The organism is Sporomusa sphaeroides DSM 2875, assembly GCF_001941975.2.
Classification (GTDB): Bacteria; Bacillota; Negativicutes; order Sporomusales; family Sporomusaceae; genus Sporomusa; species Sporomusa sphaeroides.
This window is the reverse complement of the sequence record NZ_CP146991.1, coordinates 4,572,844-4,803,529: the sequence shown is the minus strand read 5'-3', so window position 1 is coordinate 4,803,529 and position 230,686 is coordinate 4,572,844. Positions and strand designations below refer to the sequence as shown.

General features: G+C 45.4%; 229 protein-coding genes, 5 tRNA genes, 1 other RNA gene, 5 pseudogenes, 2 riboswitches and 1 other annotated feature (2 of these 243 running past the window's edge). Of the genes and pseudogenes, 191 read left to right on the top strand and 49 right to left on the bottom strand.

Annotated features, from left to right (window positions below):
- From radC to SPSPH_RS22130, 15 genes are all read left to right on the top strand, one after another.
- Nucleotides 1-383 carry the 3' portion of a RadC family protein gene (radC, locus tag SPSPH_RS22190; protein WP_075756346.1) on the top strand. Its footprint begins 217 nt before the window's first position, so 383 of the gene's 600 nt are visible here — the last part of the coding sequence; its start codon lies off the left edge, out of view; the stop codon is at nucleotides 381-383.
- Between the two features lie 441 nt (nucleotides 384-824).
- Nucleotides 825-3,746, top strand: a complete 2,922-nt coding sequence (locus SPSPH_RS22185; protein WP_075756345.1) for a DUF927 domain-containing protein — start codon at nucleotides 825-827, stop codon at nucleotides 3,744-3,746.
- A 297-nt stretch (nucleotides 3,747-4,043) separates the two neighbouring features.
- Nucleotides 4,044-4,337, top strand: a complete 294-nt coding sequence (locus tag SPSPH_RS22180) for a hypothetical protein (protein WP_075756344.1) — start codon at nucleotides 4,044-4,046, stop codon at nucleotides 4,335-4,337.
- A gap of 14 nt (nucleotides 4,338-4,351) precedes the next feature.
- The gene (locus tag SPSPH_RS22175) at nucleotides 4,352-4,894 is read left to right on the top strand and encodes a helix-turn-helix domain-containing protein (protein WP_075756343.1); all 543 of its coding nucleotides are present in this window, start codon (nucleotides 4,352-4,354) and stop codon (nucleotides 4,892-4,894) included.
- Nucleotides 4,875-5,450, top strand: a complete 576-nt coding sequence (locus tag SPSPH_RS22170) for an ankyrin repeat domain-containing protein (RefSeq protein WP_075756342.1) — start codon at nucleotides 4,875-4,877, stop codon at nucleotides 5,448-5,450. The genes SPSPH_RS22175 and SPSPH_RS22170 overlap by 20 nt, the downstream gene beginning before the upstream one ends.
- Entirely contained in the window at nucleotides 5,443-5,754 is a 312-nt protein-coding gene (locus SPSPH_RS22165) for an ankyrin repeat domain-containing protein (protein ID WP_075756341.1), read from the top strand. Before SPSPH_RS22170 ends, SPSPH_RS22165 begins: the two co-directional genes overlap by 8 nt.
- On the top strand, nucleotides 5,732-5,935 hold the full coding sequence (locus SPSPH_RS23630) for a helix-turn-helix domain-containing protein (protein WP_083945573.1): 204 nt from the start codon (nucleotides 5,732-5,734) through the stop codon (nucleotides 5,933-5,935). Before SPSPH_RS22165 ends, SPSPH_RS23630 begins: the two co-directional genes overlap by 23 nt.
- Nucleotides 5,936-6,120: 185 nt before the next feature.
- Entirely contained in the window at nucleotides 6,121-6,651 is a 531-nt protein-coding gene (locus tag SPSPH_RS22160) for a hypothetical protein (protein WP_075756339.1), read from the top strand.
- Between the two features lie 271 nt (nucleotides 6,652-6,922).
- Nucleotides 6,923-7,120 (top strand): hypothetical protein, encoded by a 198-nt coding sequence (locus SPSPH_RS22155; protein ID WP_075756338.1) that lies wholly within the window; start codon nucleotides 6,923-6,925, stop codon nucleotides 7,118-7,120.
- A gap of 31 nt (nucleotides 7,121-7,151) precedes the next feature.
- Complete coding sequence (locus tag SPSPH_RS22150) at nucleotides 7,152-8,408, top strand: tyrosine-type recombinase/integrase (protein ID WP_075756337.1); 1,257 nt, start codon at nucleotides 7,152-7,154, stop codon at nucleotides 8,406-8,408.
- 166 nt (nucleotides 8,409-8,574) lie between these two features.
- Complete coding sequence (locus SPSPH_RS22145) at nucleotides 8,575-10,035, top strand: ATP-binding protein (protein WP_075756336.1); 1,461 nt, start codon at nucleotides 8,575-8,577, stop codon at nucleotides 10,033-10,035.
- Between the two features lie 980 nt (nucleotides 10,036-11,015).
- Nucleotides 11,016-11,354, top strand: a complete 339-nt coding sequence (locus tag SPSPH_RS23625) for a DUF5677 domain-containing protein (RefSeq protein WP_143558995.1) — start codon at nucleotides 11,016-11,018, stop codon at nucleotides 11,352-11,354.
- A 444-nt stretch (nucleotides 11,355-11,798) separates the two neighbouring features.
- Nucleotides 11,799-12,053, top strand: coding sequence for a hypothetical protein (locus tag SPSPH_RS22140; protein WP_146196573.1), 255 nt, complete (start codon nucleotides 11,799-11,801; stop codon nucleotides 12,051-12,053).
- A gap of 73 nt (nucleotides 12,054-12,126) precedes the next feature.
- Complete coding sequence (rnhA, locus tag SPSPH_RS22135; RefSeq protein ID WP_083945571.1) at nucleotides 12,127-12,567, top strand: ribonuclease HI; 441 nt, start codon at nucleotides 12,127-12,129, stop codon at nucleotides 12,565-12,567.
- Nucleotides 12,568-12,692: 125 nt separating this feature from the next.
- Nucleotides 12,693-13,541, top strand: coding sequence for a DUF2971 domain-containing protein (locus SPSPH_RS22130; RefSeq protein WP_083945570.1), 849 nt, complete (start codon nucleotides 12,693-12,695; stop codon nucleotides 13,539-13,541).
- A 135-nt stretch (nucleotides 13,542-13,676) separates the two neighbouring features.
- On the opposite strand, the gene SPSPH_RS22125 is transcribed toward SPSPH_RS22130, so the two are convergent.
- Nucleotides 13,677-15,401 (bottom strand): transporter substrate-binding domain-containing diguanylate cyclase, encoded by a 1,725-nt coding sequence (locus SPSPH_RS22125; protein ID WP_075756333.1) that lies wholly within the window; start codon nucleotides 15,399-15,401, stop codon nucleotides 13,677-13,679.
- A gap of 245 nt (nucleotides 15,402-15,646) precedes the next feature.
- On the opposite strand from SPSPH_RS22125, the gene SPSPH_RS22120 reads away from it, so the two are divergent.
- The 15 genes from SPSPH_RS22120 to SPSPH_RS22050 all read left to right on the top strand — a co-directional run bounded on the left by SPSPH_RS22120 (nucleotide 15,647) and on the right by SPSPH_RS22050 (nucleotide 28,533).
- Nucleotides 15,647-15,793, top strand: a complete 147-nt coding sequence (locus tag SPSPH_RS22120; RefSeq protein WP_158027086.1) for a hypothetical protein — start codon at nucleotides 15,647-15,649, stop codon at nucleotides 15,791-15,793.
- A 239-nt stretch (nucleotides 15,794-16,032) separates the two neighbouring features.
- On the top strand, nucleotides 16,033-16,362 hold the full coding sequence (locus SPSPH_RS22115) for a DUF3870 domain-containing protein (RefSeq protein ID WP_075756332.1): 330 nt from the start codon (nucleotides 16,033-16,035) through the stop codon (nucleotides 16,360-16,362).
- A 197-nt stretch (nucleotides 16,363-16,559) separates the two neighbouring features.
- Entirely contained in the window at nucleotides 16,560-17,834 is a 1,275-nt protein-coding gene (gene glyA / locus SPSPH_RS22110; protein WP_233139040.1) for a serine hydroxymethyltransferase, read from the top strand.
- A 287-nt stretch (nucleotides 17,835-18,121) separates the two neighbouring features.
- Complete coding sequence (locus SPSPH_RS22105) at nucleotides 18,122-19,057, top strand: hypothetical protein (RefSeq protein WP_075756331.1); 936 nt, start codon at nucleotides 18,122-18,124, stop codon at nucleotides 19,055-19,057.
- A gap of 335 nt (nucleotides 19,058-19,392) precedes the next feature.
- Nucleotides 19,393-19,830, top strand: coding sequence for a flavodoxin (locus SPSPH_RS22100; RefSeq protein ID WP_075756330.1), 438 nt, complete (start codon nucleotides 19,393-19,395; stop codon nucleotides 19,828-19,830).
- A gap of 153 nt (nucleotides 19,831-19,983) precedes the next feature.
- The gene (locus tag SPSPH_RS22095; RefSeq protein ID WP_075756329.1) at nucleotides 19,984-20,364 is read left to right on the top strand and encodes a hypothetical protein; all 381 of its coding nucleotides are present in this window, start codon (nucleotides 19,984-19,986) and stop codon (nucleotides 20,362-20,364) included.
- A 172-nt stretch (nucleotides 20,365-20,536) separates the two neighbouring features.
- Nucleotides 20,537-20,649, top strand: a riboswitch (TPP riboswitch).
- Nucleotides 20,650-20,767: 118 nt separating this feature from the next.
- Nucleotides 20,768-21,994 (top strand): putative hydroxymethylpyrimidine transporter CytX, encoded by a 1,227-nt coding sequence (cytX, locus tag SPSPH_RS22090; protein ID WP_075756328.1) that lies wholly within the window; start codon nucleotides 20,768-20,770, stop codon nucleotides 21,992-21,994.
- Nucleotides 21,958-22,770, top strand: a complete 813-nt coding sequence (gene thiM, locus SPSPH_RS22085) for a hydroxyethylthiazole kinase (RefSeq protein WP_075756327.1) — start codon at nucleotides 21,958-21,960, stop codon at nucleotides 22,768-22,770. Before cytX ends, thiM begins: the two co-directional genes overlap by 37 nt.
- Nucleotides 22,763-23,392, top strand: a complete 630-nt coding sequence (gene thiE, locus SPSPH_RS22080; protein ID WP_075756326.1) for a thiamine phosphate synthase — start codon at nucleotides 22,763-22,765, stop codon at nucleotides 23,390-23,392. Before thiM ends, thiE begins: the two co-directional genes overlap by 8 nt.
- Before the next feature lie 251 nt (nucleotides 23,393-23,643).
- Nucleotides 23,644-24,411, top strand: a complete 768-nt coding sequence (locus SPSPH_RS22075; RefSeq protein ID WP_083945569.1) for an IclR family transcriptional regulator — start codon at nucleotides 23,644-23,646, stop codon at nucleotides 24,409-24,411.
- Nucleotides 24,412-24,572: 161 nt separating this feature from the next.
- Nucleotides 24,573-25,463: an acetaldehyde dehydrogenase (acetylating) gene (locus SPSPH_RS22070; RefSeq protein ID WP_075756325.1), complete on the top strand. Its 891-nt coding sequence runs from the start codon at nucleotides 24,573-24,575 to the stop codon at nucleotides 25,461-25,463.
- A 2-nt stretch (nucleotides 25,464-25,465) separates the two neighbouring features.
- The gene (gene dmpG / locus SPSPH_RS22065; protein ID WP_075756324.1) at nucleotides 25,466-26,482 is read left to right on the top strand and encodes a 4-hydroxy-2-oxovalerate aldolase; all 1,017 of its coding nucleotides are present in this window, start codon (nucleotides 25,466-25,468) and stop codon (nucleotides 26,480-26,482) included.
- 326 nt (nucleotides 26,483-26,808) lie between these two features.
- Nucleotides 26,809-27,081, top strand: a complete 273-nt coding sequence (nrdD, locus tag SPSPH_RS22060; RefSeq protein ID WP_075756323.1) for an anaerobic ribonucleoside-triphosphate reductase — start codon at nucleotides 26,809-26,811, stop codon at nucleotides 27,079-27,081.
- A gap of 77 nt (nucleotides 27,082-27,158) precedes the next feature.
- A complete protein-coding gene (locus SPSPH_RS22055; protein WP_075756322.1) occupies nucleotides 27,159-28,418 on the top strand; it encodes an HD domain-containing phosphohydrolase in 1,260 nt (419 codons plus the stop codon).
- Nucleotides 28,419-28,457: 39 nt separating this feature from the next.
- Nucleotides 28,458-28,533 (top strand) — tRNA-Thr (locus SPSPH_RS22050).
- A gap of 211 nt (nucleotides 28,534-28,744) precedes the next feature.
- Here the strand turns inward: SPSPH_RS22050 and SPSPH_RS23620 are convergent.
- Nucleotides 28,745-28,954 (bottom strand): annotated as a pseudogene (locus SPSPH_RS23620) (tyrosine-type recombinase/integrase); the annotation flags it as partial.
- A gap of 120 nt (nucleotides 28,955-29,074) precedes the next feature.
- On the opposite strand from SPSPH_RS23620, the gene SPSPH_RS22045 reads away from it, so the two are divergent.
- The 5 genes and pseudogenes from SPSPH_RS22045 to SPSPH_RS22025 all read left to right on the top strand — a co-directional run bounded on the left by SPSPH_RS22045 (nucleotide 29,075) and on the right by SPSPH_RS22025 (nucleotide 32,754).
- The gene (locus tag SPSPH_RS22045; RefSeq protein WP_075756321.1) at nucleotides 29,075-30,010 is read left to right on the top strand and encodes a hypothetical protein; all 936 of its coding nucleotides are present in this window, start codon (nucleotides 29,075-29,077) and stop codon (nucleotides 30,008-30,010) included.
- 70 nt (nucleotides 30,011-30,080) lie between these two features.
- Nucleotides 30,081-30,410 (top strand): annotated as a pseudogene (locus SPSPH_RS22040) (DUF2829 domain-containing protein).
- Nucleotides 30,411-31,189: 779 nt separating this feature from the next.
- Nucleotides 31,190-31,639, top strand: a complete 450-nt coding sequence (locus tag SPSPH_RS22035) for a hypothetical protein (RefSeq protein WP_075756319.1) — start codon at nucleotides 31,190-31,192, stop codon at nucleotides 31,637-31,639.
- Nucleotides 31,640-31,661: 22 nt separating this feature from the next.
- Entirely contained in the window at nucleotides 31,662-31,949 is a 288-nt protein-coding gene (locus SPSPH_RS22030; RefSeq protein WP_075756318.1) for a hypothetical protein, read from the top strand.
- A gap of 433 nt (nucleotides 31,950-32,382) precedes the next feature.
- A complete protein-coding gene (locus SPSPH_RS22025; RefSeq protein WP_223226358.1) occupies nucleotides 32,383-32,754 on the top strand; it encodes a hypothetical protein in 372 nt (123 codons plus the stop codon).
- 314 nt (nucleotides 32,755-33,068) lie between these two features.
- Here the strand turns inward: SPSPH_RS22025 and SPSPH_RS22020 are convergent, their stop codons facing one another.
- Entirely contained in the window at nucleotides 33,069-34,292 is a 1,224-nt protein-coding gene (locus SPSPH_RS22020; protein ID WP_075756316.1) for an IS110 family transposase, read from the bottom strand.
- A gap of 503 nt (nucleotides 34,293-34,795) precedes the next feature.
- On the opposite strand from SPSPH_RS22020, the gene SPSPH_RS22015 reads away from it, so the two are divergent.
- Nucleotides 34,796-36,085: an IS110 family transposase gene (locus tag SPSPH_RS22015; protein ID WP_075756315.1), complete on the top strand. Its 1,290-nt coding sequence runs from the start codon at nucleotides 34,796-34,798 to the stop codon at nucleotides 36,083-36,085.
- Nucleotides 36,086-36,494: 409 nt separating this feature from the next.
- On the top strand, nucleotides 36,495-37,073 hold the full coding sequence (locus SPSPH_RS22010) for an N-acetylmuramoyl-L-alanine amidase family protein (protein WP_075756314.1): 579 nt from the start codon (nucleotides 36,495-36,497) through the stop codon (nucleotides 37,071-37,073).
- A gap of 505 nt (nucleotides 37,074-37,578) precedes the next feature.
- On the opposite strand, the gene SPSPH_RS22005 is transcribed toward SPSPH_RS22010, so the two are convergent.
- Nucleotides 37,579-38,193, bottom strand: a complete 615-nt coding sequence (locus SPSPH_RS22005; RefSeq protein WP_075756313.1) for a hypothetical protein — start codon at nucleotides 38,191-38,193, stop codon at nucleotides 37,579-37,581.
- Between the two features lie 75 nt (nucleotides 38,194-38,268).
- On the opposite strand from SPSPH_RS22005, the gene SPSPH_RS22000 reads away from it, so the two are divergent.
- From SPSPH_RS22000 to SPSPH_RS21990, 3 genes are read left to right on the top strand one after another with little or no spacing between them, the layout of a single operon-like run.
- The gene (locus tag SPSPH_RS22000; RefSeq protein WP_223226360.1) at nucleotides 38,269-38,499 is read left to right on the top strand and encodes a hypothetical protein; all 231 of its coding nucleotides are present in this window, start codon (nucleotides 38,269-38,271) and stop codon (nucleotides 38,497-38,499) included.
- A 33-nt stretch (nucleotides 38,500-38,532) separates the two neighbouring features.
- Nucleotides 38,533-38,838: a hypothetical protein gene (locus SPSPH_RS21995; RefSeq protein ID WP_223226361.1), complete on the top strand. Its 306-nt coding sequence runs from the start codon at nucleotides 38,533-38,535 to the stop codon at nucleotides 38,836-38,838.
- Nucleotides 38,839-38,855: 17 nt separating this feature from the next.
- The gene (locus SPSPH_RS21990) at nucleotides 38,856-39,098 is read left to right on the top strand and encodes a Thoeris anti-defense Tad2 family protein (protein ID WP_075756312.1); all 243 of its coding nucleotides are present in this window, start codon (nucleotides 38,856-38,858) and stop codon (nucleotides 39,096-39,098) included.
- Between the two features lie 25 nt (nucleotides 39,099-39,123).
- On the opposite strand, the gene SPSPH_RS21985 is transcribed toward SPSPH_RS21990, so the two are convergent.
- The 3 genes from SPSPH_RS21985 to SPSPH_RS21975 form a co-directional block, all read right to left on the bottom strand.
- Nucleotides 39,124-40,041: an IS3 family transposase gene (locus SPSPH_RS21985; protein WP_075756311.1), complete on the bottom strand. Its 918-nt coding sequence runs from the start codon at nucleotides 40,039-40,041 to the stop codon at nucleotides 39,124-39,126.
- Nucleotides 40,038-40,328 carry a helix-turn-helix domain-containing protein gene (locus SPSPH_RS21980; RefSeq protein WP_075756310.1) on the bottom strand — a complete coding sequence of 97 codons (291 nt, stop codon included), beginning with the start codon at nucleotides 40,326-40,328 and terminating at the stop codon, nucleotides 40,038-40,040. The genes SPSPH_RS21985 and SPSPH_RS21980 overlap by 4 nt, the downstream gene beginning before the upstream one ends.
- A gap of 121 nt (nucleotides 40,329-40,449) precedes the next feature.
- Nucleotides 40,450-41,541 carry a zinc dependent phospholipase C family protein gene (locus tag SPSPH_RS21975; RefSeq protein WP_075756309.1) on the bottom strand — a complete coding sequence of 364 codons (1,092 nt, stop codon included), beginning with the start codon at nucleotides 41,539-41,541 and terminating at the stop codon, nucleotides 40,450-40,452.
- 368 nt (nucleotides 41,542-41,909) lie between these two features.
- On the opposite strand from SPSPH_RS21975, the gene SPSPH_RS21970 reads away from it, so the two are divergent.
- From SPSPH_RS21970 to SPSPH_RS21950, 6 genes are all read left to right on the top strand, one after another.
- Nucleotides 41,910-42,056: a hypothetical protein gene (locus SPSPH_RS21970; RefSeq protein WP_158027084.1), complete on the top strand. Its 147-nt coding sequence runs from the start codon at nucleotides 41,910-41,912 to the stop codon at nucleotides 42,054-42,056.
- The gene (locus tag SPSPH_RS23615) at nucleotides 42,053-42,244 is read left to right on the top strand and encodes a sigma-70 family RNA polymerase sigma factor (protein WP_422397039.1); all 192 of its coding nucleotides are present in this window, start codon (nucleotides 42,053-42,055) and stop codon (nucleotides 42,242-42,244) included. Before SPSPH_RS21970 ends, SPSPH_RS23615 begins: the two co-directional genes overlap by 4 nt.
- Nucleotides 42,245-42,343: 99 nt before the next feature.
- Nucleotides 42,344-43,264: a hypothetical protein gene (locus SPSPH_RS21965; RefSeq protein WP_075756308.1), complete on the top strand. Its 921-nt coding sequence runs from the start codon at nucleotides 42,344-42,346 to the stop codon at nucleotides 43,262-43,264.
- 126 nt (nucleotides 43,265-43,390) lie between these two features.
- Nucleotides 43,391-43,466: transfer RNA gene (locus SPSPH_RS21960), tRNA-Met, on the top strand.
- 239 nt (nucleotides 43,467-43,705) lie between these two features.
- Complete coding sequence (locus SPSPH_RS21955; RefSeq protein ID WP_075756307.1) at nucleotides 43,706-43,900, top strand: hypothetical protein; 195 nt, start codon at nucleotides 43,706-43,708, stop codon at nucleotides 43,898-43,900.
- Between the two features lie 255 nt (nucleotides 43,901-44,155).
- A complete protein-coding gene (locus SPSPH_RS21950; RefSeq protein WP_075756306.1) occupies nucleotides 44,156-44,395 on the top strand; it encodes a hypothetical protein in 240 nt (79 codons plus the stop codon).
- A 148-nt stretch (nucleotides 44,396-44,543) separates the two neighbouring features.
- On the opposite strand, the gene SPSPH_RS21945 is transcribed toward SPSPH_RS21950, so the two are convergent.
- Nucleotides 44,544-45,071: a hypothetical protein gene (locus SPSPH_RS21945; RefSeq protein ID WP_075756305.1), complete on the bottom strand. Its 528-nt coding sequence runs from the start codon at nucleotides 45,069-45,071 to the stop codon at nucleotides 44,544-44,546.
- A gap of 492 nt (nucleotides 45,072-45,563) precedes the next feature.
- Nucleotides 45,564-46,082 carry a ClbS/DfsB family four-helix bundle protein gene (locus SPSPH_RS21940; protein ID WP_075756304.1) on the bottom strand — a complete coding sequence of 173 codons (519 nt, stop codon included), beginning with the start codon at nucleotides 46,080-46,082 and terminating at the stop codon, nucleotides 45,564-45,566.
- A 281-nt stretch (nucleotides 46,083-46,363) separates the two neighbouring features.
- Between SPSPH_RS21940 and SPSPH_RS21935 the strand changes: the two genes are divergently transcribed.
- The gene (locus SPSPH_RS21935) at nucleotides 46,364-46,579 is read left to right on the top strand and encodes a hypothetical protein (RefSeq protein ID WP_075756303.1); all 216 of its coding nucleotides are present in this window, start codon (nucleotides 46,364-46,366) and stop codon (nucleotides 46,577-46,579) included.
- 28 nt (nucleotides 46,580-46,607) lie between these two features.
- Here SPSPH_RS21935 and SPSPH_RS21930 read toward each other — a convergent pair whose 3' ends face one another.
- From SPSPH_RS21930 to SPSPH_RS21915, 4 genes are all read right to left on the bottom strand, one after another.
- The gene (locus tag SPSPH_RS21930) at nucleotides 46,608-46,844 is read right to left on the bottom strand and encodes a hypothetical protein (RefSeq protein WP_075756302.1); all 237 of its coding nucleotides are present in this window, start codon (nucleotides 46,842-46,844) and stop codon (nucleotides 46,608-46,610) included.
- Nucleotides 46,845-46,974: 130 nt separating this feature from the next.
- Nucleotides 46,975-47,115, bottom strand: coding sequence for a hypothetical protein (locus SPSPH_RS21925; protein ID WP_158027083.1), 141 nt, complete (start codon nucleotides 47,113-47,115; stop codon nucleotides 46,975-46,977).
- Between the two features lie 112 nt (nucleotides 47,116-47,227).
- Entirely contained in the window at nucleotides 47,228-47,350 is a 123-nt protein-coding gene (locus SPSPH_RS21920) for a hypothetical protein (protein WP_255430465.1), read from the bottom strand.
- A 36-nt stretch (nucleotides 47,351-47,386) separates the two neighbouring features.
- Nucleotides 47,387-47,521, bottom strand: coding sequence for a hypothetical protein (locus tag SPSPH_RS21915; protein WP_255430466.1), 135 nt, complete (start codon nucleotides 47,519-47,521; stop codon nucleotides 47,387-47,389).
- 163 nt (nucleotides 47,522-47,684) lie between these two features.
- Between SPSPH_RS21915 and SPSPH_RS21910 the strand changes: the two genes are divergently transcribed.
- Complete coding sequence (locus SPSPH_RS21910; protein WP_158027082.1) at nucleotides 47,685-47,849, top strand: hypothetical protein; 165 nt, start codon at nucleotides 47,685-47,687, stop codon at nucleotides 47,847-47,849.
- Nucleotides 47,850-47,952: 103 nt separating this feature from the next.
- Nucleotides 47,953-48,186 carry a hypothetical protein gene (locus tag SPSPH_RS21905; protein WP_075756301.1) on the top strand — a complete coding sequence of 78 codons (234 nt, stop codon included), beginning with the start codon at nucleotides 47,953-47,955 and terminating at the stop codon, nucleotides 48,184-48,186.
- Between the two features lie 59 nt (nucleotides 48,187-48,245).
- Here SPSPH_RS21905 and SPSPH_RS21900 read toward each other — a convergent pair whose 3' ends face one another.
- Together SPSPH_RS21900 and SPSPH_RS21895 are read right to left on the bottom strand one after the other, a co-directional pair.
- Complete coding sequence (locus SPSPH_RS21900) at nucleotides 48,246-48,407, bottom strand: hypothetical protein (RefSeq protein ID WP_158027081.1); 162 nt, start codon at nucleotides 48,405-48,407, stop codon at nucleotides 48,246-48,248.
- 28 nt (nucleotides 48,408-48,435) lie between these two features.
- A complete protein-coding gene (locus tag SPSPH_RS21895) occupies nucleotides 48,436-49,062 on the bottom strand; it encodes a nitrite reductase (RefSeq protein ID WP_233139035.1) in 627 nt (208 codons plus the stop codon).
- A gap of 210 nt (nucleotides 49,063-49,272) precedes the next feature.
- Between SPSPH_RS21895 and SPSPH_RS21890 the strand changes: the two genes are divergently transcribed.
- From SPSPH_RS21890 to SPSPH_RS21875, 4 genes are all read left to right on the top strand, one after another.
- Nucleotides 49,273-51,069 (top strand): heme NO-binding domain-containing protein, encoded by a 1,797-nt coding sequence (locus SPSPH_RS21890; protein ID WP_075756300.1) that lies wholly within the window; start codon nucleotides 49,273-49,275, stop codon nucleotides 51,067-51,069.
- Between the two features lie 114 nt (nucleotides 51,070-51,183).
- Nucleotides 51,184-53,097 (top strand): sigma-54-dependent Fis family transcriptional regulator, encoded by a 1,914-nt coding sequence (locus SPSPH_RS21885; protein WP_075756299.1) that lies wholly within the window; start codon nucleotides 51,184-51,186, stop codon nucleotides 53,095-53,097.
- A 100-nt stretch (nucleotides 53,098-53,197) separates the two neighbouring features.
- Nucleotides 53,198-53,848, top strand: coding sequence for a tRNA (guanosine(46)-N7)-methyltransferase TrmB (gene trmB / locus SPSPH_RS21880; protein WP_075756298.1), 651 nt, complete (start codon nucleotides 53,198-53,200; stop codon nucleotides 53,846-53,848).
- Nucleotides 53,849-53,909: 61 nt separating this feature from the next.
- Nucleotides 53,910-55,148, top strand: a complete 1,239-nt coding sequence (locus tag SPSPH_RS21875) for a DUF2935 domain-containing protein (RefSeq protein WP_075756297.1) — start codon at nucleotides 53,910-53,912, stop codon at nucleotides 55,146-55,148.
- A 57-nt stretch (nucleotides 55,149-55,205) separates the two neighbouring features.
- On the opposite strand, the gene SPSPH_RS21870 is transcribed toward SPSPH_RS21875, so the two are convergent.
- Nucleotides 55,206-55,964, bottom strand: a complete 759-nt coding sequence (locus SPSPH_RS21870) for a YncE family protein (RefSeq protein ID WP_083945564.1) — start codon at nucleotides 55,962-55,964, stop codon at nucleotides 55,206-55,208.
- 300 nt (nucleotides 55,965-56,264) lie between these two features.
- Between SPSPH_RS21870 and SPSPH_RS21865 the strand changes: the two genes are divergently transcribed.
- The 7 genes from SPSPH_RS21865 (at nucleotide 56,265) to SPSPH_RS21835 (ending at nucleotide 61,533) form a co-directional block, all read left to right on the top strand.
- Nucleotides 56,265-57,446, top strand: a complete 1,182-nt coding sequence (locus SPSPH_RS21865; RefSeq protein ID WP_075756295.1) for an FtsW/RodA/SpoVE family cell cycle protein — start codon at nucleotides 56,265-56,267, stop codon at nucleotides 57,444-57,446.
- Between the two features lie 113 nt (nucleotides 57,447-57,559).
- Entirely contained in the window at nucleotides 57,560-57,835 is a 276-nt protein-coding gene (locus tag SPSPH_RS21860; RefSeq protein ID WP_075756294.1) for a PspC domain-containing protein, read from the top strand.
- A gap of 114 nt (nucleotides 57,836-57,949) precedes the next feature.
- On the top strand, nucleotides 57,950-58,294 hold the full coding sequence (locus tag SPSPH_RS21855) for a spore coat associated protein CotJA (protein WP_223226364.1): 345 nt from the start codon (nucleotides 57,950-57,952) through the stop codon (nucleotides 58,292-58,294).
- A gap of 24 nt (nucleotides 58,295-58,318) precedes the next feature.
- On the top strand, nucleotides 58,319-58,576 hold the full coding sequence (locus SPSPH_RS21850) for a spore coat protein CotJB (RefSeq protein ID WP_075756293.1): 258 nt from the start codon (nucleotides 58,319-58,321) through the stop codon (nucleotides 58,574-58,576).
- A gap of 23 nt (nucleotides 58,577-58,599) precedes the next feature.
- On the top strand, nucleotides 58,600-59,199 hold the full coding sequence (locus SPSPH_RS21845; protein WP_075756292.1) for a manganese catalase family protein: 600 nt from the start codon (nucleotides 58,600-58,602) through the stop codon (nucleotides 59,197-59,199).
- A 185-nt stretch (nucleotides 59,200-59,384) separates the two neighbouring features.
- Nucleotides 59,385-60,848 carry an IS1182 family transposase gene (locus tag SPSPH_RS21840; protein ID WP_338736078.1) on the top strand — a complete coding sequence of 488 codons (1,464 nt, stop codon included), beginning with the start codon at nucleotides 59,385-59,387 and terminating at the stop codon, nucleotides 60,846-60,848.
- A gap of 193 nt (nucleotides 60,849-61,041) precedes the next feature.
- Complete coding sequence (locus tag SPSPH_RS21835; protein WP_075756290.1) at nucleotides 61,042-61,533, top strand: RDD family protein; 492 nt, start codon at nucleotides 61,042-61,044, stop codon at nucleotides 61,531-61,533.
- 279 nt (nucleotides 61,534-61,812) lie between these two features.
- Here SPSPH_RS21835 and SPSPH_RS21830 read toward each other — a convergent pair whose 3' ends face one another.
- Genes SPSPH_RS21830 through SPSPH_RS21820 form a run of 3 tightly spaced genes read right to left on the bottom strand, consistent with a single transcriptional unit; the run spans nucleotide 61,813 to nucleotide 67,348 of the window.
- Nucleotides 61,813-65,625, bottom strand: a complete 3,813-nt coding sequence (locus tag SPSPH_RS21830) for an AIDA repeat-containing protein (RefSeq protein ID WP_075756289.1) — start codon at nucleotides 65,623-65,625, stop codon at nucleotides 61,813-61,815.
- The gene (locus tag SPSPH_RS21825; protein WP_083945563.1) at nucleotides 65,619-66,866 is read right to left on the bottom strand and encodes an autotransporter strand-loop-strand O-heptosyltransferase; all 1,248 of its coding nucleotides are present in this window, start codon (nucleotides 66,864-66,866) and stop codon (nucleotides 65,619-65,621) included. Before SPSPH_RS21825 ends, SPSPH_RS21830 begins: the two co-directional genes overlap by 7 nt.
- A 47-nt stretch (nucleotides 66,867-66,913) precedes the next feature.
- Nucleotides 66,914-67,348, bottom strand: a complete 435-nt coding sequence (locus SPSPH_RS21820; protein WP_075756288.1) for a hypothetical protein — start codon at nucleotides 67,346-67,348, stop codon at nucleotides 66,914-66,916.
- A 307-nt stretch (nucleotides 67,349-67,655) separates the two neighbouring features.
- Between SPSPH_RS21820 and SPSPH_RS21815 the strand changes: the two genes are divergently transcribed.
- Together SPSPH_RS21815 and SPSPH_RS21810 are read left to right on the top strand one after the other, a co-directional pair.
- A complete protein-coding gene (locus tag SPSPH_RS21815; protein WP_075756287.1) occupies nucleotides 67,656-70,982 on the top strand; it encodes a tetratricopeptide repeat protein in 3,327 nt (1,108 codons plus the stop codon).
- Nucleotides 70,983-71,241: 259 nt separating this feature from the next.
- Nucleotides 71,242-72,000 (top strand): annotated as a pseudogene (locus SPSPH_RS21810) (methyl-accepting chemotaxis protein); the annotation flags it as partial.
- Nucleotides 72,001-72,062: 62 nt separating this feature from the next.
- Here SPSPH_RS21810 and SPSPH_RS21805 read toward each other — a convergent pair.
- A complete protein-coding gene (locus SPSPH_RS21805; protein WP_075756285.1) occupies nucleotides 72,063-72,770 on the bottom strand; it encodes a L,D-transpeptidase family protein in 708 nt (235 codons plus the stop codon).
- Between the two features lie 628 nt (nucleotides 72,771-73,398).
- Here SPSPH_RS21805 and SPSPH_RS21800 point away from each other — a divergent pair.
- Nucleotides 73,399-73,731, top strand: a complete 333-nt coding sequence (locus SPSPH_RS21800) for a hypothetical protein (RefSeq protein WP_143558991.1) — start codon at nucleotides 73,399-73,401, stop codon at nucleotides 73,729-73,731.
- A 149-nt stretch (nucleotides 73,732-73,880) separates the two neighbouring features.
- Here SPSPH_RS21800 and SPSPH_RS21795 read toward each other — a convergent pair whose 3' ends face one another.
- Nucleotides 73,881-74,969 carry a M48 family metallopeptidase gene (locus SPSPH_RS21795; protein WP_075756284.1) on the bottom strand — a complete coding sequence of 363 codons (1,089 nt, stop codon included), beginning with the start codon at nucleotides 74,967-74,969 and terminating at the stop codon, nucleotides 73,881-73,883.
- A gap of 181 nt (nucleotides 74,970-75,150) precedes the next feature.
- Between SPSPH_RS21795 and SPSPH_RS21790 the strand changes: the two genes are divergently transcribed.
- The 11 genes from SPSPH_RS21790 to SPSPH_RS21740 all read left to right on the top strand — a co-directional run bounded on the left by SPSPH_RS21790 (nucleotide 75,151) and on the right by SPSPH_RS21740 (nucleotide 88,677).
- Nucleotides 75,151-77,517 (top strand): hypothetical protein, encoded by a 2,367-nt coding sequence (locus SPSPH_RS21790; protein WP_075756283.1) that lies wholly within the window; start codon nucleotides 75,151-75,153, stop codon nucleotides 77,515-77,517.
- Nucleotides 77,518-77,532: 15 nt separating this feature from the next.
- Nucleotides 77,533-78,300, top strand: a complete 768-nt coding sequence (locus SPSPH_RS21785) for an amino acid ABC transporter ATP-binding protein (RefSeq protein ID WP_075756282.1) — start codon at nucleotides 77,533-77,535, stop codon at nucleotides 78,298-78,300.
- A gap of 356 nt (nucleotides 78,301-78,656) precedes the next feature.
- Entirely contained in the window at nucleotides 78,657-81,737 is a 3,081-nt protein-coding gene (locus SPSPH_RS21780) for an AAA family ATPase (RefSeq protein WP_075756281.1), read from the top strand.
- A gap of 158 nt (nucleotides 81,738-81,895) precedes the next feature.
- The gene (locus SPSPH_RS21775) at nucleotides 81,896-82,570 is read left to right on the top strand and encodes a class I SAM-dependent methyltransferase (protein ID WP_075756280.1); all 675 of its coding nucleotides are present in this window, start codon (nucleotides 81,896-81,898) and stop codon (nucleotides 82,568-82,570) included.
- 25 nt (nucleotides 82,571-82,595) lie between these two features.
- On the top strand, nucleotides 82,596-83,186 hold the full coding sequence (locus tag SPSPH_RS21770) for a cysteine hydrolase family protein (RefSeq protein ID WP_075756279.1): 591 nt from the start codon (nucleotides 82,596-82,598) through the stop codon (nucleotides 83,184-83,186).
- 91 nt (nucleotides 83,187-83,277) lie between these two features.
- Nucleotides 83,278-84,318, top strand: coding sequence for a zinc-binding dehydrogenase (locus SPSPH_RS21765; protein ID WP_075756278.1), 1,041 nt, complete (start codon nucleotides 83,278-83,280; stop codon nucleotides 84,316-84,318).
- A 48-nt stretch (nucleotides 84,319-84,366) separates the two neighbouring features.
- Complete coding sequence (locus SPSPH_RS21760; RefSeq protein WP_075756277.1) at nucleotides 84,367-85,212, top strand: class I fructose-bisphosphate aldolase; 846 nt, start codon at nucleotides 84,367-84,369, stop codon at nucleotides 85,210-85,212.
- Complete coding sequence (trpD, locus tag SPSPH_RS21755) at nucleotides 85,187-86,233, top strand: anthranilate phosphoribosyltransferase (RefSeq protein ID WP_075756276.1); 1,047 nt, start codon at nucleotides 85,187-85,189, stop codon at nucleotides 86,231-86,233. Before SPSPH_RS21760 ends, trpD begins: the two co-directional genes overlap by 26 nt.
- Nucleotides 86,230-86,859, top strand: a complete 630-nt coding sequence (locus SPSPH_RS21750; protein WP_075756275.1) for a phosphoribosylanthranilate isomerase — start codon at nucleotides 86,230-86,232, stop codon at nucleotides 86,857-86,859. The genes trpD and SPSPH_RS21750 overlap by 4 nt, the downstream gene beginning before the upstream one ends.
- Nucleotides 86,860-87,110: 251 nt before the next feature.
- The gene (locus SPSPH_RS21745) at nucleotides 87,111-87,677 is read left to right on the top strand and encodes a phosphoribosyltransferase family protein (protein WP_075756274.1); all 567 of its coding nucleotides are present in this window, start codon (nucleotides 87,111-87,113) and stop codon (nucleotides 87,675-87,677) included.
- Between the two features lie 49 nt (nucleotides 87,678-87,726).
- A complete protein-coding gene (locus SPSPH_RS21740; RefSeq protein ID WP_075756273.1) occupies nucleotides 87,727-88,677 on the top strand; it encodes a phosphoglycerate dehydrogenase in 951 nt (316 codons plus the stop codon).
- Between the two features lie 208 nt (nucleotides 88,678-88,885).
- Here the strand turns inward: SPSPH_RS21740 and ftsH are convergent, their stop codons facing one another.
- Nucleotides 88,886-90,706 (bottom strand): ATP-dependent zinc metalloprotease FtsH, encoded by a 1,821-nt coding sequence (ftsH, locus tag SPSPH_RS21735; protein WP_075756272.1) that lies wholly within the window; start codon nucleotides 90,704-90,706, stop codon nucleotides 88,886-88,888.
- 157 nt (nucleotides 90,707-90,863) lie between these two features.
- Between ftsH and SPSPH_RS21730 the strand changes: the two genes are divergently transcribed.
- Entirely contained in the window at nucleotides 90,864-91,727 is an 864-nt protein-coding gene (locus tag SPSPH_RS21730) for a methylenetetrahydrofolate reductase (protein WP_075756271.1), read from the top strand.
- A gap of 246 nt (nucleotides 91,728-91,973) precedes the next feature.
- Here the strand turns inward: SPSPH_RS21730 and SPSPH_RS23610 are convergent, their stop codons facing one another.
- The 3 genes from SPSPH_RS23610 to SPSPH_RS21720 form a co-directional block, all read right to left on the bottom strand.
- Nucleotides 91,974-92,129 (bottom strand): hypothetical protein, encoded by a 156-nt coding sequence (locus SPSPH_RS23610; RefSeq protein ID WP_422397038.1) that lies wholly within the window; start codon nucleotides 92,127-92,129, stop codon nucleotides 91,974-91,976.
- A gap of 137 nt (nucleotides 92,130-92,266) precedes the next feature.
- Nucleotides 92,267-92,413, bottom strand: a complete 147-nt coding sequence (locus SPSPH_RS21725; protein WP_158027079.1) for a hypothetical protein — start codon at nucleotides 92,411-92,413, stop codon at nucleotides 92,267-92,269.
- Nucleotides 92,414-92,484: 71 nt separating this feature from the next.
- Complete coding sequence (locus SPSPH_RS21720) at nucleotides 92,485-92,715, bottom strand: hypothetical protein (protein WP_075756270.1); 231 nt, start codon at nucleotides 92,713-92,715, stop codon at nucleotides 92,485-92,487.
- Between the two features lie 171 nt (nucleotides 92,716-92,886).
- Between SPSPH_RS21720 and SPSPH_RS21715 the strand changes: the two genes are divergently transcribed.
- The 3 genes from SPSPH_RS21715 (at nucleotide 92,887) to SPSPH_RS21705 (ending at nucleotide 95,583) form a co-directional block, all read left to right on the top strand.
- Complete coding sequence (locus SPSPH_RS21715) at nucleotides 92,887-93,561, top strand: hypothetical protein (protein WP_075756269.1); 675 nt, start codon at nucleotides 92,887-92,889, stop codon at nucleotides 93,559-93,561.
- A gap of 109 nt (nucleotides 93,562-93,670) precedes the next feature.
- A complete protein-coding gene (locus SPSPH_RS21710; RefSeq protein WP_075756268.1) occupies nucleotides 93,671-94,636 on the top strand; it encodes a 3'-5' exoribonuclease YhaM family protein in 966 nt (321 codons plus the stop codon).
- Nucleotides 94,637-94,818: 182 nt separating this feature from the next.
- Entirely contained in the window at nucleotides 94,819-95,583 is a 765-nt protein-coding gene (locus tag SPSPH_RS21705; RefSeq protein WP_143558990.1) for a hypothetical protein, read from the top strand.
- Between the two features lie 69 nt (nucleotides 95,584-95,652).
- Here the strand turns inward: SPSPH_RS21705 and SPSPH_RS21700 are convergent, their stop codons facing one another.
- Nucleotides 95,653-95,991, bottom strand: coding sequence for a hypothetical protein (locus SPSPH_RS21700; RefSeq protein WP_075756266.1), 339 nt, complete (start codon nucleotides 95,989-95,991; stop codon nucleotides 95,653-95,655).
- 107 nt (nucleotides 95,992-96,098) lie between these two features.
- Here SPSPH_RS21700 and SPSPH_RS21695 point away from each other — a divergent pair, with 107 nt between their 5' ends.
- The gene (locus tag SPSPH_RS21695) at nucleotides 96,099-97,274 is read left to right on the top strand and encodes a DNA polymerase IV (RefSeq protein ID WP_075756265.1); all 1,176 of its coding nucleotides are present in this window, start codon (nucleotides 96,099-96,101) and stop codon (nucleotides 97,272-97,274) included.
- A gap of 23 nt (nucleotides 97,275-97,297) precedes the next feature.
- Here the strand turns inward: SPSPH_RS21695 and SPSPH_RS21690 are convergent, their stop codons facing one another.
- Nucleotides 97,298-97,615, bottom strand: coding sequence for a hypothetical protein (locus SPSPH_RS21690; RefSeq protein ID WP_075756264.1), 318 nt, complete (start codon nucleotides 97,613-97,615; stop codon nucleotides 97,298-97,300).
- A 151-nt stretch (nucleotides 97,616-97,766) separates the two neighbouring features.
- On the opposite strand from SPSPH_RS21690, the gene SPSPH_RS21685 reads away from it, so the two are divergent.
- Nucleotides 97,767-98,894, top strand: a complete 1,128-nt coding sequence (locus tag SPSPH_RS21685; RefSeq protein ID WP_075756263.1) for a M20/M25/M40 family metallo-hydrolase — start codon at nucleotides 97,767-97,769, stop codon at nucleotides 98,892-98,894.
- Between the two features lie 71 nt (nucleotides 98,895-98,965).
- Here SPSPH_RS21685 and SPSPH_RS21680 read toward each other — a convergent pair whose 3' ends face one another.
- Together SPSPH_RS21680 and SPSPH_RS21675 are read right to left on the bottom strand one after the other, a co-directional pair.
- The gene (locus SPSPH_RS21680) at nucleotides 98,966-100,036 is read right to left on the bottom strand and encodes a tetraprenyl-beta-curcumene synthase family protein (RefSeq protein WP_075756262.1); all 1,071 of its coding nucleotides are present in this window, start codon (nucleotides 100,034-100,036) and stop codon (nucleotides 98,966-98,968) included.
- A 103-nt stretch (nucleotides 100,037-100,139) separates the two neighbouring features.
- Nucleotides 100,140-101,654 carry a Ppx/GppA phosphatase family protein gene (locus tag SPSPH_RS21675; RefSeq protein ID WP_083945557.1) on the bottom strand — a complete coding sequence of 505 codons (1,515 nt, stop codon included), beginning with the start codon at nucleotides 101,652-101,654 and terminating at the stop codon, nucleotides 100,140-100,142.
- 700 nt (nucleotides 101,655-102,354) lie between these two features.
- Between SPSPH_RS21675 and SPSPH_RS21670 the strand changes: the two genes are divergently transcribed.
- The 9 genes from SPSPH_RS21670 (at nucleotide 102,355) to SPSPH_RS21630 (ending at nucleotide 109,871) form a co-directional block, all read left to right on the top strand.
- On the top strand, nucleotides 102,355-102,528 hold the full coding sequence (locus SPSPH_RS21670; RefSeq protein ID WP_158027078.1) for a hypothetical protein: 174 nt from the start codon (nucleotides 102,355-102,357) through the stop codon (nucleotides 102,526-102,528).
- A gap of 82 nt (nucleotides 102,529-102,610) precedes the next feature.
- Nucleotides 102,611-102,769: a hypothetical protein gene (locus tag SPSPH_RS21665; protein WP_158027077.1), complete on the top strand. Its 159-nt coding sequence runs from the start codon at nucleotides 102,611-102,613 to the stop codon at nucleotides 102,767-102,769.
- Nucleotides 102,770-103,193: 424 nt separating this feature from the next.
- Nucleotides 103,194-103,757 (top strand): GH25 family lysozyme, encoded by a 564-nt coding sequence (locus SPSPH_RS21660; protein ID WP_075756260.1) that lies wholly within the window; start codon nucleotides 103,194-103,196, stop codon nucleotides 103,755-103,757.
- Nucleotides 103,758-104,036: 279 nt separating this feature from the next.
- Nucleotides 104,037-105,584, top strand: a complete 1,548-nt coding sequence (locus SPSPH_RS21655; RefSeq protein ID WP_075756259.1) for an HD domain-containing protein — start codon at nucleotides 104,037-104,039, stop codon at nucleotides 105,582-105,584.
- Nucleotides 105,585-105,589: 5 nt separating this feature from the next.
- Nucleotides 105,590-107,713, top strand: a complete 2,124-nt coding sequence (locus tag SPSPH_RS21650; protein WP_075756258.1) for an RNA degradosome polyphosphate kinase — start codon at nucleotides 105,590-105,592, stop codon at nucleotides 107,711-107,713.
- Nucleotides 107,714-107,834: 121 nt separating this feature from the next.
- Nucleotides 107,835-108,125, top strand: coding sequence for a hypothetical protein (locus SPSPH_RS21645; RefSeq protein WP_075756257.1), 291 nt, complete (start codon nucleotides 107,835-107,837; stop codon nucleotides 108,123-108,125).
- A 279-nt stretch (nucleotides 108,126-108,404) separates the two neighbouring features.
- Nucleotides 108,405-109,103, top strand: coding sequence for an AzlC family ABC transporter permease (locus SPSPH_RS21640; protein ID WP_075756256.1), 699 nt, complete (start codon nucleotides 108,405-108,407; stop codon nucleotides 109,101-109,103).
- On the top strand, nucleotides 109,100-109,435 hold the full coding sequence (locus tag SPSPH_RS21635) for a branched-chain amino acid transporter permease (protein WP_075756255.1): 336 nt from the start codon (nucleotides 109,100-109,102) through the stop codon (nucleotides 109,433-109,435). The genes SPSPH_RS21640 and SPSPH_RS21635 overlap by 4 nt, the downstream gene beginning before the upstream one ends.
- A gap of 109 nt (nucleotides 109,436-109,544) precedes the next feature.
- Nucleotides 109,545-109,871, top strand: a complete 327-nt coding sequence (locus SPSPH_RS21630; protein ID WP_075756254.1) for a YnfA family protein — start codon at nucleotides 109,545-109,547, stop codon at nucleotides 109,869-109,871.
- 105 nt (nucleotides 109,872-109,976) lie between these two features.
- Here the strand turns inward: SPSPH_RS21630 and SPSPH_RS21625 are convergent, their stop codons facing one another.
- Nucleotides 109,977-110,351: a hypothetical protein gene (locus SPSPH_RS21625; protein WP_075756253.1), complete on the bottom strand. Its 375-nt coding sequence runs from the start codon at nucleotides 110,349-110,351 to the stop codon at nucleotides 109,977-109,979.
- Between the two features lie 210 nt (nucleotides 110,352-110,561).
- Here SPSPH_RS21625 and SPSPH_RS21620 point away from each other — a divergent pair, with 210 nt between their 5' ends.
- On the top strand, nucleotides 110,562-110,951 hold the full coding sequence (locus tag SPSPH_RS21620; protein ID WP_075756252.1) for an ACT domain-containing protein: 390 nt from the start codon (nucleotides 110,562-110,564) through the stop codon (nucleotides 110,949-110,951).
- Between the two features lie 203 nt (nucleotides 110,952-111,154).
- Nucleotides 111,155-111,233, top strand: a tRNA-Arg gene (locus SPSPH_RS21615).
- A gap of 497 nt (nucleotides 111,234-111,730) precedes the next feature.
- Here the strand turns inward: SPSPH_RS21615 and SPSPH_RS21610 are convergent.
- Together SPSPH_RS21610 and SPSPH_RS21605 are read right to left on the bottom strand one after the other, a co-directional pair.
- Nucleotides 111,731-111,904 (bottom strand): hypothetical protein, encoded by a 174-nt coding sequence (locus SPSPH_RS21610; protein ID WP_158027076.1) that lies wholly within the window; start codon nucleotides 111,902-111,904, stop codon nucleotides 111,731-111,733.
- Between the two features lie 212 nt (nucleotides 111,905-112,116).
- Nucleotides 112,117-114,168 (bottom strand): catalase, encoded by a 2,052-nt coding sequence (locus tag SPSPH_RS21605; RefSeq protein WP_109298177.1) that lies wholly within the window; start codon nucleotides 114,166-114,168, stop codon nucleotides 112,117-112,119.
- Nucleotides 114,169-114,343: 175 nt separating this feature from the next.
- Between SPSPH_RS21605 and SPSPH_RS21600 the strand changes: the two genes are divergently transcribed.
- From SPSPH_RS21600 to SPSPH_RS21585, 4 genes are all read left to right on the top strand, one after another.
- On the top strand, nucleotides 114,344-114,979 hold the full coding sequence (locus SPSPH_RS21600) for a flavodoxin family protein (RefSeq protein ID WP_075756250.1): 636 nt from the start codon (nucleotides 114,344-114,346) through the stop codon (nucleotides 114,977-114,979).
- Nucleotides 114,980-115,222: 243 nt separating this feature from the next.
- On the top strand, nucleotides 115,223-116,320 hold the full coding sequence (locus SPSPH_RS21595) for an iron-containing alcohol dehydrogenase family protein (protein WP_083945556.1): 1,098 nt from the start codon (nucleotides 115,223-115,225) through the stop codon (nucleotides 116,318-116,320).
- Between the two features lie 225 nt (nucleotides 116,321-116,545).
- On the top strand, nucleotides 116,546-119,203 hold the full coding sequence (locus SPSPH_RS21590) for a calcium-translocating P-type ATPase, PMCA-type (RefSeq protein ID WP_075756249.1): 2,658 nt from the start codon (nucleotides 116,546-116,548) through the stop codon (nucleotides 119,201-119,203).
- Between the two features lie 265 nt (nucleotides 119,204-119,468).
- Nucleotides 119,469-120,821, top strand: coding sequence for an amino acid permease (locus tag SPSPH_RS21585; RefSeq protein ID WP_075756248.1), 1,353 nt, complete (start codon nucleotides 119,469-119,471; stop codon nucleotides 120,819-120,821).
- Nucleotides 120,822-120,858: 37 nt separating this feature from the next.
- On the opposite strand, the gene SPSPH_RS21580 is transcribed toward SPSPH_RS21585, so the two are convergent.
- On the bottom strand, nucleotides 120,859-122,265 hold the full coding sequence (locus SPSPH_RS21580) for an FMN-binding glutamate synthase family protein (protein WP_075756247.1): 1,407 nt from the start codon (nucleotides 122,263-122,265) through the stop codon (nucleotides 120,859-120,861).
- 4 nt (nucleotides 122,266-122,269) lie between these two features.
- On the bottom strand, nucleotides 122,270-123,688 hold the full coding sequence (locus tag SPSPH_RS21575) for an FMN-binding glutamate synthase family protein (protein WP_075756246.1): 1,419 nt from the start codon (nucleotides 123,686-123,688) through the stop codon (nucleotides 122,270-122,272).
- A 180-nt stretch (nucleotides 123,689-123,868) separates the two neighbouring features.
- Between SPSPH_RS21575 and SPSPH_RS21570 the strand changes: the two genes are divergently transcribed.
- The 8 genes from SPSPH_RS21570 to SPSPH_RS21535 all read left to right on the top strand — a co-directional run bounded on the left by SPSPH_RS21570 (nucleotide 123,869) and on the right by SPSPH_RS21535 (nucleotide 130,535).
- On the top strand, nucleotides 123,869-124,270 hold the full coding sequence (locus SPSPH_RS21570; RefSeq protein ID WP_223226126.1) for a c-type cytochrome: 402 nt from the start codon (nucleotides 123,869-123,871) through the stop codon (nucleotides 124,268-124,270).
- Complete coding sequence (locus SPSPH_RS21565) at nucleotides 124,270-125,754, top strand: cbb3-type cytochrome c oxidase subunit I (protein WP_075756245.1); 1,485 nt, start codon at nucleotides 124,270-124,272, stop codon at nucleotides 125,752-125,754. Before SPSPH_RS21570 ends, SPSPH_RS21565 begins: the two co-directional genes overlap by 1 nt.
- Nucleotides 125,755-125,866: 112 nt before the next feature.
- Nucleotides 125,867-127,063 (top strand): GGDEF domain-containing protein, encoded by a 1,197-nt coding sequence (locus SPSPH_RS21560; RefSeq protein ID WP_075756244.1) that lies wholly within the window; start codon nucleotides 125,867-125,869, stop codon nucleotides 127,061-127,063.
- A gap of 21 nt (nucleotides 127,064-127,084) precedes the next feature.
- On the top strand, nucleotides 127,085-128,089 hold the full coding sequence (locus SPSPH_RS21555) for a nucleoid-associated protein (RefSeq protein ID WP_083945555.1): 1,005 nt from the start codon (nucleotides 127,085-127,087) through the stop codon (nucleotides 128,087-128,089).
- A 108-nt stretch (nucleotides 128,090-128,197) separates the two neighbouring features.
- Nucleotides 128,198-128,641 carry a DUF6173 family protein gene (locus SPSPH_RS21550; RefSeq protein ID WP_075756243.1) on the top strand — a complete coding sequence of 148 codons (444 nt, stop codon included), beginning with the start codon at nucleotides 128,198-128,200 and terminating at the stop codon, nucleotides 128,639-128,641.
- 313 nt (nucleotides 128,642-128,954) lie between these two features.
- Nucleotides 128,955-129,134 carry a uracil-DNA glycosylase gene (locus SPSPH_RS21545; protein WP_075756242.1) on the top strand — a complete coding sequence of 60 codons (180 nt, stop codon included), beginning with the start codon at nucleotides 128,955-128,957 and terminating at the stop codon, nucleotides 129,132-129,134.
- Nucleotides 129,135-129,205: 71 nt separating this feature from the next.
- A complete protein-coding gene (locus SPSPH_RS21540) occupies nucleotides 129,206-130,108 on the top strand; it encodes an EamA family transporter (RefSeq protein WP_075756241.1) in 903 nt (300 codons plus the stop codon).
- The gene (locus SPSPH_RS21535) at nucleotides 130,092-130,535 is read left to right on the top strand and encodes a YaiI/YqxD family protein (RefSeq protein ID WP_075756240.1); all 444 of its coding nucleotides are present in this window, start codon (nucleotides 130,092-130,094) and stop codon (nucleotides 130,533-130,535) included. The genes SPSPH_RS21540 and SPSPH_RS21535 overlap by 17 nt, the downstream gene beginning before the upstream one ends.
- A gap of 82 nt (nucleotides 130,536-130,617) precedes the next feature.
- Here SPSPH_RS21535 and SPSPH_RS21530 read toward each other — a convergent pair whose 3' ends face one another.
- The 3 genes from SPSPH_RS21530 to SPSPH_RS21520 form a co-directional block, all read right to left on the bottom strand.
- Nucleotides 130,618-132,387: a B12-binding domain-containing radical SAM protein gene (locus SPSPH_RS21530; RefSeq protein ID WP_075756239.1), complete on the bottom strand. Its 1,770-nt coding sequence runs from the start codon at nucleotides 132,385-132,387 to the stop codon at nucleotides 130,618-130,620.
- The gene (locus SPSPH_RS21525) at nucleotides 132,380-133,552 is read right to left on the bottom strand and encodes an N-acyl amino acid synthase FeeM domain-containing protein (protein ID WP_075756238.1); all 1,173 of its coding nucleotides are present in this window, start codon (nucleotides 133,550-133,552) and stop codon (nucleotides 132,380-132,382) included. Before SPSPH_RS21525 ends, SPSPH_RS21530 begins: the two co-directional genes overlap by 8 nt.
- 170 nt (nucleotides 133,553-133,722) lie before the next feature.
- The gene (locus SPSPH_RS21520; RefSeq protein ID WP_075756237.1) at nucleotides 133,723-135,378 is read right to left on the bottom strand and encodes an ATP-binding protein; all 1,656 of its coding nucleotides are present in this window, start codon (nucleotides 135,376-135,378) and stop codon (nucleotides 133,723-133,725) included.
- Nucleotides 135,379-135,629: 251 nt separating this feature from the next.
- On the opposite strand from SPSPH_RS21520, the gene SPSPH_RS21515 reads away from it, so the two are divergent.
- From SPSPH_RS21515 to SPSPH_RS21505, 3 genes are all read left to right on the top strand, one after another.
- Complete coding sequence (locus SPSPH_RS21515) at nucleotides 135,630-136,229, top strand: nitroreductase family protein (RefSeq protein ID WP_075756236.1); 600 nt, start codon at nucleotides 135,630-135,632, stop codon at nucleotides 136,227-136,229.
- A 155-nt stretch (nucleotides 136,230-136,384) separates the two neighbouring features.
- Nucleotides 136,385-136,834 (top strand): tRNA adenosine(34) deaminase TadA, encoded by a 450-nt coding sequence (gene tadA / locus SPSPH_RS21510; protein WP_075756235.1) that lies wholly within the window; start codon nucleotides 136,385-136,387, stop codon nucleotides 136,832-136,834.
- 4 nt (nucleotides 136,835-136,838) lie between these two features.
- Nucleotides 136,839-136,928 (top strand) — tRNA-Ser (locus SPSPH_RS21505).
- Between the two features lie 104 nt (nucleotides 136,929-137,032).
- Here SPSPH_RS21505 and SPSPH_RS21500 read toward each other — a convergent pair.
- On the bottom strand, nucleotides 137,033-138,271 hold the full coding sequence (locus SPSPH_RS21500) for a tyrosine-type recombinase/integrase (RefSeq protein ID WP_075756234.1): 1,239 nt from the start codon (nucleotides 138,269-138,271) through the stop codon (nucleotides 137,033-137,035).
- Nucleotides 138,272-138,435: 164 nt separating this feature from the next.
- Nucleotides 138,436-138,966 (bottom strand): helix-turn-helix domain-containing protein, encoded by a 531-nt coding sequence (locus tag SPSPH_RS21495; RefSeq protein ID WP_075756233.1) that lies wholly within the window; start codon nucleotides 138,964-138,966, stop codon nucleotides 138,436-138,438.
- A gap of 156 nt (nucleotides 138,967-139,122) precedes the next feature.
- Here SPSPH_RS21495 and SPSPH_RS21490 point away from each other — a divergent pair, with 156 nt between their 5' ends.
- From SPSPH_RS21490 to SPSPH_RS21375, 24 genes are all read left to right on the top strand, one after another.
- Nucleotides 139,123-139,320, top strand: a complete 198-nt coding sequence (locus SPSPH_RS21490; RefSeq protein ID WP_198930932.1) for a helix-turn-helix domain-containing protein — start codon at nucleotides 139,123-139,125, stop codon at nucleotides 139,318-139,320.
- A gap of 239 nt (nucleotides 139,321-139,559) precedes the next feature.
- Nucleotides 139,560-139,748, top strand: a complete 189-nt coding sequence (locus SPSPH_RS21485; RefSeq protein WP_075756232.1) for a hypothetical protein — start codon at nucleotides 139,560-139,562, stop codon at nucleotides 139,746-139,748.
- A gap of 5 nt (nucleotides 139,749-139,753) precedes the next feature.
- Nucleotides 139,754-139,900: a hypothetical protein gene (locus SPSPH_RS21480; protein ID WP_158027075.1), complete on the top strand. Its 147-nt coding sequence runs from the start codon at nucleotides 139,754-139,756 to the stop codon at nucleotides 139,898-139,900.
- A gap of 18 nt (nucleotides 139,901-139,918) precedes the next feature.
- Nucleotides 139,919-140,143: a helix-turn-helix domain-containing protein gene (locus SPSPH_RS21475; RefSeq protein ID WP_075756231.1), complete on the top strand. Its 225-nt coding sequence runs from the start codon at nucleotides 139,919-139,921 to the stop codon at nucleotides 140,141-140,143.
- A gap of 1 nt (nucleotide 140,144) precedes the next feature.
- Complete coding sequence (locus SPSPH_RS21470) at nucleotides 140,145-142,058, top strand: phage/plasmid primase, P4 family (RefSeq protein WP_075756230.1); 1,914 nt, start codon at nucleotides 140,145-140,147, stop codon at nucleotides 142,056-142,058.
- 290 nt (nucleotides 142,059-142,348) lie between these two features.
- Nucleotides 142,349-142,726 (top strand): hypothetical protein, encoded by a 378-nt coding sequence (locus tag SPSPH_RS21465; protein ID WP_075756229.1) that lies wholly within the window; start codon nucleotides 142,349-142,351, stop codon nucleotides 142,724-142,726.
- Entirely contained in the window at nucleotides 142,716-143,099 is a 384-nt protein-coding gene (locus SPSPH_RS21460; protein WP_075756228.1) for a hypothetical protein, read from the top strand. The genes SPSPH_RS21465 and SPSPH_RS21460 overlap by 11 nt, the downstream gene beginning before the upstream one ends.
- Nucleotides 143,100-143,119: 20 nt before the next feature.
- Nucleotides 143,120-143,353, top strand: coding sequence for a hypothetical protein (locus tag SPSPH_RS21455; protein WP_075756227.1), 234 nt, complete (start codon nucleotides 143,120-143,122; stop codon nucleotides 143,351-143,353).
- A gap of 447 nt (nucleotides 143,354-143,800) precedes the next feature.
- Nucleotides 143,801-144,076, top strand: a complete 276-nt coding sequence (locus tag SPSPH_RS21450; protein WP_143558988.1) for a hypothetical protein — start codon at nucleotides 143,801-143,803, stop codon at nucleotides 144,074-144,076.
- 25 nt (nucleotides 144,077-144,101) lie between these two features.
- On the top strand, nucleotides 144,102-144,692 hold the full coding sequence (locus SPSPH_RS21445; protein WP_075756225.1) for a hypothetical protein: 591 nt from the start codon (nucleotides 144,102-144,104) through the stop codon (nucleotides 144,690-144,692).
- A complete protein-coding gene (locus tag SPSPH_RS21440; RefSeq protein WP_075756224.1) occupies nucleotides 144,689-145,180 on the top strand; it encodes a hypothetical protein in 492 nt (163 codons plus the stop codon). Before SPSPH_RS21445 ends, SPSPH_RS21440 begins: the two co-directional genes overlap by 4 nt.
- 36 nt (nucleotides 145,181-145,216) lie before the next feature.
- Nucleotides 145,217-145,603, top strand: coding sequence for a sigma-70 family RNA polymerase sigma factor (locus tag SPSPH_RS21435; protein WP_075756223.1), 387 nt, complete (start codon nucleotides 145,217-145,219; stop codon nucleotides 145,601-145,603).
- Nucleotides 145,596-146,411, top strand: coding sequence for a sigma-70 family RNA polymerase sigma factor (locus SPSPH_RS21430; RefSeq protein WP_075756222.1), 816 nt, complete (start codon nucleotides 145,596-145,598; stop codon nucleotides 146,409-146,411). Before SPSPH_RS21435 ends, SPSPH_RS21430 begins: the two co-directional genes overlap by 8 nt.
- Before the next feature lie 100 nt (nucleotides 146,412-146,511).
- Nucleotides 146,512-147,498, top strand: a complete 987-nt coding sequence (locus tag SPSPH_RS21425) for an XkdQ/YqbQ family protein (RefSeq protein ID WP_075756221.1) — start codon at nucleotides 146,512-146,514, stop codon at nucleotides 147,496-147,498.
- Between the two features lie 139 nt (nucleotides 147,499-147,637).
- A complete protein-coding gene (locus SPSPH_RS21420) occupies nucleotides 147,638-147,913 on the top strand; it encodes a hypothetical protein (RefSeq protein ID WP_075756220.1) in 276 nt (91 codons plus the stop codon).
- Entirely contained in the window at nucleotides 147,906-148,073 is a 168-nt protein-coding gene (locus tag SPSPH_RS21415) for a hypothetical protein (RefSeq protein WP_158027074.1), read from the top strand. Before SPSPH_RS21420 ends, SPSPH_RS21415 begins: the two co-directional genes overlap by 8 nt.
- 166 nt (nucleotides 148,074-148,239) lie before the next feature.
- Complete coding sequence (locus tag SPSPH_RS21410) at nucleotides 148,240-148,494, top strand: hypothetical protein (RefSeq protein WP_075756219.1); 255 nt, start codon at nucleotides 148,240-148,242, stop codon at nucleotides 148,492-148,494.
- Nucleotides 148,478-148,990 carry a DUF2335 domain-containing protein gene (locus SPSPH_RS21405; RefSeq protein WP_075756218.1) on the top strand — a complete coding sequence of 171 codons (513 nt, stop codon included), beginning with the start codon at nucleotides 148,478-148,480 and terminating at the stop codon, nucleotides 148,988-148,990. Before SPSPH_RS21410 ends, SPSPH_RS21405 begins: the two co-directional genes overlap by 17 nt.
- A gap of 413 nt (nucleotides 148,991-149,403) precedes the next feature.
- Nucleotides 149,404-149,592 carry a transcriptional regulator gene (locus SPSPH_RS21400; protein ID WP_075756217.1) on the top strand — a complete coding sequence of 63 codons (189 nt, stop codon included), beginning with the start codon at nucleotides 149,404-149,406 and terminating at the stop codon, nucleotides 149,590-149,592.
- 305 nt (nucleotides 149,593-149,897) lie between these two features.
- The gene (locus SPSPH_RS21395) at nucleotides 149,898-150,080 is read left to right on the top strand and encodes a hypothetical protein (RefSeq protein WP_075756216.1); all 183 of its coding nucleotides are present in this window, start codon (nucleotides 149,898-149,900) and stop codon (nucleotides 150,078-150,080) included.
- A gap of 423 nt (nucleotides 150,081-150,503) precedes the next feature.
- Nucleotides 150,504-150,656 carry a hypothetical protein gene (locus tag SPSPH_RS21390; protein WP_158027073.1) on the top strand — a complete coding sequence of 51 codons (153 nt, stop codon included), beginning with the start codon at nucleotides 150,504-150,506 and terminating at the stop codon, nucleotides 150,654-150,656.
- Nucleotides 150,657-151,491: 835 nt separating this feature from the next.
- Entirely contained in the window at nucleotides 151,492-154,482 is a 2,991-nt protein-coding gene (locus SPSPH_RS21385; protein WP_075756214.1) for an SIR2 family protein, read from the top strand.
- Between the two features lie 65 nt (nucleotides 154,483-154,547).
- Nucleotides 154,548-155,504: a TFIIB-type zinc ribbon-containing protein gene (locus SPSPH_RS21380; RefSeq protein ID WP_143558986.1), complete on the top strand. Its 957-nt coding sequence runs from the start codon at nucleotides 154,548-154,550 to the stop codon at nucleotides 155,502-155,504.
- Nucleotides 155,505-155,693: 189 nt separating this feature from the next.
- Nucleotides 155,694-156,242 (top strand): site-specific integrase, encoded by a 549-nt coding sequence (locus tag SPSPH_RS21375; RefSeq protein WP_075756212.1) that lies wholly within the window; start codon nucleotides 155,694-155,696, stop codon nucleotides 156,240-156,242.
- Between the two features lie 94 nt (nucleotides 156,243-156,336).
- Here the strand turns inward: SPSPH_RS21375 and SPSPH_RS21370 are convergent, their stop codons facing one another.
- Together SPSPH_RS21370 and SPSPH_RS21365 are read right to left on the bottom strand one after the other, a co-directional pair.
- A complete protein-coding gene (locus SPSPH_RS21370; protein WP_075756211.1) occupies nucleotides 156,337-157,218 on the bottom strand; it encodes a hypothetical protein in 882 nt (293 codons plus the stop codon).
- A gap of 218 nt (nucleotides 157,219-157,436) precedes the next feature.
- Nucleotides 157,437-158,126 carry a hypothetical protein gene (locus SPSPH_RS21365; protein ID WP_075756210.1) on the bottom strand — a complete coding sequence of 230 codons (690 nt, stop codon included), beginning with the start codon at nucleotides 158,124-158,126 and terminating at the stop codon, nucleotides 157,437-157,439.
- An 815-nt stretch (nucleotides 158,127-158,941) separates the two neighbouring features.
- On the opposite strand from SPSPH_RS21365, the gene SPSPH_RS21360 reads away from it, so the two are divergent.
- The 4 genes and pseudogenes from SPSPH_RS21360 to SPSPH_RS21345 all read left to right on the top strand — a co-directional run.
- Nucleotides 158,942-159,100 carry a hypothetical protein gene (locus tag SPSPH_RS21360; protein ID WP_158027072.1) on the top strand — a complete coding sequence of 53 codons (159 nt, stop codon included), beginning with the start codon at nucleotides 158,942-158,944 and terminating at the stop codon, nucleotides 159,098-159,100.
- 136 nt (nucleotides 159,101-159,236) lie between these two features.
- A complete protein-coding gene (locus SPSPH_RS21355; protein ID WP_075756209.1) occupies nucleotides 159,237-159,410 on the top strand; it encodes a DUF2281 domain-containing protein in 174 nt (57 codons plus the stop codon).
- The gene (locus SPSPH_RS21350) at nucleotides 159,410-159,784 is read left to right on the top strand and encodes a type II toxin-antitoxin system death-on-curing family toxin (protein WP_181382927.1); all 375 of its coding nucleotides are present in this window, start codon (nucleotides 159,410-159,412) and stop codon (nucleotides 159,782-159,784) included. Before SPSPH_RS21355 ends, SPSPH_RS21350 begins: the two co-directional genes overlap by 1 nt.
- A 402-nt stretch (nucleotides 159,785-160,186) precedes the next feature.
- A pseudogene (locus SPSPH_RS21345) lies at nucleotides 160,187-160,282 on the top strand (transposase); the annotation flags it as partial.
- A gap of 83 nt (nucleotides 160,283-160,365) precedes the next feature.
- Here the strand turns inward: SPSPH_RS21345 and SPSPH_RS21340 are convergent.
- Together SPSPH_RS21340 and SPSPH_RS21335 are read right to left on the bottom strand one after the other, a co-directional pair.
- Nucleotides 160,366-161,595: an ATP-binding protein gene (locus SPSPH_RS21340; RefSeq protein ID WP_075756207.1), complete on the bottom strand. Its 1,230-nt coding sequence runs from the start codon at nucleotides 161,593-161,595 to the stop codon at nucleotides 160,366-160,368.
- 152 nt (nucleotides 161,596-161,747) lie between these two features.
- Nucleotides 161,748-161,945, bottom strand: a complete 198-nt coding sequence (locus tag SPSPH_RS21335) for a hypothetical protein (protein ID WP_075756206.1) — start codon at nucleotides 161,943-161,945, stop codon at nucleotides 161,748-161,750.
- A 472-nt stretch (nucleotides 161,946-162,417) separates the two neighbouring features.
- Between SPSPH_RS21335 and SPSPH_RS21330 the strand changes: the two genes are divergently transcribed.
- From SPSPH_RS21330 to SPSPH_RS21255, 17 genes and pseudogenes are all read left to right on the top strand, one after another.
- Nucleotides 162,418-162,570: a hypothetical protein gene (locus tag SPSPH_RS21330; protein ID WP_158027071.1), complete on the top strand. Its 153-nt coding sequence runs from the start codon at nucleotides 162,418-162,420 to the stop codon at nucleotides 162,568-162,570.
- 323 nt (nucleotides 162,571-162,893) lie between these two features.
- Nucleotides 162,894-163,358, top strand: coding sequence for a helix-turn-helix domain-containing protein (locus SPSPH_RS21325; protein WP_109298178.1), 465 nt, complete (start codon nucleotides 162,894-162,896; stop codon nucleotides 163,356-163,358).
- Between the two features lie 12 nt (nucleotides 163,359-163,370).
- A pseudogene (locus SPSPH_RS23605) lies at nucleotides 163,371-163,571 on the top strand (helix-turn-helix domain-containing protein); the annotation flags it as partial.
- A complete protein-coding gene (locus SPSPH_RS21320) occupies nucleotides 163,568-164,455 on the top strand; it encodes an IS3 family transposase (protein WP_158027070.1) in 888 nt (295 codons plus the stop codon). The pseudogene SPSPH_RS23605 and the gene SPSPH_RS21320, both read left to right, overlap by 4 nt.
- Before the next feature lie 197 nt (nucleotides 164,456-164,652).
- Complete coding sequence (locus tag SPSPH_RS21315; protein ID WP_075756205.1) at nucleotides 164,653-165,567, top strand: CobW family GTP-binding protein; 915 nt, start codon at nucleotides 164,653-164,655, stop codon at nucleotides 165,565-165,567.
- A 16-nt stretch (nucleotides 165,568-165,583) separates the two neighbouring features.
- Nucleotides 165,584-166,453, top strand: coding sequence for a uroporphyrinogen decarboxylase family protein (locus tag SPSPH_RS21310; protein WP_075756204.1), 870 nt, complete (start codon nucleotides 165,584-165,586; stop codon nucleotides 166,451-166,453).
- Between the two features lie 73 nt (nucleotides 166,454-166,526).
- A complete protein-coding gene (locus SPSPH_RS21305; RefSeq protein WP_075756203.1) occupies nucleotides 166,527-167,600 on the top strand; it encodes a uroporphyrinogen decarboxylase family protein in 1,074 nt (357 codons plus the stop codon).
- A 42-nt stretch (nucleotides 167,601-167,642) separates the two neighbouring features.
- On the top strand, nucleotides 167,643-168,299 hold the full coding sequence (locus tag SPSPH_RS21300) for a corrinoid protein (RefSeq protein ID WP_075756202.1): 657 nt from the start codon (nucleotides 167,643-167,645) through the stop codon (nucleotides 168,297-168,299).
- 20 nt (nucleotides 168,300-168,319) lie between these two features.
- Nucleotides 168,320-169,357 carry an MtaA/CmuA family methyltransferase gene (locus SPSPH_RS21295; protein ID WP_075756201.1) on the top strand — a complete coding sequence of 346 codons (1,038 nt, stop codon included), beginning with the start codon at nucleotides 168,320-168,322 and terminating at the stop codon, nucleotides 169,355-169,357.
- Nucleotides 169,350-171,149 (top strand): ASKHA domain-containing protein, encoded by a 1,800-nt coding sequence (locus SPSPH_RS21290; RefSeq protein WP_075756200.1) that lies wholly within the window; start codon nucleotides 169,350-169,352, stop codon nucleotides 171,147-171,149. Before SPSPH_RS21295 ends, SPSPH_RS21290 begins: the two co-directional genes overlap by 8 nt.
- Nucleotides 171,150-171,293: 144 nt before the next feature.
- Nucleotides 171,294-171,731: a GNAT family N-acetyltransferase gene (locus SPSPH_RS21285; RefSeq protein WP_075756199.1), complete on the top strand. Its 438-nt coding sequence runs from the start codon at nucleotides 171,294-171,296 to the stop codon at nucleotides 171,729-171,731.
- A gap of 589 nt (nucleotides 171,732-172,320) precedes the next feature.
- Entirely contained in the window at nucleotides 172,321-174,849 is a 2,529-nt protein-coding gene (locus tag SPSPH_RS21280; RefSeq protein ID WP_075756198.1) for a LuxR C-terminal-related transcriptional regulator, read from the top strand.
- A 96-nt stretch (nucleotides 174,850-174,945) separates the two neighbouring features.
- Nucleotides 174,946-176,634: a methyl-accepting chemotaxis protein gene (locus SPSPH_RS21275; RefSeq protein WP_075756197.1), complete on the top strand. Its 1,689-nt coding sequence runs from the start codon at nucleotides 174,946-174,948 to the stop codon at nucleotides 176,632-176,634.
- A 106-nt stretch (nucleotides 176,635-176,740) separates the two neighbouring features.
- The gene (locus SPSPH_RS21270; protein ID WP_158027069.1) at nucleotides 176,741-179,482 is read left to right on the top strand and encodes an EAL domain-containing protein; all 2,742 of its coding nucleotides are present in this window, start codon (nucleotides 176,741-176,743) and stop codon (nucleotides 179,480-179,482) included.
- A 131-nt stretch (nucleotides 179,483-179,613) separates the two neighbouring features.
- A complete protein-coding gene (locus tag SPSPH_RS21265; RefSeq protein WP_233139014.1) occupies nucleotides 179,614-180,135 on the top strand; it encodes an HD domain-containing protein in 522 nt (173 codons plus the stop codon).
- Between the two features lie 138 nt (nucleotides 180,136-180,273).
- Nucleotides 180,274-180,714: a VOC family protein gene (locus SPSPH_RS21260; protein ID WP_075756196.1), complete on the top strand. Its 441-nt coding sequence runs from the start codon at nucleotides 180,274-180,276 to the stop codon at nucleotides 180,712-180,714.
- 68 nt (nucleotides 180,715-180,782) lie between these two features.
- A complete protein-coding gene (locus SPSPH_RS21255; protein ID WP_075756195.1) occupies nucleotides 180,783-182,120 on the top strand; it encodes an MATE family efflux transporter in 1,338 nt (445 codons plus the stop codon).
- A 478-nt stretch (nucleotides 182,121-182,598) separates the two neighbouring features.
- Here the strand turns inward: SPSPH_RS21255 and SPSPH_RS21250 are convergent, their stop codons facing one another.
- The gene (locus SPSPH_RS21250) at nucleotides 182,599-182,835 is read right to left on the bottom strand and encodes a YgjV family protein (RefSeq protein ID WP_075756194.1); all 237 of its coding nucleotides are present in this window, start codon (nucleotides 182,833-182,835) and stop codon (nucleotides 182,599-182,601) included.
- An 801-nt stretch (nucleotides 182,836-183,636) separates the two neighbouring features.
- Here SPSPH_RS21250 and SPSPH_RS21245 point away from each other — a divergent pair.
- The 15 genes from SPSPH_RS21245 (at nucleotide 183,637) to SPSPH_RS21180 (ending at nucleotide 198,340) form a co-directional block, all read left to right on the top strand.
- Nucleotides 183,637-184,974 (top strand): Na+/H+ antiporter NhaC family protein, encoded by a 1,338-nt coding sequence (locus SPSPH_RS21245; protein WP_075756193.1) that lies wholly within the window; start codon nucleotides 183,637-183,639, stop codon nucleotides 184,972-184,974.
- A gap of 482 nt (nucleotides 184,975-185,456) precedes the next feature.
- A complete protein-coding gene (locus tag SPSPH_RS21240; RefSeq protein WP_083945552.1) occupies nucleotides 185,457-186,071 on the top strand; it encodes a TetR family transcriptional regulator in 615 nt (204 codons plus the stop codon).
- 98 nt (nucleotides 186,072-186,169) lie between these two features.
- Entirely contained in the window at nucleotides 186,170-187,264 is a 1,095-nt protein-coding gene (locus tag SPSPH_RS21235) for an efflux RND transporter periplasmic adaptor subunit (protein ID WP_075756191.1), read from the top strand.
- Between the two features lie 17 nt (nucleotides 187,265-187,281).
- The gene (locus SPSPH_RS21230) at nucleotides 187,282-190,353 is read left to right on the top strand and encodes an efflux RND transporter permease subunit (protein ID WP_075756190.1); all 3,072 of its coding nucleotides are present in this window, start codon (nucleotides 187,282-187,284) and stop codon (nucleotides 190,351-190,353) included.
- 217 nt (nucleotides 190,354-190,570) lie between these two features.
- Nucleotides 190,571-190,706, top strand: a riboswitch (cyclic di-AMP (ydaO/yuaA leader).
- A gap of 60 nt (nucleotides 190,707-190,766) precedes the next feature.
- Nucleotides 190,767-192,614 carry an APC family permease gene (locus SPSPH_RS21225; protein ID WP_075756189.1) on the top strand — a complete coding sequence of 616 codons (1,848 nt, stop codon included), beginning with the start codon at nucleotides 190,767-190,769 and terminating at the stop codon, nucleotides 192,612-192,614.
- Between the two features lie 274 nt (nucleotides 192,615-192,888).
- Nucleotides 192,889-192,978: transfer RNA gene (locus SPSPH_RS21220), tRNA-Ser, on the top strand.
- 53 nt (nucleotides 192,979-193,031) lie between these two features.
- Nucleotides 193,032-193,131: signal recognition particle sRNA small type (ffs, locus tag SPSPH_RS23600), an RNA gene on the top strand.
- A gap of 260 nt (nucleotides 193,132-193,391) precedes the next feature.
- The gene (gene dnaX, locus SPSPH_RS21215; RefSeq protein WP_075756188.1) at nucleotides 193,392-195,125 is read left to right on the top strand and encodes a DNA polymerase III subunit gamma/tau; all 1,734 of its coding nucleotides are present in this window, start codon (nucleotides 193,392-193,394) and stop codon (nucleotides 195,123-195,125) included.
- Nucleotides 195,126-195,150: 25 nt separating this feature from the next.
- Nucleotides 195,151-195,477: a YbaB/EbfC family nucleoid-associated protein gene (locus SPSPH_RS21210; RefSeq protein ID WP_075756187.1), complete on the top strand. Its 327-nt coding sequence runs from the start codon at nucleotides 195,151-195,153 to the stop codon at nucleotides 195,475-195,477.
- A gap of 3 nt (nucleotides 195,478-195,480) precedes the next feature.
- A complete protein-coding gene (recR, locus tag SPSPH_RS21205) occupies nucleotides 195,481-196,074 on the top strand; it encodes a recombination mediator RecR (RefSeq protein WP_075756186.1) in 594 nt (197 codons plus the stop codon).
- Between the two features lie 65 nt (nucleotides 196,075-196,139).
- A complete protein-coding gene (locus SPSPH_RS21200; RefSeq protein WP_075756185.1) occupies nucleotides 196,140-196,394 on the top strand; it encodes a DUF2508 family protein in 255 nt (84 codons plus the stop codon).
- Between the two features lie 199 nt (nucleotides 196,395-196,593).
- Nucleotides 196,594-196,887, top strand: coding sequence for a DUF2508 family protein (locus tag SPSPH_RS21195; RefSeq protein WP_075756184.1), 294 nt, complete (start codon nucleotides 196,594-196,596; stop codon nucleotides 196,885-196,887).
- A gap of 43 nt (nucleotides 196,888-196,930) precedes the next feature.
- Nucleotides 196,931-197,215: a pro-sigmaK processing inhibitor BofA family protein gene (locus tag SPSPH_RS21190; RefSeq protein ID WP_075756183.1), complete on the top strand. Its 285-nt coding sequence runs from the start codon at nucleotides 196,931-196,933 to the stop codon at nucleotides 197,213-197,215.
- Nucleotides 197,216-197,349: 134 nt separating this feature from the next.
- A complete protein-coding gene (locus tag SPSPH_RS21185; RefSeq protein WP_075756182.1) occupies nucleotides 197,350-198,033 on the top strand; it encodes a hypothetical protein in 684 nt (227 codons plus the stop codon).
- A gap of 46 nt (nucleotides 198,034-198,079) precedes the next feature.
- Nucleotides 198,080-198,340, top strand: a complete 261-nt coding sequence (locus SPSPH_RS21180; protein WP_075756181.1) for a hypothetical protein — start codon at nucleotides 198,080-198,082, stop codon at nucleotides 198,338-198,340.
- A 134-nt stretch (nucleotides 198,341-198,474) separates the two neighbouring features.
- Here the strand turns inward: SPSPH_RS21180 and pruA are convergent, their stop codons facing one another.
- Nucleotides 198,475-200,106, bottom strand: a complete 1,632-nt coding sequence (gene pruA / locus SPSPH_RS21175) for an L-glutamate gamma-semialdehyde dehydrogenase (RefSeq protein WP_075756180.1) — start codon at nucleotides 200,104-200,106, stop codon at nucleotides 198,475-198,477.
- A 253-nt stretch (nucleotides 200,107-200,359) separates the two neighbouring features.
- Here pruA and SPSPH_RS21170 point away from each other — a divergent pair, with 253 nt between their 5' ends.
- From SPSPH_RS21170 to SPSPH_RS21145, 6 genes are all read left to right on the top strand, one after another.
- Nucleotides 200,360-201,793 (top strand): sigma-54 interaction domain-containing protein, encoded by a 1,434-nt coding sequence (locus SPSPH_RS21170; protein WP_198930930.1) that lies wholly within the window; start codon nucleotides 200,360-200,362, stop codon nucleotides 201,791-201,793.
- Nucleotides 201,794-202,141: 348 nt separating this feature from the next.
- A complete protein-coding gene (locus SPSPH_RS21165) occupies nucleotides 202,142-203,059 on the top strand; it encodes a glycyl-radical enzyme activating protein (protein ID WP_198930929.1) in 918 nt (305 codons plus the stop codon).
- Between the two features lie 6 nt (nucleotides 203,060-203,065).
- Nucleotides 203,066-205,444, top strand: coding sequence for a trans-4-hydroxy-L-proline dehydratase (hypD, locus tag SPSPH_RS21160; RefSeq protein WP_075756178.1), 2,379 nt, complete (start codon nucleotides 203,066-203,068; stop codon nucleotides 205,442-205,444).
- Nucleotides 205,445-205,720: 276 nt separating this feature from the next.
- Nucleotides 205,721-206,521 (top strand): inositol monophosphatase family protein, encoded by an 801-nt coding sequence (locus SPSPH_RS21155; RefSeq protein ID WP_075756177.1) that lies wholly within the window; start codon nucleotides 205,721-205,723, stop codon nucleotides 206,519-206,521.
- Nucleotides 206,522-206,557: 36 nt separating this feature from the next.
- A complete protein-coding gene (gene uhpC / locus SPSPH_RS21150; RefSeq protein ID WP_075756176.1) occupies nucleotides 206,558-207,868 on the top strand; it encodes an MFS transporter family glucose-6-phosphate receptor UhpC in 1,311 nt (436 codons plus the stop codon).
- Nucleotides 207,869-207,994: 126 nt separating this feature from the next.
- A complete protein-coding gene (locus SPSPH_RS21145; protein WP_075756175.1) occupies nucleotides 207,995-208,306 on the top strand; it encodes a pyrimidine/purine nucleoside phosphorylase in 312 nt (103 codons plus the stop codon).
- Nucleotides 208,307-208,465: 159 nt separating this feature from the next.
- Here SPSPH_RS21145 and SPSPH_RS21140 read toward each other — a convergent pair whose 3' ends face one another.
- The 3 genes from SPSPH_RS21140 to SPSPH_RS21130 form a co-directional block, all read right to left on the bottom strand.
- Nucleotides 208,466-209,356, bottom strand: a complete 891-nt coding sequence (locus SPSPH_RS21140) for a LysR family transcriptional regulator (protein WP_075756174.1) — start codon at nucleotides 209,354-209,356, stop codon at nucleotides 208,466-208,468.
- A gap of 98 nt (nucleotides 209,357-209,454) precedes the next feature.
- Nucleotides 209,455-210,096: a C40 family peptidase gene (locus SPSPH_RS21135; RefSeq protein WP_075756173.1), complete on the bottom strand. Its 642-nt coding sequence runs from the start codon at nucleotides 210,094-210,096 to the stop codon at nucleotides 209,455-209,457.
- A gap of 386 nt (nucleotides 210,097-210,482) precedes the next feature.
- Nucleotides 210,483-210,857: a methylglyoxal synthase gene (locus SPSPH_RS21130; RefSeq protein ID WP_075756171.1), complete on the bottom strand. Its 375-nt coding sequence runs from the start codon at nucleotides 210,855-210,857 to the stop codon at nucleotides 210,483-210,485.
- Nucleotides 210,858-211,489: 632 nt separating this feature from the next.
- Here SPSPH_RS21130 and SPSPH_RS21125 point away from each other — a divergent pair.
- The 10 genes from SPSPH_RS21125 to SPSPH_RS21080 all read left to right on the top strand — a co-directional run bounded on the left by SPSPH_RS21125 (nucleotide 211,490) and on the right by SPSPH_RS21080 (nucleotide 222,503).
- The gene (locus SPSPH_RS21125) at nucleotides 211,490-212,794 is read left to right on the top strand and encodes a phenylacetate--CoA ligase family protein (protein ID WP_075756170.1); all 1,305 of its coding nucleotides are present in this window, start codon (nucleotides 211,490-211,492) and stop codon (nucleotides 212,792-212,794) included.
- A 30-nt stretch (nucleotides 212,795-212,824) separates the two neighbouring features.
- Nucleotides 212,825-213,274, top strand: a complete 450-nt coding sequence (locus tag SPSPH_RS21120) for an ACT domain-containing protein (protein WP_075756169.1) — start codon at nucleotides 212,825-212,827, stop codon at nucleotides 213,272-213,274.
- A 350-nt stretch (nucleotides 213,275-213,624) separates the two neighbouring features.
- Nucleotides 213,625-213,856 (top strand) — a binding site (T-box leader).
- Nucleotides 213,857-213,918: 62 nt separating this feature from the next.
- Nucleotides 213,919-214,461: an acetolactate synthase small subunit gene (ilvN, locus tag SPSPH_RS21115; RefSeq protein WP_075756168.1), complete on the top strand. Its 543-nt coding sequence runs from the start codon at nucleotides 213,919-213,921 to the stop codon at nucleotides 214,459-214,461.
- Complete coding sequence (gene ilvC / locus SPSPH_RS21110) at nucleotides 214,442-215,434, top strand: ketol-acid reductoisomerase (RefSeq protein ID WP_075756167.1); 993 nt, start codon at nucleotides 214,442-214,444, stop codon at nucleotides 215,432-215,434. The genes ilvN and ilvC overlap by 20 nt, the downstream gene beginning before the upstream one ends.
- Before the next feature lie 51 nt (nucleotides 215,435-215,485).
- Nucleotides 215,486-217,030 carry a 2-isopropylmalate synthase gene (locus SPSPH_RS21105; RefSeq protein WP_075756166.1) on the top strand — a complete coding sequence of 515 codons (1,545 nt, stop codon included), beginning with the start codon at nucleotides 215,486-215,488 and terminating at the stop codon, nucleotides 217,028-217,030.
- Between the two features lie 5 nt (nucleotides 217,031-217,035).
- A complete protein-coding gene (gene leuC / locus SPSPH_RS21100; RefSeq protein WP_233139010.1) occupies nucleotides 217,036-218,301 on the top strand; it encodes a 3-isopropylmalate dehydratase large subunit in 1,266 nt (421 codons plus the stop codon).
- The gene (locus SPSPH_RS21095; RefSeq protein ID WP_075756165.1) at nucleotides 218,301-218,795 is read left to right on the top strand and encodes a 3-isopropylmalate dehydratase small subunit; all 495 of its coding nucleotides are present in this window, start codon (nucleotides 218,301-218,303) and stop codon (nucleotides 218,793-218,795) included. Before leuC ends, SPSPH_RS21095 begins: the two co-directional genes overlap by 1 nt.
- Before the next feature lie 111 nt (nucleotides 218,796-218,906).
- The gene (gene leuB / locus SPSPH_RS21090) at nucleotides 218,907-219,977 is read left to right on the top strand and encodes a 3-isopropylmalate dehydrogenase (RefSeq protein WP_075756164.1); all 1,071 of its coding nucleotides are present in this window, start codon (nucleotides 218,907-218,909) and stop codon (nucleotides 219,975-219,977) included.
- Nucleotides 219,978-219,987: 10 nt separating this feature from the next.
- The gene (gene ilvB, locus SPSPH_RS21085) at nucleotides 219,988-221,652 is read left to right on the top strand and encodes a biosynthetic-type acetolactate synthase large subunit (protein WP_075756163.1); all 1,665 of its coding nucleotides are present in this window, start codon (nucleotides 219,988-219,990) and stop codon (nucleotides 221,650-221,652) included.
- An 86-nt stretch (nucleotides 221,653-221,738) separates the two neighbouring features.
- Nucleotides 221,739-222,503, top strand: a complete 765-nt coding sequence (locus SPSPH_RS21080; RefSeq protein WP_075756162.1) for a sulfite exporter TauE/SafE family protein — start codon at nucleotides 221,739-221,741, stop codon at nucleotides 222,501-222,503.
- Between the two features lie 27 nt (nucleotides 222,504-222,530).
- Here SPSPH_RS21080 and SPSPH_RS21075 read toward each other — a convergent pair whose 3' ends face one another.
- On the bottom strand, nucleotides 222,531-223,490 hold the full coding sequence (locus SPSPH_RS21075; RefSeq protein ID WP_075756161.1) for an ABC transporter substrate-binding protein: 960 nt from the start codon (nucleotides 223,488-223,490) through the stop codon (nucleotides 222,531-222,533).
- A gap of 463 nt (nucleotides 223,491-223,953) precedes the next feature.
- On the opposite strand from SPSPH_RS21075, the gene SPSPH_RS21070 reads away from it, so the two are divergent.
- The 9 genes from SPSPH_RS21070 to hutW all read left to right on the top strand — a co-directional run.
- Nucleotides 223,954-224,142: a Com family DNA-binding transcriptional regulator gene (locus SPSPH_RS21070; RefSeq protein ID WP_075756160.1), complete on the top strand. Its 189-nt coding sequence runs from the start codon at nucleotides 223,954-223,956 to the stop codon at nucleotides 224,140-224,142.
- Between the two features lie 137 nt (nucleotides 224,143-224,279).
- Nucleotides 224,280-224,993: a TonB family protein gene (locus SPSPH_RS21065; RefSeq protein ID WP_075756159.1), complete on the top strand. Its 714-nt coding sequence runs from the start codon at nucleotides 224,280-224,282 to the stop codon at nucleotides 224,991-224,993.
- A gap of 32 nt (nucleotides 224,994-225,025) precedes the next feature.
- A complete protein-coding gene (locus SPSPH_RS21060) occupies nucleotides 225,026-226,000 on the top strand; it encodes an ABC transporter substrate-binding protein (RefSeq protein ID WP_233139007.1) in 975 nt (324 codons plus the stop codon).
- Nucleotides 226,000-227,004: a FecCD family ABC transporter permease gene (locus SPSPH_RS21055; RefSeq protein WP_083945551.1), complete on the top strand. Its 1,005-nt coding sequence runs from the start codon at nucleotides 226,000-226,002 to the stop codon at nucleotides 227,002-227,004. Before SPSPH_RS21060 ends, SPSPH_RS21055 begins: the two co-directional genes overlap by 1 nt.
- Nucleotides 227,001-227,816, top strand: coding sequence for an ABC transporter ATP-binding protein (locus SPSPH_RS21050; protein ID WP_233138997.1), 816 nt, complete (start codon nucleotides 227,001-227,003; stop codon nucleotides 227,814-227,816). The genes SPSPH_RS21055 and SPSPH_RS21050 overlap by 4 nt, the downstream gene beginning before the upstream one ends.
- Nucleotides 227,773-228,561, top strand: a complete 789-nt coding sequence (locus SPSPH_RS21045) for an ABC transporter ATP-binding protein (RefSeq protein ID WP_075756158.1) — start codon at nucleotides 227,773-227,775, stop codon at nucleotides 228,559-228,561. Before SPSPH_RS21050 ends, SPSPH_RS21045 begins: the two co-directional genes overlap by 44 nt.
- Nucleotides 228,558-229,295 carry an ABC transporter permease gene (locus SPSPH_RS21040; protein WP_075756157.1) on the top strand — a complete coding sequence of 246 codons (738 nt, stop codon included), beginning with the start codon at nucleotides 228,558-228,560 and terminating at the stop codon, nucleotides 229,293-229,295. Before SPSPH_RS21045 ends, SPSPH_RS21040 begins: the two co-directional genes overlap by 4 nt.
- Before the next feature lie 18 nt (nucleotides 229,296-229,313).
- The gene (locus SPSPH_RS21035; protein ID WP_233138992.1) at nucleotides 229,314-229,844 is read left to right on the top strand and encodes a flavodoxin family protein; all 531 of its coding nucleotides are present in this window, start codon (nucleotides 229,314-229,316) and stop codon (nucleotides 229,842-229,844) included.
- 12 nt (nucleotides 229,845-229,856) lie between these two features.
- Nucleotides 229,857-230,686: the 5' portion of a heme anaerobic degradation radical SAM methyltransferase ChuW/HutW gene (gene hutW, locus SPSPH_RS21030; RefSeq protein ID WP_075756155.1), read on the top strand. It continues 577 nt past the right edge of the window; the window shows 830 of its 1,407 coding nt (coding positions 1-830); it begins with the start codon at nucleotides 229,857-229,859; the stop codon falls past the right edge of the window.

Below are 230,686 nucleotides of genomic sequence, written 5' to 3'. Positions count from 1 at the left end.
AAAGAGTTATTATTCGTAGCCCTCAAGATGTTTGTAATCTGGTACGTTCAGATATGGAGTACCTCCAGACAGAACACTTCCGTGTTGTGGGTCTATCGACCAAGCATCATGTTCTCTTTCAGGAAACGGTATCGCAAGGCACACTGGATGCAAGCCTGGTTCATTGCCGTGAGGTATTCAAGCTGCTCATAAAACGTGCCAGTGCCAGTGCAATTTTCGTTCATAATCACCCATCAGGTGACCCAACGCCCAGTCCGGAAGATATTGAACTAACCAGGAAGCTTGTAGAGGCAGGAAAATTATTGGGAATACAAGTTTTGGACCATGTAATTATCGGAAGGAGTTCAAAGTACATTAGCTTTAAAGAGCAACAGATAATATAGCTAAAAGCGGCAGCCAGAAAGGTTTTGATATAGTTTGAAGTTTGGCCTTAGAGCCTTTTTTTTACGCTCTTTGTTCAGTATCAGACTGTCTAGGTATAATTAATAATAGGTAAGAATTTAGAAATTTTTAAAGCCAAAATGCTCTCTATTACAAATTTTGGTTAAATTTTATTTAGGTATAATAAATTATATAAGAACCCTTCGAAAAATGTATGGGCAGGTATAATAATATATAGGAACACAAATACAAATGAGAAATACAGAAAAAGGAGCAAAAGCAGTAAATTAATTGCGGCAATTTTGATATTTGAGCATTGCTCATTATCCATAGAATACAAAGGTATACATTGATGACAACGAAAAGTGAAGGATATTATTGGAATTCATGAAAAATGCAGATGCAAAACAAAATTCAATTACATTCAAGGAGTGGTTTTCATTATGATTACAGATACAAATCCTGTGGCTTTACCGGTTATTGCAGAATCAGTTAATACAACAAAGGGTACCGATATTTCCAATTGGTTTCACTTTCTTTTTGGGGAATGTCAAGACGGTTGGATGACCATTGCATATAAACAAAAATGTGAGCAGTATTTTCAAACAAAATGGTTTAAAACTACACAGCTTACGAGTGCCATTGATATGGCTAAACAACTGTCGTCACAAAAAAAAGATGTTTATTTCGGTCTTGGATTACGCAGGAAAAAGCTGGATAGCGGGCGGGGCAAAGTTGAAGATGTTCGCTGTATTACCTGTCTTTGGGCTGACATTGACGTTAAAGCGGATGCTCATAAAGAGACTAATTTGCCACAAGGTATTGAGGAAGCAGTAGATTTTGTGAATAGCTTTCCGCTATTACCCTCAGTAATTATAAATTCGGGACATGGCTTACATGCTTACTGGCTGCTGAATACTCCCTGGGATTTAGATGAAGCTGAAAACTTAAGAGCAAAACAACTCATGAGCAGGTTTCAAGGCTTGTTGAAAGATAAAGGTAAAGAAAATGGCTGGAAGCTAGATAACACGTCAGACCTTGCCCGAATATTGCGTGTTCCTGGAACTCTCAATTATAAATATCCAGAGCAGCCAATAAAAGTTGAGATATTAGAAGCTCACCCTGAACGGCGGTATACTATCGAAAAAGTTGAAGAGTTTTTACCAATAGCGGAACCTATACAACCGCAAATAGATAGGGGTCTTAATCCTGATGATAGCGTGCGAGTACTCGTGGAAAACTGTGCATTCATTCAACATTGTCGTGACAATGCAGTTAACCTTCACGAAAACGATTGGTTTGCTATGGTGAGCAACTTATGCCGATTGGAAAAGGGAAACGAAGTAATTCATCAGTTTAGTCGGTCTTACACAGGATATTCTGTTGAAGAAACTGATGAAAAAATTAGACATTGCTTGCAGGATGGTGGGCCGCACACCTGCGAGTACATACAAGATAAAGTAGGTTTTCATAATTGTCCATCGGGTGGATGTGGTGTTAAATCACCTATAGCAATGGCAACTTCAGCCGTGTTTAAAGCGAAGCTGGTATTAAGAAAGTTGTGGCAAGGAGTAGCATCACAGCCCACTGCTGCATTTAACCAGGAGTATGTTTCAGCACTGGGAGTACTGAAAAACCGTGATAAAGCGGAATATGGTAAGGCAATTGTTGAATTTAGGGAACTTGCCGGAAAGAAGTTAAACATAAAGCACCTTGAGAGCGCAGTTGACGAAGCTGTTAGGAAATGGGATAAGCAGCAATCGGCAACTAATATATTTGAAGGGTTACCTTATGAGTTTACTGTTCCGGAAAATTGGGTGGTTACCACGAAGGGCATCCAAGCTTGGACTAAAGAAGGAAAGATAACAGTTTCACCAACCCCAATAACGATTGCCAGACGCCTAAAGAATGTAGATGAAAATACAGAGAAAGTGGAACTGTTTTTTAAAAGGGACAATCGCTGGCGGACAATACGGACAGAGCGGAGTACTATATGCTCTAAGACCAAAATAGTGGACTTGGCGAACTTTGGACTTCCTGTTACAAGTGAAACAGCAAGATTATTGGTTAAGTACTTAGCGGATGTTGAGGCTGCCAATGATATCCCGGTAATTTCCACTATTAATCGACTAGGTTGGATTAATGACAGAGAGTTTGTACCTTCTCTTAGCAATATTATCCTTGATGCCGAGGGCGGAAATGCTAAACTGGCTGATGCTTTTAAGCCATCTGGTACTTTGGAGGAATGGATAGACTTGGTGAACCCTATGCGAGGTAACCCATTAAGCAGGTTCGTCTTATCCGCTGGGTTTGCAGCACCTATGATGCAGCCTTTAAAGCAACGTAACTTTGCACTCCACATCTGGGGGGATAGCCGCGCAGGAAAATCTGCAGTAGCTAAGGCCGCATTGTCTGTATGGGGTAACCCACATCAAGGAATGATGACCTTTAATACAACCGGAGTTGGTCTCGAGCAGCAGGTCGGCTTTCTATCAAACTTACCGCTTGTTATTGATGAAAAGCAGATAGTTGCAGTTGCTAATAAGCAAAGTTTTGTTGAGTCGCTTCTTTACATGCTCGGAGAAGGGAAGGGCCGGACACGCGGTAACAAAACTGGTGGCTTAGCCAACTATCAAAACTGGAGAACGTTAGCGATAACCACAGGAGAACATCCGATGTCTGATACCAGTTCCGCTACCGGTGTTAAAAGTAGGGTGCTTGAACTCCACTCGCAAAGTGTTGTTCCGGAAAGTTACGGTTCGAAGTTACACCAGAGGTTAGATAGTGTCTATGGTACGGCAGGGTCAGAGTTTATCCGGCGGCTTATTGATTACTCTGAGCTCAGCGAACTATTTCAGTCCATTTGCAAAAAGCTACAAGAGCAAACATCCGACCTAATGGGTAGTCATCAAAGCGCACTTGCACTTATCGCCACAGCAGATGTACTGGTTTCGCAATGGATATTTGCGGAAGATGAAGACACTGCTGTAAATGATTGCTGGGCAATGCTTGAAACCATTGCTAAACAGTTAGAAACCAAGTCGGAAGCAGATGAGGCAACCCGTGCCATTATGCACTTCCATTCATGGATGCAAGAAAATACCCGACGCTTTGATTGTGATGCGCGATACGAATACGGCTGGATTGAGGACGGCAACACGGTCTTTATCAACTCAGGTACTTTTACAAGGGCAATGAAAGATGGCGGGTTTAATGCTATCAGAGTCAAGGCGGATTTTCTAGCCCGACAATGGCTAATACCGCATATCAACTCAAAGGGTAAAAAAGTTGACTATAAAAGCAAACGCAACCCTGATAGAAAAAATGCTATGGTAATCGAAATCCGCTTGCCACTGCTGGCGTAATAAATGTAATAAAAGTTATTACAAATTTATTACAAAAATAGTCCGGCCAGTACCGATGACAATAGCTTGTTGTAATAATGTAATAAAGTAATAAATGATAATATACCATATATTTTTTTGATATATCTCTGCTGTGGAGGTAAGGATACGCTCTTAAAATATTTGGGTGTATGTCTGAAAAATTTATTACATTATTACATCGGCTAAATGTATCGGTACAGGCAGGTAATATGTTGTAATAACGGCTTATTACAAACTTATTATTTTATTATAAATGATACTAGTGAGGTGTTTCAAATGTCCCTTATTGACAAATTTGCAGCGTTAAAGTTCGGAAAAGAACCGGTAGTGCCAACGGTGGAGCCGGAAATATCTGAAGATTGGTCAAGGTTTCTTTGTCAATTTGAATCGGTAGCGCCTGAACTGCATCAGTTCTTGTATTCCTTAGCTAAAGAAGGAGTAGCGTTAGAGCATAATGAGAGCTCTGCAAGGGGAATAGTTTTATATGGCTCGAAGTACGAATGCTTACCTGCAATTACCATTGAGCTAAACCCTGAACGATTTCTTGAAGATGGAAGACTGTTATTGTAAGCGAGGTGAATACTATGCCCTATAGTTCCCCAATACACCCTAAATTGACTGTTCAGCAATTGAATGCTATAGACCTTCTTGCTTCCGGTGTTGGCGTGGTTAAAACTGCCGAGGTGCTCGGAGTGAATAGACATACTATAACCAGATGGAAGACTCGTAACCCCTTTTTTATGGCCCAGCTCAATTCTCGTCGCAAAGAGCTTTGGAGTGAAGCCCATGAACGGCTTAGGGGAATGGTAACTAAGTCTTTAGATGTCATGGAGGCCGCACTCGATAGTGGTGATAGCAGAATCGCAGTTGAGGTGTTAAAAGCAGTTAATATATATGGCGGCGTACCAGCGCCACAGGGTGGTACTAGTGTTGATGCTGTAATGGTGGAAAAAGCTGAACAGTATGCAAAGGAATTGCTATACGGACATCCTACTGGCGACCCGCAGAGTCAAGCTCTTTATGGGAGCAAAATGCTACCCATTATGACAGCGGAGGTTTTTCAGGACATGAGAGATAATATCGAAAAATACACAGGAGACGATGAAGATGAACCAGTCAATTCTTAATGAGAATTTCAATTTTGCAGCCAGGATGGGTGACCTAGCAGAAGTAATAAACCTGCTAGACGGGGGCGTGGATATACTTGCCCGAGATGATGTAGGTTGGTATGCTCTGTGGCACGCTGTAGAAAACGGGCATGAGCAAATGGCTGAATATTTGCTAGAGCAAGGCTTTAAGGACTTCCCTGAACTTGTTGGTTTTGCACTAATATTGGCAGCAACACCTGCTATGGTTAAGTTATTGGTAAGGTATAACCCGGATTGTTATGTGACTAATGATTTTGGTATGACCGCTAGAGATTTGATGGTTAACTGCGGTGAATACGAGTCAATAGCCATTTATGACGAAAGCGGATTACCTAAACCACCCTTAAATTTGAAATTGTTACGTGGGATTAAACGGCGCTGCTGTTTAGATAGATGGTCAGCACTAATGGGAATTGCTGTTCCGGCAGAATTGCGTCATCGGCTAGATAGGCTAATTCAAGATTACCCCTATGACCTAAAAAAACACAAGCGGGAATTTCTTAAGATTACTGACGAGGTGAGCAAGAGTGCGTAAACCACATAGACAGCTCTTTCAAATGGTTGCCACTAAAGACTTGGTCGGAGTTAAAGGTTTGCTAGGCCAAGGACTAACTCCAAACATAATAGCAGGGCAAGCGAAAATTACGCCGCTAATGGTTGCTGTGCGTAATAACGATGTTGCTATGATTAAGTTACCACTAGAAAACGGTGCAGCCGTAGAAACTGCTAATGATTATCTGGGCAGAGATGCCTATGATTACGCTGAAAAGTACAACAGTACCGCAGCTTTGATGGTATTGCTGTCTCACAAGGAGGATGTTGCTAATGCAATCCAATAGTTGGGATAATTATCCACTTGTCTTAAATACGAAGCAGGTTGCCGAGATACTCTCCATCAGCACAAATCAAGTATATGCAATGCTGAAAGAAGGCACCTTGCCGCGAGTACAAATAGGAAGGGTATATAAGGTTTACCGGGACGCCTTGCGAGACTGGCTTTCAAGAGGAGCACCTGTATAAAAAAGAAGCCGTTGGCTACTCAATTTTTGAGTGCCAGTGGCTTCTTTATATGTAGTATTACTTTTACAACTAGCTATTTAAAAAAAATCAAAAAGTACTTGACTGAACTAAAAATCCAGTGTATATTAATATTAAAAATGAAACGGAAGTTCTTATTCATTATAATAATTGATAAGAGGTGTTGTATGCACTTTAATGAGTCCACTAATGTTAAGAATCCAACTACCATTGTACAAGAGTTAGATAATAAAAAAATTAAAATAACAACGAGAACTCTCCTTAATTATGAAAATGATAAGTTAATACCTCAGCCGGAGAGACGCGGTGGAGGACGCGGGGTTGGCAAAATTACAGAATACCCAAGTGATACTGTTTATGAGTTTATTGCGAGTTACAGGTTGATTAATGGTGCTCAGCATCGACTTTCACCAGCAGTTGTTCGGGAGTACCGTAAATACGCACTTACCATTGAAAAACGAATGTGGACTTCCGAAGAACTGGTCGAAGAATATTCTAAAAACATGGTGAATTTCTTTGGTGCATTCCTGTGGCTAGCGTACCGTGACCTAGCTAAAATAGGCATATGTGGCAATGAAGAAGCAAAGGAGTCTAAAGGAGTGCAGTACTTTCTTGAAAATGACAATAGTGTTCTCGTGAAAAAATTTAATGACCCAGACGAAAATGGAAATATAAAAATGGGCGTAGTTTGGACGTGATATAGTTGGGAAGGAAATTTTTTTATATTACAAAAGAAACGTAATTTCTTAAGCAATGAAATTTCATTAAAAAAAAAGATAAGCTAAATAAATAAAAGCTTTTCGGTTATTGCTAATGAATAACAAGTGTCGAAGTTAAAGCTATATGGATTATGCAGGGCGAGAGGAGTAATTAGTGGTGTATGGTACTGTTAGTCGAAATAAATTTGTTATAAGCAATTTGAGATGACACTGCGCATCTCTTATAAGATTAATTAGGAGGAATGTACACATGTCAATCAACAAAACACTTTACGAATTACCGGAACTGTTAAGAAAAAATGGAGGACCAATTCCCATGAGCCGAGCAGGGATATATGCGGCTGTAAAAAAAGGCGTTATTCCGTCGGTGCGTGTAGGCAAAAGAGTATTTGTTCCGTCGTGGTATGTTGACAGTCTGCTTAATGAGGCATGCACACAAGGTGCTTAGTCAGACATTATTTGGGATAGGAGGGAATAACATGGCAAATAGTTCACATCGTGGTCATGGGGAAGGCACTCTGGAATGGGATAGAAAAAGAGAATGTTATTTTGTTAAAGTTACCTACAAAGACCCCATGACTGGTGAAACGAAACGCAAAAAGCTCAAAGGAACGCAGACAAAGGCTGCATCTTTAAAAATTGGTCAACAATGGCTGGAGAATTTGGAGGGTGGTTTGCTGCCGGGTACCGACAAAACTACACTTTGGGAGTGGCTAGAACGTTGGTTACAAGATTATGTTAAACAAAAAGTTCGGGTTAAATCGTATGATAAGTATGAAGGCTGTTTGCGATGTTATGTGAAGCCACAACTAGGTAATGTTCAGATTGGAAAACTGAAATCTCCGGATGTCCAACGCTTACTAAATAAGCTATTAAATGAGGGAGGAAAGAATGGAAATGGTATTTCAACAAGTACAGTTAAAGCCACTCGAAGATACTTAAGTATGGCCCTTGAACAAGCCGTTAAGGCAGGGCTGGTGATAAGAAATGTAGTAAAAGATACGATTCCGCCTAAACTAACCAAGAAAGAGATATGCCTTATGACGAAAGAGCAGGTGACGGCGTTACTTTGTGTTGCTAAGCAAAAAGGTCAAGTTCCATATATCGTAATATTATTGGCACTATCAACCGGTATGAGGCTTGGTGAAATATTTGGTCTGCAATGGGATTGTGTTGATTTGGAGCGAGGTGTAGTTTTTGTCAGGCGGTCACTAATAACCGGGCGCAAACTTGTTACCGGACAATGGCTGCAAGAACCTAAAACCCAAAAGTCTAAGCGACAGATACCCTTACCTGACAAAGTTACTGAAGAATTACGAATTTATAAAACATGGCAGGAAGAGCAAATAGCGCAACTTGGTGATAAATACGAAAATAATAATTTTGTGGTGGCGAATATGTTTGGCAGGCCGGTAGATACCAGCAACTTTACTACACGGCATTTCAAGGCAATGCTAGTAGACGCAGGTATTGACCGCAGTATCAAATTTCACGACTTACGCCATACACATGCCACGTTGCTTCTCCTGGAAGGGATAAATCCTAAAATTGTACAGGAGCGGCTTGGTCACAGTACAGTCACGATGACATTGGATACATACAGCCACTTATTACCAGATATGCAAGACACTGCAGTTAAGGCACTAGAAGGTCTTTTTCGTGAATCATCTACAGGCTATTCGGTTGGTGTGCAGACTTCTGTCTGCATACCGGAAGAACGGCGTGATGCTGCGTAATTGTACTAAATGGAGCCATTCCTTGGGGTGGTTCCTTTTTTATAGTATAATGATTTTAGATGTACCTAAAATTGTTTATACTAATTGATGGTGTATGCTGTATTATTAAACCTTTTTGGTATATAATGTAAATTAGATTATCTTTATTCAGGATGAGGTGAGATGGATGTTGTCAAAATATAATACAAACTTAACTATGGAATTTCTACTTACCCCTGGTGTCGAGAGCCAATACTTTGATAGGAAGTCCGCCTCTATATCCATAGCAAAGTTAACCGAGACTGTCATCGCGTTTGCTAATGCCGATGGTGGGACGATAGCCATAGGAATTAAAGATAGAGCTATCGAAGGAATTGATGCACAGGGTAATGTAAAAATTAATGATTTTATACAGTGTGGTTTTGAAAAATGCATTCCTTCGGTTAGGTATACTCCTGAATTTGTTGATGTAATTAAGAATAATGGAAATAGTGACCGGTTGCTCTTCCTCCATATTGAAGCCAGCTCAGATAGGGTCCATAGAAATAGCGCGGATGAAGTTTTCCTGCGGGTTGGTGATGAGAGTAAGAAGCTTTCCTTTGAACAGCGTTTAAGCTTGGAGTATGACAAAGGTGAACGTCTTTTTGAAGATAACGTGATTGAGGACTGTCGCTGGGAAGACTTGGATGAAGAATTATTGAGCGAATATAAAAAGGCAGTGAATTTTCAGGGAGACGATTTGCTACAAATCCTTTATGCCAGAGGTTTAGCAAAGCGAAGTGCAGACAGACCGTTAATTACAATTGCTGGGGTATTGCTTTTTGCTAAATATCCAAGTGCCTATCTTCCGAATGCCCGTATTCGTTTCATCCGGTATGAAGGCGGAAAAGCAGAAGTCGGTACGAGCATGAATATTATTAAACAAGAATATATTGAAGGGCCTCTGGTTAAGCAGATAGAAACCGCACGCAGTTTGGTTCAAAGCCAGTTGCGGACGTTTACAGCTCTCAATCCTCTGGATGGCAAGTTTGTTTCTATTCCGGAGTACCCTGCGTTTGCTTGGCAAGAAGGCATTGTAAATGCTGTTACACATAGAGCTTATAACATACAAGGCGATGATATAAAGATTCTATTGTTTGACGATAGAATGGAGATAGTGAGTCCTGGCAAGCTGCCTAACATTGTTACTACATCGAATATTCGGGAGGTCAGGTATTCTAGGAATCCGAGAATTGCTAGAGTTCTTACTGAGTTTGGTTGGGTTAAAGAACTTGGTGAAGGAGTTAAGCGTATTTATGAGGAGATGAAGTCATTCTTTTTAGATGAGCCTATTTATGATGAACCAAATAATCAGTCGGTACTGCTTACTCTGAAGAATAATGTATTTATGAGAAGGAATCGGCGGCAAGAACGGATTGGTACTCTGGTGAGCAGTGAGTGGAATAGTCTGCCGTCTCATCATAAACAGGCATTGGAGATTATGTATAGCCGTGGGAAAGTAACTACAAAAGAGTTGGCAAAGATAATTGAACGAAGTACTAATGTAAGTAGAAAAGTGTTAGAAGAGTTAGCAGCAAAAGGTTTTATACGGAGAGTGGCTTTGAATAGGAATGACCCTAATCAGTACTATGAATTAATAGTTGAGTAAACAGTTTTTTGGTTGAAACGTTAAGAAGGTTCTCAGTATGTTGTTGAAAGGTTAGCAGCTTAACAAGCTCAATATCAAGAGTAAGTATACAAAGTAAGGTAGAAGGTTCTCAGTATGTTGTTGAAAGGTTAGCAGCTTAACAAGCTCAATATCAAGAGTAAGTATACAAAGTAAGGTAGAAGGTTCTCAGTATGTTGCTGAAAGGTTAGCAGCTTAACGAGCTTAATATCAAGAGTAAGTACACGAAGTAAGGTAGAAGGTTCTCAGTACGTTGTTGAAAGGTTAGCAGCTTAACGAGCTTAATATCAAGAGTAAGTATACAAAGTAAGGTAGAAGGTTCTCAGTATGTTGCTGAAAGGTTAGCAGCTTAACGAGCTTAATATCAAGAGTAAGTACACGAAGTAAGATAGAAGGTTCTCAGTATGTTGTTGAAAGGTTAGCAGCTTAACGAGCTTAATATCAAGAGTAAGTATACAAAGTAAGGTAGAAGGTTCTCAGGGGCTTTTTGTTAAGGTATGACATGTATAATATAAAGTAACGTAGCTACTAATTTAGGATTATTTTGCGGGACAATCTGCGGGACAAAACGCAATAAAACGGGCTAGATTTGATAGGAAAAGATAATTCTTCTGAACCTGGAAAATCCTGATTTCATTAGAACCTTAGGGACTGGTTAGGTGGTGTAAAACTCCATTTGACCAATTCCCAAGCCGTGGGTCGCGAGTTCGAATCTCGTTGCCCGCTCCAGGAAATTCAGTAAATTCGTAGGTTTATAGCCTACGGATTTTTTCTTTTATAGGGGCAAAAAGGACTTTGGGTCGCGTGCTAACGGGGCATTTTTACACGCTACCTAAGACGGAAGCGTGGGGACGTACATTTTGCTTCTATCGTGTCAGACCCCAGTCTCCCTCCAGAAATTATAAAATCAAGTGTTGTTACGAAGCAGATTTTGCGTCCCCTTGCTTCTCCATTTCGAGCAAATGAGAGATGAGGTAAAGGCTAAAAAAGATAATGGACTGATAAGTGATATAGAACCAATCGAACAATTAACCAAAAGGGCAAATCTCGAAATAATATATCAAAGTGTATATCGGCTTTACTTTGATGATACTCATGTATCTGTCAACTCTATTGAAAAATATATTGCTCACGAAGACTCTCCCTATTTAATCAATCTTAGGGATACTTCAGATCTTACTGAGATTCAGACATGTAATATATTAATTTTGCTTACTGCACTTTCTTTATACTTGGATCTAATGGGGCAGGCAAATGATAGAAATGTATTTATGGTCGAACAGATATCAGAGTCATTCTAAAGGTTGCCGAGAGGTTCTTTTAAAAAGTAATACCTGGTCAGCGGGATGCTTCCTGCCGACTGCTCATTTTAGCAATTGTACAATTTATAGTGTGATATCTTGCAGGAATTGTGTATTGTCTATAGAAAAACTTGGTAGAGGTGGGTAGATGAAGTACATTAAGGAATATTTCTTTTGTAGTCCCAAGCTACTAAATAACATAGATGAAATAAAAGAGATAGAAGCATGCGTATCTAACATCATGTAGCAAAGCCATTTTCAAATTTCAATTGGGGAAAAAACATTAGAACATCAAACTGCTTATAACAAAGCATTTGAGATAGAATTTACAAAATACTTGTGGGAAAAGCAACCTTTATTGTATGATAATCCGAGGCTTATTGGAGACTTTCGAAAAATTATAAATTCCATTATGGATTAACACACAATTTGTTGTCCCTGGCAGTGAAAATCGCAGTTTATCGAGCTGAGTTTCTTGAGATAGCACTAGCTATACCAGCAGATAGCAATGTTAGTTTAATGGTCAGCAATGGAATTTTGTCTATTGTTATCTTTATAGCTGGAAAGTCTTTGAAAATTATTGGATACATGATTGAATCAAGGCAGGCCTACTTATCGGCTGTACAATGGCATGAGTTAGTTTATTCCGTTTATCAGTCGGAAAAATTAGTTGTTGATATTACGAAGCCGGAAAAATAAACACATTGAAAAGTTTAGCCGCAAAGTAATACTTAGGATCGTTTTTGAAGCATTAATGATTAAGGAGTTTAGCATGGATAGCGTTGAAATATATACCGATGGTGCCTGTAGTGGCAACCCTGGCCCTGGTGGTTGGGGAGCAATACTTATATATAAAAGCATAGAAAAAGAATTGTCCGGCAATGAATCGCATACTACTAATAACCGGATGGAATTGACAGGGCCAATTAAGGCATTAGAGACATTAAAGCGGCCATGTGAAGTTGTAATATATACAGACAGTGCCTATGTGTGTAAGGCATTTACTGATAATTGGGTTAACAAATGGCAAAAGAATAACTGGCAAACTAGTAAAAAGACACCTGTTGAGAATCAAGATTTGTGGATCAGGTTGATAGAATTATTAAATATCCATAGCGTTAGTTGGGTAAAGGTAAAAGGTCATAGCGATAATGAGAAGAATAATAGGTGTGATTTGTTAGCTAGGAATGCTATAAAAGTTCTAAAAGGTTAGATATAGCCACCTACCGGGTTTTCTGGTGGGTGGTTATTATTTTACAGTGCGGCAGGATTTTATCGGTTCATATGTAAATATATGTATTTATATTGTTTTGGCAATTAAAGTATTAGGAGGAGTCTATGATACTATATAAGTACCTTACCCCAGATAGAATAGACGTTCTTCAGAATTGTATGGTTAGATATACGCAACCTGGAGCATTTAATGATCCATTTGAAGTTAAGCCATACATTAGTAAGCTTTCCGAGGAGCAAGAAGTGTATAACGCTTTTGATGAGCTTATGCCTAAAGTGCTACGAGAGAAATATGACGAACTACCGAGAGAGTTTCAAGCTATGATGTCTTTTGACATGTTTTATAAAAAAGCCCAAGAAGAACTAAGGAAAAATGCCAAAGCATTATTTCACAAAATAGTAGAGTCTAACGCCCCAATGGTTCGAAAAATGTTAGATGAAGGGTTTAACGATAAGATAGGAATTTTGTCTCTTACCGAGAAACAGGATAATCTATTAATGTGGGCTCATTACGCTGCAAGTCACGAAGGATTTGTAATTGGTTTTGATGCAAATAATCTTTACTTTCATGAGGAGAAAGGACTGAAGGGTGAATTTCGTCATCTGCGTAAAATTGAATATCGTGAAAAACGCCCGGCGTTACCCATGCTAGAAATGTCAGGTACTGATATGTTTCTGGTAAAAAGTACTCAATGGAGTTATGAACAAGAATGGAGAATTATTCGCCCACTACAAGAAGCAAGTAAAATCATTCAGGCTTCCCCTTACTCAATTCACCTCTTTCAATTTCCTGCAAATGCAGTCAAAGAGGTTATTTTCGGCTCTAGAATGAGTGATGAGAAGAAGAAAGAGATTACATCAATCTTGTCAGATTCTTTTCGTCATGTACAGATTAAGCAAGCCGAGCCTGATGAAATTGAATTCAATCTGAAGATGTTGTATATAACGCGGTAGCTTATATGCGTGTCAGGGCTGTATGGCCGAACAGAAGAATCTTCTTACCAACTCGCCGATAAGGAACTTTTATTGGTCAAACAGAGGCTCTAAAGGATGAATACGCTAACCCTGGACTCGCAGCAATTTTTTATATTATTTTTCCACCCAAGCAACAATTTGGTTTCTGCCATCTCGCTTTGCTTGATACAGAACTTCGTCTGCGCTTTTGAAGATCTCTTCATATCCCATATCCTGATCCACTAATGTTATGCCAACACTAATTGTTACTGGTATATCTTCTATTGCTGTATTGATTAGTGTGCTCACTTTCTGGCATCTTGTTTTAACAAAATCGAGCGAAGGGATGTTTGGCATATATATGCAAAACTCATCACCGCCAATTCGCCCAATAATATCAGTGGTTCTGAATGATTGTTTCAAGACTTTTCCCAGCTGGAGTAATACGTTATCACCGGCTAAATGCCCGTGCGTATCATTAATATCCTTGAAATAGTCCAAATCAATCAGGATAAATGCATCAATCCGTTGTTTTTCCTGACGGCTGCATATCGCGGTTTGAATGAGTTCCTTAGTTGTTATAGCATTATATAAACCTGTTAAGCCATCTAATAACGCTTTGTTGGCTAGTTCTTCCCTTTTCGCAGCTTCATCACTAATATTAACTACTTTGCCAATAATGGAAACTAAATTTCCATTGTCGTCGTTTACACTCAGGTGTATTACCTTGAATATACCTACTTCGCCATTGGCAAGCGGAAGCTTAATCTCAAAATATTGCCTATCCGCAGCAGTATTGGCTAACATGTTTTTTAGTATCCTGTTAGCTTCATTAAGGTTTTCTTGAGTTCCTATTTGTTGAATAAAGCTTTCTGACAACTGTAAGCGATTAGTCTTTGTAAAATATTCAAACAGGTACTCGTTGGAGATTTCAGACAAGACCTCATAGCGGCGATTATTCATTCTTAGAGTCTTATTTGCTTTAACATTGGAAGTAATAGCAAATAGCAAGATACTCAAGACTCCAATAATGATAAAAGTAATTTCTTTGCCATACCTATTTATAACCATTGAAAAAGTAATTTTTCTTTCAACTTGTGCTGCAACATCTAACACCAGATTTTGCAATTGATTTTCACCAATCTCACTCAGTGCTTTATTAATAATTGAGATTAGTATCTCATCTTCATGAAAAAAGCCAATACAATATGCTCTTGCTTCTTTGCCTTTAGGAATTGTAACTAAATTTTTATAGCCATTTTGCAGTGTATAAAATGCTACTGAATATGCATTACCATAGCCATAATCAGCTCTTCCGGCTTCTACGGCATCTAAGCTTTGTTCTCTTGTCTCAAAGTAAATAGAATTTTCTTCTTTTATGCCTTTGGGAAGTGCGCTTCCTCTTACCGCAGCATATATTTTGTTATCAAGGTTATTGGGATCTTGCGCGGCATTTATATATAGTATTGTTTCGCTTCGTAAATATGGTTTAGACAATATCATGTCAGGGGGCGCATAATTATTGGGTATACCAAAAGCAATCTCTGCATTACTTTCAAACACTTCACGTAAAGACCCATATAACGTATACTCGAATGTAAGACCTGTTATTGCTGATATTTCCTGGAGCACACGTTTGGAGATGCCCTGTACTTCTTTGTTTTTATCTGAATATTGTATTGGCGCTACTCCGTCAAGCGATACCGCTTTTATTACTCCCTTTTTCGCGATATAAGCCCGTTCTTCTTCTGTTAAGAATATATTGCTTGCTGCGTGAGAAGAGTTACTTAATCCTATAATTAATAATATAAATAAAAGTATAAAACTTATATTTTTTAACGTTTGCCTGTGTTGAATCATTGGCTTTCATTCACTTTCTTTATCGTTATATTATCTAAATAAACGTCTCTATCGTGGCTTGCTTTGATAACTAAACTCAGCAAATAACTGATTTCCCAAGGTATTCTACCAATAGTTGTTTTTCCCTGCTGCATCAGTAAATCCGTAGTGCACGGCAAATGCAAGACAAAGAGGGCCTTCCCGGGGGCTTATTTTTATGCATAACTCCATAGCATATAGATTAAGCTATATGAGGGGTGATAATAATGATGATAGATGATGGATTTTTTCCGTTTGGGATGATCTTTATGGTTTTGTACGCTGGCGTGGTTATTTACACATTAATGCAACTGGGCGGCATAAATAAAGCATTACAACGGATTGCCAGTGCGTTGGAAAGGAAGCAAGAGTAGATTACAGCTGTCTGGCAGGTAACTGGTGGCAGTCTCCTTCCCGGTTTCTGCCAAGCCGTCATGAGCAGAGACTCAGCATCCCTCCCGGGACAAACCTTGCCTGATTATATTGATGATTACAGGTAAAACCCATATACTATAATCAAGCAGGTAATGCAGACCAATACTGCCGAGAAGCGAAGGCTGACGGACAAGCCTTATTTCACGGTGTTTGAGTAGTCGAAAGGGAGTGGGGCAATATGGACTATGCACCGAATACAATTTTTATCACCGGACAGGCAAAGCCAAGTAAGGAAGATGCCATTTCTACTGTCTATAATGTATTCTTTCTAAGTTTTATTGTTGATACAGAGACAGATCTTATTGTAGACGTCACCTGCAATACCGTCAGGACCATGACGCAGGATTTTATCCGGTCACTGTTGATTGGACAGAACTTAGCCACTGGGATTGACGGTATGGTGCGGGATATCCAGCAGCGGTTTTTCGGCCTGGTGCAAAAAACATTAATTGTCGCGTTAAAGGATGCGCACAACCGGTACATGATGGTTAAGAAAAATATCCTCTAAAAAAGTAATTGCAATTCTCAGACAATTGTGTTACGATACATACAAATTAAATATAGTCTTATCTATTGGTATGTGAATATTCTTCATTTACCGAGATATTTAAGACCAAGATGTGTGAGTACAGCTCACTCTTCTTGGTCTTTTTTATTTTCGGTGCCGCATTACCAAAATAACAAAAAAGAAAAGAGGGTATTTTTATGGAAAAAGAGACAACACTGCAAATGCTGGAACGGTTTGATCCAGTCATGGCTAGGCTGCTCCAACAGGAAGAAGACAGACAAAGAAACACGCTTGGCCTGATTGCATCAGAAAACTATGCGTCTCCTCTGGCGACTTTCCTGGAAGGCAGTGTTTTTACCAATAAGAATACGGAAGGTTATCCGGGCAGGCGTTTTGTCGGCGGTTGTGAATTTGCCGATGAAGTTGAAAATTTGGCGATAGAAAGACTCAAGCAGTTATTTGGTTGCGAGCATGCTAATCTGCAGGCCGCAAATGCGACTATCGGCAATATTTCTATTTTGCATGGGCTTTTGAAGCAAGGGGATACCATTTTGTCAATGAGTTTAAGTCATGGCGGGCATTTGAGCCATGGTGCGGCTTTTCATGTCAGTGGGAAGATGTTCAATGTTGTTCAATATGGAGTAAGCCAGGAAACTGAACGCATTGACCTGGAGGAAGTTAAACAATTAGCACAGCAGCACAATCCCAAAATGATCATTTGCGGTGCATCTTCTTATCCGCGCTTGATTGATTATGCGGGATTTGCTGCAATTGCCAAATCAGTGGGGGCATTTTTGTGGGTTGATTGTGCCCATGATGTCGGCTTAATTGCCGCCGGGGTTATCCCGTCACCAGTGCCGCACGCCGATGTGGTTAGTTTTTCGACGCAAAAAACACTGCGGGGACCGCGTGGTTGTGGCGTTATTCTTTGCCGCCAGGCATTGGCCGACAAAATTGACAGAGCGGTATTTCCGAACATTCAGGGTGGCCCGAAAATGGACATGATTGCCGCCAGGGCCGTGCTGTTCAAGGAGTGTATGTCTGAGGAGTTCAAGCTTTACAGCAGGCAAGTCCTTTTGAATGCACAAGCGCTGGCGCAAGGCTGCTTGTCGCAGGGGTTGCGGTTAATTACCGGCGGTACGGATACACATCTTATTGTGGCTGATGTTACCCCCCTGATTCCCTCAGGCAAAGAGGCGGAGGATATCTTGAACTCGGTTGGGATTGTCACCAATAAAAACATGATTCCGTTCGATGCTTTGCCACCCAATGTATCTAGTGGAATACGCATCGGCAGCCCGTTTTTAACCACACGTGGTGTGAAGGAAGCCGAGATGTATGAGGTCGGCGTTTTAGTAGGGAAAGTGTTGCAAAATCATAATCAGCCTGAAGTATTGGCAAAGATTCGCCGGCAAGTGGCCGGGATTGCTGAGAAATATCCGCTGTTTGCCGAGGAATGGCTGCCCTGGTAACGACAAAAAATATGTAGTAAACACTGCGAACAAATAAATAATAGTAACGAATAGGGCTGTGCTAACAAGTTTAGCGCAGCTTTTTTTGCTTTAGCAGCATTTATCAAGAGGGGAAAAACCTGGTGATAATGAGTGTGAGGAATAGGACCGTTCAGACTATTGCATAGCCTGGGTGGCAATACTATCTAATACTGATTGATAATTATTGCTTAGTTGCGTTACCTAACAATCGCTGAAACGTTAAACTAAGTATGAGAAAAAAATTTACTGCATGAAAGGAGCTTGGCATGAAAAAGTTTATACATAAAATAACAAACATCAGCCTGATTCTTATATTCGTTTTGGCGGTAGGGGGCTGTGCGAATAACGGTAGTGCACCATCACCGGAACCTGCTGGGCAACAAGCCTCTCAGGCTGCGGCAGTCAAAGAAAAAGCGGTTATCGATAACTTTAATGCACTGCGCCAAAAAACAGAGGTCACTGTTCCGGAAATAATTGAGTATATTGACGGCAATATAGTTGCCGTATCGCAAGCCGGTGCAGCAACGATGATTATTGGGCTTGAAACAGTGCAGAAAGAGAAGCTGCCAAAACTGCAAGATAAGTTTGGCGATAATGAAGCAGTCCAAAAGGTAGTGGCAAAAAGCTATAAAAATGGTTTGACAAGCCAGGCTATCAGTAGCATTGAAAATAAAGAAGCGAGAGATTTATTGCTAGAGACCCAAAGCAGCGGCTTCAAGATAGAAACAGCCGAAGGAATGTACTTTCCTGTTATTGATTATGCCTTCTACAACAAGTATCGGAACGCCGTATCCCAGGATATTGTTGCGTACATTGATATTATGGCTGTTGAATCAGATAAAACCCCGGTTAAAGATGCAGCCCTGATGATAAGCTGGAGTGAAATAATTAAGCGGGCAAAGACGCAGGAACAGTTTATTAAAGAATATGCCAATTCTGCCAAAATAGAAGATATGAGACAACTGCTAAAACGGTATTCGGTGTTTGCACTCTATGGGGCTAATAATACGCCGCTTTTTAGCTATGATACCAAGCAGATGGTGCCGGAGGCCCGGAAAACGTATTCAGAAACTGCATTTGATGCTAATAGTGGTAGTTTTTCAAAAGTTATGAACGGGTTTCTTGCTGAGTTGAAAAAGAATGAGTATAAACTAACTGCTGAAATTCAGGAATACAGGAATAAGGCAGCCGGAGAAATTTAAATTTTATATTGCTATTGACAGCAATTTCAAATAATGGTAATATACAAATGAGAATTGTTATCACTCGATGGGATGATAGTTGTCTCTGGCGATGACTACACCGTTTTAAGATTTCCGGCTGCTGCAAGTGGCTTATTAATGGAAGATAGTCTAGCCGCATCTCAATTAAGTGCATTATTAACAAAAGCCTGCGCAGGCTTATTTTTTCGACAATTTATTGAGAATTATTTTCAATAACAAAATAATTGGGAGTCTGATGAACCGCAAGTTATCAAATAGCGTGGAACAAGGCTGGGTATTTTTACCTGAGGCCCAAATATATGGAGGGATGAATTATGAAAAAAGTAGTGGTTATTTACTGGAGTGGCACAGGCAATACAGAGGAGATGGCGAAAGCAGTTGCGGCAGGGGCCGGCTTGGATGGAGTTACCGTGCAGTTAACTTCTGTTGATAAGGCTTCGATTGAGGATGTGCTTAGTGCCAATGCTGTTGCTCTTGGATGCCCTTCCATGGGGGATGAAGTTCTGGAAGAATCCGAGATGGAGCCATTCATTCAATCCCTGGAGGGGCAAAGCTTATCCGGCATACCATTAGCTTTGTTCGGATCTTACGATTGGGGCGACGGACAATGGATGAGAGATTGGATGGAGCGGATGAAGAAACTCGGTGTTGTGTTGGTGGACGACGGGTTGACAGTTCAAAGTACTCCTGATGACGCAGGTCTTGCTAAATGCAAAGAATTAGGAGCTAAACTTACTTCTGCCCTTGCTTAAGGGGTGTGACGTGTTCGTATAAAATATTAAATTTTTGGGCCGTTTGCCTTTTTAAGGTAAACGGCTTTTTTTATTTTCAGCCAGTATTTTCTAATAAAAATCAAAAAAGTGGATGCTATCATTAAAGCATAATAATAAGAGGAAGTGGTTCATATGAAGTTTGTGGCGAAAAAGGCAATCATATATTCCATGGTCGGTTTATTGCAAGTTGGCATGTTTTCGTCGGTAGCTGCTGCGGCACCTGGATCTATACATAATAATGGTTCTAACCGAATGGCGTATCATCAGCGTGATAACCGCCACGACCATGACAATGAACAAAAGCGTAAGCATGACGAGCAGAAACGCAAACATGATGAACGGAAACGCCAGGAAAACGAACGTCATGAGCGGGAAATGAAACAGCGGCCTCATGAAAGCGAGCGTGAATGGCGGGAGCGCCAAAGGCAGGAAAAAGACCGGCATGACAATGCATTGCGCGAAATTGCAGCTCTTTTGATCGGAATTGCCATTGGTGCCGGAGCGTCAGATTAATGTGCCGCAGTAGCCGCAGCCCTCGGGGTGCGGCTACTTCATTTATATGGATATGGAGACAGAGCCTTGCTTGAAAGGCAAACCGGTTTGAAGCGGCTACCACCAAGCTCCTGAACTTTTTATTGAAAATAGTACACAGATGTGTTACTATAAAATGGAAAAAGAGAATAGGCGTGTTTTATAGGGGAGCTGGAAAGGCCGGCTGAGAGATAGATCTGATCAAATCTATGACCCTTTGACCTGATCTGGGTAATGCCAGCGTAGGGATGTTACAATACTTTGCAAGCACATCCTGACGGATGTGCTTTTAATTTTTTAAAGTAACCGCATTCCTTTTCCGTGGGCGACCTGTTATTGGAATCCATTATTTCTGCAATTCTTGTAAAGGCAGGTGGGTTGGATTATGAGTGAGGATAATACATTAGGTTTTAAGCATTATTTATTTTTGTGGTTTGGGGCCGCTATATCCATTGCTGAGATACTGACAGGCGGGCTTTTGGCTCCGCTCGGTTTTCAAAGCGGGGTGGCTGCGATTGTGCTTGGGCATGTGGCAGGGACGGGGATTTTGGTGCTGGCTGGTTGGATTGGTACCCAAGAGCGAATACCGGCGCTGGTATCTACCCGGATTTCTTTTGGTACCTATGGCTCCTATTTATTTTCGGTATTAAATGTTTTGCAATTGCTGGGTTGGACGGCAGTTATGATTATTGCAGCCGCCCGTTCAGCCAATGAGATTAGTAAACTGCTGTGGGGCTTGGATCAGCTGTCTTTATGGAGTATCGGCATTGGTGGCTTAGTTTTCCTGTGGATCATACTGGGAAGGGAAGGCGGGGTCAAGAAAGCCAATATGTTAGCTGTGTTCCTCCTGCTGGGTATTACTGTGGTGCTAAGCAGTGTTGTATTTAAAGACAGTACCGCGTTATTGGCGCCGCCTGCCGGGGGCATGTCTTTCGGCCAGGCTGTAGAATTAAGTGTTATTATGCCGCTTTCCTGGCTGCCTTTGATTGCGGATTATACCCGTTTTGCCAAAAGTAAAGCCAGTGCGGCCTGGGGAAGTGGTCTGGGATATTTTGTGGGTAGTTGCTGGATGTATATCATTGGTCTGGGAGCCGCCATTATTGCCGGAAACCCGGAACCCTCGGCCATGCTGCTGGCAGCCAATCTTGGTTTATCAGCCCTGGGGATTATTATCCTGGCAACAGTAACCACTACTTTTCTGGACGCCTATTCCGCAGGGGTCAGTTTTGGCAATGTCTTTCCCAAATTTGATGAAAAACGGGTAGCCCTGGTTATGACAGTGATTGGCACCATCATAGCTCTCTGGGTTAATATTGAACAGTATGAGAATTTCCTTATTGCCATCGGCTCTGTTTTTGCTCCCCTGTTTGCCGTTTTGCTGACAGAGTATTTTATTATTAAAAATCGCAAAGTACAGGATGAGATGCTTGTTAATTGGGGCGCGCTGATAGTTTGGGCACTCGGGGTAGGAATGTATTATCAATTTATTACGCTGGACTTTGTTTTCGGAGCCACTATTCCGGTCATGGTGATTACAGCAGTATTATATAGAATTGTATGGGGGTATACGCAAACATGGAAATCCTGCAAAAAATATCCGATAGCCTCTTAACCTTGAAGGAAAAAAAGCCTTTAGTCCATCACATTACCAACTATGTGACGGTAAATGATTGTGCCAACATAACCTTGGCCATCGGCGCTTCGCCGGTTATGGCTGATGACATCGGTGAAGTGGCAGAAATGGTTTCGTTCGCGTCTGCTCTGGTATTAAATATCGGAACCTTAAACTCCCGGAACATCGAATCCATGATGGCTGTCGGTAAAAAGGCCAGGGAAAAGGGCATTGCCATTGTTTTTGATCCGGTGGGGGTGGGGGCTACAGCCCTGCGTACCGCCACGGCAAAGAAGATTATTCAGGAGGTCGGGCCTTCTGTCATTCGCGGTAATATGTCGGAAATCAAAATTATCGCCGGACTTGATGCCGGTATTAAAGGGGTTGATTCTGTTGCCGACGAGGCCGGCGGGGAAACGGTGGCCAGGCAGCTTTCGCAGAAACTTGGCTGTGTAATTGCCATCACCGGCAAGCAGGATATTATTGCCGCAGGGGAGCGGGTGTGCCGTATTGACAACGGTCATGCGATCTTGTCTCAGGTAACAGGCACCGGCTGTATGGCGACCTCTTTAATTGCCTGCTATTGCGGCGCAACCGGCGATTGCTTTACCGGAGCTGCCGCGGGAGTAATGACTATGGGAATGGCCGGGGAGATTGCGCAGCAATCCCTGCAGGCCGGCGAAGGGGTTGGAACCTTCCGGATGCGATTGTTTGACGCGGTGTGGGCGATGACACCGGAATTAATCACGAAAGGTGGCAGAATTTCAAATGCATAACAATAATGTGGATTATTCCTTATATTTAGTAACCGACAGGGATTGTCTTGGCGGCAAGGACCTTGTGGCAACCGTGGAGCAGGCACTGCAGGGGGGAGCTACGGTAGTGCAGGTGCGGGAGAAAAATCTGTCAACCCTAGAATTTTTTCAAGTGACCTCCAGGATAAAAAGTATTACCGACAAATATGGTATACCACTTATTGTCAATGACCGGGCAGATATTGCGTTAGCGGTAGACGCCGCCGGGCTGCATATTGGGCAGGAAGATTTGCCGCTAGCAGTGGCACGGCGTCTCTTGGGACCTGACAAAATTATTGGCGTATCTGCGTCAACTCTGGAAGAAGCATTACTGGCGCAGGAGCAAGGGGCTGATTATCTGGGCGTAGGAGCCGTCTTTCCCACAAATACCAAGGATGATGCCGATAGTGTGAGTTTAGCGGCATTAAAATCCATTAAGGAACAGGTACGGATTCCGGTTGTTGCTATTGGCGGAATTAATAGGAGTAATGTTCAGCCAGTTATGGAAACAGGCATAGCTGGTGTCGCAGTGGTGTCGGCAATTATTGCTGCTCAAGATCCGTATGAAGCTGCTAGTGACATACTTCAATTGATCAGAGCGTAGAGAATAACCGCATGCTATAAAAATGTTCGGAAAGGAAAATGTCAGCAAGGAATTTATAGAAGTTTAGCGAATGTATCAATTAACACCACAACGAGAACGATATTCTATAATGTAGAACGCGAGGGAGGGGAAGCCGCTACATTAAGTAAGAAAGCCGAAGCCCAAAAAGGAGGAAATATCTTAAGGGCCACGAATTCTCATCCCAAGCAAGGATTGTCAGGTAAGCAAAAAATGCTTAAGGAGAAGATGATGTGGCGCAACAAGGTGTTATGGTTCAGTCCATCGAGCGGGCCATTCAGATTTTAAATTGCTTTAACGGTAATAATTCGGAACTTACGTTACAGGCGATTGCAAACGAGCTTAATTTAAATAAAAGTACCGTGCATGGAATTTTAAATACCCTCAAGCATTATGGCTTGGTTGAGCAAGATGAGGAAAGAGGCAAATACCGGCTGGGAATGCATCTGCTGGTTCTGAGCAACCGGCTATTGGACAGGTTGGAGATCCGGGGAGTTGCCGGTTCGGTAATACAGGACCTGGCTGCCCAGGTAGGTGAAACCGTGCATCTTGTCATTCTGCGGGGCACTGACGTTGTTTATATTGATAAATGTACCTCAAACCGGTCATTTCAGGTATTTACCTCCATTGGCATGAGCTTTCCGGCTTATGTCACCGGTGTTGGCAAAGTCCTGCTGGCCAATAAGAGTGATGCTGAGCTGTGTGAGCTCATTCCACCTGTTTTGCGGCAAGTAACCGAGCATAGTATCGGCAGCAGGGAAGAGCTGCTTGCACATCTGCGGCAAGTAAGGCAGCAGGGGTATGCCTTTGACAAAGAAGAGAACGAAATCGGGCTTAGCTGTGTTGCTGCACCAGTCTTTGATCACACCGGCAACGCTGTGGCAGCCATTAGTGTGGCAGGACCTTCCGCCAGGCTGGATGAAAAGCGCATGCAAGAACTGGTCGGTATTGTACGGCAGGCAGCCGCCGAGATTTCCCGCAGGTTAGGCTACAGACCGTAAATCTAAACCAACATAGACAGCTGGTAATCGTCTGTCAAAATTTAAGAATTAAGTTTGATAATGTAGAATTCATTAAAAGTTATTTTGCCGAAACTGTCCGCAAGGGAAGCAGCAGTCTGAGGCAAGCTCTGTTTCAATCTAAATGTTTGGAGGCGACAACCTTGAAAAAAGTACGAGCAGCTATTATGGGTTCGGGGAATATCGGGACAGATCTTATGTATAAGTTAAAGCGCAGCAAAGTCCTGGAGGCAACGGTCATGATCGGCATTGACCCGCAGTCGCAAGGCTTGGAGCGGGCCGGGAAGGAAGGTCTGGCCGTCTCTCATAAAAGCATTGACGGGGTTCGCGAACATGCCGATTTATTTGATATTATTTTTGACTCCACCAGTGCGCAAGCTCATATCGAGAATGCGCCGGTTTACCGTGAGCTTGGCAAGATCGCTATTGATTTGACGCCAGCCGCAGTAGGGCCTTTTGTGATTCCCTCCGTCAATATGCAGGCAGGATTAATGGCCGACAACGTAAATATGGTTACCTGCGGTGGGCAGGCTACCATACCCATTACCTATGCCGTGAATCAAATTGTTCCTGTAAATTATGCGGAAATTGTTGCAACCATTTCCAGCCGTTCGGCCGGACCTGGTACCAGGGCAAATATCGACGAATTTACCGAAACAACCGGTTTGGCACAAGTCAAGGTTGCCGGCGCCAAACAGGGAAAAGCCATTATTATCCTTAATCCGGCTGAACCGCCGATCATGATGCGCAATACGGTGCGCTGCCTGATGGAGCAAGAGGGCCCGGCAGTCGAGCAGGCCGTTGCCCAATCCATTGAAAAGATGGTCAAAGAGGTTCAGCAGTATGTACCCGGTTACCGGCTTAAACATCCACCGCAGTTTGATGGCAAGCGAGTAACTGTTTTCATTGAAGTAGAGGGATTGGGTGATTTTCTCCCCAGCTACTCGGGTAATTTGGATATTATGAATTGCGCTGCCGTGCGTGTTGCAGAAATGCTGGCAACCGAGCGCTTTGGCGTTAAACAGGAGGGATAAGGATGAATAATCACAAGATTATCTTAACCGATGTAACCATGCGGGACGGCATGCATGCCATGGCGCATCAGTTTTCCACCGACGATATGGCCATTATTGCCCAGGCGCTTGACGAAGCAGGCATGGATATTATTGAAGTTACCCATGGTGATGGACTGGGCGGACATTCGCTGCAATATGGCCTGGCTAAACATACAGATGCTGAATATCTGGAAGCCGTATCCTCAAAAATAAAGAAGGCTAAGCTTTCGGTACTGCTCATTCCCGGTATCGGCACCATCCATGACCTGAAAGCTGCCATGAAATACGGAATCAAAACAGTACGTGTCTGCACCCATTGCACCGAAGCCGATGTTTCGGCCCAGCATATTGCTTTTGCGCGGGAAAACGGTTTGGACACTGTTGGTTTTCTGATGATGTGCCATATGATATCACCGGCAGAACTGGTGAAACAGGCTAAATTAATGGAATCCTATGGAGCTAATTGCGTTTATGCCACCGACTCCTCCGGCAATTTAACTCCCGCAGGTGTGACCGCACGCATTAGTGCCTTGCGCGAAGCCTTGTCACCGGCAGTACAGGTTGGTTTCCATGCACACGAAAATCTTTCCTTATCAGTGGCCAACAGTATTGCGGCCATCGAAGCCGGTGCCGGGCGGATTGACGTATCACTGGCAGGTCTGGGTGCCGGTGCGGGTAATACGCCGGCAGAAGCGCTGGTTGCTGTGTGCCGGAAGTTGGAGATACCTGTGGGAGCCGATTTATATAAGCTGGCAGATGCCGCAGACAAGTTAGTTCGTCCGCGGATGACTCATCCCGTACAGGTGGACGGCAAATCGCTTATGATCGGCTATGCCGGGGTATATTCCAGCTTCCTGCTGCACGCCGAGCGGGCGGCTGCCAGGTACGGTGTTGATACGCGTGATATTCTGCTAGAACTAGGACGGCGAAAAATGGTTGGCGGCCAGGAGGATATGATTATTGATGTAGCGTTGGACATTGCCAACCATGTCCGGTAAGGTGAATTAAAAAAACATGGCCGGATTTGGTGTCCGGCCAGCGGTCAATTGCTGCAAAATGTAACGGCTTCCTGGAAAAACGGTAGCCGCTAGTGTCAGCAGTCTCATTCTGTTCAAAGACTGCTGACACTAGCGGGAGATGTTGCTGTTTCCCCCAGGTGGCTTTTTGTTTTTTGTTCGGGCTTTACAGGAGTTTCCCGGCAGGTGTCGAAAGTTGTATATTGCTAGTTAATGGAAGGTATAGCGACTTGAAAATAAGTGGCTATGGATTTTTACCGGATAACTGCTATATTTAATTAAACTTATTTAACAATGGAGGGATACCTATGATTATTAATGGGGTAAATGTTGTGGCAGATTCAGAAATTACGGAAGAGGAGATCAGGGCCATTGTTGCTGAAGAACTGCAGCTGTGGAAGAAACGGAATAAAGAACTTGCCCAGGTGCAGTTAAAGATAGAAGGGGAAGAGATTATCGTTAAAGCCGTTGAGCGTTCACCGATTAAGCGGGTACGCCGGATAACCGGATACCTTAGTACCGAGGATCGCTTTAATTCTGCCAAACAGGCTGAACTGTCAGACAGACACGCGCACGTGTAGTGAGCAGGGTTATATCATCCGCGACAGGAGACGTAAAGTTAGTTGGCGCGGATAGTTTTTTATAGGGAGCGAGCCAATTGCTGTTTACTATCCACCCGAGTAATTTAGTATGTGCTTTGTCTGTAGCCTTTGAACTTTCGACAGGCGGGTTATCCCAGCACCACTGGCGTACAGCGCTCATTGCCAACAAAATTGCTAAACATATTGGGCTGGATGAAGGCCAGCGGCAAATCGTAGTATATGCTTCGTTGCTGCATGATATTGGTGCAGTATCTAGCTGGTCGGAGAAGAAAAGATTGCTTACCTTTAAAGCCGGAGAAGATATTTTTCGTCATGCCGAAACCGGTTATGAGCTGCTAAAGGATTCACAGCAGTTTAGTATGCTGGCCGAAACCATTCGCCATCATCACGATAACTGGGATGGTTCCAATCCGTCCGGCCTTGCCGGGAAAGCCATTCCTATAACCAGCAGAATTATCAATTTGGCAGATCGCCTGGAGATACTGCTCAAGGACCACATTTACATATTCGAGCAGCGTCCTGACGTTTTATCTGCTATTAGAGAACTAAGTGGCAGCTATTTCGACCCCGAGTTAGTACGGGCCCTGCACGAATTTGCCCGCCAGGAAAGCTTTTGGCTGGATTTGTCCAATCCCCATTATTATCAGAACTTTTTCCGGCAGATTGATATCTATGGGCGAATGGTCTTTAATATGGATGATGTTGTTAATATTGGTGAAATTTTTGCCACCATTATTGACCGAACCAGCTGTTTCACCGGTATGCATTCCCGCAGTGTTTCCCTGGTAGCGGCCTTTTTGGCTCAGGCCAAGGGCTACAGTCAGGAGGAAGTCAAGCTAATGAAAATTGCGGGTTTATTTCATGATTTGGGCAAACTGGCTATACCGAATGAAATCCTGGAAAAACCGGGCAAGCTAACCAGTACCGAGTTTTCTATTATCAAGCAGCATCCATACTATACGTACCGCATCTTGGAGAAAATAGACGGATTTTCAACAGTAGCCGAATGGGCGGCTTTTCATCATGAGACCTTAGACGGCTCAGGCTATCCTTTCCGGATACAAGCGCCTTCGCTGCGTCTGGGCTCCAGAATAGTGGGTGTAGCCGATGTGTTTGTCGCCCTGACTGAAAATAGACCGTATCGCCGGCCGCTGGCTTTAGCGGAAGTCGAAAAGATTATGCAGGGAATGGTAAATAACCGTAAGCTTGATGGTAATGTGGTATCCGATTTGTTCGGTAATTCTGCCAATATCCGTACCCTTGTGGATCAAATTTCCGAATGGAGCTGGTCAGCGAGCCAATCTTGCCAATATTGACTTTTCCTTTAACGGGGAGTAAAATGATATTGTCAAATTGCCGGTATAGCTCAGCTGGTAGAGCATCTCATTCGTAATGAGAGGGTCACAGGTTCGAATCCTGCTATCGGCTCCAGGAAAATTAAAGGGTTGCGGGCTATGGTGCCAAAAATGAGTGGGTTCAGATGGTGCAAAAGTGGTGCAATTCCTGTATTTGAGAGCAGTCGGATGCTATTCCGCCTGCTCTTTTTTACCTTGATTAATTTTTTAAATGTAAGCTTTGGCTTCGGATTTAAAGCAGCCTTCATGGCAGAGGTTGCTTTTTTTGTTGCATCTTTTCGAGGGTGTACATATTGCTTGTATGTAAACGCTTCGTCAGCATGCCCCAGTAACGCTGCTACGTCAGCAGCAGAAACTCCATTGTCAATTAAGACTGAAGCCACAGAATGTCGCAATCCATGGCGGTGTACATTTACTCCAGCCTTTTTGGCTATACTGGCAAACTCTTTGGCAAAACGGCGCGGCTCTAATGGTTTAGGCAGGAAGGACAGTCTCATGGCGAGGCGCTGCAATATGCTGAAAAAATCAATCAAAAGGTTAATGGAAACTATGCTATCTCCGATACGCCGCTGTTTATACGTGCAGGCGGTCCAGTAACGCAAACGGCCGCACAGTTTATGAAATATCCTATAAAGCAGCTTGAAATGATTGGCGAAATTCTATTCGGCAAAGGGAATTTACTTAACCCGATGACCTGGCGCCCGAACGCAGGACAAAACGCTCGGTTCTGGCTGCCGTATTTGGCTCTATCTGGCGGATGGGGTATTCCGGGATTTAAGGCGCTTATGCTTCCGGTTGTTGCCGGGATATTGCGAGCATTTGGGTATGATGGCGACGACGATGAATTGATTGTTAAACAAGCCACATTTAAAATGGCTGACGAATTTTTTAAGGATATTCCGGAGGTAAATGAGCTAATGAAAGGAGTGGTTAGAACTGGATGGTACGGGGCGTTAGGTGCGATTCCGAAATATGGGGTTGATGTGTCAAAGAGCACTGGTATTGGCGATTTTGGTTCTGCTGGTAATATGCCAAGAACCGCTTGGGAGAGGTTCTTTTCGGCGTTCGGCCCTGGTGGTTCGACAATATATAATTTTGGCATTAAAGCATTCGAGCTTGATGGGGTGGGTGCGCTAACCGCTATATCACCCGCTATAGGCGACGTGGCTGCGGCTATAGCAGGGGAGAAGAGAGGTAAGCGTGGCCGGCTTCAAACGACGTATGATACCATGTATGAACGAATTTTAAAGGCCGCTGGATTCCGACTGGTGGATGAAGCCGAGGAGAGTGATATAGGCAGAATTGAAAAGGACATACTAAAATCCAAACGTGACGAAGTTGCAGTCGCTATCGATAACTACCTTGAGGCCGAGGCTAACAAAGACCAAAAGGCAATAACGAAAGCTGCCGAAGAACTGCGACGACTTACGGTAACCGGTAAACAAGTTGCCGGTGAGCGTCGGCGAAAGAATCAAACTGCTCTTGAGAGAACCGAGAAAACCATACCCAAGAAGTACCGACAGGAGTTTGATGGGATTATGGGTTTTAAGTAAAGACCCGGGAGTTTCTAACTTCAAGCCATTAGAAGTTGGCAATTTTGACGAAAATTAATAAAATGGAGGAATGAAAATGAACGAGAGGGATAACGCCCAGGCAATTAATGAAACAAAGAACATTGATATGGATTTTTCAAGCGCTTTGCAAGCGTTAAAAAATAGTAAACGATTAACTCGCCGGGGATGGAAACACGAAGGTGTTTTCATAGAAATGCATAAGCGCCCATAAGTAGTGTATAATCCACATCCGATTACTAGTAGCTTGTTTTTGCATATGCAAACCGCAGAAGGATATTTTATTCCATGGGTTGCTACTCAAGCCGATTTACTAGCCGGCGACTGGAGTGTTCTTCCGTATGACTCCCCGGAAGAACTGTTGCAGAAGCGCGATAGTTAGCCTGGTTTCCCTAGTGAAACTTTTAGGTAATCTTCTTTGCATTTAACCTTTGTCCATGCGGTTTCGCCAGTAAGAGCAGCTACAAACAATTTGTCGTTACCATCGATAAATTGTCGCAAATAGTCTCGTACTTGTGCGCAAGTTAGTGATGTATTAATAACCCAACATGATTCGATTACCCTGCACCACCTGTCAAATTTCTGTATTTCCGCGATTAAAGTCTTATAGTCTTGAGATGTTTCAGGTTTGCATAAGTCGTAAGTGATTATCTTTGCCATGATTACTCCTTTCCACCTGGGCGTTAACCATACTAATTCTCCGTCGAAAATACCAAGTACCTGTCATAGTGAAAGGAAATAATTGACAAATTATTTATTAATCCGACAAACGAGGTAGTTAGAAAGGTGGGGATGTTTAAAATATTTTAAAACAATAATAAACCTTTTAAAACATGTATAAATCGGTTATAATAAGCATAGGAACTAAATGAACGCCCCTGGTGCTAACAGGGACGTTCGCGAATAGGGAGGCTACTTGAGCCAAATAGTGATTGCAACTGGTTTAAGCAAGATTACCGTTAGCGCGATAATCAACCAGACAATCACTCGTGGAGAAATCCACACAGGAACCACCTCCTTATTCAGTTTGGAGCAGGTTGCAGCCTGCTCCTTTCATATTATACCATAGCCGTCCTTCGGGGCGGTTTTTGTTTTGCCTTTTTCACAGGAAATACATTTTCTCTGCCGAAATATGTTGAAAATGGTAGGGGAGATGATGGTATGGATAATGCTGTATGGGCTGGTTTAATAGGTGCATTGGTTGGTGGCGCAATTAGCGGCATTGGTAGTTATCTGGGTGGGATTCGTGGTGCTCGACAAAGCTATGATTTGCTTATTACAAGCCAAAAAGAAAGTGCAAAACGTGCACTTATAATTGAGATAAAATATACTCTTAATAAACTTGATAGGATGGATCCGAATGGGTTTTATGGTGCAAAGAATTTAGGTTACGATGAACACTGGAAAAAACATTTATTTGGTTTGGAGAATTTATCACAAGAAGAATTTGCGGATATGATTAACTGGTTTTTAACAGTATTTCGTTGTCAGCAAAACCATCAAACTCCAGCATCAATCACAGGGTCAATAAATTCAAACAAAGTTGTTCTGGAAAACTTTGCGCAATTAAGACCAAAAATCGAAACTTTATTGCAAAAACTAGAACCTTAAATCTAAGCAAGGAGGTTTGCATATGGAAATGAAAGGATACTCTGTCTGTTGTAATCATTGCGGGAAAGAAAGTAAACCATTTTCAGCAGTTCCTAGTTACGATGCAGTGTTTTGTTCCGAGTGTTTAGGAAACAGTAAAATAAACCTTGTCGATAATGAATACAAGAAAACTGCAATTGAGGTGCTTACCGAATATTTAGAAACTCGGAAAAGAATTAATTCAGAGGTGGGATTAGAATACCATCATGGCATCAAGGTAAAAACTAACAACCCGCAGAAACCGTATTTTTACGCGGTATTATTCCAGTAATCCTAATAGAGTATTCAGTTTTGAAGCTACCCATAAATGTCAAGATTATTTTATGCGTAAAAGATGTACATATTGCGTATAAATAGGGTATAATAAGCATAGAAACTAAATGAACGCCCCTACTGCGAATAGGGACGTTCGATGAATACCGGAGGTTAACGAGATACTTCGCGGATAATCTGATAAATTATCCACAAAGCGCCGCTTGAGACCGTGAGGCTAAACCACTTAGTCTTGAAGCGCATTGAATCACCTCCTGTATTCAGTTTAGGACGGGCCGTGAACCCGTCCTTTACACATTATACCATAACCGTCCTTTGGGGCGGTTTTTGTTTTGCCTTTTTTATTTCTTACAATGAGGAGATGATTATATGCCGCGAGAACCGTGCCGCTAAAGCGGTTATTTTTATGCGATTTTATGGGGGTGGGGAATTTGAACTATAAGGACCTTATTGAAGCCATTACCAAGGCTGGCCAAGGCTTAACCGATGCATGGTTGTTTAAAACCATTCTGGCGTTTATTGTAGCTGCGGTAACTAGCGTTCATGGCAGCGCATTGCTGACATTTATCGTGCTAATTTTTGTAGATTTGGTTACCCGATGGATAGCAATTAGTTATAAGCATTTGCAAGATTGTAGTAAGGTTAGCGACTTGCTAAGTTGTTTGCTTAATATCCCGGCGGCCTTTAATGCCGGGCGGATAAACTCTGATGCCATGAAGCATAGATTTGCAGGCAAGCTAATTCTTTACATGGCCTTGACAATCATGGCCGTGAGCGCCGACAATATGTTAAAACTCGCTTGAGAACGCCGCTGCTGCTAAAAGTGGCCTGGGTATATTTGGCGGCTACGGAAGCCATAAGTGTGTTGGAAAACTTAAGAGACGCAGGAATAGAGCAGGCAGCCAGCCCGCTTGATTTTTTGCGCAGTCGCCTAGGTGTAATGTTGGAACGGTTTAAAAATAAATAATAAGTCCGGCGGTGAAATGTCAAGCCCCTAAAAGGCGAAAGATTTAAAGAAATGAGCAGATTGATCGTTAGAGTGGCCGAAAAAGGGAATAGCAAACAAACCCTGCCTGCCCCATTTTTTAACAGCAGGGAGTGAAGGGGGCGTAGAAATCTACGCCGGTTTGTAAAGCCGGTTATCTTTCAGCAGTCGAAAGACTAACCTGACCAATTTTCTGGCAGTTAAAGCGAGTGCGCGTTTATGCTGATACTTGTTGACCTCTTTGAATTTAAGGTCATAGTAGCGCTTGTACTCCGTGTCGCAACGCACGAGAGAATGGGCGGCTTCACACAAGTAGTATTTGAGGAAACGGTTGCCAGAGCGGATGAGGCGGGTATTGTGAGCTTCAAACATACCGGACTGGTGCTGAGACCAGGCAAGGCCGGCAAATTTAGCAAGAGCGGCTTGTCCATTAAAACGGTTGATATCGCCGATTTCGGCGATGATACCAGCGGAAAATACGGGGCCGATACCAGGAACCGAAGTCAATGTGTTGGGGATGTTGTCAAACTGGCGCTGAATTTCTTTATCTAGGGCTTTAATCTGAGACTGCATAGCGCGCATGGAGGAAATGGATAGGGCCAACACCTGATTTACGGAGTCAGTGACCGTCTTAGGGAGACGGTAAGAGCCTCTAGCGGCAGCTTGTAGCGCTTTAGCAATCTCCAGCGGTCGCGGAGAGCGATTTTTCCCTTTGTGCGCGATAAAAGAAGCCAGTTGGTCAATATCCATGTTGGCCATATCATCTGGGGTTTCAAACTCTTCAAAAAGCGCCAGCGCCGTCGCCCCGAAATTATCGGAGAAAATCTTCTCCTGGGTGAGACCGGAGCATTTCATGAAGAGATAGTTCATAAACCGCTGCTTTTCCCGTGTGAGATTTTGGACAGCGAAGAAGCGGGCGCGGGTTAGGTTTTGCAGAGCTTTGTAACGGTAATCGTCCATGTAGACCGGGGCAGTGATCCGGCCGAAGCGAAGATTGTCGGCGATGACGAAGGCGTCTATGAGATCGTTCTTGGGCAAATCAGAATAGGCATCCTTAAACTTTTTAACCTGCTTGGGATTGAGCACATGCAATTTGCGTTCGAACCGCCCCAGAGCGCCGTCTTCCCGCAGGAAATACAGCAGATTATTGCCGTAAACCGAAGTGGCTTCCATGCCAATCACGGCGGCGGACAGGTTCTTCTCCGTCAATGCGGCTACCACTCGCTTGGAGAGAGTCTGCGCCCCGCCGAGGTTGTTTTGGACCGAAAAGGAACTATGTTTGGAGCCGTCTGGCAACATGATGTATACTGCGTTATTACGGCTGCCTACATCAATGCCAACGAATAATGGATTCACAGTTTCACCTTCTTTCCTGGATGAATTTTGAGTCAACCGGCTTGGCAATACCCATGATACCGGAGCATCCACACCCTCGCGTATTAGAATCCAGCCGGGAACAGGCCGTTGCGAACCCGTACTGCAAAACGGGCTGCCTGTTGCCTGGCAAACAGCCGGCGGTTTGAAGCTAACTTCCGGTTCAGGGGAACAGACTTTTTTTGAAGCAGCCTTTCGGCTCAACAGGAGAATGAAGAACTTTAACCTGATTGACACAAGGTCAATTTTATCATGGGTATGGGCAGGCCGGTTGGCTTGTTACTATCTGCGGGGGCATAAAAATCCCCTCGCAAAACTTATTATACGAGCATTCCTGTAAACGGTTAAAAACGGCGATTGAACAAAAAGAAGATACTCCCTACAATTAGCTCAAAGGGGTCAAGCCCCAAGCAGGGTCAAACAGCAACAGAGTTGCCGAATGCCCTAATTAAAAAACGAGCATAGCATTGAAGGGAGTATCCAAAATGAGTGTAACACAGAACGAAAAAATTCGTCAATTGACAGAAAGCACAATGGTGGTCGGTGTGGATATCGCCAGCGAGAGCCATTGGGCACGAGCGTTCGACTGGCGCGGGATTGAACTGACCAAAGCATTCCATTTTGAAAACGATGCGGAGGGCTTTGTGCTCCTGACCTCATGGATATGGGATGTAGCGGCGAAAAACAGCAAGGATCAGGTTGTCATCGGGGCAGAGCCAACGGGCCACTACTGGTTCACGCTGGCGGAATATCTAAAAGACAGCGACATCAAGTTGGTTTTGGTAAATCCGCACCATGTAAAGAAAAGCAAGGAATTGGATGACAACCACCCGAGCAAGAGCGACCTGAAAGACCCGAAGGTCATTGCCAAATTGGTACTGGAGGGGCGCTACTGCGAGCCATATATCCCAGAGGGCGTATACGCCGACCTACGGATAGCGATGAATGTCCGTGAGCGTATTATCAGGGAGATGGTGATAGCGAAGAATCAAATCCAGCGGTGGCTGAAAATTTATTTTCCCGAATATCGAAGTGTCTTTGTAAATTTCAGCCAAACTGGTAGTATGGCGATCCTGCATGAAGCCCCCTTTCCCGCCGACCTGGCTGCTTTAGGGCCGGACGGTATCAACACCATCTGGCGACGCATGAAACTGCGGGCGGTGGGAAAGAAGCGTGCCCAGAACCTGTATGCGGCGGCTAAAAAGAGCATCGGATGCAGGGACGGCATGGGAGCAGCCCGAACAGAATTGAAGCTACTACTGGAAGATTACGACGCCAAGGCCCAGCAGCTTGCGGAAATCATGTCCATGATAGAGGCATTGTGCGAACAAATACCTGCGGTAGCCGAGTTGATGAAAATCCCCGGTATTGGCCTCGTGACCGTGGCCGGGTTCTTCGCAGAGGTCGGCGCCGTCCGACGGTTCGATTCGCCAAGGCAGATTCAAAAGCTGGCCGGTCTTGCCATCACGCAGAACAGTTCCGGCAAATTCAAGGGACAAACAGGCATCAGCAGACGGGGACGCTCCCGGTTGCGAACGGTTTTGTTCCGGGCCGCCATTATGCTGGTTGGATGGCATGGCAGCCCAGAGTTCCGGCAACTGCATCAATACTATACAACCAGGGAAAAGAACCCGTTGAAGAAAAAACAATCCATTATTGCTATGAGTTGTAAGCTCATCCGAGTGTTTTACGCGGTCTCGACAAAAGGCTGCGCTTACGACCCCGTGAGACTGCTTGCGGATATTCATAGGAACCAGCCGCAGCAAGCGGCGTAACCGTTACAGGAAGCTGCTCCCTGAAGCGTCGCGGGGATGCACCGGGCTTCCGTCCATCAGTATTTTGCAAAACAAAAACAGAGCCGGTAGTTGGTCATCAAAATTCTCCATCAGAGCAACGACTCGGCATACGAGCACGACTGACACCACCTTGCAGGCAAGCAGAACGAAGGAATTGAGGGCAACGACCCTGTTAGACATGGGAGGTTTGCTGCTGCGGGAAATGTGGTTTACCGTTTGGCCTGTCATCAAAAAACACTTGATGCTGGCTTTGCTGTGCCTCTTTCCCGCTGGATTAGGCGTTCGACGCTCTCCGTGCCTGCATACGCTCTGTTTAACCTTGCGTAATCCTGTGAAAACGGGAGTATTGGAAAGAAAACTCAAGATTATTTAGGGAGGAGAGTACATTATGGCTAAAAGCGTAATCGACCCCGGCCACGCCGGCGGGAGAACTGACCCAGGGGCATGCAACCCCATAACCGGTTTGCAGGAAGCGGATGTAAATTTAGCGGTATCCAAGCTTGTGGCACATTATTTGGATACAGCAGGGTGCTTAGTCAGGTTAACCAGGACCGAGAAGGAACAGCAGGAGACTGACAGTCTACAGTACCGGTGTGATGTTGCAAACTACTGGGGCGCTGACCTGTTTGTCAGCCTACATTGTAATTCTGCGACCAATCCAGCAGCGAAAGGATTTGAAATCTATACCACCAAGGGAAATACTGGCGCCGATCGGATCGCAACTTGTATTACTAATCAGGTGGCAGCTACCTTTCCAGAATTGCAAATTCGCGTCGACTGGTCTGACGGGGATGTCGATAAAGAGGAAAATTTTTATGTGCTTAGGTACACTAATGCGCCGGCAGTGCTTGTAGAGATGGCTTTTATCAGCAATCCGGAGGAAGCTGCATTACTGGCAGACCCGACATGGCAGGATGAAATGGCCAGAGCGATTGCCAGAGGTGTGACTGATTGGCTCAGCAAATAAAAATAGCCAGTGGACGGCATAAGGAAGGCTAATCAATGAGTGCCCCAGCATAAAGTTTGTTTATTATACTTATTTTAGTTTTGGTTATATCTGTGTTAATTGCTGTTGGTTTGACCTTGTTAGTGCTGGCTAATATTTTCTTTAAAAAGCACTATCTATTTTGGCTTTTTTTTGTACGGATAAAGAGTGAGGGGTGTATGCGGGGGTGATCTGTCAGTCTACGGGGTTCCGGAATATAGTCATCCACATAGTTAATCACCTCCCTTCTGAGGTGAGAGTTCGGCAAAAACCAAAAGTTTCTTTAAAATAATTAAATAAAAATAGCGCCGTGGAGGCGGCGCTTATTGGGAAGGGTGAGAAATTATGTTTAGTTTAACCAAATGCCAGGCGGCATTCTGCTTAGCGTTGTTTTATTGGTGGCGGTGGTATAGTGGGCAAAATTTTAACTTTTATTGTTAGCTACATTGTCCTTTACCCATTGGTAGATTATGTTTTGAGATTTTGGTTAAAACCATGATGCGAAAAAAGCAGAAATAGACAGCCAAATATTTCGAGCAAAGGAGAAAATTTCTGTCAATGCGTAAATAGTCATATAAATCATAAATATTAACATGAGCAACAAGAAGATAAAGAAAAAAATCTTCTCTATAATAGCGCAAGTTTCTTGAATAGCGGGAGCGAGTTGATAATTGCGGTATTTATAAGTAAAACTTCTTGTTGGCATTCCTAATTGCTCTCGTAAAGAGTCAAAAGTAGTCGATATTTTAAAACTTAAATCATTAAATATTTCATGTCGAATTTCGTCTGTTTTGGTTTCTAATGAAGAATATTCTTTTAATGTTTTAACATAATAAATAATGTCTGGATCAACCAATTCATAATTAGCGTCAATTATTTTTTCTAGTTCATTTATATAAAAAAGAGTCGTTTCTTTATCTATTTTTTTATAAAAATCCTTTTCTAACAATTTAAACATCGGCAAGTAAACATTTTTAAGTTGCTCTCTATATACTGGAATTTTAATTTCCGGTTGTAACTTTAACTTAGCAATTTTATAAGCACCATAAGTAGCGATTATTGTACTAATCAATTGAATATTTAACGTAATATCTTCCATCATATCAACCTTCCAGTTCTAAAGGTGTTGTTACACTTCGACAAAAACCAAAAATTACCTTCAAAGTAGCGTGTTATCATGGACACTAACGAAATTAAACAAGGGGTATTAACCTTTATCAGATCGAACTGGAAATACTTTGTAGGACTGGCCGCTGTGCTGGCCCTATTGATTTGGGGAAACCAAGAATACCGGGACTGGAAGCAGCACATCAAAAGCCAGGCTGCGCAGCCAACCGTCATAACTACAGCACCGCCGCCGCAGGTCATTCACACCAACACGGAAACTATCCGGGAAGTAGTGGTTTAAGCGCCATCGCAGCCGGGCGCGGTGCTGCAGTTCGTGGAGCGTGAAGGGAAGATTATAGCTATCATTGACGGCAAGGAAGTGGAAGTGCCAAATCAGACCGGCCAGTCGGAGGTGTCCCTAGGGGAGAATGGGGAGTTGCGGTTGTCATCAGTTACTACAGCCCGGATCGATGTGACCGACATGGCCAACGCCCAGGCCCGGCTGATTGCTAACCAGGAGCTTGAAAAACAGGCTGCAGTTTATAAAAAAGAGATAGACAAAGAAAAGTCCGCCCGGAAAAAGGAGCGGCTGTTTTGGATTGTGGGGGCTGGAGTTGGGGGATATTTGTTAGCACGATAAACAAGGAGGATATTATTGTGGACTTTGGACAAGCTTTACTTGCTTTGAAAAGTGACCATAAGATTGCTCGTGCAGTATGGGGGAATGCACGGTTCCTACTACTAATAAATCCCTATGGTTATTCGGTTAAGGTTAATATGGCAATTAACGAGAGTCCATTGTTGGCGTTTATTGGGCTAAAAACGCCTGATTTTTTTGTTCCATGGAGCCCGGAGCAGGCAGACTTACTTGCGCATGATTGGATTGTGCTGGATAAATAATAAGGCGCGAATGAAAACTCCCTATCTAAAGTAGACCGCTCCCGTGGAAATAGACAGGCAGGAAACGCCCTGTCGTAGGATAGCTTAGAATTACACGGCCACCGCTCCTGATTTGAAAGGGAGTATGGCCATTTTTTGTCTTGATGCGTTCGAAGTTGTAGAAGTGGATGTATTGGTCAATGAGATGACGTGCTTGGTGGATGGTCTGAATTTTCTGACGGTAGATGCACTCGGTTTTCAGAATGCCGAAGAAGTTTTCAGCAGGGGCATTGTCCAGAGGTGTCGCCGCTCTTGACATGGACGGCAGAATGCCGTACTGTTTGGTTAGGTTCAAATAGCCGTGCGAGGTATATTGGAACCCTTGGTCGCTGTGGAGGATCAGTCCATCAGCGACCTCCTTTTTTGCTTTTTGAATGGTTCGATAAACCAGAGCATTGTCTTGTATGGTTCCCATATCGTAGGCAACGATGAAATCGTCATACAAATCCTTGATAGCCGACAAGTAGAGTGTCCCCTCGCCGGTGTGTATATAACTGATATCTGTTACCCATTTTTGGTTTGGCCTGTCTGCATGGAAATCCCTGTTCAGTTTGTTCTCATAGATGTTCATCCGCTGTTGCCGTTGGTACAGCGGACGAGGGCGGCGAATGGACGAGAGCAGGCCATACTTACGCATCACCCGAAGTACTGCCTTGTGATTGACAACAAGGCAGTGTTTTTGTAACAGCCACAGCCTGACGCGTCTGTAACCGTAGGTTTCTTTTGTTTCCTGCTGGCACTGAGCGATCAGCTTGCTCATTGGCATGTCCCGATCCAGTCGGTCCCTTCTTTTTCTCCATGCGTAATACCCGCTACGAGATACTTCGAAGAACCTGCACATAAACGTAACCGGATACTTCTCTTTGTTTGCTTCCATCGCTGCATATTTGATTTTTGCATTCACACCCTTCCAGCAGCTTGAAGAAAAGATCGATACAAATCCACTTCCCGTTCCAATTCTTTAATGCGCAGATCCATTTCACGCTGTTTTGTGAATGGTGATGTGCGCGGTCTTCCTTGCTTTTTAGATATGAAAAATTCCGGTTCCTTGTTATAACGCCGTACCCAATTTTTGATTTGTACCTTTGTGAGTCCCAGTGCATCTGCTATTTCCTGGCGTGTTTTGCCTTGCTCACGCATGGCGATTATCTCTGGTTCCATTATTTTGATGTGCGTATATTGCCTTTTCATGCAATCACCCCCTGTCGTAGTTTCTATCCTACAACAGGGGGCGTTTTCTCTCAATGTCTGTTTCTTGGGATGCGGTCTAGTAGATGGGGAGTTTTCATTTTTAGAATGTATGTTGCTAAACTTAACCCATTGAATATAACTGGTGTAATTGCTCTACGCCAAATGCATAACGAGTATTAGCGTCTTGGGAAAGCAACGATTGATTTTGATTGTTACTGGATGGAAGTCCGGTATCTAAATTGAAGTCATTTTTAAGATAGGCGGTAATAGTCTCTTCGTTCAGAAAAAAATCCATGGAATTTTCAGAGCAAGATGAAAAGAACCTTTCCGACGCCGTTATTACGTCAGACGTTGTGGTGACGGCCATCTCGTAAAGATCATCTACGCTAAAGTTCAGTTGGTCATTTGAGGACGAGGCAAACCATCTTTTTCGTTCGCTATTAAAGATATGAGGAGAATCACTTTCGGTAATCTGTATATTGCCTGTTATAAATCCATTAATATTTTTCCTGATAAGTTTAATTCCTTGTTTCGTAAAATTGATTTCTGCTTCATAATCTTTATATGCATCATGTATTGGATGATTATCAGAATTAATATTGTATCGACCAAAATAATAATCCCAGTCAATGTCTTGACTGTACGATGCTTTGATTCCTTCGTTTAGCAAGATTGCGAGGGTCATGTGCAACTTGTCGTTATCATCCTTGTCCTGCAATCCAAAGACAGGGTCAAAGCGAGATAATTTATAATCAGTTTTTCTTAGCAAAAGGATATTATCAATTTGAGTTTCCAACTCTTTGTGGGCTTTATAATTAGATTCTGGGCTATGAAGTGTCCAATGATCCTGAGTTGTTCTATATACAAAAGGATGAATAAGGCAATCTGTAACAACATGAGAATAGTATCCGTAGGCAAACGCTTTTAACAACCTTTGTTCGCTATAATTATCGTTGTGACGAGATTTAATATTATTAAGTAGCCATGTAAACAGGGTAAAAGAGTTGCAACGATGAAATGCATCTGATAATGCCTCCCATTCGTTCGACATAGACATATTCAAGATACGGTTGGATATTAAGTCTTTGACATAAAATAAATCGGGACCAAATGAACCTAGCGCAATAACATTGGAATACTCATTCCATAAATCTGGAAAAACTCTTTGAGTGCCATCACTAGCAACAAAAAAGTGCGTCAAAGGTTGTGGCATAATTATCACTCCCATCAAAATTCAAATATAGTCGTTCTTCGACAGAAAGGAATAAAATCCCTATTAAATTGACTGAATTTTTATCATGAAAAATCCGCTCGTAAGAAGAGCGGACTATGTGGATTATTGGCACTGTAGCCGATGCGTATTTGTTAACGCAAATGATTTTTGAGCTCTCGGGAAAACCGGGGGCTTATTTTATTTTGGGAGGCGATTCAGATAGACAAGCACCTTATTTGTCAACAATTCAAACCACTAGTTAAGAAATACGCAGGTATTTATAGGCGCTCAGTTCCGGATGCCGAATCCGAAGCCTGGTTGGCCTTGCTGCAAGCCTTGTATAACTTCAATCCCGACTTAGGAGTCCGTTGGCTGGCTATCTCGAAAGCCGGGTTAAGTTTGGCCTGTTAAATCTTTGGCGAAAAGAAGCAAAGCGCAAGCAAATGGAATGCCAGGGGGACAAGGCGATTGAGTATGTGGCAGCTCCCGATGATCCACAGGCTGAGCTGGTATAAAGGAAAAAATTGAAAGGATGCTGGCGGCATTGCAGGAATTACCGCAGCGGCAGCTACTTGTACTAATTCATATTTTTGTATATGGGCGTAAGTTGGCATGCATTGCTCAAGTATTAGGAATTACGGTACAGGCAGTAAGCCAAATAAAAAATAGAGCGTTGAGGCGTTTAAAAAGTCGACTGGTTTGAATGTATATAAATGAAGGCCGATATGCGGGAAACACACAGTTAATTAAAAGGTCCTTGGCTATATCGGGTTTCAAAATAATTAATTTGGAGGAATGTGAAATGGCAACAATAGGGCAACCGTTAACAGCGCCAGAAGCAGGATGGAGACGTTATGATGAAAGAGATTCAAGAATAAAATATACAGGCGATTGGTCTTTCAGGACGGATGTAACTGCTGATTATAAGTCTACTCGTACTTATTCCTCTACTAACGATAATGAAATGCAAATAAATTTTTATGGTAGTAAGGTACGATTATTAGGTCCTTCATCCCCTGGTCGTCCGCAAAATGGTAGTGCAGAGGTTTATCTAGATAATACATTTGTGGGTATGGTTCATCAGTATGCAGACCCTGGAAACCTAACAGTGTTAAATTTTGAATATGTAAATCTTAGTAAAGATGTGCATGTCATAAAAGTTATAACTAAAAATTTAATAAGAGATGAACGTTGGTGCACACTAGATGCCATCGACATCGACTCCGATGGATATTTAGTGCATCCAATATCCGTCAATCTAACCGCCAATGCAGGCGATTCCCAGGTAACCCTTATATGGGAGTCAGTCACCGGTGCCACTGGTTACAATGTAAAGCGAGCTACCACAACGGCCGGCCCATACGAAATAATTGCTGCCAATATCTCCGGGAATAGCTATGTAGACACCGACGTTGAAAACGGTACAACTTACTATTATGTAGTTACAGCAATAATGGCAGGTGAAGAAAGTGGTAATTCCAATGAAGCTTCAGCTTTACCAGAAGCAGATGATGGGCAGGCTATACTCCGCGTTACTATGATTGATTCTAGCGAACGGGAATATAAAGTCACTAAGGCTGTTGCAAATGATTTCATAACCTGGTGCAATCGATCAATTGGAACCGGTAACTCATGCTATGCATTTGACAAAGGTATTCAAAGTAGCAAAGAGTATTTGTTTTACGAAAAAATCAGCAGCTTTGAAGTGATTCCTATAGCGTAGTAGAATTAGCCCACTCTTGGCCGACGGCTGGGAGTGGGCTTTTATTTTTGGAAATTGTAATAATTTCGTGTGAAGTGTGATATAATAGAGATGAGTTTAAATAAAAAGTTAACAATAAACAATCATCGCGGGGTGGAGCAGTTGGTAGCTCGTCGGGCTCATAACCCGAAGGTCACAGGTTCAAGTCCTGTCCCCGCAACCACGAAATTCTATCGCCTGCCGGGTTCGTCCTGGTGGGCGACTTTTTCATTTTGTCCACTTGTGGATTTAACACAAAAGCGTTAATTTACTTTCATGAGGCAGTTTGAAAGCGGATTTACCTATCTCTCAGCCATTGCCGAGGATGGGCTTTTTTTGTTTTATTTATATTTTAAAATACGTTATAATTACAGTTAGATTTAATGTGATATATTATATAAATGAATTTTGGGGGGGTTAACTATGGCAGAAAGCTATTTTAAAAATCATTCTGACCAGGAACTAGCTCGTTTATGTTTAGAGCAGCTTAAGTATAATAAAACGACAAAGCGCGATTATAGTAAAAATAATGTAAAAGAAAGCCAATATCTCAAGGAATTGCAAACTGAAATTGTCCATCGTTTTATTAATATGCATAAAGAAAAGGAAAATGAATAAGTGACTTATTAACCACCTTCCCAGGCTTCGGCCTGGGGCTTTCCGGGGTGCGGTTTTATTTTACCAACCTTTTCTAAAGAAATTATAAAAATGGGAATCTATAATAAAAGCATTCCATATTATGGCTTACATATATTCCTCTATGCTACCCGGCCAGTGTGCCGGGTTCTTTTTATTTCTACGTATTCCCACTTGTCAACCTCAAACATGTGTTCCGTACTGATGATGAACACATGTTCTATAGTGAGGTGTGACATGGAAAACAAAAATAAAATATCTATCGGTATAACCGCTTACCATGGCGAGGATGGAAAAATAAAGCCTCTCTACCTGCATTGGGAAGACGGTCGCAAGTTTGAGGTTGACCGCGTACTGGACGTTCGAATAGCAGCATCCTTAAAGGTTGGCGGACATGGCATGAGGTACACATGCAGAATTGCTGGCAAGCAGGTTTACTTGTTTTGTGTTGACAATAAATGGTTTGTAGAGAAATAATTTAGTCCCTGGATGCAATTTACTTGTATCTACTTCGATTTACTTATGACTACTAATAAAACTCATGTAAAGCAGCAAAATCAAGCCATCGTATTTCTGCGATGGCTTGATATGCAAGAGAAGTACCGGGGAATGTAATTGATATAAGCTATTCATCATCTTTTGGTTGTTGTACCGAAGGCTTCGCCGTTGCTGGTTGAATGTTGTGTTCAGTAAGACGATTGGTAGCAAGTAGTGCATCGTCCTGCCACATTTGGTAGCCATAAATTACTACCGCATGCAACAATGTTACGGGCAGGGATAAAAATGGGGACATGTTGAAGTCGACAATACCTCTACTCGGTAAAAAGTAATCTAGGATAAAAAAATTAAAAACTATATCAAGGATTGTATTTGTAATCATATATGGCCAGAAGTGTCCATATGTAAACTTAAAAACCCAAATTGTTAATACAGGCATTGTTCCGTAAAAATACGGTAGCATCTCGTTAAAAGGATATGTTGATTCTCGGGTAGCCCAAACGCCTAGACCAATTCCAATGTCGCCAATTATAGTAGTCAGCACAACAGCAAACAAGGCAACCGGCATCCAACGCTTTATCTCTTCTTTTCTCATAAAAAAAAGAGACAACCAAGGAAGTAAAGCTAATGACCACATGATAAAACTATTGCTCATAAAAATCCCCCTAAACTTATTGCTGAAACTAGCTTTACTCACATCTTGAATAATATACAAAAAAGGAGCGGGCAGCAAATACAGGCCGTTATCGTCCGCACCTGGCCGGTGACAATGGAACTGCGCTGAATCTGGCACTAAATTAACATAATTTTTACCAATCTATAACACTAAAGCCGAATTTTTGATGTAATATTAAATCAGCCTTTAAGTAATCTCTTCCTAAAAAAGCTGCCCACCGGGTTCGTTCCCTGGTAGGCAGCCTTTTTTTATTAATTCTTTCCAACCTTTTCTAAGGAAATTATAAAAATAGGAATATATAATAAAAACATTCCATATTATGGTTTACATATACTCCTCTATGCTACCCGGCCAGTGTGCCGGGTTCTTTTTTTTAGAGTGCCTATATAACAACCCGGAAAACTTGCAACTTCTCATCGTGAGTGTCAATATTAGCCGGACACAAGGGGTGGGGCAGGGGGAGCAGCCACTTTACTTTGCCGCATGTATTTTTTTCCATTTCCGTATTTTAGTACGGAAAGACTTAAACGGAGCAACGGTATTAATGTGTACCCATTTCCATACAGGCCAGTTCGAGCTTGTCGATGCAGCCCATTTTCTACCGCCGGGCTTGAATAATTCTTCATCACTAAAGCCATTCAGCCATTCAATAAGTGAATCCACCACATCAACAAACAATTGCTGAAGCTGCGCCAGGGATTTGTCCCGATACTTGTCATAAAAGCTTTGATATAGTGCGCCCAATTGATTCCACTTATAGCCGGGTTCAGGGGTAATAACTTCTTTTCCCTCATGCTCTTTGCTATCCCAACTGCGAAGCAGCCCCATCCAGCCAAGTTGATAAGCAATGATTTCTTGTGGAGTGCGATCTACTTCCTGATAACGAGTATCTTTATTGGCTTCCGAAATATCCTCAAATTCACCAATAAATAAATTAGCTGTTTTCTTTATCTCGTCAATTAAAGCATTTTTACTACTGTATTCTTGCATGATTATTGTCCTTTCTGTGGATTTATAGATTTTGACATTATATTCTTTACTATATGTAAAATTTTACATATAGTAAAGAAAAACGTTTCATATAGATGGAATAAAAAGGTTGTGATTATTATTCCACCTATATATAGCAGCGGGTTGCAGCCTGCTCCTTTTACCATTATACTTGAAATGGTTTTAAAAAAATCTGTCCTTTTACGGGCGTTTTTTTGTCTTTTGACTTGGAAGGATTATTTTCCCTTATCACGAAGTGGTAAGAGAAGGGAGGCCGGAATATGTGTGGAATGAACTGGTATCGTGAAGAAATGGAACGGGCTGAGGAGGATTTGGACCGTTTAACGCAATTGCTGGCAATGATGGAAGAACGGTACAAATTGCCGCTGGCTGAGCCTGATGATAGCAATAGACTCAGTCCCGATATTGTTGATGTTTATTTAGAGCTTGTTTCACGAAAAAAGGCGCTGACGATGAATAAATCCCCACAGGCTTAGCTGCTGCGGGGATCTATTCATTGTCAGGTTATTTTAACGAATGTTCAAGTCCTTCATCCATAGCTTCGCGATAGGAAGCTTCATTAGCGGTGGCCTTAGACACAATAGAGGAATTAATTTCAGCGCGGGTCAGGCTGTTGTCGCCGCCATTATCGCTAAACTTATCTGTTACGTTTTCAGGTGCAGTATCATCATAGCCATTGGTAGCAATAAATAACTCGGCGTCAGATATGCTGGAAAACATTCCGGGAATAAGTTTTTTCATCAAATCCCTCCTTTATGATAAAGCTGTTTTTAGTTTCTCCAATGTTTTTGATTCCATGAGTTTCAACACAGTTCAAATTTTTGCTAAAAAAGCAACAAAGCGGCGTAATGCCGCTTTGTCAGCAGGGTTATTAAGAAGGGGTGCTATTTACCGGAGCTTCCTGTTTTTGGGGAGAATTGCTCGCAACCGGAGCTTGCTGAGCTGTGGTTTTCTCAGCGGCGGACTGGTTTTGTTTGGAATTTGAACCACCGGGTAAATCTTTAAATCCCATTCCACTCACCTCCAGTCTTAGTATTCTCCTTTTTGGATAAATATACCACGAAATTGTAAAAAAATTGAAAAATATAGAAAGGAGTGGATATTTCCACTCCTTTGCCTGGCTTTTACTTGCAGCACTTTTCTTCTTTTTTCTCTTCTTTAGCTTTCGGGCAAATTTCTTTGCCAAACTCTACATTGCCTTTACCTTTGTTTTCTCTGTTTTCTTTGTTACAACGCTCTTTAGCCATAAAATCATCTCCTTTCATTTAGATTGGGAGGTGACGTTAATCGTCGGCTAGTTCGTTAATCATGAACTTGGCAGCCTGGTAAATAACTGTGCCAACGGCTACAGCCTTAAGCACTGAGGTTAGGCCAATATCCATGTCCATCAGCGATTTGTGTTTCTTTCGATGAAACATACTTACCACCTCCTCATTCGATAGTGTAACCAAGCTTGTTAAGTACAACACGAAGTAAGAATTGGATTGAAAACCAATAAAAAAAAGTAACATTTAATATAAAGTCAGAATAATACGATAAAACTAATGAAAGGAATTTTATTACCACAGGGAGGCGGTAAAGATGGTGACAAAAATAATGGCAATTCAACGGCTGGATCTGGCAAGTCGTGACCATCGTAATGCCGCGGATAGTGACAGAAAGAAGCCGCAGAATAAGGCGTCTTTCAAAGAAATTTTTGCCAAGCAATTGTCAGGCACTGCCAAGCCGCCTGTTAACCGCGTGTAGAGCTTACGGCGGCTGCTTCATTATAAGACATAAAATTCTGGAGTTGATGAATAGATAACGGGGCATAATAAGCATACGTAATTTTTATATAATGGTGATATATATGAAAAGTATAAAAACAGGTCTGGATATCGTCAACCTGCATCAGGAATATGTTGATAAAATAAATGAACTTGATGCTGCCGTAGGCAAGCTCGATGAGTTTGGTTATACCAAAACGGTACTCAAAGAAGAACTTGCCAAGTTGAGAACAGATTTGCAGGCGCTGGAAACTACACGTTTTCAAGCGCTGGAACCGGTTATTATTTCAACGTCGCTGCTTGGCGGCCGGTCCTAGTAAACAGCCAAACCCGCTTAAAACATCTTGCGTTTTAAGCGGGTTTGGCTGTTTGGAGCTTACAATTCATCGGTACAGACCGTTTCCGTGCCTTCTACACATTTGAATTCACATTGGTTGCAGTCCTCGCCGCTGCCACGGTAGTCGAAACATTTACTTTCCCCGTTTAAGTTTTTTCCATTCCAAAAGCTATAGATATGGCAATCCTCTTTGCTGGACAAACTATCACCTCCCACTTGTTTGGTGGTGTTAGTTTATCCCGATGCAGGCGACAAAATCCTCGAAACCGAGACGGTCAATAGTTTGTCCCAGACGTTCGCCAGGCTGTCCGTAAGTCTGGTAGTAGGCGATGATCTTTTCGATAGATGGTATGACTTCAGCAGGCGGGACCCTTTCCGCGACAATCCGTCCGGCCTGCGCCTTGCGACCGGAGTTGCCGCCGGCAATAATGGTATAACCGCCGGCGGTGCCATAAAGGCCGATATCTTTGACAAATATTTCAGAACAGCCGTTAGGACAGCCGCTGACCCCTATACGGAGCTTGCCGGGCAGTTCGGTGCCATAAAACTTAGTGTCAAGGTCCAGGCCGAGCCGGGTACTGTCCTGAAGGGCCCGCGGACAGTGCGGTTGGCCCGCGCAGACAGCTGTGCTGCGTACTGCTTTGCCAGCAAGCGACTGGGTGTCAAGGCCCAACTCGCCTAATGCCTGCGCGCGGTGTTCGGGGTGCAATCCCAGAATAACAATGCTGTTCCCGGCAATTTTTATAATGCCTTCGTACTTTTCAGCTATAGCAGCTAATTTGCGCAGCATAACCGGTGTTAACAGTCCTGCAGGCAGGCGTGGCGTCAATGGCAGTTTGGCTTGGTGGTCAGTCATGAGCATCCTCCATTTTTTCTCTCTACTATAGCCTTTTTTGGCAGTATTCACAGTGATGTAGCTCACGCTTGCCGGCAAACAGCACTGCTTTTTTCCGGCAAAAAACCGCAACTTTTGTAAAATAATAGAGGGAATTTTCACGGGCAGCGAGAATACCTATCAATATAATAAAGAAAAACAGTAGCTGTTTTTGATATGTGGGGTGTTTGTGTGAAGGGAACTGTTGTCGGGACATGGGTTAATACCGCCCACAAGGTTTGGGGCGAGACGTTGGCGCAGGAAGCAATGCGGCAGGTTGGCTGGGAGCCTGATAAGCTGTTTTTGCCGACAGAAGAAATCGATGATGCTAAGCCCAGGGCGTTTGTCTCCTATTTAGCCAACCGCACAGGTAAGAGCCAGGATGAAATCTGGTTGAGCTTAGGTAAAGACAATGCAGCAACCTTTGCCCAGGCCTACCCCGCCTTTTTCCGTCAGGAGAGCTTGTATTCTTTCTTGCGCTCAATGTATGATGTACATATTGTCATGGTCAAGAGGATACCTGGAGCTAAGCCCCCGGAGCTGTTGATTGAACCGGTATCCGAGTTTTGCGCTATGCTGAGCTATCGTTCCAAACGCGGCATGTTCGGTTACATGAAGGGGCTGCTGGCCGGAGCGGCTGAGTATTTTAAAGAAGATATCAAGACCGAGATTACTGAGTCCTCGCCGGAGCATCTAAAGATGCTGATTACTTTTCCCAAACCCATTACTCATACCAATGTTTACCGGTTTAATCAACTGTTATCCTTTGGCGTTATTCGCAGTATTCCGGCTAAGATCGGTATTGGCGTAGCTGCCATATCCCTGCTTGTTGACGGATTGCTGACCGGCTTGGGGGTGGCTGTGCCGTTGTGGACAGCGCTCTTAAACGGTGTCCTGGCGGCAGGTGGCGCGGCGCTGCTGCTCCGGCCGTTTGACGGCATTAAGGCGGAGCTTGCCAACCTTCAGGAACGCAAATATTTCACCGAGACCAAGCTTAAGTCAAGCGATGAGTTTGAAGACATTGTCGAACTGCTGGCCCAGTACAAAATGCGGGTTAAGAGCGAGTTCATCGGCTTTAAGGGCATCACTGACGAGATGAATAAATATGGCGACGATTTTAATGCATTGGCATCGCGCATGCAAGATACTTCTGATGAAATTTCCGGAGTAGTCAACGATGTGGCTATGGCGGCTACCAACCAGGCAATGGAGACCGAGACGGCTGTTGGTATTTTAAATGGCAACCTGGAAACGCTGCGGACGGTAGTGACAGAACAAAGTCATAATAAAGAGCAATTGGAAGCGGCAGTAGACGAAATTAATAAAGGCTTTGCCGAAGTGCAGGCGTCCAGCGATAAGCTGGAGCACAGTCTTGACAAATTTGGCGAGGTTAAGCGTTCGGCGGAAAACCTCCAGAATCAGGCCACTAAGATTACGGAAATTACCGGGATGGTGGCTGCCATTGCCGGACAAACCAATCTCTTAGCGCTTAATGCCGCCATTGAGGCCGCCCGGGCCGGTGAACAGGGACGCGGTTTTGCCGTAGTGGCTGAGGAGGTTCGGAAGCTGGCCGAACAGTCCCATCACCACTCGGACAGCATCTCCAGTGATTTAAAAGTATTGATGGAGATTATCGGGAATGTTGTCGGCATGATTGAAGAGGAATTTTCCATTTTAGAATCGGAAACCCGGCAGATGAAAGATGTGGTGGCCGAGAACACCCGCCATGTCGGGAACATCCATCTGGTGGCCGAAAATATTGTTGATATGATTATCAAGCTGGAGCGGGAGATGACCGGCCTGAGCGAAGTGTATGGCAAGATTGAATCCCTGGCTGCTATTTCTGAGGAAAACTCGGCAGCAACGGAAGAAGTAAGTGCTTCGGTACATGTTTACAATGAGAAGCTGCATGATATGATGGGCAAAATCACTGAGTTTAAGACCGTTATTCAGCATTTCAGTGAGGATATTAACACCTATCGCACCTGAGTTTGGCGGCGGGGCCGGAAAATCCCCGCCTTCTGTTTGCTTGGATATTCCTGTAGGAGGAATGAAATTCCCGGATTTTTGTGATATTATTCTTAGAAACATGTGGAGGTACATATGATTCGTGAACGTCGCAACAAGGCCAAATTGGAACTGTATTATGATAAATTTGTAACCGAAGGTGTTATTGACCCCAATGTTCATCCCTGGGTGGGTGAATCCTGGCAGCGCAGCCAGGACGCCGGGGTAGGGCGGGAAACCTTCCGTCTTGCTGTCAAATTATCCGGCGAGGAGCTTAGTAAGCGCCGGGAACGTTATAACCAGGCGCTGACCTTTCTTGACGGGCTGTATGATGAAATCAAGGAGCACTTTACAACCTATAATTTGAGCATGCTGCTATTGGATCAGGAATTATATGTGCTCAAAAACTATGCTATGCCTTTTTACCAGAAAACAGCCGGGGAACTGGAAGGCGCGCGCCTGTCGGAAGAGGATATCGGCACCTCGAGTATTGGGGTTGCTTATCGGAGCAAGGTTCCGTTTTTGATGTTTGGACCGGAAATGTGGATCAAGGACTGCCAAAACGGTGACGCTTGCTCAGTTCCGATTATCCTTGACAATCAGGTGAAATTCATTGTTACCGTGGTATCTGTTCAGCAGGAAGAACTGCCTTACAGCGCCATGGTGGCAATGGTCCTCAGTATTAAATACGCCATGGAACAGCATCTTAAGCTGCTAAGCAGTCTCAATGCCAAACATACTATCCTGGATGCTGTGCCGCTGGCAGTGTATCATATTTTGCCTGGCGGCGAAGTGGCCTATGCCAACAAGCTGGGGCACAGCCGGCTGTCGGGGATTGTTCCGTTAGGCAGCGAAGACAAGGAAGAAGGGCCTAACTTAAGCACCGTACTGTTGAATTATCATCACACCCCCATATACAAAGGCTTCCTGGGTGTTCCTTCCTACAACCGGGAGGCAACCTGGATAACGCCGCGGAAGACCTATGAGGATATCACTACCGTTGTGCCGCTGGCCGGTGATGAAGGGGATGTAGACAGCATTGTAACCGTAACCATGCCGATAGAAGATTTACGCACCTTGGTAGCCCATACGGCAGGCTATACGGCCCGGTACAGCCTGTCAAGCATGGTTGGCAGCAGCCAGGTGTTTACGGCGATGCAGGATAAGGCCGGCCGGACGGCCAGACATGACTATCCCATCCTGCTGCAGGGTGAACCGGGAACAGGCAAACAACGGCTGGCGCATGGTATTCACCAGGCAGGCTCGCGGGCTGCCGGTCCGCTGATTGCCGTAAAAGGCGGCGATCTGCCGTCCGATGTTTTGGAAATAGAGCTTTTTGGGCGCGGCGGCAGTGAAGCCGAGGGCCGGCCGGGAAAATTGGAACTGGCCAGCGGCGGCACGCTGTTTATTGATGAAGTGGAAAAGCTGTCAACCGTATTGCAGGATAAGCTGGCAGAAGCCCTTGAGGCCGGTTTTCTCTTCCGGGCTGGCGAGGCTGTGAGCCGTCCCATCGATGTCAGGGTGATTGCTGCCAGTGATACGGAACTAAAGCGTCTTGTGGAAAAGGGTGTATTCTCCGCCAGATTATATGAAATTATCTCCCGGGCGGTTATTCGTGTACCATCCCTGCGGGCTAGGCGGGAGGATGTTCCTAATTTGGCAGCCCATATTATTGAGGAATTGGCAACATTGCATAATTTGCCGCCGAAAGAGTTAGCGCCAGATGCGGCCGAGCTCATCATGAGTTACGACTGGCCGGGAAACATCAAGCAGCTTCAGGGTGTGGTAGAGCAGGCGTTTTTCCGCACGACAGGTACTACGATCAGCCGGGCCGATATTGTTATGCCTGGTGAACAGGGGCTAAGCAAAGCCTGGAAAGAGGATAAAGCCGCTTTCATCGAGGCCTGGAAGGCCGCCGGCGGCAATATCAGCCGGTTAGCCAATATGCTGGATGTCAGTCGGGTGACGCTGTACCGGTATTTGAAAAAATATGGCTTAGATAAAGAGTAACAGGCTAAGATGGCTTTCGCGCTGCTCGCCGGTAAGAATTGCAGTCATTCGCAGGGGGCGCGTGCAGCATCGTATTTGCCATATGTAAGGAGGAGACAGGTTGCGACTGAGAAAAAAGCCGTGGATTGCCGAAGCGCTCACCGGCTTTTCTGACATAGTATTACCCAATCCCGGTGAAACACTGCAAGGCAAGTGGCTTGACCTATTTGGCAACAGGCTGCCGCTGCAGGTTGAACTGGGTACAGGCAAAGGCCGGTTTATTACCGGCATGGCCGAGCGGCAGGCTCAGGCTAATTTTGTCGGGATTGAGGCCCAGCAGGATGTTCTTTATTATGCTGCCCAAAAGGTTCAGGCAAAAGAATTAGCCAATGTACGCTTGCTGGTATTTGATGTGAACAACATTTTGACAATCTTTGCACCGGGCGAAATTGACCGGCTTTATATCAATTTCTGCGATCCTTGGCCCAAGAACCGTCATGCCAAGCGGCGGCTTACCCATATCGGTTTTTTGGAAAAGTATCGTACGGTGTTAAAGCCGGGTGGGCAATTATGGTTCAAAACCGATAACCGGCCGCTGTTTGAATTTTCCTTAGAGCAGTTTGCCGCATTTGGCCTCAAGGTGGAACAGGTTACCTATGACCTGCACCGCAGCGGCTTTGACGGTAATGTCATGACAGAATATGAGACAAAGTTCAGCTTGCTCGGACAACCTATTTGCCGTTGTGAGGTTACTTTTACGCCGACTAAGTAATCACACTTACACTGAACCGCATACAATACACTAAAATCCTATTGCATGGGAGTGTGTTGCTATGCCGCGTCACTCGAATAATAAAGGCAAAGTGCTGCCGGTGCCGCCGCTTGACATGGAGGAAGTCAAATTCTGGCTGCAGATTATGGAAGAGCATGCGCTGTTTATTAAGACCGGTTTACCGTGTGATAAACCTGATTTGATTGAAGAGGCCGCCGCATTTGAACGTGAGCTCAAGGCGCTCAGGGTGCGGGCTGAGAAACTTAGCAGTGAAAAGAAATTTGCTGAGCTGATTGCCGATATCCTTTGCTCACTTAAGGAATTCCTCCGGTATAAGCGCCTGTTATTAGGACTGTCACTGACCAATAAGCTGGGCAGTGCGCTGCCGCCGCTGTTTTTTGACCATTTAGTCCGGGAAGCCGAGTATTTTATGGCCATTTTAGAGAAACTGCGTGCCGGCAAAAAGCTATCTGTTGTTAAAGCGCGGGAAGCTGACTTTTGGCTTAGGATTATGGCCGACCATACCAAGTTTATTGGTGCCCGTCTTGATCCGACAGAGCGTAGTCTGCTCGGGGTTGTTTGCGAGTTTTCCACCGAGTTTGATGATTTGACAATGCAGGGCCGCAATTATGTGGGCTTCTTTGAACATCAAGCTCCGGAGTTGCCGGCTTTTGGGCGTTTTTTGCAGGACAGCCGGTCGGCTACCGCCCGGCTTAGAGATTTTAAACAGGCCGCCTATGATATGATTACCAAAAATCGGATGTTAAGCACCATTCCTGCCCTGATGGCCGATCATGTTCGCCGGGAGGCCGACCATTTCCTGCTGATACTGGCCATGATCGAAAAATGCGTAATTAAGGAAGAATCACCGACTAAATATACTCATGCAGAAAATATTGGTATGGTGGTGGACAATGAGTTTTTTGCGGAATCTGAGTCCATAGTATTTGATGATTGGGTAGAACCGGAACGTGAGTCTTCGGAGAAGGCTATTGACAATACCGGCCCTGAATATAAGCCGGAAAAAAGCCGGAAACAAATAATAACCGGGCAAACAGCCTCTGATGACAGCGGCAGCGCCGTAGTTGACGATACTGTGGCAATACCGGTTGACACCATAGTGTTTGAGCCCGTTTCTCAGGAGGCTGTTGCTGTCGATACAGCCATTGAGACTAAGCTAATCGCCGCTGAACAGGTGACACCAGCCGCTAAGCCGCCTGCGCCTGCTGAAGACGGCAAGCAAGGGAAGTATAAATGGGGGGGGAAGTGGCCACGTCAGCTGGGAAAAATGAAAAACTAAATGACCGAATAAACCCCTCCCGCATCAGTGGGAGGGGTTTGGCAGGTTTATAGCGAATTAATACGGCAGAATAGCCATTGTAGATAACAGCTGGCGTTTGGTATTGGTGACAGCCAACAGTGAGCCGTTGGCCAAATCAATGAGACTTAAATCGGCAAATAAGTTGCTGGTGCCGATAGCTGATTGGCTGTCAGGAATTAAGTAGAGGCGGGATAGTGACCGGCCAATCGTTAACCGGTCTATGATTTGGGCTGTTTCCAGGTCGATGACGAAAATGGATGCCCCGTCTTCGTTAACAATATATGCCGTCCGGTTGTCGGCAGTTACGGCGGCATGGCAGGGATAGGCTGCAAGTCCGCTGGGGCAGCTGGAACATTGGATAGTAACGATGACCGGGGAAGAAGGTTTTTTGCTTAGGTTGAAAAGCACGACCCCTTCTCCGGCAAAGGCTGTATTGGTAAAGGGCACAATCAGCCGGTTGCCGGCCAAAATTATATTGGTGGGAATGCCGGCCATGTCATATTGCCACAGGATGGCCCCGGTCATGCTAAGTGCCATGATGGTGCCGCCGGCGTTGTGCTCCCAGGCGGTATAGATGCTTTCGGCGTCAGCTGCCAATCCCACGCAACTGGCCTTAGCTGCAGGTGTTCCTAAAAGCTCTGCGTTCATGGTGGTTAAGTCCAGGCGGTGTATGCTGCCACAGGGTTCGGCAAGATAGGCGGTAGTGGCGTCGGCTTGTGCCAGGACAAACTGGGCAGGGTAAGGAATGCACAGCGGCAGGCAGTAGAGGGACAAGCTGGTGAGATTGACCGCCAACAGGCTGTTTTTACCACTGGTACTGCTGCAGGGCAGGTACGCTTTTGCGTAATCCGGGGTAACGGCAAGCTCGGTAGGAGTTAGTTCAGGCGCAAAGCCAAGCTCTGTCTGAATTTCGCCGCTGGGCCCGTCGGCAATAAGTACGGCATGGGTAGTCGCATCAACTGCCAGTAATTTGTATGATTTTACCCCATGCGATCACCTCTTTTTTTACCCGAAGTTGATGGTTCATCATTCTCTATATAATATTGGTGAGGGTGCTGTTTGGTTAACGTATTTTTTTGGGAGGAGCATCAGGACGTGAAAGAGAAAAAGCTTGGAAACTTCCCAAGATTGTGGGCCAGTCCGGCTGAGGCGGTATTTTTCATTGCCGGGATTTTATTTGTGATTGGAACGATTAATGTTTTCAGTGCCAGTTTTGTGCTGGGAGGGCAGTTATTTCGCGACGGTTACTTTTTCCTTACCCGCCATTTAATCTCCTTTGCCGTGGGATTTGTGGCCATGCTGGCGGCTGCCGTGATAGATTACCGGAAAATACGGCGAGGCTGGCTGCTTTTGGCTATACTGGCGGTGGTGGGGTTGCTGGTGGCGGTTCATTTTATGGGAGTGGAAGCCAATGGTGCCAGACGCTGGCTCAATTTAGGCGGTTTTACTTTTCAGCCCTCAGAGCTTGCCAAACTTACCGCCATTATCGTTACCGCCGCTTATCTGGGAGCGCAGCTTGACCGCGGGAGGCCGGTATCTCTAAAATCCTGGCCGATTGCTGTGAGCGTGGTGCTGGGCGTGTTTGTACTTAAACAGCCGGATATGGGGACCGCCGCGGTTATTGTCGGACTGAGCCTTGTGTTGTATATATTGGCAGGTATCCCTAAACAGGAGCTGTACGCACTGGCTTTAGGCGGAGCAGGCATGACGGTGTATCTTGTTTATGCCGCCGCCTACCGGGCTGAACGCATCTGGGCGTGGCTTGATCCCTGGGCGTATCAGCAGACCTCAGGTTATCAGACGGTGCAATCCCTGCTGGCTATCGGCTCGGGCGGACTCTTTGGTTCCGGTTTGGGTATGGGAGCCAGCAAATTTCACTATTTGCCGGAAGCGCATACCGATTTTGCCTTTGCCGTGTTATGCCAGGAGATGGGTTTTATGGGGGCAGTAGTGGTATTGTTGCTGTTGGGGGCTCTGGCTTGGTATGGACTTCAGATTGCCAGCAAGGCCCCTGACGGATATGGATTTTTTCTGGCTGCCGGGGTGACTACCTTGGTAGTTGGTCAGGCTGTCGGTAATATTGCCATGGTCTCAGGTGTCGTTCCCGTTACTGGTGTACCTTTGCCGTTTATTAGCTTCGGCGGTACTTCCCTGATTGTCAACTGTGCGGCTATTGGTCTTTTGATTAGTGTCGGACGCCGGACTACCGCCAAGGTTTTTCAGCCAGGCAGCCGGTCAACCCCTGCCCGCGGTTCCCGGCTTAAATTAGTAAAGTAACATAGTGATGTTTAAAGCCCTCTTGATACGGTAATAATTACTAGTGAACTTGTATGTTAGTAATTATTATGGAAGTTGGTGTTTCTGCCAATTTCCCAAGGGGGCTTTGGCTTATGATCTGGCTAATCCGGGCAGGCGCTTATCTGTTTAGCGGATTGACCATATGGCAGTTTGTGCAGGGTGCAGGGACTCCTGATGCTGCCGGAATCCATCGCCACTTAGCGCTGGATCAGTCACAGGGCATGGTACTTGGCGTATGTGCCGGTTTTAGCGCCTATACCGGTTTGGATGTTTCCTTAATCCGTCTGGCCTGGGCGCTGGCGGTATTATACCGGGGAGCAGGGTTGGCGCTATATATTCTTGCTTTCCTGATTATGCCCGCATCTTAATATACCCTACCAACCCATTCGGCAGGTTTTCTGCCGAATTTTTTTGTTTATTGGGTGACATTTGGCATTTGATTCACATAAAATACACTAAGTCAATGAGAGGAGGCTTTCTTTGTGAAGAAAAAGGCTACCAGACACCAACTGTATGTAAAACCTCAATCCAAAGATAAAAATATAAAGCTGAAAGAAGATATGCATAACGTGGATGATATATGCGATATGGACGAAATGGAAGATTCCGACATGGATATGTGTATGGATACCGAGCGGGAAATGGATAATTGCAAGCATGACTATGACAACATGATGGCTAGCTGTGATGATATGCCGGAATGCATAATGCTGGCCCATGCGTATGTCCCCTGGCAGTATTACGAACAAGCCTTTACTCCGCCTGAGGCGCTTATGAAGGGGACTTTATTCCCGGAACTTTGGGGAGTTTATAAAATCCCGAAATAGATAATGGTTGGAGGTGTAAAATAAGTGAAGTTAGATAGACAACGAGCCTTACTTAGAAAAGTCCAGGAGATGGAATTTGTCGCAGTTGAACTTAACTTGTATCTTGACACACATCCTTGTGACCAAGAGGCACTTCATGATTTTAATTGTGCAGTAGAAATGTTAAACAAGTATAAAGAAAAATATCAAGCCGAATTTGGTCCGCTGCTAAACTTTGGTTTTGGCGGCCCGTCCCGGGAACCCTGGCAATGGGTGCAAGGCCCTTGGCCGTGGGAACTATAATTTTGTAATAAGGAGCAGTGGATATGTGGATCTATGAAAAGAAACTCGAGCATCCCGTACGCGTCACCTGCCCGGATGTTAAATTTGCCAAAATGGTAATTACGCAATATGGCGGTCCGGATGGCGAACTATCGGCATCCTTACGATATTTAAATCAACGTTACAGCATGCCTACAAGCCAGGCCAAAGCGCTTCTGACAGATATTGGCACCGAGGAGCTGGCACATATGGAAATGATTGCAGCCTTGGTATTTAAACTGGTTGATGGTGCTACCTGTGCAGATTTCAAAGCAGCCGGCTGGGAAGGCCAGTATGTTCAGCATGATCATGGACTGTTTTGGACAGACGCCAACGGTATACCCTGGAGTGCTAAATACATTGCCTGTCTGGGTGATCCGATTACCGACCTGACGGAAAATATGGCGGCCGAGCAAAAGGCCCGTACGACCTACGAACATCTGATTGCTTGTACCGATGACCCCTGTGTAAAAGATACGCTGCGCTTCCTGTGGCAACGGGAAGTCGTTCATTTCCAGCGGTTCGGCGAGGCACTGAATGAAGTGCAAGAGTGGATGTGCAAGAGTAAGCATGTATGGAATGGACATAATTGCGGGTGTGATTAAAATAGATAAGGTCACAAAGATCCCCTTCTGCTTAGAGGCAGGGGGGATTTTTGTCTGTGCGTTTGATGAGTCTGAAATAACAGGGACAAGGGACCTGTCAGACTGTGTGAAAAGTGCATTTAAAAATTATATGAAATTACAAATATGTTAAAATATAGTTGTATACTGATTGAGAAGGTGAGAGTATGGGCTATATAAAAGGCGAAGAAAGAGGACAAACAATTTTGCTTCCCGAAAGTATCGACGATTACGTCCACGAAGATAATCCAGTTCGCATTATAGATGCGTTCGTGGAACAGCTTGATGTGTTGGAACTGGCATTTGAGCGATCGACTAGCCCCACTTTCGGGCGCCCTCCCTATAACCCAAAAGTCTTATTAAAATTATACTTATACGGCTATTTAAACCGGGTCCGCTCATCGCGCAGGCTTGAGCAAGAAGCAGCACGAAACCTAGAAGTCATCTGGCTATTGCAAAAACTAAAACCAGATTATAAAACCATTGCGGACTTTCGCAAAAATAATAAACTCGCCCTCAAAAAGGTGTTTCGCCAGTTCGTACGCCTGTGCGATGAATGGGGCCTATATGGCAAAGAGTTAGTGGCGATTGATGGGACTAAAATGCGAGCTTGTAATAGCAAAAAGAATAATTATAGTGCCAAAAAACTGGAACGTCATATCCGGTATATCGATGAAAAAATTGAAACCTATATGAAAGAACTAGAGACAACGGATAACGCGGAGACTCAGGAACGTAAGCTGTCGGTACAAGAAGTACAACAGCGAATTCAAGAACTTCGTAATCGAAAACAAACCTATCAGGCTTATCAAGAAACGATAGATAAAAAAGGCTGCAGTGAAGTCTCTACAACAGACCCGGATGCTCGACTTATGTCCAATAACAATAATACAGTAGATGTAGGCTACAATGTACAGACCACAGTCGATGCCAAACACAAATTAGTGGCAGACTTCAAAGTAACAACACAGGCCAACGATTTGGGTGAGTTAGCTAACATGGCCTTGCGTGCCCAAGTGGTGCTTGAAAAAAAAGAGCTCGAAGTGGTAGCAGATAAAGGATATTACAAGGTTGACGACCTCAAAACATGCGTAAAAAATCATATCACTCCGTATGTCGCGAAACAAACATATTCGAACGGGACCGGAGATAAAGAGTTTTACCCGGATAAGTTTCATTACGACGCAGAGGAAAATATATATCGGTGTCCCAGAGGAATTGAGTTATATTTTGCCAAGAAGAGAACCAGTAAGGAAAAAGGCGTTATTGGTTACGAATACCGAAATTATGCAGCCTGTTCCTCTTGTCCGGTAAAAGAACGCTGTACTCGAAGTGCAAAGGGTCGAAGTATCTTTCGGCATATAGACCAAGACTTTTTAGATACGATTAATCTAAAGACTGAGAAAAATAAAGATAAATACCGATTACGGCAAATGATCATTGAACATGTTTTTGGAACAATTAAACGAGGATGGGGAGCGTATTATTTCCTGACTAAGCGTAAGCGCTCAGTCACAGGGGAGCTTTCTTTGTCTTTTTTATCGTATAACCTTAGGCGTGTTATATCTATCCTGGGGACGAAAGAAGTATTAGCAAAATTGACTGCTAGAAAATCTCCGGCTTTAGCCTAAATCCCGCTAGATGCTATTCAGTTCAACCAAAAGTTAACGATTTGCCTAGCATTTTGTATTTTAAGCTACTTTATTAGAGGGCGTGAGAGGATATTTCACACAGTCTGCTGTCCCCTTGTCCCACTAAATATAAAGGAAAAGATTGGTTGTGAGGAGAAATGAATCATTATAGAATGAATTGGAATGGTGAGTTATGCAGGAAGACATACAAGTCCAACACAGAAAGCCAGAATATGCTGGCTTTTGGTTAAGGCTAGGGGCAAATTTAATAGATGGTTTTCTTTTTGGCGGCGTAAGTTGGGTTTTAGGCAAACTAGTTCAAGGTTCCGTGGTTGAAACGGCTTTGCCCTTCGTTTTCGCAATTGTAGTTATATGGTTTAATAGTTCAAAATATCAAGGTACTCCAGGAAAAATGTGTATGGAAATAAAAATTACTGATTTAGCGGGAAAACGAATTTCTTTTTTGCGCTCTTTAGGAAGGTCATGCGTTTATTATCCCTTCCTATTGTTACAGATGCTAGGTTTCATTTATTCAGTGGCTGCTTTTTCTGCCGGAAATAGCGGAGAAGCTTTGATTGGTGCTTTTATTTTTTTAGTGTGCTCTATTATTCCGTTAGTGGGTATTGTTATGATTGTTTTTACCTCCCGTAGGCAAGCGTTGCACGATAAATTTCCAATACTTTAGTTGTTAAACGGAGCTATTAAGCATTAATGTTATAAAAGATACGATGCACTTCGGTGGCAAAGGGAAGTCGCTCAACTTCATTGGTTTGGCGAGACGCTGAATGAAGTACAAGAGTAAGTATGTGATGGAAATGGACATAATTGCAGGTATGATTAATATAGACAAAATCCCCTCTGCTTGTGGCAAGGGGGATTTTGTCTATATGTTTGATGAACAACAAGTGCGGTTGTTCTTGCAGGGCCGTCTCCCTACTTGAAGCTATGTCGAATTGCTTTTGGGTTAGAAGCTCAGCCGCAGGCCGGCGTTGACCTGCCATGGTGTTTTTACAGTGTCGCCGGTGGTTTTGCTGATTTCGAGGTAGCCGTTGGTGTTTTTGCCTACCGCGCCTGTCAGGCCAAGGGCGAATTCCAGCCACGATTCTTTCAGGTCTTGGTCCAGTGTTACCGGCGCCAGGCCGCCTGTGGACATGGTGATTTTAGAGCTGGCGCTGAATTCTCTGGCAACGGACGCCTTGGCATAGAAGGAGCCGGCAGGGGTGGTTTTGCCGATGGCCAGGCCCAGTCTGCCCACGGTGGAATTGAGGGAGGAGTTATGCACACGGGTGCTGTCGCTGGCGGTGTAATCAGCGGAGCTTACCCGGCCGAAGCTAATCTCGGCCTGGGGTTCCAGGTACCAGCCGTCTTTTTGTGCTTGACGGAAGCCATATTCAACCGACAGGCTGGTGCCCCAGTTGTGGTAGCTGCCGGTTACCTTGGTATTGCCGGGATTGAGGAGATAGTTGTGATAGCTGTTTTTGAGCCGTCCCTGCTTGGCGATAACATCAAGGAAATGCCCCTTATCTCCCAGCCAGCTGCCATAGGCACCAACGGTCAGGCTGCTGGCATCGCCGCCGCCCCGGTTAAAGCCGATGCTGGCGTCAAGATAGCCGGCGGTGTAGCCGGTATACAGGGTGCCGCCTTTATAATTGCCGTGCTTTTTGTCATAGCCGCCCTGGATGGCGGTGTAGGTGGCTTTGGTGTGACGGTTGCCGGGATTGTCGGCTTCGGTTTCGCCCCGGTAAAATCTAACCCATTCTCCGGCCTTGCCGGGGTCATTTCTCAGCTCGCCCATGCGCCGCATCAGGCTGTTATTCTCGGTGCGCCACAGGGTCAGGTTGTTGGTGATGACATCAGAGGCGGTAAGCATGGTTTCGCTTACGCCAGGATTACCGCCGGGGGTGCTGCCTGAGGTGCTCAGTCCGGTGATCGACCAGGTTGTGCCGCTTGGGTCGGTGCTGGCTGAGACTGTCGGGGTAAAACGGTAGGCTCCCCAGTCGGTTGGCAGCGTCTGGAAGCTGGCATCGCCAGTATCGACATTGGCGAAGATTGCTGTGCCGCTGATACTGGACCCGGATGCAAAGCCAGGGTCAAAGGCAACCTGGATGGTGCTGCCTGCCGCGTTAGTGGAGCTTTTAATTTCGATTTGGTCAGATGTATTGTTGGCAAGATCGGTATTGATGATGAAGCTGGCGGCGCCTTGCAGGTCGTCAAGCGTCAGGTGGTTACCGATGGTGCCGGCGGCAAGCTTAACGGTGCCGCCGCCATTGACGACAAGCCTGCTGATCTCGTAACTGCCGGTGGCCGGGTTAAAGATTTGGATGGTGCCCTGATTGAGGGTGGTATCGCCCTGCAGGGCCGCGCCGGATTGTACCAGGTTGATCATTCCGCCGGCGTTGACGGTGCTGCCGGATACGTTAACGCCCCGGTATACGGATTGGGTGCCGCCGCTGTGGATGATGGTGTTGACGGCAGAGCCGCTTGATACAGCCTGAGTGCCGCCGTTATAGATGATGGTGCCGAGGGCGGAGCCGCCTAATACATTCTGAGTGCCGCCGCTTATCGCCGTGCCGCCGCTGAACAGGGTGCCGCTGGCGAGGAAGAGGCTGCCGTTATCAAGGGTAACGTCACTGCTGATTTCCGTGGTTCCGCCGGCAGTGCCGCCGGCATACACATTCTGGACACCGCCGCTCATGATGGTGGTATTGGTAGCTGTGCCGCCGGCGCTAATATTCTGGATGCCGCCGTCCTGGATGGTGGTGAGGTCAGCCATACCCTGATCCAGTTCCTGGATGCCGCCTTGAGCAATGGTGGTATTGCGGGCAAATCCTTCGTTGAAGATCTGCCTGCCGCCGGCGCTGATGGTGGTGCGATGGGCAACGGCGATGCTGCCCACTTCCTGGGTGCCGCCGTTATGGATGACGGTGTTTTCGGCCAGGGAGCTGCTGCCGCTCAGGGCCTGATTACCGCCGCTGATGGTGGTGTTATAGGCTCTGGCGTTGGTCTTTACCTCCTGGGTGCCGCCGCTGATGGTGGTGTGGAAGGCCTGGCCGCCGCCCGATACCGTCTGGTTTCCGTCATGGATTGTGGTGCCGGAGGCGCGGCCGCCGTCTAACACGTCCTGGAAGCCGGTATAGATGGCGGTGCCGTTAGCCTGGCCGCCGCTGGACACATACTGGTGGCCATTGCCGTAAATCTCCGTGCTGTTGGCGATGCCGTTAGTGTAGATATATTGAGCGCCGCCGTTAATATAGGTGCTGTTGGCCGTGCCGTACACTTCCTGGAAGCCGGTGCCGTAAAGCTCTGTGCCGGTGGCGACGCCGGCGGCCTGCACGGACTGATATCCGCCGCTGTGAACGGTGGCACTGATGGAATTGCCGTATAACATCTGGTGGGCATTGGCGCCGCTGATGATGCTGCCGCTGGCCGTGCCGCCGGAATTTATAATCTGTGCGCCGTGAGCGTTGACAAAGGTGCCTGCGGCAGCGCCTCCATCATATACAAGCTGCGTGCCGCTGGAATTGATTACAGTATTTGCGGCTGAGCCGCCGCTTGATACATTCTGCATGCCGCTGGAATTAATGATGGTGCCGTTCGCGGTGCCGCCGCTGCTCACATGCTGCTGGCCGCCGTTGGCGACGGTGACGCTGGTAGCAGTGCCGCCCAACAACCACTGCTGGGCGTAGCTGCCGTTCACACTGCCGTCTGACACGCTGCCTCCTGACATTACATTCTGGGTGCCGTTGTTATTGACAGTAGTGTCTGAGGCAGTGCCGCCGCTGAGTACATTCTGCTGGGCGTTGCTGTTCACAATCGTACCGGAAGCAGTGCCGCCGTTGTAGACATACTGGTTGCCGCCGCTATGGATGACTGTGTCGGTGGCGGCGCCTCCATTGGAAACATGCTGCTGTCCGCCGCTGCTAACTGCGGTGTTGTCAGCTGAGCCGCCGCTTAATACATTCTGCCGGCCGCCGTTATTGACAGTGGTGTTTGTGGCAGTGCCGGAATCGCCCACAGCCTGGATGCCGCCGCTATTGACTATGGTGCCGGAGGCGCTGCCGTACACGTTCTGCCGGCCGCTGCTGTTGACGGTTGCGTTGATGGCCGTGCCGCCGACAGTAAGGATTTGCACGCCGTCATTATTGATCGTGGTGCCGCTGGCTACCCCGCCGCCATTGACCCACTGGTTGCCGCCGCTCAATACGGTATTGTGGGTGACGCCGCCAGATCCTATATATTGATTGCCGTTGTCATAAACCGTGGTGTCGCTGGCAGTGCCGAGATCAGACACATGCTGTGCGCCGCCGTTGCTAACTACAGTGTTGCTGGCAGTGCCGCCGCTGGAGACCCATTGATTGCCGCCGAAGCGGATGTCGGTACCGGAGGCACTGCCGCCGCTTGACACATGCTGATTGCCGCCGCTGCTGATGATGGTATTGGTCGCGCTGCCGGTGTCGTACACATTCTGTCGGCCGCCACTGACGATAACGTCGCCGTCAACGGTGCCGGTGTCGACGTTCTTCGGGCTGTTGCCGGGATCAACCGTCTCGGCATAGGCGGTGCTAAAGAACAAATAATCAAGAATCTGACCGCCGCGGTTGAAGCTGGTGGCTAAGAGTTCGTCGATAGCTCCCTGACGGGCTTTGGGCATTTCCGGCACGACCGCAGCCAGCGGCAAGGCTATTGGTGCGGCACTGTTGAGGCTGTTAGCGACCGCCAGTATGATGGACAGGGTTTTCTGGGGATTGATTTTGGTTTTTTTAGGTTTTTTCAGCATAGGTTTTTCACTCCCTTTCGCGGATTCAATTTATAGTCATACATCAGTTGGTCAATGACACTGCCGACCTGTTCCGGGGTAATGAAACGGGTGCATTCGAACTGTCTGTCGGTGTTTTTGTGCCGCGGGCACCAGGCGAAGTCATTGTGTTCGAATTCGATGGCGCTGTCTGTCCAGCAGCTGTTGCACACATGATAGTTGATGACCCGGTACGGGGTATGAAATTCGGTCAGCGGCAGGCTGAAGCCGCTGATCAGCACCACCGGCCTGCCTACCGCCCAGGCCAGCCAGGACAGGCCGCTGGAGAGGCCGATGAAAAAGTCGGCGTGATACAGCAGGTCCACCCGCTCGCTTAGCGGCAGATTGCCGGTAAAGTCTTCGGCGCCGTAGGGAATGGTATTCCAGCGGCTGCCGCTGCCATGGCAGTCTTTTTGGTCAATACAAAGGACCCGGTAGCCTTTGGCCTTGAGGTGTTTGATTATATTCAGCCAGCCGGCGGGATTGTTCCAGTATTTGGCCTGGCTGGTGGCCTGGGCGGCAATGCAGACATAAGGCTCCGCGATGCTTCTTTCCGGGTTTCGCGGCGCAATCTGTGGCCTGATTTCCTCCGGCCTGAGCCCCAGGATATACGGGATAGTCTTCTGCAGGCCGACGATGCGCCAGTCAACCGGCTGATGCATGCGGTCGTCGCAGGGAAAGAAGATGCCCATATAGTAAGAGGCATAAACATTGTCCGGGCGTTCGTCAGGCCCGATGAAATGCAGTTCAGGATAGGTCGGTTTGAAGAGCTCCGCCAGTTCCGGCGCTATAGCACAATATACCTCGCAGTTATGCCGGTAGCGGAAGACTTGCGCATAGGGAAACCAGGCGATGATATCGCCCAGAGTGCCGACCGGGAATTTGATGAGAATTCTTTTCCTGGCCGGAGTAAAGTCATGGCTGAATACCAGTTTTTCCTCCCGGTAGATTTCCAGGCGGAAATTGACATAATATTTCTTGGTGCTGGTGACAAGTACGTCGGAAGCTTTGGCATCGTAGAGGGTGTTGAAGCAATCGCGGTCGGTGATTTTGACGCGCCAGTCGCCTGCCGGAACTTTGATTCTCGCACCGTAGTTGAAATCAAAGGCCAGTCCTTCGATGTCGGTCTGGCAGGTGAGCGGGCCGGGATCAAAAACGGCATATGGCTTTTTTACCGCGGTGCTTGCCGGTTCGACTGGGTTCGGGGATTTTGTTTCCTGCATGCTGGTTTTGGTCACCTCCTGTGGATGTTGTTTGCGGCCCTGGCGGTTTATTTCGCCGCCGGCTGTTCACGGTAAAACTCCCTGATCTGAAGCAAAAAATAGCCAAACAATACATGCAGCAACAACCCTAAAGGCATAACCGACAACAGACTGATGATTGCTCCGGCCAGCAGTGAGTAAAAGGCCAGCTGCCAGCCAAGAGGCTTTTGCTGCAGCAACAGATAGCCGCTGATTACGGCCAGGAGCTGCAGCAGCGGCGCCGTCAGCCAGGACAGTAACAGCAGGCCGCCGGGAAACGCAGCCTGAGCCAGGCCGGAAAAAGCGAAAAAGGCCTGGAGGGAACTTAACCAGGTTAAAAAGCCGAATGTGCCGAAACCCATCAGCAGCCAGGGGATGATTTTGGCCGCAGTCTGTTTGCCTCCAGGCGAGAGCGCAGGCAACCTGGCACAGAGTTCGCCCAGCTTGGCATCTAAATTACTCATTTCAACATTCCTCCTTGCCGGAGCAGGGCTCAACCCTGCGCCGGCGATACGGTTTTAGCTTAAACAATAAGAACCGGTGTTCTGTCTATCAACTCCTTTTGCACTATTGGACATTCTGGCAGATTTCAGAAGGCTTTATCAGCTCAGACGGGTGCCATTCTGTAGGTTAATTCTAACAAGTGGCCTCTTACCAAAAACTTAACAATCCCGCAAAAAAGAGCAGGATTTTATTAACAAAAGTCAAAAAAATACATTTATATGAGCTCCTTAGGTAATCCCGGGAAAATCTAGGTTCTGGAGGGGTATCATGTCTGATTTACTACTCCTAAAACTGATGCCGCCCCGCCGTGGAAGTGGCACTATTGAGAGATCCGGATTAATAAAAAAAATCGCCGGCGGCGGTCAGCAGTTTGTTCTGTTGACAGCTCCGGCTGGTTACGGCAAAACAACGACAATGCTCCAACTTGCGGATACGGCTGGCCGGACGCTGGTCTGGTATCAGCTGGATGCCCATGACAACGATCCGGCTGTCTTTTTGCGTTATTTAACGGCCGGCATCGCCAGGCAGCTTCCCGGATTCGGTCAGCAGGTGCTGCCGCTGTTTGCCGGTGATTTTGAAGGCCGCCTGCGCCTGCTCTTAACCGCTTTTGTCAACGAATTATACCGTTGGGAACAGGTCCCCATCGTATTGGCTTTGGATGATTACCATGAAATTACCGCTTTGTTTGTACATCGTTTTTTGGAGGAACTGCTGAATCATCTGCCCGAACATGTTCATGTCATGATTGCCAGCCGCACGATACCGCCGCTTGACCTAAGCCAACTCAAGGCTTCCGGGTTTGTAAAAACCGTAAGAGCCGGGGAATTGCGTTTCAGCGGCGAGGAATTGCGGGTATATCTGATCGGGAGGGGATCGCGATTTGCCTGTGAGGACCTGGAATTGCTGGAACGTAAGGTCGAAGGCTGGCCGGCGGCCGTAAAGTTTCTGGCCGATTTAAGCTGCGTGGATTCTCCTTCTCTTTTCCCGGGGGGCAGTAATACTGAGACATATGAATATCTGGCGGCCCAGGTTATGTCCCGCCAGCCGGACAAGGTGGTGGATTTTCTTAAAAAGACTGCTGTTTTGGAAACCGTTACGGCAGCGGCTTGCGATAGGCTGCTGGCGCGGCAGGATTCCCGGCAGATGCTGGAGCTGCTGGAAAAACAGAATCTGTTTCTGGTCCCTTTAGCCGATTCGGGCAACGCTTATCGTTATCATCAGCTATTTCGGGAATTTTTGCTGGACCAATTGGGCAACGAACGGCAATTCTGGCAGCGGCAGGCAGGCATCATGGCCCGGGAATGCGGTGAGCTAAGCCTGGCTGCGGAATACTTCCGGGCTGCCGGTGCCCAGGACGAATTAAAAGCCATATTGGCAGAAGCTGCCAGGCAAGCTCTTACGCAAGGGCGTTGGCAAACCATGTCCCGTTGGTTAACCACCCTGGGAGAGACTGATTTGACGGATGACCCTTGGTTAAGTCTTTATCGCGCCAGAGTGGAAATGTTTCAAGGACGATTGGACGAAGCTGAAAAATGGCTAAACAAGGCGGCGCCGTTTTTTTTAGACAGCGGCAGCCAACAAGGTCTGACAGAAACCCGGCTGCTTCAGGCCCGGGTGTTGCGGTGCCGGGGCCGGTTTGCTGAAAGTCTTGCCTTGTTGGAACAAGTGCTTCACCAATTGCCGTTAGCAGATAACACGCGTGTCGATTTGCCGCTGGAAAGATCCTCGTGCCTGTTGTATACAGGACACTTCCGTGAGGCGGAAGCTGTTCTGGTCAGCGCCTTTGCAGCGGCAAAACGGCGTAATGATAAATATGCCAAAGCGCATATCCTGGAAGGTTTGGGTCATGTTTACTGGATGCAGGGTGATTATCCCCGGGCACTGCGGATGTACAACAAGACAACCGAGCGCCTGCCGGAATGGTTTATGCCCAGCTACCACATGCAGGATTATATTGCCTTTATTTATCTGGATTGGGGAGAGTGGGAAAAGGCTCTCGATTATGCAAAACGCAATGTGGCAATTAAAGAAAATTTTGATCTGACCGATGCCCTCCCTTCTGCTTACGGGCAGTTGTCCAGTATTTATTGCAGCCGGGGCGAATGGACCTTGGCGGAAGAATACTGCAAGCGATCTGTGGAATTTGTCAGGGAAAATAATGGTGATCATATTTATTCGGCTTTGAGCTTAGCTCTTTGGTCCGAATGTCTGGGTCTGCAGGGGCGGTGGATTGAGGCGCGGGAAAAAGCTGTGGAAGCGTTGGCTGAAGTGGGACCGTATTACGTACTCGCCCAAGATGTCTGTCTGTTGCTGGGTTCACTGAGTTTCATCCATACCGGGGAGCTGCAACAGGGCAAGGAGATGTTGTCCACAGCAGTCAATCGGTTTGACCAGTATGGCTTTATGCGCGGACAGTGTTATGGCTATGCGTTCCAGGCCTGGCTGGCCGTCAGTGAAGGGAAGGCGGAGACAGCACGGGCGTATACGGAAAAAGTGTTGGAATTGGCTGCCAGGCATAACTTCTTAAATGTTTTCCTGACACATTATGAGCTGCTGCAGCCGGTGCTGCAACTGGGCCTGGAAAACGGCGTGGAAGTTGCATTTATCCAACGTATTCTGGCCCGCAAGCTGGAAAAGGCTGTACCTCTCCTCACTTGTCTGGCCAAGCATCATGATCCGAAGGTCCGTTCCCGGGTCATTGCCCCACTGGCGGAAATTCTCGGGGTTCATGCCGCTACGGTGATAACCGCTCTGGTCAAGGACACGGACATGGCAGTCCGCCAGTCGGCGCGCCTGGCGGCTCAGCGTCTGGGCATTCCCGCGGCTCAAGAGGACAATACCCCGGGGGTTTTCTCTGTTTCGCTGCAAGTCAATATGCTGGGGCGGTTTACCGTTTTTGTCCAGGATACCGAGCTTGGCAAAACCGGCTGGCGCACAGCCAAGACACAGGATTTACTGGCCTACCTGCTGCACAAAGGAGAGCCGGTCAGCCGGGAACAGATCCAGGAAGATTTATGGCCGGATATGGATGCGGAAAATGCCGCCAATATTTTTCATGTCACGCTGCATCGTTTACGCAAACTGCTGAAAAAGTCCAACTGTCCCGATATGCTTGCCTACAGCGGCAAACGTTATGCTCTGCAATCGGCCGGCTTTAGCAGCGACATCCGGGAATTTCAGGAACTGGCGGCAGCCGGCCTGTACCAGGATATTGCCATAGAGGAAAAAGTGCACTGCCTTAAGCAGGCAGCGGCCCTTTACCGTGGCGACTATCTGGAGGGAATGGACTATCCGTGGCTGTTTTACGGACGGGAAAAATTTAGAAATCTGTATGCTGAAATCGAAATAACCCTTGCACGGTATTATCTGGATGCCCGCTTGTATGCCGTGGCGCTAGAGCGCTTGCAGATTATGGAGGCAGCGGACCCCTTCAACGAAGAAGTCCAAGCCATGCTGATCAAAGCTTACTACGGACAGGGCAACCGCAAAGCGCTTGTCAGGCAGTATCAAAAGACCGAAGTGGTGTTTCGCGAGGAACTCGGCCTTCGTCCCTCACCTGAACTGCAGGCGTTATATGCAAAACTGGTGAAATAATCCGGAAAAATATAAAATCCGGTTCTGGCAAGCCGCGTATCACTGAACCGGCGCAATCCAAAGGGGCATCGCACTAAGTGCGATGGCCCCTTTTTGCATAAAAAAATCCCCGAACTTCAAAAAGTCCGGAGAAAAAAGTGGGACGAGGGGACAGGTTCCTTGTCCCAGGTTTAGGGTTTCCTTAAAATTGCTTGAGCAATTTTTAAGGCTTTATCGGCGGCGTTACGCCCCTGTCGTTCTTCTTTGCTATGAGGCGTCCTCGGTTGAGCAGATATCTAAAAACATTCAGCAGTTTGTGGCAAATAATACCGAAGTCGAAAATACTTCCGTTAAAACCGCGGAAGCCGCGGAGGAAGGAATTAAAGCCATTGATACGGCAATCGACCAAATGGAACACATTGAAGAAACGGTAACCCATTCGGCCAATGTTGTTACTAAATTAGGCGAGCGCTCGAAGGAAATCGGACAGATTGTAGATACCATATCAGGTATTGCCGGACAAACCAACCTGTTGGCACTTAATGCCGCCATTGAAGCGGCCCGTGCGGGAGAGCAAGGCCGGGGTTTCACTGTTGTCGCCGAGGAGGTCCGTAAGCTGGCAGAGCAATCCCAGGAGGCAGCTAAACGGATAGCCGGCCTGATTCAGGAAATCCAAACAGACACAGACCAGGCTGTTTTATCCATGAGTGAAGGAACCAGGGAGGTAAAGCTTGGCACTAAAGTTGTTAATACTGCCGGACAATCTTTTAATCAAATTGCAACACTCGTCGGTGAGTTATCGGCCCAAAGGCAGGAGATTTCGGCAAGTATTCAACAGGTAGGAATAGGAAGCCAGCAAATAGTTTCTGCCATGAAGGACATTGATGATGTCAGCAGGAACATGGCAGGGCAAACACAGACAGTGTCTGCGGCGACCGAAGAGCAATCGGCGTCCACGGAGGAAATTGCCGCAAGCAGCCAAAACCTTGCCAAAATGGCGGAGGAATTACAAACGGCAATCTACAAATTCAAAATATAATATAGTAAATTATTGCAGCTTCTCACCCAAACCTGCAAAAGGCGGCGGCAGCAATCGAAGAATTAAAGCCCCAATAAATCAAGCGTCTTTCTATCAACAATGCCTGTGGTCTTAAGGCCATGATCATGTTGGAACCGCTTAACGGCAATTTCGGTTTCTTTGTTAAAAAAGCCGTCCGCCCTTTCTTCCAGGTAGCCGAGATTTCTTAGTTTGAGTTGCAGTTTTACAACATCAGGCCCCATTAAACTCACTTTTAACTGGCGCTGGATGGAGATGGGGTGATTTTCGATCGTCACCGGTGTACCAATGGGAATCCATTCATACAGTTCTTCGACATCCTTATTCCGCATGCGAATGCACCCATGGCTGGCGTAATTGCCAATGCTCCAGGGTTGATTAGTCCCATGGATGCCATAACCTCCCCAAGGGACGTTAAGTGCGAGGAAGCGGGTGCCGAAAATATCACCGGCCCGATAGGATTTCCAAATGATTACCCATTCTCCGACCGGTGTCGGAGTTTCACCTTTGCCTACAGCAACCCGGTAGGTTTTGTATACTTTATTGTTTTCATGGACTTCTAAGATACGGGAGGGTATTTTGATATGAATAGAAATGCTGCCTTTAGGTGCTGCTGTCGGTTGGTTAGGAATGGCGGCTAATTCTATTTCATACCATTGCTGAAGTACATTGATCCATGCAAAAAAGCTGATAAGCAATACGGTTGCTATCGAAAGCAGTTTAGGCGGTTTTCTGATAAAAAGACTTCTCATAAAATTCGCCTCCCAAGAAATAACTCTAAAATCATATGATAAAAAAAGAAAAATTATAACGCCGTTTACCGGGTTACTCCTGGTGAGCGGATTTTATTTTACCAGCCTTTTCTAAAGAAATTATAAAAATAGGAATCTATAATGTGAACATAGACAAACGGAAGCGCCAGAAAGGAAATGCCTTTCTGTTGACATAAAATCCTCCTATTATAAACACTTCTCCTTTACCCGGCAACGAGGTTGCCGGGGACTTTTTTAGGCGGCAGTTTTCCTTGACATTCCATCGACGATACGGTTTATTTCTTATATAATAGTAGTATTAACTTCATTACTAGAAAGGGCGATGATACTATGAAAGCCTTACGGCACGTAGTAAATATTTCAGCATACCTTATTGCTAACCTTGCCTATAAAAACAAGGAGATTGAAGTTACCAGATGTGAAGTATCCCAGATCCGGCTCTGCCGGTAATTCTGCATACAAGCTTACCCGTTAGCTCTGGCTGGCGGGCTTATTTATTTTAACAGCAAGCATTGCTTGCTTATTTGGATAACATAACCTGTTTCTAAAAGTATTCTAAATTTTGGAGTTTATTATTAATTATGGATCCGATATACATGGAAAGGAAGTGGTTTCCATAAAAAGCGTAGCCAAAAAAGTAATCGTATGTTCCCTGCTGGGCTTACTGCAAGTCGGTCTGTTTGCCCCTGCCGCCGACGCAGCCGCACCCAAGCACAAACCACAGCGTTATGAACACCGGGCTGAGTATCGGAATGATCACCATCAGCGGGAGTTGAAAAAAGAAAAAGAGCGCAGACTAAAAGAGGAGAATAAGCGCCATGAAAAAATAATGAAGCGCCATCCGTTTGAGTCTACGAAACAATGGCATGAACGTCAGAAAAAAGAGATTGAGCGTCATAGAAGAGCCGTCTACGAAATTATGCAGATGGGTCGCAGGTAGGTAATACATAAATTTAGCCATCCGATTCAGCAAAACTGAACCGGATGGCCTTTTTGATCCCAACAGAAAGTATAACTTTCTTAAAAGCAGGATCAACATCGGCTTCCACCTTCGCCACAGGCTTGGGCAAACCGTGTTCTCTTTATCTATTAGAAGCCTAAAATTCGATTTAACTGCTCGGCAAGCTCTGCCGGGCTTTTTTCTGTATGTATGGGGTCCATGATTGCTTTTCCGTTCATGGTAAGGCTGCCGTTCTTTACAATACAGGGTTTCCCTGCCGGGATTTCGTGAAATACGGTAGCAAGGCTGCCGGCGATAAAATAGGCTCGTTCTTCGGCAAGCAAGCCGTTAGCGGCCAGGGGCGTAACCCAGGGTTTGTCGTTCACAAACACGGTATTTTGCTTAACACGTACTTTTTTATGACTATACTCTGTCAGCCGTTCGCTGAAGGAATTGACTCTTTCCTGGTTTGTCGGATGGTCGTTCGGATTTATGATATTCTCAAAGGTACTGCGCGTTTTGCCGCCGTTTTTGGCGGAGATTCTTGCCCAGATCGCCGCGCCGGCACCGGGATTATAGCCGGCGTTGACTGCGTAGGTAAACGAGTTGGCATCAGCTTCTCTTTCCTGCGGCATGGTTGTATGGTTGGCGATGAGCTGGCGGCTAATGATGGTGGTGGTTATTGCCGAGGCTGCGTTGGGGTTTTTTTCCTGGTACAGAGCCTGGGCGACAGACAGGGACACAACCTTGGGGAGTGACTTTAGGGAATGCTGTTGTAAGCCGTGGGTAAGTTCATGCGCCAATACAAAAGCCAGTTCATCTTCATTGTAATTGAGCTCCTGAAATAAGCCGATATTGACGCTGACCGTGTTGCCTAAGCCGCAAAACGCGTTAAAGCTGGTTTGATTGTTGACAAACCAGGAGAACGGCGGTTTTATTTTTCCCTGGGGGTCAATGCTTGCCAGCAGTCTGGTCATTACCGAGTCAAGCTGGCGGTTGGCAACCTCGTCGTGGTTAACTCCATATTCTTTTTTGAAATTGTTCAGTATTTTATCATTTTCATTATAGTGCATATTGGTTAAGGTCTTCTTTAGATAAGTATACTGCACAACACCGCCCAGCAAGATACTTGCAATGGAAGCATGAGCCGTTGCCGGAGCGGATAACAGGGTTGTTGCGGTAAACAAAACAACCAGCAGGATTGTTTTGCATTTTAGCAGGAAAGACTGTCTGCACATTAGGAATACTGCCTCCTTACTTGCGGTTACTGCGGAAGCCAAGGGTAGCTATACAGTATTATGATACCAAATTTTCAAGCAAAAACCAACTCCCGGCAAGGCGTTCTTTATTGGTAATATCTCCGTTAGGCGGAGATACTATAGAATGGTTAACAGCACTAGGCAGACAAGGGGGACAATAATGGCGAATACGCTGGCGAAAACTCGTAAAGCAATTATGCGCACCTTCTTTTTAAATTCATTTAACCGGGATGTGGTCATACTCATCATTATCAGTGTGGCAATCGGCTCCTTGCTGGCAGGTATTGTGGCCATGGCGGCAAATTCCTATTTTTCTGAGACCATATCCACGCTTGTTGGTGAATATGGTGAATTTGATTTGCTGATTAACGTCCGGGAGGAAATGAAAGAAGCCGGCAGAACCCAGATTGAAAAAGTGATTGGGCAGGTTTTTCCCGGTGCTACCTTAAAAGAAGGGCCGACCTTAACCGGCTTGACCAGCTTTTTTGTGGGGTTGCCGGCAGAATATAAAACCAAGCAAGCGTATGAGACCATGGATAGTATTTTTGGCAGTGTTCCCGGGCGTTCGGGTATTAGCATTATGACCGAGCCGCGGATCACCGTCAGGGCTGTGCCTGAGGGAGCAAGGCAGCTGGTTATTGAACAAATCATGCAAATTGACGGCGTGTTGTTTGCCTTTCGGGACGGTGGTTCGGTTACGGTGATCATCAAGTCACTGGAACAATCGTCCTATGTAAATGCCGAAATTGAAAAACTGTTTGCCCAATATCATATTATTGATATTGCTTTTCCGGTCGGCAGTGAGCCTGAGAATGCCATCCGTTTGGGGGAGCAGCTGGCCGATGCCGTCCGGGCGGAAAAGGCTGCCGGTTATGCTGAAAGTGTGTCGGTTGACAGCAAAAACAATGAAATGGTCTATCTCACCAGTACGATGATTGAGTTAAAACGTTTTTTAACTGCTTTTATCACTAAGGCTGCCCTTACGCCGGCAGCCGGAGTAAGGGTTACTGCCGGTGATGTTATTGTTTTTCAGGGAACGGCGGCCAATGCACCCAGTCCGGGTACCGCCCCTGAACCGGACAATGTTTTAGTACAGGTAACAGCCGTCAAGGACGATGGTTCAGCAGACGGCATGGTGATTCAGGGTAACCCTATGGAAATGTCTAATACCCAGGGGTATGCGGTAATAAATAATGCAATTGGCGAGCTGGTGGGAACGGCCAGTTTTCATAACCCGCGCGCGGCGTTGGGGAATGCTTTGCACGAGACAGCCGGTGTGGTTGAGCAAATTCCGGGTATTGCTCAGGATGCGCAGAATATGACGAGTATTGCCAATAAGACGCTGGATAATTACGGGACAAGTCTGACGGCTATCGAGCAGACGCTGGCCAGTTTAGGCAATGCCGGCACAACGATTGAGGCGGCGACCAGCGGTTTGGCCAATCTCAATACCGGCGGCATCCAGTCGCAGGTGACGAATTCTTCGCGGGCCATAGGCTCTGTGCTCAATACTCTACAGGTTGCCCGGCTGCTTAATGCCGATGTCGCCTCTTCTATTAACGAACTGACGGTAACCCAGCAGAATCTGGCTAATCTTCAGGCAGGGTTGAGCGCCCTGGAAAATGTGTCGGCCACTGCCCGGCAGGCACAGTCGGCTATTGACGGTATTGTTACCAACGGCAACAACACTGTCACCAGTCTGCGCAGTTTTGATGTGAGCGGCACCCGGCAGACGCTCAATGATATTAATGGCCGCCTGGCGCAATTGCAGGCCTTCGATACACCGCTTGTCGCCGCCCAATTGCAGTATCTTGGGGCCGCCGTTCCTAACCTGAAGGATGAGGAGATCAGCCAGTCTATCAAACTGCTGGACCAATTTATTGCCGGGCAGGTCATTCCCAGCCAGCGGCTGCAGCTATTAACCAAAAGCAGCATCACACCGGATTTTGTGGCACCTGTTATTTATAATGTGGTGGGACACAGCAATTTATCGTTATACACCTCGGCGCTGGGCGTCATTGAACCAGACCCCCGGGCGGAAGTCATGATGATCCTGTCGCAGGTTAAAGCCATATTGGCAGGCATGATCTCCCTGATTGCCGTAATTCTTTTTCTGGCACTGGATCATACTGCCATTATGAGCGTCATCCGCCGGCAGCGGACCGTTGGCAAGACGCTGAAAACCAAAGGGTGGAGAAGGTTGGCCCAAAGCATACAAAATACCTTTACCGCACCGGAATGTCTCTATGGCATGGGTATTGGGGCGCTGCTGCTTACCGCGATGTTTGTCTTATCAGGCGGGGGAATTCCGTATCTGCCATGGGTGGGGGTACCGTTTCTCGGGGCGGCGTTGGGGTGGCTGATCGCTAATAATGCGGAAAAAATCAGTCCCCTGGCGACCGATGAGGTTATTGCCGGTGAGGCGCTGGGACTATCCTTTGATGAAGTGATGCGGGAAATTGTTATTCCCAACAGCCGCCCGGGATTGCTGCAAACACTGAACAGGCGAAAAATGAAATTTAGATAGGTCAGGTGGAGTGTTATGCTTGTCATCCAAAATCTATACAAGCAATTTGGCAGCTTAGTGGCTGTTAATGATTTTAACCTTACGGTTAAGCTGGGGGAAACCGTTGTGTTGATGGGGCCGTCAGGCTGTGGCAAGTCGACAACCATCAGAACCATAAACCGGCTGGTGGAACCCAGCCGCGGCCGGGTTATGCTCAATGGCGCCAATATCCTGGCAATGGAGCCGGATGAACTGCGGGATGTGCGCAAACGCATCGGCTTTGTTTTTCAGCATTTTAATCTCATCGGACGGTTAACTACCCTGGAAAACGTTATGCTGGGCCTGGTTATGGGCGGGACAGACCGGGAGACGGCAGAGTGCAAGGCAACCGAGGCACTGACGAAGGTGGGCTTGGAAAATCATCTTGCCCATAGGCCGGATCAACTGTCAGGCGGTCAGCAGCAGCGGGTGGGTATTGCCAGAGCGTTGGCCTATGAGCCGGAGCTTATGCTGTGGGATGAGCCTACGGCCTCACTTGACCCGATACTGGTGCGGGAAGTGTTGGTGGTGATGGAGGAGTTGGCCCGCTACCGCGCCAGCACCATGATTGTGGTGACCCATGAATTGACCTTTGCCCTCAGGGTGGCTGACAGGATTGTGCTGATGGATAAAGGGAGTATTGTGGAAGAGGGACAACCCTCCGAGGTATTTGTTAAGCCGGTTTCGGATATCGGCAGACAGTATCAGGAACTGATTGAATACCAGATGAATACCCAGGCGCAGAGCCTTGCCGGCAAGCGGTAGGGTTATAGCGAATGGCTGGCACGGGATTATTCCAATGCCAGCCATTCTTTTATCTTGGTAGAAAGTATAACTTTCAAGCAGACCAGGGTGGCATGATTTCGTCTTTCACCAGGACCGGCGTGAGCGGTGTTTTCCTTATGCCAGATTGTTGCAATTTATACAGAGATGGACAAATATTATTGAATTTATAATGTAGTTCAGTGTAAAATAAAGGTAGATTTTGCAACAACAATAGTTTGCACCTTTATATTGTTTTAGTAAAAAAACATCGTATTTTTGTAATTTTGGTGAAAATTTTGAATGCTTCCGAACTGTTCATTAAATAACCTTGGATATAATTTCTATTGGAGGAGTTTATGAGCAAATTGCGTGCAGTAATGTTTGGTACCCCAGCTATATACTGGAATGCCAATAAGGTCATTTTCCCATTTGCAAAAATGGAAGCGATGCTATATTACTTGTTAGTTACAGGTGAAACAACGAGAGAAAAACTAGCAACATTGTTTTGGGGTGAAATGGAGGATACGGCAGCTAAGAAAAATCTGCGAAATACAATCTATTTAATTAAGAAAATGCTGTCGCCTGAGTTGTTAATTACACCAACGAGAACAACCATTTCGGTTAATCCGAACCTCATTCAAACTACTGAGGTGGAGTTGCTTAATAAACTGGAGTTAAAATCCTTTCTAAGTATATATCATGGAGATTTTTTGGAGGGTTTTTACTGTAAGGATACAGAGGGTTTTGATGAATGGGTTATCTTAGAACGGGGGAAATTTAAAGAAAAGATAACGGGATGTCTTACTAAGAGTATAGTCAATTCTATGCAGGACAAAGATTATGTTGCGGCAAAGCAATATATAAATTACTTGATTAAAATTGATGAGTATAATGAAAGTGCTTATCGTGTGTTGATGAGAATTTATGAGAGTGAAGGGGCATTTTATAAAGTACTTGCCATTTATTATGAATTGAAAAAAAAATTTGCGGAAGAACTTAATTTGCAACTAAGCGCTAAAACTCAGGAAATCTATAATAGAGTAAAGGAAAAAAGAGTTGTCAAAACCAAGGTGCCGGAATTTCCTAAATGCTGGTTTTTTGGCAGAGATAAGGAAGTACAGGTTTTATGCAGAGTTATTGATAATTTTTGTTTGAATCGTCGCTATAAGCAGATGGTGCTGCTGCAGGGTGAAGAAGGGGTCGGGAAAACAACCATAATAAAGCACTTGTTTGAAAACACACCGAGAGAGAATTTCTGTGTTTTATGGACTCAATGCTATCAAGCGGAATCAGGTTATTCTTATAAATCATGGAGTAGTATTTTTTTACAGATCATGAACCTGTTGCGTAAAAATAAAATTGTGATTCCGCCATTATGGCATAAAGTAATATCTTACATTTTTCCGGCAACGGAAACCGGTGATACCATAGATAACAGGGAATCTTTTATGGTGGCATATGAATTCAACCCAACTATGGTTGAGGAGATCATGTGTGGTGTTTTAGGCAAACTGGCAAAGCACCAGCGCATTATTATTGTCATTGATGACATTCACTGGATGGACAGCCAGGGATTTTCGGTACTGCACCAGGTTTTACGTATTCACGGTGGTGAATTTCTTTGTATTGCGACATGTCATACTGAGCATGTAAGCCGGATAGAAAAAAATTTATGGAATTTTGAACGGGATGAATTTATTGAAAAAATGATAATTGAGCGCTTTAACTTGGAAGAGGTAGCTGAGTTGATGGCGGTAAGCTTACCTGCAGATACGGCCAATTCCGAACTGCAGCACAAACTTTATGATTATACCGGTGGTAATGCGCTGTTTTTGATGGAATGCATGAACTTACTGGAGGCAGGACAAGAATTGAACGGTGGTTCTCTCCGGATGCAGGGAGTGCTGAAGGAACGCATTGGCAATCTTTCTATAAATGCCCGAAAAGTACTGGAAGTAGCATCAATATTTTTCAAAGATTCCGGCTATACTGAATTGTTAAATATATCTAAAATGGATGAATTTGAATTGGTTGAGTCTATTGAGGAATTAACTAAGAAAAAACTGATAGTAAAGACAGGTAATTCAGGGCAGCAAGGGCGTAGGTTTAAATTTTATAATTTGCAGATTCAGAGCTTTGTGTACAAACAATTGTCATCACCAAGGCGGGAATTGCTGCATAAATGTGTGGGATTAGAGTTGGAGAGGCAAGTCCAAAGCGGCTCACAAACTAAAGATATATATGAAGCTATTTTATACCACTATACACAAGCAGATGAAAAAATTAAAGTTCTTGAATATACGGTGAAGCTAGCTGAAAAATACTTCTGTCCCCAGTATGAGTTGTTCCCGGAGTTAACGGAATATTATCCCGCCGGCTACGCTGGAGTCAAAGAAAGCCACCGTCAAACAATTGGCTATTTAGAAAAAATCGAAGAATTGCTGCAGATAATGGCGACAGAGAATGCCGATGATGAGCAGTTGGCTTTATACAAAATAGCTTATTGGGAAATGATGGGCCGTCATTATATTTGGAGTGGTGAACATTTACTGGGGATAAAAATGATTCATCAATTGCTGCGTTTGGCTTCAGTCAAAGGAATTCAGGATTACTTACTCAAAGGTTGTCAGCAGATGGTTTTTTTCGGTATTCAGGTTAACAAGCCCAGCATTGTTAAAAAGTATGCTGAAAAACTTTTACAAATAGCTGAAGAGGCTAATTTAACGGAAAAAAAGGCGATGGCACTGCGTTTCATGGGAATTGCCGCTGCCTTGCGCCACGAACCGGAACAGGCAGAGCGATACTACCGCCAGTCAATCGGCATGTTTAAAAAGTTGGCCATGCACAATAACCGTTATAGCCTTAATATTGCAGCAGCATACAATTATATTGGCAATCTACGGCGGGCCGCTCATAATTTAGAGGAAGCTCTTACCTATTATGAGCAGGCCGTCAAATTTGCCGGACACAAAAGAAGCAGTGAAGGAGTAGCCGTGTTTTATGTAAATGCCGGTTATGCGGCATTTATACTGGGTGATTTTGATAAAGCACACCAATATATGATTGAAGCTCTCGCAGTAGGAGATGGCTTTGGTGATAATCGCGGCTATTGGTGTTCCCGGAGCTATTGTATCCTTTATTGCGTTCTGGCCATAATTGGTGTTCGGGAAAAACGTTGCCATGAAGGCCGTATGTACTTAAATAAAGCCGATGAATCGCTGGACATGTATCATGATAATTACCAAAAAGGATTGGTGCTTACAACCAAAATAGAAATCAGACAGGTTATGGACAAAAATCCGGTTGTAGCTGATGCTTTTGGCGATTATTTGACGTTGTCAACCCAGGAGTATTATGAGCAGATACGAACCATTTTCAATAATTGGGGTGAAGCTCCAGCAATTGCAAGATTGGGTGCGATCGCACTAAGTTTCTAGGACAATTGGTTTAGTCAAAAAAGAACTGTGTTGGAGTCTAATTCAACACAGTTCTTTTTTTGACAATAATTAGACGTGGATATTTTAAAGTAACAAATATAGTCATAATAATACAAATAAACAGTAAACATGAACTGTATAAAGAGGGGGAATTTAGTGTGAAGGAAAATTATTATGCTCAAAGTCTAAATGCCCAAAAACTGTATCAGGTTTATGAAACAGAATATTCAAGAGTAAGGCAGTATTTAGCAGCAGAAATTAATTTTGTTAGAAATTATTTGCAAGGAACAGAACGTGTATTGGAACTAGGTGCCGGATATGGACGCATTGTTAAAGAATTAGCACCTAGCTGTCAATCAATAGTTGGTATTGATATCTCAAAAGACAATGTGGATTTTGGTAAAGAATATTTAAATGATACGCCTAATGCACATCTAATGGTTATGGACGCACATAATCTCCAGTTTCAAGAATTATTCGACGTGGTACTGTGTTTGCAAAATGCCTTGTCAGCGATGAAGGTAGTGCCTGTTGAATTTATAAAAAAGGTCATGGATTTACTTCCAAATGGGGGCAGAGCTTTTTTTAGCAGCTATAGTGCCAAGTTTTGGGATCATCGCCTTACATGGTTTCAGGAGCAATCAGAAAAAGGTTTGTTAGGCAAAATCGATACAGTGAAGACTAAGGATGGAATCATCATATGTGAAGATGGTTTTCGTGCAACAACGCATTCGCCAGAAGATATGGACAGATTTGGGAAGGCTTCAGGTTTTGTATATGAGGTTACAGAGGTTGATGAATCAAGTATTTTTCTTGTTGTAACCAAAAACTAAAACTAAACAGAAGCAGGTGTAAGGGATGGCTTATAGAAACGCAAATGCTGAATTTGACTTTGCGCATGCTGCGCTTATGGTCATTGACATGCAAAATGATTTCTTGTTAGTAGACGCGCCAATACAATGTCATAACGGTTTACACATCGTTAACAATATTCAGCGACTAGCTGGTGAATTTCGAAAACACAATAGGCCGGTTATTTATACGCAAGAAATTCATAGAAAACAAAAAGTCGATTTTGGATTAGAACTTGCTTACGAAGAACCCGAACACTGTATTGAAGGTTCTGGTGGCGAACAATTTTTCCTTATGCTCTTGCCGGAAGACAATGACTACATCATAAAAAAAAGACGGTATAGTGCTTTTTTTGCTACCGATCTGGACTTGCTGTTGCGGGGTTTAAATGTGAATACTTTGGTATTAACCGGAGTTGCTACAGATGTCTGTATACGGGCTACTGCACAAGATGCGCAGCAGTACAACTATCGTGTTTTGGTTCCGCAAGAATGCGTAGCAGGTACATCCGAAGATGCCCATTGTGAAGCATTAAAAAATATTGATTATATTTATGGAAAAGTAATTTCTGTTCAAGATTTATATGAAAGGATATGAAGAATATTGCCATACTTATTCGACATGATGTATCACTAACTGTAATGAGCTTTTAAGTTTGGCAAATTTCAAAGGTGTTAAGGAGGTCAAAATGAAAGCTGCAGTGTATGAAGGGATTGAACAAATCAAGGTGCAAACAGTTGCAGATCCTGACGTGCCGGAAGGTGGAATGCTCGTAAAAATACATGGATGTTCTGTATGTGGTTCTGATGTGCGTACGTATTATCATGGAAACTCTATGATAAAACCGCCATGGATTATCGGACATGAAACGGTTGGCGAAGTAATTGAAAACCGTTCAAAAAATATGCTGCCTATAGGACAGCGTATTACCATTGGGGCTGCCATCCCCTGCGGGTATTGCTATAATTGTTATTCTGGCAATCATACGATGTGCTCCAATATGCAGGCACATGGCTTTGAGTTCCCAGGTGGATATGCAGAGTATATGGCTGTCAGTCCTCTAGCTATTCAGCAGGGTGTTATCAATGCAATTGCCGATCATGTTAATTTTGATGATGCTTGTTTGACAGAACCGTTAGCCTGTGTTCTAAATGCCCAGGAGATTTTAAATGTGGGTTTGGAGGATCGCGTAGTTGTAATTGGTACAGGGGCGATAGGCTGTATGCATATGCAGATCGCCCGAGTGCGTGGTGCCACGCAGGTAATTGCATATGATGTCGATGATAAACGTTTAGAAATTGCAGGTGCATTTGACGCCGACCACATATTTAACTCTTCACAACAAGATCCCCTGGAGGTGATTCAGCGTAAGTTCGGCGGGATGGGGGCTAATGTTGTTATTGTAGCTTGTGGCAGTGGAGATGCACAGGCAAAAGCCTTAGAGTTAGCTGGGCCGAGGGGGCGTATTTGTAACTTTGGAGGACTGCCTAAAACTAGCCCAATGAATACTATCAACGCAAATCTACTTCATTATAAAGAACTGAGTGTGTATGGTAGTTTTTCTTCAACCCCAAAGCAAAATACTACTGCATTGCGACTCATTTCTTCTGGAAAAGTAAATGTTCGCCCACTGATCTCCAAACGGATGCCTTTGCAAAATTTAAAGGATGCTATTCTGGAAATGAAAAATGGGACGAGTATAAAAATAGTAATCCAGCCCCATTCATAAAGAAAATGGGATTGACAAGAAATTTAGAATAAATAATGGAGGGAAAAAATGAGTGCACAATGTGGAAAGGCAATTAGGTTATCAAAGATTATTAAGAAGTCTACGCAGAGAAGTGTTTCCATTGCATTTGACCATGGACTTGATGACGGACCTATGCTCGGTAATATTAAGCCCAGAGAAACAATGGAAAAAATAATCGAGGGCGGCGCTGATGCAGTATTGATCTCTCCTGGTATTGCGCGCATTTGTAGCGATCTATTATGTGTAGATAATGCCCCGGCAATTATTTTACGGTTGGACTGGACAAACACATTTCGGGCGAAAGATGAACTGAACTTTGAGGAAGGACGCAATATATTAATCAGTGACGTTGAGTCAGCATTGGCTTTAGGTGCCGATGCAGTTCTTACATTTATGTTTATCGGCTATCAGGATTCACATGTGGAGGCATTAGAAATTGCTAAAAATGCCGAGGTGTGTAGAGCGGCAGCGCGTGTCGGCATTCCACACATTATGGAGCCCATGGCTAGGGGTAATGCACAAAGAGCAAATGGTCGGGAACTGGATGCAAAATTAATTGCTTTACATACAAGAATGGCTGCAGAAATCGGTGCCGACGCTATAAAAACGGATTATTCTGGAGACGCAGCAAGTTATGCAAAAGTTATTGAGGGGTGTCCAGTTCCGATCATGATTGCTGGCGGACCTAAAACCAGTTCAATTAAAGAAAGTTTGGATATGGTGAAGGGTGCAATTGATGCTGGTGCGTCCGGCGTAGTTCTAGGCAGGAACGTAGTGCAGGCCAAAGATCCTGTAGCTATGATTAAAGCCTTGCGTTCGATTGTTCATAATAATGAGAGTGTTGACTATGTTATCAGACACTTTAACCTGTAAGAAACTCAATCCTATTCGGCTTGTCAAAAAAGTAATTGAAGACAACGGTTTCCTTTCTGTAATAGAAGCAGAGTTTTTGTTTGAGTATTTGTGGGAACATCCAAAATCAGCATATCAGTTTTGCGCCATTTTGGCTGTTTTAAAAAATCGAGGTGAAACCAAAGATGAGCTTTTAGGGTTATCCCGGGTAATCAGGCGCAAAATGAAAACTATATCGCTGAATGTTACAGGGGCGATAGATATCGGTGGAACAGGGGGCGGTAAACCTACATTCAATATTTCAACAACTGTAGCATTTATTCTAGCAGCAGCAGGCTGCCGTGTTTGTAAACACGGCAGCAACAAAATTTCAAGTAGTTCAGGAAGTATTGATTTGCTTAATGCATTGGGGCTGAACACACAAAAGCTTTCTTCACACTCTTTTGCAAAAATGTTATATGATCAGTTTGGGATTACATTTTTTGTAACTAAGAGCTATCATTGTCATCCATCATTTCTGGCAGATATGCGTGCAAGCTTAGCAGTTAGTACAGCGTTCAATATTATCGGACCTTTATTTAACCCAGCCTGTGTACCTTATCAGATTGTCGGAGTATCTGATCAAAGGAAGATGGACACTATGGCAGAAATTTTGATAGAGCAAGGGCGAGAAGCATTTTTGTTGGTGCATGGTATAGAAAACATTGATGAATTAAGCCCTTGTGGGAAATCAAAAGTGTTGGAATATAAAGACGGTGTACTACGCCGATATAACGTTTGTCCTAGTGATTTTGGCCTTGAACCTATTGCCAGTTTATATTTAGAAGGTGGATCCCCCGAAGAAAATGCGAGTATATTTTATAGCATTATAAAAAATGAATCCCCGGAAAGAATGCAAGCTATTCTGCCAACATCTGCTGCGGCGTTATACATATGTGGCGCAGCAAAAACCATTCAAGATGGGGTGAATATTGCAAAAGAGACCATTGTAAGCGGAAAGGTATCTACATTGTTTTCGAAGCTACAGGAGGTTATGACTTGAGGACAAGAATAAAGTTTTGTGGAATAAGAACCTTACAAACTGCACTGGATGCAATAAAGTTGGGTGTTGATGCACTTGGATTTATTATGTCAGAGAGTCCGCGCAGGGCAGAACCAGAAGTTGTTCGTGATATTATTTCTCATCTGCCACCTATGGTAACAACCATAGGTGTTTTTGTAAACGAACCTGTCAGCTACATAGATAAAATTTCCGAATATCGCAAATTTGATATCGTGCAACTGCAGAAAAGTTGGATCAGTAATTGCACTATCAATTTGAATATTCCGATTATTATAGTGTATAGAGTGGCACTTGGCACAGATAACTTATCGTTCCATATCGACTCTAAGGCTTGTGCTTATTTATTTGACAGTTATGATTCACATCTGCAGGGTGGATCAGGAAAGTGTTTTGATTGGAAGGTTTTATCTAAACAGAACGTAGATAAACCTATTATTCTGGCTGGTGGGTTGAATGCATCTAATATTGCACAAGCAGTTTCGATTGTTCGTCCGTATGCTGTTGACGTTAGTAGCGGTATAGAGACGGCTCCGGGTATTAAAGATATAAATTTAATGAGAGCTTTTGTAGAAAATGTAAGAAATGCAGATATGGATATATATTAGCCCCAAGAAAAGGCACTTATTGGTCAAATCGAAAAGCATAAAAACCGATAGAAAAAAGTGAAAACACACCTGGCGTTGATCTGTACAGTTATAAAACCCACCATAAGAAACGGTACTCTCGTTATTTCTCTTCCGGATTATCCTGTTTTGCTTGGTTAAACAAAATATGAATGGCGATTCAAAGTTGTCTCTGTTTGAGGGCTGATCATAGTATGGAACAAACTTTGGAATAGATTGGGGGAAACTGGGAAATGTTGAAAAAGTCCTTCGATAATTGTGACTTGCTAAATATTAATGGTAAGAACTTTATTATTAACGAATTAACAGAACAAATACCTGCTACAACGCCTGCCCTGTTGAAACAAGCAGCTGAAAAGGTAGTAGAACTCTTAAAACTTAATGATGTTAATAAAATCGTAGGTGAAGAAGAAAAAGGAGCGGTCTTAGTTGCTGTTGTCTCATTATTAACTGGCCTTCCCTTTGGGCTTGCTCGTTGGTATCCTTCGGGATTGCGAGGGCAGATTGTAGTTGATTTTTCATGTGAATATACAGACGGACAGATCTTTTTGAATGGAGTTGAAGCTGGAGACCGGGTTGTTATTGTAGATGATATGATTAGTACGGGGGGCACCATGATTGCGTTAATTGATGCAATTCGAAAAGCAGGTGCAGAAATAGTCGATGTAGTTGCTGTTGCAGCAAAAGAAGAGTATGGTGGAATTCAACGGATCAAAGCTGCGACAGGCATTGATGTTAAGACTGTATTAGTCGTATCTGTTTCTGGAAACAAATCTTTGGTTAAGTGGTATGAAGAATAGGAGACATATTGCTTTGCATAAGTAAAAATGTCAGTAATGGAGATGAATTATGAATTGGAATGTATTAGTAACTTCAAGATCATTTGGAACTGTAGGGTCAGAAGCGGTCAATATATTAAAGGCCGCTAACATTCATGTAGATTATATACAAGCAAGTGAATTCGAACGTTGCATTGAGCAATACGATGCCTTAATCATTGGGGCACACGAGTTCACCAGTGACATCATGAGGCGTTGTAATAAACTCAAAATAATATGCAAACATGGAGCAGAAATTGATAATATTCCAATAAAAACAGCACAGGAAATGGGGATTACTGTGACAAATGCTCCGGGAGTTAACGCCAATCCAGTTGCTGATTTGGCTTTTGGTTTACTCCTAACAATTGCAAGACAAATTGCCTATACAAATAAAATTATACATATGGGACAATGGAAAACGGCTACAGGAACAGATATTTATGGGAAAACACTTGGCTTATTGGGATTTGGGTCAATAGGAAAAAATATGGCAAAAAGAGCCAAAGGATTTGATATGAAGGTTTTAGCCTATGATCTTTATGTAAATGAACTTTCTTATGAATATAGTCATGTCAAACTTTGTGGGCTGCACGAAGTGCTACAATGTAGCGATTTTGTATCACTTCATTTACCTCTTACCCCAAATACCAATCAGTTAATTTCCCATAGTGCAATTTCAAAAATGAAAAAAGGAAGTTACTTAATCAATACCGCCAAAGGTGAAATTATCGATGAATATGCTTTGTATGAGGCTCTTGCATCAGGTCATTTAGCTGGGGCGGCAGTTGATGTATGTGCTGTAGAACCCATTCATGCAGAAAGTCCACTATTGACACTAGATAATTTTATAATTACGCCACACATAGGGGTTTATACAAAAGAAGCTATTGCTTCTGTAAGTCGAATATGCGCAAAAAATATTGCTGCAAAATTATGTGGGGGATCAATTGAGTTTAGCGTTACTGATACTAAATTATAATAAATCTGAGTATTTATTATTTGTGGTGAAAGTGTATCTGTGTCGCAAAAAGCATTTTAAAAAACGCGATTTGCGACACCCTTTTGTTCTGGCAGCAGGCTTCACTGACAGAGTGACTGCCGGCGAATGGTTACAGAGATCAAGAAAGTCCCGCAATGCTCACTTACCGCACAGAAATTGCCCAGCATTTGTGAAAAAACACTACCCGCTATGGGTTAGTTGACATTTCCTTTACAATCCGGGTAAGCTGAGCGCCGGAAATAACCTCTTCCTGCTGCAGAAACAGGGAAACCTGATGCAGAACTTCCATGTGTTCGGTCAGGAGTTTGCTTGCTGTTGCCTGCGCTTCATTCAACAAGAGGCGAATTTCCTCATCTATTTCGGCAATGGTTGCAGGGCTTAAATCGCTGCGGCCTGTAGCCCCGCTCTGTAAATAGCTGCCTGCCGTGGTGGCATACCGGACAGGACCCAGCCTGGGGGACATACCGAACTCAGTGACCATTCGCCGGGCCATTTCTGTGGCGCGTTCCAGGTCATTAGCCGCCCCGGTAGAGGCTTCATGAAAAATGATAAGCTCGGCCGCCCGGCCGCCAAGCATTACTGCCAGCCGTGACCGTAACTCATTTTCGCCGATAAGATAGCGGTCTTCTTCCGGCATCTGCATGGTATACCCGAGAGCTCCTTTTGAGGTGGGAATAATACTGATTTTGTGCACAGGATCTGTTCCGGCAAGATAATAGGCCGTAAGGGCATGGCCTACTTCGTGATAAGCCACTTTTTTGCGAATATCCTGAGAGAGGGGCGTTTTTCGCTGTAAGCCGGCTACCACCCGTTCAATGGCTAAGTCAAAATCGCTCATAGCAATGATGTTGGAACCACGCCTGATGGCAAGCAGGGAAGCCTCGTTGGCGATATTAGCCAATTCAGCGCCGGAGAAACCGGCAGTCACTTTAGCCAGTCGTTCCAACTGGACATCATTGCCCAGCGGCATATCGCGCGTATGGATGGTAAGGATCTCCAGGCGGCCTGGTTCGGTGGGCAGGGTTACCTGAATCTGCCGGTCAAAACGTCCCGGCCGTACTAAGGCGGGGTCGAGAATTTCGGGACGGTTGGTAGCCGCCATGATGACCACGCCGGAATTAGCTTTAAAACCATCCATTTCTGCCAGCAATTGATTGAGCGTATTTTCCTGTTCGCTGTTAGTGCCAACTTTGCCAATACTGGTACGGGCTTGTCCAATAGCATCGATCTCATCAATGAAGATGATGCAGGGGGCTTTTTTCTGAGCCTGTTGAAAAAGGTCGCGCACTCTTGCCGCACCAACGCCAACAAACATTTCGACAAAACTGGAGCCGGTAAGAAAGAAGAACGGGACGCCGGCTTCACCGGCGGTTGCCTTGGCGAGCAGGGTTTTGCCGGTTCCGGGCGGACCTGCCAGCAGAACGCCTTTGGGAAGTTTGGCACCAATACGGGTAAACTTCTCAGGCATGGTCAGGTATTCGATAATTTCACGCAGCTCGACTTCCGCCTCGCCAACACCACCGACATCAGCAAACTTGACACCAATCATTTCCCCTTCAATTTCGTGGGCTTTGCTTTTTCCCAGCGACATGGCGTTCGGACCCGCGCCGCTCATACGTTTGAAAATGAAGTACCAAATCAGCAGTAATGGCAATAAGGGGAGAATCCAGCCGAATAGCGAGGAAAATAAACTTTTAGCCGGGGCTTGTGCGGAAAATGCCACCCCTGACTTAATTAGCCGGTCAATCAGGTCAGGGTCGTTGACCGGCACTACGTTAGCAACAGCTTCTTTTTGAGTATCAGTAGTTTTAAGCGAGAAGATAATGCGGTCGCCTGTCAAAATAACCTGATCAATCTTATTTTCAGCTAAGTTTTGGAGAAAGACATGGTAGCTGACTTCGGTTTCCCGCATAACATATGGCTTGTAGACATAATCATTAAATAGCCAAGTGAATACCAGCGCCAGTAAAAAGAATCCTGTAGAAAAATTTCGTTGTTTGTTATCCATGTGTGCCTCCGTTGGTATCAGGGTACTGTAAGGTAGTATATCCGAAACCGCACATATTCGTGCAACAGGGGGTTGATTGACACCCATAGGCAGTCCTGGTAAAATGTGTATAAACTGTAATGGACAAGAGCGCAGGAGCGGTTTGGGAGGATGAAAAATGACATTGATTGACAAGCTGGGTAAATCTTTTGTTTTTACTACCGAACTGGGCGGTATTAACGGCACAGATATTGAGGGGAGTATTGCCAAGCTCAAAGAGTATGACGGGGTGGATGCCATTAATATTCATGACTGCCCTAACGGCAGGCTGCGAATGAATTCGGTGATGGCGGCAGCCATCATTAAACAGGTCGCCGGGGTGGAAACCATTCCCCATTTTACCTGCCGGGACCGCAGCTTGCTGGGAACTCAGGCTGATTTGCTGGGAGCCCATGCATTGGGCATTCGCTATATGCTGCCGACAACCGGTGACGGCCCGCAGCATGGACCGTATCAGTCCGCTGCGGTCTATGATTATAATACGGCCAAACTGATTGAACTGATAAAAAACTTTAATCAGGGGAAAGATGCCAATGGCGAAGCTTTTACCGGGCAGACACAATTTGCCGTGGCGGCGACAGCTACGCCGGGCGCAGCCAATTTGGCGGCAGAAACAGCCAATATGCAAAGAAAAATAAGTGCCGGGGCTGATTTTTTCCAGACTCAGCCGGTATATGACCCGGAGCAGGCCGGCAGGTTTATCGATAAGGCCAAAAGCCTGGGTAAACCGGTATTGTTAGGGTTAATGCCGTTAAAAAGCCTGAAGATGGCGGAATTCGTTAATAAAAATGTTGCCGGCGTGACGGTTCCTGCGCATATCCTCACTGAGATGGAACAAGGCAAGACCGGCTTTGAGATAGCCTGCGAGTTTATCTGCCAGATATACCGGCAAGTAGACGGAATTCATATCTTTGGTATGGGTGATGTGGCGGTAACAAATAAAGTAGTGGCTTTCGCCCGGGAATTGCTAAACCGGCGTTAAAATCGGAATTAACATCTTCCAGTTTGGGAATACTATAGACTAACTTGGAAGATGTGAGGTGATCTTTGCTCTTGATTCGCTTTAGCAATCATCCGCTGGTAATTTTTACAGCATTGCTAATCCTTTATACTATGTGTACTTCGATTTCAGCCATTTTTAAGTAGGTTCTTTGCCTGTGGCTGCATCCGGTATGCAGCAAGTAACATAAAAACACGGCCCGTAGTGGCCGTGTTTTTATGTGATGCTTCAATGTTCTGAGGCTCTGATAGAGTTCCGCAGGTAATTGAGAACCTTCTTACCCTCCTCGGTAAGAACAGCTCCCTTGCCTTGGCAGGCCGGGCAGGATTCTTTGCCGATTTTTCCGGTCCCCTTGCAGGGAGCGCAATGTTGTTCTAACTGCAGCTGGTTTTCGATTGTATAATCCTCCCTTTAGGCTTTTACTTTGAATTTCTCATAGTTAGCCGATAATGTCAAGCTGAAAAAGAAAAAGCAGACCAGGTTACTATTCCATAGCCTGGTCTGCTTTTTTATGCCAGCCATTACTCTGCCGGATGATTGTCCTCAAATACCTTGGGCCGGGGCTTGAGCGGCTGCTCGTATTCCCAGGGACCGTCTTTTTGTTTTACCGGCTTGATTACTTCGAATTTTTCCGTAAAGCTCTGCTGGTCAGATTTGTCAGCCTTCACACTACCACCTCCGGTGTTAGTGTATCCTGATTTTTGTTATTATACGAGAAGCTGAGGCAATAAGCACAAAGCTATGCTTCACTTTCGGCGCTGCCGGTGCTGTCGCCAGGGCAATCGCTTAGATCAGATTCCGGCTCGCTGTCAGGCAGGCGGCCGTTGTTTAGTTGTCCCAGCAGTTCAATAACCTGCTTGTTTTGGGCAATGATAATTTCCTGGTTTTTTGCTATTCGCTCCAGCGGTGCAAGCGCAACTTGAAATTTTTCCACAATGTGCTTAATGATTTTGTCATAAGAAGCCAACATAATACCCCCTTTACGTTCTTGGTATAGTCTATTGCAATTAGCTGGAAAAGGTGAGTATTTTATTAAGAGACTGTCCAGTCGCCATTTACAATGTCGAATTTTGTGATACAATGGTGAACACAGATACTTGGGACCTATTTCTAAGAATACATAGTATTATGAGGAGGTAAAATGCGTAAAATCATCGCAGCACTAACCATGGGACTCGTCCTGACAGCAACTCCGGTTTTGGCATCGCCGACGGCGGTATTTGAACAGGGAGCCATTATCCTGGAACTTGGCAGTACCTTAAATTCCAAGGTAAAGGGCCAAGGCAGTTTCAATGTCGAAGCCGATGGCGATTTTGGCTACAAATATTCGATAACTACCGGCTTAAGCGATAAGTTTGCTTTGCAATACAAACAGGGTTATTTCCGGTCAGAAACAAAAACCATTCTGGTGCCTGGCAAAGGCTCACTGACTACCTATGCCAAGTCTGAGCCAATGGATATAAACTTGCTGTATAAGGTAAATCCTACGATCTCGCTGCTTGCAGGGTATGAACACAGCAAAATTTCTTATGGAAACTATGTTGCTGCTGCTTCCCATTCGACGTTTCATGTTGGGTTAACCGCTACTCACAAACTGGATGATAGGGCTACATTATTTGCTACTGCGGTTAGAGGCAGCGGTGCATCCCTGAATGAAGCAGGTATCAGCTATAAACTGTCTGCGGCCAGTGCGTTCACTGTATCCTACGCAGAGCGTAAGGTGAAAGATGTAGACTTGAAGATACTTACCGCACCAACCCAGAAAGCCGACTATACCATGACAGGCATTACCTGTATGTTTGGCACCAGGCTGTAACACGAAACAAAACAAGTTCTGCACCGTGTGCAGGACTTGTTTTGTTTCACCTCGAATGTATGTAGGATAATTTTTCTAATAAGAGTACAACATGGCAGAGGAGAACGAAATGAGACTCGGGGAAGTAACGAAACATCCCAAGGGATTTAGAATAGCCGGGATCTATCAGGTAGCCAGATTTGAGGTTAAAACCGCCAAAAACGGCAAGGCCTACGGCGATTGTGTTGTGAGTGATCCCAGTTTTGAGATACCGGCAAAATATTGGGATATACCGGCTGAGAGCGCTGCGCTGTTTCAGCAAAACAGCATACTGGGCCTGGAAGCCACGCTGGATTATTTTAAAGAGAGCCCGCAGCTGACGATTGACAGGGTGTATGTGCCTTCGCCGCAGGAAATTGATCAGTCGCTGCAAAGTTTGGGGCTGATGGCCCCGCGGGATATTGGCGGCATGTACCGGCAACTGGAGGATATTATCGCCGGTGTGCGTCATAACAGGCTGCGGCAAATGCTGGTATGGATTTTTTCCACCAACACTTCCTTTGCCAAACAGTTTAAACGCCATCCGGGAGCGGTAAGAAACCACCATGCCTATATTGGCGGCTTGCTGCAGCATACGCTGGAGGTGGCAGAAGCGGCTCTGGATCATTGTGCCCGCAATGACCGGATTAACAAAGACCTGTTACTGGCGGCGGCCCTGGTTCACGATATCGGGAAAGTCCGGGAGATTGCGGTCGATGCCCTGGGACTGCCTGTTGGCTTTACGAAAGAGGGCAAGCTGCTGCGTCATATTTCCCTGGGAATGGAGCTGGTGGGGCAGGCTTGCCGGGAAGCGCAGGTGGAGGAAGAAGTTGATGTAATCCTCAAACACTGTATTCTTTCCCACCATGGACAGGCCGAGTGGGGCAGTCCGGTAGCACCCATGCTGCTGGAAGCCGAGCTGCTGCACTATCTGGATAATCTTAGTGCCAAAACCGAACAATTTGTCCGGGAGCAGGAACGGCTGGAGCCCGGCGACTTTACTAAAAGTTATGTTTTGCGGCGGGAAGTATACCGGACAAGTTTTGCGGGTGACTGACCGGTCTGCGGGCATACTAACAATACCCGCGACAGGCAGAGCAGGAAGTGAACTCGTTTCAGCAAAGCTGAAACAACGGGGGTTCAGGTGGAGAGTCTGCTCCACCTGAACTGACGCCGCCTGTAGAGGCGGGAGTATTGATTCAGAGTATAAGATAAAGAGTATATAATGGTGGTGTTGATTTGATGGATACTAAGCTCTATTACGAACAGGTTGTCCGTGATATATACGAAGCCATCGGACGCGGAACCTCGGTGCAGACGCTTGCTGTCAGGCATAATTCGCTGCTTCAGGGAAAGACTTCAGAGCATCAGACCGATGTCTACTGGGAATTTAACGATGGCGAACTTACCTACAAGACCGTCATCCAGGCCAGAGAAACGGCAACTCTTGATGAACTGTTCGCCCTGCTGCGGATTATCAGGGATATTCCCGGGCAGACAGTAGGGGTGCTGGTTACCCAGCCTGTATATAAAAAAGATATTAAGGATATGGCGGACTCTGCCGGAATTATCCTGTATGAATTGTTTGCGCCTGCGGCTCAGGATATAGTAGAGCCGGTCATTGAGCATGTACGGATTAATGTGGACAAGGAATGGGTCAAACACGAGAAGGAAAAGGCAGGCATCGGTGATGAGCAGGTGCAGGTCATGAAGCAGCCGAAGTATGCCTTTATCTATGACGGACAAGGCCATTGCGTGGATTCGGTACAAGGCATATTTGACAGCTACAGCAAACAGCGCCAGGGAATGCCTGCCGGTGAAAAACAGGCCATTGCCCATACCTTCCACTCACCGGCTTTTTTACAGACAAACCACGCGTTAGTACCTTTTGTCAAACTGACCAGCATTGAATTCGACCTTGAATTTGTAAAGGTCAATGAGTTGCCGGGCGAGGAAATGGTGGAGTACATTTTGTCTAAGGTATTCCGGTATTTCGGCCGGTAATACAGCAGCCGGCATTGCGCCGGTAAGCAAAAAAAGTCCCTGCGGCTTGCCGCACGGGACTTCTTGAGGTTAGTTAAACTTAGTTTCGCCAAACGGGATATTAAGAATTTTATCAAGGCTGTCTGACAGGTGGATATTAAACAGAAAATCCTGCTTATTCATATGTACGGTTTGATTGTTATCAGGCCGGAAATCGATGGCGGTTATCGGCAGTCCGTCACCCAGGTTGATAGACAGGGTGCGATCAGATTTTATCACCATATAGTCAGAAAGATTCAGGAGAGTAGTTACAGGCTTTTCGGTTTTCCGGATGGACTCCGACCAGATAATTGGCTGAATCTGTGCCGAAACAGTGGGAATTAGGGAAACCACAAAGGCTAGTAAACATAAACTAATTTTCCATTTCATGATAAACCCTCCTCCTGCTGAATAAAGTGTATCATATATGGGGTGAAAATCAAAGAAAATAATATGGCCCCAGGGGTTCTATGATATAATGAGCAAGAGGTGAGGTCATGGAGCAAAAGCGGTCTCGCTGGATACTTCATTCAGACGCAGATTGTTTCTATGCCGCGATTGAGCAAAGGGATCGCGGGTATCATGGCAAGCCGGTTATCGTTGGCGGCCTGGAAGGCCGTGGCGTTGTCGCCACCTGCAGCTATGAGGCCCGGCGATTCGGTGTGCATTCCGCCATGTCTATGCGGGAAGCAAAACAGCGATGTCCGCAGGGAATATTTCTATCTCCCGACATGCGGAAATATGCGTATGTATCTGAGCAAATCAGGCAAATCTATGAGAGCTTCTCGCCTTTGGTGGAGCCGCTTTCCTTAGATGAATGCTTTATGGATTTGACAGGCATGGAACTGCTTTATCCGGGCGGCGTCGCAGACATTGCCTGCAGAATAAAAGACCAAATCAGAAAAGAAATAAACATTACCGTATCAATAGGTGTATCGCACAACAAGTTTCTGGCAAAATTAGCATCTGATTTAAAAAAACCGGATGGCTTGGTGATTATCAAACCGGGCGAGGAAATTGACCTCCTGGCACCTATGCCGGTAACCAGGCTGTGGGGTGTCGGTGAGGCAACGGCGCGCAGCCTGAAACATATCGGGGTGAAAACAGTTGCGGATGTACGCACTCTGGATAGCACCGTCCTTGAACGTTTGCTGGGAAAGTACGGAGCCGAGCTGTTTAAGCTGGCCTGGGGCAAGGATGACAGACCGGTAGTGCCGGACAGGGAAGCCAAAAGCATTGGGAGTGAAAACACCTTTTTGCAGGATATATGGTCGAAAGAAAATATCGAGGCAGAATTGCTGGCGCTTGCTGAAAAAACAGGCTGGCGCTTGCGGCAGGCCGGATTAAGCGGCAGGACGGTTACCGTAAAGATTAGGTATTCGTCCTTTCATACCATAACCAGGAGCCTGACCTTGCAAACCCCCGTTAACTTGGATGAAGTGATCTACGAAACAGCGAAAACGATCATGGAGAAGGTCCCCATACAGGAAGGTGTCAGGCTGCTTGGCATTACCGTCTCCCATCTCAGCGAAGGCTGTAATCAACTGGATTTGTTTAATGAAGTAAACGAGAAGCGGGAAAAGGTTACTGCTGTAGTAGATCAGCTCAAGGGACGTTTTGGTCATTCGATAATTATGCGCGGAAAACTGCTGGAGCAAAGAACAAACAAATAAAGCCAAAGCAGCAGGACTGTTACCTACAACCGGGGGCGGCGTGCCAGCCGGTGACGCAGGGTGTCGATAACCTGGCCGGAGTTTAGACCGGTAATATTGAGCATAATAGTGGCAGGATGGTCTGCTATGGGTTCATGATAGTTCCCGATGCTGATATCGGCAGGCTCGGGGTGAGTTGACAGCAGCGCCTCGGTGCCGGGGCGGTAACTGGTGTATAAATAAGCGTCAACTGCCTGTCCGGGCCGGGAATGGCAGGTACTGTCAACTATCCGGAAGCCCTGGGCGGTAAGTTCGTCAGCCAGTCTGGCGCAAGGTGTGGCTAACATGATGGTTTTTGGCATGATAAGCACCCTTTCTGCAATAAGCAGCGAACCAAGTTATTGGGAGCGTCAGCGACGTCAAAACTTGTGTGAGTCGCTTAGTTCCAAGCGGAGCGCGGAACTTCCTATAGTATGACTGGGTGCGTCAATAAATATGTAGGAGGAGTTGTATATGATTAACCGTAAACGGATGCTTGACGAATTTTTCGAACTGGTCCAAATTAAGTGTTCCACCCGGGCGGAACGCCAGGTGGCCGATGTAGTAAAACAAAAACTGGCAGATTTACACCTGGAGGTTTCCGAAGACGACGCCGGTGCCAAGATTGGCGGCAACTGCGGCAATGTACTTGCATACCTTCCCGGCACAGTGGCAGAAGCGCCGGCGCTTCTGTTTACAGCCCATCTTGACTGTGTTGAACCTTGCGGCGGTATTGTCCCGGTGCTCAAAGACGGGATCATTACTTCGGCCGGGGATACAATACTCGGGTCTGACGACAAGTCAGGAGTGGTTGCCATCCTGGAGGCACTGCGTCTGGTCAAGGAGCAAAACATTCCTCACGGTAATATTCAGGTGGTCTTTACGGTAGCAGAGGAAGGCGGTCTTAACGGCTCGAAAAGCTTGAATCCGGCGCTGCTCAAGGCTGATTTCGGCTATGCTCTGGATTCCAGCGGCTTGCCGGGTGAAATTGTCAATATGGCTCCCGGTCAAAACAAGATTGATATTACTGTTTATGGGAAAAAGGCCCATGCGGGTGTTGCCCCGGAAGAGGGCATAAACGCCATTGTATTGGCAGGTAAAGCGCTGGCACAGCTTAAAGACGGACGCATTGATTCGGAAACTACGGCCAATATCGGTGTTATCCAGGGGGGGACCGCGACCAATATTGTGCCCGATGTGGTTGAAATTAAAGCCGAAGCCCGCAGCCGCAATAAAGAGAAATTGGCTGCACAAACCGAGCATATGCGCCAAGTCTTTGAAGAAACTGCCAAAGCGGCCGGCGGCCGGGCCGAAGTAGTTATCGGCAAGGAATATGACGCCTATGTACTGCCGGAAACAGCACCGGTGGTGGTACTGGCCCGCAAGGCGGTGGAAAGTATTGGCCTCAAACCTGTCATTAAGGCAACCGGCGGCGGCAGTGACGCCAACTATTTTAACAGCTACGGGGTGCCGACAGCGGTACTGGGTACCGGTATGTCCAAGGTGCATACCACCGACGAATTCATCAGGGAAGAAGACCTGTACAATATTGGCGAGCTGGCGCTGGCAATTATCAAAACTGCCGGACAGAGCAAGCAGTAAGAGAACCATTACTAAAAACAATAAAGTGAGATTGCTTGGCGTTCGGCGCAGCAAGCAATCTCACTTTTTATTTACAGCAAATTCTTTTTTCTAAGCAAGCGGCATAGTCGGTACATCAAGCGGGGGTAAAGCCCGGCGGCGCGCAGCAGATTGTCGCGGATAGCGCGGGTTGGTGCCACATCGGCTTTGGGGTCGGATAGATACATAGCCAGTAAGCCGTCAACCACTGTCTGGGGAAAGGCTGCCTCCGGCAGCCCGTGGGCCTGAGTCCGGGCCTGCTCGGTAAAGTATGTCAGCCGTGCCAGGGTTTCCTCCGGACTGGTATAATAAAATACGAAATTAAGGTCACCGCCTAACCGGTCTTCGGCCTCATCTATGAAATAATCCAAGAGAATATGCAGGCCGTTAATCCAGGGAAAATAGGCTGCGGCAATTTGGCTGACAGCTTGCGGGGTCAGGCTGGGATTGTGAGCGGCGGCGCTGAGCATAAACATACCCAGCGTGGAGCCGGTGGCGGCCGCAAATTCCCAGGGGGTAAGCTCCGGATAGCCGGGGAGATGCCGGTTTATCCAGGTTAGCATTTTCTCTTCCCGAACCGACGAGTCCAGGTGCTTATAGGTTTGCAGCTCACTGTATAATTCAGCCTGACGGAGAATTTCCGTTTTGACCAGGTGGTAGGACGGCAGCTTTGCTACTTCCTGCCGGCAGGTCATGACCAGCTTGGGCAGGTAGCCGCCATCATCTTTATACGGATAGGCGGCATAATAATCACTAACCGGTCTGTCCGGATCAAGCGCGTCAGTCATGGCCAGATGCAATTGGCGAAAGGCTGCTTCATCGGCAATACCGGCCCGGTCGCACAGGTTATCCAGATAATCGCTGATGGTCTGGAGTGCTACGACCAGCCGGACAAAATCGCGGGTGGGCACTCCTTTGTACAGACTATAGACACTGCCGCCCTGGCAATGAAATTTTTTCGACTGTATGCTGGCCAGAGCCTGGTCGGCCAATTCGCGCATACCATGTTCGGTTGCATAGCTATGCCAATTATCTAATTCATGGTCAACAAGCGGAAATACCTCGCGGATAAATTTTGTTAAAAGTGTAAGACTTGAGGCTGTGGCGGTCAAAGATGGGGGCATACCGTTCCTCCTATTCGCAGCAGTCATGCTTATAGTCTTACTGTAGTATTATTCTAGATTTTGGTAAATATGTACGGCAAACAGATTTTTAGCCGGCACCGGGTTACTCGATAATCAGATCAAACCCCAGTTCTTTTTTAAACCACTTGCGGTGCTGGGCTGCGGCCTGGCGTTCAATGCTTACCGGGTCATCGGTGATCAGCTTTAACACGGCCTGGCTGCCGGTGATCGAGGGCTCAACATCCTGTACCAGGCCAAGCTGGGTTGTTTCCAGACTTTCGGCCAGCGCCAGGAGCAGGGCCATTTTGCGGGCTGTCTGCCAGTTATGCTGGTCAAGAAATTCGCTGTAGATTTTGTTGCGGACATATTTGGCAGAGGCGCCGTTATGCCAGCCGGCCACTACGGCCACCAGCATCTGCTCCCGGTGGGTCAGGCCGAATAAGCGGGCATTCTCAACAAGGTAGGCGCTATGGCGGGCATGATCATAGTAATTGATGGTAATGCCAATATCATGCAGCAAGGAGGCTACCCGGAGCAGTTTCCGGTCCCGGCTGGTTAACCGCAAAATCGAGTGCCATTTGTCAAACATGGTCTCGGCCAGTCTGGCTACATGCTCGGCATGGGCTTCATTGCCTTTATAAAATAATAACATATTGCGGGTGGAGTGCAGCAGAATATCGGGAATGAGTCCGGGCTGCTGCTGCTGGGCCAGGTAATGCTCCAGGAACATGCCCTCACGCACGCCACAGCCGCTAATAATAATATTGGTGGCTTGCGATACTTCGAGCAGTGCTTTGACAATGGTTGTGCCGGCGATAATAATATCAGCCCGCTCACTGCTTAGGCCGGGGTACTTGCGGCGTTGGGCCATATTGGTTTTAACCAGTCCCCGCCACACCTCGTCAAAGGCCATGGAGCCAAAGCGGTAGTTATGGACTTTGGGAAACGGATAATTTTTTTGTTTTTGGTCGATTTTGGCAATATTCCGGGCGGTACCGCCGACACCTACGATGGGAAGATAGAGGCGTCTAAGCCAGGGCAAGCGTTCCAGGTGGCTGATTATATACTCGCGCATGGCGGCGAGTTGTACCTCGCTTGCTTTGTCCTGGGTGTTAAAGCGTTCTGTCAGATTGACGGCACCAAACGGCAGACTGGCAACCGCGGCCGGCAGGCGGTCTTTAATCAGGGTTACTTCGGTGCTGGCGCCGCCTAAATCAAAGAGCAGGGCGTTGTCCACATCCAGGGTATTAATGATGCCGGTATAGCCCAGATGGGCTTCCGTCTCGCCGCTGACTGCTCTGAGCGGGATACCGGTATGCTGATGCACCAGCTCAAGAAACTCATTGCCATTTTTTGCATTGCGCACGGCGGCGGTGGCTACCGCCAATATCTTATCCACGTTTACCAGCTCACACATATGGGCAAAAATTTTCAGAGTACCAATGGCACGCCACATGGCCTCATGGGTAAGTACGCCTGTTTCGGACATGCCTTCGCTCAAGCGTACCGATTCTTTTTGGTTATACACCAGATTATAAGCGCCATTGTGGTAAATGTGCATAACGATCAGACGGGCTGAGTTTGACCCCAGATCAATGATTGCTACCCGTTCGGTCAAAGTAGTTTCAACTCCTAACTGCATTTGCGTACAGGATATTTAGTAACATATTCGCTATGATTGGTAAAAACCTTGCTGGCATTCTTCTACATAATATATTTTTTTTACGCCTATGAAATGAGTCATACTTAGCTTTTCCATTAATGGTGTTCAATATCTCCGATTAGCAGTAAACTCGGCAGTTTGCTCTTGGGGATTGACAGTCCCCTTAAAAAAGTACATATAAATGTAGCATAATGTTTGCTCTGAAGCAAGTGTTATGCTACATTTGAGACATAGAAAGGCGGTGAATATAATGTGATCAACCGGTGGGACATAATAAAAGACTTGGTAATCACATTGTAACAAAAGTGAAAAAGCAAACCAAACGAATTGACTGGGTAATGGTGTTCATTTTCATCCTATGGCTTGCTTCGGTTGATTTTAATAATATGGCGTGGCATTCATGGCTTGCCGGTGGGTTAGCTGTCGGTTATCTGATATTCTATGCAGTCAGGCGGGTAGGTAATCGATGAAGTACGAATTCGAAGCAGAGCGGGGATTTAATTCAATTTATCACCGATAACCTTGTGGCTACACGTGTAGCCATGGAAATACCGGGCTGCACACGCCAGAATACCGATGATTTAATTAAACGTGATAAATCAGACAGGAAATAACTTATTTTTACAGAATCTAATCCTCGAAAGGGGTTGGTATTATGAAATGTTTAATTTGTGATAATGACATGCCTTTTGACTGTAGCTGCTCAGATATGGGGAAACGAATTCAACTGGTCAGGGATGCTAAGCTGATTGCTGTTAGTGAGAAATTGTTTAAAGAGTTTTCGAAAACAAAACTTGGGATAGATGTGGATGATTTTAAAAAAATATAGCTTCTTTACCCGGGTTTTTTATGGCGCAAACATATGTTCCGTGTTATAATAGACTTATAGTTCATAAAGGCAGGGAACCAGTATGCAAGAGCAAAAAGAATTGTGGAAAGAAGTAGAGCGATTACAAGAAATACTTCATGAAACAGTTAGTAAGAAGGGTGTTAATTCACCCGAATCAAAACGAGCAATTGAAGCGTTTAGAAACAAGATGGAAGAATATAACGATTCGGTGAAGCCCTAACGTCCTTCGGGACGTTTTTCTTTTACCATAAATAAAAGGCCTGGGTAGTTAACCCAGGCTTTGGAGGCTAGTCTCGGTGATAGATTTGATGGTGATGGTAGGCTTTTATGCCAACATACACTAAAGCACCTATAGCCAGGACTTTTAATAATGGTGAGTCGCCACAACCGCATTCACGTTGATGCGAGCGCCTATGATGATGACAGAACATTATTAACCACCTCCTAATTTAGTTTGCCACATATCTGTAGTAATTATTTTTGGAGGTGATGCGATCAACTGCATTGACAGACGCAGCCGTACTTGGTTGATAGGCGGTGCGTCACCTTCAAGCGGGGTTCGCGGTAATCAGAAAATGCGAAGGCGGCTGATACGCCGGATTGGCATCAGCAACATATAGTATCATAAAGGAGGTAGTGTACTAATGAAGGGTATTGACGTAAGTTATCATAACGGTGTGGTAGATTGGCAAGCAGTCGAAGCTGCCGGTATTGAATTTGTAATTGTCCGCAGTTCTTATGGTTTACAGTCGAAAGACCCAATGTTTGCTCAACACGTGGCCGGAGCAAAGGCTGTTGGCTTGAAGGTTGGCGCCTATCACTACTCTTATGCATTGAGTGTAGCCGATGCAATCCAGGAGGCAGCTAACTGCCGGGAAGCAATTGACAGTACCGGGCAATTATTTGAAATGCCGGTATGGTTTGACATGGAGGATGCAGATGGCTACAAAACAAGAAAAGGCTTTGCCTTTGACAGAGCAGAGATAACGGCCATGTGCAAAGCTTTTATTGACAATGTTGGCTTGGATTGCGGTGTTTACGCCTCCTATTTTTGGCTTTGTGATTATATTGATTGGCGGTCGCTAGGCTGTGCCGTGTGGAATGCTCAGTGGTCAAAAAAAGATGATATCAAGGGCTACATGTGGCAGTATACAGATCGCCTGGAGATTGGCGGCAAACTATTTGACGGCAATATCTGCTATATATAAAATGAGTGCGGCGGCTGATACAGCTTTTTCGTGTACTAATTATAATTTTGCACCCTTATGGGTGCATTTTTTACTTATAAAACCAGTATAGATTATCTAAATATTTCTAAGCTAGTAACAGGCTAGTAACAAATATGCGGCAAACTCCAAGGAGTGGCCGGGATTGTGTTAATTTACAGTTAATTCAGTGTTAAGGAACAAAAAAATACAGGAATTTTAGTTCTAATTGTCGAAGATTTGAATATTATAGAAATTATACTAGCGTTTAGGAGGGGCCATATGGCCAGACATGCACCCGAAAGGTTTGCCGCTATTCATGTCGGATCAGAACAAATTGGCGTCCAGATTGTGGAATATACCAATCTGGATGATTTCAGAATTGTGGAACAAAGTTATCGCCAGGTCATGTTGGGTGAGGAAACTTTTAAAACAGGACGCGTCAGCTTTAGCGCCGTAAGTGAGATTTGTGAACTGCTAAAAGGCTATCGCCGTCTGTTGTCCGAATATGGTGTGCGGGATTACCGCCTGGTAGCCACCACGGCTATCCGGGAAGCTCAGAACCAGCCGTATATCATCGACCAGATTAAAATCAAAACCGGCTTTTCGGTAGAAGTTTTTGAAATGCCGCAAGAAATATTTTACAAATACGTATCACTGGTTAAAACCGTGAACGACCGGGGACTGATGAACTCCTGTGATTGTATGCTGTTTGTCGATATTTCCTCAGGCGGTCTGGGCTTTACCCTGTACAAAGACAGCAATCTTACCTACCAGCAGAACATTCACATTGGTGCGCTGCGCATTAAGGAAAGCTTTGATAAAAGCCAGCGCGACTCCGCCCACTTTCATCAGGCGCTTTCCGAATACATCAAGAGTACCATCGAACCGGTAGAAAAGGAAATGAGGCAGCATAGTATCAAACGTCTGGTTTTGTCAGGCACTGAAACCAAGCTGCTGGTGAAAATGCTGGGCAAGGACCAAGGCAAGATTACTTTTGTCAGTTTGTCCGAATTTGACAGCCTCTATAAGCAGGTGCGTTCGCTTAACCTGCCGCAAATCATAAAAAACTTTCAACTGCCCGAAAATAAGGCAGAAATGGTGCTGCCAACCATTGTATTGTATAAGCAGGTCCTGTCCCTGACAAATCCGCAAGAAATGCTGATCTTAAGTGATCAGTTTATGGATGGCGTTGTTGTTAAGCATATTGCCGAAAAAACCGGACATGAACATAAGCAGCTTATCCAGGACCAGCTTATCAGCCTGTGCTGGGAAATTGGCAAGAGATATTACTATGACCCTGTCCATGCAGCCGCTGTGGAAAAATGGTCGCTGCTCTTATTTGATAAATTGGCGCGCATTCACGGTTTAGGCGAGCGTCACCGCCTGCTGTTAAAGGTTGCCGCCATTCTTCATGACATTGGTAAACATGTGAACCTGAGGAAACACTATTTCTATTCCTACCGGCTGATTATATCCTCCGATTTTATGGGCTTTTCCGAAGCTGAAAAACATGTAGTTGCGAATATCGCCTACTATCACTCCAAAGGAACTCCCTCCGATAATGACCCCACCTTTGCTTATTTGACGCCAAATCAGAAAGTTACAGTTGCTAAGCTTTCGGCGATCATCCGACTGGCCGATGCTCTTGATCGCAGCCACCGGCAGAAGATCAGTGAAGCAGAGGTTGCTTTTCGCGGTGATGAACTTGTCATTACTGTAACCAGCAGTGAGGATATGTCGCTGGAAGGTTGGACTTTTGCCGATAAAGCCGACTTTTTCGAAGATGTTTTTGGCATTAAGGCGACATTAATCAGAAAGGTAGGGTAGCGACAGTGGACAAAGACAAAAGTTGTGATATACATGATGACCCGGAATATTTTTTCAACCGGGAGTTAAGCTGGCTTAAGTTCAACCGGCGGGTGTTAGGCGAAGCCGATGTTAAACCTACACCGCTGCTGGAACGTCTCAAATTTATCGCCATTACCAGCTCTAACCTGGATGAATTTTTTATGATTCGTGTAGCCGGCCTCAAACATCGGCTGGAAGGCGGGATCAATAAGGTTGACGCTGCCGGTTTATCGGCGAGCCAGCAATTGATTTGCATTACCGAAGACACCCACGAACTGGTTAAGATCCAGTACCGGTATTTGAAAAATATAATGTCCGAGCTGGAAGAGAAGGATATTGCGTTTAAGGATATCGCCAGTCTGGATGAACGGGCACAGGAATGGATGGAGAACTTTTTCAATAACACCATTTTTCCGGTTATTACCCCGATGGCAGTGGATGCCGGTCATCCGTTTCCCTTTTTGGCCAATCGCAGCCTGAATCTTGCGATATTGTTATGCCAGGAAGCCGGCGATGACCATGCCGCCGTTGTCCAGGTTCCCGCCGTACTGCCGCGGATTGTGGAGGCTCCCTCTGCCGGTGCTAAGCGGCAGTTTGTCTTCCTGGAGGATATTATCAAGCATTATTGCGGTCATTTATTCCATGGATATAACATTAAAGATGTAGTGCCTTTTCGCATAACCAGAAATGCCGACCTTTCCATTGATGAAGAGGACGCGGAAGACCTGCTGGCCGAGGTTGAGAAATCGCTGCGCCAGCGAAAACGCGGCCAGGCCGTGAGACTGGAAATCGGCAAAACCAGCAACAGGCCTTTAAAGCAATTGCTGGTGCATAACCTGAATATTGAAGAACAGGATGTCTACGAAATCTCCGGTCCGCTGGATGCGGCTTGTTTCTTTAAATTTAGTGATCTGCCCGGGCTTGAGCATTTGCGGCACAGTCCGGTAGTGTCCTACCCGCCGAAGGAGCTTGCGGGTGTTGTCGACTTATATGAGGCGATCAAGCAGCAGGACATTTTATTACATCATCCGTATGAGTCCTTTCAGCCGGTTATGGAGTTTGTCCGGCAGGCTGCCTGGGACCCGAAGGTCCTGGCAATCAAACAAACCCTGTACCGGGTCAGCGGCAACTCGCCGATCGTCAAAGCTTTGGCGCAGGCAGCCGAAAATGGCAAGCAGGTTACGGTACTTGTCGAGCTAAAAGCCCGTTTTGATGAGGAGAATAATATCCTGTGGGCCAAACGTCTGGAAGAAGCAGGCTGCCATGTCATTTACGGCCTGGTTGGCCTCAAAACCCACGCAAAAATGGTATTGGTTGTCAGACAGGAACAGGACGGTATTAAGCGTTATGTCCATATGGGCACAGGCAACTATAATGACGCTACGGCCAAAATCTATACCGATATGGGGCTGTTTACCGCCAACGAGCAGTTTGGTGCCGATGCGTCAGCCTTCTTCAATGTACTGTCAGGATATTCCGACCCGCCGGTGTGGAACAAAATTGTGGTTGCCCCGCTGGGACTTCGGGAGAAAATTAAGGAACTTATTGATCGCGAAATCGAATTTGCCCAGACCGGCAGCGGCGGTCACATTATTGCTAAAATGAACTCACTTGTGGATAAAGATATTGTCTTAAAGTTGTATGAAGCCTCCTGCAAAGGGGTTAAAATTGACCTCATCGTCCGGGGAATTTGCGTACTCAGACCGGGAGTGGCCGGCGTTAGCCACAATATCACGGTACGCAGCATTGTCGGCCGGTTTTTAGAACATCACCGCATTATTTATTTCGGTAATGGCGGCGATGAGCGGATATTCTTATCCAGCGCCGACTGGATGCCGCGCAATCTCAACGAACGTGTGGAGCTCTTTTTCCCGGTCGAAGATCCAGAGCACATTAAACGGATCAAAGATATGCTGGACCTAACACTGGCCGACAATCAAAAGGCCTATATTATGAGAAAAGACGGTACCTACCGGCGGGTTGACAGGCGCGGCAAAGCCATCAATTCACAAAAGGAATTTTATACTCAGGCTCAGGCAGATGCCCAAACACCGGATATCACCATGGAGCAGCGGCTTAAACCGATGTACCGCCGGGCCGTGGAATAAGCAGTTTATACCGGCAGGATTTTGCACCCTGCCGGTATAATATTAGGATATGTGGAAATAATGTGTTTCTACGATTATGATGCTGATTTTTTAAAGCGGAACAGAGGAAAGAGGCGATACTGTGGAAAATAATTTTAAGGTGGCTGTTCAGTATAACAACAAATGCGGTTATATTGAATATGATCAGGCAAGTAAAACGGTGAAAGTGATATTTGATGACGCGGCTGTCCGCCAAATCATTGAAACCTACCTGGCAGCAGAACATGTTATCCGGGTTCCCGGTGAAGGGCTCTTGGATTTCCGCGAGGAAACCATCCGCCCGGCGGAAAGTGTGGAAAGTCTTAAAACCGCCCTCACCCGCATCTGGGGCAGAACAGGCGTACATGTAGATTGGAGCCGGCCGGTAGCGTGACGAAAGCGTCACGCTTTACTTTTTTCACCGGTTTACACAAGTTATCCACAAAGTTATCCCCAAAACACCTGTTTTTGGGGATAACTTTGTGGAAGTTGTGGGGAAAAAGCGGTATAGGGGTTACCGGATACTTAAAAAACAAGCTTTTTTCTGTGGATAAGTCGGAATGTTGTGCATGTGGATAAATAGAACAGTAGGGCTTGTGGGTAAAAGCATGACTTGTGCACACAAGACTAACCGCATTGTTGGCAATTATAGAGAATTGTGGGGATTATGATTATGGGAGAAAAGATGAAAGCCCTGAAAGCGGCTTTTCCACATACGATTCCTGTTTTAACAGGTTATCTTTTTCTTGGTTTTGCCTTTGGCATATTATTAAGCAGTAAAGGATATTCTGTGGGCTGGGCAATTGTAATGAGTACCGTAATTTATGCGGGGGCCATGCAATTTGTGGCAATCGGTCTGCTCACGACAGTTTTTCAACCGTTGTCTGCCTTGCTAATAACCCTGGTAGTTAATGCCAGGCACCTGTTTTATGGTATTTCTATGCTCAGACAGTTCAGTGGGACAGGCAGGAAAAAACCGTATTTGATTTTCGGACTTACTGACGAAACCTTTTCGATACTTTGTTCGGCCGAACCGCCTCAGGACGTAGACCGCGGCTGGTTCATGTTTTTTATCAGCCTGCTCAATCAGGCCTACTGGGTCATTGGCTCCGCCTTGGGCGGGATTTTGGGTTCCATGGTCGCCTTTAACACCAAGGGCATCGACTTTGTTATGACCGCGCTGTTTGTAGTCATCTTTATCGAACAATGGAAATCGCAGAAATACCATGCCCCGGCTATTATCGGTATAGCTGCATCGGCGCTGTGTCTGTTGCTTTTTGGTGCCGGTAACTTTATTATTCCGTCTATGATAATGATTGTTGTGCTATTAACCCTGCTTAGAGCAAGGCTTGAAAGGAGAGCGGCAGAATGATCCAGACAGTCCAGCAGTCTTTGCTTATTATTGCGGTCATTGCTTTCGGAACGCTTCTGACAAGAGCGTTGCCGTTTATTCTGTTTCCTGACAGCAATAAAACGCCGGCATATATCCTCTATCTGGGCAAAACTTTGCCCTTTGCGGCCATCGGGCTTTTAATCGTGTATTGTTTGAAAAATGTATCCCCTTTAGCTGCCCCTTACGGTATTCCTGAAGCTATAGCCATCGGCGCAATTGTACTGCTGCACTTGAAACTGAATAATACCCTTCTCAGTATTGGCGGCGGCACAGTGCTCTATATGCTTTTAGTACAACTTGCCTTTGGGTAAAAGCTGTGGCAGGAGGGCATTTGTAAAATTTCCTTTTATTTACGCTTTGCCTAAAATCTGCTATAGTAAATAGATGGATGAAAACGATTATCAATCAGTGGGGGAGAGTATGGAACTTTTAAAATCAATAGGCTATTTTATCCTGGCAGGCTTATTTGAGATTGGCGGCGGCTATCTGATATGGCTTTGGCTAAGGGAAGGCAAAGGGATTAGCTATGCGGTCGCCGGTGCCGTAATTCTTGTCTTGTATGGGGTGATACCAACCTTGCAGCCGGCGAACTTTGGCCGGGTGTATGCCGCCTATGGCGGAGTGTTTATCGCCTTGTCCATTCTTTGGGGCTGGGGTGTAGATAAGGTTGTACCGGATAAATTCGATATTATCGGCGGTGTGATATCGTTGATTGGGGTTATGATTATTATGTATTGGCCCAGATGAGCAGCAAGCAGGGGAACTGTCTTGAGGATGGATTTTGCCATAACAAAAAAATAAGCATCTGTAGTTAATTACTCTACAAATGCTTCGGGCCTTTATGCGGCTGTTTCATTTACCGTTTAGGGAAAAATGCGTTTGGCTTTTCCTGGTTTCATATATTTCTATTTCAAGCAAAAACCGTTCGATGATTATCCTGTTAATCATCTCCTGCACCTGCCTGGCCGTCTCATCAACACCGGTTTCAATGGAGGCTATGAGGGCTTTCCGCTCTTCAAAAGTCAATGTTGGCGGTACTGATAAATTGAAATTTGGTTCAAACCATGTATTGGCATAGTTCTGAATAAAACTCATCATCCGTGCGGCAACCGTGTCAATGAAATTGCGCTCATCTGACACATTGCACAACCATTCCCGCATAAGCTTCTCTATTTCCGGTATATTGGGTTCATACTTGTCAGGAAACGGAATTACCTTTGCTGCCACATGCATTCCTCCTATAAGTGCTTAAAATTCTACGACTTGATTATCGCATGCAATTATTAAAAATCTATTTACTGTCAAGGCCAAAATGTCAGGGGATAGTAGCATGATATGGGTGTGGCAGATACTGTCGACGACATACAGGAAAGCAAAAACAACATTGACTGGATTTCCGGATAGTGGTGAGGCTGTTATGAGGAGGGGAGGTAAGTAATGACAGAAAAATTAAAGTTCGAGGTTTTAGTTGACACACTGGGTGTTTGCCGGCTGTGTGCAAGCCAGAGTATTCCGCAGTGGGCATACCAGGGCGAGTTTTTTTCCATTACGAAAACAACGGAGGAGCTTTCTATTGTCTGCTCTGAGGTGGTTATCCCCGAAGATGTGGTCTGTGAAAGAGGCTGGCGGGCACTAAAAATTGCCGGCATACTGGATTTTAGCCTGGTAGGCATATTGTCGGTGGTAGCCACAATACTTGCTAAAGTCAAGGTAAGCATTTTTGCTGTTTCTACCTACAATACAGATTACATTTTGGTAAAAGCCAAAGACCTGGAATGCGCTTTGCAGGCACTTGGGCATGAGGGTTATGACGTAGTGATTCAGTGAGTGGCAGTTTAGAAAGAAAATTGGCAATACCCGACAATTGACAATGCCTCATTCAAAATGCTATACTAAATAGCGTTATCTTTAGTATTGCCACTACTGCCGAAGTCGCTAATTATGCTGGGTTGACATCATTTGAGCAACCGTCAATTGCATGTTTTGGTATGGAGCAAGAGGCTAGAAATGGCGAAAAAGATATGAAATCTGCGTCCGTAGCTCAGGTGGATAGAGCGGTGGTTTCCTAAACCGCGTCTTGCGGGGGTTCGAGTCCCTCCGGGCGCACCAGAAAGAACAAGCCTTCCGGCGTTTGGCTGGAAGGCTTGTTTGCGTTTTGTAAGCAGGGTTATCGCTGGGTTTTAACCGAATATTTACAAGGTCTTAACTAATTATCTTGATTTTTGGTATATTATTAAGTTAGTCATTATTAACTGAAGGTGGTGTTAGTGATGGAGAAGGCACCTGATAATTTGGAGATTACTTTAACTGAAGAAGAACTGGAAGAGTTGCTGGCCGACTTACCTGATTTTATTAGAGAGTTAGAAGAAAGTGTAGCTTAAAACTTAATGGGGAAGCATTGATTAGCCGCTTGATCCTTCTGGATGAAGTGGTTTGTTCTTTATACCTGCCCCTGTGGCCGTGTAATCAGGGAGTGGCAATTATAGCGGTGAGGCCATTAATTACCGCCAAGGAGAAGTCAATCTGTCAAAATATACAATAACCAAACCGATGATAGCTATTAATATTACGATTGCAAATATTGTCATGACGTCCTCCTGGCTGGATTACTCTGACAAAGCGTCATAAACATTTTGATTTGCTTTAACAGCAGGCTCATCACGTAATTTATCCTGAATTGCACCGCTTGTTGGCGGATTATTGTATTTGACCGGTGCTTGCTCGGACACGTTTTTATTGAAGCTATCTTGTTGAGTTGCTCCACTATCACCTTTAGACATGTTTAATACCTCTCAGCTTTTATTTTTTAGTGTTTCCAGGAAAGATGAAGATTATTTCCGGGGAAAATAGGGTCAGGTTGACTTACCTTCTAAACCGCGTTTTGCGGGGGTTCGAGTCTCTCGGGCGCACCAGCAACAAACCCGTGTAAATCTTTGATTTACACGGGTTTGTTGTGTTTAACAGAATTTAGTTTTGCGTGCCGCTGAGATTATCAGAGCTTTCGCTGAAAATGGCGACCTTGTGTAAGTCCTTCCAGAAACGCAGCAGTATAACTCTTCATGTTGCCGGTTAGATCGCAGATGACGCCTGGTTCCGCATTTTGTCCAGGTCGCAACAGGGTTAGCATAGCTGTCGCTTCACCGCTCAGACCGATGGTCTTATAATGGTTAAAGGTGTCTCCGAGGAAACTTTGTACATCTGCCGAGCCTTTGAGGGACTCTATATGGGAGCCGCCAGGGATATAAACAGCATCGTAAAAGACGGCGGCCGTGGTGGTGTAAGTCTGGGTACACTCTACCGTGCTGTTATCCTGAGCAGTGGCTGGTCCAAGCTTGCAGGATACCACATCAAAACAAGCACCGGCGGCTGTGAGAGCGGAGGTAATAGCATCAAACTGTGCTTTGTCGAACCCGTTTCCAATCAGGATAGCTACCTTTCTGGTTTTCGGGCTATTTGCAGTATTGGCCATACTGAGTGCGGCTGAGGAAACTGTTGTAGGATTTGCCGTGTTGGCCGGAGGGGTGGCGCCCAAGCCTTCCGCAACCTTTTGGGCCAGTTCCGGATCAACATTGCCCAGCATATCCACAAGCTTTTGGTGGGTATTCTTATTTTTGCATTTGCCCAGCTCGAACCGGAAAGCATCAATAATGTGCTTTCTTTCCCAGTCAGACATACTGTTCCAAAACAACGCCGGCTGGGTGTAGTGATCCCGGAAGCTCTCACTGCGTTCCCGGACAATGTGGCCATCCACCTTTTCCTGATAGTGTTCGAAATGGCTTTCACCGGCGCGGGCGGCGTGAGGCTCTCCCATATTCAGGGAGTTGGGATAGTAGCTGGTTTGCCCCTTGTCAATGGTCATGCGGTGCATGCCGTCCCGTTGGTTGTTGTTAACCTTGGGCAGCGGGCGGTTAATGGGAAGCTGTTGGAAGTTGGGACCTCCCAGACGGGAAATCTGGGTGTCCAGATAGGAGAACAGCCGGCCCTGGAGCATAGGATCATTGGTAAAATCGATGCCTGGCACCACATTGGCCGGACAAAAAGCCACCTGTTCTGTTTCGGCAAAAAAATTATCCGGATTCTGGTTCAGTGTCATCTTGCCGATTTTCTGCACAGGGATTAACTCCTCAGGCCAAAGCTTGGTGCAGTCCAGAATATCGAAATCAAACTTGAACTCATCCTCTGGAGCCAGCACCTGAATGCCAAGTTCAAATTCGGCCGGATTGCCATTTTCAATATTCTCCCAAAGGTCCCGGCGGTTAAAATCAGGATCTTTGCCAGCAGCCTTCTGGGCCTCATCCCAGACGAGGGAATGGACACCCAGAATAGGCTTCCAGTGAAATTTTACAAATTTAAACTCACCTTTGGCGTTGACCAGACGGAAGGTGTTAATGCCAAAGCCCTCCATCATGCGATAGCTCTTGGGAACAGCGCGGGGAGACATCAGCCACATGACATTGTGCATGGTCTCCGGAGTATTCACCACAAAGTCCCAGAAGGTGTCATGGGCTGAGGCCGCCTGGGGCATTTCATTGTTGGGTTCCGGTTTTAAGGCATGGATGAGATCAGGGAACTTAATGGCATCCTGAATAAAGAACACCGGCATGTTGTTGCCAACAATATCATAGTTGCCTTCCTGCGTGTAGAATTTGACCGCAAAACCACGGACATCCCGTACTGTATCCGCAGAACCGCGAAAGCCTGCAACGGTGGAAAAACGGACAAAGACCGGCGTAACCAGCTTGGGATCGCTGAGAAAATGAGCTTTTGTCAGATGAGTAAGGTTTTTATAAACCTGAAAATAACCATGTGCTCCTGACCCGCGAGCGTGAACAATGCGCTCAGGAATTCGTTCATGGTCAAAATGGGTAACTTTTTCCCGGAAGATAAAATCCTCCATTAGGGTTGGGCCGCGTTTGCCTGCTTTGAGAGCATCATCGGTGTTACTAATACCAACACCCTGATTGGTGGTGAGATAACCGCTGTCATGGCTGACCCGGGCGGCGTCAAGATCTAAGTCTTTTGGATTTTTACTTTGTTGTTTCATACTAACCCCCCATTCCGCGATTTCCATAATAGGTAGTATTATCCTGAAAAATGAATTTATGCAAAGCACCATTTTGGTGCGGACTTGTGTAGCTGTATTTTCCAATATATAATGGTACTGATAAAGGCGCTTTCTGTGCCAATAATTTAGCGATGCTGTTTAGGAGGCGTAAATTATGAAGGTAGTTGCTTTTAATGGAAGTCCCCGCGCGAAAGGTAATACCCATCATGCACTTGCCGTTGTCGGGGAAGCTCTCAAAGAAGAAGGCATAGAATTTGAACTCATTCATGTTGGCAACCAGGTTATAAGAGGTTGCACGGCCTGTATGGGTTGTGTCAAAAATCAGGATGAACGCTGTGTATTTGGCGATGACGGGGTAAATGACTGGATTCAGAAGATGAAGGAAGCTGATGGAATCGTATTAGGCTCACCGGTTCATTATGCCGGCATTGCCGGGACAATGAAGTCCTTCTTAGACCGGGCCTTTTATGTGACTTCGGTTAACAAGTCCATGCTGCGGCATAAAGTTGGCGCAACCGTGGTGGCGGTAAGGCGGTCGGGCGGTGTTTCAACCTTTGATTCGCTGAACCACTATATCACGTATTCCGAGATGCTTGTACCGACGACAAATTACTGGAATGTCACTCATGGTCTTAAACCCGGGGAAGCGGAACAGGATGAGGAAGGTAATCAAATTATGCGTGTTTTAGGCAAAAATATGGCCTGGTTATTAAAGGTTCTGGCTGCCGGTAAACCTTTGGTACCTCCTGTCGCCCTGGAAAGAAAGAAAATGACAAACTTCATTCGATAAGATAAGCATGCAATAAGAGTCCGCGCCACTTTTGGTGATACGGACTCTTATTGCTGTTTTGTCAATGAAAAGACCGGATTATTTACGGTTTGTAATACCCTTGACGAACTTATGGCCTGTCTATATACTAAAAGAATACTACGGGTATCGATTACAGAAGGATTGCTAGTGATATTTTGATGAAAAAAAGCTGCAAAAGCTGTGAGATTTACATCACAACTAAGTATAGGGAGTGGGTAGCTTGTGAGAACAATAATTGAAAGGGTGGATTTCCCCTGTAAAGTATTTCGCGGCTTTGGCGCATTGGGTTCGCTGGGGGATTATTGCAAGACTTTAGGAACAAAAGCGTTTATTGTAGGTGGCAAAACCGCGTTGACCAAGACGGAGCAGAAGCTGCATGTCAGTCTGGAAAAGGCCGGAGTTAGCATTGCCGCAAGCCGGTGGTATGGCGGAGAATGTTCGCGGCGCAACATCAATGAGTTAGTTGCGGCAACAAAACAATCGCAAGCCGATTGTGTGATTGCCGTTGGCGGTGGCAAGGCACTTGATATTGGTAAAATCATCGCCTGGGAATGTCAGCTGCCGGTTATAACCGTTCCGACTATTGCAGCGACTTGTGCTGCGATTACTACGGTATCGGTTGTTTACACTGATGAGGGTGAGTTCGTCGAGATAGTGTCTTTTGATGAATGTCCGGCGGCAACCGTCATTGATACTGAGGTTATTCTTGATGCGCCTGTCCGCTGGCTGGCGGCCGGTATGGGCGATACCATGGCTAAATGGTATGAGTATCGCGTCAGTATCGAGTGTGCGGAGAAAACCAGTATGACCTTGGCTGCGCTGGCAAACGGCAGGTTATGCTATGATTTGATTGAGCGGTTTGGCGGTGAAGCCCGGCAAGCCGTGGAGTCGAAAATATTCCATGAAGCCTTGGATTCGACGGTGGATGCCATTATTTTATATGCAGGGCTGGCTTCGATTTTCGGCGGGGAAAAAATCCGGTCCGCCGCCGCACACGGCCTGCATAACGGCTTAACCAAAATACCGAGAGCGCATGAAGTCGGACATGGGCTGCTTGTTGGTTATGGCAACTTATTTTTGTTGGCTTTGGAAGACCGTTCGGATGCTGAAATTATTGAAGCAATACATATTGCCGAACGTTGCGCGGTTCCCACAACGCTGAGTCAGCTCCTTGACCTGACTGCAGAGGAGCTAACAGTGGTGGCTGCGGCGACGATATTGACTCCGGACATGAAAAATATGCCGTTTACCGTTACCGCCGATATGGTTTTACAGGCTATACGCCGGGTGGACAGTTTGGCCGGCAGCCTGAAAGCCTGATTGTCAATAACTAATCCGCATTTTTTATTTTGCTGTAGGTACATAACCATGGTTACAGAGGGTTAAACTTTTCAAGAATGCATCAATCGGATTAAGCGGTCGCTGCGCCCGGATTTTTATCCCATCGGCTGCCGCTGTCGCCAAAGGCTCGGAGTAAGTCGTATTTTCTTTATTGGATGAATAACACTTGTCGTGATTATGTAACAGAAAGGAATGTGACTGATTATGTGGTTTGCAAAATCGGCGCCGGAAGTTCTTACAGAATGTAAGGTCGACCCGGCTACGGGGCTGACTACCGAAGAAGCGCAGGCCCGGCTGGCTCAGTATGGTGAAAATAAGCTCGAGGGTAAACCTAAGAAAAGTTTAATAGCGCTATTTTTTTCCCATCTTCAGGATATGCTGATCTATGTGCTGCTGGGGGCGGCCGTTATCACCCTGGTAATTGGTGAATATGTAGACGCAATTATCATTCTGTTAGTAGTATTCTTAAATGCGGCTATTGGTGTTATCCAAGAGTACAAAGCAGAAAAAGCGGTTGAGGCGCTGCAGCAAATGACTACGCCGAAATCACTGGTAAAACGTGACGGACAAATCCAGGAAATTAACTCTGAAGACATAGTAGTAGGCGACATTGTGGTCATCGACGCGGGGCGGTTTATCCCTGCCGATATCAGACTGATTGAAAGCGCCAACCTTCAAATAGAAGAATCGGCGCTAACCGGCGAATCGGTTCCCTCTGAGAAAGATGCCAACAACATACACCCGGACCCGAAGACGCCGATTGGCGATAAAACCAATATGGCCTTTATGTCAACTCTGGCTACCTATGGCAGAGGCGAAGGGGTTGTTGTCGCCACTGCGATGGAAACGGAAATTGGCAAAATTGCTAAGATCCTGGATGAGGATATTGAAGAAATGACTCCCCTGCAAAAGCGTCTGGATGAACTTGGCAGGGTTTTGGGTTTTATTGCTATTGCCGTATGTGTGCTCATTTTTATTATCGCCTTTTTCCAAAAACGAGATTTATTTGAGATGTTCTTAACCGCCATAAGTTTAGCTGTTGCCGCTATTCCTGAAGGTCTTCCGGCAATTGTTGCCATCGTTCTGGCGCTGGGTGTCACCAGAATGTCAAAGATAAACGCAATTGTTAAAAAACTGCCTGCGGTTGAGACCCTCGGCTCTGTAAGTATCATATGTTCAGATAAAACCGGCACACTCACCCAGAACAAGATGACGGTGGTGAAGTTTTATACATTAGATAACCTTCAGAATGTCCCGTCAGAAGGAACCGGGTTTGAGGCCAGGCAGGAAGAACAGGAATTAATGAAATCCTTTGTCCTGTGCTCTGACGCCACCTATGAAGATGGCCAGGGCACCGGTGATCCTACGGAAGTTGCTTTGATTGTGCTGGGGGATAAATATGACCTGTCAAGGCAAAGGCTGCATACCGAGTATAAACGGGTTGGTGAAAAGCCGTTTGATTCTGACAGAAAGCTGATGTCCACCCTCAACCAGGAGGGAACTGGCTACAGAGTTCATACCAAAGGCGCTATTGATAATATTTTAAAAATAGCCAAAAACGCTTTGGTCAATGGTCAGGTTGTCCCCTTAACGGCAGAGATGAAAGCAAACTACTTACAGGTTGCTGAGGCAATGTCAGACGATGCCTTGCGGGTGCTTGGCGCCGCCTATAAAGATACGGATCGTGTAATTGACCCGGAGGAAATGGAGCAGGACCTGACTGTTTTGGGGATTGTCGGCATGATCGACCCGCCCAGACTGGAGGTTAAGGACTCGATAGCCCAAGCTAAGAGCGCCGGTATTACACCGGTTATGATAACCGGTGATCATAGGAATACAGCGGCTGCGATTGCCAAAGAACTGGGCATCGCCTCGGCGCTGGAACAGAGTATTACGGGTACGGAAATAGATGCCTTGTCAGAGGAAGAATTCGCAGGTAAAATAAACAGTTATCGGGTATTTGCCAGAGTATCACCCGAACATAAGGTTAAGATTGTTAAAGCCTATCAGGAACAGGGAAATGTTGTTTCGATGACCGGTGACGGTGTTAATGACGCACCTTCTTTAAAAAATGCCGATATCGGGGTTGCCATGGGTATCACCGGCACAGATGTGTCTAAGAGTGCCAGTGACATGATCCTGGCAGATGATAATTTTACAACCATTGTCCATGCCATCGAAGAAGGCAGAAATATATACAATAACATCAGAAAATCGGTAATATTCCTCCTTTCCTGCAATCTGGGCGAAGTTGTCGCTATTTTTGCTTCGGTACTGTTCTTTTGGCCGGTGCCGCTGCTGGCCACCCAGATACTTTGGATTAACTTAATCACCGATACCTTGCCGGCGATTGCCCTTGGTGTTGATCCCGGCGATAAGGAAGTTATGAAGAAAAAGCCAAGAGATCCCAAGGAAAGCTTTTTTGCCGGCGGTGCCGGCGCCAGAGCGGTGCTTGGCGGAACCTTAATCGGTGTTCTTACCTTGGTCGCCTTTTACTTTGGTTTGAACGAATACGGCTATAGCCTGGGATCTGCCAATATACCGGATGAGGTATTAACATATGCAAGAACTATGGCATTTGTAGTTCTTGCCGGTTCCCAGCTGTTTTACTCATTTGCCATGAGGAGTCCTACGAAGTCCATTTTCCAGCTTGGCCTGTTTTCCAACAAGTATTTGGTGGTTGCAGTAGTCGTTGGCTTTATGCTCCAGCTTGGGGTTATAACGATACCCTTTCTTGCCGATGCATTTAAGCTGCAAATGCTTTCCGGCGGAGACTGGGGGATTGTCATCCTGTTTAGTCTAATCCCCTTGACCTTAAACGAGATAGCTAAAATATTTATGAGAATGACGGCAAAGAATTAAATATAAGGCAACAACTGTATAAAGGCTCCACAGGCACTGGTTCTGCGGGCCTTTTCTCTTTCCCTACTGCTGGGGCAGCGATTGCAGGTATATCTGTCCGGATTAGTGAGTATACTTTTGTCTTGTGGAAATGAACATCCGGTAAAAGAGGTAGTAATTTTTTTGTACAATCATATCAAAGCGGCAGGAGTTTTTAAGTTTTCACATAATATTATGATAGGTTGCGGGGTAATGAAATAGAACGAGAGTAGAAAGGCGGAAAACCATGGACGAAAGTCATACACAACAAGAAGTACGGCGTGGCCTCAAGAATCGTCATATTCAAATGATTGCGCTGGGGGGAGCTATTGGCACAGGGCTGTTTTACGGCTCGGCTACAGTGGTGAAAATGGCGGGACCGGCGATTACCTTATCCTATCTGGTTGGCGGTATTGTTATCTTCTTTATTATGCGGGCGCTGGGGGAAATGTCGGTAGCCCATCCGGTATCAGGTTCTTTCAGTCAGTATGCTTATCAATACTGGGGTGAGCTTCCGGGCTTCATTTCCGGCTGGAACTATTGGTTTAATTATGTGGTTGTTGGCATGGCCGAATTATCGGTTATCGGCACTTATATTAATTATTGGATTCCGGATATTCCCACCTGGCTGTCGGCGCTGGTGTGTCTGGTAGTTGTTACCCTGATTAATGTAATTAATGTAAAGGCCTATGGCGAGTTTGAATTTTGGTTTGCTATTATCAAGGTGCTGGCCATCATCGGCATGATTGTTTTTGGTGTGGCGATGATTTTTTTCGGCATCGGCAATGCGGGACAGCCTGTGGGGCTTAGTAATTTATGGGCCCATGGTGGCTTTTTCCCAATGGGTCTCTATGGGGTGGTTATGTCACTGGTATTGGTCATGTTTTCCTTTGGCGGTGTCGAGCTTGTGGGTATTACGGCCGGCGAAGCCGAAAACCCGGAAAAAACCATTCCTCAGGCCATTAACCAGGTAGTCTGGAGAATTCTGCTGTTTTATGTAGGGGCGATGATTGTTATTTTAGCCATATTCCCCTGGAATGCCATTGAGACAACAGGCAGCCCGTTTGTTCAGATATTTTCGCATGTAGGTATTCCTTCGGCGGCTCATTTGCTGAATTTTGTCGTGCTTACAGCCGCCTTATCGGCGTATAACAGCGCTTTGTACAGTAATGGCAGAATGCTGTACGGGCTTGCCAAGCAAGGCAATGCGCCGAAGTTTTTGGGCAAACTCAATAAGGCGGGCGCGCCGGTAAATGCCGTGCTGGTTTCAACGGCGTTTACTTTAATCGTGGTATTAATAAGTTATTTGGACCCGGCCAAGGTTTTCTTATATTTTATGGCCTTAGCCACCATCTCAATTATTATTAACTGGGCCACCATATTGCTGGTTCAGTTAAAATTCCGCAAACATCACCAGCAAACCAACGAACCAATTTTGTTTAAAATGCCGCTGTATCCGTTGGCGTCTTATTTTGCCCTGGCCTTTTTAGTGTTGGTTGTCGGTATTATGGCACTGATGCCTGAGATGCGCTACTCACTGTATATTGCCCCGGTCTGGTTGCTGGGTTTGTATTTTGCCTATAAACTAAAAGCCAAGTAAACAAGTATATTTGTTACCAGCAAAAATCCGCAGACTTTTAGTCTGCGGATTTTTTTGCGCCAAGCGCCTGCTTTACGCCGGTAATGTCGGCAGTAATGGAATCTAAAGCAATCAGGTCATCAGGCTGAAGCTCGGCTAAGGAAGACCGGCCCAAAGCCCGCATGGCTTCTTCCATTTCAGCAGTCATTGCAGTCAGTACATTGGCCACGCTGGTAGCGGCTTGCCCGACCGAAAGCTGTGTTTTGGCCGGTGAATTGTAATATACCAGGGCGGTGGGCGGTTCCCAGGGGGCGATTTTGGTGATTTGATTATGTGTCAGGGCAAACAGAGGAATCGTACCCAGCGAGACGGCGTCCGCACCGAGGGCCAGGGCTTTTAGACATTGGCCTGGGGTAAAATATCCGCCGGAGATGATTAAACTAACCGGGGTGTTTGCCAAAAACCGTTTGGCCCGAACCAAAGCGCATAAACTGGGCAGCCCGAAATCATCTTGTTTGGTCGGGATGGAGGCATGGGATCCGCCTTCGGCACCATCAATGGCGATGGCATCAAAGCCTAAAGCTACGGCCAGCGCTAAATCTTCTTCCAGGTTCTCGGTCGCCATGATTTTAAGTGCAATGGGGATGCCATTGGCTCTTTGGCGCAGCCTTTGCATGAAAATGGGCCAATCCTCCGGCCTTTGTATCCCCGGCGGTGCGGGGAGTGGGATGGCCGGCTCGCCGGCGGCTAAGCCGGCCAGCCGGCGCGCTCTGCCGGCAATATCTGCCGCCTTGGTGCGGGTTGAACCGATGCTGCCGCCTTGTCCCATTTGCACCTCCAGCATGTGGGCGGCGGCAATTTGCTGATCGGTTCTTCCGCCCCACGGCCAGCGGCAAATTTGTAAAATGAATTTGCCGGCAGCCTGCGGTTCCTCGGGGAGAAAAGGACCCTCACCGGAATTTGTCGCCGTCTGCAGGGTTTTCGACGCTTTGGCCAAAGCCAGTTTCGCCTCTTCGCTGAGCGCCGTGCCATAAGCCATGCCGGCAATCAGTAAAGGGATTTTTATGGTCAGCGGTTTTTCCGCTTTAGGACCGAGGGTTACGCTCATATCGATTTTAGCGTCTTCAGGCAAGGAGAATTTAGTCATTTGCCGGGGAGCGAACATAAGGTTATCATAGCCAAGAAACTGTTTTGGCGAGCCAGATGGCCTTTCGATAAGTTTTCCCGTTTCGGCACGCAGACTCATCTCAATTAAATTTAAGAGCGACAGGCGCTTTACGGACGGAAACAACTCGGCCAGATTCTGATCGTAATCTTCCGTAAATAGTTTGGTTAGCGCGTCGTCAGAGATACGATTCATGAAATAACGAAAAAGAGGTTTGGCCAGAACGAGCAATACTGCCGGCATAAGAACCAGCAAAAGCAGTATCAGCAGCAACAGCGTATCTGTTATCAATATGGGCATAGTGTCATTCCTTAACAGGCTGGTTGTTACCGGTAATCAGCATTTCCTTCACTCCTGTAATCTCTGCCGTGGTGGAATCCAAAGCAACAAAATCATTAATACTAAACTCTTTAAAAGAAGCCTTCCCCAAAGACCGCATGGTCTCTTCCATTTCCAGCACCATTGAGGTGATTACATTGGCTGCACTGGTGGCAGCCTGACCGATATCAAGCTGGTTTTTGGTCGGTGAATTGTAATATACCAGAGTGGTAGGCGGTTCCCAGGGGACGACTTTGTTAAGCTGGTTGTGGGCGAGGGCCAATAGCGGCACGGTGCCCAAATAGATGGCATCCGCCCCTAAGGCCAGGGCTTTAAGACACTGGCCTGGCGTAAAAAAACCGCCTGCCACCACTAAACTGATGGAAGTGTTTTTCAGCAAACGTTTGGCCCGCACCAAAGCATAGATGTTAGGTATACCGAAATCATCCTGCTTAATGGGAGCGGTGGCATGCGAGCCGCCGCCGGAACCGTCAAGCATGACGGCATCAAACCCCAATTGAATCGCCATCGCCAATTCCTCTTCCAGCCGGCCGGTAGCCATAAGCTTCAAGGCTATGGGAATACCATTAGCTCTTTGCCGTAATTTCTGCATAAAAGCAGGCCAGTCTGCCGGCGTTTGCACCCCGGGCGGCGCCGGCAGGGCAATTGCCGGTTCACCGGGAGCCAAGCCTCCCAGGATGCGGGCTCTGCCTTCCACATCGACCGCATCGATGCGTGAGGTTCCCATATCGGCTCCTTGCCCCATTTGCACTTCTAACATATCGGCGGTGGCAATTTGCTGATCGGTTCTCCCACCCCACGACCAGCGGCAGATTTGCAGGATGAATTTGCCGGCAAGCAGCGGTTCTTCGGGTAAAAACGGACCTTCGCCGGAATTGGTGGCTGTTTGCAGGATTTTTGACGCCTTGGCTAAAGCCAGCTTGGCCTCTTCGCTGAGGGCCAAGCCGTAGGCCATGCCGCCGATCATCAGGGGGATTTTGAGAGTTAACGGTTTTTCCGCCTTGGGGCCAAGGGTTACGCTCATATCTATGCGGGTACTTTCAGGCAGAGCAAAGGAAGTCAGTTGCCGGGGGGAAAGCATGAGGTTATCATAGCCGGCGAAAGACTTAGGTGAACCTAAGGGTCGGGCGATGGCTTTTCCCGTTTCGGCACGTAAGCTCATTTCGATCAAATGCAAAAAGGAAAAACGTTTCAGCGAGGGGTAGAGTTCGGCAAGATTCCGCTCATATTTTTTGGTCAGCAGCTTGGACAGCGCAGCGACGGTCATACGTTTTATAAAAAAACGCGCAATCGATTTAGCAAACAACAATAATATCAGCAATACCAAAAACGGTAAAAGCAGCAGTAGCAGCAACCATTGGGACTCGGCTATGAACAGTTCCATAATCGTCTTCCTTAACAACCCTTTATCTTTATTAGGGAATAGTATTTGATATTTGCCCTTGGTTTAAACCGGATTTGCGGGGCAGGCAGCGAAGAACTTGGGCGGAAGAGCGGCTACTTTGCAAAAATATGGCAATACTATAACGTAATTCTTAGGTGGGGATAAAGGGAGGGACCGGCTTTGGGCAAAGCCTATACTTTTTTTGGCATCCTCTTGGCCGTGATGGGACTTTTTTCTGTTTTGGTTTATGACTCTATCCGTAATGCCGACGCAGAGCAGCCCATTCCGCCTGATGCCTTGCAGGGGAAACAGATCTTCCAACGGCGGGCCTGTATTGAGTGTCATACGGTTTTTGGCAACGGCGGCTATGTAGGGGGCGATCTTACCAAGAGCTATGTCAGAACCGGTGCGCCGGCTCTGACGGAATATCTGGTACAGGCACCGGTACTAACCGGAGCTAAAAAAAAGCGCCATGAACAGCTTAATGAGCAAGACGCAGCAGCCGTGGTGGCTTACCTCAGATATCTCAGTACCCTTAACACGCTTGATTGGCCGTTGAATACCAATAAAGGAGCCCGTTGATGCTACTTTCCCAAAAGTTATGCTATAAGTATGTTGTATTAACTTTTATATTTTTTGGACTGCAAGGCATTGTGTCAACCGGTGGCGCCCTGGATACCGCTTTTCCCGACCTTCCCAACCCGGTTCCGTTTACAGCCGGCAGGTCTTTTCATCTCAATATCAGTATTCTATGGCCGCTGTTTGGCATAACAGGCATTGTATACTATTTTTTCAGTCGTGAAGCCGGCAGGGAAATGTATAGTTTAAAACTCATTGAAGCAAATTTCTGGGTGTTTCTGGTAACTATAATAACAATACTTGGTTCGCTTGTGTTGGGTTTCAATGAGGGTATTGAATATCTCGAAGCATGGCGGCCGCTCAAGCTGGGAATTGCCGTTTCCATCAGTCTCCTGTTTTATAATCTTATCAGAACCTATCTTGCGGCCAAGGTGCCGAAAAGCCGGGCAACGCTTGTTAGTATATTGGCCGGGAGTTTTACCCTGATTGTCTTCTTTTTGCCTAACCTGCTGCGTTATGCGCATCCGGTTGCTGAAGAATTCCTGAAATTTTGGGTGGTTCACCTTTGGGAAGAACTGAGCTTAGAGCTTATTGGCACAGGTGTGCTGGCGGCAGCTGTGCTAAATTTGCCGGGAATGCAGCGCAGCGTTATTGAAAATGTCATTTATCTGGATATTACGGTTATGGTCTTAACGGGAGTTTTGGCTACCGGCCATCATTACTATTGGGCCGGAGGCCCGTTTTACTGGATATGGATAGGCGGCGCTTTCAGCACCATCCAGGTTGTGCCTGCGTTCTTACTGCTGTACGCCATTGGTAAAACCGTGAAACTGCAATATTTTTTTCAATTGGGACAACGCGAGAAAGTGGTTATGGTCATGATTGCCAGCAGTATGTTTTATCATATTTTCGGGGCAGGCTTACTGGGTTTTCTGATGGCAGTTCCTGCTGTCAACAAATATATTCATGGCACATACATAACCTCTGCCCATTCTCATTTGGCGGTTTTTGGTGTCTTTGGTTTTCTGGTTTTGGCGTTAGGTTACTATATCTTTTTCTCGGAAATTGCGCTTGATACACAAAGCTACCGGCTCAGCCTGCTGGGGGTTTTTTGCCTGAATGCCGGTTTGCTGGTCATGTCGGCGGCCTTACTTGTCGCTGGTGGTTTGCAGTCCTATCTCTGGTATGTTGCGGGGCTGTCGGTGGGGGAGACAAATCAGGGGATTTTTCCCTGGCTGCTGCTCCGGCTGGTGGGCGGGCTGACCTATACGACCGGCAGTTCTCTCCTGACCTATATAATTATCAAAAAAGTCTGGAGCAACTTTGCTCTCTGCTTCCCTTCGCTGGCCATGCTGGAACAGCAGCGAACCATTACCTTGCAGGAGCTGCACAGCGGTTTTCAGCAAGTCCATACTGCGGGCAGTAAGCTGGAACAGGTTTTGCGCCAGACAAAATTGCTGCTGGATAAGTATCGCAACCTAAAGTGACTCATGTCCTTGTGCTACCATAAATTAATGACAATAAATGTCGAAATTGCTATAATGGTAGTTGGCAAAACAGCATAAGGACAAAACGAGTGAAAGGACTTTAGGAAACCGAATGGCAAACATACTGTCAGGATTTACCACCATTCCGTTCGGGGTGCTGGTTGTGATCTTTATCGCCTATTTTCAAATGCCTGTCAATGACGCATTATTTGCGATGCTGGATAGCTCTGCCTATATCCTATATGGTGCCGGAATGATTCTGAGCTGGTGGTTTAACCGCAGCCGGGTCTTTTTTATTACTATGCTGCTGGCGCTTTCCCAGTATGCGCTTAGTGGCACAGCGGCGGCCGATACCGGAATTGCGGCGTTGCCGGCAGTACTGTACCCTGTGCTTTGTACATTGCTGCCGATGAATATATTCGTTTTTTCGCTGCTGAAAGAACGGGGAATCTTTAATACCTGGGGCCTGGGCCGGTTTGCGATTATTCTTTTCCAGGTATTTTATGTTGCGATGGCGATTACCGCCAATGACAGTACCATGCTCAGCTTTTTTCATAAAGAATTCCTGGCTGAAGACCTGTCCTGCATAACGAAAATTCCGCAGGTGGCATTATTGGCCTATGCGGCTGCGTTTTTATTGCTCTTTATCAGGCAGCTCAAAACCCGGTCCCGGCTGGACCGCACCTTTGCCGCGGTACTGGTTAGCACTATGCTGGGGCTTCAGTGGCAGGCCGAGCCGTTGGCGCTGCCGGTATTTTTTGCCGCTGCCGGGATCATGCTGATTATTGCCGTCATTCAGGATTCTTACTCCATGGCCTATCTTGATGAGCTGACCGGGCTGCCGGCCCGCCGTGCCCTCAAAGAAGAGCTGATGAAGCTAAGAGGCGAGTATACCATCGCGATGGTGGACATAGATTTTTTTAAAAAATTTAATGATACCTATGGCCACGACACCGGTGATGACGTGCTGTGCCTGGTGGCGACTGTTTTAAGAAAGGTGACAGGGGGCGGGAAAGCCTTTCGTTATGGCGGTGAGGAGTTTACCATTGTCTTTCCCCATACGCCGCTTGCCGATGCCTTGCCTCATCTGGAGAAACTGCGGGAAGCAATAGAAAAAACACCGTACGCCTACCGGGGAAAACGGGCGCACAAGACCAAGAAAAAAGCCACGAAAAAGCTGTTTGTAACCATCAGCATTGGAGCGGCTGAACGCAGCGAAAAGCATGCGGAAACTCACGAAGTAATCAAAGCCGCTGACACTGCCCTCTATCGCGCGAAAAAGAAGGGACGGAACTGTGTCAGTAAATAGCGGGAGAAAAGGAAGATTGCCATGTTGATACATATAGATAAAGCCATTCTGCATATTCTGGATTTTAACTCAGGCGTAACGGTTTTTTCCGAACAGGAGCTGGATATAACCAGTAACAGTGTTGTCGCCTTTTTAACTAAGCATATCGAAAAATTGTATCAGGATCAGAGTGCCAAAACAGGCACTTTTTATCCCAACAGCAAGTTCAGGCAGCAAGTATCAGACTATCTTGCCGGCGGTGTGGATTTCACCGGTTTTTCCATTTATGCCGCCGAATTAATGTATGCTGCGATGGCTCAGGCCGATGCCCTGGCCTCTACCGATGTACTAATTTGCGATTTTACCATTGACAGCAACCGGATGCTTGCGCTGTTAAAATGCAATAACAAAATTGGCTTCATTCATCAGGTGGTACAGGAAAATGACAAAATCAAAAATGACATTATCAACCACTATGCCATCTTGCCGGGGCTGGCGCAAAAGCTGGATGAATATGCCTTTATTGATGCCAATTCACTGGCAATTACCTTTGTTGATAAAAAGCGCTCAGTCAATGGCGTGGAAACCTATATCCTGGCCGATCAGGTATTAGAATGCAGTTCACGGGTTTCACCGAAGGAGACCCTTGCCTTGGTGAATGCCATTACCCGCACAGTAGCGGAAAATCACGGAGCAAGCACTGTCGAGGCAGTGGCTAAAGCCAAAAATTATATTGTGGAGAATACCGGGATTTCCGAACAACTGGACCCGGTGGCCTTAGGCAAAGAGGTGTTCAGCGCTTCGCCTGCCATGCAGGCCGAATATATCAAAGAAGTAGAAAGTGCCGGCATTGCCGAAACTGTCAAAATCGATAAGGATTTTGCCGTTAAAAAGGGAAAAAGCCATAAGATTAAAACCGATACCGGGATTGAAATAACATTTCCTGTGGATTATTTTGAAAGCAGCGAGTATATTGAGTTTGTTAATAATCCGGATGGCACAATATCCATCCAGTTAAAAAATATCGGCAGCATAATCAATAAATAATGGATTAGGAAACTGCGCTGTCAAGGCCGGCAGGCGCAGCCGGAAGTATAGAGGATTATCCCCGGCGGTGGCGAATCCAGTAGGAAAGCTTTGTTAGGAGTGACATGCATGACTTTGAATCCTAAGAATTGGTCTTTGCCCGATATCCCCATGCTGAAGTCCTTTAGCCAGCAGTTGTCTGAATTCAATCAGCCCTATACTGCCAAGAATATGTTTCAGCAGCTTGTGGAGCGGGTCAAGGATTTTGAGGCTAAACTGGACCAGGAGCATGAGGTGGGGATGCGCCTGGTGAGTTTTGGTAAATCAACAGAATTCAGCGTATCACGTATCGGTTATTTGGACCCCAGCTTGCTCTGGTTTCAGGGAGTTATGCCTGATGGCTCGGAGGTTGAGCTTGTCCAGCACGTTAGCCAGATTAATTTTATGCTGCTCAAAGTCAAACGAAAGCTGCCGCAAGAGCCGCGGTGTCCGATCGGTTTTTGTCCGCTATTGCCACCGGCGGAAACAGCCATTCCTGACAGGCAAAAAATAATTGAGGCGAATGAGGAATAATTTATGTATATAGTGGGGATACTAATAATGTACTAGGTGTCCTCCGAGTCTGAGGGTTGCGAAAAAAATACTTTTGAATTATGCGCATACATAAGCACCATACATACCCCCCTGCCTGGCAGGGGGGTAATTTTATTTTACCGGAAAGTGATTTTTACCGGCAGGATCAACGTCGGCTTGTGCTTTTGCCAAAGGCGGGTGCAAGCGATGTTTCTTTAGCGAGATAATAATGACAAAAAAAATTCGAATTGGTATAATAAGAGACTAAGAGGTACAGTGATATAAGTTAGCATTGACCTGGATGAGGTGCCAAATGAACGAGACACCAAAGTGTACCAAATGCCAACACTATTATATTACCTGGGATAAGGTTTTCCCCTATGGCTGTAGAGCCATGGGCTTTAAAAGCCATAGAACTCCTGCTGCTGTTGTCAGGGAGTCGTCCGGACAGGAATGTTTGGCCTATGCCGAAAAAACCAAAGGGGTAAAGTAAGTATCCGTGGACAGTTGGTCTGCGGATTTTTAATAAATGTGCCGCGCTGCACAGAGTAGGAGCTTGCCAGCATGCAAAAACGGGACATCCTCATCGGCCTGGTGGTTGTTATTGTATGGGGCCTTAATTTTATTGCTATTAAAGTAGGTTTGCGGGATATTCCGCCGCTCTTATTAGTGGCGCTGAGGTTTGTGTTAACCTGCTTCCCGGTTATCTTTTTCCTGCCAAGGCCGCCGATTTCCTGGGCTTGGCTGCTGGCTCTAAGCTTGTCGATAAATGTAGGACAGTTTTCGCTGCTGTTTATCGGGATGAAGGTGGGGATGCCGGCCGGGCTGGCTTCATTAGTTTTGCAATCTCAGGCCTTTTTTACCCTGTTGATAGGCGTTGCATGGCTGGGAGAACAGTGGCGCTGGAACCATCTGGCAGGGCTGTTTTTGGCAGGCAGCGGCATGACCATTATTGGTTCGCAGCAGGGCGGTGAGATGACGGCCGCCGGCTTCGGGCTGGTTATAGCTGCCGCCGCTTGCTGGGGTGCCGGCAATGTCATTATGCGGCGGGCTACCGTGGGAATACCGGCTTTTCCGATATTGTCCCTGATTGTCTGGATGGGTGTGGCGGCTATTTTGCCGTTAATGGTATTGTCCTTATGGCTGGAAGGCTATGATGCCTGGGTGGCCGCTTGGCATACAGCCGGTTGGGCAAGCCTGGGAGCGCTTATCTATTTAGCCCTTTTTGCTACTATCATTGGCTACGGTTTGTGGGGAAAGCTGCTTTCCCGTTATCCCGCAGCAGTGGTTTCCCCATTTGCGCTGTTGGTGCCGGTGGTGGGACTGACCAGCTCGGTCTTGCTGCTGGGAGAGACAGTGTCTTTTTGGCAGGGGGTTGGCGCTTTGCTAATTATGATTGGTTTAGTGGTGCATGTTTTGGGGGCCAATTGGAAGGTGGGGAAAAAACGCCATGAAAATAGTAGTTGATGCCGATGCCTGTCCGAAGGCCGTGTTGCAGTTGTGCCGCCAAATCGGGAGCAACTATGCTATCCCGGTTTGGACGGTAGCCAGTTTTAATCACAATATTATCTCAGATCACCATGTAATCGTAGGGAGTGCTTCCCAGGAAGCCGATATAAAGATAATTAACCTGACCGAGCCGGGGGATATTGTCATCACCCAGGATTGGGGCCTGGCCTCGATGGTGCTTGGCAGGGCCGCCTATTGCCTGAGTCCGGTGGGGAAGGAATACCAGCCGGCAAGGATTGAATTCCTGTTAGAAGAACGGGAGCTCAAAGCAAAGTTTCGGCGGGGTGGGGGCAGAACCAAAGGGCCGGGGAAAAGAACCCAGGAAGATGACCGGCGCTTTGCGGCTGTGTTAGAAGGTATTATTATCAGGACAATTAACAGCTAATTCTCTGAAGGGGCTTTATAGCCCCAAAAGACTAGGAACCGCCAGCCGGCGGTTCCTTTTGTCTGGGCAGGACAGTATACATTTAATGATCTTCTTTCAATACAATCCCGGCAGGATCAGGATTATCCTGCACTGTGGGATTGGCGTCAGCCAATTGTTTGCTGCGTTCATTCATTTTATGGGTAATGTGTTTGATATAGTTGCAAGTGCCGCTGATAATATCGACAAAAGAAGTTTTCTTGAACTCGAAGAGGTCTTCCTTTGAGCTATAGCCGATGGCCTGGCTCATCATCAGATAATCATCAGAAATGTTGATGGGAATACCCATATCCACAATGACCCGGTTTAACCTGCCGATTTCTTTTAGTATTTTTGCCATATCAAGGTCGTTGAGCGTGTAGTCCAGTTTGCGCCAGAACTCCACTGGTTTGTAGATGGAATACTCGTAGTTCATCAGTTCCGGGACAAAGTTTTCTCCTAGCTTGAAGCCCAGCTTTTCTTTGTCGTCAAACCAGACTGTGCCGGGGAAAACACCGGGCGGGTTGATGATGACCGCATCCGGATTGGCTTCGATAATCAAGCTGACGTTTTGCTCGAAAACCTCTTCCAGGGTTACGCCGGGGACGACCGGGCACGGATAGATCATGGATAACACGATCTGGCATGACATATTTTCGGCCGATGCCGCCAGTTTGATGCAATGAATGGTGTCAATGATGTTTTTCCGCGTAACGCCTTTGTTCATAATTTTGTCATTAATTTCATCATGGCCGGTTTCACCGCCCAAAAATACGGCTCTGAGGCCGGAGCGGATCATCAGGCGGTAGCTCTCATAAACATACTCGGTTACATTACCTGGCCGGGCAAACATGGAATAATTCATTTTTATCTTATTGTCGATAATCATTTGTGCGATGTCCCGGCCGTGCCCTATCGGTGTTTCTGAGCTGCTGAACCGGAAAAAGGCGATACCGCGGCTGGTCATTGCCGTAATCTCGTCTTTTATCTCTGCTAATGGCCGTGGTGTATAATGGGTATTTTGCCTGGTATGTGAGCAAAAGCTGCACTTATTCCAAGTGCAACCCAGGCCGTCGACCAGGGTATGGAACCATACCTTGTCTGCCATGTCTACAGGCCTGTACTTGGGAACAGTAAAGGAGTGGAACATATAGTCGCCGGTTTCATGATAGTGTCCTGTCCGGATTACCGGCGAAGGCCCGATTTCCTGCTGCACCAGTTCGAGGAAAGCGGCTTTTGTCGGGACAGTTTTCCTTTTATTGAGCAGATATTCCAGGATTTCTTCGCCAGGGCCCATAATGGCCAAGTCAAACTGCTTCTCGGCTAACACATACTCGCCATACACCTTGACATGCGGTCCGCCGACAACCACAATGGTTTCAGGATTGGCCTCCCTGAGCCTTTGCGCCAGTCTGACACTCCAGGCATAAGGAGCGCCGCCCCAAAGCTTGATTCCCACAATAGGGATTTGCTCGGTTTTTACCAGGGTAACGATATTGTTGATAATCTTCTCCATATATTTTTTGCGGAAATGCAGGGTTAGCGACTGAACCGGCCAAGCCAGCAGCAAGGAAAGCAAGCCCAGTGGCTTAAAACGGCGGCTGTATTCGTGAAGCTGCAATTTGACCAGTTTGCGCAGCAACCGGGTGCACCACTGGGGAACCCCCTTTTCTACGCGCGAGACTCGCTGTTCGTCGGCAACATACACAGTAAAGCCGCGTTCTTCCAGATAGGTTCGGATGACGGCCAGTCCATTTTCCAGTGCCGCATCAGAAGCAATTCGCTGTCTGGGCGCAAAGCTGTTCACCAATAATAAATCAATACCTTTAGTCATTTTCTTTTCCTCCTTGTTCGGTTAATGAGGCGCAAGCATAGGCAAATCCCCGGCTGGTTGTTAGGTTGCTTACTAGGATTTCTGCCGCTTGCGGATGAAGATGCTGATAACGTGCCAGGGCTTGTCCGGGTAAAACAAATACTTCCGATTCGGTTAAAGCAGTTACCGTTTCGGTTTGCCGGACTTGGGCAGACAGAACAGGGCTGCCAAAATGATCACCAGGCAGAAGGATGCGTGTACCTGCCGGTGAAGTGGCCTGCAAAGTGCCTGAGATTAGAATATATATATCGTTTGACAAACTGTTGGGGTAGAGGATGCAGTCGCCTGACGCGCAATGGAAGAGAGCGCCTGACGCCAGGATAGTCATAATGCTCTCACTATCAAGGTTTATGAAGGGCGGAATTACATAAGGAGAGACAAGTAGCTTCTCCTGGACATAGGCCCATAGGCTTTCACGGGAGGCTAATTGGGTATTGATGTGTTTTGCTGTTTCCGGGAATGCTTGCAGGAATTGTTGGGGTATGGTTGAATTACTGGTTTGTTTGCGAGCGTGACGGTAAAGGGGGGATTTGATAGCACGGAAATGAGGAATGTCTTCAATCACCATTACCAGTGGAACGAGAAGACCATATCCGGAGTCGGTAAAGTTTTGTGTGAATCTCCTGAATCCCATTCGCTCATATAAAGAAATGAGGTTGGGGTTGCATCCTCCAAAGAAAAATGGGACTGTTTGTTTTCGCAGAATTCGATATGTTTCTGCTAGAAAATAAAAGAGTACTGGGGAATTTCGATATTCCGGAATAATCGCTAATTTAGTACCGAGAGCAAGATGGGGCCTTGGGAGAGAGGTAGAAAGTGCCTGGAAGGTATGCATGTGGAATGTTTCGGCGATATCAGCCGGGTAATCTTCGGCGGCGGCAATGGTAAGTCGCGTCGTACCAATAATTTTATTTCCAGACTTTGCATACATTAAGAGGCTCTTGTCATCCAAAGAATCCGAAACTAGGTTACTTGAATTAGTGGCTGGCACTAACGATTTACCCATTTCCTGTACATATACTTGATAACGCAGATGATAAATTTCACGTTTTTCCCACAATTGGGTCGCAATGTGAATTTGCAATGAGTCTTCAGTTGCATCAATTCCGATTTTGTTTGTGGTCATAATAGATCATCCTCCTTTTTTTGAACAACATGTAGGAAACTTTTGAGCACAATCAAGGGCATCACCTCCTTAAATAATTTGGTAAAAAATAAGCAATTTTCAAAAAATACCCATGAAAACAAAAAGAGAGTCCTGTTAGGACTCCCTTTAACAATAAGAAGTTAACGTAATTATTTAAATTTAAAAAGTACGCGGAATGTTGTTCCTTGTTGACTTGATTCAACTTGAATATTGGCTTGGTGGTCGCTTACTATTTTGTAAACAACTGCAAGACCCAGTCCTGTCCCGTTTTCTTTGGTAGTTAAAAATGGTTTGCCGATATTATCCAGAATATGTTGAGGGATTCCCTTTCCTTGGTCTTGAACAGATAGAATTACATGGTCATTTTCAACATAAGTCCGGAGAGTAACGGTTCCGCCTGGTTCCATTGCTTCTAATCCATTGCGGACTAAATTCAATAGCAATTGCCGGATTTCTTTCTCATCCAGGCGCACTTCTGGTGTAGTTTCTTGGATATAGTGGACATCCTTACTAGATGCATTAGCGGCGGTTTGTAATAATGGGTAAATATTTTGGATGATTTGGTTAAGCGGGGATGTTTTTAGTTCCCGTGATTTGTCTTTGCATAGAGATAAATATTCCTGGATGATTAAATTTGCACGGTCAAGTTCACTAATCAATAGATTAAACTGATCTTGGTAACTTACGAAGTTAGGTTTCCTCTGAAAGAGTTGTAGATATCCTTTGACGGTTGTTAGCGGATTTCTAATTTCGTGTGCTACATTTGCCGCCATTTGTCCAACTGTGTTTAGGCGGTCTAAACGGGAAACGTCTTGCTCTAGTTCTATTCGCGTAGTAATATCGCGAATGATTCCTTCAAAGCTGATACATGACCCATTATCGTCAAAAATGGGAACAGTGGTTTGCTCAACCCAGATTATACTATGGTCTTTGCGGATAAGTCGCATAATTATGGGGGTAGCTGAAACCGCAATAGGATCTTGTATAAGTTTGTCGATTACGAAGGTATCGTTTGGATGGATCAATGAAAAAAGTAAATCAGGAGATTTTATAAAATCATCAGTTTGGTAACCTGTTAATTTAACGATAGAAGGGCTTATGTAAGTAATTTTAGGCACTTGTTTCAGGCTATAAAGATAAATAGTATCTGCCGCATTTTCAGCCAGAAGCCGGTATTGCTTTTCTTTTTCTACTAAGTCGCGAAAATTTTGTTCCAGATAAAGCATTAATATACCAAAGGCTATGATCACCCGTAAAGTAGCACTGATTATAAATCCCCACGGTGCAAACCATTTAACACTAATGAGAAAAGGCATATCAAGAGTATGTATCGCTAAGCCGATAAACGCGAGACAGAGTACGGTGTTACCCAAACTCTTCCTCTCGGGATGACGCATAAACATCCAGCTATGCCAAAAATATACATAGGCTACAAAAGCAATTGTAGGAATTGCTTTTATAAGAAATGAGGTATTGAGAGACATAGCTATTATGGAGATGGCAGAAACTCCGGTAGCTACATAATACCAGCTTTTGTGAATCTCCTTCCCAAGAAATTTGCTTGTAGAAAACACGAGAAACAAATGGTTGGCAGTTGTGATCAGATGGATCGTAACTAGCTCAGCAAAGGAAAGTTGATGGAGTGGAGTGCGATAAAAAATTTGAACTGTAAGGTGAACAAGCCAAAAAACAGACCATAAACCAATGTAAGGTTGGCGATAAAGCGAAAATAGAAAAAAATAAACACATACGACGATAAATGTAGCTGATAAAGTTACAACAACAGAAAGCTCGTAAAAGGTCATTTACAAGATCCCTCCAGCGCACCTAACATCTAATTTCATATTACTACATAATTAAATTATTATACCAAATTTATTGTGCGAATTATGGAACTTTGTGACGAAATTTCGATTTATTATGCATATGGTGGAATAACTAGCGCTCCTCATAGAAAACAATGATAGTAAATCATTATGGTTCTTTAGTGAGACACAGTATGTTATACTAAACATATAACTATATTTATCCAAATAGATGGAACGGAGGCAGCATTATGGAAAAAAACTTTTTGGTTGCAGTGCGAGATAGAAGAAGCTTTTATGGAATTAGCAAGGAATTTGTTACTACCGACGAGCGGGTTCAAGAAGTAATTGAAGAGGCTGTTAAGCATACGCCCTCCGCCTTTAACTCACAAAGTGCACGGGTGGTTGTTTTATTCGGCGAACAACATAACAAGCTGTGGAATGTTACCAAAAATGAACTGCAAAAGATTGTTTCTCCGGAAAAGTTTGCATCAACAGAAGAAAAAATCAATTCTTTTGGCAACGGTTCCGGTTCCATTCTCTTCTTCGAAGATATGAGTGTTGTGGAAAATCTGCAAAACCAGTTTCCTTCTTATAAAGAGAATTTTCCGCTATGGTCGCAACAGTCCTCAGGTATGTTGCAATTGGTGGTCTGGACTTCGTTAGAGCTGGAGGGGTTTGGCGCTTCATTGCAGCATTACAACCCGCTTATCGACGAAGCTGTAAAAAAGGAATGGAATATTCCGGAGCAATGGAAGCTGATTGCTCAAATGCCTTTTGGCAAACCTACCGCAGCCCCCGGTGACAAAGAATTTCAACCACTGGAAGAACGCATTAAAGTCTATAAATAACTGATTAGGCAGATCAATATAAAAGCCAGGAAGCCTTATTAAGGTTTCTGGCTTTTTCCTTGAATATCGCCAACATGTGACATTGATTTTTTTCCGGCGGCGGGATATAATATCTAAGTAACATTTTTGGCAAAACCGTTCGGCGGTGAGATAACGTGGATGACAACTACTATATGGGATTGGCACTTACTGAGGCGAGAAAGGCATTTGCTCTTGGTGAAGTACCTATTGGCGCAGTGCTGGTGATGGATAATCAGGTTGTATCTGCTGCTCACAACATGCGGGAAAGTTGGCATGATGCCACTGCACATGCGGAAGTCATTGCCATCCGGGATGCCTGTCAGCAGTTGAATCGCTGGCGGTTGACGGGAGCTACACTTTATGTTACTATAGAGCCGTGTCCCATGTGTGCTGGGGCACTTGTCATGAGCCGCATAGACAGATTGGTGTACGGCAGCCCGGACTACAAAGCCGGGGCAGTAGAGTCGCTGTTCAATATTGTGCAACATCCTGCGCTCAATCACCGGCTGGAAGTAATTGCCGGAGTGCGCGCCGACGAATGTTCCGGTATTATGAAAGAGTTCTTCCGCTTACGCCGAAAATAAATACGGAGAGGTGTCCGAGTGGTCGATGGTGCTTGACTCGAAATCAAGTGTCCTGTCAAAGGGACCGTGGGTTCGAATCCCACCCTCTCCGCCAAATACAAGCATCAGAGGACTTCATGTAAAAGTGAAGTCCTCTGATTTTTTTGCTTTGTCCCTTACGCTGTCCCTTACAAGTAATTTGCATGGAAAAAGCAGACCCTATTTGGTCTGCTTTTTTTGGGTGGTTTTCGTTGCTGCTTTTTTTAATATATCGCCCATGGTATCAGCCGTTTCCTGCTCTGCTTTTTCCATTAAGTGACTATATATGTTCATCGTTGTGGAAGTCTGGGAGTGACCTAATTTACCGGATACAGTGCGGATATCATGACCGGCTGTAATCAGATAGGTGGCAGCCATATGCCGGAAGATATGGGGTGTAATTTTGGGAAGGTTATTGTTTTTTACAAATTTACTCAGCCATTTATTCATCGTGTAAGGAAACATGGGCTTGCCGCTCCATTGCGTAAACACGAAATCATCTTCAGCTTCTTTGGCACCTTCCCATTTAGTACCTAATTGTAACCGGTTGGATAACTGCCCGGCCCTGTGTTGCTTCAATACCGGCACGATATAGGCCGGAAAGGTTAAGAGGCGGGTGCTGCGGTCATTCTTCGTTTTCTTGGCAATAACCCCGGTTCGCTTAGTGTAGACTATGGCCTGTTCAATCTTCACTGTATTGTTTTCAAAATTGAAGTGATTCCACTGTAAGCCCAAAATTTCTTCGCGGCGTAGGCCGCAAGTAATAGCCAGGAAAACCATTGCTTTATATTTGGCAGGCTGTGATTCCAAAGCCTTGATAAATTGACCTAACTGTTCTTCGGTATAAACAGTCTTTTGCTCTACTACGGCCTTGGGCGGTTCTATCCGCTTAGCTGGATTATAGGGTATCAGATTCCATTTCACAGCGACATTAAGCATAGTGCTTAGTAAGGTATGGTGCTTCTTAATTGTGCTGTCAGAGAGCTTCTCAGGCGGCTTCTTTTCGGCGCTATCCTTCTTAGTTGGTACTTTCTTTATGCCGGGTTCTGCAAGGTTTTTATAGAAAGTAAGCAGGTGTTTAGGTTCAATCTTATTTAGCTTCTTACTGCCCAGGCTGGTACGTATGCGAGCAAATAGATGATCGTTGTAGGCCAATGTAGTAGCCTCATGCTTTTTTATCATGATGGCGTAGTGTTCAGTCCAATAATCATAAAACTGCGATAGCGTCATATTCCCCGATGTGGAGACTTCGCCGCGCTCAACTTCGGCAACGAACAGAGCATACAATTTATTAAGCTCCCGTTCACTGTTGGCGGTAACTGTTTTGGTATAAACCTTCTGTTTGCCGTTGGCTTCATACCCGGCAGCTACAGAGAGCAAGTAAGTATTCTCCCCGCGCTTTTTAATTTTACTTGGCATAAAATATCATTCCTCCTTAAAAATGGGCATAAAAAAGACACCCATTGTATGACAGGTGTTAAAAATGATATAATAGCCTTGCTATGGGGTACTATATCAGGCACCTGTCTGAATGGTATCTATTAAAAGAATCCTTGGTGTTACCAGCACCAGGGGTTCTTTTTTTATTTGTTGTTTTTTAACCAGACCTGATAGTCAATAGATTTTTCACAGGCTTGTTGAAATTCTTTGAACTCTGAATCCGTGTAGGTAGTCGATACACCGCCTTTAATTAAGATAACATCAAAATATTCTTCGTCAGGAATGAAAGACGGTTCGCCAACAATATTTCCTTCATCGTCCTTCTGTTCTTCATAGTAACCAGCTTCCGATTGCCCAGACTTTTCATATTTTACGGCATACCCAACAGATTCAAGATAGTTAATGAACTTTTCAAAGCCTTTTAACTTTCCTAAAGAATCCTTGTGCAGTTCGTCATAAGAAGACCAAACGGAGTTTTTGCCATTTTTTAACCAATCTTCAGACACGTTAAAAATACTTGAAATTAATTTTATGTGCCTTTCTCTAACACTTCGCGTGCCACTTTCAATATTAGAAATGCCTGATTTGGATAACCCAATTTTGTTACCGAACTCTTCCTGGGTCATGTTCAATTTTAGCCGAAGCTCTTTTATTCTGCTATTTATGTCGGACAACGTATCACACCCTTTCTATGAATAAATAGTAGCATAATAAATTCTGTTTGTAAACCAAAATACAAAATGTTTTCTAAAAGTTTTCAAAAACCATTGCAATAATTCTGTTTCAGAACTATAATATACACATACAGAACAAAAGGGAGGGTGAGAGCATTGAATTTGAGCGTAAGTAAATTATTGTTGGCAATGGCTAATGCTTGTATAACTGTGACTGAGCTTGCAGAGCAGTCCGGTTTATCAAGGCCAGCGTTAACCAAGTTTACCACCGGGAAAACGAATCCCAAGCCAGCCACAATAGGCAAAATCGCCAAGGCACTTAATGTAAGAGTTGAAGATTTAATTGAGGGGTAAGCCAAAAGCGTCTTTCGGCGCTTTTGAGGTTGAGGGGTAAGTCCCGTTGGGGCCGAAAGGCCACACCGGGGAAACTTCGGTATCCGCCTTTCGGCAGATACCGAAAATCAGTTTAGCCCTAAGACCGAAAGAACCCAAGGCAAGCAGCTTAAGACCGAAAGAGCCGAAGCTGACCCTTCGATTTAACGGGGCAGCGGAAAATTCCGCAAACCCTATATTAAATGAAAGGAGCGATTGTTATGACAACTTTTGAGCAGGAACGCCTAGACCGGTATATCCAGGACGCTAACCAATGGCTACTGGTTATAGCCGATATGCTGCGATTACCGGAAACATCAAATCAGGCAGCAGCGGCCAGTATGGCTAGGGCCGCGATTGAATTAGTAAGCGGCATTAAGCAACAAATGAATCTTGATAAGGGAGAGTAGTAATCATGGGAACTGAAAGCTGGATTGAAATAATTTGCAATGCTGATCTGATAACAAAAGTACCGGAGATTGGCGAGACATTAAAAGATATGACTGTTAATACAGCCATGGAAGATTACGAGCAGGGTATAAAAAGAGGATATTTTTATTAATTGAAGGAGTGATTCAGCATGACAGTAGCCAAGGTATTAAATGAAAGGGAAATAGCGGCAGAATTAGGCTTAAAACCGGCAACAGTAAGACGGTTAAGGGTACAGCTAGGCTTACCCCATTTCCGCACAGCAGGGCGCATATTTTACCGCTTAGAAAGCGTTCTTGCCTGGATGGACAAGCAAGAACATACTTGCCAGACTGAACCGGAGTCAGAGACAGGCACATTAAGGCGGGTAAAATGATATGATTCAAGGCTATATTTTACTCAATGAAAAGATACCCAAGCACGGTCAGAAGCTAACTGACCCTAACTTTGTTCCACTTACTGTCCCGCCAGAGCATAAAGACTATGGCGGGGTGCTAAAGCCGGATGTTGTCAAAGTAGATATTGATAATCCTGAGATATTTCAAAAGGCTGTTAAAATGATCAATGACCAAAATATCAAATGCAATATCCTTGAAACCACCAGGGGCGGTCATTTATACTTTAAAAACTCCGTAATGACAACTAATAAGAGCAATTGCAGTGCTGCTTCTGGCTTGTTATGTGAATGGAAATTGGGCCTAAAGCATGAGTTTTCACCTGTAAGGGTAAATGGTATTGATCGTCATTGGTTACAAGGTTCTTTAACTAATGACGATATAGACGAAATACCTAAATGGCTTTTACCGCTACCAAATGGTACGGCAGACAGTTTTTCCAAAATGGAAGAAGGTAGCGGACGAAACCAAGCGTTGTTCAATTATATATTGACTCTTCAAAGCAATGATTTTTCAGTAGAAGAAATTAAAGAAACCATACGGATTATCAATAAATATGTGTTGAAAACTCCATTAAGTGACCGGGAAGTAGAAACAATCCTGCGGGATGATTCTTTCAAAAAGCAGTCTTTTTTTAGAAGAACCAAATTTTTACATGAGAAATTTGCCGCTTATATGAAAAGCAATCACCATATGATTAAACTTGATGGGAAATTAAATATTTATACTGAAGGAATATATGTTTCTGAAGGTTATGAGATTGAAAAGAACATGATTAAGCATATCCCTTCCTTGACGGATGCTCAGCGCAGAGAGGTTCTAAAGCACCTGATGCTGATATGCGAGAATAGGCAGGCAGCAGACCTTCACTTAATCGCATTTAAAAACGGTATTTACAATGTACGTGACGATTCATTTAGCGACTTCTCGCCCAATGTCATTATCACCAATAAAATTGATTGGAGCTATAACCCGGCAGCATATTCCAAACTGGCAGACCGGACGATAAACAAAATCGCTTGCGAGGACAATGAAATTCGAATGCTATTGGAAGAAGTTATTGGATACACGTTCTACCGGCGTAATGAACTTGGCAAAGCGTTTATATTGTTGGGAGATAAGCAGAACGGAAAAAGTACCTATATTGATATGATTAAAACCATGCTTGGTGATAACAACATTTCAGCCCTGGATTTAAAAAATCTTTCTGACCGATTTAACAAGGCAATGTTGTATAAGAAAATGGCAAATTTGGGGGACGATATTGACGATGATTTTATTACTGATACGTCCACCTTCAAGAAAGTTGTCACCGGAGACACCATGCAAGGTGAAAATAAGGGAGAGAAGCCGTTCAATTTTAACCCTTATTGTAAGCTCATATTTAGCGCAAATCGTATTCCAAAAATTAAAGACCCTACCGGCGCGACAATAAGACGGCTAATAATTATACCTTTCAATGCAAAATTCACTGACAAAGAAGCTGATTTTGACCCTTATATCAAATACAAGCTGCGGGAACCGGAATCCATTGAATATCTTATTTTGTTAGGAATTCAAGGCTTAAAGCGAATCCTACAGAACCGGAAGTTTACCATTTCAAACGAGATTGAACAAGAATTGAACGAATATGAGGAGCAAAATAATCCGGTCAAGGCTTTTCTAAGTGAAATAGGGCATGAATCTATTCTAAGGGAAATTACGGATGAAGTATTTTCACGTTTCAAATCTTGGTGCAGTGTCAATAGTCACAGATATGATTATGATGTTAGAAAATTTACTGGGGATGTAAACAAGATTACAGGATTTAAGAGTGATCGTATTAGACCACCTAAAGAAAGTTATTGGAATGGGAAAAAGGATAAAATCAATATTTTTATCCTGGATGTTAAATAACCGGACATATAGGACGAAAAAGAGCAACTAACCGGACGTAGATAACAGCAGTAATAATAATGCTTCAAGGGCATTCGTCCGGTTTGTCCGGTTTTAGTGTCAACTCCTTATATAATAAATTATTTACAACATACATTAAAACTATATAAATATATAAAAGCCTTATATATATAAAGGACGCTATAAAAATGTCTCTAAAGTCTTGAATTTACTGTATTTATCAACGTTTTAACAAACCGGACAAAAACAGGACAAAGAAAGCGGACAAACCATAAAGGAGCGGATTATTAATGGATAGAGAAGATATTTATAAAAAAATAGTTGATTATGTTAGGGAATATAAGGGTGTAACCTTTGTTGAGATTGAGCAAATTCTAAAAGATAACGGTATTCCGGTAAAGGGCGAAGCTCAATTTGGTTGGTTAGATCAAAACATTCTTGTTTGGGGCGGCATGTCAAAAGAAATGTTAGATATAGTTGAACATTTGATTCGTACAAAGCAGATATATTGTCACCCTGCCTCTGTATTGATTTATTTAGCGGATGGACGTATACCGGCAATGCCGATAGCCAAGAAAGATAAAAAGTATAAAGAGTCGCATTGGTTGCCGATATGCTTCAACGTGATGCCTCCAGTAATGAAGGAAGTGAATAACATTGAAAAATGAACTGATCGAATATTTGACTGAACAAATTCAATTGTTGCGGGAGGGTGGACAGGTTTTCATTAAATATGGTGACTTAGTACCGTTTGAAAGTCGTGGCAGGGCATTCGTAATTGATACCCGGACACGCATTAAAGAAGATGAGCCCAATATAAGCATTATTAAGCCGGTTGGTATTAATGAACGTGGATATGTGTTATATGTGTGTCCTGATTGCCAAAGGCTACATTGGGTGCATAAATCCAATATACAAAGGGACAAGCCTATTATGACCGGATGTTGCAATAAAAAGTCCCGTAGTAAGCGGATGTATATTGATTCGAATGGTAAGTTAGTAAAAGTTAAGCGGGATAAAGTTTATATTGAAATTAATTGAAAATAGGAGAGTGCATAAAGATGATAATTGAATTGATGTCTGATAAAAAAAATAGACCTGTTGCCTTTGTAAGCTTGGACGATAAAGAGTACCATATTCCGCTAAAACATATCGTTGCAATTCACATGTTTAATCAAATCTTACGGTCGCTGGATACCGGTATTGACATCAAGTTCGAATCCTATAAGCAGTACGAGCAATTGCTGAATGATGTTTCAGAAGCTGTACAAAAGAAAAAAGCCACTGCCAGTTAGACAGCGGTTCAAACAAAATTCAATTTAAAGATACCATGTGTTGATAAAAATTTCAATATGGGAGATGATTAGATTTGGCTTTTAAGGTTAAGTTATCTTTTCGGCCTGAACATGAAGATAAAATAAATCAAATATTGAGCTTGCTAAAACCATTTACCAAGGGAGCTAGAATACGCAGATATAGTGACGAAAAATCGAACAAACGTATTCATATTACCATAGGAAAATAATCTTGTGAAGCTAGATAATCTAAGGGTTTGTGGTTGCTGGAAACTCTCTTGTATGATATAATTTAGCTAAGTAAATAATATGCAGGAGTACCCTTCTCCTTATGGAGAGGAAGCCAGTTTCAAGGCGCGGGAAATGTTAGAGGTAAAACTCTTTCATTCCCGCGCTTTTTATTTTACTGCATATTACTGCAGTCAAATTTTGAAGGGAGAAATGATTTTGACAACAGAAGAGAAGCAATTTCTTGAGGAAATGGTGTATTTACATTTTTTGCAGACCGAAGCCAATCCAAGGGTATATGTAAAAATTGCAGCTAATAACCTGAGCGTTACGGAAGCGGCAGCAAGGGCTATGCAGGAAACAGATACTATGAAACTAGCCCTGAAGGATGAAATTCACAAGTATCAAGCAATTATCAATGGTGTGGAAACTAAGGAAGCTGCCAGCCGGGTAATGTGGGATGCCTTAAAGACACATGTGAGCGGATTAAACTAATAAAAATTAAGGAGATGTGTATAATATGAGTTTTAAAGCAGAACTGCATAAAATTGTTAAAGAATATCAGCAGCAAATGGGCCAACTTAATTATGCCATTGAAGTTATTAAATCGGATACCTTCTACACCGAAGATGGCAAGCAATATAAAATCAATGAAATTAATGAGACCAAACAAAATTTGGATAAGCTGGCAAATGAGTACCTAACTACCCATATATCCGAATTTATTGCCGCTCATCGTTCGGCAGAGCCGACTAAAGATAATGATTATGAACTTAAAGTTTCAAATGCATTGAAAATGATTGAAATGTTAGGTGGCAATTTGACGGATGAAACAGCCAGTCAACTATTAGACTTCAATATGGACAATAAGCAATTGAGTATTTTTAGAACTATATTGGAAAATCGCTGCCCAAATAGCTGGCAGTTTCATCAAACGTTTAAAAGGTTAGATGAAGCGGAAGAATTATTGTCCGCTGCTACTCGTTTACAAGAAAGTGCAGCTGGTTTATTCGATTATACGCGCCCTTATTCTCCATCAGATATTCGAATTGGTGATATTGAATATTATGCAAACGTCATTAACCCAACTGCGGAAGGGAAAGCGGAATGAGGACACAACTGCTGGAACTGGTCACTGTATATCAAGAAAAAATGCGAACTCTGCAAAAAGCCACTACTATGAGCGCGTGTGATTTGGAGTTTAACCAAAAATTTCATGCGCTCATCAGCGCATTTATTGAAGAACATGTACCTGTTGAAACTGATGGTAAAGACCATAGGCTGGATATGTTAAATATCTTGACTACGCTTCGACTAATGCCTACTGGCTTAACTAAAGAAATGATTGAATATATCACTAAGCCCATTATGGGAGATTTAGCGGCTGTAAAATTTGTTCAATCTCTCATTAAAGCTAAATACTCCGGCATGGGTAATAACGTGCTACATCAAGCCATTGTACAACATGATAGTGTGCTTAAAAATCTGGATGCTTTACGTGAAGAACTGGCAACACCTCTATTCAATTCTTCATTAGGCGAAGATTCTTTAATTATCAGGGTAGACTTGATAAGTCAATTAATAGACCGCATTATCTAATAAACCTAAAATCAATAATAAGTTGAGGTGGTCAGCATGGATGAAGCAATGCAAAATGTAATAGAAGAATTTTTGGAACAAGACGATAATTTATTCTATAGTCCAGTGGCATTGCAGTATACGACTTCAGACATTGAACAATTTAAAGCTGGGTTGGCAAATTTACAGGCTATGGACATAGAAACGTCTTTATTTATGAAGTGTATGCATTCTTCATTACAATTATTAAAACGTATGGTTGATGAACGAGACTTTGTTATGTTTTTCAATCATTATATCAAAGGTAAAACACATGAAGTCCTAGCACATGAGTTGGATACTTCCCAAAGTACAATTACCCGTCATTGCAGGGCCGTATTAAAAAAATTATCTATTATCCTATATCCTGATTTGACTTTACAAAAGGTTTTTTTCAATGTCTAAACCGATTAATTTGACTAATGAAGAACTGGTCAAGGAATATCAAGCAGGGAATGAAGCGGCACTTACTCAGCTAATTGAAAATAACATGAAGTTGATTTATTATTTCGCAAAACGCCTTTACCCTACAATACAGAAAACACCTTTTGACAAGGATGATCTTGTTCAGGAAGGCTTAATTGGCTTTATGCAATCAGTAGAGAAATTCGAACACTATGAAGGTGTTAAATTTATTACTTATGCTGGCTATAATGTGCGGTATGCCATGCTGACTTTTATAAATCGTAGGGTTATTGAACGGGAATATAAAAATAACTCTACTAGTCGAAGAATACACACAACAAGTCTTAATGAAATTATACCGGGCAGTACAGACCTGACATTGGAAGCTGTAATTCAGGATAAGGATGCAGAGCAGCCATTTAATTTCGTTGATGATGAAATTGACAATGACATTTTACGCGAAGATTTGCTAAACCTGTTGGAAGATGTTTTAGGGCGGGGCAGTTTCAGAGTACGTGTATTGAAAATGTATTATGGTTTTGAAGGTTTGCCACTGAGTTTTGATGATGTTGGCGAACTTTGTGAGTTGTCGGGAAGTCGTGTTCAACAATTACACAATGATTCTATTTGGAGAATACGCAAAAGCCCAGGAGGGCAGGCGTTCATGAAAAAATATCAATGGATGATGCTTAATTCCCTGGAGGATAGAAGGGACGAGTTAAACCAGTTTATGGATACATCCCGAATTGTATGTGAAATGGAAACCATTGACGAGTTAATAAACAATGTACTTAGTGCCTGTGGGTAAGGGGATGAATTATGAACAACAATATTGAGGTTATAAATAATAATCTGTGAACAGCCGCTAGCGGTAAGCTAATGCCTGTTGAAGAATGGGGAGGAAAATAATGAATAATGTTCAAATTTTAATCAATAATAACGGGAAATTGCAAGAGCCTTGCATAGAGGAAGGTATTACTTGGGAAACAGAGCGTAAGTGTGCACCGGGTAAGTTAACTTTTAGTGTTTTAAATGACAGTACCTTGGACTTTACAGAAGGAAATCATGTGAGGATGGCCGTAGACGGAAAAAATGTTTTTTATGGGTTCGTATTCACCAAGAGACGTGATAAGGACGGGATTATCAAGGTAACTGCTTATGACCAACTGCGATATTTGAAGAATAAGCACACTATGGCGTATATAGGGCTTACTGCTTCTCAATTGATAAAAATGCTTGCCTCACAATTTCAAATGAGGGTGGGGGAAATTGAAGATACTGAATATGTTATACCTCAGATGATAGAAGATGGGCAAACATTGTTTGACATCATTTACGATGCATTAGATTTAACTCTAGACAATAAGAAAAAAAGATATGTTCTTTATGATGATTTTGGCAAGCTCACACTTAAAAATATTGAAAATATGAAGCTTGATTTACTCATAGATGCCACTAGTGCGGAGGATTTTGATTATACATCAAGCATTGATCAGAATACTTATAATCGTGTCAAACTGGTCTACGATAATAAGGACACCGGCAAGCGGGAAGTATTTGTTTCTCCACAAGACCCGGAAGAGTTTACTGCATCAGAAAATATTAAGAAATGGGGCGTACTCCAATATTGCGAAAAGATTGATGAAAACGCAATTAATCCCCAGGCCAAGGCAGATGCACTACTAGGGTTATATAATAAGAAAACACGTAGTTTGTCCATTAGCAATGCTTTTGGAGATATCCGAGTTAGAGCCGGTTCCCATATTGCTGTACAGCTTGATTTAGGCGATATCCGCGTAAATAATTATATGCTGGTAGAACGGGCCAAGCATGTATTCACCAACAATCAACACATAATGAATCTAAGTTTGAGAGGGCGTGATATTTTTGAATAAAAGAATATGATAAATTTTTACCCGGCTGAATTCACAGCCGGTTTTTGGTATAATTATCCTAATTGCCCCCGGCGATATGGTTAGTTTTATAGTCAGTATGAACTTTCACCGAAGGAGTTTAGATGAAAGTCAACGGGCTATGGTTGGGGCTAAAATCAAGCACATTTTTGAAGACGATGCGCGGAAAAGGCGTACTGAAAATCTTCCAAATAAACCAAATGGCCCGAAAGAGCCATTTGGCGAACAGGGAGAATCTGCTGAAAAAGCAGCCAAAATGGTTAATTCTTCCCGGACTTCAGTAAAACGGGCTTCTAAAGTCCTTAAATCCGGCATTCCTGAACTGGTACAAGCAGTTGAGAGTGGCAAGCTCACTGTTACCAGAGCTAATGAAATGAAGGTGATTTTTAATGATTAAGTTTCCAGACGAATTATATGATTGTACTTATTGGGATGAAAAATTAGGAGAGCGACTATTAAAAGAAAATGCCACTGAGGAACAGAGGTGTATTTTTGAAGAATTTTACCGGGATTTAGATAATGGCACTCTTTCCGATGTGGAAATTAATTTTCCATAATATAAGTTGGTTTAAGCATCTACACAGTAATGTGTGGGTGCTTTTTTATATGTATTCAAGCAAATTATTAACGAATATACGTTTAATTGATGCATATATATGGTAATTAATAAGGTATATATGTGCTTGGAACAATATATAATTTACTTGAGATTGGAGAATTTTAGTGTATAATAAGGTTAAGAAAATAATTAAATCTATAATTGCGGTAGGTGGTAATATGACTGAATTAATTAAAGTCACTATAAAAAATGTATTATGTAGTGACACCATTATGCCTGATTTATGGCCTGATACTGACTACCGTAAGCATGTTCCTAAAAGTGCTAAACAACTTGCAGAACGAAATTGGAAGACAACAGGTAGTTCTTTACGAAAAGCTATGGACAAAGTAGGTAGTGAAGATGGGCCAAAAGTTTAACAGGCATCGAGATTCTATTGAAAGAGGAGCTCAGTCCAGACCTTCAGAAGTAGAAGCTGTGGTTGAACCGGAAGTATTAGATGAAAAAGATAAGCATGAGCCTCGAACTAATAATGTACGAAGAGTGCTCTCTGCGGAGCGGTATATAGGGCCAATTCCACCCGCTGAGGAATTTGCAAAGTATGGACAAGTTATGCCAACTGCACCGGAACGCATATTGACAGTATTTGAAAAAGATTCTGATCACACTCGTAACATGCAGGCTATAGCATTGCGAGGTGAAATATCCCGAGATTGTAGAAGTCAGTGGATGGCGTTCTTTTCCATATTATGTAGTATCGGTCTAACAGCTTTTGCATTGGCAATAGGTCAAGATGTTGCGGCTGCATTGGCGGGATTGGCTTCATTATTCTTGGTTTTTAAAGGTGCATTTTCAAAGTCAGTTTCATCCGTTGAGGAAAAAGAGGATACTCCTAAAATAGAAAATAAGGTATAAAAAATCTGTCTGCTCTTGGGTTGACAGATTTTTTATACCTTAAAATGACAGATTTGACTTTACAAGCACAAACGTATGTTCTAAAATAAAAACATACGTTTGTGCTTGTTTTATTTTAGAAATATAGAATAATCATGCATTCCGACATATCCGACACCCTAAAAACAATTACCGATTTTACATGCCCTAAAAAAGGGTATGCAGACACCGTAACGCGCATGAGGGAAGAATGCGAGATTTGCGAGGCCTTAAAAAGATTGTTCTGGGAGATTTGGGAGCCCTTAAAAAAGGACGATACCGGTATTTCCTGACATTTCTGACGCCCTAAAAAAGGCTATTATTTCAGGTTTTTCATACCTTAAAAGGATTATGTTTTAGCAAGGTGTAGCAACTAATAGAACAGGGGGATAGTTATGACTAAGCAACCAGAAGAAAAATCTAAGTTTGTAAGAGTTCAAGAGCTTGCAGAAATACTTGATGTTTCCGTACCTCATGCTTATAGAATTATGAGGAAACTCAATAATGAGTTAGAGGAAAAAGGTTATATTATTACTGCTGGTAGACTATCCCGAAAGTATTTGGAAGAACGCATGTATAACTGATTCATATTGCTCAAAATGTTTGAAACCTAACAAAACCTAACATTAAAAACTATATTGATGAACGCTTAAAACAACTTGAAAGGTTAGAACGGTAAGGGTAATACCAAGGTAAGGGCAAGGTATTTTAGAGATTTTAGAGTCCCTAAAAAGTATCTGCAGATTCTGCAGGCCCTAAAAAGAGCAAAATCTAACATTTCTAACATCCTAAAAATAGCAAGGTTTTAGCAAGGCATTATAGACTCCATAAAAAAGGCCGTATAATTTAGTATTCGGAGATATCGGAGTCCTTAAAAAGGAGTAAATACATGGTTACATTTGTAATTAACCGTAAAACGGGTGAGGAAAAGGTTATTGATGGTGGCGATTCACCTAATGACAATCCTTGGGAAGCCCTTGCCCATTGTTTAGCTCAAATGGTTATAGAACATGGTTTGCTCAATAAGTACCAACAACAGAATGCCGAACCTGAGCAAGAAAAGCAGCTATAGTGACATAAGTGACATCCTAAAAAATACTAACTTTTACTAACATCTGTAATTATATATGTTGACATTTTTGACACCTAAAAAGAAGATGATAGGTTTAGGGACACCGTTACACGCATGAGAGAAATATTCACAGCCCTTAAAAGGGATAAGCGAAAACACCTTAAGCTGTCTACTCCTTACGAGATACGCAAGGCACTCTCCAGGGTGGCTAATATGGCCTAAATGGGGAGATTGATACCAAGATAGCCAACACTATTATTATGGCCTCTAATGCCATTCCTAAGCGGTATTAGGACGGACGAACAGCAGAAGAAGATTGAAGAGTTAGAGGAACTATTGAACAGTAAACTGAAATAAGTTTAACCAGCGGAATTTTCCGCTGGTCTATTTTTTGGTATAATTATCCTATGGAGGGCATGCCGATTGGAAAAAGATGAATTCATAAAAAAAGCCAAAGAGCTTGGTTATACTGATGAAATGATTAATGAGGACATCAAACTCCAGGAGGAAGCTGAAAAGCAGGGTATAAAAATCCCTTGGGAACTACGGTTAATCGAATTACCCATTAACGATTAAAGAATCCGGTTAATTTCTGTCCCTGATTTTGTCCCTTATCGCTTGAAAATGTTCTTTAACGATTGTTAGTAAACGTAAGGTCTAGAAGCTGAAAATGCAGTATTTATAAGGGTTCGTAATCAATGAAAATATACACAAAACCCCTTAAAGCAGACTCGAAATCAAGTGTCCTGTCAAAGGGACCGTGGGTTCGAATCCCACCCTCTCCGCCATATTTAAAGGCTTCATGGCTTCCGCGAAATTTCGCGGAAGCCATTTTTAAATTAAAAACCCAAAATAAAACCCAAAAAGGGACCCCCAATAAAATCCCCCAAAAACATAAATATGCAGTATATGTAAACTAAAATGAATAACTAATAATTTGCAATTTGATTCAGAAAAAAGATAGGCACGAAAGAACTTCCTGATTCGGGGGAGCTCTTTCGTGCCTATTTACACTACTTTGTGTAGGTGGAATATCGAAAGAGAATATCTCCCACTACAAGAGTTTGGTCTGAGCAAATGCACTCTTTTGCGGGACGGTTAATTTCTTTGCGTTGCCGCCATTGAACCTGTTGCATTCCTGTCCAGCGGCAAAAAAAGAAGCGCAAAAAAATGGTCTTCCATTAGGTTGCCAATATCGCCTATCTTGCGGAATTAGGATAATTAAGTGTTAAATTTATTTGGTAAAAGTATTAATGTACAACCAGTATAGCCAGTTGTGTTTACTGCCCCATTTTATGTATTAGGGATATAGATTATAAATAAGAAGTGCTATACTTATACTAGTTGGAAAATTTCAAAAATAAAACACACAGCATATTGTGAGACACATGGATGATTAATGGAGGTCAAAATGAGAGGATTTACTATTGAAAGCGTAAAAAAAATACAAGAAGCTTCTCAGAAAAATAAACTTGTTCTATTTGTAGGTGCAGGAGTATCTGCAAATTCAGGATTACCATCATGGGGAAGTCTAATTAGTTATTTTGCTAAAGGAATCGGCAAAGAAGCTGATAAATATACTAATGAAGAGTATTTGAAAATTCCTCAGTATTATTTTAATGAGAGAGGAAAAAAAGAATATTATGATATTATCAATAAAGTATTTTCTGTAGATATTAAACCAACTGCTATTCATGATATATTGCTTTCACTTAATCCTGCTCATATTGTTACTACAAATTATGATGATTTAATAGAAATGGCAGCACATTCAAATGGGGTGTTTTATGATGTTGTAGGTCAAGACAAGGATTTACCATATACCCCCAATGGAAAAATGTTGATAAAGATGCATGGCGATTTGAAATTTAAAAACATTGTATTAAAAGAGGATGATTATTTATCTTATTCTTTCAATTTTAGATTGATAGAAAATTTTATAAAATCATTATTTGCTACACATATAATTTTATTTGTCGGTTATTCAGTTAATGACCCTAATGTTCATCTAATATTTCAATGGGTTAAAGATATTCTTAAAGAAGATTTTCAGCATGCTTATCTTCTGGATATTGGAAATATGGAAGAGAAAGGGAATATCGACAGAATTCAATTTGAATACTATAAAAAGAAAGGCATAAATATTCTGTATTGCTCAGAAGTGAAAGACTTGGTTGAGAGTCTTGTTGTTAGCGATAATTTACTTGATGGGTTACATCCTAAAGGGAAATTTCTATATAAATTCTTAAACTTTGTAAAAAAGTATCAAGAACCAGAAAGTAAAATAGAAACTATGTACAAAAAATTAGAGGTCTTTGAGCCACTAAACAAAGTACTACCTGATGATATTATAAGAATCCTTGATATTTCTAAAACGTCTGATTTAGATAAGGACTGTATAAGAACTCATTCAGAGGACATTATTAAATTTACTGAGGAAGTGGATTGCCTTAGTAAAAAAAAGGATTTGTTAAATGACGATAAGGTATTAAAAGAAAAAATTGATATCATTAATAAAACTTTTCAGAAGGCAAATATTCGGGGATTTGAAGATGTTAACGGTAAAGTTATATATAATGTTCCGTCGGTTGAAATTAAAGCAGATGAAGTTTTTGAGGCAATACAAAATTTCAATTATGTATTTCTTTCTAATATACTTGATTGTGAATTGCAAAAACCTTTAAATAAAGACATTGATTATTTTCGTAGAGCTTTTTTGCACTATAAATTTCGGGATTATTTTTTAGCATACAATATTTTCAAAGATGCATCTGCAATGTTTTTTGATAATAAAAAATATCTTTTGTTTTTTATATCTGAATTTAATAGAAAGCATATTGGTAGATTAATAACGCAAGGAAGTTTTATTAATCCAATATGTGATAAGAACTTAACTGCTGAAATCCAAACTATTGATTTGAATGAAATTTATAATAGTTTGCCCTTAGAAGAGCGCAAAGCAATTTCTTTTATTAAAGAAGAATTATTAAATTTTCAGTTTGTTTATAAATATCATAATAGAGTATTTTTGTTGCAGAATGAGGTGTCGAAAGAAAAAGATGTTATTAGAGTGGGGGGAGCCTCGCCAATAATAAAAACCGAAATTCAGCTTAATAACTTTTGGGAGTATATAACATATAATTATTTACTAATTGGACATTATTCAGAATTGAAAGCGTTTTATCATACAATAGCCGAAACAATGCTAATTAGTTACACTACAGAAGAAATTAATCCTGAAGACAATATTCTAAAAATACCTATTCGCAGAAGTAAACTCAGGAAAATACCATACTCTATAATGTTCTTAATGATTAGTAATATCGAAGAAAAGGAAATATCATTACTGTTTGATAAATATAAAATCAATGAATTAGAGATGGAAAAAAACGATATAGATAAATGTATTTCAGCGTTTAAGAATTTAGTTGATTCTATCATTAGATTTAAAACCATTTTCCCTAATAATGATATGTTGGATGAATCATTAGCGGCTTTATCTTATGTAAATATTGGAATTGATAATTTTAAGGTTATTATGACAAAAATTAATGAGTTACAGCGATTATCATCACTAACCTATAACAATTATAAAAATATATCAAATTTTATTGTTATTCAACATAATAAGTTTAAAGAAAATATAGATTCAGAAATAATATATGATTTTATTCAGAATTATGTCATTAAGATTGTAGATAATAGAGCGTCTGCGTGGGATTTGGAAGCAACCAAGACAATGGGAGTTATTGAAGATTTTGTTAGTGTAATTATTAGCAAAGAAGGAAATTTTTTGAAAGATATTTCTCGAGTTATAAACAATTTAATTTGGAAGATAAATAATGATAAAAATTTAACGGACTATCGGACAAGATTTTTTACAAGGGTTATTATCCCCTTGTTTAAGATTGCTAATGGAAACATTAAAGAGGAATTAATTTCTTTGATTAATAATGAGCTAAAAACGAATTTTAATGTTGAATTATATGTAGTCGCATGTCTGAGGGATGTAATCACTCCAAATCAGGAATTCGAGGAATGTTTTATAAATACTTTGGTTTCGTTTGTCGATAAAGCAAATGGAAATTCTATACCCAATCCTATAGATACATATATGGGATATTTAATTAATTTAATATATGCAAAAAAGGTAGTAGAAATTAATAAGTATGATGTATTTAAAGGGAAAAGCGACTTATTTGATTTTATCTATGATATGAATAATTTTAACTTTAGCAAGTTTGATTTAAAATGGTTAACCCAATTACCAGAAGCAATTAATAACAGGATTATTGAGGTTGATGGGGCAAAAGAGTTAATAAAAAATAAAATACGTGAATTTATAATTTCTGGTAGTGCAGAAATAAGTTTAATAAAATTATATTTCGAGTATTATGAGTAGATAAATAGGAGATTGGATATAGAGTATATATTTTATGTAAAATGCATGGAAGAGGTCGGGTAATTTTGCAATACACAGTTTTTGAAAATGGGTTAGATTTTATTTTATCAGCGATTAATAATCTATCGGTTGCTAATGAAGGTGCGATTGATGAGGCTGAGAAAAAGAGACTAATTAAGTACGCATTACTTCATTTATCATCTGGAATAGAGCTTGTATTTAAACATCATTTACTGCAAGAGAATTGGACATACGTTTTTGCAGATATGAATAAGGCGAGAAAGAAAGATTTGGAAACAGGCGATTTAAAAAGCGCTGATAGTGAGACCATCATTGGGCGTTTGGAAAATCTATGTGATATAAATCTTAATGAATCAGACAAGCGATGCTTGAAAAATTTAAGAGGAAGGCGTAATAAAGCAGAGCATTTTAAGTTAGACGAGAATATTTTGTCTATTGAAAGCTCTATTCATAAAAGTATTTCTATTTTGATAAAGTTTATAGCAGAACATTATGATATTGAGGAATTTAGTGAAGAAGAACGTCAGCTTTTTTTCGAGATAAAGGATGCCATGCGAGGTCTTACGCAACACTATGACGATGCTAAGTTATTAGCACGAAAAGAACTTGAACAAAGTGGGGAATCCGCGATAATTTGCCCAGAGTGTAAAGAGAAATTTTTAGTGATAGATGGTGGTAGCGTAAAATGCTGTTTTTGTAAGTATGAGGACAGTGGAGAATCAGCGGCCGAAGACTATGTTAATAATGTTTTAGGTATGGATGCGTATTCAACCATTAAGGATGGCGGTGAATATCCGCTTTATACATGTCTTGAATGTGGGTGCGAATCGTTTGTGTTTGATTATGAAAAAGGTACAGCTATTTGTTTTTCTTGCGGGCATCAGTGCGATATAGACGAATTGTCATTTTGTAGTTGCTGTGGAGCGTTGTTATATAATCATGCTGACTGTATAGAAATCTGTTCGGATTGTCTGGACTATAAGATTAACAAAGATGATTGATGTAGATGGCATCGCATTTGTGAATGTAACACAACTAACTTCTGTTACATAAGGAAAATACCCGTTAAACTGTGCGAACGATGGGATTACGGGTGTTTTTATAGTTTGTGGTTTTTATTATTTGGTATTGAATGTAACATATGATAGTATCAAATATGATATGTTACATTTAATAGAAGGTGATTCAATATGGAATTGGTTGAGCCAATCAGAAGCAAAAAACAGATAGAGGCAGTAAAACGCTATTTGAAAGCTGGAAATATTCGAGACTATCTTTTGTTTGTGTTAGGCATTAATAGCGGCTTACGCATTAGCGATTTACTCTCCTTACAGGTGCAGGACGTAAAGCGTAAAGAACGTATCAGTTTAAAGGAACAGAAAACTGGGAAGACAAAAGATTTCCCACTATCAGATACATGCCAAAAAGCAATCAAAGAATATTTACAAGCTACAGGGTTGGAAGCAGGTTATTTGTTTCCTTCGCGCAAGGGAGTGGGTGCAATAAGTCGTGTGCAGGCTTATAGAATTCTTTCTCAAGCTGCCAATATGGTCGGAATTAAGGAGGCTGTAGGAACGCACACTCTGCGAAAAACATTTGGCTACTGGGCTTATCAGGCGGGAACGAATATTACTCGCATACAAAAACTTTTAAACCACTCTGCGCCAAGTGTTACGCTTGCTTATATCGGTATTACCAAAGAGGAATTGGATGATGTATATATTAATTTAAATCTATAGCCATAATAAGTTAAAGAAATAACCGCCCGAAGGCGGTTATATGAACAATATTGACCTATTGCAAAAACCTACTTTTACAAAATAAATAAGCAGGCTATTTTGCCTGCTCATGATTTATTTCTGATTTTTCTTTTGGACTTGATGCAATCCTATTAATATATGCAATTACTAAAGTGCCATATCCACCTATTAAAATTTGTATTATGCGGTTTACATTTATTGTTTCATTGGGCATAACGATATCTTTTAACGAGGTTTGGGACAGATATGTAATTCCATTAATAATCATTTTTACAATACCTGTGTAGGTACTTAAATCCCCTGTAGCTTCTCCAATTTCAAAATTATATATACCAATAGCCAAAGCTGTATATACTGCTATTAAAATAGAATATATATATCCAATTAATACTCTTAATAAGGGATTTTCTAAAATATCTAACATGGATAAAGTAATATAATAGAGTGGCAAAAAACAAAATAATATACCAATTATTACAAGGAAGAAATCTGCATTATTTGATATTATAGACAGAAATGTTAACCACGTCGGCGAAATTGCTAAACAAGTCAAGATTGTAAGAACTATAGTAACCAATATACGATTAATTTTTTTACTTTCTTTTCTAATATATTTGCTTCCACTTTGAAAATAATAAAGAATCCATATTAATATGGCATACTTCAATATGCTATATTTCTTTATAAAATTTATAAATTCAGGAAAATAATCACACGCTGTTAGAGAAAAAATAAACATTGCCCAGCTAAATGTCCCGAAAGGATATTTCTTTATAAATCTATTTCCTTTATAAACTCTTTGCGTCCAACTTATACTTTTATTAAGCGGTTTTTTTACCTTAATAAAAGTATATTTGCGGTTAAAACGTTTTACTCTTTTAAATAAAATTCTACTAATCTGACAGACTATAATAAATAAAGGTATAGCCACAAAAAACATTATAATATAATTCATTCAAATGATTCCTTTTTCTGAAAATCATTTAGTATATATTACATAAATCAATCCCAAAATCCTTTATCTACTTTTTGAAATTAATTCCTACATTTTTAAAACAATACCAAGCTAAAAAGCTGGTATTAATATATTTCAAACCTTTCATTAGACATTTCAACAATAACAGTCGCTTGTAAAAAAGAGGTCAGTTAATCTGACCTCCGAAGTCGGGGGTTTTAAACCCCGACTTCTGTGTTTATGTCAGAGGACGGCAAAGTGCCGAAATCTTTGCTTTTATGAGGTTGTCGCAGGATTCTAAATCGCAAGTTACTGGCATTTAGCGTAACTCTCCGCTCTTTGGCGAGTTTAGTACAGTATCGTTTCAACCTCCTTTTTTGTTGTAGAATACCCCTCCAGCAAGGTAGACCGTTGAGTTTGTTGTATTCAATTTCAAGAGGCTTTGCGTTACGTTTTTTCTGTGCGTCATTTGCCGCATAAAAAAGCTTCGATTTCAGCCCCTTGTACGTCTTTTCATCTAGCTTGGCAGTTATTCTTCCATCATTCTGGACTATTTGTATCACAACGGATTCACCAATTCGTATATTGATAGAATGCCGAGATATAGAGAGAAAGATATCATCCTGAATAATCCCAGGGGGAACTTGACCTGTCGACTTAAACAAGATAGCATACTGCTTCCATCGAAGAAAGTAATAAGCGCAATACCCTTTTTTTCTAGCTCTATATCTCTGCATAGTTGTCGAATCCGCATGGTATTTTGCAATTAGTTTTTTGTCGATGCCGCCCCATTTCGAGAATTTCGTCAGCGGATACATAGATAAGGAAAAGTTTTGGTATCCGTGGCGCGACACGAGACGAATGATTTGCTCCAAGAACGCTTGCCAAGCTCCATCTTCATAGACCATCTTTTTCAACTCCCATTGTACTTCGAATGGACAGGCTCCCGCCTAAAAGCTGGCTCGCCTCTTATACAGATATATATTTTTTACAATATAAGTTATGTACAAGCGTACATACGCCTCGGTGTACGCATATACGGTACATATATATCTACATAAGAGGGGAGCCACCCCTATGCGTACTCTCTCAAGGAGAGGTGGAACTTTCGAGTAGCTTTAAGTGAATGGTTGCCACACCATCCAGCTTCACCTTCCCACCGTTTCTAGCAGGTCAGTTCAAACTCTAGTCATTCTCGCTTCCGTTCCTCGCACGATTCAGAGAATCGCCGTTCGGAACTTACCCGATTATTGTACAGTCAGTATAAGTCTAACGTAGGTGTCGCACTTCGCATCATAGCCTAATGACGGCGGAATATAGAAGTTCCGTGTTACTACCCGTTACAAGTAACGGTTTCTCTTGGTTATGATGGTCAAGGCAGTTGAAACCTAGCACCATATTAGACATTACCTCATAGAACCATTTCAAGGTCCATTCCATATCTTCGCTAAGATATGTTGTAGGGTTGAGCTATTCACGTTCGCAGTTACCTGCGCTCCGTTGAACCAGAGCCGCTCCCCCCATCGGACACGTCACGCACTTTCATGCGCCCCGTGTATAGGATTTTCACCTATTTAACTGTACTCGAGCTATACAGAAGAACGTCTGTATAGCCTTGTCTCGGTCGCCCATTTTCCAATTAATATCGCTTTCGATGATAATGAGTAGAAGCAGGGTATTTCAACCCCACAGCCCTCAGAAAGCGATTTTAGAAGAGGTAAACGTGCAGGGGACGGTGCATGATTGGCGTTGGATATTCTATAATTACCAGGGCAAAGTAAGAGAGCATGTCTTAAAAGGGTTTGTTACTTCGGTTATTCGTGATGACTCCTACTATGTCAGGATGCTGGATTACTATAAATATTTAGTTGAGCAAGCGTAATTTTCAGAACTTCTGGTTTAAGTCTAATTCGGGCTATTTGTCCGAGTTAAATTATTAAATCACAGTTTATAGGATTACGAAAACAACCAATATTGGGGTATAATATAATTAAGAAGGGTTCGGGAGGTGAAAATTAATGACTTTAGCTGAAAAACTATTGCAAGACTTTCAGGGATTGCCCGAAGAAAAGAAGCAGCAGGTTATTGATTTTGTTGAGTTCCTTAAGAGTAAGCAGCAACAAGAGTTGGAAGCCATGATGGATGACATAATAGATACTAATAAAGAAGCGTTGATGGAGCTGGCTAAGTGATGCGTGGTTTGTCCGTTTCGGATATTATCATATTACATCAAAAGGTTATAGATAAGACTGGGGGAAGTCATGGTATACGGGATATCGGTTTGATTGAGAGTGCTGTTAGCCGGGCATATGCTACTTTTGGTGGCAATGACTTATATGAAACGGTTGAAGAAAAAATTGCGGCTACTGCTTACAGTCTTGTAAGCAATCATGGCTTTGTTGACGGTAACAAGCGAATCGGCATTGCTGCTATGTTATTGCTCTTGCAATTGAACGGATATAAATTGCAGTACAGTCAGCAAGAATTAATTGATTTGGGGCTGGGGTTAGCTGCTGGAAATCTTGATGAAAATGATATACAGCGATGGATTAAAGCGCACCGATAAATATATTTAAATTAACGGAATTCATGTAAAAGTGTCCGCTTTTGTTGTAACTAGCGGACATTTCTACAGAACTCCTGGCAACGGCGTGGCAACAAAATCATTCGGACCCCTTAAAATTCGTTGGTACTGGGTGATATTGCATGGCAAACAGAAATGGCCGAATGGCCGATTTATCAGTGTTTCTTTGGACGGGATAATACGTGCTGATACTGGCCATACAGGGCTTTTCACTACTCGAAATCAAAAGTCCTGTCAAGAGACCTTGGGTTCGAATCCCACCCTCTCTGCCATATCTTAACACTCATATTGATACAATAAAAACCCTTTGATTTCAAAGGGTTTTTGCATTTTCGATGTAAAAGTTGGGTTTTAGAAAGTCTGTTTCGGGCAATTTTTGCACCCTATCAAATGGATGGTATCCGGGACATGCTTGGTCTATGGGCGGGAAAAAACGAAAGCGCCAAGTTTTGGCTTAGCATCTTAAATGATCTGAAAAACGGGTCGTTCATGATAGCTTCATTATCAGAACAACCTGAGATGCCTTTAGCCACTACAAAAGTAACGGCCAAAGGCATTTAAACTTATATCCCCCAAATAGGCACAATCAAATTCTGGCTGTCAAACGCCGATAACCTGTCAGTTGTACAAAGTATAGCCCCTGTTCCACGTTCCAAAGTAGCCTTGTCAATTACACCAAACACACGAGTTAGCTGCTTTTGAGGCGTGGCAGTTTTCTTGATTTCCATGGGGTATAGCTTGCCACTGTCCTCTAGCAGAATGTCAATCTCCTTAGTATCCTTATCCCGATAATAATAAATAAAGGCCTCCCAGCCGCAATTGTGATAGCTCTTGACAATCTCAGATACCGCAAAATTCTCAAGAATCGCACCACTCATGGCACCATTCATCAGGGTATCACTGCTGCTCCATTTGGTCAGGTAGGCCACTAACCCGCAGTCATAGAAATACAGCTTAGGCTTAGTTACCATGCGTTTAAGCATATTGTTGGAATAAGGATGAAGATAAAACACAATGCCCAGTCGCTCTAAAATCCCCAGCCAGTTTTTGGCGGTAATCTGGTCAATGCCGGCAGCGTCAGCGATGGTCTTGTAGTTGAGCATCTGTCCGCACAGAGCTGCGGCGGCCGTGATGAAATCCATAAACCTGAGTGAATCAATGGTACCGGAAAGCTCTTTCACATCCCGGTCTATATAGGTACTGATATAGCTGGAATACACTGCCCGATGGTCGCTATACTGCCCGCTGATGAGGGCAGGCATACCGCCTCTGAAAATACGCTCATAAAGTGCAGGCGTATCAATAGGAGTGCGCTCTTTTACCCGCTGTGACAACTGCTCAAAATCCAGCACAAAAGGTGCGGTGGAAGCACCATCAATCTCCGCCTGTGATATGGGAGACATATGCAGCAGGCAGACACGCCCGGCCAGAGATTCCTGTATCCCCTCCATCAACTTGAATACCTGCGAACCAGTCAACCAAAAGTCACCGGCCCGTCGGTTTTGGTCAACATGTATTTTGATATAGGTAAACAGCTCCGGTGCATACTGTACCTCATCGATAAACACCGGCGGCTTATGGATTTGCAGGAACATCTTCGGATCGTTCTTCGCCATTTGGCGTTCCGTCAAATCGTCCAGTGTCACATACTTCCGCCCTATGTTTTCCTCCTCCGCCATTTTTTGCAGCATGGTTGTCTTGCCAACCTGCCTTGGACCGGTGAGCAGCAGTGCGGGAAATTCCTTGCTAAGACGGAGAAACGTATTCTCCATTGCTCTGTGTATATAATTCATGAGATCACCTCATCGTCTAAAATTAAAGTTTGTTATATTATAGCCGAAACACGTCTTGTGATCAATAAATTTTCGGCTATTATTTGTTTTAACAATATTTTAGACGAAGTTAGTAATGCGAGGATAATAAAAAAATAGCGGGGAATACCCCGCTATGGTTCAGTTCTATTAACTGCTTCTGTAACTGGATTGACCGAAGGTGTGGAATTAATATATTCCGCGGCGGCGTGTAATGCATCCTTATCTTTCGGAATTTCTGATTCTTTAAAGGATAAAGGCTCCGGATTGTTTGGCCCATATCCTACTGAAGCATTTGCCTCTTGTTCTTGTTGTTTCGTAGATTTGTTCATCAAAGTCACCTCCAGAGATAGTGTTTCCAATTAATTTTTATTTAATGCCGTTAGAGAAGCGGAGAATATATGTCTGACAATGGCTAAAATTAAGTGAGGCAAAGGGGCATAACGCCCCTATTGCCAAGGATAGGAAAGCCAATCAAAGAATGCGACAGCTAAAAAACACATGCCGGCTACGACGTATATTGCGATTGCTATTGTTTCCATAGCATACGCCTCCTTTGGTTTGTTAAGCTAGGCTATCCCATTGTTAGTATGTGAGATTACCAAAAAATTATTGAGTGTTTTGCTGATAAGGAGGCCACCATTGGGATTTGTGGCTTCTGCCTGGTACTGACAAGGGGGGGGCGGTGGGGGATTTAATCAGGGGTAAAGCAATTGGTATCGGCAAAATAGTTAACCGTGCTTACGGGCGGCTCAAGCGTAAGGTGAATACAATATAATAACATAACGTGAGCGGGGGGTTAATATGGATATAGGGAAAATAAAAAATACGATTGATGGTGTCGGGCGTAAAGTTAATGGTTTTGCTGCTTACCATAATTTCGATCAATGGCAAATATGGCTTGCTATTGCGTTTGTGATTGCACTGGTTACGTTGATTCTTATAGTCATCTGCTAAATAACTGAAGGATAGAAAAATAGCGCCGTGGAGGCGGCGCTTAATGGGAGAAGAGTGAGGATTATGCTTAGTTTAACCAAACGCCAGGCGGCTATTCTGCTTGGCGTTGTTTTGTTGGTGTTGGATAATAGTTATTTCGCCCTAGAATGATTTAACATAATATTTACCAAGCTATAACACAATATTGACTATTTTGATGTAATATTAAATCATCCTTTAAGTATCCTTCCTTTTTTTGCAAGCGGCCTGCCGGGTTTGATATGCTCCCCAATAGGTAGACAGGAGAAATAATAAAACCTGTTACCAAAAGGGGGAGCATTTTCATGCCTAAGAAGAGTCGATATAGCGGTGCAGAAAAGTTGGCAATCATCTATGAGTTTGGGCAAGGAGAATCAAGCCAGCGATCTGTTGCCAATAAATATGACGTTGATATTACAACCGTAAAGCGATGGATACATCGTCTGAAACATCATGGAATCGAAGGTCTGGAAGATAGATACCAGAATCAGAGTTACTCAGCAGAACTGAAGCTTTCTGCAGTGCATGAATTTCTTTCTGGAGAAACGTCTCAGAAAGAAATCATAGAAAAGTATAAAATATTGAGTTGTCGTCAACTGCGCAATTGGATTAAAAAGTATAATAGTCATAGTAGCTTTAAATCCACAGGAACCGGAGGGACAAGCACTATGACAAAAGGACGGTCTACCGATTGGAAGGAACGGATTGATATTGTCCTGTATTGCTTAGCAAATAACCACGATTACCAGGGTACAGCAACGCAGTATTAGGTATCCTATCAGCAAGTATATCAATGGGTAGCTAAATATGAGTCTGGTGGCGAAGAGGCTTTAAAAGATGGCCGTGGGCGTAAAAAAGCACCGGAAGAACTCACTGATATCGAGCGTCAAAAACTGGCGATGAAGAAACTAGAATATGAAAATGAGCGCCTTCGGGCAGAAAATGCTTTATTAAAAAAGTTACAACAGTTCGAAAGGCGGTGAAGCTAAGTCAGACACGGCAGGACCATCTCTATCGTGCCATTCAATCGGTGCAAAGCGAACATGGTTTTAGTGTGAATCTTCTTTGCGAACTGTTACAGCTTCCCCGTTCCAGCTATTACAAGTGGCTAAACCGTAAAGAGAGTCCTCGTGAGAAAGTAAACCAGGAACTTCTAGATACGATGCTTCTTCTTTATGAAAAAGTAGAAGGGATCTTTGGATACCGCCAACTTACTATTCATGTAACCCGCCAAATCGGCTATCCAGTTAATCATAAGCGAATCTATCGTTTAATGAAGGTTGCTGGGATCAAAGCTGTGATTCGTCGAAAGAGAAAAAGTTATATTCGATCTACACCACAACATATAGCTGAAAACTTATTAAACCGACAATTTACTGCTCAAACATCCAATGAAAAATGGGTTACAGATGTGACTGAATTCAAATATGGAAATGGTCAAAAAGCATATCTGAGTGCGATTTTGGACTTATATGACAAGTCCATCGTCTCTTACGTAATAGGACATTCCAACAATAATCCGCTTGTTTTTAAAACACTAAAACTGGCTCTGAAAACAACCCCTGGAGCTACACCTATGCTGCATAGCGATCGCGGCTTTCAATATACCTCGTTACGTTTCAAAAAACGGCTTGTTTCGAAGGGACTAACCCAAAGTATGTCCCGGGTCGGCAAATGCATCGATAATGGACCTATGGAAAGCTTTTGGGGCACATTGAAATGTGAGAAGTATTACCTTCATAAATATCCTACATTTGAGGATCTTAAAAACGCGATCGAGCAGTATATCTATTTCTATAACTACGAACGTCTACAGAAAAAATTAAACAGCCTTTGTCCGATGGAGTTTCGAACCAAGACTGCTTAAATTTTTCTTTTTTGTTCTGTCTACTTGACAGGGAGCACTTCAGTTCGCCCTGGTGGGCGGCTTTTTTTGCGTTGTAACAAATCGACAATTTCTATCCAAAAGCATAGCAGTGATACAATTTTGCAATTAGACATTCTATTAATGCTAAAGCATACTAGTAATGGGAGTTTATCGCATATTACAAAGAGGTACACAATATGACGACTCAGATAAGTATTGTTTCCGGATTTTTAGGGGCTGGCAAGACGTCTTTCCTAAAAAAGCTCCTTCCCAACCTGGAGGGAAAAATTGCTTTAATAGAAAATGAATTTGGTGAAGTCGGTGTTGACGGGGATTTGCTGCCCAAGGAGTTCCCGGTTAAAGAAATATATGCCGGCTGTATCTGTTGCAGCGTTGTACAGGACTTTGAGAAGGCTATAAGAGAGCTGGTGTTAGGCTATCACCCGCAGCATATTTTAATAGAACCTTCGGGAGTTGGCAGCCTTTCGGACATTATCAAGGTTTGCCAGGGAATTCGGCAAACGGGAGATTTGGCTATTCAAATAAAGCATCTGATTACCATCGTAGATGCAGCAGCATTTGATGATTATTCAGAAAACTTCGGCAGTTTCTATTCAGATCAAATTGCCAATGCCCACATAATTTTCCTCAGCCATATGAACCAAATGGAACAGCAGGAGCTGGAAAAAGTAATTGCCCAAATAAGCACAATCAACCCGGTTGCGTTTATTGTTAAGGAAGATTGGTATTCTCATGCCGGCGAAGAACTTATGGAAATATTACATACAGCACATGGCTTTGGTATTGACGCGAAAGAAAGAATGAATGTAATGCCTGCCGCCAAAGTGTTTGACAGTCTCTCGATTGCGAAGCCAAAGGTTTTTTCTGAAGCTGAGCTTGAAAAAGTATTGGCAGCCCTAAGCGGCAAGGAACACGGTTGCATTTTGCGAGCCAAAGGAATTTTGGAGCTTGATACACAGCACTCCATTCTTTTTAACTTTACGCCTCAGCACTGCCGGTGGGAATACCTGGCTGAGGACAAGGCGGCCAAGGTGGTTGTAATCGGTACTGATTTAAATAAAGAAGCTATAGCGGAGTGGTTTGGCAAATAGCCGGGAGGAGGGCCGCATGAGTAAAATTGTTGACTTTCAGTGTACCTATGTCAATTCTGTGGGAATTAATAAGGACGCCGTAAAGGGACTGGATTTAGAATTTCCTCAGGCCTATAAAACGTGGCAGGGTATGGCCCAACTGGCTCTGGCCTTGAAGGACTATGACAAAACGGAATTTTGTGAATTGCCCTTTTGTCATACGGTCGAAGGCGAAGCACTGGGAGGGCATGTTAATTATGGTGATGAAAACGCAGGCCCAAGAGGGGAAGACTATATTTGCATAACAGCAGAAGAATTATTGGACCTGCCTGAAATTGACTATTCGAAAGGGCGTATCGCCGAAGTGCTAAAAGCCTGCCAAGCTTTGCAGGACAAAGGCGAACAGGTAGTTTTATACATTTCAGGACCTTATACAATTCTGAATATATTAATGGAGCCCCGGCATATTTTCAAGATATTTCGCAAAAAGCCGGAGCAGATGAAGCTTATTTTTGATAAATTGCAGAGGGAAATGCTGCGCTATGTGGAGGCAGCACAGCAGGCAGGAGTCACTATGTTCAGTTATGGTGATTCTACCGGCGGCCTGAATATCCTGGGACCTGAGATGTCGGCAAAAACAGTGGAACTTTTTACTTATCCTTTCTTTAAAAGAGTGGAAACAATCCTCGGCAATGAAAGTCTCCTGCTGCTTTGTCCTAAAACCGCCTTTGCCTTGCTGGGGACAGAGAAAGCCGTTTGGCAGGACATTGATCTGGGTGCGCCTATAAACTATTTTTCGGCTTGTCAAAAAGTAGTAGGAAAAACGAAATTTGTTGGGCAAATGTGCGTTAAAAACAGAGAGTTTGTCTTGCAAAACGGGATAGTTAAAACCCTTGAGCTGCTTTAATTTAAAAAAAAGACGCAAAACAACAGCAAATTTTCACTAGGATTTCATTAGGAAATGAAGGAGAAAGTGACCTATGCATAAAGATGATCACATGACCCCTAACGAACGGCTGGCCGCTTTTATGACAGGAAAGCCTATGGACAGAATTCTGGCTATGCCGGTGGTCTGCTCCATGTCCGGCCTGGCCTTGGGAATGACCCATAAGGAAAAAAGGAGCAGTGCGTTAAATGAAGCCAAGGCTCAGGTGGCTGCCTATAAAAGATTCGGCAATGATTTAACCATCATCGAATACGGATTGCATGGAGTAGGGATAGCCCTGGGTTCTGTGATGAATGATCCGGAAGACTCCATCCCGGCAATTATGAGTTATGCCCTGAACGATCTAAATCATGTGGACCAGCTGGACATGGCCAAGCTGGAACTGAAGAATGACAGGAAACTTCAGCTCCATGTGGAAGCAACTAAAATTCTTATTAATGAACTGGGAAGAGAGGTTCCGACAGGGGTATTGATATCCGGTCCTTTTACGGCGGCTGCCAGCATCTATCAAACAGAGAGTTTGCTGAGGGCAACCAGAAAAAATCCGGAGAAGGTACACCAGTTGCTCCGTTTCTGTACTCAAGGCTTAAAGACGATTTACCGGGAATTTATTAAAGCCGGGGCTGTGATTTTGTTGTGTGACCCCATTGCTTCCGGGACGATCCTCAGTCGCAAACAGTATTTGGAATTCGTTTTGCCTTATACGATAGATTTGATGCAGGATATCCATGAGGCCAAAGGAATGGTATGCTACCATATTTGCGGAGATACGACAGCCATTGTGGCAGACATGGTGACATCAGGCTGTGATATGTTGAGTATCGATAACAAAGTGGATCTGGCCTATACCAAGCAGGTAGCAGGGGGCAAGGTTCCGATTCTGGGGAATGTAGACCCTGTAGAGGTATTAATTTTGGGGAATACCCAGGATGTGGACCTGGCGGTTAAAAGTTGTATTCAAAAAGCCTATGACAGTCCCAGCGGCTACATTTTAGCATCAGGCTGTGATCTTTCCGGCAATGTTCCGCTGGAAAATGTTGATCAATTTATGGCTTCTGCCAGGAAATATGGGAAATGGCCCTTGGAGCCCAAAAATTTCATGAGCTAGTAGAATAAATTTAATACATGATAAAATGGGGAGGAGAAACTTATGGCAGTATCTAAAGAAGAATTACTGAAAAGATTATCAGACGGTGTTGTGGACATGGAAGAAGATGACGTAATTGCAGCCTGTCAGGAATATGTAGCAGCAGGCTATCCGGCTTTCGACGGCATTATGGGGGGCCTTGTGGACGGTATGAACCGTGCAAGCCAATTATATGAAGATGAAGAGTATTATGTTACCGATGTATTGCTGTGCTCAGACGCCATGTATGAGGGGCTGAATATTTTAAGACCCCATCTTCCTTCAGACGAAGCAGGGAAAGAAAAGATAAAGGGTGTCATTGGGGTCGTTGAGGGAGATACCCATGATATTGGCAAGAATCTGGTGAAGATTATGATGGAAACCGCCGGCTTCGAGATGGTTGATCTGGGAAGGGACGTTCCGTTGCAGCGCTTTGTGGATAAAGCCAGGGAGGTAAACGCCTCTTTTGTATGTATGGCAACCCTGATGACGACAACGATGGGGGGCATGGGCACGGTAATTGAGCTGTTAACAGCAGCGGGCATGAGGGAGGAGGTTAAGGTGATTATTGGCGGAGGACCCATCTCCCAGAAATTTGCCGATATCATTGGGGCGGATGGTTATTCTCCCAATGCCGTTGAAGCAGTCAAACTGATCAAAGGCTTGCTTAATGTTGCCTAGAGGTAAAGGAGGGTGCAGCTGTGTTATTGCCAAAGGAACGGTTGAATAAGGTTTTCAGAGAGGAACAGATTGACAGACCCCCCTGCATTTGTCCCGGGGGAATGATGAATATGATCACTGCGGAGCTGATGGAAGAGGCGGGAATCCGGTTTCCGGAGGCCCATACGAATGCCCGGATGATGGCAGACTTAGCAGCGGCGGTTTATGAAAAAGGCTGCTTTGAAAATTATGGCGTTCCCTTTTGCATGACCATTGAAGCGGAGAATTTGGGTGCGAAGGTGGATTTGGGAACAAATTTTTATGAGCCCCATGTTGTAGAATATGCCATCACCTCTGTAAATGAGTGGGAAAGGCTTGTCGCAGCCAATAACCGTCAGGGACAGGGAAGGGCGGACGTAGTTGTTGAGGCCATTAAATTATTAAAAGCCAAGGGAAATGACGTACCGGTCATCGGGAATATAACGGGCCCCATCAGCATGGCCAGCTCGCTGATGGAGCCTGTTGTGTTTTATAAAGAACTAAGAAAAAATAATGCCAAGGCCCATGAGTTTATGGAGTTTGTCACCGGCCAACTGATCGCATTTGCCAAACGGCAAATAGCGGCCGGGGCGGATATTATAGCCATTTCCGATCCAAGCGGTACGGGTGAAATTCTGGGACCCAAGCTCTTTGAAGAATTTGCCGTGAAATATATTAATAAAATTGTCGACAGTATTCACAGTGAAAATAAGTATACCATTGTCCACATTTGCGGACAAATGCGCAAGGTATATTCGGGAACAGCCCAAATAAAAAGCCATGTGTTGAGCTTTGATGCCATTGTCAGCATGCGGGAAGCCAGAAAAAATCTGGGAGACAGGCTGCTGATGGGTAATGTCAGTACCTACGCCATTGAATTTGGCGAACCGGGAAAAGTCGCCGCACTAACTGAGAGATGTGTGCAGGACGGAGTCAATATTATCTCTCCTGCCTGCGGTCTTGGGATGAAATCCCCTTTGAAAAATGTAAAATCAATGCTGGAGGCTGTAACTAAAGGAGCTGCGAACATCGATGCCTGATATTTTCATTACGAATGAGGGGAAGAGAATTCAGTGCGACCCGGGCAAGGATTTGCTGCAGCTTCTGCTGGACAATGGGGTCTTTGTGGATAATCCCTGCAACGGCAAAGGCTCCTGCGGGAAATGCAAAATCAGGCTGTTGCAGGGGCAGCTGCCTGCTGTCTCCGAGACGGAAAAAAAGCTTTTGAAAAAGGAAGAAATGGCTGCAGGTGTTAGACTGGCCTGTCTGGTAGTGCCGGAAGAGGATATCGAGATCGAAACACTGCAAACAGAAAGAAAGCATGAAATACTGACAGCCGGCTATATGCCTGATTTTCGCATGAATCCGGGGATTTCCAAAAAAGTCTTGCAAATAGAAAAGCCAACCTTGGAAAACCCCAGTGCCTATGAGGATTCTCTCTGCCATGCCCTGGGCAGGGAAGACCTGGATTGGCGATTGCTGCAGCATTTGGACACCGGGGAGGGGAAGGTTACCGGTGTTTTTAACGGTACGGATTTAATCGGGATCGAGACAGGTGATACAACGGCGCTTATTTATGGAGTGGCGGTTGATATTGGCACAACAACGGTGGTAACCGCTTTGATTGATCTGAAAACCGGTGATGAGCTGGCTGCCGCTTCCATGCTCAATCCGCAAAAGAAATTTGGCCTTGATGTGTTAACCAGAATTTCCTATAGCCTGGAAAAGCCGGCAGACGGCCGCAAAGAACTGCAGCAGACAATTGTTGAAGGGCTCAATTCGCTGATTGAAGACATGTGCGGTAAGGCGGCTGTCAGCAGGCAAAACATTTATGAGATCTCAATTGCTGCCAATTGTACGATGATGCACTTCCTGCTGGGTATTGACACGGCGCCTATCGGACGCTCCCCGTATGCCCCGGTCTTTGTCAAAGCCAAAAATATAATGGCAAGCGATATTGGCTTACAGGGAGCCCCGGGCGCAAGGGTATATTGTCTGCCATCGGTATCCTCCTATATCGGCGGGGATATCGTAGCCGGGGCTTATGTCTGCCAGCTGGAAAAAAGCAGGGAGAATCTCCTGTTTATTGATATCGGCACCAACGGCGAAATTGTTTTAGCTAAAAACGGCCGGCTGATGTCCTGCTCCTGTGCTGCGGGGCCGGCCCTGGAAGGAATGAATATCAGCTGCGGCATGAGAGCGGCAGTGGGGGCCATAGAAGATGTGGCAATTACTGCCGGGGGGATTGAGCTGAAGGTCATCGGTGATGAGGCACCGGTAGGCCTATGCGGCAGCGGCATTCTGGCGGTTGTAAAAGAATTGCTTCGTATCGGACTGGTTAAAAAGAATGGCAGTTTTATTAAGAAAGAAGAACTGGAAGAAACGGATTACCGATATCCTCTGCTGCGGGTGGATGGTAAGAAGCGCGAATTTATTTTAAAAGACGGTCAGGAGCCTTTGGGAATTACCCAGGGAGATATCCGGCAGGTTCAATTGGCCAAGGGAGCGATTCTCTCAGGATTTCATGCGCTGTTAAGGCAGGCGGAGCTGCATATCAATCAATTGGATAAGGTCATGATTGCGGGGCAGTTTGGAGCCCATTTGCCGGCCGACAGCTTGGTGGGAACAGAGATTTTGCCGGCAGAGGTTGAGGATAAGATTCATTATGTGGGAAACTCCTCGAAAACAGGAGCCTATATGGCTCTTATGTCTGTTGAAGTAAAGCGAGAGCTTGAGGCATTGGCCAAGCAAATGGATTATATGGAACTGGGAGCATCGTCAGGATATGAAAGGCTGTTTGCCCAATGCCTGCAATTCGAGAAAGCTCGATAATAATGCTGGTATTGGCAGACCGGCAGAATGACAGCATGTTATTCAAGCATCTGTACGTCTCTGTTTTTTGATGAGGAAGTAGTGTATAATCTAATCAGGATATGAAATAGCGGGCTGATTAGCTTTGAAACTAAGGGAGAATATATGGACCTGATTGTTAAGCGTTTTGAGGATTTGACCACCCGTGAACTGTACGACTTGTTACAGGTGAGGGTATCGGTGTTTGTGGTCGAGCAAGACTGCCCTTATCAGGAGTTAGACGGAAAAGACCTTTTTTCTTATCACATTTTTTATAAAGAAAATGGCTGTATTCAGGCTTATCTTAGGGTAGTAGACCCTAATCCAAGCTGTGACAAGGTTGCTATCGGCAGGGTTCTGACAGTCAGGCGGGGAAACGGTTTAGGCAAAAAAGTCATGCAGGCAGGGATTCGGGTTGCGCAGGAAAAACTGGGGGCTGACAATATTTATATCGAAGCCCAGACCTATGCTAAAGGGTTTTATGAGCAACTGGGCTTTCAACAAATCTCCGACGAATTTTTGGAGGATGGTATCCCGCATATAAAAATGCTGCTAACGCTGTAATTGAATTTTGAACCGGTAGACTAACTACCCGCTGCCCGTGAGGGTAGCGGGTTTTTCGCTTAGATTAATGGGACGCAGGTTCGCGTGCTATTTCGTCATTACTCCGGGAGGAGGGGAATTACTCAACCGTCTGCTAAAATGGCGGGTTGACAGCCGGTTGAATAATTGTAAGAAATTCACCTACCAGGTGATTAGAAATCTGGTAAATTCCTTGTATTATATTGGTAATATGGGGTTTTTCATTGTTTAATAAAGAAGGTAATGGCGGTAGTTAAGGCTTCATGCCCGTCGGCACAGTGGAGCTAACATTCACCGGCGGTATCGATGGCGGTTATACTGCGTGGGTCAGCCACACACTGCCCAACATCGGTTTTGCCGGTTTTTTTTAATTTGACTGCACTGGCATTTCAGCATATGAGAGGTATTAGGCCGAACCTGGTGTGGGTTGCGGTTGCTCTGGAAATAATTATCATAGCCCAATAATCTGTGGCTTTTGGCAGTGTGGATGCACAACTTTTTTTGCTAATAGGAATAAATCGCCACGATGCTTGTGAGTATTTGTACATAAACAAGATACAAGGTGATGCGAATGACAACAGTAAAGCGCTATAATACAAAAAAGCTGTATTTTCCCGAAAGAATTACGGCGGCTCTGGGAGAAATTTTCGACTATCCTCTGGCCGCTGTTGAAGCACCGATGGGTTACGGCAAAACTACCGCCGTCAGGGAATATTTAAACAAAAGCACAGCTCATGTATTGTGGCAGATGGTTTATGACAATTCTTTGAGCAACTTTTGGCAAGCCTTTAGTAATTTATTCTCCCAAGTCGATACTGACTGTGGGCAAAAACTGCTTTTTCTCGGATTTCCTGCAGACAGTGTCTCGCTGCAGGAAGCCTTGGGGATTATTGCGAAAACCGAACTGTCCGCCCGGACCGTACTGGTGATTGACGACTACCATCTGGTAGAAACCACCGAAATTGACCGGTTTATTGAATTTTTGGCTCTCAACCGGATAACCAATCTGCATATTGTTTTGATTGCGCGGTTTATTGGATTGCAGAGCCGGGAAGAATTGCTGCTCAAAGGTTATCTGTACCACATCGCGCAGGAAACGTTTGAACTGACTCCGCAGGAGATTGCCGGGTATTACAAGACCTGCGGGATCGGCCTTAAGGGCAGTGAAGCCGATGAGCTATATGCTGTAACCAGAGGCTGGATCAGCGCCCTGTATCTGTTGATGCCGGAATTTATTGCAACAGGCGGCTGTGCCCCGGAAAACTGCATATACAGGCTGATAGAACAGGCGGTATATACTTCGCTTTCGGTTGAAATGCAAGAGTTTCTCCTTACCCTGTGCATTTTTGACAGTTTTACTTTTGAGCAAGCCGTTCACATGTGGGGCAAAGACAATGCCGGTGAATTGCTGGCCGAGCTAACCGGTAAAAACATTTTTGTAAAATATGACGCCCGGACCAGAACCTATTATCCCCACAGCATCTTCACCGGCTTTCTGCGAGAAGTACTGGTGTGTAAAGCCTTGCATCACCGGCACGACCTGTACCAAAAAGCGGCGCACTGGCATCTGAAAAATGGCGAATATCCGGTTGCCAGACGTTATTTTTATGAATGCGGCGATTTTGACAACATCCTGGTGGCGCTGGAAGCAGACAAAGCGGCTGACTATATCTTTGCCGCCAGAGACACAGAATTGCTTAAAAGCTATCTGGAGGAATGTCCGCAGGAGGTTAAAGCCCGGCATCATTACGCAATGCTTAACTATGCGCTGCATCTATTCGTTCATAATGAGATGACGCTGTTCAGCGAGCTCTGTCGTGAATTCATCGGCAATATCCACACAGATGAAAGCCTGGACGCCAGAGCGCGGGAAAGTCTGTCAGGAGAGGCTGAACTTTTGCTCAGTTTTACCGCCTATAACGACCTTAAGCGGATGTCGGCGCACTACCGGGCGGCCTGGGAACTTTTAGGACGCTCCAGTTCTGTCTGTTATAACAGAACCAACTGGACCTTCGGGTCATATTCCGTACTTTATCTGTATTACCGGGAAAGCGGCAAGCTGGAGGAAACTGTCCGGGACTTGCGGCAAAGCCTGCCTTGTTATGCCCGTCTGACTAACGGACACGGCAGCGGTGCGGAATATGTCATGGAGGCGGAACGGTATTTCAACACCGGTGACTTTGTCAATGCCGAGATTGTGCTGCACAAAGCCTTGTATCATGCCCGGACCGGAATGCAGACCGGAATCATTATCTGCGCTCTATTCCTGCAGATACGCCTGGCCATCGTACAGGGCGATTCTTCCGGTATAGCGGCCGGCTTACAGCAGCTGCGTACCGCTATAACCGGCGGGCGGCGCCACCTTTTTCTGCATACGGTGGAGTTGTGTGAGGGCTATCTATACGCTATTCTGCAGCAAGCAGACAAGATACCCCACTGGATAGCAGAAGGCCGGGTAAACGACAGCTGCCTGCTGTTTCCTGCTATCGGGGCGTTCAATATGGTATACGGCCGGGTCTTGCTGGTGCGCGGCGAATACCTGAAGCTGATTGGCAGTGCGGAATACTTTTTTGACACTGCCGCCATTTTTCCCAATTTGCTTGGACACATTTACACGTATATATATCTGGCGGCAGCCAATAAGCGGATTTGCAAGGAAGCTGAGGCATTGTCCAATCTGAGGAGCGCACTGGATATCGCTATGGCCGATAAGCTGTATATGCCGTTTGTGGAAAACTGTGATTACATCAAACCGTTGCTGAAAAAGCTTGCCGAAAGCGGCTTTTGCCGTGAGGATATCGGTAAAATACTGGCGTTGTGTGCCAGCCGGCAAAAAACGGTGGCGCGAATTGTAAGAAACCACTGCTTCAGGGGCGCGCCGAAGTTGACCAGACGGGAACAGGAGATAGCGTGCCTGGCGGCAAAGGGGATGAATAACAGAGAAATTGGTGAGCGGCTGTTTATTTCAGAGAATACGGTCAAAACCCAGCTTAAAAGTGTTTTTGAAAAGTTGGGAATAAGCTCACGGGTATTGCTGAAACAACGGCTTGACAGTACAAATTGTAATAAATTGTCCGAATTTCACTCACCGGGTGATTAGGAAAACGGCAAATTCCTTGTATTATTTTATAATATAGGGAGTTTTTTTGTTGAAAGGTAATGGTGCTGCTTAATGGCAGAGAGAGAGGAGAAAATTATGATGTTAACAGTCGGGAAAAAGATTACTGGGGGTTTTTTATTAGTCATCCTGCTGGTTGTTATTATGAGCGTATTTACCTATGTAAAGATTGGGGATATAAATAGCTCTTACGAGGTCTTAATCGATAACAGCCTGCGAAAAATGGAGTTGACGCAAGGGGTTGCAACTGATTTGGCTAACGAGGCTGTAGCCATGCGCCGGTTTAACTTTACGGGGAATATGGCGGATATAGCGGCTTTTAATGATTACCGTAAAGAATCTGATGATAAATTGGCTCAACTGAGTGAAATAGTTATAACCGAACAGGGCAGAAAGACGCTGCAGGTGATGCGACAGGAGAAGGCTAACTATGAAGCCATTGCAGAGAAGTCTATCGAGGCCAGGAAAGCCAATAATCTGGAAGCTGTCGGGCTGTATATGCAGGAGGTGGGCAAGCCCTATAATGCCGCCATAAATGCTTCGGAAGAACTGGTTCAAGTGGTGAAAGCTTTAGTGGATACCGATCAGAAGGCGCAGACAGAACAGGCAAAACAAGCTCAGACATTATTGCTGCTGGTAAATATTTTCGTAGCCTTTGTTGCTGTCGGGATTGGTGTATTTGTAAGTCAGAGTATCTCAAAGCCAATCCGGAAAATTACCGGCTGCGCCAATGAACTGGCTAACGGGAATCTGCGGGAAGAGGATGTCCTGGTGAAATCTTCGGACGAAATCGGCCAGCTGGCCGTTTCCTTTAACACGATGAAAGAGAACCTGCGGCAGTTAATTAAACAAGTAATGGTAACAGCTGAACAGGTCGCAGCCTCCAGTGAGGAACTTACCGCCAGTTCGGAGCAGTCCGCACAGGCGGCCAACCAGGTCGCTTCGTCGATTACCAATGTGGCTAACCAGGCCGGTGAACAATTGGCTACCGCCAATGAAACCGCCGCCGTGGTGGAACAAATGTCAGCCGGCATTCAGCAGGTGGCGGCCAATGCCAACCAGGTAGCAGCTCATTCGGCTCAGGCGGCCGACAAAGCCAAAACGGGCGGTACATCGGTAGAGCAAGCTGTAACACAAATGAATACGATAGAAAAGTCGTCTCAGGTAGTAGCGGGAACCATTCTTAACTTAAATGAAAAATCCCGGGAAATCGGGCAAATTGTTGACACCATTGCCGGTATTGCCGGGCAGACGAATTTGCTGGCCCTTAATGCCGCCATCGAGGCGGCACGGGCGGGAGAGCAGGGACGAGGCTTCGCGGTAGTGGCGGAGGAAATAAGAAAATTGGCGGAAGATTCTCAGGCCGCAGCCAAGCAGATAGCCCAACTGATCGGTGAAATCCAGGGCGACACCGGCAAGGCGGTTGTCGCGATGAACGACGGAGCACAGGAAGTGAAGACCGGGACCGCAGTGGTCAGTGCGGCCGGGACTGCTTTCCGGGACATTGCGGAATTGGTGACCCAGGTATCGGGTCAGGTAAAAGAAATTTCGGCAGCCATCCAGCAGATGGCAGGTGGCAGTCAGCAGATTGTAGGTTTGGTCAAGAAGATTGACGACCTCAGTAAAGCCGCGGCAGGTGAGACACAGACCGTCTCGGCGGCGGCAGAAGAGCAATTGGCTTCCATGGAGGAAATCGCCGGTTCCAGCGAAGCTTTGTCCCAGCTATCACAGGAACTTCAGGCGACAGTGGCAAAATTCCACGTATAACACCTATCTCCAGCCTTCTTGTTGGCGCAGGGCATAAATTTGGGGGAGCCGTACCAGCGGTTTGGGCCCTGAAGGACACCTGGTGATTAAAAGGATGGTAACTGATATGATTGATTTAGACAATGACACCATTTACCGGAATATAATGGAGCAAATGCGCGATATTATTTTAGTTGTCGACACTAACGGCAACATTTTAATTACCAATACGGCGGCCGTACATGCTTATGGCTATTCCCGAGATGAGCTTTGCGGCATGCAGATTTATGAATTGCGCTCACCGGAGACCAGAGCTGCAGTTGACGCCCAGCTTAAGATTGCACAGCAGGCAGGAATCTTGTTTCGCACTGTCCATATGCGGCGAACAGGCGAAACTTTTCCGGTAGAGGTCAGTTCGCAGCGAGTGCGGCTGCTAAATAAAGAGGCAGTTATCAGCGTTGTCCGGGATATTACGGCGACAGTCACTATGGAAACGGCAATCAGACAGAGCGAGGGAAACTACCGGTATTTGCATGAAGAACTGACCACCGCCTATGAGGAACTTGCCGCTTCCGAGGAAGAACTGAGACAACAGCTGGATGAGCTGCTGGCGCGTGAGCAGGCTATCCACCGCCGCAATATCGTCTTAGCTTCCCTTCACGAAACGGCTTTAAAGCTTATGCAAAAGACGAATTTACATGATATTCTCAGACTGATTGCTGCGAGTGCGGCCAAACTGTTAGGCACAACCCATAGTTATATAAATTTGGTGGATGAAGAAAAGGGTATTTTCTGCAGTGAGATTGGCTTAGGACATTATGCTCAGCTTGTTGGCAGAGATATAAAACTGACCGAAGGTATTAGCGGACAGGTGTATAAAACCGGAGAAATCGTTGTGCTTGATGACTACAGTACCTGGGAGCACCGTTTGCCTGATCCGCTTTTCGATCTGGTACACAGTGTTGCTTATGTGCCGATGAAGGCAGGCGCTCAGGTAATCGGCACCTTCAGTGTGGGATTTCTTAATCCGGAACAAAGCTTTAGCGACGAGGACATCGCCTTTTTAGGAAGATTTGCCGACCTGGCTGCTATTGCCGTACAAAACTCGCAACTGGTTAGCGCTCTTAAAAGGTCGGAGCAGGAATTGCGGGAGAAAAATGCAGAGCTTACGGCGGCGCATAAAGAACTATTGGCCTCAGAAGCAAAATACCGGGCTATTTTCGAAGCCGCCAGTGACGGCATTTTTATACATGATACAGAAACCGGCGAAATTCTTGATATCAACGAAAAAGCCTGTGTAATGCATGGATATACCCGTGAGGATGTGCTGGCTGGAGGCTTTGGCATTTTTGACACCGGTGAACCGCAATTTAATGGGGAAGAAGCCAGGCGGCGGATGGAACACACTGTTGCCGGCAAGTCGCAGCTATTTGCCTGGAAAAACAAGCATAAAGCCGGCCACCCGATATGGATGGAAGTAAACCTGCAAAGAGCAGTAATTGACCAAAAGGAGCGTATACTGGCCATTGTCCGGGACATCTCGGAACGCAAGGCACAGGAGCAGGTTATCCAACGGCTGGCTTACCATGATGCTCTTACCGGCTTGCCGAACAGGGCCTATCTGCGGGAATTTCTCAACCTGGAAATGGAAAAGGCACAACAGGGAGAAACTTTAGGTGCGGTTTTATTCATCGACCTGGATAATCTGAAGACAATTAACGATACCTTTGGCCATTCGTATGGTGATGAAGTGATCATTAAAACCGGCAGCTATATTTGTGCTGCAATGCAGGAACGGGCGTTTGTAGCAAGGATTGGCGGCGACGAATTTATCGTAGTGCTGCCAGGTGAAGCCAACCGGGGAGAAATCCGCAACATTGCTGCCGGCATGGTCAAGCTGCTCGAACGGGATTATGAGCTCGGTACCTCCCGCGCCTATATGTCTGCCAGTATTGGTATTGCCTGTTATCCGGATGATGGTGATACAACGGAGGATATTTTAAAGAAAGCCGATTTAGCTCTGTATGCAGCGAAAGGAAACGGCAAGAATACCTGGCATTTTTACGAAACCGATCTGCAGAAAACCGCCGATGAGGATATGCTTATCAAACAGGGCCTGCGTGAGGCAATCAAGCGCAATGAACTGTACTTGCATTATCAGCCGCTGGGCAATCCACATACGCTGGCGGTAGTCGGCTTTGAAGCGCTGCTGCGTTGGAACAGCGCCGAACTTGGCCCGGTGTCTCCCGGACGGTTTATTCCGCTGGCGGAAGAGAATGGTACCATCCAGACAATTGGTGAATGGGTTATTGGCGAAGCCTGCCGGTTCGCCCGTAGATTAGCGGACCGGGGGAAAAGCCACCTTCGTGTAGCGGTCAATGTATCGCCACGCCAACTGGTGGCTGAGAATTTTGTCCCCTTGGTTCGTGAAGCAATACGCACAGCCGGTATCAAGCCCGGTCAGCTTGAAATTGAAATTACGGAAAATGCTTTGATTGTTTCTATGGAGGATAGCATACAAAAGCTCAAGGCATTGCGCACACTGGGAATACGCCTTTCCCTTGATGATTTTGGCAGCGGTTATTGTTCTTTGACATATTTAAAAAACCTGCCGGTGGAGACACTTAAGATTGACAAGCTGTTCATTGATGATATCGAATCTGACGCAGACCAACTGCGATTTGTCAATTCTATTGTCAGCATGGCTCAGTTGCAGGGACTCAGTGTTGTGGCCGAAGGTGTCGAAACAGAATCACAGTTAAATAAAGTCAGGCAATGCCAATGCAACTTTATCCAGGGCTATATTTTCTGCCGGCCTCTGCCTGAAACAGACGCCATGCTATTTTTGAGCAACACCGGAGCAAACTAAATAGACTTCATAATCTCTGGATTAAACCGAAGGTTATAGAAATCGGTGCTTGTGCTGACCGACTATATCTTATATGCTATATGCTGGAACAGGTTGTGCATTAGATAGTTGTTGGTAGCTGGAGGCAGAGGATGATAATGGATAAAGAAATATTAATAAACGAAATGAAAGAAATATTTCATCAGGTTCCCTATGGAATAGAGCATACCCTAAGGGTATTAGGATATGCAGAAGAAATCATGGACGGCGAAAATGTTAATGAGTATCAGCGAGAAATAAGTTCAATAGTAGCTATCTTTCACGACATCGGTGCTATTGAGGCGCAGCGCAAGTATGGCAGCATGGAGGGGACGTACCAGGAAAAAGAGGGTCCGCCCATTGCCAGACGAATACTTGAGGAATTAGGTTGCGATTCCCGCATTATCGACAGATGCTGCTTTATTATCGGCAATCATCATACGCCGTCAAGGATTGACGGTATTGACTTTCAAATTCAATGGGAAGCAGACCTGATTGACAATTTAAAGTATACGGATATTCAAATGGATAGAGAAACACTTGGCCGTTATATTGATGATAATTTCAAGACAGGCACGGCTAAAAAAATTGCATACCGTGAGTTAATGGATAAAGCATCTGAGGATATCCACTAAGCAAAAGACCAAGCAACCTCTGCTAAATAGGTGCTTGGTCTTTGCTTGTCCTGCTTAGAGCAATCAGGATACTTATACCTGATTTCGCCTATACTAATGGAAACCATTTTCGGAAACCTACAGTAAGGAGTGAAGCCAATGGCTGTTCAAGCGTATATCAATTTTAAAGGGAATTGCCGGGAAGCAGTAGAATTTTATTCACAGGTTTTCGGAACGGAAAAGCCGCAAATCATGACCTTTGGTGATATGCCGCCAGACCCTAACCAGCAATTTACTCTGCCGGAAGAGCTGAAAAACTGGGTAATGCACGCACGGCTTAGCATTCATGGAAGTGTTGTGATGTTTTCCGACGTTTTCCCCGATATGCCTTTGGTTGTGGGCAACAATATAAGCCTTACCATAGTTACGGCGAATATGGAAGACATTACCTTCGCCTTTAACAAACTCAAAGAAGGCGGCAAGGTGGTTATGGAGCTTCAGGAAACATTCTGGAGCAGGTACTATGGATTTGTAACCGATAAGTTTGGAATCGGCTGGCAGTTTAACTATCCCATATGTGAGGAGGCCGCGGACAAGTAAACCAATTTCAGCATGCAACCGGCGCGATGGGCAAATGTGGAGCCCGTCTTGTTACAGGAGGTTAATTCATGGATCCATCAACGGCTTTAGGTGAGGAGCCGATTGGCAAGCTGTTATGGCGGTTTTCCATACCTGCCATTATCGGCATGATGGTAAATGCGCTATACAATGTTGTGGACAGTATCTTCGTCGGTAATGGTGTGGGTGAGATAGGTCTGACGGCAGTGACGATCGCGTTTCCGATCATGCTGGTAATGATGGCCTTCGGTATGTTAATTGGGGTGGGGGCGTCTACACTGGTGTCTATCCGGCTAGGCGAAAATAACCGGGCAGAGGCGGAGCAGATTTTAGGTAATGCGCTGACTTTAATCATTATCCTGGCGTTTGTTATGTCTGTTGCCGGGCTGCTTTTTCTCGAGCCTATACTGCAAGCGCTGGGGGCAGAGCCCAAGGTGCTGCCTTCTGCCAAAATATTTACCCAGATTATTATTTCCGGCAGTGTATTTATGTACATTGGCTTTGGTTTGAATAATATTATCAGGGCAGAGGGCAATCCCCGCCTGGCGATGCTTACCATGCTGATTTCGGCGGGTATTAACATTATTCTCAATCCGCTTTTTATTTTCGGGATGAAACTGGGAATCGGCGGTTCCGCTCTGGCTACTGTCATTTCCCAGGCTGTTTCCGCTTTATGGGTCCTTGGTTACTTTTTCAGCAGTAAGAGCACCCTGAAGATCAGGCTGCGGTATCTGCGGCCGAAAGCAGCTATTGTCCAGGCGATTGCCACTATCGGGATGTCGCCGTTTTTCATGCAGCTGGCCGCCAGCATTGTTACCGTCATTTATAATTTTGCCCTCATCCGCTATGGCGGAGACCTGGCTGTCGCCGCTATGGGCATTGTCAACCGGGTGGCGATGCTGCTGTTGATGCCTGTAATGGGCATTAGTCAGGGGGCTCAGCCGATCATCGGCTATAACTACGGTGCACAGCAATATTACCGGGTTTTTCAGACGCTGAAAAAGGCAGTCCTGGCCGCCAGTGGCATTTCGCTGATCGGCTTTATTTTTATTCAAATATTTGATTACTATATTATTGGCTTGTTCAACAGCAATCCGGAACTCATTGCCATGGGCGGCAAAGGGTTGAGAATCATGCTGAGCTTATTGCCGATTATCGGTTTTCAGGTCATTGCGGCTCAGTATTTTCAGGCAGTCGGCAAAGCCAAACACGCGTTATTGCTTACCATGTCAAGACAAGTGCTCATATTAATTCCCATGATTATGCTTCTGCCTAATTTTTTCGGCTTGACTGGAATTTGGCTGGCAGGGCCGATCGCAGACTTGGCATCAGCGGTTCTCACAGGATATTTTTTATATCGTGAGCTGCGTGCCCTGAAAGTTATGTAATAATTTAACAGGCGGTGTGTTATTACAATCTTGCTCTTAGGGTATGATTATAGTATAATTACACTGGTGCAACGGAGTTGGGGAGATCTGCTGGGTTTGGGGGAAACCTAATGGATTTGGTGGAGCTCCGTTGCTCGGATGAACATGCAGTCCGTTCTCAACCTGTCGGTTGGGGGCGGGCTTTTTTAGGTTGTGTTCCGTCCGCCGGAATAGAGCAGTTTTTGGCTTTCACCAACCTGCTTTAATTGACATAGACTACAGTAAGACATCGGAACGATTACTACAAGGGAGGGGTTTAGATGGCAGATAATGCGCGAGGGGCCGGCTGGTTTGGAGGAGGAATCTGGTTTATTCTGATTATACTTATTGTGCTGTTCATTGTTTTTATTTAAATTCATGCTCGGTCCGACCGGACAATTGCCACAGGTATCCATTTTTTGCCCCTGGACTTAGGTCTGGGGGTAATTGTTTTATAAACTCAGGTCGTTTGTTTGGCAGTATGTTGTTTTGTTAAATAATATATATTTACACAAACAATAAACAGATTAATTAAGGCCACCGGCAACGCCTTAATCGTAACAGCATATATAACAAAGAGAATAGCACCTGCCGTATTTACCAGACGTAATTTATTTATCGATTTCATTAAAAAAGAGCTGGCGACCAAGAGGGAGGCAAAATACCCCAGACATTCCACGAAATCAATGTTCTCCATAGTATCACAACCTGTCTGTTATTTTTATTGTTATAAAAAACGCTAAGCTGTTTTTGCGAATACAATTCACATGTATTAGTATAACTAGCCTACTCGCGGTTGAGCAACTACGAAAAGCATTTTTTCCCCCGGTAAGCTGCCGTACTGTTTACCAATATAGAAAAAAGCGTGTTGAAATGTATGATTCCAGCACGCCCTTTTCCTATACCTACAGGTTGTCAGCCGTAATTCCACTGATGACCTAGCAACCGGTATCTTCGAATTCCGGGAATAATAAGATGAACAGGCTGATCACCAGGATAACAAACCACAATTCTCTATTGGTACCCCAAAACATCTTAATTCCTCCTTTGTTGATGAAGTTTTACTATGCTTTATACTATCCCCAGCTGAAACTGATGGATGTACATTATCACCAGTAATACAGGGCAGCGGCAGTATGAGTTCTAGCCGGCTAAAAGTTGAAGTTATTATCGCGGAATAAGAAGAGAAAGCTGATTAGGATAAGTATAATCCAGATCCAGTTGTTAGAATAACAATTCTGGCCGAAAAAACCTTGTCGAGCATCCAAACTGAACTCCTCCTTTTAGAGTATTGCTATTCTATAGTATGCTTGACGCCGGCAATGTGCACTAAACTTACATCTATTTACGGGTCCTGGCGTTTACTGTTTGCCAGACTTATTGCTGAATCAAACATTATTTAGACCGCTTTAAGGATATGTGAACAATTCTGTCCTGACTCTGTTATAATAGTTATAATTTGCGATCATGCTACATTTAAGCCGAAAGAGATGATTTTGTGGATACGATAGTGGTATTTATTCTATTCTTTGTTGCTTTGCTTGTCAGCCTTTATAACGGGGTATCCATACTTTACCCTCTGCTTTTCGGACTGGTCTGCTTTACGCTGGTAGCTATGCGTAAAGGCTTTACCTTGCCTGGTTTATTTGCCATGATGCTTAACGGCTCAAAAAAATCCCTGATTGTTATCAGGATTTTTGTATTAATTGGCGCTATCACTGCGGTTTGGCGAGCCTGTGGCACCATCTCTTTTATTGTGTATTATGGAATTTTGTTTATGAATGCCGATTATTTTATTGTATCTGCGTTCCTGTTGTCCTGCCTGGTTTCTTTCCTGCTGGGAACCTCTTTCGGAACAGTGGGAACCATAGGGGTAGTGCTTATCGTTCTGGCGCAAAGCGGCAATGTAGATATTAATATGGCTGCCGGTGCCATTATTGCCGGCGCCTATTTTGGGGACAGATGCTCGGCCATGTCTTCCAGTGCCAATCTGGTAGCCGCCTTGACCCATACTAAGCTGTATACCAATATAGCTAATATGACCAAAACGGGGGTGATCCCTTTTGCGTTGTCCATCATCGGTTACCTGTATTTATCTCAGGCAAATCCGCTGGCTTTTTATGAAAACTCCATCGGCAATGAAATTGCCAATTCGTTCAATACAGACCTGGTTGTGCTGTTTCCTGCTGTCATTATTCTGCTGCTTGCTGCCTTTAAGGTGGATGTCAAGCTGTCGATGAGTATCAGCATTGTATCCGGTATTCTAATTGCTATTTTCGTGCAAGGTGCTTCTTGGGCACAAATGCTGAACTATATTCTTACAGGTTACACGACGGATACAAGCGGCGTTTTCTCTGAGATAATCCAGGGCGGCGGCCTATACTCCATGCTGAAGGTATCGCTGATTGTGCTGATTTCTTCCGCCTATGCCGGAATATTCGAGGGAACCGGTTTGTTGCGGGATGTTGAACAGTTTTTTGAAAGACTTGACCAAAAAATCAATACATATCCGACGATGATACTGTCAAGCATAGCCACAGCCGCTTTTAGCTGCAACCAAACCCTGGCAGTTATGCTTACCCATCAAATTACCCACAAACTTTATGAAAGAAAACGTCTCAGCAACTACCGGCTGGCGCTTGATCTGGAGAATACCGTAATTGTAATATCGCCTCTTATCCCCTGGAATATTGCCGGAGCCGTTCCGGCAGCGGCATTATCGGCAGATTCAGGTTTCATAATATATGCATTTTATCTTTTCCTGGTTCCTCTGACAAATTTATTTACGCAAACAATGAACAATTCCTCAGCTGGTCCCGATGACGCTACCAGTTGATCCTGGGTTTTACCTGACCGCCAACGCTATTATTTAACGTTGGCGGTATTTTATTGGCCAAACCGGACAAAATGTAAAAATATAGAAATGAATAGCAGGGAAAAAATACCATAAAGCGAATATGTAAAAGTAAAAATATGGAAGGTGAGAGTTTTGAAGGTTGTAAAGGTTGCCCCGGTATTTCCCGGCGTAAAATCACAAATGCAAAACCAATATGACGAAAAGACTTACTCATCGAAGAAAAGGCCGGAAACATCATTTAAGAGTGTTTTAGAAAAAGAGCTTCAACCCCAAATAGGAACAAAAATAAATATGCTGTGCTAGCGTCCTTGCGGGCGTATTTTTTTTGGTCTAACCAGAATGTATAAGCTTTGCGTGCCGGCACAAGACCCGGCACAGACGGAAGTATTATCCACCACCCACTTTTCTATTGACAATACCTTAATTCATAGGGGATAATAGGTACATACCGACTGGTAGGTATGCAAAAGTCATGGGAGAAGGCAGATGATGGTATGACCAAAGAGAATATTGTTATAGCCGCTTTGCGTTTGTTTTTAACCCGCGGTTATAAATCGGTTTCGCTGGTTGACGTTGCTAATGAAGTTAACATTACCAAGGGAGGCATCTACCATTATTTTTCCAGCAAGGATGAATTGCTGCAGGTAGCGCTGCACTATTTGTTTGACCGTCTTGAAGCTAACTATAGTGCGCTGCTGGACGATCGCAATACCCTCAGGGAAGTGCTGCACGCCCTGATTGTGGAAAAAACGCCGGAGCAATATGCGAAGGATTTGCTGGGAGTAGATGGCCAATATAGTGTGGATTGTGCTCATTTTGCCATCGAAATACTAGGTAAGTTTCCCGATATTCAGCAGCGCATAGAAACAGGCCGGGTCTCAGCCTGTGAGGCTTTTGCCAGGAAGCTTGAGACAGCCATGGAAAAAGGGGAAATAAAGAGCGGCTTTGACAGCTATGCTCTGGCAGCCAATATTATTGCCATGACAAATGGTCAAATATCCTTGGGCAGCCAATTCCAGTCAGAGGCCATGCGGCAGCGCATGCTGGATAATGTCTGGATGTTACTGAAGGTTTAGCGCAGTATACAAGGCGCTAAATTTTTTAGCCAAGACATACCGACTGGTAGGTATGCCCAGCTCGGAATACAGTAAAATTTGGATGGGGGTCTGGTTCAATGAAAAAATGGGAACCGAAACACTGGTTAATCCCGCTGATTTTAGTGGCAGGGGTAACTTTATTATTTCGCAGTGGCGTGTTTGCCAGTAAAGAGCAGGCTGTCGTGCCTGACAAAGGCATAAGTGTCAAGGTGGCGGCAGCCGGCTATATCGAGACTGTTCCCAGCCTGAACGCTAACGGAACGCTGGAAGGACAAATTTCAGCCACCGTGAGCGCTAAAATTTCCGGCAGGGTGGAGCAGGTGCTGGTGCAGGAGGGACAAACGGTTAAAGCCGGTCAGCCGCTGGTTAAGCTGGAGACTGTCGAATTAATCAACACAGCCCGCCAAGCCGGCGACTCGGTGCGCAAGGCGCAGGTAAACTACGAACTGGCGCTTAATGATTTTAACCGGTATAAACGACTGGCTGATATTGGCGCCGTTTCCGAGCAGCAGCTGGATAATGCCAAAGCCAAGCTAAAATCGGCTGAAGCCGATGTGTCGAGTGCGACTGCCAATCAAAGCAGTGCCGAGCAGCAGTTCAGCTACGGCGTAATTAGCTCACCTGTTGACGGGGTAGTGGCCAATAAAACGGTGACTGTCGGCCAGGTGGTCTCGCCGGGGGCTGCCTTAATGGTGGTGCAGGATATTGACCAGATATATGCTGTAATCCCGGTAGAGCAGAAGGATTTGGGCCGGGTTAACATTGGTCAGCAGGCCCATGTTACGATTGATGCGTATCCGGATAAAGTCTTCACCGGTGTAGTGGATGTTATGAACCCGGATGCCGGTTCGGCAAGCAGAATGTTCCGTACCAAGATTAAGATCGATAATGCCGGCGGGGAATTAAAGTCAGGCATGTTTGCCAATGTACAATTGGTTACCGGTGAAAGTATTCAGGCGCTTACCGTGCCTCAGGCGGCTGTTATCCAAAGACAGGACGCCTATTATGTTTTTACTTTGGAGAATGGCAAGGCTGTCCGCAAACCAATTGAGATCGGTGAAGTAACCGGCAGTACAATTGTTGTAAAATCCGGGCTAGAGGCGGGCGAACAGGTTATTATCACCAGTGTGAGCCGGCTCCATGACGGTGATGCCGTTCGCGTGGCGCCATAGAGTAGGAGAGAAAATCTATGAAACTTACGGAGATTAGCATCAAGCGCCCGGTATTTGCAACCGTAATTATTTTGGCGCTGGTAGTCATCGGCATGGTTAGCTACATGTCCCTGGATGTTGATCAATATCCTAGTGTTGAAATACCGGTTGTTGCTGTTCAGGTTCTATACCCTGGGGCAGCCCCGGAGCAAGTGGAGTCCAAAATTACGAAAGAGGTAGAAGATGCTGTCGGCGTGGTAGCCGGTGTTGATCATATTATGTCCACGGTAAGTGAAGGTGTGTCAACCACCATTATTCAATTTACCATGGACACCAATGCCGACTCTGCCGCTCAAAGCGTACGCGATAAATTGGGAACCCTGCAGGCCAAGCTGCCGGATGAAGCCAAAACGCCTACGGTTTTGCGCTTTGACCCTGACGATACGCCCATTATGTCCATTGCCTTAACAGGCAATTTGAGTCAGCGGGAGTTGACGATATTGGCCGAAGACCTCCTGGAAAAGCGTTTACAGGCAGTCAACGGGGTTGCCGCTGTTGAACTGAAAGGTGCCCTGGAGCGGGAAATTCAGATTCACCTGGATAATAACCAAATGTCGGCTTACGGCCTTACGATTCCAGAGGTACTAAACAGTCTAAGAAATGAAAATATTGATTCTCCCGGCGGTAAGATAACCGATGGTCAACGCAAGACCGACCTTAGAGCGGTAGGGAAAATCAACGAAACCAGTCAGTTTCTTACTGTTCCGGTGGCCTCACGCGGCGGTGTTCAGCTATATTTGAAAAACATCGCTGACGTCAAAGATACAACCGCAGAGGTTGAGACCCTTACCAAGGTAAACGGTACACCGGCTCTTGGTATTGACATTATGAAGCAATCAGGCAGCAATACCGTAAAAACAGTAGCTGTTGTCAAGAAAGAATTGGAGACGATCAAAAAAGAGCTGCCGTCCGGAGTTGATTTGGTGGTGGTTCGCGATAACTCCAAGACCATCGAGGAATCGGTGGAGGATGTGCAGTTTAACCTTGTGGTCGGCGGTGTTCTGGCTGTCGCCATTGTGTTTTTGTTCCTGGGAAACTGGCGGAGCACCATCATTTCCGGCATAACCATTCCTGTTTCCGTTATCGCTTCCTTCGTGGTTATGAAGGCGCTGGGCTTTTCCCTTAACACCATGTCACTGTTGGCGCTGTCGTTGGCGGTTGGCTTGTTGATTGACGATGCCATCGTCGTTATTGAAAATATTGTGCGCCATCTCGAAATGGGTAAAGACAAAATGACGGCTGCGCTGGAGGGAACAGCCGAAATCGGGCTGGCGGTTATGGCCACTACCTTTACCCTGGTGGCGGTATTCCTGCCGGTGGGCATGATGAGCGGTATTGTCGGTCAGTTCTTTAAAGAGTTCGGTATTACCGTGGCAGCCAGTGTGTTGGTTTCCTTATTTGTGGCCTTTACCTTAACACCCATGCTGTCGTCTAAATATTTGAATCACGCGTCCATTAAGGGTACCGGTAAATTAAGCCAGGCCTGGCTGACCTGGAATGGGAAATTTGACGAATTAACCGCCAAATATGGTGAGTTTTTGCGTCAGGCTCTGGGTCACCGCGGCAAAGTGCTGCTGGCAGCGGCAGTTCTATTTGTCGGCAGCCTGCTGCTCACACCGCTGCTGGGTACAACCTTTGTGCCGGATGCCGATAACGGGGAATTTACCGTAACGGCTACTGTCGATCCGGGAATGAGTGTGGCTGCCGTAGGTGATATGGCTGATGCCATGTCGCAAATTATCGGCGCCATTCCTGAAGTTGAAATGACCTATAGTGTGGCTAATACCAGAGAGATTAGTATTTTTAGCCAGCTTGTGCCGAAAAGTGAACGCAGTATCAGCGATAACGAAATTATTGCCGGCCTGCGTCAACAGCTCAAGGATATTCCCGGTGCCGATATCAGTGTCATGAAACAGTCAGGCCTGTCAGGCGGCAAACCGGTGTCGCTGGTTATTCAGGGGCAGTCGCTGGATACCCTGGCGATGATTGCCGAGCAGGTACAGCAAGCGGTTGCCGGCATTCCGGGAGCCGTCGAAGTATCGTCAAGCTATGAACCCGGCAACCCTGACGCCCAATTCATCGTGAATCGTGACCGGGCGGCTGACTTGGGTATTTCGTCAGCCAGCATTGCCGATACCTTGCAGACCATGTTTAACGGTAAGGTTGTTACCCAGTACAAGGACGGTGACGACTCACATGATGTCAGGGTCATTTTAGATCCGGAAGAGCGGCGCAGTTTGGGCAATGTCAACAAGGTATACCTGTCAGGAACGGCGCGCGATGAGGCCGGCCAGGCCGTCATGGTGCCGGTGTCACAGGTGACTGACACTGTCTATGCCACCAGTCCGGCCCAAATCAAACGTTATGACAATCAGCAGCAAATTACCATTTCGGCTAACTTAAGCGGAATCACTTTGGGCGAATTTAACTCTGCGTTTGAGAAAAAAGCGGCTGAAATTGATATGCCGGAAGGCTATCAATTTGTGGCTACCGGTCAGACGGAATCCATGAATGACGTTTTTAGCAGCATGGTCCTGGCGCTGGGCATGGCAGTGTTGTTTATCTTCTTTGTCCTGGCAGCCCAGTTTGAAAGCTACCTTGATCCTTTTTCCATTATGCTGGCCTTGCCGTTAGCCATAATCGGTGCCATCATCGGCCTGCTGGTTATGGGCAGTGAACTCAGTATGATGTCCCTCATCGGTATTATTATGCTGATGGGCTTGGTTACCAAGAACGCCATCCTGCTGGTGGATTTCGCCAAACAGCGTCGTGAACAAGGCGTGGAACGCAACCAGGCCTTAGTCGAAGCAGCCATCCAGCGGATGCGCCCGATTATCATGACAACCGCGGCAATGATTTTCGGTATGCTGCCGCTGGCGTTAGGAATCGGGCCGGGCGCTGAAGCCCGGGCACCGATGGCTCATGCCATTATCGGCGGTCTGGTGACTTCGACCATTCTCACCCTGGTGGTAGTGCCGGTAGTGTACACGGTATTTGACGATATTCAACAAGGAAAGTTTAGTTTGAAGAAAGTATTCAGGAAAGCATAAGTATGGAGAAATCCCTGCCGTTCTTTACCGGAACGGCAGGGATATTTTTCGTATATCAACCGTAATGAAAGACCGAGTGCGAGGGCGGAAAATAGCGTGCTGTTGCGAGCCGTCAAGCCTATTGTGTTCTGTGCCTATAGGCAGCGATAAGCAGGCATAAGCCAAGTGTAGCAGGACTTTATGTTTGATTAGAAAAGCAGTAAGATAACAATGCATACACAATATAAGGCCGAGTTCCGTAATGGAAGCGGAGGAACCACTTTTGGGGTTAATTTTGTCCTTGTGACAAAAGGGATGTTTTCTCTTGTCATCCTACCCGTCAGCTAACTTCGCAGGCCAAAGCAAGGGGTCGAAAGGCCGTCAGGTCTTTTTCTTATGCCCAAAAATCGAATAATGAAACTGGAGGCGCTGGTATGATGCGCGAATTTCGCCGATTACTTATCGGCAAGCCCCTTCACAACCGGGAATTGGCTCATGAAAAACTTCCCAAGTGGAAAGCCTTATCCATCTTTTCCTCTGATGCGTTATCGTCGGTGGCTTACGGGCCGGAACAAATTATGCTTACCCTGGTGGCTGTTCCGGGTATTATTGCCTATGGCTTTATGGCGCCGGTGGCGCTCTCCATTCTGTTACTGCTGGGCATCGTGGTTTTGTCCTATGTGCAGGTCGCGAAGGCTAATCCCGGCGGGGGCGGGGCCTACTCTGTGGCCAAAAAAAACCTGGGAGAAATGCCGGCGTTGGTGGCTGCCGGTTCGGTATTTGCCGATTATGTGCTGACAGCCGCTGTAAGTGTCTCAGCCGGTACGGCGGCCATTGTTTCCGCTCTGCCTGACCTGGCCGGGCACGAAGTGACCCTGGATGTAATGGTGCTCTTTGGTTTGCTGATGCTGGTGAATCTGCGCGGTGTCCGGGAATCGTCCAATGCCTTTGTTATACCCACCTACGCCTTTTTATTCGGCGTAATTGCTTTAATTGCAACAGGTGTCTGGAAAGCCTTCACCGGCGCACCCTATCTGTTGCCGCCGGAGTCTTTGGCCCGTCAGCAACTGGACTGGGCCATGCTGTTTGTCATCTTACGGGCTTTCGCCAATGGCTGCAGCTCTATGACCGGGGTTGAGGCTATTGCTGACAGTGTGCCGATGTTCAAACAGCCTGAGGCCCGCAACGCAACGGTTACCACCTATTGGATGGCCGGTATCCTGAGCTTTATGTTCCTGGGTATCACCTATCTTGTTATGCACTATCATATCCTGCCTGTTGCCGAAGTAACCGCCATGTCGCAACTGGCTGAGCAAATTTTCGGCCGTTCGGCAGCGTATTACTATATTCAATTCACGACCATGCTGGTATTATATCTGGCCGCCAATACCGCCTACAACGGGTTGCCGATGCTGTTGGCTATTGTCGCCAGAGATGGCTATCTGCCGCGTTATCTGTCAACCCGCGGTGAACGGTTAACCTTTTCTAACGGGATTATCCTGCTCACCCTTGCCGCTGCGTTATTGATTATCGCTTTTCAGGGAGATACCGAGCACCTGATTTCCTTGTATGCTATTGGTGTTTTTATTTCCTTTACCATTGCGCAGGCCAGTATGGTGGTGCACTGGTACCGGCAGCGGGGTAAGGGCTGGCAGGTCCGGGCCTTCCTCAACGGTCTTGGCGCTGCCGTCACCGGTTTGGTGGTTCTGATTATTACGGTAACGAAATTCCTTTATGGAGCCTGGGTTGTGCTTGTTTTCATTCCCATCATGATTTATATATTTAAAGCCATCCGGGGACATTATAATACCATGTCGGAGCAATTGCACCTGCCGGAAGCATGTTATGAAAGAGGTGCGGCCACCTTTCCCAAAGGCAAACACACCGTTATTGTGCCTGTATCCAGTCCCACCCGTGTTGTGTATGAGACCATCAAATATGCCAAAATGATCGGTGATGATATCCTGGCCGTTCATGTATCTGACAATGATGAACTGACCAAAAAGGTTATAGAAAAATGGAAGCTGTGGGACCCTGGTGTGGAATTGGTGGTTATTCGTTCGCCGTACCGGCTGTTAATGCGCCCGCTCTTGCATTTTATTGAAAAAAGATGCCGGGAGAAGGGGCCGAATGATTATATCACCGTCATTATTCCGGAGTTTGAAACCAGGAAAGCATGGCACCGGTTATTGCACAACCAGACCGGCTGGTTTTTGCGCAATACTCTTATTTGGAAAGAAAATGTCATTGTAACCACAGTGCCGTATCATTTGACAAAATAACCGGGACGGACCTTCCGGGATCACACCCGGGAGGTCCGGCACCGGTATCTGTCAGATAACACTGCGCTGCCGGCGCCTCAGTACTATTGCCGGCTGTAAGGCCGCAGCAGCGGTTTTTCTTTACTCAAAAACTTGACAAGCCTTTTGGTACTCGGTATAATTAAGCAGTATCAATTGGCTGCCGGTTTGTCTGGTGATATTGCCGGGCTTGCAATATTTACCGCTTGCATTGATTTAAAAAATAAGATATAATAAGTTTCTGTTGAGAGCACTTGGAGAGATGTCCGAGCGGTTGAAGGAGCACGCCTGGAAAGCGTGTGTACGGGAAACTGTACCGAGGGTTCGAATCCCTCTCTCTCCGCCATAAAATTCAAGGCCGGTATACGGCTTTTTGTTTTCTAGGCCGGACTGTAGCAGTGCCGGGTCTTACGCAATAGGAACTCATGAATCGCGTCAGGTCCGGAAGGAAGCAGCGCTAAGTGATACTTCTTATGTGCCGTAAGGGTGCCTGGTATCTGCTGTGGTCCGTCGTGGGAAACAAGGCCGTATGGTACGCGGAAGCAATATAATATATCTATTGAAAGTAGCCAATGAGGGCTGCTTTTTTGTTATATGGCAAACTGCACACCCGCCTGCGCCTGCCAGATTCTTTAACGTAGGATATACATACGGTGGCGGATAAATTATTTTCTTGAAAAAGGGAAATATTTTAGTAATGTTGAATATAAATGAAACTTGCATTATCTAATGTCTTAGCGGGGTAAAGGAGGTATGGGCGTGGCTTATGTGGCTTTATACCGCAAATGGCGGCCGCAGGATTTTGATTCCTTAGTCGGTCAGGAGCATATTAGTACTACCTTGAAGAATGCCATTGCCACCGGCAAGATTGCTCATGCCTATCTGTTTTCCGGTCCGCGTGGTACAGGAAAAACCAGTACGGCCAAAATTCTGGCAAAATCACTCAATTGTGAACATGGTCCCAGCGTCAATCCCTGCAACCACTGTTCCAACTGTGATAAAATTACTGCCGGTACTTCCATGGACGTATTTGAAGTGGACGCAGCTTCCAACCGGGGCATTGACGAGATTCGCGATTTGAGGGAAACCGTTAAGTTTGCGCCGGTAGACGGGCGTTATAAGGTGTATATTATCGACGAAGTGCATATGCTGACAACAGAGGCTTTTAACGCCCTCTTAAAAACCCTGGAGGAACCGCCGGCCCATGTGGTATTTGTGCTGGCAACCACCGAACCGCATAAGATTCCGGCCACCATCCATTCGCGCTGCCAGCGTTATGACTTCCGGCGGATTAACGCCAGGGAAATTGAGGAGCGGCTGAGTATGGTGGCAGAACAGAGCGGCCTCAAGGCTGCTCCGGATGCACTCAGGCTTATTGCCATTCAAGCCGAGGGCGGTATGCGGGATGCGCTCAGTATTTTGGACCAATGCGCTGCTTTGGATGACGGCAGCGTGATAACAGCCGCCCATGTGCGCCAGCTATTAGGCTTGATTGGTCATGAGTGGGTGTGGCAGTTAACCGACGCTGTGGCTGAACGGGATGCGCACAGCGTACTGGTGAAACTTGACGAACTTATTAATCTAGGGAAAGATATTCGCCAACTGCTTGTGGAGCTGGCGCTGCATGCCCGGAGTCTGATGCTGTATAAAGCTGCTCCTGCTATAGATACTATTGAAGTATACAGTGATGATAAAGCTGTGCTTGCCGCCCAGAGTGCCAAGTTCAGCCATCAGGAACTGGTAGCCGTGCTGGAAGTGCTGCATCATGCCGCTAATGAAGCAAAATGGGCGGCTGAGCCGCGTATTGTGGTGGAAATGGCGCTGATTACGTTGTGCCGCAGGGCGGCAAAGAGCGATATGGCCGCACTCTTAGAGCGGGTTGCTGCGCTTGAAGCCAGACTTGCCGGCAATCCGGCAGGGGCTGCCGTCAGTATGGCTAAAACGGAGGCTCCCGCAGCGGAACCGCCGCCGTCAGTGCCGCGGGTGCAGTCACCTGTAACACCCATGCCGCCGCGGCCGCAGCCAGAACCGCAAACGCCGCTCAGTCCTCCGGCACCACCGCCAGCCAATCCGTCTGTTTCGGCTCCGCCGGAACCGTCAGGCGGCAGCGTTGGCGGCGATCTGAATGAGATATGGTCGGCTGTGCTCAAAGAACTCATGACCAGCGGCAAGCGGTCGGTACATGCTTGTGTGATGCAAGGACGCTTGACAGGGCTTACCGCTACTCAGGCCACAGTGCACTTTACGGCAACCTTTCCCAAGGAACGCACCGAGAAGGACGATTACCGGACTATTGTGGAAAAAATCCTGGCTCACATTACCGGACATCAGGTAAAATTAATGTGCTCACTGGGGACAGATACGCCGCCGGCCAAACCGGCTGCGCCGAAGCCGGCGGTGGCAGCCGCTCCCCCTGATCCAGGGATGGAGCATCCTGCGGTTAAGCAGGCCCAGATGATGTTTGGTGGCAAAGTAATTAAGATAGAGGAATAAAAATTAGTGTTAGGAGGCTGATAACATGTTTGGAAATATGGGAAACATGGCAGGAATGATGAAAAAGGTGCAAAAGCTTCAGGCCGATATGGGTAAACTGCAAGAGGAGCTTAAAGCCCGTACTATTGAGGTATCTACCGGTGGCGGGGCAGTAAAAGTAGTGGTTACCGGCGAAAAGAAAATTCAGTCGGTAAAGATCGCACCGTCGGCGGTTGACCCGGAAGATGTGGAAATGCTGGAAGACCTGGTGGCTGCTGCAGTCAATGAGGCTATGAACAAAGTGGATGATATGATGTCCCAGGAAATGGGCAAACTGACCGGCGGTCTCAACCTGCCGCCGGGAATGTTTTAATCCATGGCCTATATTGCGCCAATTGCCAGGCTGGTGGAGCATTTCCGCCGCCTGCCTGGCATTGGGCCTAAATCTGCGGTTCGCCTTGCCTATTATGTGATTAAAATGGATAATAGTCAGGCATCGGCTTTGGCTGAGGCCATTATTTATGCCAAGGAGCGGGTTGGCTATTGTTCGATCTGTTTTGATTTAACTGATAGCGATCCCTGCCAGACCTGCCGGTCTGAGGGGCGGGATCAAACCGTTGTCTGTGTGGTGGAAGATCCCAAAGACGTGACAGCCATGGAGCGTACCCGTGAATTTAAGGGCCTGTATCATGTATTGCACGGCTCGTTGTCCCCGCTGGAGGGTATTGGCCCTGACGACATCAGGATTAAAGAATTGCTGGACCGGGTCAGGCTGGGAGTGCAGGAAGTTATTATGGCTACCAACCCGAATGTTGAAGGTGAAGCTACGGCTATGTATATTGCCAAATTGCTGAAACCGCTGGGGGTCAAAGTGACTCGCATCGCCCACGGCTTGCCGGTAGGCGGTGACCTGGAATATGCCGATGAGGTGACCTTGTCCAAAGCACTGGAAAACCGGCGAGAAATGTAGTGCAATTTGGTGTATGATTTATCCCGCCTGTTTATGGGAATACTGTAAGCAGGAGGGCGATATGCATGAAAACAAAGTTAACCAATTTAGCCAAGGGTGTATTGTCAGAGCGCGTACCGGAGGCTAAATACCCGTCCTTGATGCAGCAGCTTGAGGAAGCGAGAAAAGAATGGCTGAATGCCCAAAACTACTATAACAATGTATCTGATACCGATTTGGTGGATTATGCCGCTTATCTTATTCAAGCCTCCGAAAAAAAATATAATTATCTCTTAAAACGCGCGCGCCATGAAGGCCTTGAGTATTCGCCATTTAACTAAAAATCACAAGCTAAAGCTAAAATACCGGAATATGTCCGGTATTTTTATTTTGGGCACAAGACCGGGCACGGACAGCTGTGTTTTCTTTATTCCATCGGCTTCCACCTTCGCCAGCGGCTCGGTGCAAGCCGTGTTTTCTTTATCATTATTTTGGACTGGCCAACATATATTGTTGTAAGTATTTATGTTGGAGGGATAAATGATGGCTGCATGGCAAAAAGTACTGGAACTGTTCCATAGCGAGCCTGCTAGCGCTAAAAAGCAGATCAGCCTGCCGGAAATAGTGGATCAATCGCGACGTGACTGGTTATATGCCCAAAGTTGCTATAAGACAGTAAGTGACCCGGATTTAGTTGACTATTTTTCTTTTCTCATCAAGGCTTATGAGCGCAGATATGTGTATTTGCTTAGAAAAGCACGGGATGAAGGTATCTGCTGCCCGGGTATTATCTCGGGAATTCAGGATGAGACAACTGTACGCAAAGTGTTTTAGCGTGGTAAAATAGAGAAAAGCAGGTTGGAAGGAGGGAGAAGCTATGCCGTTTTTACCGGCAGGTTTAGAATTTAATGTTGTTGTGGCCTACGCATTTGGGATTATTTTAATATATCTTATTGGCCGTATGTTTTTAATGCCTATAAAGCTGGTATGTAAGCTGATATATAATGGTTTAGTAGGCGGCGTCATGTTATGGGCTGTTAATTTTGTCGGTGCCTATGTCGGATTTACTATCGGCATCAACCCGATTACGGCGCTTATTGCCGGTTTTTTAGGATTGCCGGGAGTTGTTTTATTGATTTTGTTTAAAATATTTATTAATTAGTGACAATGCTGTGCCGCTGGCGCTTAACCTCCGCCTAGGATAACGGCTGTTTGTGCCTCAGTAATGGTGACGGTGGTAAGGACTGAGCCGGATATTTTTCTTAAATATGTGGACAAGGAGTGGAGCACCTGGATATGGTAAAAGATACGCAGCAGGTTGAACCAATTATTGAAGCCTATGTGGGGGAATATGCCAGCGGTAAAAGTGAAAACGCCGTAAACCGGGCTATTTATTTACGCAAGCAGGGGTTGCCGGTAACTATTGTCGATTTGGATACTGTGGAGCCATGCTATACGCTGCGCCCCATAAAGCAGGAGCTGGAAGAACTGGGCATGGAGGTTGTTGCCTGGGAGACCCGGGATACTACCGGTCTGGGGGAAGCCGGCAATGTTATTAAGGCTTCGATGCGCTGGGTGCTCAGACGCAAAGGCAATATCATTATGGATGTTGGTTATGGCGTGCATGGTGCCAGGATTTTTAACCTGGTGGAAGGCGCCTTTGAGAATCCGTATCTTAAAATCATTGCTGTGCTGAATATGTCGCGCCCTTTCACTTCAACGGTAGATAATATTTTGGAATATGTTGCGACTCTGGGCCGGGTGGATGCTGTGCTCAACAACACCCACATGGCGGAAGAGACCACTGTCCAGCTTGTGCAGCGCGGTGCTGAAGGCGTGACTGAAGCGGCAAAACGCCTTGGCGTACCGGTGGTAGCCACTTCGGCGGTAACTGAAATTGCCGATCAGATTGGACCGGTTGATTGCATGGGTAATCCGGTCTGGAAGCTGGAACGGATTATGCCGCGCACATTTTGGTAAGCATTCCGGCATTCGCTCATATAATAACCCAAGAGGGGGTGCCAGTATGCTTCAACCAGACTTTCAGGATGTTTTAGAAACGTTTGTTTTTACCAATTTGCCTGCGCTAATGAATCCAGCGGCTACTGTTGTTGTCACAACTACTCCGGAAACCACTGCTCCCAGTACTGACATCATTGTGATTTCACCGGAACTTTTGACCACGCTAAGAACCTATGTATTTAATAATTTTTCGGAATTTAATTTAGCGCCCGATATTCAGGATATTGTAAGACAGTTTTTTACGCTGAACAACTCGATAAGTTAGAAAACCGCTACTAACTGATTTTAGGTGCCGGTTGTAGAAGACGGAGCCAGGCTTCTGTCATCGGATAAGCAAAAAACCATCCGAAAAGGATGGTTTTTTGCTGTTTACTATAGCGGAAAGTGGAGTAAGCGGGATTATTTTTCAATCATATAGGGATAGTTAACAACTGTACGGGGAACCAATGTCTCTTTAATGGAACGTTGATTCATCCAGCGGTACAGGTTGATGGCACTGCCGGCTTTATCATTTGTGCCTGAACTGCGGCTGCCGCCGAAGGGCTGTTGTCCGACAACGGCACCGGTGGGCTTGTCGTTGATATAGAAGTTGCCGGCTGCATGATCCAGGGCTTTTGCTATTTTAATAATGGCGGCTCTGTCCTGGGCAAATACAGCGCCTGTCAAAGCATAGCTGGTGGCGGTATCGCAGGCTGTTAAGGTTTCATCCAATTTGTCGTTCGGATATACATAGATGGTCATAACAGGTCCGAAAATTTCTTCTACCATTGTCTTGAAGGTGGGTGTTTTGGCTACGATCACGGTAGGCTCGACAAAGTAGCCGACACTGTCATCGCAATCGCCGCCCATGATAATCTCGGCATCAGGGGACTCTTTGACATAATCGATATAATTCTTGATATTCTGGAAGGATTTCTTGTCAATAACAGCATTTACGAGATTGGTAAAGTCGCAGACATCACCCATCTTAAGCTTGCTGATTTCTGTTTCCAGGCGTGTTTTTACCTCAGGCCACAGGCTTTCCGGGATATAGGCACGGGAGGCTGCCGAGCATTTTTGTCCTTGATACTCAAAGGCACCAAGCACGATATTGCAGGTAAGGGCTTCCACATCTGCCGATTCATGGGCAAAGATAAAGTCCTTGCCGCCTGTCTCGCCAACAAGCCGGGGATAGGTAACATAGTTATCAATATTTTGGCTGACTTGTTTCCAAATATCATTGAAGACGCCGGTAGAACCGGTGAAATGGAAACCAGCCATCTTAGGATGGGGAACGACAACCTTGCCGAAATCAACACCCCTGCAAGGTACGAAGTTGATAACCCCTGCAGGTAAACCAGCCTCCAGCAGGATTTGCATGAAATAGTAATTAGCAAGTACGGCGGTCGATGAAGGCTTCCATAGAACGGTATTGCCGCACATCGCCGGAGCTGTGCACAGATTGCCGCCGATGGCTGCAAAGTTAAACGGTGTGATTGCGGCAACAAACCCGTCAAGGGCCCGGTATTCTACCCGGTTCCAGACACCATCGCTGTTATTGGGTTGCTGCTTGTATATTTCCTGGGTGAAATATATGTTGAACCGGAGAAAATCAGCCAATTCACAAATAACATCAATTTCCGATTGGAAGGTATTCTTGCTTTGACCAAGCATGCAGGAAGCCGATAATTTTGCCCGGTATTTTCCTGTCAGTAAATCGGCTGCTTTTAAGAAAATAGTAGCGCGATGCTCCCACGGCATGTTTTCCCATTCTGCTCTGGCTGCTTCTGCCGCTTCGATGGCCATCAGCAGTTCTTTTTCACCGGCTATATAATATTGACCAAGTACTTGGTTGTGATTATGGGGGCAAATTATGTTTGCCTTGTGCTCTGTGCGGACCTCCTTACCACCGATAATAAGTGGTATTTCAACCGGGTTTGCTAACTGTCTGGCAAGCTCTGCCTTTAACGCAGCCTTTTCCGGTGAGTCCGGCAGGTAGCTTTTAACTGGTTCGTTTACCGGAGCTTTTACTTGAAAATAAGCATTGTTCACATCAAGAACCCCCTAATATTTTTAATATTCGTTCTTGAGTGATAGTATAAATAAAAAACAGGTAGCAGACAAACGGGGAATACTTTATTAATATATCAGTAATTTTGATGGAACCTTATATAGTCAGATAAACAAGAAAAATTAATGCAATACGTTGAAACATTTGATGATTGAGAATGCGGTATTGGTGCAGGATTTTATTTTGTTACGGTAAATAAGTATATAACATTTCATAGATAACGAGGTGGAGATATTGAACTATAAATTCCTTTTAGAATCAATTTTGATGAATATGGATGAAGGAATTTTAGTGGTAGATAGCGAGGCTAATGTTACTTTTTATAACGAACCGGCAACCAATATTGCAGGTATTAGTCCGGAAAAGGCTATTGGCAAAAATATCTTAGAAATCTTCTCAGATTTGACACCGGAAAGCAGTACCTTTTATCAGGTACTACGCAATAAACAGCCCATTATTGATTATGCTCAAACATATATGAATTATCAAGGCGTCAAGGTATCTACCTTGACCTCAACCATACCGCTCATCGAACAAGGGGAGGTTGTCGGAGCCCTTGAAATCTATCGGGACTTAACGCAGGTAAAAGAGTTATCAGAGAAGGTCTTGAACTTACAATCGGAATTATTCAAGAAAAAGAGTAATGAAAAGTCCTATAGCGGTAATGGTGTTGTGTATACTTTTGATGACATTATTGGAGAAAGTTTAGCGATAAAAAAACTAAAAGAACAAGCAAAAAAAATAGCAGATAGTATGTCACCGGTATTAGTGTATGGAGAAACCGGGACTGGTAAAGAAGTTTTAGTTCAAGCTATTCATAGTGCAAGCAGGGTACGGAAACACAAACCCTTTATAGCACAAAACTGTGCGGCTTTGCCAAATACCCTTTTGGATAGTATATTATTCGGTACGACTGCCGGCAGTTTTACAGGTGCAAAAGATAAACCAGGACTATTTGAACTTGCCGACGGGGGAACTCTTTTTTTAGATGAAATTAATTCCATGGATCTGGAATTGCAGGGAAAACTGCTGCGCGTTTTACAGGATGGTATCGTTCGCAGGGTTGGCGGAACTAATACCGTGCATGTCGATGTTAGAATTATAGCCAGCACCAATGAGCATCCGGCCTACATCGTGGGAAAAAATATTTTACGTAAAGATTTGTATTATCGGTTAAATGTTGTATCTTTAACTATTCCCCCGCTAAGAGAGAGAGTAGAAGATATTCCACTACTCGTAAAATCTTTTATTGAAATGTACAATAATACGGTGAATAAGAAGGTTGATAACATTACACCTGAAGCCGTTCATGTTTTGCAGTCCTATCATTGGCCAGGAAACATTCGGGAATTGAAATATGCTATTGAAAGTATTATGAACTTCGTTGATAGTCATAGTATTAATGTCCATGATATACCTTCTCATATTATCGACTTCCTTGCAACGCCGGGAGTAAAACTGGAAGAAACACTGGAGAACATACCGGTTTCTTCATTGGTGGACAACTTAAATAAGTATGAAAAACAATTAATTCAAAGAGCTATCAGGCAGGCCAATGGCAATGGGGCCAAAGCTGCAAGAATATTGAATATTCCCCGGCAGACTTTGCATAATAAGATTAAAAAATATAATATTGACTGGAAAATAATAATGGAAAATGATGTATAGTAAGTAGTTTTCGGTTTAAACGTCCCTATGATAGCAATGTCGCAAGACATTGCTATCATAGGGACGTTTAAAATTTTTTCTTGTGAAAAGAACATGCTGAAAGTCCCTTAAATGATACGTATTATATTGGACATTGTCCCATTTTCGGGACGTTATTTAATTTTAAGAAAATATCAAAATATCTTAAAATACCGGATAATCAGATAAAAAACGAACGATTAAAACTGAATTAGCTATAGTTTTTCAGATAAAACAATGATTGGCATGCTTATTGCAATATAGTATGCAAGACAGTTAGCGAGTTGAAGGGAGGCAATGGTTCCCTAAACGATAAACAACTAATTCGGATTGGCGGGTGATTTTTTGATTGCGGGTACAGTGTTCAATATTCAAAAATATTCAATTCATGATGGTCCGGGTATACGTACCACTGTTTTCTTCAAGGGATGTCCTTTAGCCTGCTGGTGGTGCCATAATCCTGAGAGCCTGTCAGCAAAAACAGAAATAGTCTTTTTGCAAAACAAATGTATTGGCTGTGGTGACTGTGTAAAAAGCTGCACCAATGCGGCTATCACACTTACCAGCCAAGGTATTAAAAGAAATGAAACAAAATGCAGCCTGTGTAAAATGTGCGTAGAAGCATGCCCTACCGGAGCCATGGAGCAGCTTGGACAAAAAAGGACTGTGGCAGAGGTTATGCAGGAAATAGAAAAAGACAACATTTTTTATGAAGAATCAGGCGGCGGCGTTACGTTTTCCGGAGGAGAAGCTCTATACCAACTGGAATTTCTCGACGCCCTGCTTACGGCCTGTAAAGCCAAAAGGATTCATACGGCTTTAGATACTTCCGGTTATGCTCCATGGGAAGCCATTGACAGGATAGCGGACAAAGTAGATTTGTTTTTATATGATATCAAACTTATGGATGACGAGAAACACAAAAAATATACGGGTGCACCCAACAAGCTAATCTTGGAAAATTTGAAAAAACTGGCGGCAGATCAACGTAGAATCTGGATTCGTATTCCCGTGATACCGGGTATAAATGATGATGAGAAAAACATAAAAGACCTAGGTGATTTTTTATCGTCACTGAACTTACGGGATGTTTATCTATTGCCGTATCACAATATTGCCATTGACAAATACGCTAGGCTGGGAAAAACTTATCCACTGCCTGAACTGGCATCACTTTCAGATAAGCAAATGGATAACGTTATTGAAATCCTGAAAGCTTCTAGCTTACATATAAACAAAGGAGGATGATGAGAAATGACAACAGGAGTCAGTGTCAATGACAGAGTGACAAAATTAAAAGAGCAGAGTCTAAATACTGTACCGCGTTTATCTATTGAAAGAGCCAGACTGATAACCGAAGCCTATCAAAAGTATGCAGGCAAAGTTTCCATACCGGTATTGCGGGCTTTAGCCTTTAAGCATCTGATGGAAAACAAGACGATCTGCATCAATGAAGGAGAACTGATTGTCGGCGAGCGGGGGACTGGTCCGCAGGAAGCTCCGACTTATCCGGAGTTATGCTGCCATACGGTTGAGGACTTTGAGATTATTGACCAGCGGGATAAAATCTTTTTCCGGGTAGATGAAGAAACCAAGCGCATTCAAAAAGATGAGATTATTCCTTTCTGGCAAGGCAAGGCCATTCGCGACCTGATATTTGCTCAAATGACACCGGCCTGGCAGGATAGTTACGAAGCTGGAATTTTTACCGAATTTATGGAACAAAGATCACCTGGTCATACGGTTGCTGACGGAAAAATTTACCAATATGGTTTTCTTGATTTTAAAAACAGGATTGAGAGAAAACTTCAGGAACTGGATTTTCACCAGGATCCTTTAAGCTATGACAAGCAAGAGCAATTAACAGCAATGGCAATTTGCTGTGAAGCCATTATTGCTTTTGCCAACCGCCATGCGGCTAAAGCTAAAGAATTGGCTGGCAAAGAGCAAGAGCCGGTCAGAAAGCGGGAACTGGAGGAAATTGCAGATATTTGCAGCCATGTGCCGGCTTATGCGCCAAGAACTTTCCGGGAGGCCTTGCAGGCGTACTGGTTTGTCCATCTGGGCGTTATTACCGAATTAAATACCTGGGATTCTTTTTGTCCAGGCAAGCTGGATATTCATTTGTATCCTTTTTATGAAAAAGAAACCCAGGCAGGCACTCTGACCCGCGAGGCTGCCAAGGAATTGCTACAGTGCTTTTGGGTAAAATTCAATAACCAGCCTGCGCCGCCCAAAGTAGGCATTACGCTGCAGGAAAGCGGTACTTATACTGATTTTTGCAACATCAATATTGGCGGTATCAAGCCGGATGGCACTAATGGTGTAAATGACGTATCTTATCTGCTGTTGGATATTATTGAGGAAATGCGAATCCTGCAGCCCAGCACCAATGTGCAAATCAGCAGGAAAAATCCGGATCAGTTTGTTATCAGGGCTGCTGAAGTTATCCGGGAAGGCATGGGCTTTCCTTCGGTATTCAATACCGATGCTGTTCTGGAAGAACTGCTGCGGCAGGGCAAAAGCCTGGAAGATGCCCGTGGCGGTGGAACCAGTGGGTGTGTGGAGGTAGGTTGTTTTGGTAAAGAAGCTTATATCTTAACAGGATACTTGAACCTTGTAAAGATTTTGGAAATAACACTTCACAATGGTGTCGATTCGAGAACAGGCAAGAAAATAGGCATCGAAACCGGTGATGCAACTACATTCGCTTCACTGGATGAATTGTTGGCTGCATTTAAAGAGCAGGTCAAGCATTTTGTGGATATCAAAATCAGGGGTAACAATGTTATTGAACGGTTGTATGCCCAATATATGCCTGCCCCCTTTATGTCTATTATTATTGATGATTGCATTGAAACCGCTAAGGATTATAACGCAGGTGGAGCAAGATACAACTCGCGGTATATCCAGGGTGTGGGTATCGGCAGCATCACCGACTGCCTGGCGGCCATTGAATACCATGTATATGATCACAAGAAATTGTCCATGGGTGAACTGCTGGATGTATTGCAAGCCGATTTCCAGGGATATGAAAAAGTACGGCAGCAATTTTTGCATAAAACGCCGAAATACGGCAATGACGACGACTATGCCGACAACATTATGCTCAAAGTCTTCGAGATTTTCCATGATGTTGTCAATGGCCGCAAAACTCCGAATGGTGGAACCTACCGGATCGAAATGCTGCCGACCACATGCCATGTATACTTTGGCTCGGTTATTGGTGCCACACCGGACGGCAGACATGCGGGACGGACGTTGTCGGAAGGCATTTCTCCTGTCCAGGGTGCGGATACAAACGGACCTACGGCAGTTATCAAATCGGCAGCAAAAATGGATCAGCTAAGAACCGGCGGAGCCTTACTGAATCAGAAGTTTACTCCCCAAGTGGTACAGGGAGAAGAAGGTCTCAGAAAACTTAAAGATCTGATTCGTGCCTATTTCAAAATGGATGGACACCATATTCAATTTAATATCGTGGATGCCGATACTTTGCGCGATGCTCAAAAAAATCCGGAAAACTACAATAATCTGATTGTTCGGGTTGCCGGTTACAGCGATTACTTCAACAATCTTACCAAATCTTTGCAGGATGAGATTATTGATAGGACAGAACATACTGGTTTTTAAGTCAATTCATACGTCTTACCCAGAATAATCTGGTTCAGCAGGTCATTTCCCAGAAGCCATGCAGTCAAGAGCGAGTGTTTACTTGCCAGTCTTGCCTGCATGGCATCGGGAATTCAATTTATCCGATGGCTAACCTGCTCTAAGCCTCCCATCTTCTACAAGTGGGAGCTAAGAACGGCTAAGTCTACTTTATAAAAACGAGGTGAAGGTTATGCTTTAGTCAAAGTACAAGCCAGAAAAATATCGGAATCTATTATTCTGACTTAGGAGGATGTTATGAGTTCAAAATATTTGGAATTTATTGACATTGCCATGAAGGCAGCTGATGTCTCAAGAGAAATTTTAACAGAGCACAGAGTAAAGTACTTGCGTGGTAATTACGATTTTAAAACAAAAAATGACGCAAGTCCTGTAACAGAGACTGATGAGCGTGTGGAACATGAAATACGATCCATGATACAAGCAGCTTTTCCAAGCCACGGCATGTTAGGAGAGGAGTATGGCGCCGACGCACAAGACGCCGAGTTTGTCTGGGTTATTGATCCTATTGATGGTACGCGTCAATTTATCGTCGGTTATCCGTTCTATGGTACTCTCATTTCGCTCTGTCATTGGGGCCAACCAGTGCTTGGGGTTGTAGAGATGCCTGTGATGGCTGAACGCTGGGTGGGTATTGCCGGAGAGCCTTCGACTGTCAATGGCTTGCCCATTAAAACACGGGAGCATGATGAGCTTAGCACGACACTGGCAGCTTCCAGCAATACTGAGTTTGTTTTTCCCGAAGACAAAGAAGCTTACGCACATCTGATGAAGTCGACGAAATGGCGTGTTTACGGTGGGGCTTGTTATGGTTATCTTAGCCTTGCGGCAGGAAAGATCGACCTTTGTTATGACAGTGGTATTATGCGTGAAGTTGATTATTGTGCACTTGTACCCATTATTGAAGGTGCCGGTGGTGTTATGTCTGACTGGGAGGGACAGCCGCTTACCATGCATTCTGGTATGAAAGTGCTGGCTGCTGGCGATCGTCGTCTGCACACAAAAGTCCTTGAAGAGATTAAAAAATTTAGACCATGACTATCTTAGTATCCACATAAATGAGGAGGGTTTTGTATGTTCTATTGGTTGAAACCGGCAGAGTCCAAACCCGTTACCAAAAGTCAGGCAGAGATTGACAAGGACTATAATTACTGGCGCTGGCACGTCATGGCATCTATCTGGGTGGGGTATGCCATATTCTACTTCACCCGCAACAGCTATAAATCCATCATGCCGAAAATGCTGGAAGACCTTCACTTGCAGCTTTCGGATGTAGGCATGCTCAGTACTATATTTTACATTGTTTACGGATCTTCGCGGTTTATTGGCGGCATTATGAGCGATAAGTCGAATCCACGCTATTTTATGGGTATCGGCTTAATTCTTACCGGTATTGTTAACATTTTATTCGGATTAAGCTCTTCTGTAACCATGTTCGCTCTGCTCTGGGGTCTCAATGCCTTTTTTCAGGGTTGGGGCTGGCCTCCCTGCACTAAAATCCTTACAACCTGGTATTCCAGAAATGAACGCGGTTTTTGGTGGGCGCTTTGTAATACGTCACATAATGTTGGCGGCGCTATCATTCCTATCTTGGCAGCATATCTCGCCGTTCATTACGGCTGGCGCTACGGCATGATTGTTCCCGGTATTATCGGTATTGTTTTTGGTATTCTTGTTTGCATTTTCTTGCGTGATCGCCCGGAATCCATGGGTTTGCCGAAGGTTGGTGAGTGGCGAAACGACGAGTTGGAAATGGAGCAGGTCAAAAAGAGCGCTTCCGACCTGTCCACATTTACCATATTGCGTAAGTATATTTTAACAAATAAGTTTGTGTGGTTGCTGGCCCTGTCATATGTGCTTGTTTATGTTGTTCGTATCGGCGTCAACGACTGGGCTAATCTTTTTCTTGTCAAAAGCCATGGTGTCGACCTGGTGGTAGCCAATTCGGCTATTTCCATGCTGGAAATCGGCGGCTTTATTGGCACTATCGCGGCAGGCTGGGGTTCAGATAAATTGTTTAAGGGCAATCGCATTCCTATGAATATTATCTTTATGCTTGGCATTATGGTCTCGGTAGCGGCGTTGTGGCTGTTGCCTCTTGTCAGCTACTGGGCCATCGGTGCTACGTTTTTCTTCATCGGCTTTTTTATTTTTGGCCCACAAATGCTTACCGGCATGGCGGCAGCCGAAGTGGCGCACAAGGAGTATGCAGGAACTGCTACTGGTTTTGTCGGACTTTTCGGTTACATGGGCGCAGCGTTAACAGGCCTGCCTGTCGCTAAGGTCATTGAAACCTGGGGTTGGGACGGCTTTTTCATGGTCATGGCTGTGGCTTCGTTATTGTCGGCTCTTATCATAGTGCCAATTATGAAACCTAAAAAGTAGTCGGGTTTGCGGGGTGAAAAAGAGAACACCCGCTAAACATAAAACATGAACTCTGTAGTTTGCAGAGTTCATGTCCTGTGTTAGAATAATTGTTAAGTATAAACGGTCAGGGAGGAATAGTTTGATATGGAACAATTTGAGAATGTAACTATCCGTACACATGCAAATATTTATTTTGAGGGCAAGGTTACTAGCCGGACGATTCTGTTTGCTGATGGCAGTAAGAAGACACTTGGGATTATGATGCCAGGTGATTATGAGTTCGGTACTGAGGCCGCGGAAATAATGGAAATATTAGCAGGTGAACTGGAGGTATTGTTGCCAGGCAAAAATGAATGGGCTGTTTATAAAGCAGGTACTGCTTTTAATGTTCCTGCCAATTCAAGCTTCAAGCTGAAAGTACTGACGGTAGTAGACTACTGCTGTTCTTATCAGTAATCTTAACATCGTATCCAGGTTTGATAGTAGAAAAAGGTTATGATTTGAAGCCTGGAGTACTTTAACTGGAAAGCAATTTTACCGACGAATGACGAAAAGCAGCCTGTACAGGCTGCTTTAAAATTTATTATACACCAATTTTTTCTTTTTGCGGCGATATCATTCAAAATCAAAATAATTATTGTCACGCAGCCAGGACCGGACGCAGGCAAGGAATTTTTTGGCGGCAGGAGAAACGGTTTTAAAGGAAAGTGCCGCGATTCCCAGGATACGGTACTCGGCCTCCTTTAAATCTATAATATGAATATTGTCAGGTACATTAACTAAAATCAGTTCAGGCAGGATACTGATTCCCAAGCCCCGCTGTACCATAGCAAATATAGTGCGCTCTTCCATTAACTCATATTTGACTTGCAGGTTCAATTTGTTACCGTTTAAGAGGCGTCTAATATTATCATCACTGCCCCATTGCGGCATAATGAAGGATTCATCTTTGATTTGTGCATAGGAAATAGCTTTTTCATGCCGCAGTGGGTGATTTGGCGGCAACACGACCATCAGTTTGTCCTTTTTTAAGGGTATGGTTTCAAAAGGCTTGGAGGTGGGTAGTGACACAAAACCGAGGTCTACCGTCCCGTTTGACAGCCAGTCATTCATTTCATCGTAGCAGCCTAGATAGGTTTTTACTTCAATTTGCGGATATTTTTCACTGAACTCTGAGAAAATGCCAGGCAGCCATTGCATGGAGACGCTGGATAAGGTCCCCAGACGGACAGTGCCGGTATCAAAGCCTTTGATGGCAGCTACTTCCTGCCGCAGAAGCTCTTCTTCATGCAAAATTCTGCTGACATGCCTGAGAATACGTTCGCCATTACTTGTTAAGCTGATTCCAGACCGGTCGCGCTTCAGTAAAGAAAACCCCAATTCCGACTCAAGAGTAGAAATGGAATAACTGACTCCTGACTGGGTTAAATTGAGCTTTTCCGCGGCTTTGGTTAGGCTGCCAACTTCAACAATGGTGCTGAATATCTCGTATTTTGAAAGTGACAAATAACCAACCCCTTGCTATAGAGATGACTAATTATACTATACTATATTATAGGTAAAAAGGCCATCCCGAATTGGGATGGCCTTTTGCGATGGGTGTCTTAATAGCGGCGGGCGCCAATATAGCGTTCCGCGTAGTACGTTTCTGTCAGAGAGTTGATGGTTACTTCTTTGGCAGCCGAGCTGGCATGAATAAACTTGTTATCTCCCAGATAGAAGCCTACATGGGATGCGCCTGGCTTGTAAGTTGTAAAGAACACCATATCGCCTACTTGTAAATCATTCTTATTGACGGCAACACCTTTAGCAAACTGTTCGGCAGCCGTACGGGGAATGGTAATGCCGCTTTCCTTCATAACATACTGCGTATAACCGGAACAGTCCCAGCCGGTAGGGACAGTACCGCCCCAGACATAGGGAACTCCCATATATTTCTGAGCGTTTTTGACAATATCCGCGCCCTTGGTGTTCGCGGTTCCGGTTGTTTTAGAACCGGCAGCCGCACCCAGGACAGAAGAAATGGTATCGGTGCTGGTATTGCTGCTATTGGACGTACCGAGGAATTTACCTAAAAGGAGTGCCAGCAGGATGTTGATAAAACCGCTGGAACCGCCGCTGCTGCTTTGGGTAGAAGTTGTAGGACTGGTTACCTGAGCCGCCTGAGCAGGCGCTACCGGAATGAACAGTGTAGAGAAAAAGGTGAAGAGCAACACCGCAGCTATCTGATGTGTATAACGTTTCATGTTCGCGCCTCCTTATTATTTTAGAGTAGACTGAGCCGTTTGCCTCCTGTACTTTGGCGTATAACGCCCGCAGGCAACGGATTAGCCGTCGGATAATTTATTGCAAGTACCATTCAATAATATCATAGTAAAGTATTTATGTAAACAACAAATAATGGATAAGAAAATCCGCTGATGCGGCCTTATGGCCGTTATGCATAAGCGGAGGGTAAGCGCCGGCGGCGCGCAAAACTTATATATTCGGTTAAGAGCAAAAAATACGGCCTGCACCGGGCCTTTTGGCAACGGTGCAAGCCGTATTGCTTTTGCGATAGGTACTATCTTATACACTGACTCAAGACTCCCGCCTCTACAGGCGGCGGGAGTTCAGCTTTGCTGAAACAAGTTCACTGGCAGTGTAAGCCTTGTAAAACGAGGCAGGCAGTTGCCAGGTTGGTGGCGACCGGAATGTTGTGTACATCGCAGACTCGCAGCAGCGCGGTAATATCCGGCTCGTGCGGTTGAGCGGTCAGGGGGTCGCGCAGGAAGATAACGGCATCGACTTCCTGGCAGGCTATGCGGGAGCCAATCTGCTGGTCGCCGCCAAGCGGGCCGGACAAATAGGTGGTAACAGGGAGTCCTGCATTTGCTTTGATGATTTTACCGGTAGTCGCGGTGGCAATTAGGTCATAGAGTGCCAGTTGATTTTTGTTTGCCAAAACAAAGGCTAGCATTTCTTCTTTTTTACGGTCATGCGCTATCAATGCGACAGTCTTTTTCATAAAGTATCACCTCATTAACAACATTCGGTCCCTAAATCTATAATACCAATAAAAGGCTGCCGGTGCAAATGAAGACAGTAAGGCAGGACTGAGCTGCTTGCCGGTATCTCCTGCCGGAGCAGCGGCGGGACTTGCCGTGGCTTGTGTCGACAAATAGTGCTTGACTTTGTCCGCGACAACTGGTATCATATTTCACAAAATACAGTATACAAATATTTTCAAACTTGTACAATTGTAATAAGGGAAGTGTGTCTAGTAGTCCGTCAGGTCTAAAGCCATAGGATGAATTGCGCGGGAGTTTCCGTCCAGCAAGGCGGAGGAGCCGCGCATATTGGACATATGTAAGGTGACGATAAAGTAAACACGGTTTGTGCCGAGCGCTAGCGACAGCAGAAACTGATGTTGCCCTTATGCCCCTCGTGGGCTAACGAAGCTGGGCGGGAAATATCGCGACAAGAACACTGTGGATTTGGGCTTGGCGGACTACTAGGGTTCCGGCAATTGTCGTTGCGCCTGGTCCGAGCGGCACAGGGCCCGGAGGGTCACACCGTGGGTACAAAAAACCCTAGCGGAAAGTTCCTGCCAAGGACTTTTTGCGGGGTTTTTTTATTATTTCAGGAGGAGAATAATACATGAATACATATTGGAACAAACCGGCGGAAACCATGCAGCGGGAGGAAAGACAAAAGTTGCAGGCTGGACGGCTAAAGGAAATTGTCGATAGATTATACCGGCAGCAGCCGTTTTATCGCTCGAAAATGCAGGAAGCAGGCCTGCTTCCTGAAGATATTGGCAGCCTGGAGGATATTACTAAACTTCCGTTTACAACGAAACAGGATATGCGTGACAATTATCCCTATGGCCTGTTTGCGGTACCTATGTCGGAGATTATCCGGATTCATGCTTCCAGTGGCACTACCGGCAGACCTACTGTTGTTGGTTATACTAAACGGGATATTGGCATTTGGTCTGAAGTTGCGGCCAGATCCCTGGTGGCGGCAGGTCTGAGCAAACAGTCCTGCATTCAGGTAGCTTACGGTTACGGTTTATTTACCGGAGGACTGGGCATTCACTATGGAGCAGAGCTTTTAGGCGCTTCGGTAATTCCTATATCAAGCGGCAATACTGCCAGGCAAATTGCGCTAATGAAAGACTTCGGCACAACGGCATTAGCCTGTACTCCTTCTTATGCCCTGTATATTGCCGAGACCATGCGCGAAATGGGGATTGAGCCGGGCGAGACCTCGCTTAAGGTAGGCATCTTTGGCGCTGAACCCTGGTCTGAGCAAATGCGCCAGGAGATAGAAGCCCAGCTGGGCATTAAAGCCATTGATATTTATGGTTTAAGTGAGATTATCGGGCCGGGTGTCGCCATCGAATGCTGTGCTCAGAATGGTTTGCACATCAGTGAAGATCATTTTTATCCGGAAATTATCAATCCGTTGACAGGTGAAGTGCTGCCTGACGGCGAAAAAGGTGAATTAGTTATTACCACTCTCACCAAGGAAGGCATGCCGATGGTCCGCTACCGTACGCGGGATCTGAGTGTCCTCCACCGGGAAAAATGCACTTGCGGCCGGACTTTGGTCAGAATGAGCAAGGTGCTTGGACGCAGTGACGATATGCTCATTATTCGCGGGGTTAATGTATTCCCCTCGCAAGTGGAGAGTGTGCTTTTGGGTATCGGCGAAACCTCGCCGCATTATCAGTTAATTGTTGAGCGCAAAGATAATCTGGATCATCTCACCGTACTTGTTGAAGTTACCGATGAGATGTTCTCTGACGAAGTGCGCGGTTTAGAAGTGCTGGAGGCTAAAATTAAGGCAGAGCTGGCCAGTGTTCTTAGCGTGTCCGCCAGTGTTCGCCTTGTCGGTTCTAAAACCATTGAGCGCAGCGAAGGCAAAGCTAAACGGGTTGTGGATAAGCGGAAACTTTGATTAATATAAAAACTATTAAGGAGGTACAGCATGATTATTCAACAATTGTCGCTGTTTTTGGAAAACCAGCCTGGCAAACTGGCAGAAGTCCTGGGTGTGCTTCATGCTCATGGGAGTAATATCCGGGCAATGTCGGTTGCCGATACGGCGGATTTTGGGATTTTAAGAATTATTGTTAATGAGCCGGAAAAGGTACAACAGATATTGCGCGGTGCCGGTTTTACGGTTAAGGCTACACCGGTGTTAAGTATTGTGTTAAGCGATACGCCGGGGAGCTTGTTCGAACATGTCAGTAAGCTAAGTGCGGCCGGAATCAATGTTGAATATGTGTATGCTTTTGCGGCTACTTCGACAGATACTGCACGGGTGGTCTTAAAGGTTGATAATTTGGAGCTGGCCGAACGTTTGATTGCCGGTGAAGGCAAGGCGACCGAACCGTACCGGGAAGATGCGGGTGCTACCCCTAACTTTTACTGGTAATGTCTGCTGCGGATTACAAAAAGCGGGATTGCTTCGCGCTGCTTGCAGTGATTGTCCATTGTCACTGCGAGCGCCGGCGTGGCAATCCCGCTTTTACAAATAACTGCAAAACCTAAAAAAAACTCCTTGACAAAACACATTAGTCCTGGCATAATGTATACAGAATTACATTATGCGTAAGGAAGTGCGTCTAGGGTTCCGCTGATTGACAGGACTGGGCCGAGCGACGCAGAGCACATTAAACCGTGTGCTACACCGTGAGAATAAAAGACTCTGCGGAAAGTTTCTTATTTTTTACAAGTGAGACTTTTTGTGCAGGGTATTTTTATAACCTTTTTGCGCAAATAGTGATAATAGTGATGATTGGGAGCAAGCTTAACATCCTGCCCAGAGAGCCGGTGGCTGGTGTGAACCGGTGCAGTGGTCTAAGCAATACTCGCCCAGGAACTCTGCTGTTGACCTGCGTATGTATGCAATACGCACTAGACAGTGGCGGTACCGGCCGTTATCCGGTAGCCATGAATAACGTCATGGCTAAATGAGCCCAAAGTAGGGTGGTACCGCGCGTTTAGCGCCCCTATGGACAGATTGATATATCTGCCATAGGGGCGTTTTATATTTTAAAACTTTAAGGAGGAGCATACATGGAGGTGGAAGTTGTGCAGTCTAACGTTCTTTCGGTATTAGTACACAATCAACCCGGGGTGTTGGTCCGAGTCGCCGGTATGTTCTCGCGGCGGGGCTTTAACATCGACAGTCTGACCGTAGGTGTTACCCAAGACCCCGAGTATTCCCGGATAACAGTAGCCGTCCGTGGGAATCATGCATTTATTGACCAGGTGAAAAAACAAATCGAAAAGCTGGTGGAAGTGGTAGCTGTGCAGATTTTGCCGCCTGATCATTCCGTTTTTCGGGGGCTGGCGCTGCTTAAGGTTAAAGCCGGCGACAACCGCTCCGAAATCCTTAAGCTGGCCGAAGTTTTCCGGGCTAATGTAATCGATATCTCAGGCAGCACCATCACGCTGGAAGTAACCGGCGAGGATAGTAAGATGAATGCCCTGACAGAGGTTCTGGCCCCTTACGGACTGTTGGAAACCATCCAGACCGGCCTTGTAGCGCTGGAACGGGGGGAAAATACAATATATGAACATGAGGAGAGAAAAAATTATGAGCAAAATGTATTATGAACAAGATGCCCGCTGGGAACTTATCCAAGGAAAAACAGTAGCGATTATTGGTTATGGCAGCCAAGGCCATGCCCATGCGCTTAACCTGAAAGATAGTGGCATTAAAGTTATTGTCGGTCTTCATGAAGGCAGCCAATCGGCAGCCAAAGCCCGCGAAGACGGTCTGACGGTTACTGATGTGGCCCAGGCAGTAGCTAATGCCGATGTCACCATGATTCTTATTCCTGATGAAAAACAAGGCAAGGTATATGCCGAACAAATCGCCCCGAACCTGAAACCCGGTTCTGCTCTGGCGTTTGCTCATGGCTTTAACATTCACTTTAGCCAAATTGTTCCTCCTGCCAATGTGGATGTATTTATGGTTGCGCCGAAAGGACCAGGACATCTGGTACGCCGGGTATTTACTGAAGGTAAAGGCGTTCCCTGCCTCATGGCCGTGTATCAGGATCATAGCGGCAGCACCCAGGACCTGGCATTGGCGTATGCGAAAGGCATCGGCGGCGCCCGGGCCGGTGTACTTGTTACCACCTTCAAAGATGAAACCGAATCCGACCTTTTTGGTGAACAGGCCGTACTGTGCGGCGGGGTAACCGAATTAATTAAAGCCGGTTTTGATACCCTGGTGGAAGCCGGTTATGAGCCGGAAATCGCTTATTTTGAATGTTTGCATGAAATGAAGCTGATTGTTGACCTCATGTATGAAGGCGGCATGGCCAAGATGCGTCATTCGATCAGTGACACTGCCGAATATGGCGATTATGTAACTGGATCGAGGATTGTTACCGAGGAAACCCGCGCCGAAATGAGACGGATTCTGGCTGAAATCCAAAACGGTACCTTTGCCCGCAACTGGATCGTGGAAAATCAGGCAAACCGCCCGATGTTCAATGCCAAACGCCGCCAGGAAGCAGGCCACAAAATTGAAACCGTTGGCAAAGAACTGCGTCAAATGATGTCCTGGCTGCAAAAATAACTCTCCTTTGGAGTCAGTAAATATTAAATAATGAAAGCGAGGTAATGTGACATGGAAACTCGGAGCATTCAGATATTTGATACTACCCTCCGTGACGGCGAACAAACGCCGGGAGTCAGTTTGCAGACAGAAGAAAAGGTGGAAATCGCTCTAGCACTGGCCAAACTTAATGTTGATGTCATCGAAGCCGGGTTTCCGGTTGCCTCGCCTGGTGATTTTGAGGCAGTGAGCCAGATTGCCGCCCGGGTCAAAGGCCCGATCATTGCCGCGCTGGCCCGCGCCAACGAAAAAGATATTGAAACTGCGTATAAGGCTGTCCGCAAGGCCGAGCGGCCAAGAATTCATACCTTTATTGCCACCAGTGACATTCATCTGGAGCACAAACTCAAACTGACAAGAGAACAACTGCTGGAACGGGCCGAGCAAGCTGTGCGTTATGCCAAAGACAAGGTGTCTGATGTTGAATTTTCAGCAGAAGACGCATCCCGCTCTGACTGGGATTTCCTGTGTCAGGTGTACGAGCGGGTCATTGCAGCCGGTGCCAATGTCATCAATGTACCCGATACTGTAGGCTACACCACGCCGGCTGAGTTCGGCGCGTTGATCACTTATATCCGTGAACATGTACCCAATATTGATCAGGCAACTATCAGCGTGCACTGCCATGACGATCTTGGCATGGCGGTGGCGAACTCGCTGGCAGCGGTTGCCGCCGGTGCCGGACAGGTGGAATGTACGGTAAACGGTCTGGGAGAGCGGGCAGGCAATGCCGCCATGGAAGAGCTGGTTATGGCGCTTAATACCCGCCGCGAATACTATCATGCTCTGACCAATATCAATACCCGGCAGATTTACCGGACCTCCCGTCTTGTCAGCACCCTGACAGGTACTGCCGTACCGCCGAATAAAGCGGTGGTGGGCGACAACGCTTTTGCTCACGAATCGGGAATTCATCAGCACGGTATGTTGAATAACCCGCTGACTTACGAAATTATGAGCCCCGAATCGGTAGGCGTCAGCCGCAGTGCGATTGTTCTTGGCAAGCATTCCGGCCGCCATGCGTTTGAAGAACGCCTGAAATATCTGGGCTATGAGCTTGACGCCGATGCCATTAATCAGCTGTTTGTCAAGTTTAAGGATTTGGCTGACCGCAAAAAGATGGTATTTGATAAAGATATTGAAGCCCTTATTGTCGAAAAGGCAGCTGTCCGGCCGGAATGGTATACGCTGGAATATCATCATGTAGCCAGTGGCAACAAGATGGTGGCGACAGCTTCGGTGCAGCTCAGGACAAGTGCGGGAATCTGTGAAGCCGCCAGCTGCGGCACCGGCCCGGTAGATGCTGCTTTCAAGGCCATTGAGCAGGCCGTAGGCTTCCCTGTCGGCCTTCATGACTACCAACTGAAAGCGGTAACCGGCGGCGAGGACGCGCTGGGGGAAGCCACAGTATGGATTGAACAGGATGGCCGTACCTTTAGCGGCCGGGGTCTTTCCATCGATGTTATCGAAGCAAGTGCTAAAGCTTATGTCAATGCAATAAACAAAATGCTGGCTGTTTGCGGGTTTCCCGACATTCAGCAGGCTGCTGGGAGGTAATGTATATGGCCAGACCTATGACGATGACGGAAAAAATCTTTGCTGCCCATGCCGGTTTGCCGGAAGTGCAGCCAGGCCAATTGATTGAGGCCAAACTGGATCTGGTGCTGGGTAATGATATTACAACACCGCCGGCTATCAAGGAATTTGAGCAAATCAGTGACAAAGTTTTCGATAAAGATAAAATTGCGTTGGTGCCTGACCATTTTACGCCCAACAAAGACATTAAATCAGCCGAAATGGCCAAGACCATGCGCGAATTTGCCAGAAAACACAATATTACCCACTACTTTGAAGTGGGGCGCATGGGGATTGAGCACGTATTGCTGCCGGAGCAGGGCCTGGTGGCTCCTGGTGAAATTATTATTGGTGCCGACTCTCATACCTGTACCTACGGTGCTGTTGGCGCCTTTGCCACCGGGGTCGGCTCGACAGACATGGCTTGTGCCATGGCGACAGGCGAGACCTGGTTCAAAGTGCCGGCAAGCATTAAAGTAGAACTGACAGGCAAGCTGGCTAAATGGGTGTCAGGCAAGGATGTAGTTTTAAAGCTGATCGGCATGATTGGTGTTGACGGCGCCCGTTACCAGTCGCTGGAGTTTGCCGGTGAAGGCATCGCTTCCTTGACCATGACCGATAGGCTGACAATTGCTAATATGGCGATTGAAGCCGGGGCCAAAAACGGTATTTTTCCGGTAGATGCTATCACCCGGCAATATCTGGACGGACGGGTTAAAAAACCGTATACACCGGTGGCTGCCGACCCGGATGCCGAATATGTCCGGACGGTGACGATTAACTTAAGTGAGCTTACACCGGTGGTTGCCTTGCCGCATTTACCGGAAAACGTCCGGCCGGTAAGTGATATAGCGCCCACGCCGATCCATCAGGTGGTTATCGGTTCCTGTACCAATGGGCGGATTGAAGATTTGGCGCAGGCTGCGGCCATTATTGACGGGCATCAGGTGCATGAGGATGTCAGGGCCATTATCATTCCCGGCAGTCAGGCTGTATATTTGGAAGCCGTAAAATTAGGTTATGTTGAAATCTTTGTCAAAGCCGGCGCGGTTGTCAGCACACCAACCTGCGGACCTTGCCTGGGCGGGCATATGGGCATCCTGGCCAAAGGCGAGCGGGCGGTGGCTACTACTAACCGCAATTTCCGCGGACGGATGGGGCATGTTGACAGTGAAGTATATCTGGCCGGTCCGGCGGTGGCGGCGGCAAGTGCCGTATTAGGGCGAATTGCCGGCCCAGAGGAGGTAGCATGATGAGGTTTTCCGGAAAAGTATGGCGCTATGGCCATAATGTAGATACCGATGTAATTATTCCGGCCCGGTACCTGAATACGGCTGATATGAAAGAACTGGCAGCCCATGCCATGGAAGATATCGACCCTGAGTTTGCCGGCAGGGTACAGCAAGGGGATATTATTGTAGCCGGCAAGAATTTTGGCTGCGGCTCGTCCCGGGAACATGCGCCAGGGGCACTCAAGGCCGCCGGTGTTGCCTGTGTGGTGGCCGAAAGCTTTGCCCGGATCTTTTACCGCAATGCCATTAATATCGGCCTGCCGCTGATTGAACTGGGGGAAGGCGAGATTAATATCAAGGCCGGCGACATGCTGGAGGTAGATTTGGCTGCCGGGGTTGCTAAAAACGCAAATACCGGTGAAAGCTTCACCGTACCTGCGCTGCCTGGCTTTATTCAGGAGATTGCCCAGGCTGGCGGCCTGGTTAGCTATACAAAAAAGAAATTAGAGAAATAACAACTAAAAGAGAGATTGCCTTGTACTTCCACGCAATGACCGGCTGTAGAGCTTCTTGCGGGAAGACAGTGTGGCAATCTCTCTTCCCAAAATGGGTTAGGGAGGGTAACCATGAGCAAGCATATTGTAGTTATTCCCGGTGACGGTATTGGTGCGGAAATTACCGCTGCAGCGCTGAGTGTGGCGCAAGCGGCTGCGGCTAAATGTGGATTTAGTTTTACCTATGAAAGCAAGCATGCCGGTGGGGCCGCCATTGACGAATATGGCATGCCGCTCCCGGAGGAAACGGTAGCGGCATGCCGCAAGGCCGACGGCGTGTTGTTAGGTGCTGTCGGCGGTCCGAAATGGGATCATGTCGCGCCCGAGCTCAGAGCGGAAAAGGCCATTCTGGGTTTGCGCAAGGAGCTTGGACTCTATGCGAACCTGCGGCCAATTAAAGTGTTTCCGGCACTGGCCAATCAGTCGCCGTTAAAACCGGAGATCGTCAGTGCTGTGGATATTCTTATTGTCCGTGAGCTGACCGGCGGAATTTATTTTGGCGACCGTCAGGAAGCTGCTGTGGTTGACGGTGTGGAACAGGCCTGGGACAAGGAAATGTACAGCCGGCCTGAGATTGAACGCATTGTGCGGATGGCCTGCCGGGCGGCTCTTGGGCGCAAAGGCCGGGTCATGTCTGTAGATAAAGCCAATGTATTGGCGGCATCCCGCCTGTGGCGCAAAGTGGCTATTGAGGTGGCAGCCGGTTTTGATCAAGTGAAGTTAGAGCATATGTATGTGGACAATTGCGCGATGCAGCTGGTGCTGAATCCGGGCAGCTTTGATGTAATTGTTACCGGTAATCTGTTTGGCGATATTTTAAGTGATGAGGCCGCGGTACTGTCAGGCTCTATCGGCTTATTGCCGTCAGCCAGCCTGGGAGACGGCACCGGCTTGTACGAACCCATTCATGGTTCGGCGCCTGATATTGCCGGCAAGGGGATTGCCAATCCGTTAGGAACCATTTTGTCGGCAGCCATGCTGTTCAGGTATTCACTGGAACAGGAAGCGGCCGCCGCCATGATTGAACAAGCCGTTGACCGGGTATTGGCTGACGGTTATCGTACAGCTGATATTTATCAGCAAGGCTTTACCAAAGTATCGACCGATGAAATGCGGCAACAAGTAATCGATAGATTGGGGTGATGTTATGCACATGACAGGCGCGCAAGCCATCGTTAAATGCCTGGTTAGAGAAGGTGTAGATACGGTATTCGGGTATCCCGGGGGAACCATTTTGCCGCTGTATGACGCACTTTATGGCTCACCTGTCCGTCATGTGCTGACAGTACATGAGCAGGGAGCCGCCCATGCTGCTGACGGGTATGCCAGAGCCAGCGGCCGGGCAGGAGTATGTATTGCCACTTCCGGTCCGGGGGCTACCAATCTGGTGACAGGTCTGGCGGCTGCTTTTATGGACTCCATACCGGTAGTGGCTATTACCGGGCAAGTACAAACCAGCCTGATAGGCCGTGATGCCTTCCAGGAAATTGATATTACCGGTATAACTATGCCGATTACCAAACATAACTTCCTGGTCAAGGACAGCGGCAAGCTGATAGAAACCCTGCGGCGGGCCTTTGCCATCGCCCGCTCAGGACGGCCCGGACCGGTGCTTGTGGATATACCGCGTGACATTCAGAGCAATACTTATGACTTTATTGAGTTTGACAGCGAATATCAGCGGCAGACGCTTGTCAGGCAGTCGCCGGATTTGCCGGAGCTTATCGCTAAAGCGGCGGCTGCCGTCAGCGCGGCTGAGCGGCCGGTTATTATTGCCGGCGGCGGCTGTATCAGCGCCAATGCTGCCGGCACACTCGCCCAGTTTGCCGAGCAGTGCCGCTTGCCGGTAGTCACCACCCTGATGGGCATTGGCGCGTTGCCCGGAACTCATCCCAACCATCTGGGTCTGACAGGTCTTCATGGGCTGAAATCAGCCAATCAGGCTGTACACGAGGCCGATGTGCTTATCGTTACCGGCAGCCGCTTCAATGACCGGGTAACCGGTGACCGCGCCAGCTATGCTGCCGGTAAAACCATTATTCACATTGATATTGATCCGGCGGAAGTTCACAAGAATGTGGATGCAACCGTGCCGCTGGTTGGTGAAATGAATGCCATCCTTACGGGCATCTGTCAGGCAGTAAAGCCGGCAGAACGGCCAGCCTGGTGGGAAACCATCCGCAAGTGGCAGGCCATGTATCGGGAGACTGCCGCCGGGGCGGCCTTCACCGCCGAGGAGATTATGGGCGAGCTCAACCGCCAGTTGGGCGACAAAGGGGTAATCTATGTAACCGATGTCGGCCAGCACCAGATGTGGGCCGCGCAGAAACTTTCGGTAAACAGTCCGCGCGGGTTTCTGACTTCCGGCGGTCTGGGGGCCATGGGCTTTGGTTTGCCGGCGGCGGTGGGAGCACAACTGGCAAGGCCGGATAAACGGGTGGTCCATATTGTCGGTGACGGCGCATTGAAGATGACCGGCTGCGAACTGTATACGGTAACGGCAGAGGGTCTGCCCATCATTTCCATTGTGATTAACAACCACAGTCTGGGTATGGTCAGACAACTGCAGCACTGCTTTTACGAACAGCGTTATTCGGCTTCGCTGCTGCCTACGCCGATGGACTTTTCGGCTTTTGCCGCTGCTTTCGGCATTCCGGCAGCTGTGACCAATTGCCGGGAAGAATTCAGTCAGGCGGTTGCCGCCGCCTGGGAACGTCCGGGTCCGTCACTGATTGTGGCCAATATCGCCACCGACGATTTGGTTACGCCGATGATTGCTCCCGGCGGAACCATGGATGCCTATGTGGAGGTAAAATAAAGGGGCTATTGCGCTAAGTAAGCCCAATAAAAAAATAAAAGGCGGCAGCCAGCAGCCGTCTTTTATTGTAATAGTGAGGAAAATATATGTTGATTATTTTTGTAATGCTCATCATGGGACTGATGCTTGGCTTTGTTGGTGCTGGGGGAGCGGGAGTCGTCATTGCGGTTTTATCCGTAATGTTCGGCATCCCGCTTCATACCGCATTGGGGACATCTCTGGGGGCGATGGTGTTTACAACAGTTTCAGGCACGTACAGCCATTACCGGGAGGATAATGTTGTTGTAAAATGTGGGGTTGTTGTCGGCATATTTGGCGCAGCAGGGGCGCTTTTGGGAGCAAAGCTCGCTGGTTTGCTGCCAGCCGGTGACCTGAAATGGCTGACTGGCGGTATGCTGTTTCTATCGGCTTTCTTGCTTGCGATCAGGGTTTATTTCCCAGAATGGATAGAATCCTTTGCGCAAGGATTCACGGCGCCAACCGGGGCTCGGTATTGGGGGGCCGCCAGCGCGGTGGGTATAGTCTCAGGAATTATGTCCGGTACCTTCGGGATAGGCGGTATGCCGTTTATTTTAATTGGACTGTTAACTGTTTTCAATATGCCGGTTCACCAGGCGGCAGGCACAACCATGCTTATTTCTTTACCTATTGCCCTTTTCGGTGGACTAGGTTACCTTATTAACGGTCATTTGGACTTTAGCTTATTAGCTAAGGTTATTGCCGGGCTGATGACCGGAACCTATATCGGTGCGAAGTTTACCAGACGGTTATCTCCCGTTATTTTGAAAACTACGATGGTAACTATTCCGGTGATCGGTGGACTTTTATTGCTATTCGGAACAGTACGTTAGTGAATAAATATAACTTCATGACCTTCATCAGTAATGAGGCTCAGGATAAAATAAATTTGACAGAAAATCTATGGCCATATCCGCCCGGCTGGCCGGATTAACCGCAAACAGCTGATAGGGCAATTGATATACCTGGTTTTGCTGCACGGCTTTAAGCTTTTGCCAGGCAGGGTGAAGCATGAGTTCATTGCGGATTTTATCGCCAACCTTAGCTTCATCGCTGTGATTAATCAGCAAAATCAGGTCCGGATCAGCTTGCAGTGCAAATTCCAGTGTCAGCGGCGCATACTGTGTGGCCGGGTTATCGCTGTCACCGGCCACATTAAGTGCGTTGAGGCGGCTGATGAGATCACCGGTAAAACTGTTGGGCAGGGCCATATACAATTTCTCCAGCGAGCCCCAGACAGTGAGTACCCGGGGGGAGGGTTTATTTTTGCTTCTTTCCTGGGCCTGCTGTAATTTGCTGTCCAAGCGGTCAATTACTTCGTTGGCTTGTCCGGGGCGGTCGGCTAATTCGCCGTAAAAGCGCAAGGCCTGGCTGATTTCCTGGAAACTGTCCAAGCGTTGGCGATATACCGGTATACCGGCTTTCTCCAGGGTCGAGAGGGTTGGCTGTTTTACGTGAGTATCGGCTGCCAATACCAGGTCCGGCTTTAGGGCAATGATCTGATCAATATTCGGGCAGGGTGTTTCACCAACCTCCGGGACATCTTTGATTTTTTCCAGCAAATCAGAAGGCAGGGCCGTGGTGCTGGGCCGGCCGATTAATTGTCCGCCGGCAGCATAATACAGATCGACATTGGAGGGATTGAGCGCGACAAGGCGCAGGGATCTTCCCTTTTTTATTGTTTGCACTAAACGGCATTTTGGGCACTGAATCTCAACATATTTTACCCGGCCTTTAAAAAGCAGTCTGTTGCAGTTGGGACAACGGCATTCGCTGAAGCCTGCCGTATTTACTTTACCGGTGGTAGGCTGTGTTTTCATGCGATTACTCCTTTTTATTTAAATTTACCAGGATATGTATTACGCACCTTTGCCGGTGCAAGGCTCAGCTTCCCTCATGAGGACGGAAGGCATTGGGGGAAGCGGTTAACGGCTAAAACAAATAAGCTCCGCGTGAAATACTATTTCATCGCGGAGCTCGAGGCTCTCTTTTTAAGAATCATTCTCATTAATATTATAAAAATAGAAACACGATTTTGTCAAGAATAAACGGTAAATTAAGAGGTGCACAGCCAGCCAAGCTATGAGATTTTTCCGATGATAGAGGTATAGTAATAATAAAAATTTTTTTTACTTAATTTTCTCAGAAAGCTGTTGACTTTGATAATCATTATCAATATAATGGTTATAGAAGAGAGCCTGAGAGCTCCGTGCACCTTAAGACCGGGCACGGAGCTTTATTTTCGATACAGGGGTATTCTATCAATCTATTGGAGTGGTGCACATGGAGACTAAATTAAATAATTTGCGACCGCCAAAATCAAGATTGCCGGAAGTCCGTTGTTTTCGGTGCAATCGACTATTGTTTCGCGGCATTGCTGAAGATGTTGAAATCAAGTGTTCGCGTTGCGGTGTTGTTCAGTATATCGGCAAATCCAGCCAAGAGTCCGGAACAAAGATCAGCAGTTGGTAAATGAGGAAGCGTAACACAATTTAGTCTACATAATCTTCAGAGAGCCGAGAGCTCCGTGCGGGTAGTATTGCACGGAGTTTTTTTATTGCCGGACAAAGCGGGAGTTGCGGCGTGTTTTATTGAAGTGAGGTGATTAGATGACCTATGGTATGTGTTGGTATAAGGCCTTTAGTTTATCTTGTGTCGCTCATCTGCTCTGCGGCATTTTACTGGTAGCGGTGCTTGGCAATATAGAATCCCAGCCGTTGCCGGAACGGCAGATGGTTATTGAACTTACGGCTGTGGAAGGCAGCAGCAGTCAAAGCAGTGAGCCTGCGCCTGCGGTTTCCCCTGCCAGTCCTGCTGCGAGCCCGGAGGAGACCCAGGCAAAGCCGGTTGTTTCCCGGCCGGCAGTTAGTCCTGTGGACAGACAAGTGGCTGTCCCGCGTGCCGGACATGTATTGGCGGGCAGTGAAAGTGCGGTGGTAACAGCAGCGGTTGCCGGAGGTGCCGGTGGCAGCGGTAAAAGCACTGCAGCAGAGCCTGCTGCCGGTTCGGGTTCAGAGAGGACTGCTGCCAGGGCGCCTGGCGGCGGGGAGCTTGACAGTATTATTAATGCGTTTCTCCAGCAAATTGAAAAACGCAAGGATTACCCTTATATGGCAAGGCGCCGGGGGCAGGTAGGAACGGTCACGGTGGCGGTGCGTTTGAATGAGGTTGGTGAACTGGCCAGTGTACAGGTGCTGCGTTCCTCAGGGGTAGCTGCTTTGGATGAGGCCGCTCTGGCGCTGGTGCGGAAGGTTTGTCCGTTTACCCATAACACCGGGCAAATGATTGCCATGAATATTCCGATAGACTATCAAATCGAATGACAGCATGACAAATGCAGAAATGAGGGGAAAATATGGGTCAAACTATTACTAAACTGACACTTGGCCTGCTGGTTGTATTGCTGACTGCCTGTGCCTGGTTTTTATGGAAAGGCCAGTCACAGCCCGCAGCCAGTCAGGTGTCTGAGCGCTACCGTGTAACCGACAGCGCCGGCAGGCAGGTGGAAATACCCCGCCGGCCGGAACGGGTAATTGTCCTGAACGCTTCCAGCCTGGAGTTATTTTACGCTGTGGGAGGGACGGTGGTTGGGCGCCCCAGTACCGAAGCTTTGCCGCAGGCGGTGAAGGAGGCGGTAGCGGCCGTGCCGGCTGTTGGCAGTACGCCGAATCCCAACCTTGAGCAAATTGTTACTCTTAAGCCTGATTTAATTTTGGGGGTTAACATGCCCTTTCATCATAACCTGATTCCGGTGCTGGATCAGGCGGGGATTCCCATTTTGCTGCAGTCGCTGGAAAACTATCAGCATGTTATCGATACCTTGCAGTTTTATGGGGATTTAGCAGGAAAGCCGGAGCAGGCTGCCGCCGTTATCGGCAAAATTCAGTCAAGGTATCAAAGCATAATTGATAAAAATAAAAACCGCCCTGCACCGAAGGTTGTCGTTATCTGGGGGTCGCCGGAAAGTTTCCATATGGCAACTTCGCGCAGCTTTACCGGTGATTTGGTCAAACGGCTGGGAGCTGTTAATCTGGGTGATCAGGGCGATGACGGACAGAGTCATATGGGCTATGTGCCGCTAAGTATGGAGTATATTGCTAAGCAGAATCCGGATAAGATTTTGCTGATCACCCATAGTCCTGATGATAAGGTAAGCGACAAGTTCAGCAATGAGCTGGCCGGCCACCCGGCCTGGCGCGGGTTGAAGGCTGTAGCTACCAATCAGGTTCACCGGCTGCCGTACAAGCTGTTTGCCGTTAATCCCGGGACTCAGGTAGATGAAGCCATGAGTATTTTGGCCGGTCATTTATATCCGGAGGTGGCTGAGTAGTGAGAGAATTGGCTGCAGATCCGCGGATGACCCGACGGGCGGTTATCAGTATTACCGGGCTGGCGGCCTTGGTTCTGGCGCTGTTAATTGGCATCAGGGTGGGTGCCGTGGCTGTCAGTATGTCTGACATCTGGAATGTGTTTGCCTCTCCGGCCGGTACGGAAGTTTACCAGATTATTTATAATATCCGGGTTCCCCGGGTACTTGTCGGAGCTTTGACCGGGATAAACCTGGCACTGGCCGGCTGCATTCTGCAGGGTGTGCTGCGCAATCCGCTGGCCGACCCCGGTATTATCGGGGTATCGGCGGGAGCCGGACTGGCCGCTATGGCGGTGATGATTTTGTGGCCGGGACTGACGGCGCTGGTACCGGCGATGGCCTTTGGCGGCGCTCTGGTGGCTGCCGCAATCGTATTCTTATTGTCCTGGGACCGGGGGGTGCAGCCGCTGCGGCTGATTTTGGCCGGTGTGGCGCTGGCGGCTTTTTTTGGCGGCGGCATGAGTGCACTCATGGTTTTTCATTCCGATAAGGTCCAGGGGGTTGTCAACTGGATGGCTGGGGGCTTTCAGGGCCGCAGCTGGGATCATGTCAGCATGATTTTGCCGTACAGTATTATCGGCATAGTGGGAGCGGTACTGTCTTACCGGTATTTGAACGCGTTGCAATTAGGGGATGATGTGGCTAAGGGACTGGGTATCAGGGTAGAAAGGGCACGCTTTTTGCTGGTGGTGCTGGCGGCGCTGCTGGCCGCTTCCGCCGTAAGTGTCGCAGGTCTGTTAGGCTTTGTCGGACTGATTGTTCCCCATATAACCCGCATGCTGGTGGGTTCTGATTTCGAATATTTGCTGCCCTGCGCGGCAGTGCTGGGAGCCACGCTGGTGGTAGCCGCCGATACGGTGGCCCGTACGCTGTTCAGTCCGGTGGAAGTGCCTGTGGGAATTTTTATGGCTTTTCTGGGAGCTCCGTTCTTTATTTATTTGCTGCGAAAGGGGATGAGACGATGAACCTGACCAATCACACTATGGAAGTGCGTGCCGCTAAGCTGGGCTATGGCCATAAGGTAATTGCGCCGCAGTTGGATCTGGTGATTGATAAACCGGAGGTGATCTCGATAATCGGCCCCAACGGTTCGGGAAAATCGACACTGTTGAAGGCGTTGAGCCGGTTGTTGCCGCCGCTGGCCGGCACTGTCCTCTTAGACGGTAAAGATATTTACAGCCTGCCGCCCCGGGAGGTGGCCCGGATTATGGCCATTCTTCCTCAGACAGTACATGCCCCGGGGGATATGACCGTCAATGATCTGGTGTCATATGGGCGGATGCCTTATAAAAAAATGTTTGAACAGCTGGCAACCGCTGATCAGGCTTGTATGGCCGAAGCGCTGGCAGCTACCGGTATGCAGGCAATGCAGCACTGCCGTCTGGACAGCTTGTCAGGCGGTGAACGGCAGCGGGCCTGGCTGGCCATGGCGCTGGCCCAGCAGCCCCGCCTGCTGCTGCTGGATGAACCGACAACTTACCTGGATCTGCATCACCAGCTGGAATTAATGAAACTGGTTCGCAAACTGCATCAGGACCGGCAGCTTACGGTTGTTATGGTACTGCATGATTTGAATCATGCGGCCCGCTTCAGTCAGCGGATTATCGCCGTTAAAGACGGCCGGATTTTTGCCGACGGCTCGATAAAAGAAGTATTTACCGCTGAAAACCTGCGTTCCTTGTATGGGGTTGAAACCACGGTGATGACGGTTGAACAAGGAGGTAGTTCACATCTTGTCTGTTTCCCGCACGACACTTGCCTCGCACCGGGAGCCTGAGGCCGCCCTGGTTCTGCACCGGCTGGCCAAAACCTATGACAAGCAGGAGATTTTACGCGGTATCTCCTTAACGGTAGCTCAGGGAGAAACCTTTGGCCTGCTTGGTCCTAATGGTGCCGGCAAGACCACGCTGATGAAACTGGTTGCCGGGCTGAGCCGCCCTGACGGTGGTCAGCTGACGATATTTGGCCGGGATGGAGGCGGGGAACGGCAGGGCATGAAACAAAGGATTGCCCTGGTGGCTCAGGAAAATAATCTGGAACGTGAGTTCACGGTGCAGGAGGCATTACTCACCTATGCCAGGCTGTATGGGGTTGCCAAACCCCGGCAGCGGGTGGAAGAGCTTGTACATAAGTTCAATTTGACAGAGCTGTGCCGTAAGCGGGTGGGTGTTTTATCCGGCGGCATGGCCCGGCGGCTCTTAATTGCCCGGGCGCTCTTGCCCGAACCCCGGCTGCTGCTGCTGGATGAGCCGACAGTCGGGCTTGACCCGGATGTCAGGCAGGATATTTGGGCCATGATCAGAGGTCTGGTGGCTGCCGGCACCACTATTTTTATGACAACCCACTATATGGAGGAAGCCGAACAGCTGTGCCAGCGGGTGGCCTTGTTGAAAGCCGGGCAGATTGTTGCTGTTGATACCCCGGCAGGCATTAAGCGACTGGCTGACGCTGAGTCCGGCAATGATCAGCAGACGACACTGGAAACCGCTTTTCTCCGCTTAATCAGGGAGGGGCAGGCATGAGCGGCTATTGGGCGGTATACTGCCGGGAAATGCTGTTAATGCAGAAAAAAATCGGCAAGCTGGGCTATGTTTTTTCGGCAGTGATGTTTCCGGTTATCTATTTATTTGCTTTTGGCCTGGGGCTGGGTTCCCGGGTTGAGGTCAGCGGCGGTTATGTTCCTTTTTTGACTACCGGGATTGTCAGCCTGACAGTCATGCTCAATTCTTTTCAGCAGACCGCCTTGTCGGTAAGTGCCGGGAGATTATATTTCCATACCTTTCAGACGGTTTTTTTAAGTCCGGTGCCGGCGCTGCAAATTGTCGGCGGTATTGTCCTGGCAGGCATAACCCGTGGTGTATTAATGGGTGGGCTGGTATATGTTGTCGCCTGGCTGGCGTTTGCTGTGCCGGCGCTGTCCGGCATTGCTGTAATCGCCATATTGTTATCGGCTTTTTTCTTTGCGGCGCTGGGAGTTGCTTTGGGCTTAGCCATTGCCGATCCGGACGACATATCGCTTGTTAATAATTTTATTATTACCCCCATGATTTTCTTCTGCGGTTCGTTTTTTCCTGTTCAGAATCTGCCGCCCGCTCTGCAAACCATTGTCTCGGTTTTGCCGTTAAGCCTTGCCAATAAACTGATGCGGCTGCCGGCCTGGGACAGTCAGGCTGCCGGGAGTACTGCAATATTGGGGTTAATGGGCCTGGGATTGCTGCTCTGGGGGGCACGGGGGTTAAAAAATTATAGTGAATAAAAATTTACGGGAGGCTTTATGATGAAGACATTAATTGTTTACTCAAGTTTAACCGGGAATACCAAGCTGGTGGCAGAAGCCATCCATGAGGTTTTTGGTCCGGAAGCCGGCTTGTTTCCGGTGGAGACAGCGCCGTCACCGACAGATTATGATTTTGTGGCAGTTGGCTTTTGGGTGGATAAAGGAACTGCTGATAAGAAAGCTCAGGAGTTTCTTAAGACCATTGAGGGCAAGCCTGTTGCCTTATTTGCCACGCTGGGCGCCTATCCAGATTCGGAGCATGCTGCTGACAGCCTGAAGAATGCTGCTGCATTCCTGGATGCCAGTAACCAATTGGTGGGAACGTTTATCTGCCAGGGAAAAATTGACCCCCGTTTAATAGAACAGTTTAAGAAAATGCCGGGAGATCATCCGCATGCTGTTACACCGGAGCGGCTGGCGCGCTATGCGGAAGCCGCCAAACATCCTGATGCCGGAGACTTGCAGGCAGCACGGGCGGTATTTACAGATATAAAAATAAAACTGCTGCAAGCAGCCGGGGAAAAGTGAGGTGATTGCCGCTTGCGAGGAAACAGATTAAACCAAATTTTGACTGCTATGGATTCCGAACAATATGCTCTGACTGTTGGCACTGCGGCCGGTGAGCCGCTGACCTCCGCCTTTGAAAAACGCCGGGTGGTGCATGCCGGCGTCCGCGGCAAGCCGCTGCTGCCAGGCAATTGGCAGAGTACCTGGCAATCTTTGCTGAAGCAAAAAGTAAAACCGGAACAGCGTGTTGCCTATATTCATATCCCGTTTTGCCGGCAGCGCTGCCTGTATTGCGGTTTTTTCCAGAATTACTCGAACGAGGAAATGGAAACCCTGTATATTGACAGTCTGGTTAAAGAGCTGCAGCTGAGTAAAGGCAGCAGCTATCTGGACAGTGGACCGGTCAATGCCGTATTTATTGGCGGCGGAACCCCGAGTACCCTGGCGCCGCAAAATGTTTCCCGCCTGCTGGGGGCGATTCAGGATTGCCTGCCGCTGGCCAATGACTATGAGTTAACACTTGAAGGGCGGATTAATGATTTGGTACCGGCCAAAATAGAAGCCTGGCTGGCCCATGGGGTAAACCGCGTTTCCATCGGTGTTCAGTCCTTCGATACCGGCGTGCGGCGTGCGGTTGGCCGCATGGATGATACGGAAACCATTTTAGCGAAGCTGGAGCTGCTGTCAGGCTATAACCAGGCGACGGTTATTATTGACCTGATGTACGGGCTGCCTCATCAAACCAGTGAAGTCTGGGCCAACGACATCCGGTTGCTGAAGCTGGCGGCCATTGACGGGCTGGACTTATATCAGCTTAATATTTATCCGAACAGCGCTTTGCAGCAGGCGATTACTGCCGGGAA

Bases quoted from the DNA above. Each gene is read 5' to 3' on its own strand.
- SPSPH_RS22185 (WP_075756345.1), top strand. From the start codon at position 825: ATGATTACAGATACAAATCCTGTGGCTTTACCGGTTATTGCAGAATCA.
- SPSPH_RS22180 (WP_075756344.1), top strand. From the start codon at position 4,044: ATGTCCCTTATTGACAAATTTGCAGCGTTAAAGTTCGGAAAAGAACCG.
- SPSPH_RS22175 (WP_075756343.1), top strand. From the start codon at position 4,352: ATGCCCTATAGTTCCCCAATACACCCTAAATTGACTGTTCAGCAATTG.
- SPSPH_RS22170 (WP_075756342.1), top strand. From the start codon at position 4,875: ATGAACCAGTCAATTCTTAATGAGAATTTCAATTTTGCAGCCAGGATG.
- SPSPH_RS23630 (WP_083945573.1), top strand. From the start codon at position 5,732: ATGTTGCTAATGCAATCCAATAGTTGGGATAATTATCCACTTGTCTTA.
- SPSPH_RS22160 (WP_075756339.1), top strand. From the start codon at position 6,121: ATGCACTTTAATGAGTCCACTAATGTTAAGAATCCAACTACCATTGTA.
- SPSPH_RS22155 (WP_075756338.1), top strand. From the start codon at position 6,923: ATGTCAATCAACAAAACACTTTACGAATTACCGGAACTGTTAAGAAAA.
- SPSPH_RS22150 (WP_075756337.1), top strand. From the start codon at position 7,152: ATGGCAAATAGTTCACATCGTGGTCATGGGGAAGGCACTCTGGAATGG.
- SPSPH_RS22145 (WP_075756336.1), top strand. From the start codon at position 8,575: ATGTTGTCAAAATATAATACAAACTTAACTATGGAATTTCTACTTACC.
- SPSPH_RS23625 (WP_143558995.1), top strand. From the start codon at position 11,016: ATGAGAGATGAGGTAAAGGCTAAAAAAGATAATGGACTGATAAGTGAT.
- rnhA (WP_083945571.1), top strand. From the start codon at position 12,127: ATGGATAGCGTTGAAATATATACCGATGGTGCCTGTAGTGGCAACCCT.
- SPSPH_RS22130 (WP_083945570.1), top strand. From the start codon at position 12,693: ATGATACTATATAAGTACCTTACCCCAGATAGAATAGACGTTCTTCAG.
- SPSPH_RS22125 (WP_075756333.1), bottom strand. From the start codon at position 15,401: ATGATTCAACACAGGCAAACGTTAAAAAATATAAGTTTTATACTTTTA.
- SPSPH_RS22120 (WP_158027086.1), top strand. From the start codon at position 15,647: ATGATGATAGATGATGGATTTTTTCCGTTTGGGATGATCTTTATGGTT.
- SPSPH_RS22115 (WP_075756332.1), top strand. From the start codon at position 16,033: ATGGACTATGCACCGAATACAATTTTTATCACCGGACAGGCAAAGCCA.
- glyA (WP_233139040.1), top strand. From the start codon at position 16,560: ATGGAAAAAGAGACAACACTGCAAATGCTGGAACGGTTTGATCCAGTC.
- SPSPH_RS22105 (WP_075756331.1), top strand. From the start codon at position 18,122: ATGAAAAAGTTTATACATAAAATAACAAACATCAGCCTGATTCTTATA.
- SPSPH_RS22100 (WP_075756330.1), top strand. From the start codon at position 19,393: ATGAAAAAAGTAGTGGTTATTTACTGGAGTGGCACAGGCAATACAGAG.
- SPSPH_RS22095 (WP_075756329.1), top strand. From the start codon at position 19,984: ATGAAGTTTGTGGCGAAAAAGGCAATCATATATTCCATGGTCGGTTTA.
- cytX (WP_075756328.1), top strand. From the start codon at position 20,768: ATGAGTGAGGATAATACATTAGGTTTTAAGCATTATTTATTTTTGTGG.
- thiM (WP_075756327.1), top strand. From the start codon at position 21,958: ATGGAAATCCTGCAAAAAATATCCGATAGCCTCTTAACCTTGAAGGAA.
- thiE (WP_075756326.1), top strand. From the start codon at position 22,763: ATGCATAACAATAATGTGGATTATTCCTTATATTTAGTAACCGACAGG.
- dmpG (WP_075756324.1), top strand. From the start codon at position 25,466: ATGAATAATCACAAGATTATCTTAACCGATGTAACCATGCGGGACGGC.
- nrdD (WP_075756323.1), top strand. From the start codon at position 26,809: ATGATTATTAATGGGGTAAATGTTGTGGCAGATTCAGAAATTACGGAA.
- SPSPH_RS22045 (WP_075756321.1), top strand. From the start codon at position 29,075: ATGAAATATCCTATAAAGCAGCTTGAAATGATTGGCGAAATTCTATTC.
- SPSPH_RS22035 (WP_075756319.1), top strand. From the start codon at position 31,190: ATGGATAATGCTGTATGGGCTGGTTTAATAGGTGCATTGGTTGGTGGC.
- SPSPH_RS22030 (WP_075756318.1), top strand. From the start codon at position 31,662: ATGGAAATGAAAGGATACTCTGTCTGTTGTAATCATTGCGGGAAAGAA.
- SPSPH_RS22015 (WP_075756315.1), top strand. From the start codon at position 34,796: ATGAGTGTAACACAGAACGAAAAAATTCGTCAATTGACAGAAAGCACA.
- SPSPH_RS22010 (WP_075756314.1), top strand. From the start codon at position 36,495: ATGGCTAAAAGCGTAATCGACCCCGGCCACGCCGGCGGGAGAACTGAC.
- SPSPH_RS22005 (WP_075756313.1), bottom strand. From the start codon at position 38,193: ATGATGGAAGATATTACGTTAAATATTCAATTGATTAGTACAATAATC.
- SPSPH_RS22000 (WP_223226360.1), top strand. From the start codon at position 38,269: ATGGACACTAACGAAATTAAACAAGGGGTATTAACCTTTATCAGATCG.
- SPSPH_RS21980 (WP_075756310.1), bottom strand. From the start codon at position 40,328: ATGAAAAGGCAATATACGCACATCAAAATAATGGAACCAGAGATAATC.
- SPSPH_RS21975 (WP_075756309.1), bottom strand. From the start codon at position 41,541: ATGCCACAACCTTTGACGCACTTTTTTGTTGCTAGTGATGGCACTCAA.
- SPSPH_RS21965 (WP_075756308.1), top strand. From the start codon at position 42,344: ATGGCAACAATAGGGCAACCGTTAACAGCGCCAGAAGCAGGATGGAGA.
- SPSPH_RS21955 (WP_075756307.1), top strand. From the start codon at position 43,706: ATGGCAGAAAGCTATTTTAAAAATCATTCTGACCAGGAACTAGCTCGT.
- SPSPH_RS21950 (WP_075756306.1), top strand. From the start codon at position 44,156: ATGGAAAACAAAAATAAAATATCTATCGGTATAACCGCTTACCATGGC.
- SPSPH_RS21945 (WP_075756305.1), bottom strand. From the start codon at position 45,071: ATGAGCAATAGTTTTATCATGTGGTCATTAGCTTTACTTCCTTGGTTG.
- SPSPH_RS21940 (WP_075756304.1), bottom strand. From the start codon at position 46,082: ATGCAAGAATACAGTAGTAAAAATGCTTTAATTGACGAGATAAAGAAA.
- SPSPH_RS21935 (WP_075756303.1), top strand. From the start codon at position 46,364: ATGTGTGGAATGAACTGGTATCGTGAAGAAATGGAACGGGCTGAGGAG.
- SPSPH_RS21930 (WP_075756302.1), bottom strand. From the start codon at position 46,844: ATGAAAAAACTTATTCCCGGAATGTTTTCCAGCATATCTGACGCCGAG.
- SPSPH_RS21925 (WP_158027083.1), bottom strand. From the start codon at position 47,115: ATGGGATTTAAAGATTTACCCGGTGGTTCAAATTCCAAACAAAACCAG.
- SPSPH_RS21920 (WP_255430465.1), bottom strand. From the start codon at position 47,350: ATGGCTAAAGAGCGTTGTAACAAAGAAAACAGAGAAAACAAAGGTAAA.
- SPSPH_RS21915 (WP_255430466.1), bottom strand. From the start codon at position 47,521: ATGTTTCATCGAAAGAAACACAAATCGCTGATGGACATGGATATTGGC.
- SPSPH_RS21910 (WP_158027082.1), top strand. From the start codon at position 47,685: ATGGTGACAAAAATAATGGCAATTCAACGGCTGGATCTGGCAAGTCGT.
- SPSPH_RS21905 (WP_075756301.1), top strand. From the start codon at position 47,953: ATGAAAAGTATAAAAACAGGTCTGGATATCGTCAACCTGCATCAGGAA.
- SPSPH_RS21895 (WP_233139035.1), bottom strand. From the start codon at position 49,062: ATGACTGACCACCAAGCCAAACTGCCATTGACGCCACGCCTGCCTGCA.
- SPSPH_RS21885 (WP_075756299.1), top strand. From the start codon at position 51,184: ATGATTCGTGAACGTCGCAACAAGGCCAAATTGGAACTGTATTATGAT.
- SPSPH_RS21875 (WP_075756297.1), top strand. From the start codon at position 53,910: ATGCCGCGTCACTCGAATAATAAAGGCAAAGTGCTGCCGGTGCCGCCG.
- SPSPH_RS21860 (WP_075756294.1), top strand. From the start codon at position 57,560: ATGATCTGGCTAATCCGGGCAGGCGCTTATCTGTTTAGCGGATTGACC.
- SPSPH_RS21845 (WP_075756292.1), top strand. From the start codon at position 58,600: ATGTGGATCTATGAAAAGAAACTCGAGCATCCCGTACGCGTCACCTGC.
- SPSPH_RS21840 (WP_338736078.1), top strand. From the start codon at position 59,385: ATGGGCTATATAAAAGGCGAAGAAAGAGGACAAACAATTTTGCTTCCC.
- SPSPH_RS21835 (WP_075756290.1), top strand. From the start codon at position 61,042: ATGCAGGAAGACATACAAGTCCAACACAGAAAGCCAGAATATGCTGGC.
- SPSPH_RS21830 (WP_075756289.1), bottom strand. From the start codon at position 65,625: ATGCTGAAAAAACCTAAAAAAACCAAAATCAATCCCCAGAAAACCCTG.
- SPSPH_RS21825 (WP_083945563.1), bottom strand. From the start codon at position 66,866: ATGCAGGAAACAAAATCCCCGAACCCAGTCGAACCGGCAAGCACCGCG.
- SPSPH_RS21820 (WP_075756288.1), bottom strand. From the start codon at position 67,348: ATGAGTAATTTAGATGCCAAGCTGGGCGAACTCTGTGCCAGGTTGCCT.
- SPSPH_RS21815 (WP_075756287.1), top strand. From the start codon at position 67,656: ATGTCTGATTTACTACTCCTAAAACTGATGCCGCCCCGCCGTGGAAGT.
- SPSPH_RS21805 (WP_075756285.1), bottom strand. From the start codon at position 72,770: ATGAGAAGTCTTTTTATCAGAAAACCGCCTAAACTGCTTTCGATAGCA.
- SPSPH_RS21795 (WP_075756284.1), bottom strand. From the start codon at position 74,969: ATGTGCAGACAGTCTTTCCTGCTAAAATGCAAAACAATCCTGCTGGTT.
- SPSPH_RS21790 (WP_075756283.1), top strand. From the start codon at position 75,151: ATGGCGAATACGCTGGCGAAAACTCGTAAAGCAATTATGCGCACCTTC.
- SPSPH_RS21785 (WP_075756282.1), top strand. From the start codon at position 77,533: ATGCTTGTCATCCAAAATCTATACAAGCAATTTGGCAGCTTAGTGGCT.
- SPSPH_RS21780 (WP_075756281.1), top strand. From the start codon at position 78,657: ATGAGCAAATTGCGTGCAGTAATGTTTGGTACCCCAGCTATATACTGG.
- SPSPH_RS21770 (WP_075756279.1), top strand. From the start codon at position 82,596: ATGGCTTATAGAAACGCAAATGCTGAATTTGACTTTGCGCATGCTGCG.
- SPSPH_RS21765 (WP_075756278.1), top strand. From the start codon at position 83,278: ATGAAAGCTGCAGTGTATGAAGGGATTGAACAAATCAAGGTGCAAACA.
- SPSPH_RS21760 (WP_075756277.1), top strand. From the start codon at position 84,367: ATGAGTGCACAATGTGGAAAGGCAATTAGGTTATCAAAGATTATTAAG.
- trpD (WP_075756276.1), top strand. From the start codon at position 85,187: ATGTTATCAGACACTTTAACCTGTAAGAAACTCAATCCTATTCGGCTT.
- SPSPH_RS21745 (WP_075756274.1), top strand. From the start codon at position 87,111: ATGTTGAAAAAGTCCTTCGATAATTGTGACTTGCTAAATATTAATGGT.
- SPSPH_RS21740 (WP_075756273.1), top strand. From the start codon at position 87,727: ATGAATTGGAATGTATTAGTAACTTCAAGATCATTTGGAACTGTAGGG.
- ftsH (WP_075756272.1), bottom strand. From the start codon at position 90,706: ATGGATAACAAACAACGAAATTTTTCTACAGGATTCTTTTTACTGGCG.
- SPSPH_RS21730 (WP_075756271.1), top strand. From the start codon at position 90,864: ATGACATTGATTGACAAGCTGGGTAAATCTTTTGTTTTTACTACCGAA.
- SPSPH_RS21720 (WP_075756270.1), bottom strand. From the start codon at position 92,715: ATGTTGGCTTCTTATGACAAAATCATTAAGCACATTGTGGAAAAATTT.
- SPSPH_RS21715 (WP_075756269.1), top strand. From the start codon at position 92,887: ATGCGTAAAATCATCGCAGCACTAACCATGGGACTCGTCCTGACAGCA.
- SPSPH_RS21710 (WP_075756268.1), top strand. From the start codon at position 93,671: ATGAGACTCGGGGAAGTAACGAAACATCCCAAGGGATTTAGAATAGCC.
- SPSPH_RS21700 (WP_075756266.1), bottom strand. From the start codon at position 95,991: ATGAAATGGAAAATTAGTTTATGTTTACTAGCCTTTGTGGTTTCCCTA.
- SPSPH_RS21695 (WP_075756265.1), top strand. From the start codon at position 96,099: ATGGAGCAAAAGCGGTCTCGCTGGATACTTCATTCAGACGCAGATTGT.
- SPSPH_RS21690 (WP_075756264.1), bottom strand. From the start codon at position 97,615: ATGCCAAAAACCATCATGTTAGCCACACCTTGCGCCAGACTGGCTGAC.
- SPSPH_RS21685 (WP_075756263.1), top strand. From the start codon at position 97,767: ATGATTAACCGTAAACGGATGCTTGACGAATTTTTCGAACTGGTCCAA.
- SPSPH_RS21680 (WP_075756262.1), bottom strand. From the start codon at position 100,036: ATGCCCCCATCTTTGACCGCCACAGCCTCAAGTCTTACACTTTTAACA.
- SPSPH_RS21670 (WP_158027078.1), top strand. From the start codon at position 102,355: ATGAAATGTTTAATTTGTGATAATGACATGCCTTTTGACTGTAGCTGC.
- SPSPH_RS21665 (WP_158027077.1), top strand. From the start codon at position 102,611: ATGCAAGAGCAAAAAGAATTGTGGAAAGAAGTAGAGCGATTACAAGAA.
- SPSPH_RS21660 (WP_075756260.1), top strand. From the start codon at position 103,194: ATGAAGGGTATTGACGTAAGTTATCATAACGGTGTGGTAGATTGGCAA.
- SPSPH_RS21655 (WP_075756259.1), top strand. From the start codon at position 104,037: ATGGCCAGACATGCACCCGAAAGGTTTGCCGCTATTCATGTCGGATCA.
- SPSPH_RS21640 (WP_075756256.1), top strand. From the start codon at position 108,405: ATGGGAGAAAAGATGAAAGCCCTGAAAGCGGCTTTTCCACATACGATT.
- SPSPH_RS21635 (WP_075756255.1), top strand. From the start codon at position 109,100: ATGATCCAGACAGTCCAGCAGTCTTTGCTTATTATTGCGGTCATTGCT.
- SPSPH_RS21630 (WP_075756254.1), top strand. From the start codon at position 109,545: ATGGAACTTTTAAAATCAATAGGCTATTTTATCCTGGCAGGCTTATTT.
- SPSPH_RS21620 (WP_075756252.1), top strand. From the start codon at position 110,562: ATGACAGAAAAATTAAAGTTCGAGGTTTTAGTTGACACACTGGGTGTT.
- SPSPH_RS21610 (WP_158027076.1), bottom strand. From the start codon at position 111,904: ATGTCTAAAGGTGATAGTGGAGCAACTCAACAAGATAGCTTCAATAAA.
- SPSPH_RS21605 (WP_109298177.1), bottom strand. From the start codon at position 114,168: ATGAAACAACAAAGTAAAAATCCAAAAGACTTAGATCTTGACGCCGCC.
- SPSPH_RS21600 (WP_075756250.1), top strand. From the start codon at position 114,344: ATGAAGGTAGTTGCTTTTAATGGAAGTCCCCGCGCGAAAGGTAATACC.
- SPSPH_RS21590 (WP_075756249.1), top strand. From the start codon at position 116,546: ATGTGGTTTGCAAAATCGGCGCCGGAAGTTCTTACAGAATGTAAGGTC.
- SPSPH_RS21585 (WP_075756248.1), top strand. From the start codon at position 119,469: ATGGACGAAAGTCATACACAACAAGAAGTACGGCGTGGCCTCAAGAAT.
- SPSPH_RS21580 (WP_075756247.1), bottom strand. From the start codon at position 122,265: ATGCCCATATTGATAACAGATACGCTGTTGCTGCTGATACTGCTTTTG.
- SPSPH_RS21575 (WP_075756246.1), bottom strand. From the start codon at position 123,688: ATGGAACTGTTCATAGCCGAGTCCCAATGGTTGCTGCTACTGCTGCTT.
- SPSPH_RS21565 (WP_075756245.1), top strand. From the start codon at position 124,270: ATGCTACTTTCCCAAAAGTTATGCTATAAGTATGTTGTATTAACTTTT.
- SPSPH_RS21560 (WP_075756244.1), top strand. From the start codon at position 125,867: ATGGCAAACATACTGTCAGGATTTACCACCATTCCGTTCGGGGTGCTG.
- SPSPH_RS21555 (WP_083945555.1), top strand. From the start codon at position 127,085: ATGTTGATACATATAGATAAAGCCATTCTGCATATTCTGGATTTTAAC.
- SPSPH_RS21550 (WP_075756243.1), top strand. From the start codon at position 128,198: ATGACTTTGAATCCTAAGAATTGGTCTTTGCCCGATATCCCCATGCTG.
- SPSPH_RS21545 (WP_075756242.1), top strand. From the start codon at position 128,955: ATGAACGAGACACCAAAGTGTACCAAATGCCAACACTATTATATTACC.
- SPSPH_RS21540 (WP_075756241.1), top strand. From the start codon at position 129,206: ATGCAAAAACGGGACATCCTCATCGGCCTGGTGGTTGTTATTGTATGG.
- SPSPH_RS21535 (WP_075756240.1), top strand. From the start codon at position 130,092: ATGAAAATAGTAGTTGATGCCGATGCCTGTCCGAAGGCCGTGTTGCAG.
- SPSPH_RS21530 (WP_075756239.1), bottom strand. From the start codon at position 132,387: ATGACTAAAGGTATTGATTTATTATTGGTGAACAGCTTTGCGCCCAGA.
- SPSPH_RS21525 (WP_075756238.1), bottom strand. From the start codon at position 133,552: ATGACCACAAACAAAATCGGAATTGATGCAACTGAAGACTCATTGCAA.
- SPSPH_RS21520 (WP_075756237.1), bottom strand. From the start codon at position 135,378: ATGACCTTTTACGAGCTTTCTGTTGTTGTAACTTTATCAGCTACATTT.
- SPSPH_RS21515 (WP_075756236.1), top strand. From the start codon at position 135,630: ATGGAAAAAAACTTTTTGGTTGCAGTGCGAGATAGAAGAAGCTTTTAT.
- SPSPH_RS21500 (WP_075756234.1), bottom strand. From the start codon at position 138,271: ATGCCAAGTAAAATTAAAAAGCGCGGGGAGAATACTTACTTGCTCTCT.
- SPSPH_RS21485 (WP_075756232.1), top strand. From the start codon at position 139,560: ATGACAACTTTTGAGCAGGAACGCCTAGACCGGTATATCCAGGACGCT.
- SPSPH_RS21480 (WP_158027075.1), top strand. From the start codon at position 139,754: ATGGGAACTGAAAGCTGGATTGAAATAATTTGCAATGCTGATCTGATA.
- SPSPH_RS21475 (WP_075756231.1), top strand. From the start codon at position 139,919: ATGACAGTAGCCAAGGTATTAAATGAAAGGGAAATAGCGGCAGAATTA.
- SPSPH_RS21470 (WP_075756230.1), top strand. From the start codon at position 140,145: ATGATTCAAGGCTATATTTTACTCAATGAAAAGATACCCAAGCACGGT.
- SPSPH_RS21465 (WP_075756229.1), top strand. From the start codon at position 142,349: ATGGATAGAGAAGATATTTATAAAAAAATAGTTGATTATGTTAGGGAA.
- SPSPH_RS21455 (WP_075756227.1), top strand. From the start codon at position 143,120: ATGATAATTGAATTGATGTCTGATAAAAAAAATAGACCTGTTGCCTTT.
- SPSPH_RS21445 (WP_075756225.1), top strand. From the start codon at position 144,102: ATGAGTTTTAAAGCAGAACTGCATAAAATTGTTAAAGAATATCAGCAG.
- SPSPH_RS21440 (WP_075756224.1), top strand. From the start codon at position 144,689: ATGAGGACACAACTGCTGGAACTGGTCACTGTATATCAAGAAAAAATG.
- SPSPH_RS21435 (WP_075756223.1), top strand. From the start codon at position 145,217: ATGGATGAAGCAATGCAAAATGTAATAGAAGAATTTTTGGAACAAGAC.
- SPSPH_RS21430 (WP_075756222.1), top strand. From the start codon at position 145,596: ATGTCTAAACCGATTAATTTGACTAATGAAGAACTGGTCAAGGAATAT.
- SPSPH_RS21425 (WP_075756221.1), top strand. From the start codon at position 146,512: ATGAATAATGTTCAAATTTTAATCAATAATAACGGGAAATTGCAAGAG.
- SPSPH_RS21420 (WP_075756220.1), top strand. From the start codon at position 147,638: ATGGTTGGGGCTAAAATCAAGCACATTTTTGAAGACGATGCGCGGAAA.
- SPSPH_RS21415 (WP_158027074.1), top strand. From the start codon at position 147,906: ATGATTAAGTTTCCAGACGAATTATATGATTGTACTTATTGGGATGAA.
- SPSPH_RS21405 (WP_075756218.1), top strand. From the start codon at position 148,478: ATGGGCCAAAAGTTTAACAGGCATCGAGATTCTATTGAAAGAGGAGCT.
- SPSPH_RS21400 (WP_075756217.1), top strand. From the start codon at position 149,404: ATGACTAAGCAACCAGAAGAAAAATCTAAGTTTGTAAGAGTTCAAGAG.
- SPSPH_RS21395 (WP_075756216.1), top strand. From the start codon at position 149,898: ATGGTTACATTTGTAATTAACCGTAAAACGGGTGAGGAAAAGGTTATT.
- SPSPH_RS21385 (WP_075756214.1), top strand. From the start codon at position 151,492: ATGAGAGGATTTACTATTGAAAGCGTAAAAAAAATACAAGAAGCTTCT.
- SPSPH_RS21375 (WP_075756212.1), top strand. From the start codon at position 155,694: ATGGAATTGGTTGAGCCAATCAGAAGCAAAAAACAGATAGAGGCAGTA.
- SPSPH_RS21370 (WP_075756211.1), bottom strand. From the start codon at position 157,218: ATGAATTATATTATAATGTTTTTTGTGGCTATACCTTTATTTATTATA.
- SPSPH_RS21365 (WP_075756210.1), bottom strand. From the start codon at position 158,126: ATGGTCTATGAAGATGGAGCTTGGCAAGCGTTCTTGGAGCAAATCATT.
- SPSPH_RS21355 (WP_075756209.1), top strand. From the start codon at position 159,237: ATGACTTTAGCTGAAAAACTATTGCAAGACTTTCAGGGATTGCCCGAA.
- SPSPH_RS21350 (WP_181382927.1), top strand. From the start codon at position 159,410: ATGCGTGGTTTGTCCGTTTCGGATATTATCATATTACATCAAAAGGTT.
- SPSPH_RS21340 (WP_075756207.1), bottom strand. From the start codon at position 161,595: ATGAATTATATACACAGAGCAATGGAGAATACGTTTCTCCGTCTTAGC.
- SPSPH_RS21335 (WP_075756206.1), bottom strand. From the start codon at position 161,945: ATGAACAAATCTACGAAACAACAAGAACAAGAGGCAAATGCTTCAGTA.
- SPSPH_RS21330 (WP_158027071.1), top strand. From the start codon at position 162,418: ATGGATATAGGGAAAATAAAAAATACGATTGATGGTGTCGGGCGTAAA.
- SPSPH_RS21325 (WP_109298178.1), top strand. From the start codon at position 162,894: ATGCCTAAGAAGAGTCGATATAGCGGTGCAGAAAAGTTGGCAATCATC.
- SPSPH_RS21315 (WP_075756205.1), top strand. From the start codon at position 164,653: ATGACGACTCAGATAAGTATTGTTTCCGGATTTTTAGGGGCTGGCAAG.
- SPSPH_RS21310 (WP_075756204.1), top strand. From the start codon at position 165,584: ATGAGTAAAATTGTTGACTTTCAGTGTACCTATGTCAATTCTGTGGGA.
- SPSPH_RS21305 (WP_075756203.1), top strand. From the start codon at position 166,527: ATGCATAAAGATGATCACATGACCCCTAACGAACGGCTGGCCGCTTTT.
- SPSPH_RS21300 (WP_075756202.1), top strand. From the start codon at position 167,643: ATGGCAGTATCTAAAGAAGAATTACTGAAAAGATTATCAGACGGTGTT.
- SPSPH_RS21290 (WP_075756200.1), top strand. From the start codon at position 169,350: ATGCCTGATATTTTCATTACGAATGAGGGGAAGAGAATTCAGTGCGAC.
- SPSPH_RS21285 (WP_075756199.1), top strand. From the start codon at position 171,294: ATGGACCTGATTGTTAAGCGTTTTGAGGATTTGACCACCCGTGAACTG.
- SPSPH_RS21280 (WP_075756198.1), top strand. From the start codon at position 172,321: ATGACAACAGTAAAGCGCTATAATACAAAAAAGCTGTATTTTCCCGAA.
- SPSPH_RS21275 (WP_075756197.1), top strand. From the start codon at position 174,946: ATGATGTTAACAGTCGGGAAAAAGATTACTGGGGGTTTTTTATTAGTC.
- SPSPH_RS21270 (WP_158027069.1), top strand. From the start codon at position 176,741: ATGATTGATTTAGACAATGACACCATTTACCGGAATATAATGGAGCAA.
- SPSPH_RS21265 (WP_233139014.1), top strand. From the start codon at position 179,614: ATGATAATGGATAAAGAAATATTAATAAACGAAATGAAAGAAATATTT.
- SPSPH_RS21260 (WP_075756196.1), top strand. From the start codon at position 180,274: ATGGCTGTTCAAGCGTATATCAATTTTAAAGGGAATTGCCGGGAAGCA.
- SPSPH_RS21255 (WP_075756195.1), top strand. From the start codon at position 180,783: ATGGATCCATCAACGGCTTTAGGTGAGGAGCCGATTGGCAAGCTGTTA.
- SPSPH_RS21250 (WP_075756194.1), bottom strand. From the start codon at position 182,835: ATGGAGAACATTGATTTCGTGGAATGTCTGGGGTATTTTGCCTCCCTC.
- SPSPH_RS21240 (WP_083945552.1), top strand. From the start codon at position 185,457: ATGCAAAAGTCATGGGAGAAGGCAGATGATGGTATGACCAAAGAGAAT.
- SPSPH_RS21235 (WP_075756191.1), top strand. From the start codon at position 186,170: ATGAAAAAATGGGAACCGAAACACTGGTTAATCCCGCTGATTTTAGTG.
- SPSPH_RS21230 (WP_075756190.1), top strand. From the start codon at position 187,282: ATGAAACTTACGGAGATTAGCATCAAGCGCCCGGTATTTGCAACCGTA.
- SPSPH_RS21225 (WP_075756189.1), top strand. From the start codon at position 190,767: ATGATGCGCGAATTTCGCCGATTACTTATCGGCAAGCCCCTTCACAAC.
- SPSPH_RS21210 (WP_075756187.1), top strand. From the start codon at position 195,151: ATGTTTGGAAATATGGGAAACATGGCAGGAATGATGAAAAAGGTGCAA.
- recR (WP_075756186.1), top strand. From the start codon at position 195,481: ATGGCCTATATTGCGCCAATTGCCAGGCTGGTGGAGCATTTCCGCCGC.
- SPSPH_RS21200 (WP_075756185.1), top strand. From the start codon at position 196,140: ATGAAAACAAAGTTAACCAATTTAGCCAAGGGTGTATTGTCAGAGCGC.
- SPSPH_RS21195 (WP_075756184.1), top strand. From the start codon at position 196,594: ATGATGGCTGCATGGCAAAAAGTACTGGAACTGTTCCATAGCGAGCCT.
- SPSPH_RS21190 (WP_075756183.1), top strand. From the start codon at position 196,931: ATGCCGTTTTTACCGGCAGGTTTAGAATTTAATGTTGTTGTGGCCTAC.
- SPSPH_RS21185 (WP_075756182.1), top strand. From the start codon at position 197,350: ATGGTAAAAGATACGCAGCAGGTTGAACCAATTATTGAAGCCTATGTG.
- SPSPH_RS21180 (WP_075756181.1), top strand. From the start codon at position 198,080: ATGCTTCAACCAGACTTTCAGGATGTTTTAGAAACGTTTGTTTTTACC.
- hypD (WP_075756178.1), top strand. From the start codon at position 203,066: ATGACAACAGGAGTCAGTGTCAATGACAGAGTGACAAAATTAAAAGAG.
- SPSPH_RS21155 (WP_075756177.1), top strand. From the start codon at position 205,721: ATGAGTTCAAAATATTTGGAATTTATTGACATTGCCATGAAGGCAGCT.
- uhpC (WP_075756176.1), top strand. From the start codon at position 206,558: ATGTTCTATTGGTTGAAACCGGCAGAGTCCAAACCCGTTACCAAAAGT.
- SPSPH_RS21145 (WP_075756175.1), top strand. From the start codon at position 207,995: ATGGAACAATTTGAGAATGTAACTATCCGTACACATGCAAATATTTAT.
- SPSPH_RS21135 (WP_075756173.1), bottom strand. From the start codon at position 210,096: ATGAAACGTTATACACATCAGATAGCTGCGGTGTTGCTCTTCACCTTT.
- SPSPH_RS21130 (WP_075756171.1), bottom strand. From the start codon at position 210,857: ATGAAAAAGACTGTCGCATTGATAGCGCATGACCGTAAAAAAGAAGAA.
- SPSPH_RS21125 (WP_075756170.1), top strand. From the start codon at position 211,490: ATGAATACATATTGGAACAAACCGGCGGAAACCATGCAGCGGGAGGAA.
- SPSPH_RS21120 (WP_075756169.1), top strand. From the start codon at position 212,825: ATGATTATTCAACAATTGTCGCTGTTTTTGGAAAACCAGCCTGGCAAA.
- ilvN (WP_075756168.1), top strand. From the start codon at position 213,919: ATGGAGGTGGAAGTTGTGCAGTCTAACGTTCTTTCGGTATTAGTACAC.
- ilvC (WP_075756167.1), top strand. From the start codon at position 214,442: ATGAGCAAAATGTATTATGAACAAGATGCCCGCTGGGAACTTATCCAA.
- SPSPH_RS21105 (WP_075756166.1), top strand. From the start codon at position 215,486: ATGGAAACTCGGAGCATTCAGATATTTGATACTACCCTCCGTGACGGC.
- leuC (WP_233139010.1), top strand. From the start codon at position 217,036: ATGGCCAGACCTATGACGATGACGGAAAAAATCTTTGCTGCCCATGCC.
- SPSPH_RS21095 (WP_075756165.1), top strand. From the start codon at position 218,301: ATGAGGTTTTCCGGAAAAGTATGGCGCTATGGCCATAATGTAGATACC.
- leuB (WP_075756164.1), top strand. From the start codon at position 218,907: ATGAGCAAGCATATTGTAGTTATTCCCGGTGACGGTATTGGTGCGGAA.
- ilvB (WP_075756163.1), top strand. From the start codon at position 219,988: ATGACAGGCGCGCAAGCCATCGTTAAATGCCTGGTTAGAGAAGGTGTA.
- SPSPH_RS21080 (WP_075756162.1), top strand. From the start codon at position 221,739: ATGTTGATTATTTTTGTAATGCTCATCATGGGACTGATGCTTGGCTTT.
- SPSPH_RS21075 (WP_075756161.1), bottom strand. From the start codon at position 223,490: ATGAAAACACAGCCTACCACCGGTAAAGTAAATACGGCAGGCTTCAGC.
- SPSPH_RS21070 (WP_075756160.1), top strand. From the start codon at position 223,954: ATGGAGACTAAATTAAATAATTTGCGACCGCCAAAATCAAGATTGCCG.
- SPSPH_RS21065 (WP_075756159.1), top strand. From the start codon at position 224,280: ATGACCTATGGTATGTGTTGGTATAAGGCCTTTAGTTTATCTTGTGTC.
- SPSPH_RS21060 (WP_233139007.1), top strand. From the start codon at position 225,026: ATGGGTCAAACTATTACTAAACTGACACTTGGCCTGCTGGTTGTATTG.
- SPSPH_RS21050 (WP_233138997.1), top strand. From the start codon at position 227,001: ATGAACCTGACCAATCACACTATGGAAGTGCGTGCCGCTAAGCTGGGC.
- SPSPH_RS21040 (WP_075756157.1), top strand. From the start codon at position 228,558: ATGAGCGGCTATTGGGCGGTATACTGCCGGGAAATGCTGTTAATGCAG.
- SPSPH_RS21035 (WP_233138992.1), top strand. From the start codon at position 229,314: ATGATGAAGACATTAATTGTTTACTCAAGTTTAACCGGGAATACCAAG.